This is a genomic window from Tenacibaculum piscium (assembly GCF_021390715.1).
GTDB classification, from domain to species: domain Bacteria; phylum Bacteroidota; class Bacteroidia; order Flavobacteriales; family Flavobacteriaceae; genus Polaribacter; species Polaribacter piscius.
Window position 1 is genome coordinate 173,627 of record NZ_JAJGWT010000001.1, and the last position, 230,686, is coordinate 404,312.

200 protein-coding genes and 12 tRNA genes (2 of these 212 cut by a window edge) are annotated in these 230,686 nt (G+C 31.0%); 110 read left to right on the forward strand and 102 right to left on the reverse strand.

The features are described from left to right. The 7 genes from L0U77_RS00780 to L0U77_RS00810 all read left to right on the forward strand — a co-directional run. Nucleotides 1-251 carry the 3' end of a 5-(carboxyamino)imidazole ribonucleotide synthase gene (locus tag L0U77_RS00780; RefSeq protein ID WP_233861199.1) on the forward strand. The gene continues 907 nt to the left of window position 1, outside the view, so the window shows 251 of its 1,158 coding nt (coding positions 908-1,158); the start codon falls outside the window, past its left edge; it ends in the stop codon at nucleotides 249-251. Between the two features lie 44 nt (nucleotides 252-295). Next, the gene (gene purE / locus L0U77_RS00785; RefSeq protein WP_233900617.1) at nucleotides 296-775 is read left to right on the forward strand and encodes a 5-(carboxyamino)imidazole ribonucleotide mutase; all 480 of its coding nucleotides are present in this window, start codon (nucleotides 296-298) and stop codon (nucleotides 773-775) included. Between the two features lie 141 nt (nucleotides 776-916). Then, nucleotides 917-2,938 carry a M3 family metallopeptidase gene (locus L0U77_RS00790; RefSeq protein ID WP_233900618.1) on the forward strand — a complete coding sequence of 674 codons (2,022 nt, stop codon included), beginning with the start codon at nucleotides 917-919 and terminating at the stop codon, nucleotides 2,936-2,938. A gap of 156 nt (nucleotides 2,939-3,094) precedes the next feature. Continuing rightward, nucleotides 3,095-3,430 (forward strand): hypothetical protein, encoded by a 336-nt coding sequence (locus L0U77_RS00795; RefSeq protein WP_233896960.1) that lies wholly within the window; start codon nucleotides 3,095-3,097, stop codon nucleotides 3,428-3,430. A gap of 258 nt (nucleotides 3,431-3,688) precedes the next feature. Then, nucleotides 3,689-6,037: a TonB-dependent receptor gene (locus L0U77_RS00800; protein ID WP_233900619.1), complete on the forward strand. Its 2,349-nt coding sequence runs from the start codon at nucleotides 3,689-3,691 to the stop codon at nucleotides 6,035-6,037. A 189-nt stretch (nucleotides 6,038-6,226) separates the two neighbouring features. Then, nucleotides 6,227-6,985, forward strand: coding sequence for a DUF4625 domain-containing protein (locus tag L0U77_RS00805; protein ID WP_233900620.1), 759 nt, complete (start codon nucleotides 6,227-6,229; stop codon nucleotides 6,983-6,985). Nucleotides 6,986-7,058: 73 nt separating this feature from the next. Then, nucleotides 7,059-7,544, forward strand: coding sequence for a DUF4625 domain-containing protein (locus L0U77_RS00810; RefSeq protein ID WP_233899718.1), 486 nt, complete (start codon nucleotides 7,059-7,061; stop codon nucleotides 7,542-7,544). A gap of 85 nt (nucleotides 7,545-7,629) precedes the next feature. On the opposite strand, the gene L0U77_RS00815 is transcribed toward L0U77_RS00810, so the two are convergent. Next, the gene (locus L0U77_RS00815) at nucleotides 7,630-8,220 is read right to left on the reverse strand and encodes a hypothetical protein (protein WP_101917953.1); all 591 of its coding nucleotides are present in this window, start codon (nucleotides 8,218-8,220) and stop codon (nucleotides 7,630-7,632) included. 30 nt (nucleotides 8,221-8,250) lie between these two features. After that, on the reverse strand, nucleotides 8,251-9,486 hold the full coding sequence (locus L0U77_RS00820; RefSeq protein ID WP_233900621.1) for a glycosyltransferase: 1,236 nt from the start codon (nucleotides 9,484-9,486) through the stop codon (nucleotides 8,251-8,253). Between the two features lie 174 nt (nucleotides 9,487-9,660). Between L0U77_RS00820 and lpdA the strand changes: the two genes are divergently transcribed. Continuing rightward, nucleotides 9,661-11,061, forward strand: a complete 1,401-nt coding sequence (lpdA, locus tag L0U77_RS00825) for a dihydrolipoyl dehydrogenase (RefSeq protein ID WP_233898233.1) — start codon at nucleotides 9,661-9,663, stop codon at nucleotides 11,059-11,061. Nucleotides 11,062-11,375: 314 nt separating this feature from the next. Here lpdA and L0U77_RS00830 read toward each other — a convergent pair whose 3' ends face one another. The 7 genes from L0U77_RS00830 to L0U77_RS00860 all read right to left on the reverse strand — a co-directional run bounded on the left by L0U77_RS00830 (nucleotide 11,376) and on the right by L0U77_RS00860 (nucleotide 21,030). Beyond that, the gene (locus tag L0U77_RS00830; protein ID WP_233900622.1) at nucleotides 11,376-13,118 is read right to left on the reverse strand and encodes a hypothetical protein; all 1,743 of its coding nucleotides are present in this window, start codon (nucleotides 13,116-13,118) and stop codon (nucleotides 11,376-11,378) included. A gap of 163 nt (nucleotides 13,119-13,281) precedes the next feature. Further along, entirely contained in the window at nucleotides 13,282-15,408 is a 2,127-nt protein-coding gene (locus L0U77_RS00835) for a peptidylprolyl isomerase (RefSeq protein ID WP_101917956.1), read from the reverse strand. Nucleotides 15,409-15,500: 92 nt separating this feature from the next. Continuing rightward, nucleotides 15,501-16,793 carry a hemolysin family protein gene (locus L0U77_RS00840; RefSeq protein WP_101917957.1) on the reverse strand — a complete coding sequence of 431 codons (1,293 nt, stop codon included), beginning with the start codon at nucleotides 16,791-16,793 and terminating at the stop codon, nucleotides 15,501-15,503. A 319-nt stretch (nucleotides 16,794-17,112) separates the two neighbouring features. Then, the gene (gene lptC, locus L0U77_RS00845) at nucleotides 17,113-17,691 is read right to left on the reverse strand and encodes an LPS export ABC transporter periplasmic protein LptC (RefSeq protein ID WP_233861210.1); all 579 of its coding nucleotides are present in this window, start codon (nucleotides 17,689-17,691) and stop codon (nucleotides 17,113-17,115) included. 9 nt (nucleotides 17,692-17,700) lie between these two features. Then, nucleotides 17,701-19,011 (reverse strand): hypothetical protein, encoded by a 1,311-nt coding sequence (locus L0U77_RS00850; protein ID WP_101917959.1) that lies wholly within the window; start codon nucleotides 19,009-19,011, stop codon nucleotides 17,701-17,703. Nucleotides 19,012-19,037: 26 nt separating this feature from the next. Further along, complete coding sequence (gene bamG / locus L0U77_RS00855) at nucleotides 19,038-20,306, reverse strand: BamG family beta-barrel-assembly machinery protein (RefSeq protein WP_193699639.1); 1,269 nt, start codon at nucleotides 20,304-20,306, stop codon at nucleotides 19,038-19,040. Beyond that, a complete protein-coding gene (locus L0U77_RS00860; protein WP_101917961.1) occupies nucleotides 20,299-21,030 on the reverse strand; it encodes a type III pantothenate kinase in 732 nt (243 codons plus the stop codon). The genes bamG and L0U77_RS00860 overlap by 8 nt, the downstream gene beginning before the upstream one ends. Nucleotides 21,031-21,149: 119 nt before the next feature. Between L0U77_RS00860 and L0U77_RS00865 the strand changes: the two genes are divergently transcribed. After that, nucleotides 21,150-21,222 (forward strand) — tRNA-Phe (locus L0U77_RS00865). Between the two features lie 60 nt (nucleotides 21,223-21,282). Further along, nucleotides 21,283-21,355 (forward strand) — tRNA-Phe (locus tag L0U77_RS00870). 275 nt (nucleotides 21,356-21,630) lie between these two features. On the opposite strand, the gene L0U77_RS00875 is transcribed toward L0U77_RS00870, so the two are convergent. Continuing rightward, a complete protein-coding gene (locus L0U77_RS00875) occupies nucleotides 21,631-22,227 on the reverse strand; it encodes a CHAP domain-containing protein (RefSeq protein WP_101917962.1) in 597 nt (198 codons plus the stop codon). Nucleotides 22,228-22,436: 209 nt separating this feature from the next. On the opposite strand from L0U77_RS00875, the gene L0U77_RS00880 reads away from it, so the two are divergent. The 3 genes from L0U77_RS00880 (at nucleotide 22,437) to L0U77_RS00890 (ending at nucleotide 23,894) form a co-directional block, all read left to right on the forward strand. Then, nucleotides 22,437-22,859, forward strand: a complete 423-nt coding sequence (locus L0U77_RS00880) for a DoxX family protein (RefSeq protein WP_233896943.1) — start codon at nucleotides 22,437-22,439, stop codon at nucleotides 22,857-22,859. A gap of 26 nt (nucleotides 22,860-22,885) precedes the next feature. Further along, the gene (locus L0U77_RS00885) at nucleotides 22,886-23,314 is read left to right on the forward strand and encodes a MarR family winged helix-turn-helix transcriptional regulator (protein ID WP_233896942.1); all 429 of its coding nucleotides are present in this window, start codon (nucleotides 22,886-22,888) and stop codon (nucleotides 23,312-23,314) included. 121 nt (nucleotides 23,315-23,435) lie between these two features. Then, complete coding sequence (locus L0U77_RS00890) at nucleotides 23,436-23,894, forward strand: hypothetical protein (protein WP_233896941.1); 459 nt, start codon at nucleotides 23,436-23,438, stop codon at nucleotides 23,892-23,894. A 78-nt stretch (nucleotides 23,895-23,972) separates the two neighbouring features. On the opposite strand, the gene L0U77_RS00895 is transcribed toward L0U77_RS00890, so the two are convergent. From L0U77_RS00895 to L0U77_RS00910, 4 genes are read right to left on the reverse strand one after another with little or no spacing between them, the layout of a single operon-like run. Next, on the reverse strand, nucleotides 23,973-24,500 hold the full coding sequence (locus L0U77_RS00895) for a gamma carbonic anhydrase family protein (RefSeq protein ID WP_233896940.1): 528 nt from the start codon (nucleotides 24,498-24,500) through the stop codon (nucleotides 23,973-23,975). Nucleotides 24,501-24,513: 13 nt separating this feature from the next. Continuing rightward, nucleotides 24,514-25,221, reverse strand: a complete 708-nt coding sequence (locus L0U77_RS00900) for a hypothetical protein (RefSeq protein WP_233899706.1) — start codon at nucleotides 25,219-25,221, stop codon at nucleotides 24,514-24,516. Nucleotides 25,222-25,230: 9 nt separating this feature from the next. Continuing rightward, nucleotides 25,231-26,022 carry a glucosaminidase domain-containing protein gene (locus tag L0U77_RS00905; RefSeq protein ID WP_101917968.1) on the reverse strand — a complete coding sequence of 264 codons (792 nt, stop codon included), beginning with the start codon at nucleotides 26,020-26,022 and terminating at the stop codon, nucleotides 25,231-25,233. After that, nucleotides 26,022-26,948 (reverse strand): 1-aminocyclopropane-1-carboxylate deaminase/D-cysteine desulfhydrase, encoded by a 927-nt coding sequence (locus L0U77_RS00910; protein ID WP_233897113.1) that lies wholly within the window; start codon nucleotides 26,946-26,948, stop codon nucleotides 26,022-26,024. The genes L0U77_RS00905 and L0U77_RS00910 overlap by 1 nt, the downstream gene beginning before the upstream one ends. A 213-nt stretch (nucleotides 26,949-27,161) precedes the next feature. On the opposite strand from L0U77_RS00910, the gene L0U77_RS00915 reads away from it, so the two are divergent. After that, the gene (locus L0U77_RS00915) at nucleotides 27,162-27,947 is read left to right on the forward strand and encodes an NYN domain-containing protein (RefSeq protein ID WP_233896938.1); all 786 of its coding nucleotides are present in this window, start codon (nucleotides 27,162-27,164) and stop codon (nucleotides 27,945-27,947) included. A 224-nt stretch (nucleotides 27,948-28,171) separates the two neighbouring features. On the opposite strand, the gene L0U77_RS00920 is transcribed toward L0U77_RS00915, so the two are convergent. Beyond that, nucleotides 28,172-30,088 (reverse strand): ABC-F family ATP-binding cassette domain-containing protein, encoded by a 1,917-nt coding sequence (locus L0U77_RS00920; protein WP_233896937.1) that lies wholly within the window; start codon nucleotides 30,086-30,088, stop codon nucleotides 28,172-28,174. A gap of 75 nt (nucleotides 30,089-30,163) precedes the next feature. Between L0U77_RS00920 and L0U77_RS00925 the strand changes: the two genes are divergently transcribed. Continuing rightward, nucleotides 30,164-30,604, forward strand: coding sequence for a DUF983 domain-containing protein (locus tag L0U77_RS00925; RefSeq protein ID WP_233896936.1), 441 nt, complete (start codon nucleotides 30,164-30,166; stop codon nucleotides 30,602-30,604). 42 nt (nucleotides 30,605-30,646) lie between these two features. On the opposite strand, the gene L0U77_RS00930 is transcribed toward L0U77_RS00925, so the two are convergent. The 7 genes from L0U77_RS00930 to topA form a co-directional block, all read right to left on the reverse strand. Continuing rightward, nucleotides 30,647-31,693, reverse strand: coding sequence for an NAD(P)/FAD-dependent oxidoreductase (locus L0U77_RS00930; protein ID WP_262909531.1), 1,047 nt, complete (start codon nucleotides 31,691-31,693; stop codon nucleotides 30,647-30,649). 99 nt (nucleotides 31,694-31,792) lie between these two features. Further along, a complete protein-coding gene (gene porN / locus L0U77_RS00935) occupies nucleotides 31,793-32,656 on the reverse strand; it encodes a type IX secretion system ring subunit PorN/GldN (protein WP_101917973.1) in 864 nt (287 codons plus the stop codon). 19 nt (nucleotides 32,657-32,675) lie between these two features. Then, complete coding sequence (gene porM, locus L0U77_RS00940) at nucleotides 32,676-34,214, reverse strand: type IX secretion system motor protein PorM/GldM (protein WP_233883901.1); 1,539 nt, start codon at nucleotides 34,212-34,214, stop codon at nucleotides 32,676-32,678. A gap of 45 nt (nucleotides 34,215-34,259) precedes the next feature. Next, on the reverse strand, nucleotides 34,260-34,916 hold the full coding sequence (gene porL / locus L0U77_RS00945) for a type IX secretion system motor protein PorL/GldL (RefSeq protein ID WP_101917975.1): 657 nt from the start codon (nucleotides 34,914-34,916) through the stop codon (nucleotides 34,260-34,262). 56 nt (nucleotides 34,917-34,972) lie between these two features. Beyond that, complete coding sequence (gene porK, locus L0U77_RS00950; RefSeq protein WP_101918221.1) at nucleotides 34,973-36,352, reverse strand: T9SS ring complex lipoprotein PorK/GldK; 1,380 nt, start codon at nucleotides 36,350-36,352, stop codon at nucleotides 34,973-34,975. Nucleotides 36,353-36,467: 115 nt separating this feature from the next. Further along, the gene (locus L0U77_RS00955; protein ID WP_101917976.1) at nucleotides 36,468-37,628 is read right to left on the reverse strand and encodes a formimidoylglutamase; all 1,161 of its coding nucleotides are present in this window, start codon (nucleotides 37,626-37,628) and stop codon (nucleotides 36,468-36,470) included. Between the two features lie 62 nt (nucleotides 37,629-37,690). Then, on the reverse strand, nucleotides 37,691-40,216 hold the full coding sequence (topA, locus tag L0U77_RS00960; RefSeq protein WP_233900623.1) for a type I DNA topoisomerase: 2,526 nt from the start codon (nucleotides 40,214-40,216) through the stop codon (nucleotides 37,691-37,693). 288 nt (nucleotides 40,217-40,504) lie between these two features. Here topA and miaB point away from each other — a divergent pair, with 288 nt between their 5' ends. From miaB to groL, 6 genes are all read left to right on the forward strand, one after another. Further along, nucleotides 40,505-41,959, forward strand: coding sequence for a tRNA (N6-isopentenyl adenosine(37)-C2)-methylthiotransferase MiaB (miaB, locus tag L0U77_RS00965; protein WP_101917978.1), 1,455 nt, complete (start codon nucleotides 40,505-40,507; stop codon nucleotides 41,957-41,959). Between the two features lie 65 nt (nucleotides 41,960-42,024). Then, on the forward strand, nucleotides 42,025-43,272 hold the full coding sequence (locus L0U77_RS00970; RefSeq protein WP_233883899.1) for a sigma 54-interacting transcriptional regulator: 1,248 nt from the start codon (nucleotides 42,025-42,027) through the stop codon (nucleotides 43,270-43,272). Between the two features lie 13 nt (nucleotides 43,273-43,285). Next, complete coding sequence (locus L0U77_RS00975) at nucleotides 43,286-43,795, forward strand: LptE family protein (protein WP_101917980.1); 510 nt, start codon at nucleotides 43,286-43,288, stop codon at nucleotides 43,793-43,795. Nucleotides 43,796-43,958: 163 nt separating this feature from the next. Next, a complete protein-coding gene (secG, locus tag L0U77_RS00980; RefSeq protein ID WP_233900624.1) occupies nucleotides 43,959-44,294 on the forward strand; it encodes a preprotein translocase subunit SecG in 336 nt (111 codons plus the stop codon). 188 nt (nucleotides 44,295-44,482) lie between these two features. Continuing rightward, on the forward strand, nucleotides 44,483-44,758 hold the full coding sequence (locus L0U77_RS00985; protein WP_101917982.1) for a co-chaperone GroES: 276 nt from the start codon (nucleotides 44,483-44,485) through the stop codon (nucleotides 44,756-44,758). Nucleotides 44,759-44,807: 49 nt separating this feature from the next. After that, a complete protein-coding gene (gene groL / locus L0U77_RS00990; protein WP_101917983.1) occupies nucleotides 44,808-46,436 on the forward strand; it encodes a chaperonin GroEL in 1,629 nt (542 codons plus the stop codon). 167 nt (nucleotides 46,437-46,603) lie between these two features. Here groL and L0U77_RS00995 read toward each other — a convergent pair whose 3' ends face one another. Next, nucleotides 46,604-47,581, reverse strand: a complete 978-nt coding sequence (locus L0U77_RS00995) for a polyprenyl synthetase family protein (protein WP_101917984.1) — start codon at nucleotides 47,579-47,581, stop codon at nucleotides 46,604-46,606. A gap of 103 nt (nucleotides 47,582-47,684) precedes the next feature. On the opposite strand from L0U77_RS00995, the gene L0U77_RS01000 reads away from it, so the two are divergent. Next, nucleotides 47,685-49,217 (forward strand): toxin-antitoxin system YwqK family antitoxin, encoded by a 1,533-nt coding sequence (locus tag L0U77_RS01000; protein WP_233900625.1) that lies wholly within the window; start codon nucleotides 47,685-47,687, stop codon nucleotides 49,215-49,217. 99 nt (nucleotides 49,218-49,316) lie between these two features. Here L0U77_RS01000 and rlmN read toward each other — a convergent pair whose 3' ends face one another. From rlmN to L0U77_RS01065, 13 genes are all read right to left on the reverse strand, one after another. Continuing rightward, nucleotides 49,317-50,357, reverse strand: a complete 1,041-nt coding sequence (rlmN, locus tag L0U77_RS01005; RefSeq protein ID WP_233883895.1) for a dual-specificity RNA methyltransferase RlmN — start codon at nucleotides 50,355-50,357, stop codon at nucleotides 49,317-49,319. A gap of 70 nt (nucleotides 50,358-50,427) precedes the next feature. Continuing rightward, a complete protein-coding gene (gene queA / locus L0U77_RS01010) occupies nucleotides 50,428-51,477 on the reverse strand; it encodes a tRNA preQ1(34) S-adenosylmethionine ribosyltransferase-isomerase QueA (protein ID WP_233883890.1) in 1,050 nt (349 codons plus the stop codon). A gap of 66 nt (nucleotides 51,478-51,543) precedes the next feature. Continuing rightward, on the reverse strand, nucleotides 51,544-52,785 hold the full coding sequence (locus tag L0U77_RS01015; protein ID WP_233900626.1) for a 3-phosphoshikimate 1-carboxyvinyltransferase: 1,242 nt from the start codon (nucleotides 52,783-52,785) through the stop codon (nucleotides 51,544-51,546). A gap of 81 nt (nucleotides 52,786-52,866) precedes the next feature. Further along, nucleotides 52,867-53,115 (reverse strand): hypothetical protein, encoded by a 249-nt coding sequence (locus L0U77_RS01020; protein WP_101917989.1) that lies wholly within the window; start codon nucleotides 53,113-53,115, stop codon nucleotides 52,867-52,869. Between the two features lie 20 nt (nucleotides 53,116-53,135). After that, nucleotides 53,136-53,462, reverse strand: a complete 327-nt coding sequence (locus L0U77_RS01025; RefSeq protein ID WP_101931313.1) for a nucleotide pyrophosphohydrolase — start codon at nucleotides 53,460-53,462, stop codon at nucleotides 53,136-53,138. Nucleotides 53,463-53,523: 61 nt separating this feature from the next. After that, the gene (locus L0U77_RS01030) at nucleotides 53,524-54,735 is read right to left on the reverse strand and encodes an MDR family MFS transporter (RefSeq protein ID WP_233883885.1); all 1,212 of its coding nucleotides are present in this window, start codon (nucleotides 54,733-54,735) and stop codon (nucleotides 53,524-53,526) included. A 299-nt stretch (nucleotides 54,736-55,034) separates the two neighbouring features. After that, nucleotides 55,035-55,802 (reverse strand): cyclase family protein, encoded by a 768-nt coding sequence (locus L0U77_RS01035; RefSeq protein ID WP_233898220.1) that lies wholly within the window; start codon nucleotides 55,800-55,802, stop codon nucleotides 55,035-55,037. Nucleotides 55,803-55,806: 4 nt separating this feature from the next. Continuing rightward, nucleotides 55,807-56,934, reverse strand: a complete 1,128-nt coding sequence (gene hemW, locus L0U77_RS01040; RefSeq protein WP_233900627.1) for a radical SAM family heme chaperone HemW — start codon at nucleotides 56,932-56,934, stop codon at nucleotides 55,807-55,809. Nucleotide 56,935: 1 nt separating this feature from the next. Beyond that, nucleotides 56,936-59,050, reverse strand: a complete 2,115-nt coding sequence (locus L0U77_RS01045) for a KAP family P-loop NTPase fold protein (protein ID WP_233900628.1) — start codon at nucleotides 59,048-59,050, stop codon at nucleotides 56,936-56,938. Nucleotides 59,051-59,057: 7 nt separating this feature from the next. Continuing rightward, nucleotides 59,058-59,612 (reverse strand): crossover junction endodeoxyribonuclease RuvC, encoded by a 555-nt coding sequence (gene ruvC / locus L0U77_RS01050; protein WP_101917995.1) that lies wholly within the window; start codon nucleotides 59,610-59,612, stop codon nucleotides 59,058-59,060. A gap of 53 nt (nucleotides 59,613-59,665) precedes the next feature. Next, nucleotides 59,666-61,312, reverse strand: a complete 1,647-nt coding sequence (ade, locus tag L0U77_RS01055) for an adenine deaminase (protein WP_233900629.1) — start codon at nucleotides 61,310-61,312, stop codon at nucleotides 59,666-59,668. Between the two features lie 137 nt (nucleotides 61,313-61,449). Then, entirely contained in the window at nucleotides 61,450-63,051 is a 1,602-nt protein-coding gene (gene pckA / locus L0U77_RS01060) for a phosphoenolpyruvate carboxykinase (ATP) (RefSeq protein WP_233900630.1), read from the reverse strand. A 105-nt stretch (nucleotides 63,052-63,156) separates the two neighbouring features. Beyond that, nucleotides 63,157-63,543: a DUF423 domain-containing protein gene (locus L0U77_RS01065; protein WP_101917998.1), complete on the reverse strand. Its 387-nt coding sequence runs from the start codon at nucleotides 63,541-63,543 to the stop codon at nucleotides 63,157-63,159. A gap of 101 nt (nucleotides 63,544-63,644) precedes the next feature. Between L0U77_RS01065 and L0U77_RS01070 the strand changes: the two genes are divergently transcribed. After that, complete coding sequence (locus L0U77_RS01070) at nucleotides 63,645-65,015, forward strand: saccharopine dehydrogenase family protein (protein WP_233896918.1); 1,371 nt, start codon at nucleotides 63,645-63,647, stop codon at nucleotides 65,013-65,015. Between the two features lie 212 nt (nucleotides 65,016-65,227). Next, nucleotides 65,228-65,857 (forward strand): WG repeat-containing protein, encoded by a 630-nt coding sequence (locus L0U77_RS01075; RefSeq protein WP_193699628.1) that lies wholly within the window; start codon nucleotides 65,228-65,230, stop codon nucleotides 65,855-65,857. A 107-nt stretch (nucleotides 65,858-65,964) separates the two neighbouring features. On the opposite strand, the gene L0U77_RS01080 is transcribed toward L0U77_RS01075, so the two are convergent. Next, entirely contained in the window at nucleotides 65,965-67,848 is a 1,884-nt protein-coding gene (locus tag L0U77_RS01080; protein ID WP_233900631.1) for a B12-binding domain-containing radical SAM protein, read from the reverse strand. A 230-nt stretch (nucleotides 67,849-68,078) separates the two neighbouring features. On the opposite strand from L0U77_RS01080, the gene L0U77_RS01085 reads away from it, so the two are divergent. From L0U77_RS01085 to L0U77_RS01110, 6 genes are all read left to right on the forward strand, one after another. Further along, complete coding sequence (locus L0U77_RS01085) at nucleotides 68,079-68,642, forward strand: transposase (protein ID WP_233896916.1); 564 nt, start codon at nucleotides 68,079-68,081, stop codon at nucleotides 68,640-68,642. A 153-nt stretch (nucleotides 68,643-68,795) separates the two neighbouring features. Next, nucleotides 68,796-70,127, forward strand: coding sequence for a cytochrome ubiquinol oxidase subunit I (locus L0U77_RS01090; protein WP_233896915.1), 1,332 nt, complete (start codon nucleotides 68,796-68,798; stop codon nucleotides 70,125-70,127). A gap of 2 nt (nucleotides 70,128-70,129) precedes the next feature. Beyond that, entirely contained in the window at nucleotides 70,130-71,203 is a 1,074-nt protein-coding gene (cydB, locus tag L0U77_RS01095; protein WP_233896910.1) for a cytochrome d ubiquinol oxidase subunit II, read from the forward strand. 31 nt (nucleotides 71,204-71,234) lie between these two features. Further along, a complete protein-coding gene (locus L0U77_RS01100; protein WP_233896909.1) occupies nucleotides 71,235-71,528 on the forward strand; it encodes a hypothetical protein in 294 nt (97 codons plus the stop codon). 310 nt (nucleotides 71,529-71,838) lie between these two features. Further along, the gene (locus tag L0U77_RS01105) at nucleotides 71,839-73,200 is read left to right on the forward strand and encodes an SNIPE associated domain-containing protein (protein ID WP_233896908.1); all 1,362 of its coding nucleotides are present in this window, start codon (nucleotides 71,839-71,841) and stop codon (nucleotides 73,198-73,200) included. Nucleotides 73,201-73,286: 86 nt separating this feature from the next. Further along, nucleotides 73,287-74,138, forward strand: a complete 852-nt coding sequence (locus L0U77_RS01110; protein ID WP_233900632.1) for an alpha/beta fold hydrolase — start codon at nucleotides 73,287-73,289, stop codon at nucleotides 74,136-74,138. A gap of 9 nt (nucleotides 74,139-74,147) precedes the next feature. Here L0U77_RS01110 and L0U77_RS01115 read toward each other — a convergent pair whose 3' ends face one another. From L0U77_RS01115 to mnmC2, 3 genes are all read right to left on the reverse strand, one after another. Next, the gene (locus L0U77_RS01115; protein WP_233900633.1) at nucleotides 74,148-74,885 is read right to left on the reverse strand and encodes a tRNA1(Val) (adenine(37)-N6)-methyltransferase; all 738 of its coding nucleotides are present in this window, start codon (nucleotides 74,883-74,885) and stop codon (nucleotides 74,148-74,150) included. Further along, nucleotides 74,886-75,017: a hypothetical protein gene (locus L0U77_RS11860; protein WP_256444157.1), complete on the reverse strand. Its 132-nt coding sequence runs from the start codon at nucleotides 75,015-75,017 to the stop codon at nucleotides 74,886-74,888. Nucleotides 75,018-75,085: 68 nt separating this feature from the next. Continuing rightward, entirely contained in the window at nucleotides 75,086-75,775 is a 690-nt protein-coding gene (gene mnmC2 / locus L0U77_RS01120; RefSeq protein WP_193699690.1) for a tRNA (5-methylaminomethyl-2-thiouridine)(34)-methyltransferase MnmC2, read from the reverse strand. Nucleotides 75,776-75,952: 177 nt separating this feature from the next. Between mnmC2 and L0U77_RS01125 the strand changes: the two genes are divergently transcribed. After that, nucleotides 75,953-77,008, forward strand: a complete 1,056-nt coding sequence (locus L0U77_RS01125) for a branched-chain amino acid aminotransferase (protein ID WP_233883850.1) — start codon at nucleotides 75,953-75,955, stop codon at nucleotides 77,006-77,008. Between the two features lie 152 nt (nucleotides 77,009-77,160). Beyond that, nucleotides 77,161-78,042 (forward strand): TlpA family protein disulfide reductase, encoded by an 882-nt coding sequence (locus L0U77_RS01130; RefSeq protein WP_233899696.1) that lies wholly within the window; start codon nucleotides 77,161-77,163, stop codon nucleotides 78,040-78,042. 9 nt (nucleotides 78,043-78,051) lie between these two features. Here L0U77_RS01130 and L0U77_RS01135 read toward each other — a convergent pair whose 3' ends face one another. Beyond that, on the reverse strand, nucleotides 78,052-78,441 hold the full coding sequence (locus L0U77_RS01135) for a nucleoside triphosphate pyrophosphohydrolase family protein (RefSeq protein ID WP_233896903.1): 390 nt from the start codon (nucleotides 78,439-78,441) through the stop codon (nucleotides 78,052-78,054). Between the two features lie 70 nt (nucleotides 78,442-78,511). Between L0U77_RS01135 and L0U77_RS01140 the strand changes: the two genes are divergently transcribed. Continuing rightward, the gene (locus L0U77_RS01140) at nucleotides 78,512-78,727 is read left to right on the forward strand and encodes a hypothetical protein (RefSeq protein ID WP_233900634.1); all 216 of its coding nucleotides are present in this window, start codon (nucleotides 78,512-78,514) and stop codon (nucleotides 78,725-78,727) included. A gap of 82 nt (nucleotides 78,728-78,809) precedes the next feature. On the opposite strand, the gene L0U77_RS01145 is transcribed toward L0U77_RS01140, so the two are convergent. After that, on the reverse strand, nucleotides 78,810-80,867 hold the full coding sequence (locus L0U77_RS01145) for a dipeptidyl peptidase 3 (protein WP_233898206.1): 2,058 nt from the start codon (nucleotides 80,865-80,867) through the stop codon (nucleotides 78,810-78,812). A 60-nt stretch (nucleotides 80,868-80,927) separates the two neighbouring features. Next, on the reverse strand, nucleotides 80,928-81,488 hold the full coding sequence (locus L0U77_RS01150; protein ID WP_101918016.1) for a DNA-3-methyladenine glycosylase I: 561 nt from the start codon (nucleotides 81,486-81,488) through the stop codon (nucleotides 80,928-80,930). A gap of 515 nt (nucleotides 81,489-82,003) precedes the next feature. Between L0U77_RS01150 and sppA the strand changes: the two genes are divergently transcribed. Beyond that, the gene (gene sppA / locus L0U77_RS01155) at nucleotides 82,004-83,761 is read left to right on the forward strand and encodes a signal peptide peptidase SppA (RefSeq protein WP_233883844.1); all 1,758 of its coding nucleotides are present in this window, start codon (nucleotides 82,004-82,006) and stop codon (nucleotides 83,759-83,761) included. A 91-nt stretch (nucleotides 83,762-83,852) separates the two neighbouring features. On the opposite strand, the gene metK is transcribed toward sppA, so the two are convergent. Beyond that, a complete protein-coding gene (metK, locus tag L0U77_RS01160; protein ID WP_101918018.1) occupies nucleotides 83,853-85,109 on the reverse strand; it encodes a methionine adenosyltransferase in 1,257 nt (418 codons plus the stop codon). A gap of 376 nt (nucleotides 85,110-85,485) precedes the next feature. Between metK and trxA the strand changes: the two genes are divergently transcribed. From trxA to L0U77_RS01215, 11 genes are all read left to right on the forward strand, one after another. Beyond that, nucleotides 85,486-85,803 (forward strand): thioredoxin, encoded by a 318-nt coding sequence (gene trxA / locus L0U77_RS01165; RefSeq protein ID WP_058885805.1) that lies wholly within the window; start codon nucleotides 85,486-85,488, stop codon nucleotides 85,801-85,803. A gap of 77 nt (nucleotides 85,804-85,880) precedes the next feature. After that, entirely contained in the window at nucleotides 85,881-86,804 is a 924-nt protein-coding gene (locus L0U77_RS01170) for a DUF58 domain-containing protein (RefSeq protein ID WP_193699622.1), read from the forward strand. Between the two features lie 57 nt (nucleotides 86,805-86,861). Continuing rightward, a tRNA-Asp gene (locus tag L0U77_RS01175) sits at nucleotides 86,862-86,935 on the forward strand. Nucleotides 86,936-86,972: 37 nt separating this feature from the next. Continuing rightward, a tRNA-Asp gene (locus L0U77_RS01180) sits at nucleotides 86,973-87,046 on the forward strand. A 39-nt stretch (nucleotides 87,047-87,085) separates the two neighbouring features. Beyond that, nucleotides 87,086-87,159 (forward strand) — tRNA-Asp (locus tag L0U77_RS01185). Nucleotides 87,160-87,386: 227 nt separating this feature from the next. Continuing rightward, nucleotides 87,387-87,797, forward strand: a complete 411-nt coding sequence (locus L0U77_RS01190) for a hypothetical protein (RefSeq protein ID WP_101918019.1) — start codon at nucleotides 87,387-87,389, stop codon at nucleotides 87,795-87,797. 595 nt (nucleotides 87,798-88,392) lie between these two features. Next, on the forward strand, nucleotides 88,393-88,977 hold the full coding sequence (locus tag L0U77_RS01195; RefSeq protein ID WP_233900635.1) for a hypothetical protein: 585 nt from the start codon (nucleotides 88,393-88,395) through the stop codon (nucleotides 88,975-88,977). 53 nt (nucleotides 88,978-89,030) lie between these two features. Further along, nucleotides 89,031-91,469 carry a hypothetical protein gene (locus L0U77_RS01200; protein ID WP_233900636.1) on the forward strand — a complete coding sequence of 813 codons (2,439 nt, stop codon included), beginning with the start codon at nucleotides 89,031-89,033 and terminating at the stop codon, nucleotides 91,467-91,469. Nucleotides 91,470-91,704: 235 nt separating this feature from the next. Next, on the forward strand, nucleotides 91,705-92,268 hold the full coding sequence (locus tag L0U77_RS01205) for a hypothetical protein (RefSeq protein WP_233900637.1): 564 nt from the start codon (nucleotides 91,705-91,707) through the stop codon (nucleotides 92,266-92,268). 2 nt (nucleotides 92,269-92,270) lie between these two features. Beyond that, on the forward strand, nucleotides 92,271-92,720 hold the full coding sequence (locus L0U77_RS01210) for a helix-turn-helix transcriptional regulator (protein WP_233900638.1): 450 nt from the start codon (nucleotides 92,271-92,273) through the stop codon (nucleotides 92,718-92,720). Next, entirely contained in the window at nucleotides 92,720-93,142 is a 423-nt protein-coding gene (locus tag L0U77_RS01215; protein ID WP_233900639.1) for a hypothetical protein, read from the forward strand. The genes L0U77_RS01210 and L0U77_RS01215 overlap by 1 nt, the downstream gene beginning before the upstream one ends. A gap of 5 nt (nucleotides 93,143-93,147) precedes the next feature. Here the strand turns inward: L0U77_RS01215 and L0U77_RS01220 are convergent, their stop codons facing one another. Then, nucleotides 93,148-93,462, reverse strand: a complete 315-nt coding sequence (locus tag L0U77_RS01220) for a hypothetical protein (RefSeq protein ID WP_233900640.1) — start codon at nucleotides 93,460-93,462, stop codon at nucleotides 93,148-93,150. Between the two features lie 172 nt (nucleotides 93,463-93,634). Here L0U77_RS01220 and thrS point away from each other — a divergent pair, with 172 nt between their 5' ends. The 5 genes from thrS to L0U77_RS01245 all read left to right on the forward strand — a co-directional run bounded on the left by thrS (nucleotide 93,635) and on the right by L0U77_RS01245 (nucleotide 97,608). After that, on the forward strand, nucleotides 93,635-95,581 hold the full coding sequence (gene thrS / locus L0U77_RS01225; protein WP_233900641.1) for a threonine--tRNA ligase: 1,947 nt from the start codon (nucleotides 93,635-93,637) through the stop codon (nucleotides 95,579-95,581). A gap of 81 nt (nucleotides 95,582-95,662) precedes the next feature. Further along, complete coding sequence (gene infC, locus L0U77_RS01230) at nucleotides 95,663-96,181, forward strand: translation initiation factor IF-3 (protein WP_101918024.1); 519 nt, start codon at nucleotides 95,663-95,665, stop codon at nucleotides 96,179-96,181. Between the two features lie 51 nt (nucleotides 96,182-96,232). Further along, nucleotides 96,233-96,430 (forward strand): 50S ribosomal protein L35, encoded by a 198-nt coding sequence (gene rpmI, locus L0U77_RS01235; RefSeq protein ID WP_058885811.1) that lies wholly within the window; start codon nucleotides 96,233-96,235, stop codon nucleotides 96,428-96,430. Nucleotides 96,431-96,542: 112 nt separating this feature from the next. Beyond that, a complete protein-coding gene (rplT, locus tag L0U77_RS01240; protein WP_233896894.1) occupies nucleotides 96,543-96,887 on the forward strand; it encodes a 50S ribosomal protein L20 in 345 nt (114 codons plus the stop codon). A 121-nt stretch (nucleotides 96,888-97,008) separates the two neighbouring features. Continuing rightward, nucleotides 97,009-97,608 carry a hypothetical protein gene (locus L0U77_RS01245; protein WP_233883833.1) on the forward strand — a complete coding sequence of 200 codons (600 nt, stop codon included), beginning with the start codon at nucleotides 97,009-97,011 and terminating at the stop codon, nucleotides 97,606-97,608. A gap of 91 nt (nucleotides 97,609-97,699) precedes the next feature. On the opposite strand, the gene L0U77_RS01250 is transcribed toward L0U77_RS01245, so the two are convergent. Next, a complete protein-coding gene (locus L0U77_RS01250) occupies nucleotides 97,700-99,376 on the reverse strand; it encodes a formate--tetrahydrofolate ligase (RefSeq protein WP_101918026.1) in 1,677 nt (558 codons plus the stop codon). A gap of 252 nt (nucleotides 99,377-99,628) precedes the next feature. Here L0U77_RS01250 and secDF point away from each other — a divergent pair, with 252 nt between their 5' ends. From secDF to obgE, 3 genes are all read left to right on the forward strand, one after another. Further along, nucleotides 99,629-102,649, forward strand: a complete 3,021-nt coding sequence (secDF, locus tag L0U77_RS01255) for a protein translocase subunit SecDF (protein WP_233896893.1) — start codon at nucleotides 99,629-99,631, stop codon at nucleotides 102,647-102,649. Between the two features lie 117 nt (nucleotides 102,650-102,766). Next, nucleotides 102,767-103,885, forward strand: coding sequence for an adenylate kinase (locus tag L0U77_RS01260; protein ID WP_233898195.1), 1,119 nt, complete (start codon nucleotides 102,767-102,769; stop codon nucleotides 103,883-103,885). 142 nt (nucleotides 103,886-104,027) lie between these two features. Then, nucleotides 104,028-105,017 (forward strand): GTPase ObgE, encoded by a 990-nt coding sequence (obgE, locus tag L0U77_RS01265; RefSeq protein WP_233896892.1) that lies wholly within the window; start codon nucleotides 104,028-104,030, stop codon nucleotides 105,015-105,017. 93 nt (nucleotides 105,018-105,110) lie between these two features. Here obgE and lipB read toward each other — a convergent pair whose 3' ends face one another. Beyond that, entirely contained in the window at nucleotides 105,111-105,815 is a 705-nt protein-coding gene (lipB, locus tag L0U77_RS01270; RefSeq protein WP_233900642.1) for a lipoyl(octanoyl) transferase LipB, read from the reverse strand. An 83-nt stretch (nucleotides 105,816-105,898) separates the two neighbouring features. Here lipB and L0U77_RS01275 point away from each other — a divergent pair, with 83 nt between their 5' ends. Both L0U77_RS01275 and L0U77_RS01280 read left to right on the forward strand, forming a co-directional pair. Beyond that, nucleotides 105,899-110,701 carry a GEVED domain-containing protein gene (locus L0U77_RS01275; RefSeq protein ID WP_233896890.1) on the forward strand — a complete coding sequence of 1,601 codons (4,803 nt, stop codon included), beginning with the start codon at nucleotides 105,899-105,901 and terminating at the stop codon, nucleotides 110,699-110,701. 149 nt (nucleotides 110,702-110,850) lie between these two features. Further along, the gene (locus tag L0U77_RS01280) at nucleotides 110,851-111,462 is read left to right on the forward strand and encodes a deoxynucleoside kinase (protein ID WP_101918032.1); all 612 of its coding nucleotides are present in this window, start codon (nucleotides 110,851-110,853) and stop codon (nucleotides 111,460-111,462) included. A gap of 26 nt (nucleotides 111,463-111,488) precedes the next feature. Here the strand turns inward: L0U77_RS01280 and L0U77_RS01285 are convergent, their stop codons facing one another. Then, nucleotides 111,489-112,235 (reverse strand): TrmH family RNA methyltransferase, encoded by a 747-nt coding sequence (locus tag L0U77_RS01285; RefSeq protein WP_233896889.1) that lies wholly within the window; start codon nucleotides 112,233-112,235, stop codon nucleotides 111,489-111,491. 43 nt (nucleotides 112,236-112,278) lie between these two features. Between L0U77_RS01285 and tamL the strand changes: the two genes are divergently transcribed. The 6 genes from tamL to folK all read left to right on the forward strand — a co-directional run bounded on the left by tamL (nucleotide 112,279) and on the right by folK (nucleotide 121,262). After that, complete coding sequence (tamL, locus tag L0U77_RS01290) at nucleotides 112,279-114,759, forward strand: translocation and assembly module lipoprotein TamL (RefSeq protein WP_233861237.1); 2,481 nt, start codon at nucleotides 112,279-112,281, stop codon at nucleotides 114,757-114,759. Between the two features lie 99 nt (nucleotides 114,760-114,858). Next, entirely contained in the window at nucleotides 114,859-115,926 is a 1,068-nt protein-coding gene (gene fbaA, locus L0U77_RS01295) for a class II fructose-bisphosphate aldolase (RefSeq protein WP_101918035.1), read from the forward strand. A 205-nt stretch (nucleotides 115,927-116,131) separates the two neighbouring features. Then, nucleotides 116,132-116,989: an acetyl-CoA carboxylase, carboxyltransferase subunit beta gene (accD, locus tag L0U77_RS01300; protein WP_101918036.1), complete on the forward strand. Its 858-nt coding sequence runs from the start codon at nucleotides 116,132-116,134 to the stop codon at nucleotides 116,987-116,989. A 149-nt stretch (nucleotides 116,990-117,138) separates the two neighbouring features. Further along, nucleotides 117,139-117,408 carry a 30S ribosomal protein S15 gene (gene rpsO / locus L0U77_RS01305; protein WP_233896888.1) on the forward strand — a complete coding sequence of 90 codons (270 nt, stop codon included), beginning with the start codon at nucleotides 117,139-117,141 and terminating at the stop codon, nucleotides 117,406-117,408. 178 nt (nucleotides 117,409-117,586) lie between these two features. Continuing rightward, a complete protein-coding gene (locus tag L0U77_RS01310; RefSeq protein ID WP_233896884.1) occupies nucleotides 117,587-119,806 on the forward strand; it encodes a polyribonucleotide nucleotidyltransferase in 2,220 nt (739 codons plus the stop codon). A 325-nt stretch (nucleotides 119,807-120,131) separates the two neighbouring features. Beyond that, nucleotides 120,132-121,262: a 2-amino-4-hydroxy-6-hydroxymethyldihydropteridine diphosphokinase gene (gene folK / locus L0U77_RS01315; protein ID WP_233900643.1), complete on the forward strand. Its 1,131-nt coding sequence runs from the start codon at nucleotides 120,132-120,134 to the stop codon at nucleotides 121,260-121,262. Nucleotides 121,263-121,368: 106 nt separating this feature from the next. Here folK and gldC read toward each other — a convergent pair whose 3' ends face one another. Together gldC and gldB are read right to left on the reverse strand one after the other, a co-directional pair. After that, nucleotides 121,369-121,704: a gliding motility protein GldC gene (gene gldC / locus L0U77_RS01320; protein WP_101918040.1), complete on the reverse strand. Its 336-nt coding sequence runs from the start codon at nucleotides 121,702-121,704 to the stop codon at nucleotides 121,369-121,371. A gap of 23 nt (nucleotides 121,705-121,727) precedes the next feature. Beyond that, nucleotides 121,728-122,720, reverse strand: a complete 993-nt coding sequence (gene gldB / locus L0U77_RS01325; RefSeq protein ID WP_233896882.1) for a gliding motility lipoprotein GldB — start codon at nucleotides 122,718-122,720, stop codon at nucleotides 121,728-121,730. Nucleotides 122,721-122,835: 115 nt separating this feature from the next. Here gldB and nadE point away from each other — a divergent pair, with 115 nt between their 5' ends. Continuing rightward, complete coding sequence (nadE, locus tag L0U77_RS01330) at nucleotides 122,836-123,624, forward strand: NAD(+) synthase (RefSeq protein ID WP_233896881.1); 789 nt, start codon at nucleotides 122,836-122,838, stop codon at nucleotides 123,622-123,624. Between the two features lie 153 nt (nucleotides 123,625-123,777). Here the strand turns inward: nadE and dnaG are convergent, their stop codons facing one another. Next, complete coding sequence (dnaG, locus tag L0U77_RS01335) at nucleotides 123,778-125,775, reverse strand: DNA primase (RefSeq protein WP_233896879.1); 1,998 nt, start codon at nucleotides 125,773-125,775, stop codon at nucleotides 123,778-123,780. Between the two features lie 129 nt (nucleotides 125,776-125,904). Here dnaG and L0U77_RS01340 point away from each other — a divergent pair, with 129 nt between their 5' ends. After that, a complete protein-coding gene (locus L0U77_RS01340; RefSeq protein WP_233896877.1) occupies nucleotides 125,905-126,837 on the forward strand; it encodes a leucine-rich repeat domain-containing protein in 933 nt (310 codons plus the stop codon). An 87-nt stretch (nucleotides 126,838-126,924) separates the two neighbouring features. On the opposite strand, the gene clpX is transcribed toward L0U77_RS01340, so the two are convergent. From clpX to L0U77_RS01360, 4 genes are all read right to left on the reverse strand, one after another. Beyond that, nucleotides 126,925-128,163, reverse strand: a complete 1,239-nt coding sequence (gene clpX / locus L0U77_RS01345) for an ATP-dependent Clp protease ATP-binding subunit ClpX (protein ID WP_233883809.1) — start codon at nucleotides 128,161-128,163, stop codon at nucleotides 126,925-126,927. Between the two features lie 79 nt (nucleotides 128,164-128,242). Further along, nucleotides 128,243-128,902, reverse strand: coding sequence for an ATP-dependent Clp endopeptidase proteolytic subunit ClpP (gene clpP, locus L0U77_RS01350; RefSeq protein ID WP_233883808.1), 660 nt, complete (start codon nucleotides 128,900-128,902; stop codon nucleotides 128,243-128,245). Between the two features lie 140 nt (nucleotides 128,903-129,042). After that, a complete protein-coding gene (locus L0U77_RS01355; protein ID WP_101918047.1) occupies nucleotides 129,043-130,365 on the reverse strand; it encodes a trigger factor in 1,323 nt (440 codons plus the stop codon). Nucleotides 130,366-130,467: 102 nt separating this feature from the next. Beyond that, the gene (locus L0U77_RS01360; protein ID WP_101918048.1) at nucleotides 130,468-130,809 is read right to left on the reverse strand and encodes a phage holin family protein; all 342 of its coding nucleotides are present in this window, start codon (nucleotides 130,807-130,809) and stop codon (nucleotides 130,468-130,470) included. Nucleotides 130,810-131,029: 220 nt separating this feature from the next. On the opposite strand from L0U77_RS01360, the gene L0U77_RS01365 reads away from it, so the two are divergent. Further along, nucleotides 131,030-131,470: a GNAT family N-acetyltransferase gene (locus tag L0U77_RS01365; RefSeq protein ID WP_101918049.1), complete on the forward strand. Its 441-nt coding sequence runs from the start codon at nucleotides 131,030-131,032 to the stop codon at nucleotides 131,468-131,470. A gap of 63 nt (nucleotides 131,471-131,533) precedes the next feature. Here the strand turns inward: L0U77_RS01365 and L0U77_RS01370 are convergent, their stop codons facing one another. Next, on the reverse strand, nucleotides 131,534-132,304 hold the full coding sequence (locus L0U77_RS01370; protein ID WP_233896876.1) for an alpha/beta fold hydrolase: 771 nt from the start codon (nucleotides 132,302-132,304) through the stop codon (nucleotides 131,534-131,536). A 1-nt stretch (nucleotide 132,305) separates the two neighbouring features. Then, entirely contained in the window at nucleotides 132,306-133,019 is a 714-nt protein-coding gene (locus L0U77_RS01375) for a pyridoxine 5'-phosphate synthase (protein ID WP_101918051.1), read from the reverse strand. Between the two features lie 59 nt (nucleotides 133,020-133,078). On the opposite strand from L0U77_RS01375, the gene L0U77_RS01380 reads away from it, so the two are divergent. The 8 genes from L0U77_RS01380 to murI all read left to right on the forward strand — a co-directional run bounded on the left by L0U77_RS01380 (nucleotide 133,079) and on the right by murI (nucleotide 141,178). Further along, the gene (locus L0U77_RS01380) at nucleotides 133,079-133,744 is read left to right on the forward strand and encodes a CBS domain-containing protein (protein ID WP_233883802.1); all 666 of its coding nucleotides are present in this window, start codon (nucleotides 133,079-133,081) and stop codon (nucleotides 133,742-133,744) included. A gap of 46 nt (nucleotides 133,745-133,790) precedes the next feature. After that, nucleotides 133,791-134,687, forward strand: coding sequence for an NAD kinase (locus tag L0U77_RS01385; RefSeq protein WP_101918053.1), 897 nt, complete (start codon nucleotides 133,791-133,793; stop codon nucleotides 134,685-134,687). A gap of 115 nt (nucleotides 134,688-134,802) precedes the next feature. Next, entirely contained in the window at nucleotides 134,803-135,483 is a 681-nt protein-coding gene (gene porG / locus L0U77_RS01390; RefSeq protein ID WP_101918054.1) for a type IX secretion system protein PorG, read from the forward strand. Between the two features lie 2 nt (nucleotides 135,484-135,485). Beyond that, on the forward strand, nucleotides 135,486-136,238 hold the full coding sequence (locus tag L0U77_RS01395) for an isoprenyl transferase (protein WP_101918055.1): 753 nt from the start codon (nucleotides 135,486-135,488) through the stop codon (nucleotides 136,236-136,238). Continuing rightward, nucleotides 136,231-138,780 carry an outer membrane protein assembly factor BamA gene (bamA, locus tag L0U77_RS01400; RefSeq protein WP_233899676.1) on the forward strand — a complete coding sequence of 850 codons (2,550 nt, stop codon included), beginning with the start codon at nucleotides 136,231-136,233 and terminating at the stop codon, nucleotides 138,778-138,780. The genes L0U77_RS01395 and bamA overlap by 8 nt, the downstream gene beginning before the upstream one ends. A 66-nt stretch (nucleotides 138,781-138,846) precedes the next feature. Then, entirely contained in the window at nucleotides 138,847-139,626 is a 780-nt protein-coding gene (locus tag L0U77_RS01405; RefSeq protein ID WP_101918057.1) for an OmpH/Skp family outer membrane protein, read from the forward strand. A gap of 85 nt (nucleotides 139,627-139,711) precedes the next feature. Next, nucleotides 139,712-140,221: an OmpH/Skp family outer membrane protein gene (locus L0U77_RS01410; RefSeq protein ID WP_101918058.1), complete on the forward strand. Its 510-nt coding sequence runs from the start codon at nucleotides 139,712-139,714 to the stop codon at nucleotides 140,219-140,221. Nucleotides 140,222-140,380: 159 nt separating this feature from the next. Next, nucleotides 140,381-141,178, forward strand: a complete 798-nt coding sequence (gene murI, locus L0U77_RS01415; protein WP_233883798.1) for a glutamate racemase — start codon at nucleotides 140,381-140,383, stop codon at nucleotides 141,176-141,178. Nucleotides 141,179-141,210: 32 nt separating this feature from the next. Here the strand turns inward: murI and L0U77_RS01420 are convergent, their stop codons facing one another. Further along, nucleotides 141,211-142,050, reverse strand: a complete 840-nt coding sequence (locus tag L0U77_RS01420) for an AraC family transcriptional regulator (protein ID WP_233896874.1) — start codon at nucleotides 142,048-142,050, stop codon at nucleotides 141,211-141,213. Between the two features lie 149 nt (nucleotides 142,051-142,199). Here L0U77_RS01420 and L0U77_RS01425 point away from each other — a divergent pair, with 149 nt between their 5' ends. From L0U77_RS01425 to L0U77_RS01455, 7 genes are all read left to right on the forward strand, one after another. Continuing rightward, nucleotides 142,200-143,126 carry a dihydrodipicolinate synthase family protein gene (locus L0U77_RS01425; RefSeq protein WP_233896872.1) on the forward strand — a complete coding sequence of 309 codons (927 nt, stop codon included), beginning with the start codon at nucleotides 142,200-142,202 and terminating at the stop codon, nucleotides 143,124-143,126. Between the two features lie 282 nt (nucleotides 143,127-143,408). Continuing rightward, nucleotides 143,409-144,932 carry an aldehyde dehydrogenase (NADP(+)) gene (locus L0U77_RS01430; protein WP_233896871.1) on the forward strand — a complete coding sequence of 508 codons (1,524 nt, stop codon included), beginning with the start codon at nucleotides 143,409-143,411 and terminating at the stop codon, nucleotides 144,930-144,932. Between the two features lie 167 nt (nucleotides 144,933-145,099). Next, a complete protein-coding gene (locus tag L0U77_RS01435) occupies nucleotides 145,100-146,107 on the forward strand; it encodes a 4-hydroxyproline epimerase (RefSeq protein ID WP_193699611.1) in 1,008 nt (335 codons plus the stop codon). 36 nt (nucleotides 146,108-146,143) lie between these two features. Further along, a complete protein-coding gene (locus L0U77_RS01440; RefSeq protein ID WP_198912825.1) occupies nucleotides 146,144-146,416 on the forward strand; it encodes a DUF3781 domain-containing protein in 273 nt (90 codons plus the stop codon). Between the two features lie 28 nt (nucleotides 146,417-146,444). Then, nucleotides 146,445-147,692 (forward strand): NAD(P)/FAD-dependent oxidoreductase, encoded by a 1,248-nt coding sequence (locus tag L0U77_RS01445; RefSeq protein WP_233883790.1) that lies wholly within the window; start codon nucleotides 146,445-146,447, stop codon nucleotides 147,690-147,692. Nucleotides 147,693-147,736: 44 nt separating this feature from the next. After that, complete coding sequence (locus L0U77_RS01450; protein ID WP_233896869.1) at nucleotides 147,737-149,038, forward strand: aminopeptidase P N-terminal domain-containing protein; 1,302 nt, start codon at nucleotides 147,737-147,739, stop codon at nucleotides 149,036-149,038. A gap of 1 nt (nucleotide 149,039) precedes the next feature. Then, entirely contained in the window at nucleotides 149,040-150,260 is a 1,221-nt protein-coding gene (locus L0U77_RS01455; RefSeq protein ID WP_233883788.1) for a M24 family metallopeptidase, read from the forward strand. A 270-nt stretch (nucleotides 150,261-150,530) separates the two neighbouring features. Here the strand turns inward: L0U77_RS01455 and L0U77_RS01460 are convergent, their stop codons facing one another. From L0U77_RS01460 to lhpI, 5 genes are all read right to left on the reverse strand, one after another. Beyond that, nucleotides 150,531-153,560: an aminotransferase class III-fold pyridoxal phosphate-dependent enzyme gene (locus tag L0U77_RS01460; RefSeq protein ID WP_233900644.1), complete on the reverse strand. Its 3,030-nt coding sequence runs from the start codon at nucleotides 153,558-153,560 to the stop codon at nucleotides 150,531-150,533. A gap of 6 nt (nucleotides 153,561-153,566) precedes the next feature. Further along, nucleotides 153,567-154,079, reverse strand: a complete 513-nt coding sequence (locus tag L0U77_RS01465) for a GNAT family N-acetyltransferase (RefSeq protein ID WP_233899672.1) — start codon at nucleotides 154,077-154,079, stop codon at nucleotides 153,567-153,569. Nucleotides 154,080-154,084: 5 nt separating this feature from the next. Then, on the reverse strand, nucleotides 154,085-156,070 hold the full coding sequence (locus tag L0U77_RS01470; protein ID WP_233900645.1) for an MGH1-like glycoside hydrolase domain-containing protein: 1,986 nt from the start codon (nucleotides 156,068-156,070) through the stop codon (nucleotides 154,085-154,087). 207 nt (nucleotides 156,071-156,277) lie between these two features. Beyond that, nucleotides 156,278-157,345 (reverse strand): proline racemase family protein, encoded by a 1,068-nt coding sequence (locus L0U77_RS01475; RefSeq protein WP_233900646.1) that lies wholly within the window; start codon nucleotides 157,343-157,345, stop codon nucleotides 156,278-156,280. 28 nt (nucleotides 157,346-157,373) lie between these two features. Further along, complete coding sequence (lhpI, locus tag L0U77_RS01480; RefSeq protein ID WP_233883779.1) at nucleotides 157,374-158,333, reverse strand: bifunctional Delta(1)-pyrroline-2-carboxylate/Delta(1)-piperideine-2-carboxylate reductase; 960 nt, start codon at nucleotides 158,331-158,333, stop codon at nucleotides 157,374-157,376. A gap of 135 nt (nucleotides 158,334-158,468) precedes the next feature. On the opposite strand from lhpI, the gene L0U77_RS01485 reads away from it, so the two are divergent. After that, the gene (locus L0U77_RS01485) at nucleotides 158,469-159,779 is read left to right on the forward strand and encodes a S28 family serine protease (protein WP_233900647.1); all 1,311 of its coding nucleotides are present in this window, start codon (nucleotides 158,469-158,471) and stop codon (nucleotides 159,777-159,779) included. 154 nt (nucleotides 159,780-159,933) lie between these two features. On the opposite strand, the gene L0U77_RS01490 is transcribed toward L0U77_RS01485, so the two are convergent. The 9 genes from L0U77_RS01490 to proS form a co-directional block, all read right to left on the reverse strand. Next, entirely contained in the window at nucleotides 159,934-161,934 is a 2,001-nt protein-coding gene (locus tag L0U77_RS01490) for a protein-disulfide reductase DsbD family protein (protein ID WP_233898170.1), read from the reverse strand. Between the two features lie 28 nt (nucleotides 161,935-161,962). Next, the gene (locus L0U77_RS01495) at nucleotides 161,963-162,409 is read right to left on the reverse strand and encodes a protein-disulfide reductase DsbD domain-containing protein (protein WP_233883775.1); all 447 of its coding nucleotides are present in this window, start codon (nucleotides 162,407-162,409) and stop codon (nucleotides 161,963-161,965) included. 145 nt (nucleotides 162,410-162,554) lie between these two features. Next, nucleotides 162,555-162,627, reverse strand: a tRNA-Met gene (locus tag L0U77_RS01500). Nucleotides 162,628-162,887: 260 nt separating this feature from the next. After that, nucleotides 162,888-162,970: transfer RNA gene (locus L0U77_RS01505), tRNA-Tyr, on the reverse strand. Between the two features lie 51 nt (nucleotides 162,971-163,021). Further along, nucleotides 163,022-163,094, reverse strand: a tRNA-Lys gene (locus L0U77_RS01510). A 1,295-nt stretch (nucleotides 163,095-164,389) separates the two neighbouring features. Further along, nucleotides 164,390-164,641, reverse strand: a complete 252-nt coding sequence (gene rpsT, locus L0U77_RS01515; protein WP_101918076.1) for a 30S ribosomal protein S20 — start codon at nucleotides 164,639-164,641, stop codon at nucleotides 164,390-164,392. A gap of 35 nt (nucleotides 164,642-164,676) precedes the next feature. Next, nucleotides 164,677-164,748: transfer RNA gene (locus tag L0U77_RS01520), tRNA-Glu, on the reverse strand. A 133-nt stretch (nucleotides 164,749-164,881) separates the two neighbouring features. Then, nucleotides 164,882-164,953 (reverse strand) — tRNA-Glu (locus tag L0U77_RS01525). Nucleotides 164,954-165,457: 504 nt separating this feature from the next. Then, nucleotides 165,458-166,936, reverse strand: a complete 1,479-nt coding sequence (proS, locus tag L0U77_RS01530; RefSeq protein WP_233896863.1) for a proline--tRNA ligase — start codon at nucleotides 166,934-166,936, stop codon at nucleotides 165,458-165,460. 106 nt (nucleotides 166,937-167,042) lie between these two features. On the opposite strand from proS, the gene L0U77_RS01535 reads away from it, so the two are divergent. The 5 genes from L0U77_RS01535 to porT all read left to right on the forward strand — a co-directional run bounded on the left by L0U77_RS01535 (nucleotide 167,043) and on the right by porT (nucleotide 172,071). Next, complete coding sequence (locus tag L0U77_RS01535) at nucleotides 167,043-168,164, forward strand: hypothetical protein (protein ID WP_233896862.1); 1,122 nt, start codon at nucleotides 167,043-167,045, stop codon at nucleotides 168,162-168,164. Nucleotides 168,165-168,187: 23 nt separating this feature from the next. Next, nucleotides 168,188-169,570, forward strand: coding sequence for an OmpP1/FadL family transporter (locus L0U77_RS01540; protein ID WP_101918079.1), 1,383 nt, complete (start codon nucleotides 168,188-168,190; stop codon nucleotides 169,568-169,570). A 127-nt stretch (nucleotides 169,571-169,697) separates the two neighbouring features. After that, complete coding sequence (locus L0U77_RS01545) at nucleotides 169,698-170,591, forward strand: NifU family protein (protein WP_233900648.1); 894 nt, start codon at nucleotides 169,698-169,700, stop codon at nucleotides 170,589-170,591. A 48-nt stretch (nucleotides 170,592-170,639) separates the two neighbouring features. Beyond that, on the forward strand, nucleotides 170,640-171,368 hold the full coding sequence (gene ubiE / locus L0U77_RS01550) for a bifunctional demethylmenaquinone methyltransferase/2-methoxy-6-polyprenyl-1,4-benzoquinol methylase UbiE (RefSeq protein WP_233883769.1): 729 nt from the start codon (nucleotides 170,640-170,642) through the stop codon (nucleotides 171,366-171,368). Nucleotide 171,369: 1 nt separating this feature from the next. Then, the gene (gene porT / locus L0U77_RS01555) at nucleotides 171,370-172,071 is read left to right on the forward strand and encodes a type IX secretion/gliding motility protein PorT/SprT (protein ID WP_233900649.1); all 702 of its coding nucleotides are present in this window, start codon (nucleotides 171,370-171,372) and stop codon (nucleotides 172,069-172,071) included. 425 nt (nucleotides 172,072-172,496) lie between these two features. Here porT and L0U77_RS01560 read toward each other — a convergent pair whose 3' ends face one another. The 3 genes from L0U77_RS01560 to L0U77_RS01570 are packed head-to-tail and all read right to left on the reverse strand — an operon-like array spanning nucleotide 172,497 to nucleotide 174,106. After that, on the reverse strand, nucleotides 172,497-173,315 hold the full coding sequence (locus tag L0U77_RS01560; protein WP_101918083.1) for a mechanosensitive ion channel family protein: 819 nt from the start codon (nucleotides 173,313-173,315) through the stop codon (nucleotides 172,497-172,499). Between the two features lie 24 nt (nucleotides 173,316-173,339). After that, nucleotides 173,340-173,531 (reverse strand): hypothetical protein, encoded by a 192-nt coding sequence (locus tag L0U77_RS01565; RefSeq protein WP_101918084.1) that lies wholly within the window; start codon nucleotides 173,529-173,531, stop codon nucleotides 173,340-173,342. Between the two features lie 5 nt (nucleotides 173,532-173,536). Next, nucleotides 173,537-174,106 carry an RNA polymerase sigma factor gene (locus L0U77_RS01570; RefSeq protein ID WP_101918085.1) on the reverse strand — a complete coding sequence of 190 codons (570 nt, stop codon included), beginning with the start codon at nucleotides 174,104-174,106 and terminating at the stop codon, nucleotides 173,537-173,539. A 311-nt stretch (nucleotides 174,107-174,417) separates the two neighbouring features. Between L0U77_RS01570 and L0U77_RS01575 the strand changes: the two genes are divergently transcribed. After that, a complete protein-coding gene (locus tag L0U77_RS01575; RefSeq protein ID WP_101918086.1) occupies nucleotides 174,418-175,281 on the forward strand; it encodes a sigma-70 family RNA polymerase sigma factor in 864 nt (287 codons plus the stop codon). A gap of 444 nt (nucleotides 175,282-175,725) precedes the next feature. After that, on the forward strand, nucleotides 175,726-176,382 hold the full coding sequence (gene rpe / locus L0U77_RS01580; protein WP_193699605.1) for a ribulose-phosphate 3-epimerase: 657 nt from the start codon (nucleotides 175,726-175,728) through the stop codon (nucleotides 176,380-176,382). 93 nt (nucleotides 176,383-176,475) lie between these two features. On the opposite strand, the gene L0U77_RS01585 is transcribed toward rpe, so the two are convergent. Next, nucleotides 176,476-176,895 carry a CBS domain-containing protein gene (locus tag L0U77_RS01585; RefSeq protein WP_101918088.1) on the reverse strand — a complete coding sequence of 140 codons (420 nt, stop codon included), beginning with the start codon at nucleotides 176,893-176,895 and terminating at the stop codon, nucleotides 176,476-176,478. 170 nt (nucleotides 176,896-177,065) lie between these two features. Between L0U77_RS01585 and L0U77_RS01590 the strand changes: the two genes are divergently transcribed. Continuing rightward, entirely contained in the window at nucleotides 177,066-177,698 is a 633-nt protein-coding gene (locus L0U77_RS01590) for a Crp/Fnr family transcriptional regulator (protein WP_101918089.1), read from the forward strand. A 300-nt stretch (nucleotides 177,699-177,998) separates the two neighbouring features. Here the strand turns inward: L0U77_RS01590 and L0U77_RS01595 are convergent. The 15 genes from L0U77_RS01595 to L0U77_RS01665 form a co-directional block, all read right to left on the reverse strand. Then, nucleotides 177,999-178,072, reverse strand: a tRNA-Arg gene (locus tag L0U77_RS01595). 19 nt (nucleotides 178,073-178,091) lie between these two features. Beyond that, nucleotides 178,092-178,541 carry a GatB/YqeY domain-containing protein gene (locus L0U77_RS01600; protein ID WP_101918090.1) on the reverse strand — a complete coding sequence of 150 codons (450 nt, stop codon included), beginning with the start codon at nucleotides 178,539-178,541 and terminating at the stop codon, nucleotides 178,092-178,094. 17 nt (nucleotides 178,542-178,558) lie between these two features. Further along, nucleotides 178,559-180,373, reverse strand: coding sequence for a cell division protein FtsZ (gene ftsZ / locus L0U77_RS01605; protein WP_193706267.1), 1,815 nt, complete (start codon nucleotides 180,371-180,373; stop codon nucleotides 178,559-178,561). A gap of 97 nt (nucleotides 180,374-180,470) precedes the next feature. Beyond that, the gene (ftsA, locus tag L0U77_RS01610) at nucleotides 180,471-181,850 is read right to left on the reverse strand and encodes a cell division protein FtsA (protein ID WP_101918092.1); all 1,380 of its coding nucleotides are present in this window, start codon (nucleotides 181,848-181,850) and stop codon (nucleotides 180,471-180,473) included. After that, nucleotides 181,837-182,577, reverse strand: a complete 741-nt coding sequence (locus tag L0U77_RS01615; RefSeq protein ID WP_101918093.1) for a cell division protein FtsQ/DivIB — start codon at nucleotides 182,575-182,577, stop codon at nucleotides 181,837-181,839. The genes ftsA and L0U77_RS01615 overlap by 14 nt, the downstream gene beginning before the upstream one ends. A 1-nt stretch (nucleotide 182,578) precedes the next feature. Next, a complete protein-coding gene (murC, locus tag L0U77_RS01620; RefSeq protein ID WP_193706266.1) occupies nucleotides 182,579-183,925 on the reverse strand; it encodes a UDP-N-acetylmuramate--L-alanine ligase in 1,347 nt (448 codons plus the stop codon). Continuing rightward, entirely contained in the window at nucleotides 183,903-185,012 is a 1,110-nt protein-coding gene (murG, locus tag L0U77_RS01625) for an undecaprenyldiphospho-muramoylpentapeptide beta-N-acetylglucosaminyltransferase (RefSeq protein WP_193699597.1), read from the reverse strand. The genes murC and murG overlap by 23 nt, the downstream gene beginning before the upstream one ends. Beyond that, the gene (locus L0U77_RS01630) at nucleotides 184,996-186,252 is read right to left on the reverse strand and encodes an FtsW/RodA/SpoVE family cell cycle protein (RefSeq protein ID WP_101918096.1); all 1,257 of its coding nucleotides are present in this window, start codon (nucleotides 186,250-186,252) and stop codon (nucleotides 184,996-184,998) included. The genes murG and L0U77_RS01630 overlap by 17 nt, the downstream gene beginning before the upstream one ends. Before the next feature lie 37 nt (nucleotides 186,253-186,289). Beyond that, entirely contained in the window at nucleotides 186,290-187,624 is a 1,335-nt protein-coding gene (gene murD, locus L0U77_RS01635) for a UDP-N-acetylmuramoyl-L-alanine--D-glutamate ligase (protein WP_233900650.1), read from the reverse strand. A 47-nt stretch (nucleotides 187,625-187,671) separates the two neighbouring features. Continuing rightward, the gene (gene mraY / locus L0U77_RS01640; RefSeq protein ID WP_233885823.1) at nucleotides 187,672-188,898 is read right to left on the reverse strand and encodes a phospho-N-acetylmuramoyl-pentapeptide-transferase; all 1,227 of its coding nucleotides are present in this window, start codon (nucleotides 188,896-188,898) and stop codon (nucleotides 187,672-187,674) included. Beyond that, entirely contained in the window at nucleotides 188,898-190,376 is a 1,479-nt protein-coding gene (locus tag L0U77_RS01645; RefSeq protein ID WP_101918099.1) for a UDP-N-acetylmuramoyl-L-alanyl-D-glutamate--2,6-diaminopimelate ligase, read from the reverse strand. The genes mraY and L0U77_RS01645 overlap by 1 nt, the downstream gene beginning before the upstream one ends. Further along, complete coding sequence (locus L0U77_RS01650) at nucleotides 190,377-192,389, reverse strand: penicillin-binding protein (protein WP_233861258.1); 2,013 nt, start codon at nucleotides 192,387-192,389, stop codon at nucleotides 190,377-190,379. An 8-nt stretch (nucleotides 192,390-192,397) separates the two neighbouring features. After that, nucleotides 192,398-192,727, reverse strand: a complete 330-nt coding sequence (locus tag L0U77_RS01655) for an FtsL-like putative cell division protein (RefSeq protein WP_233885825.1) — start codon at nucleotides 192,725-192,727, stop codon at nucleotides 192,398-192,400. A 61-nt stretch (nucleotides 192,728-192,788) separates the two neighbouring features. Further along, nucleotides 192,789-193,685, reverse strand: a complete 897-nt coding sequence (gene rsmH, locus L0U77_RS01660) for a 16S rRNA (cytosine(1402)-N(4))-methyltransferase RsmH (protein WP_101918102.1) — start codon at nucleotides 193,683-193,685, stop codon at nucleotides 192,789-192,791. Further along, nucleotides 193,672-194,139 (reverse strand): division/cell wall cluster transcriptional repressor MraZ, encoded by a 468-nt coding sequence (locus tag L0U77_RS01665; protein WP_101918103.1) that lies wholly within the window; start codon nucleotides 194,137-194,139, stop codon nucleotides 193,672-193,674. The genes rsmH and L0U77_RS01665 overlap by 14 nt, the downstream gene beginning before the upstream one ends. A gap of 201 nt (nucleotides 194,140-194,340) precedes the next feature. On the opposite strand from L0U77_RS01665, the gene L0U77_RS01670 reads away from it, so the two are divergent. From L0U77_RS01670 to L0U77_RS01710, 9 genes are all read left to right on the forward strand, one after another. Beyond that, entirely contained in the window at nucleotides 194,341-195,105 is a 765-nt protein-coding gene (locus tag L0U77_RS01670; protein WP_101918104.1) for an alpha/beta fold hydrolase, read from the forward strand. A 26-nt stretch (nucleotides 195,106-195,131) separates the two neighbouring features. Next, the gene (gene yihA, locus L0U77_RS01675) at nucleotides 195,132-195,743 is read left to right on the forward strand and encodes a ribosome biogenesis GTP-binding protein YihA/YsxC (protein WP_101918105.1); all 612 of its coding nucleotides are present in this window, start codon (nucleotides 195,132-195,134) and stop codon (nucleotides 195,741-195,743) included. A gap of 51 nt (nucleotides 195,744-195,794) precedes the next feature. Continuing rightward, nucleotides 195,795-196,481, forward strand: a complete 687-nt coding sequence (locus L0U77_RS01680; RefSeq protein WP_193706265.1) for an RluA family pseudouridine synthase — start codon at nucleotides 195,795-195,797, stop codon at nucleotides 196,479-196,481. A 73-nt stretch (nucleotides 196,482-196,554) separates the two neighbouring features. Beyond that, nucleotides 196,555-197,931: an aldehyde dehydrogenase gene (locus L0U77_RS01685; RefSeq protein WP_233896849.1), complete on the forward strand. Its 1,377-nt coding sequence runs from the start codon at nucleotides 196,555-196,557 to the stop codon at nucleotides 197,929-197,931. 29 nt (nucleotides 197,932-197,960) lie between these two features. Continuing rightward, the gene (locus L0U77_RS01690; RefSeq protein WP_233896847.1) at nucleotides 197,961-198,695 is read left to right on the forward strand and encodes a nitroreductase family protein; all 735 of its coding nucleotides are present in this window, start codon (nucleotides 197,961-197,963) and stop codon (nucleotides 198,693-198,695) included. 122 nt (nucleotides 198,696-198,817) lie between these two features. Then, nucleotides 198,818-199,948 carry a DegT/DnrJ/EryC1/StrS family aminotransferase gene (locus L0U77_RS01695; protein WP_233896846.1) on the forward strand — a complete coding sequence of 377 codons (1,131 nt, stop codon included), beginning with the start codon at nucleotides 198,818-198,820 and terminating at the stop codon, nucleotides 199,946-199,948. Between the two features lie 37 nt (nucleotides 199,949-199,985). Then, nucleotides 199,986-200,396, forward strand: a complete 411-nt coding sequence (locus L0U77_RS01700) for an MFS transporter (RefSeq protein WP_101918110.1) — start codon at nucleotides 199,986-199,988, stop codon at nucleotides 200,394-200,396. Nucleotides 200,397-200,425: 29 nt separating this feature from the next. After that, nucleotides 200,426-201,433, forward strand: coding sequence for a UDP-glucose 4-epimerase GalE (gene galE, locus L0U77_RS01705; RefSeq protein ID WP_101918111.1), 1,008 nt, complete (start codon nucleotides 200,426-200,428; stop codon nucleotides 201,431-201,433). A 222-nt stretch (nucleotides 201,434-201,655) separates the two neighbouring features. Further along, entirely contained in the window at nucleotides 201,656-203,167 is a 1,512-nt protein-coding gene (locus tag L0U77_RS01710; RefSeq protein ID WP_233900651.1) for a choice-of-anchor I family protein, read from the forward strand. 119 nt (nucleotides 203,168-203,286) lie between these two features. Here the strand turns inward: L0U77_RS01710 and fabD are convergent, their stop codons facing one another. Continuing rightward, nucleotides 203,287-204,189 carry an ACP S-malonyltransferase gene (fabD, locus tag L0U77_RS01715; protein WP_233896844.1) on the reverse strand — a complete coding sequence of 301 codons (903 nt, stop codon included), beginning with the start codon at nucleotides 204,187-204,189 and terminating at the stop codon, nucleotides 203,287-203,289. Nucleotides 204,190-204,373: 184 nt separating this feature from the next. Between fabD and L0U77_RS01720 the strand changes: the two genes are divergently transcribed. From L0U77_RS01720 to L0U77_RS01745, 6 genes are all read left to right on the forward strand, one after another. Continuing rightward, the gene (locus L0U77_RS01720) at nucleotides 204,374-205,624 is read left to right on the forward strand and encodes a mechanosensitive ion channel family protein (RefSeq protein WP_233900652.1); all 1,251 of its coding nucleotides are present in this window, start codon (nucleotides 204,374-204,376) and stop codon (nucleotides 205,622-205,624) included. Between the two features lie 12 nt (nucleotides 205,625-205,636). Further along, complete coding sequence (locus L0U77_RS01725) at nucleotides 205,637-206,734, forward strand: ABC transporter permease (protein WP_233900653.1); 1,098 nt, start codon at nucleotides 205,637-205,639, stop codon at nucleotides 206,732-206,734. A 66-nt stretch (nucleotides 206,735-206,800) separates the two neighbouring features. Beyond that, nucleotides 206,801-209,191, forward strand: coding sequence for a TonB-dependent receptor (locus tag L0U77_RS01730; RefSeq protein WP_233900654.1), 2,391 nt, complete (start codon nucleotides 206,801-206,803; stop codon nucleotides 209,189-209,191). A gap of 96 nt (nucleotides 209,192-209,287) precedes the next feature. Beyond that, nucleotides 209,288-210,361 carry a PepSY-associated TM helix domain-containing protein gene (locus L0U77_RS01735; protein WP_233898154.1) on the forward strand — a complete coding sequence of 358 codons (1,074 nt, stop codon included), beginning with the start codon at nucleotides 209,288-209,290 and terminating at the stop codon, nucleotides 210,359-210,361. Between the two features lie 88 nt (nucleotides 210,362-210,449). Then, on the forward strand, nucleotides 210,450-210,896 hold the full coding sequence (locus L0U77_RS01740) for an acyl-CoA thioesterase (protein ID WP_101918118.1): 447 nt from the start codon (nucleotides 210,450-210,452) through the stop codon (nucleotides 210,894-210,896). Nucleotides 210,897-210,917: 21 nt separating this feature from the next. Then, complete coding sequence (locus tag L0U77_RS01745) at nucleotides 210,918-211,718, forward strand: DNA/RNA non-specific endonuclease (RefSeq protein WP_233885840.1); 801 nt, start codon at nucleotides 210,918-210,920, stop codon at nucleotides 211,716-211,718. Nucleotides 211,719-211,767: 49 nt separating this feature from the next. On the opposite strand, the gene L0U77_RS01750 is transcribed toward L0U77_RS01745, so the two are convergent. Then, nucleotides 211,768-211,849, reverse strand: a tRNA-Leu gene (locus L0U77_RS01750). A 98-nt stretch (nucleotides 211,850-211,947) separates the two neighbouring features. Between L0U77_RS01750 and L0U77_RS01755 the strand changes: the two genes are divergently transcribed. The 3 genes from L0U77_RS01755 to L0U77_RS01765 all read left to right on the forward strand — a co-directional run bounded on the left by L0U77_RS01755 (nucleotide 211,948) and on the right by L0U77_RS01765 (nucleotide 215,678). Further along, nucleotides 211,948-213,336 carry a dipeptidase gene (locus tag L0U77_RS01755; RefSeq protein ID WP_233900655.1) on the forward strand — a complete coding sequence of 463 codons (1,389 nt, stop codon included), beginning with the start codon at nucleotides 211,948-211,950 and terminating at the stop codon, nucleotides 213,334-213,336. Nucleotides 213,337-213,552: 216 nt separating this feature from the next. Next, a complete protein-coding gene (gene nhaC / locus L0U77_RS01760) occupies nucleotides 213,553-215,043 on the forward strand; it encodes a Na+/H+ antiporter NhaC (RefSeq protein WP_233900656.1) in 1,491 nt (496 codons plus the stop codon). A 47-nt stretch (nucleotides 215,044-215,090) separates the two neighbouring features. Next, nucleotides 215,091-215,678, forward strand: a complete 588-nt coding sequence (locus tag L0U77_RS01765) for a hypothetical protein (RefSeq protein WP_101918122.1) — start codon at nucleotides 215,091-215,093, stop codon at nucleotides 215,676-215,678. Between the two features lie 46 nt (nucleotides 215,679-215,724). Here L0U77_RS01765 and L0U77_RS01770 read toward each other — a convergent pair whose 3' ends face one another. Further along, nucleotides 215,725-217,716: a putative porin gene (locus L0U77_RS01770; protein WP_233900657.1), complete on the reverse strand. Its 1,992-nt coding sequence runs from the start codon at nucleotides 217,714-217,716 to the stop codon at nucleotides 215,725-215,727. A gap of 70 nt (nucleotides 217,717-217,786) precedes the next feature. On the opposite strand from L0U77_RS01770, the gene L0U77_RS01775 reads away from it, so the two are divergent. Continuing rightward, nucleotides 217,787-218,386 (forward strand): ribonuclease HII, encoded by a 600-nt coding sequence (locus L0U77_RS01775; protein WP_233885313.1) that lies wholly within the window; start codon nucleotides 217,787-217,789, stop codon nucleotides 218,384-218,386. Nucleotides 218,387-218,445: 59 nt separating this feature from the next. After that, entirely contained in the window at nucleotides 218,446-219,495 is a 1,050-nt protein-coding gene (locus tag L0U77_RS01780; RefSeq protein ID WP_233900658.1) for a nucleoid-associated protein, read from the forward strand. A gap of 255 nt (nucleotides 219,496-219,750) precedes the next feature. On the opposite strand, the gene L0U77_RS01785 is transcribed toward L0U77_RS01780, so the two are convergent. From L0U77_RS01785 to L0U77_RS01800, 4 genes are all read right to left on the reverse strand, one after another. Next, nucleotides 219,751-220,341 (reverse strand): PhnA domain-containing protein, encoded by a 591-nt coding sequence (locus L0U77_RS01785; protein ID WP_101918126.1) that lies wholly within the window; start codon nucleotides 220,339-220,341, stop codon nucleotides 219,751-219,753. A gap of 445 nt (nucleotides 220,342-220,786) precedes the next feature. Further along, nucleotides 220,787-221,317, reverse strand: coding sequence for a ribosome maturation factor RimM (gene rimM, locus L0U77_RS01790; RefSeq protein WP_101918225.1), 531 nt, complete (start codon nucleotides 221,315-221,317; stop codon nucleotides 220,787-220,789). Between the two features lie 21 nt (nucleotides 221,318-221,338). Next, complete coding sequence (locus tag L0U77_RS01795) at nucleotides 221,339-221,836, reverse strand: 30S ribosomal protein S16 (protein ID WP_101918127.1); 498 nt, start codon at nucleotides 221,834-221,836, stop codon at nucleotides 221,339-221,341. 170 nt (nucleotides 221,837-222,006) lie between these two features. Further along, entirely contained in the window at nucleotides 222,007-222,198 is a 192-nt protein-coding gene (locus L0U77_RS01800) for a cold-shock protein (protein WP_058885915.1), read from the reverse strand. Between the two features lie 273 nt (nucleotides 222,199-222,471). Here L0U77_RS01800 and dnaE point away from each other — a divergent pair, with 273 nt between their 5' ends. Together dnaE and L0U77_RS01810 are read left to right on the forward strand one after the other, a co-directional pair. After that, on the forward strand, nucleotides 222,472-226,845 hold the full coding sequence (gene dnaE, locus L0U77_RS01805) for a DNA polymerase III subunit alpha (protein ID WP_233900659.1): 4,374 nt from the start codon (nucleotides 222,472-222,474) through the stop codon (nucleotides 226,843-226,845). A 1-nt stretch (nucleotide 226,846) separates the two neighbouring features. Beyond that, complete coding sequence (locus tag L0U77_RS01810; protein WP_101918129.1) at nucleotides 226,847-227,218, forward strand: hypothetical protein; 372 nt, start codon at nucleotides 226,847-226,849, stop codon at nucleotides 227,216-227,218. Here the strand turns inward: L0U77_RS01810 and gldA are convergent. The 4 genes from gldA to L0U77_RS01830 all read right to left on the reverse strand — a co-directional run. Next, nucleotides 227,208-228,101, reverse strand: coding sequence for a gliding motility-associated ABC transporter ATP-binding subunit GldA (gene gldA / locus L0U77_RS01815; RefSeq protein ID WP_233896833.1), 894 nt, complete (start codon nucleotides 228,099-228,101; stop codon nucleotides 227,208-227,210). The genes L0U77_RS01810 and gldA overlap by 11 nt on opposite strands. Before the next feature lie 40 nt (nucleotides 228,102-228,141). Next, complete coding sequence (locus L0U77_RS01820) at nucleotides 228,142-228,633, reverse strand: dihydrofolate reductase (protein WP_233896831.1); 492 nt, start codon at nucleotides 228,631-228,633, stop codon at nucleotides 228,142-228,144. A 77-nt stretch (nucleotides 228,634-228,710) separates the two neighbouring features. Beyond that, complete coding sequence (locus L0U77_RS01825; RefSeq protein ID WP_233896830.1) at nucleotides 228,711-229,535, reverse strand: thymidylate synthase; 825 nt, start codon at nucleotides 229,533-229,535, stop codon at nucleotides 228,711-228,713. A 23-nt stretch (nucleotides 229,536-229,558) separates the two neighbouring features. Further along, on the reverse strand, nucleotides 229,559-230,686 hold the 3' portion of the coding sequence (locus tag L0U77_RS01830) for a NupC/NupG family nucleoside CNT transporter (RefSeq protein WP_233896828.1). It continues 687 nt past the right edge of the window; the window shows 1,128 of its 1,815 coding nt (coding positions 688-1,815); the start codon falls outside the window, past its right edge; it ends in the stop codon at nucleotides 229,559-229,561.

Below are 230,686 nucleotides of genomic sequence, written 5' to 3' on the forward strand. Positions count from 1 at the left end.
GAAATACCGCCAGTAAAGTTGCTGGAATTATGGTAAATTTAGTTGGCGAAGAAGGTTATACAGGTGATGTTGTATATCAAAATATGAATCAAATTTTAAAAATTGATGGCGTTACCCCACATATTTATGGAAAAAAAACAACCAAACCTTTCCGAAAAATGGGACACGTAACAATTGTACATCAAGAAATTGAAAAAGCTAGAGAAATAGCACAATTAGTCAAAGAAACGATTCGAGTTATTAGTAAATAATATTTGAATTAATTATTTAATTCAAAATAATAAAACATAAAATTATGGTAGGTATTATAATGGGAAGCGATTCAGATCTTCCAATCATGCAAGAAGCAATCGATATTTTAGAAAGTTTTAATATCAAAATAGAAGTAGATATTGTTTCTGCTCACAGAACTCCTGAAAAATTAGTTGACTATTCTAAAAATGCTCACAAACGTGGTATTCAAGTAATTATTGCAGGTGCAGGTGGAGCAGCTCATTTACCAGGAATGGTAGCATCTATGAGCCCGTTACCAATAATTGGAGTTCCTGTAAAAAGTAGAAATTCTATTGATGGTTGGGATTCTGTTTTATCAATATTACAAATGCCAGGAGGCGTACCAGTTGCAACTGTAGCTTTAGATGGTGCAAAAAATGCAGGTATTTTAGCAGCACAAATTATTGGTGCTTCGGATGCTAAAGTTTTAGATAAAATTATAGCTTACAAAGAGGAATTAAAACTAAAGGTTGAAAAAGCGTCTGAAAGAGTTCGTAAATAAAATTCAATTCTATAAAATTATCAAGCCTCATCAATTTTAAAATTGGTGAGGTTTTTTATTAACTACTTTTTTTAAACCTTATTTGCTACAAGTAATTTCGTTATTTTTACTTTTTTATTCATTTTAAAACGCACCTATTTAATGAATCCTTTATTACACCATTTTAAAACACCTCCTTTTTCTCAAATAGAAGAAAAACACTATAAACCCGCTATTGAAAAAGCAATCGAATTAGCAAAAGAAGAAATTAAAAGTATTATTGAAAATTCTGATACGCCTTCTTTTCAAAATACAACTGTTGCCTTAGATTTTGCAGGAGAAAAATTAAATAGAATTACCTCAATTTTTTTCAACTTAAATTCTGCTGAAACTAATGATGAAATTCAAAAAATAGCCAAAGAACTTTCTCCATTGTTAAGTGAATTTAGAAATGATATAACTTTAAACGAAGCACTTTTTAATAGAGTAAAAGCAGTTTATCAAAAAAAAGATTCTTTAATTTTAACACCTGAACAAACTACTTTATTAGATAAACAATACAAAAGTTTTGCTAGAAATGGTGCTAATTTAAACGATGTTGATAAAACTGATTTACGTAAAGTTGATGCAGAATTATCAAAATTATCATTACAATTTGGAGAAAATGTATTAGCTGAAACAAATGCTTTTGAAATGCACTTAACTGATGAAAATGATTTATCAGGATTACCAGAAAGTGTAAAAGAAGCGGCAAAAGAAATTGCTAAATCAAAAGAAAAAGAAGGCTGGATTTTTACGTTAGATTATCCAAGTTACATTCCTTTTATGACCTATGCTGATAATAGAGAATTACGTAAAAAATTCGCTATTTCGGCAGGTAAAAAAGCCTTTCAAGATAATAAATACAATAATGAACAAATCGTTTTAGATATTGTAAATCTTCGTTATAAAAGAGCCAATATTTTAGGATATAAAACGCACGCTCATTTTGTTTTAGAAGAACGAATGGCAGAAAATCCTGAAAAAGTTTTATCATTTTCTAACGATTTATTAGAAAAAGCAAAACCTGCCGCAAAACGTGAATTTGATAATTTAGAAGCATACGCCAAAAAATTAGATGGTATCGACCAACTTCAAAAATGGGATGGCGCTTATTATTCTGAAAAATTAAAAAAAGAGCTTTTTTCTTTAGATCAAGAATTATTGAAGCCATATTTTAAATTAGAAAATGTAATTGATGGTGCTTTTGAAATCGCCAATAAATTATTCGATTTAAAATTTGAAGAAATTACTACTATCGATAAATATCATGAAGATGTAAAAACGTACAATGTTACCGATACAAACGGAAATTTTGTATCGCATTTTTATGCTGATTTTCACCCAAGAAAAGGAAAAAGAAATGGCGCTTGGATGACTTCTTATAAATCGCAATATGTTAAAAATGATGTTAACGAGCGTCCGCAAGTTTCTATTGTTTGTAATTTTACCAAACCAACCGAAACAAAACCTTCTTTGTTAACTTTTAACGAGGTTACTACCCTATTCCATGAATTTGGGCACGCACTTCACGGAATGTTAGCAAACACAACTTATACAAGCTTATCAGGAACTTCGGTTTCTTGGGATTTCGTAGAATTACCAAGTCAAGTTTTAGAAAATTGGTGTTACGAAAAAGAAGCTTTAGAGTTATTTGCAAAACACTATGAAACTGGGGAAACAATTCCAATGGAATATGTGGAGAAAATTAAAGAATCGGCTAGTTTTCACGAAGGAATGCAAACTTTACGTCAGTTAAGTTTTGGATTATTAGACATGCAATGGCATGGTAACGAATCGCCAGAAACAATTAAATCAGTAAAAGAATTTGAAAATAACGCCTTTGCGGATACTAAATTATATCCTGAAGTTGATGAAAATTGTATGAGTACTGCTTTTTCTCATATTTTTCAAGGAGGATATTCTGCTGGATATTATTCATATAAATGGGCGGAAGTTTTAGATGCCGATGCTTTTGAATATTTCTTAGAAAAAGGAATTTTCAACAAAGAAGTAGCTACGAAATTTAAAGAAAACGTACTTTCAAAAGGTGGAACTGAAAAACCAATGGAATTATACAAACGCTTCCGAGGAAAAGAACCAAAACCAGATGCACTTTTAAAACGTGCTGGATTAATTTCATAAAAAGCAATTAATAATTACGAGTTATAAAACTATAACTCGTAATTATTAATTTTACAATTTCAAAAAATAAGCTTCGTTTTTAAAATTAAAACTTTAACAAAACTCCTTATTGTATCTTCAATTTATAACTTACCTTTGCTTTTTTTTAATAAATAAATGGTCGTAAAACAAAATAGTTTCTTAAGTAAAATCACCGCTGTATTTTTGGTGTTTCTTCTTATGCTTCCTAGTATTGTTAAAGCAAGCCATCATCATGAAGAAGATGAACATCATAATTGTAAAGAAAAATTAACACACTTACATGAATCTGTAAATGACCATTGTGATGTATGTTACTTTGCTTTTACTTCCTTTGATGAACCTTCAAAAGTATTTATTTTATTAAAAACCTTTCTTATTAACAAAACTGTTATTGAAAACTATCAATCAATAACTAAAACTTTTTGTTATTCCTCTCTTAAAAGATTAAGAGCACCTCCTACTATTTCTTAATTATTTTTTATCCTGATTATTTATCTATTACATAATACATCAACCTAAATTAGTTGATGCTGTTCTTGTATGATTTATTTATCAGCATAAACTCCTACTTTTTAACCTATTTTATAATCAAATAACAAAACTATTTGACTGTAAAACAAGCTGTTAATTTCATTATTTTTATTCAGATTATTTAAGATTACTATGTCAAAACGAAGCTTACGCGCTTTATTTTGTGTATTTTTTTATCTTATATTTTTTAGTCAAAATGTGCTTTGTCAAAAAAAGCATCAGCTTACTATAACTATAATTGATGAAAAAACACAAAAAGTGCTACCCAATGCTCATGTGAGCATCGGCAAGAAACACACCTATACAAACCTTAACGGAAACGCTACTTTTTATCAGATATTCAATGAATTATCAGATAAAAATATCAGTAAAAAACTACTAAAAGTTACACATGTAGGCTATGTTAGTTATCAAAAAAATAGCAGTTTTACTGTTGATAACAACATAAAAATAGCCCTTAAACAAAATGTTTCGATACTAAATGAAGTCGTTATATCGCAAAAACCGATAAAAACATTTTCAAAATATACCGCTATAAAACAAAAAATTGACACGAAATTTTTAGCTCAAAATAGAGAAAATAGCTTAATGCAAACTCTTCAAAATATTGCTGGAATTAGTGCAATAACTATCGGTTCGGGGCAATCAAAACCAACGATAAGAGGGCTTGGTTTTAATAGAGTTGTTGTTATTGAAAACGGTATAAAACATGAAGCCCAACAATGGGGAGCTGACCACGGTTTAGAAATCGACCAATATAATGTTGAAAATATTGAAATCATAAAAGGAGCTTCTTCATTAATGTACGGTTCTGATGCCATTGCGGGTGTCATTAATCTTAAAAATAATACCCTGCCCAATGTAAATTCCTTTGCTGGAGAAGTGAATATCACTCATAAAAACAACAATAATTTATATGGAATTTCATTTGGTGTAAAGCAACGCTACAAACATTGGTATTATAAAACTCGAATAACGCATCAGCAATATGGCGATTACAAAGTGCCTGTTGATAAAATAACCTACGACAATTATATTTTTGATTTACATCAAAACCATTTGCGAAATACCGCAGGGAAAAATCATAATATCGGATTTAGTTTAGGATATACCGATGATACCGTAAACTCAACCACTTATATTAGTAATGTAAATTCTAAAAACGGTTTTTTTGCCAATGCTCACGGGCTGGAAGTTAGAACTTCTAAAATTAATTACGATAAAAGTAGCAACGATATTGATTTACCACTTCATAAAGTAAATCATTTTAAAATAAATAACAATACTCGTTTTTCACTAAAAAACAACACGTTAGATATCGAAATTGGTTTTCAAAAAAACAATAGAGAAGAACATTCTGAACCGATTGCACACGGATACATGTCAAAACCGACAAGTACCATGGAACGCCGTTTTACTAAAAATACCTATAATTTTAATATCAAAAATGAGAATTATTCTTTTGATAATTATAAAATAACAACAGGAATTAATTTAGAATATCAACAAAATAATATTGCGGGTTGGGGTTTTCTTATTCCTGAATATACTCGTTTTACAGTGGGATCTTTTGTGTATAATCAACTAAAAATTAATAAAAATTTATATGTTGATGCTGGTATTCGTTACGATTACGGAAACTTAAAAACACAACCATATTACGAATCATTTTTATCGCCTGTTAATAAAAATGGCATTATTTCAATGCAAAAACTACAACGTGCCACAAAAAATAATTTACATTTTGATAATTTTAGTGCATCCGCAGGAATTAGTTATTCATTAAAAAATAGACTTTATAAAATAAATATCGGTAAGAGTTTTAGAATTCCGTTAGCTAATGAACTTGCTTCTAATGGCGTGAATTATCATATGTACCGATACGAACAGGGAACAATCGATTTAAAACCCGAAAGTTCGTATCAAATAGATGGTGAATTTAAAGCTGATTTTTCTGAATTTAATAATTTTAAAAAAGCAAGTATTCAACTAACGCCTTTTGCCAATTATTTTGATAATTATATTTATTTAACCCCAACTTCTGGCTATTATGAAACGCTTCAGAAATATAAATATACTCAAAACAAGGTTTTTAGATATGGCGGAGAAATTACATTAAAATATAATCCTCTAAAAAAAATAGCATTTACCGCCTCTTTAGAATACGTGAAATCAAGACAATTAAACGGCGAAAAGAAGAATTTTGCATTGCCGTTTTCTCCACCATTAACAGGCGTTCTTTCTTTTGAATATACTTTTAATAATTGGTTTGTTTTTGAAAAAACTACATTTTTCTCGAATCTAAGAAGCACGGCAAATCAACATGATATTGTTCCTCCTGAAAAACCAACCAACGGAGCTACCGTAATTAATGCAGGATTACACACTAATATTTCGGTGTTTTCGAAAAAAAATCCGCTGAAAATTCAAGGAAAATTAAATAATATTTTCAATAAAACAGTTTTTAATCACACCAGTTTTTATCGATTAATTGAAGTTCCTGAACCTAATAGAAATTTTTCAATAACCATTATACAAACATTTTAAGCAATTTTATATCATGAAAAACACACTTAAAACACCTTTTTTTATCACATCTTATAATAATAAAGACCCAATCTTTCTTAATATATGCTGATAAAAAAATAATCATTAAAAATAATCGTGTAAAATAATTTACAAGGTTTATCCATAGAAAAATAAATTAGTTACAAACAGAGTAAAAAACCATTTAAAATGAATTACAAAAAATATTTAAGCATCCTTATTTTAGCAATAACATTAGGCGCTTGTACAAAAGAAGAAATTATAATCGCACCCGCTTTAGGAATTATTAATTTAGAATTTGGGTCAGGACACAGTACCGATAAAACCATAAAACAAGGTGGAAATATCCATATTGGCGCAGGTATTTTTGCGGATGAAAAAATTAAAAATATTCTTGTAGAAATTTATTTAAAAGACAGTGTAAAAGGCGACTGGAAGTTTAAAGAAATATTCACCGAAAAATATATTGGTGCAAAAGAAGTAAATTTTCATAAACATGTCGATATTTCTTATGATGCTAAAGTTACTGATTACGTTTTTTCAATAACTGTGGAAGATGAAAAAGGAAAAAAGAAAACAAGAGAAGATGTTTTAAAAGTAACGCCGTACAGCATTTTAGTAAAAGATGTAAAATACGGAACTGCTAGCGAAAATGATAAAATTGCAATTATAGGAAAAGATTTGAATGTAAAAGCACTTATAAAATCGAAAGATGCTATCAAAAATATTCAATTATTAATTCCTGAATTTGTTGAAGGAGAAGGTTGGAAATATTATATTGAAAAAGAATTAAACTATGCTGATAAAGATATTAAAGAAATATCTTTAAACGAAAAATTAACAATAACAGATAAATTAAAATCAAACAAAACATACGATTTATATATCATTGTTGAAGATAAAAATAAAGAAAAAGTAGTTCTGTCTTATCCATTAACTGTAAAATAATAATCAATATAAAACATTAAAAAAGCCTACTTGAATTTCTTTCTTGTAGGCTTTGTCATAATAATTATATAAAATGAATTTATTAAAATTAACTATCAAATCAACAGGAATTTTATTGTTTTTAAGCTTATTTCTGATAAGTTGTAATGATGAATCCGAAGAAATTGACAAGGAAAAACCGAGTATCAATATTAATTATACAGGCGGATTTCCACAATCGTGTACGGTATTAAAAAAAGGAGAAAAATATATCATAAAAGTAAAAGTTGCCGACAACATCGGTTTGGCTTCCTATGCGATTGATATTCATAATAATTTCGACCATCATACACACGATGACCAAGGAAGTTTGTGCGATTTAAGCCCTATAAAAACGCCTGTTTCTCCGCTTATTTTTATGGAAAATTATGATATTACAAACACACCTAAAACCTATGAAATTTCACAAGAAATTTCAATTCCTACAAATATTGATTCAGGCGATTATCATTGTCAAATTTCAGTAATTGATATTACAGGTTGGCAAAGTAGAACATCGGTTGATATTAAAATTCAGTAATTACGGAAGCCTAAAAAATCTGATATATTTAAAAATATATTAGATTTTTTTTTAATTTTTAAATTACAAATTATTATAATAAAAATTAATAAATTGATTTTTTTTCGATTCGCTTAAGCCCTTTTGTCAGTATTTTATACATCATATCAGGTATTACATCGATTTTAAAATCTTTACCAATATCTGTTCCATTTTCTTTGTCTAAAAAACCAATTACTTCTTGACTCAACATCATTTTTTGATTCCCTAAATCATAAATATTTATAACTACTTTTATTTCTCTATTTTTAGAGTTTTGAATATCTTCTAGCAAAAAAATATTGATTAAGTAATTATAATTTGTCGTTTTTTTAAAATTTATTAAATCTTCTTTTGTCGGATTTTCTGAAATTTCAAAAGGATATTGCTTCCCTTGATTATCTTTAAAATTTTCTTTTTTAACCACTTTTCCTTTCGTCCAAATCATAAATTTATCAAAAACAATAGTGTTTAAATTATCATCAACTGTCCCCCTAATTCCACGAATATTTAACATATTTAATGCCCATTTTCCGTTGGTGTTTTTAAAATCGATTCCGTGTGCAATTGTGTTATAATTATACGTACAAACAACCTTTTTAAAAGAACAGGAAATCATTAAAAAAATTCCAAGAATAACAATTATTTTTTTTAGCATTTCAATTTATTTCTTAAAATTTTTTTGAATTTATTTTGAATTTTTAGCTTCAATCCACTTGCTCATATATTTTGTAGCTTGTATAGTTTGATGCTGTAACAAACTTCCCAAAAAATTTTGTGTGCGATGTTCGTCTAAATTTTCTTGGATTTTTTTCAGCTGATTTATAAAAGGAACTTCAATTTTTTCTTTATCATAAATAGTATTGATAATTTCTATGCCGTTTTTTTGTGATTTTTTCCACAGATTTTCATCCGAATAAATTGCTACCGATTTGTCAGCAAATTCATTGAAATCATCTTCAATAAAACCATTCCAAGGCAGATTATCGTGCATTCCTTCTGCTCCAATAGTTGTGGTAATACTTGGTGTTCCGCAAATCATGGCTTCGGTTAATTTCCCTTTTATTCCTGCACCAAAACGTATCGGAGCTAAAACAATTTTTGCATTTTTTACAACTTCCATCGCATCCGTAGCAAAACCTTTTACTAAAAAACCTTCTTTTTTATTATGTAATTGATTGATTTGCTGAGTTGCATACGCGCCGTAAATATGAATTTCTGCTTTTGGAAGCTGTTTGCGAATTTGTTTCCAAATATGATTTTTTAACGTTAAAATGGCATCAACATTCGGAGCGTGAAAAAAATTCCCAATAAATATAAAATTTTCTCGCTGGTCAAAAGATTTCCAATTATTGATGATTTCATCATCAATTTCAGCTAATAAAAAAGGTAGATGATACAGTAAATTTTTATCAATTTTAAAAATATCTTGAAGCAATTTCATTTCATACGTAGAAATTATCAAACTTAAATCACATCGTAAAATAGACGCAATTTCTCGTTTTGCATCGATAGATTTTAATAAAGCATCCGTAGAAAAAATCTCGCCTTTTTTTAATTGCTGATGACGAGTTTTACGTAAAAAATGCAAATCTTCGGTATCTAAAATACGTAACGCATTCGGGCAATTTTCGGCAACTCGCCAGCCAAATTGTTCTTCCATCATAAAACGGTCAAAAAGTACGATTTCAGGATTTAATTCTTTGATAAAATCATCAAAAGAAGCCGAATTTAATTCAATAAAAACTTCATTTACATCAATTTCCGATAAATTAAATGCTTTTTCGCCCTTTTGTGCGGGCGATGCAAAAGTTATTTTATAATTATTCTTTTTAAATAATTCAATTAATTGTAACATTCTACTTCCTGCAGCAGAAGAATTGGGTTCTACCCAAACATATCCGATAATTAAAAGTTGCTTCATAAGACTTCAAAGTTAGCATAATTAATGTTATTTTTTGATAAAAAGTAATCGAATACATACTTCAGCAAATCAACTATTATATGTAATTTTGCATCTATTATTCTTAAAAAAACAAACATAAAACTGATAAAATGTAACTTTATCAGCAAAACATAAATATTAAAAATACGACTTATGAAATATGATTTAATCATTATTGGTTCTGGTCCTGGTGGATATATTGCAGCTATTAGAGCGGCACAATTAGGGTCTAATGTAGCTATTATCGAAAAATATTCGACTTTAGGAGGAACTTGTTTAAATGTTGGATGTATTCCTTCAAAAGCGTTATTAGATTCTTCACATCATTATTATGATGCTGTAAATCATTTTGAAGAGCATGGAATTACGGTTGAAAAACCTTCTTTCGATTTCACAAAAATGGTTGACCGTAAAGCGAATATCGTGGAAACTACTACTGGCGGAATTAAATATTTAATGGACAAAAATAAAATTACGGTTCATGAAGGTTTAGGTTCTTTTGAAGATGCTACACACGTAAAAGTTACTAAAAATGATGGAACTTCTGAAGTAATTGAAGGTACAAATATCATTATTGCAACAGGTTCTAAACCGAGTACATTGCCTTTTATCAAATTAGATAAAGAACGTGTTATTACTTCTACAGAGGCTTTAAAATTAAAAGAAGTTCCTAAGCATTTATTAGTTATCGGTGGTGGCGTTATTGGATTAGAATTAGGTTCTGTTTACAAGCGTTTAGGTGCTGATGTAACCGTAATTGAGTACGCTCCAAAAATTACACCTACTATGGATGCTGATGTTTCAAAAGAACTTACTAAAGTTTTAAAGAAACAAGGAATGAAAATTAACGCTAATCATGGGGTTACTTCTGTGGAAAGAAACGGTGATGAAGTTATCGTAAAAGCGACTAACAAAAAAGGGGAAGAAGTTACTTTTACTGGAGATTATTGTTTAGTTGCTGTTGGTCGTAAAGCGTTTACAAAAGGTTTGGATTTAGAAAAAGCGGGTGTAAAACTTACCGATAGAGGAATGGTTGATGTAAACGATCATTTACAAACAAATGTTTCAAATATTTATGCTATTGGTGATGTTGTTCGTGGAGCAATGTTAGCGCATAAAGCGGAAGAAGAAGGTGTTGTTGTTGCTGAATTTTTAGCGGGACAAAAACCTCATATTGATTATAATTTAATTCCTGGTATTGTGTATACTTGGCCAGAAGTTGCGGCTGTTGGTAAAACAGAACAAGAATTAAAAGATGCTGATGTTGCTTATAAAGTTGGTAAATTTTCAATGCGTGCTTTAGGTCGTTCTAGAGCTAGTGGAGATTTAGACGGTTTTGTAAAAGTTTTGGCTGATAAAAATACGGATGAAATTTTAGGAGTTCATATGGTTGGTGCACGTGTTGCAGATTTAATTATGGAAGCTGCCGTTGCTATGGAATTTAGAGCATCTGCGGAAGATTTGGCAAGAATTTGTCATGGTCACCCTACCTATTCGGAGGCTGTGAAAGAAGCTGCAAAAGGTGCCTGGGATGGTCAACCTTTAAATGCTTAAACTATTTAAAAATACATTTTTTTTAAAGGTAATCTCGTTTTGAGATTGCCTTTTTTTTTGGAGCTATTTCCCGCTTTCCGCACTCGCTTTTTTTGTTTTAAAAAAAACAAAAAAGAGCTCAAACAATTGCTTCAATCGGGGCTAGAATTCGAGTCCGTCAAGCTAAATTTAGTTAATTTCATAAAATAGCTTTTTTTAATAATAATCAATTCGAGTGATTTTAATAAAAAAAGAGAATTTGAAAGAAAAAAGCAAGCTCAAAGTGAGATTGCTTTTTGTATATATAAATTTTAATTTTATCTAAAGTAATTTAATTATTGAATTCTAACAGTTATTAAAAGTACTTGTTCTTTATTTTTATCATCTGGATTTCCTTTTACTATGGACAAATAATAATTACCCGATTTTACTGTTTTTACACTAAATTTAGTAGCATCGCCAGTAATTTCTGCTCTATCCGAACCATAACCTGAAGCATCTAACGTGCAATTATTATTTGTGTTATTTAAAATTTCAAAATCAACAGTAGTTCCTAATGCTACATAAACATCATAACTTTTTTCTTGATTTGCTGTAAAATAAGGTGTCGCCATACCATATTCTGAAGTTTCTTTCTGAATAACATCTACACCATTTATTTTTATAGCAGCTGATATTAGCATTTTATATTTTACTGTAAAACTTTTTGAATCAGTAGCATCATCTTTTCTTGATACCGTAACAACTACCTCACCTCCTTTTCTAACAGAAAAATTACGGTTTAATTTTAAATAATACTTGCTATCATCTAAAGGTGATTGTTGTATTTCATCAAAAGTTAAAATATTTTCTTTACTAAAAGTAACATTATATTCGCCAATACCTCCTTGAAGAACTAAACCTAAAGACCCTAACTCATAAACAGTTGTAGTGTTTACTTCAACATCATCATTAAAAATAGCTAACTGGCTTGGTGAAATAACAGTTACCGTTACTTTTTGTGTGGTAACCCCATCGGTAAAAGTTAATTCTGCCGAACCAACTTGAGCTGTTTTTATAATTACTGTACGACTACTTGAACCGTATTCATCTTTTATTTCAGCAGTTGCAACATCTGAATTTGTTGAACTTACTTCAATTGCATCTATTTTACCTTCTAAAGTTACTTCAACTGATTTTCCTTTTGGAATTTCTAATGCGGTTTCCGTTACACTTAATGCCTTAAATACTTTTACATCTAAATCTATTTCTTTTGATTTAGCATCGGTAATAACATAACTATCTGAAGCTGGTTTGGTACTATCAAAAACGATAATATTTCCATTAACATCTTCTTGTCCCTCTTTATTTACAATTTTATAGGTTGATTCTGCTTTACTCCAAGTATATTTATCTGTTAAAACATAAGGAGCTGTTCCTGTTAAAACAGTTACGGTTCCTGTTTGCGTTAAAATAAACTCCACTTTTTCTTTATCAAGAGTTAATTCAGGTGCTGGTGTAATTTTAACGGTTATTACAGCGGTTTTTTTGGTTTTAAGGTCTGTTAAAGTTACTTCAGATTCTCCTAATACTTTCCCTGTAATTTTAATATCCATGCCCACTATTTCGGCAGTTGCATTGCTATTATTTACACTTATTTCATACTGGCTAGAACCTGCTAAAATTTTAACGGTAGCAATTTCATCTACTAAAAGATTTACTAATGATTTTTCAATAGCCACATCAGGAGTTTTTACCAATACAGTAATTTCCGATTTTTTATCGGCAGCATCAACAAGCGTAATGGTCGCTGTTCCTGCGCTTACAGGTGTTACTGAAATTGTTGTTTTTTGGGTTTCTTTATCAGTAATTATACTAGCTGTCGCTATTTTTTTATCTGATGAAGTTACACTATAAGCTCCATTTCCTTTTAAAACATTGATAATTCCTGATGTTCCTTTTTCGGTAAGCGTTAATTCTTTACTGTTTAATTCGATATCTACTATAGGAATCGGATCGTCATCAGAACAAGAAACCATAGTGAATAGCGTTAAAAACGCTAATAGTAATACACTAAAAATTAAATTACTTTTTTTCATTTTCTTTGATTTTTACTTTACTTATTTTTATTAAATCTTAATAAGATGCAAAACTACTATTTTAATTATAATCAAGCAATAGTCAATCCTTTTAAATTAAAAAAAAGCACAAAAAAAAAGCCAAACGAAGTCGTTTGGCTTTTTAATATATTTTATTTAGTTTTTAGATTCCGTAAAAAGAACTCATATTGTCTTTAATATCTGAAGATTTTTTAATTGCTTCATACATTTGGAATGTTTTATTTTTTCTTTGATTTGCCAAACGTTTTCTATAAGAATCGTAGTTTGGTAATGTTGTTGGTAATTTTTTAGCTGTTACTTCAAAAGCAAAAACGCCTTTATCACCTATTACATTTTTAATCACGGTATTTTCTTTCGCATTCAGCATTGCCCCTACTACTTTTGGTTCGTATCCTACGCCAGAAATTGTTGGAGATTGTAAGTTTACATCCGTCGCATTTTTAACAGTTACGGAAACTGATTTTGCTATTTCATCTAAAGTAGTTCCTTTAATTTTAGCTTGAATTAAAGTAGCTTTTCTTTCATTCATTAAAATAGGACGTACTTTTGCGGTTGCTTTTTCAGCAGGCATTAATCCTTTTGCTGTTTTTCCTGTTAAAATAGCAACTACATATCCGCCTTCGATATCAAAACGTTTAGACATTCCTTTTTCAACTTCTTTATCAAAAGCCCACGTAATGATTTCTCTTTCTTTTCCTATTCCAGAAACTGTTTCATCTAAAGATTGTAATCCAACAGCTGTTTGAGATGTTAATTTTTGTTCTTTTACAACTTCTTCAAAGTTTTTTGAATTTGTTAATGCCAAAGCAAAAGTTTCTGCATTTTTAAAAACAGCATCTTCAGTGCTTTCTGATGGTTGAATTTGACGACCAAATGTTGCTAATTTAACAACTGGCTGAAAATTCTTTTGACCATCAATTTTAATTACATGAAATCCAAATGCTGATTTCACAACACTTACCGCTCCTTTCTCTCCTTCAAAAACAAAATCTCTAAAAGAAGGAACCATCGTGTTATAGGTAAACCAATCGTAGAAACCTCCTTTTTCAACAGAACCTTTATCCGAAGAAAATTCTTTTACTAAAGCAGTAAATTTAGCTTTATTTCCTTTACTTTCCTTTACAACAGCTAATAAACTATCGGCCGTTTTTTTGGCACTTTCTTCCGTTTGAGTTACCGTAGCATCGGCGCTAGAAGCACCTATAAAAGGAATTAAAATATGACTTGCTTGTACCGAATCTGGTAATTGAGTAATTTTTGTTATTTTTGATAACTTAAAATGTCCAGCATCTTTATAAGGACCAAAAACATCGCCTTCTTTACCTTTAAAAATTTGCTCAGCAACAACTTGTGGTACTTGAGATTTAAATTTATAATTCGTATCTAAGGTAATATCTGAATCATTTTCTGATAAAAAATCAGCGTAATTTGTAGTGTTTTTTAATCCTTTTACAGCAACATTTCCTTTGGTAACTGAATCGTCAATTAACCTTGCAATTTGTGCTTTCAGTGTATTTTCGTCTTCAATTGTTGGTTTAATATCAAACTTTACAAAATTAATATCTCTTGAAGCCTCTACTTGAAAATCTTGCGAATGCTTACTGATATATTTTTGAATATCACTTTGTCCTATTTTTACTTCATCATCTTTAATTGAAGTGTACGGAACATATACATATTTACCCGAAATTTTGGTATTTTCTGTTAAATATTGTGTTTCTCCTTCTTTTAAGGATGCTCCTAAACCAGCAGCGACAAGGTTATCGTACGCGGTTTTCTCAAGATTATCTTTTAAAGAAGTCATATAATTTTGCCAATTTCTCCAATCCGCTCCATTTTCTTCTTTAATTGTTGCTAAAAACTCTTTCAGTTTACTTTTATCTAACATCCCCGATGTTTGAAATCTTGGGTCATTTTTTATAAACTCGGTTTCATATAAAGTATTCATAATATCCGCATCTCCCACAGTAATTCCTGCTTCTTCTAGCTGAGTTTTATAAACTTTTTGTCGTACTAAATTGCTCCAAACAGTTTTCGCCGCTTGCATTTCAGAAACACGATTTCCTGTTTGTGTTTTATAAGCATCTAAAGCTTCTGCAAATTCTTGGCGTGAGATAGTTTCTCCATTTACTTCACCAATTTCATTTACTTTACTTGCACTAAAAAAATCTGATATTGTAGAAGGGTCTAATACAAAAGCAAAAAGTGCTAAACCTATTACAAGAATTAAGAACATTGAACGTTCTCTAATTTTCGATAAAATTGCCATACGTTATTTATTTTATTAACAGTGAGCGAAAATACAATTTCGCATTATATAAAGCAATGTTTTTTGATGCTGTTTTTGAAGTAACACTATTTTTAAGTTTCTTTATCCGTTACTTTTAAGTATAAATCATCAATTTTAGTGGCACTTACTTTGAGTATTTTTAGATAAAAATTATCGATATGTAAAATAGTTCCTTCATCGGGTATGGTTTCGGTATGATTGATTATAAAACCGCCTAATGTTTCATAAGCATCTTCTTTGGGAATATTTAAATCGTATTCTTCATTTAGATAATTGACTTCTAAACGTGCTGAAAAATTAAATTCTTCCGCATTAATTTGTTCTTCTAATAATTCCTGACTATCGTGTTCATCTTCGATTTCGCCGAACAATTCTTCCACGACATCTTCAACAGTAATAATTCCTGAAGTTCCGCCATATTCATCAACAACAACGGCAATACTTTTTCTTTTTTTCATTAATCCGTTTAAAACGTCATTAATAATCATGGATTCTGGCACAAAATCAACTTCTAAATGTATTGCTTTAATAGAGGTCGGATTTTTAAATAATTCAAATGCATTTATGTATCCTAAAATATCGTCTAACGAATTTTTGTAGACTAATATTCTTGACAATCCTGTGGTTATAAAAACATTTTTAAGATTTTCTATAGATTCTTCGATATCAATCGCCATGATTTCGGTACGAGGCACCATAATTTCTCGTGCTTTTACCTTGTGAAATTCCAAGGCATTTTGAAAAATTTGAATTTCAGAATCAATTATTTCAGCATCATTTCCTTTGTCTAATTGCTCTGAAATATAGTTTCCTAATTCCTCTTTACTGAACTCTGTTTTGGTTTCATTTTCTCGTATTCTAAAAAATAGAAACAGAAAAAAATCGGAAATTTTAGTAATTACCCAAGTAATTCCATAAAATAATAAATAAAAAACATAGGCAGGAAGTGCAAAGAATTTAAGCATTTCATTGGCATAGATTCTAAAAATTGTTTTAGGTAAAAATTCGGCTGTAACTAATATAATTAGGGTCGATATTATTGTTTGTGTTAATAAGCTTAAATCATCTAATAAATAATTTATAAAAATAATATTGGTTGGCAATGCCATTTGAAACCAATTCATTAATAATTGCCCCATAAAATAACTATAAATTACCAAGGCAACATTGTTTCCCACCAACATTGTGGTAATAAATTTTGATGATTTTTCAGTAAGTATTGCTAAAATTTTAGGTAAAAAACCTGCTCTTTTTTTCTCTAGCTCAATATGTAATTTATTGGCAGAAATAAAGGCGATTTCCATTCCTGAGAAAAAGGCAGAAAATAATATTGCGGCAAAAATTACACTAATTTCGAACTCCATTATTTATTTTTAATCTTCTTAATTATGTTGATTATTTATTTTTAGCTATTTCTTTTTTGGCTATTTTTTCTTATTGATTTTTTGTTGATTTCTTGCAGATACCTTTCGTCTAAAGTGTCGTTTAAAAAAGAAAATTAACGTTATAAAGATAGCAAAACCGAACAGAATAAATGCTTCTTGTCTATCGGAATTAAATTTTAAAATTCCTTCTATAAAAAAAACCACACCAATAACGAGGTATCCGTACTGTAAATATTTCCAAAAAGTAGTCATTTTATTATTGATTTTTGTGTTGATTTTTATATTGATTTTTTGTGTCTTATTTTTGATTTTCGTTGATTGTTGCTTCCATATTTCCTGTAATATCTTTGGCAATCCATTTGGTTAAATTTTCTTTTGATTCAAAACCGAAACCATTAATAGTATCTTGTAACGTTGTTAATCTGAAGCCATTTTCGGTAAAAAAGTAATGTTCTTTTTGATCCCAAAATAACTGATTCGTTTCTAATTTGGTATTTGCTTTATAGTTGGTAATTACTACATTTCCTTTAATTTCAGAAACGGAAGTTTTACGATATGTAATCGCATAATTTCCTTTTATAGATGTCGAATCTTTTGCTTTTTCATCAATAGAAATAATGGTAATTCCTTTTGGAAATTCACTATACGGATGTTCTTTACGATTTGAAAAATCATAAAAAATAGGCGCTTTTGTTTTTGAAGTAATAATACCTGAATCTTTTTTAATATGATAGATATTTTTAGCCATTCCAACGGGCATATTTTTATCGGCTAAAAAATCTCTTACTTCTTTTTTGGAGTTTACGCATGAAAAAAGCATTGTTACCATAAGAATGGCAACAATGCTTTTGCATGTATTTGTGATATTTTGTTTCATCAAAATTTATTATGGAATACGAACAGTTTCACCAATCCAACATCCAATTTTATGTGTTGCTCCTGAGGTAGCACCTTTTTGGAAAATTAATTTTTTTGATGGCATATTTTTCGTGTAACTAGAAATATATCTACCAGCCCCACATCCTGGATCTACTTTACTCGCTTTTAAAGCTTTGTTTAAAGCCGCTACATACACCATTCTTTTTTCAAATTCATCACTACCACAAGAATTGGCACTTCTCTGATATAAACTTGCGATAAATAAATATGCTTTCCCCATATTTGGGTTATATTTTAAAGCTTCATATGCTAAAGCTCTAGCGCTACTTCCGCCAGTACTTTGTGCTTCTCTTAATTTATACTTTGCTTTTTTGAATGGATCAGATTCTAAATCGAATGCTTTTTTTCTCATTTCACTAGCACCACTTTTATCACCATTTTTAGCTAATACTCCTGCTAAGAAATTGTATGCATCAGAAGATTGTGTTGTTTCAGCATATGATTGTGCTAATTTTTCAAACAAAGGATCTGTTTGGCATCCTTTATTATACATTCTTGAAACGGCTCTTTTCAACCAAACTCCATCTGTTTTTTTATCTTCATAATCTCTGGTATAAATAGGGATTAATCGTTCACAAGTTGCAATTTTAGAAATCATGGCATCTAAACCACCTTCAACCATTCCTAAAGAAGTTGAGTTTGTTGTATATGCTTTTACATTTCTTTTTTCTGTAGCACTGATTGTTCCTAAAGAATCTTTTACTTGTAATTTTGCTAATTTTTTATTGTAATCTTCTAATTTTTCATTAACAGATTCCATTACATCATCATAGGTATCAAAAACTTTTTGCGGATTTGTATCTTTATTTTTTTCTGCAATAGTTTCAAAATATCTAAAGATATTCTTCACACCCATATCTTTAGGAGAAACGTCGTATGCTCTTTTCAAATATACAAAAACCTCATCATCAGTCGCTAAATTATTTTTGATTAAATACGTAGCATAATCACTATGTGCTTTCGCGGCACCTTTCACAGGAAAATTTATTAATCTAGCTTCATAAATTCTTTTAGCTAATACAGGATCTTTAGTTTTTTCAGCAATTTTAGCACCGTATTTATAGATATTAACCGATAATTTAGGGCAATTTGTTAAAAGGTATTCTAGATTTGTTTTTGCAGCATCATATTTTGCTGTTTTTGTGTCTCCTTTAAAAAGATTGTATTTTATGTTACATTCTTGACTTGCTTGTGCCTTGACACCGCTTGTGGCTACAAACAAAAATAATCCTGTTAGTAAATACGTAATTTTTTTCATCTTAATTATTTTTGGTTTTTTTTATGTTAATCTATTTTTCTTTTATGAAACCACTTCGTACTATTCAAAGATAAGCTTAATCGAACGTTAAAATATTTTTCTTTTATTAAGTTGTAGTTGGTTGTTCCTTTTTGCCCGTATTCAAATCCGATATTAATATTTGATAATTGTCTTGGCAATGGCAATCCTAGTCCAACATTTATGCCAAAGTCTCTTATAGTTGTAAAATCAGTATTATTTTGTATTAAGAGTCCTGTATCTTCGAAACGCAGTCCGGCTCTATAGGTAACTCTATCCCAGTAGCTTGACAGCGAATTTATTTTAGGGATATAATATCCTCCTATTGAGAATTTACTTGCATCATCATATTTGTAATCATTTCCGTTTGCGATTGCTGAATTATGTGTACTTAATGCGCTTTTAAATTCTTGATTAATTCCTATATACCATTTATTGATAGCTCCTAATCCGATCCCGAAAACAGTTTTTAACGGCGTTGTTATTTCTCCATCGATGGCTTTATCGAAGTGTATTTGTCGTTCTATTTCTTGTCCTGATGTGGTTACATTTAAAGCATACATTTTTTTATTTCCTTTTACTGATAGCCCATTTTTCAAGGTAATTGCGGCTCCAGTGTATAGGTTTATTTTATTTCTTAATACGGTTTGATATTGTGCACCAAATTTAAATTCTTCTCCTCTTATGCTTACTTTTTCTTGATATTTTGTAGCAGAAGTGATGTTTGCTTGTTGGTTTAAAATATTATTTTCTAGATTTCCAAAAACATATCCTGCTTGTATTCCTACAGAAAGTCCTTTAACGACATCAATTCCAAAACTAGCGTATATTTTATTAGTTCCTCCTTCGCCTTTAAATGAGGTGATATTATTTTCATTTTGAGTATCCAATAATGAATATCCTACGGATGAGAATGGTTGTAATCCTACGGAAAGTCCTGCTTTTTTGCCTAGGGGAAATCCTAGAGCGACATATCGTAGACTTGTTGAGCTTCCTGTTTGCGAGGTATTTTCTTTTTCAAGTGTTAAAAAATTTGAATTTGTACCAATTCCATAAGTAGCGACTTTTAAGGAAGCGTTGGCTGCTGGATTGATAAAATTTAAATGATGCGTATCTTTTAAAGCGACTCCAATTCCTCCCATAGTTGCTTGTTCTACGGTTACTTCTTCAAAATTTTCACCGATTCCAAAGTAAGAATAGGGCGATGCGCTGTTTGTTTGTGCGGTAATTGAAATTGCACTAAATACGAGTACTACTATTATAAATTTCTTAATCATTCGTTAAATTATGTGTCAAAACAGTATGTAATCCTTCCAAAACAAAATTTGGATTGGCAAATATGCCACTTTTTAATTGTTTAGCCAAGAAAAAGGTGTTTCCTCCTGTTAAAACAACTGTTAAATCTGGATACTTTTTTTTATATTGATTGATAACGCCATTTATTTCTTGGCATACGCCATTAACAACGCCCGAATGTATGGAAGTATTTGTATTAAATCCAATAAAATCGTCAACTTCTTTTGGTTCTAACAATGGTAATTTGGCGGTAAAAGTATGTAAAGCCTTGTATCTCATTTCGATTCCTAAAGAAATTGCGCCTCCTAAATATTCTTTTTTATGATTGATAAAATCAAAAGTAATGCAGGTTCCCGCATCAATAACGAGTACATTTTTCTTCGGATAATTTTTCACGGCGGCAGCTGCGAGCGCGATTCTATCAACGCCTAAAGTTTTTGGTGTTCCGTAACGATTTATAAACGGTACTTTTGTTTGATTCGTTACATAAATAGGATTTAACAACTTTTTTAGTTCTTCGGATATTTTTTCTGAAATCGTAGCTACTGACGCTATAATACTTGCTGAAATTGTATATTTTGAAATTATTTTTTTGATAATTTTTATAAGTTCAGAAGTATCAAAAGCAATAAAATCGATAATGTTATCATCTTGAAAAACAGCTAATTTAGCTCTTGTATTTCCGATATCGATACTTAAATTCATGGTCGTATTTTTTTAGATTTCAAAGTTACTTAGATTTTTTTAATAAAAACATCTTCAAAAAATTTGGATAAGTGAAAAAGTGTTGTATATTTGCACCCGCTAAACGAAAGTAGCAAACTGGTGCCTTAGCTCAGTTGGTAGAGCAAAGGACTGAAAATCCTTGTGTCCCTGGTTCGATTCCTGGAGGCACCACAATAATTTTTTCAATTGCAAAATTGCTAACTTTATTTGTTACTTTTATATAAGCACAACGGTGCCTTAGCTCAGTTGGTAGAGCAAAGGACTGAAAATCCTTGTGTCCCTGGTTCGATTCCTGGAGGCACCACCGCAAAAACCTGAACATTTAGTTGTTCAGGTTTTTTTGTTTTAAATTAAAAAATACCGAAATAATTATTTTTTTGATAATTCTAGTGATTTTAATTATTTTAATGACGAAAATAAATTAAAATTAAAAAAATATGGTGTTATTAATAAAACTTCATAAATAGGCTTAGCCCCGATTGAAGCAATTGTTTGAGCTCCTTTTTTTGATTTTTCTTCAAAAAAAGAGCGAGTGCGGAAAGCGGGAAATAGCTTCAAAAAAGATGTATCTAAAAAGAACTACCGCATCCTCAACCAACCTAAAATTTGATTATTTTTAATTTTCCACCTATTATTTTCTTTTTTTAAACCAAATGCTACTCTCGATTTGCCTAAAACACCTGGGTTTTGCTGTATAATTTCAATTTTACCATCATTTACTTTTGATACAATTGAAACATGACCATACTTATTATAAATAGTTCCTCCATAAACCAACAAATCATTTACTTTAGGTTTCGACCTACTCGCATTGGTAAATTGTATTAAATTTCGAGCCTTATTTAAGTTTCCATCTTTTATTTTTTTGTTGAAAAAATCTTTTGCATGTCCGTAACTATTAGGCATTTTATGATGCAAATATTCATAATAATAGCGTTTTACAAATTCTACACATTGATATTTTAACCCAATATTATATCCATCTTTAGCACGATTTCGCCCTTTTACAGTTCCTACTTGCCCGTTATAATACACCACAACGCCATGTAAACTATCTATTTTATCACCAAATACATAATCTAATTTCAAAGAAGTGGTTTTCATCATATAAAAACCGCCAATAAACAGCCCTAAAACAATAATAATCAAGAGGTTAATTTTATTGTTTTTTGTCATTTTATTAGAAATTTGAATTATATTTATTTACAATAAATCTATTTAGAAAAGATAAAAAAGACTAAAAATAAGCCAATAAAAAGAATTAATCTAATATAAATAGTACATTTACATCGTAAACGATTTAATTTTGCGAGATTTAAATTATTTTTCACATCAATTTTCAAAAAATTAATTAATATTTTTAAAATAAAAAACAATAAAAAAAAATGGAAAAATCAATTACAACAAATAAAACTCAAGATGTTTTTAGAATTATTATAGGAGTTTTTATGATACTCGCTTCCATAGGTCATTTAACTTTTTTACGAGTAGAATGGCAAGCTCAAGTGCCTAACTGGGTTCCTTTGGATAAAAATTTAGTCGTAATTTTATCGGGTATTGTCGAATTAATTTTAGGACTTTCCATGGCGTTTTTAACAAAATATAAATCGTATGTTGGTTGGGCACTTGCTATCTTTTTTGTACTGATATTCCCTGGAAATATTGCACAATATATTAATAAAGTCGATTTTCGAAGCTTAGATTCTGATAAAGCACGTTTTATTCGTCTTTTATTTCAACCAATTTTAGTGATTTGGGCATTGTGGAGCACAGGAGCTTGGAAAGCGTGGCGAAACAGGAAACAATAAAAAAATAGCTTAAAAAATCAATATTAATGATCGCCGAACAATTAAAATTATCAAATCAATTTTGCTTTCCTATTTATGCAACTTCTCGATTAATTATCAAATTATACAAACCTTATTTAGATGATTTAAAACTAACATATACCCAATATTTAGTGATGCTAGTTTTATGGGAAAAAGATACTGTTTCAGTAAATACTATTTCTCAAAAATTATTTTTAGAATCGAATACTTTAACGCCCTTGCTCAAAAGAATGGAAGCAAATGGACTTTTAAAAAGAAACCGTTCTAAAAAAGATGAACGAATTGTACTTGTGCAACTAACCAAAAAAGGACATGAATTAATGATTCCCGCAAGTAGTATTCCTAAAAAAATTATGGAACATCTTGAAAATGAAAACATCAGCAAAGAAACACTTTTAAATGTAAAAAAAATACTCTGTAAATGGCTTGATTAAAAAATCAGGATTGAAAAAAATTGTAAATTAATGTTAAATTAAGAGCATCAGATTAAACTTTTTATAAAAAATAACGTCATAGATAACGTAAACAATTACTTAAAAACTTAAATTTTATAAAATGAAAAAAATAATAACAGTACTCGTATTTGCTATCGGATTTACATTAACAACACAGGCTCAACATGGAAAAAGAAATCATGGAAATAAAGAAAATGAAAAATTAACAGTAGCTCAAAAAACAACGTTAGCCGTTAAAAAAATGGCGCTAAAGCTAGATTTAACAGCATCTCAACAACGTGAAATAACACCTTTATTAGCCGAAAAAATTGCTAAACGAAAGGAAAATCATCAAAAAAGAAAAGCGATTAAAAAAAGTGGTGAAAAAAGAAATGAATTATCTGCTAATGAAATTTTCGATAAAAAAAATGACCATCTAAATACACAGATTGCTTTTAAAGCAAAGATGAAACGTATTTTAAATAAAGAACAATACGAACGATTTGAGAAAATGAATCATCGAAAAAAACATAACGGAAGAAAGAATAAAAAACATTTAAATCAGCAAAAAAAAGGATAAAAATCACGAATACTTAGTTTCAAAAAGCCCTAATTTATTTCTAAAATAGGGCTTTTTATTTTTATTTAAATTATTTTACTATTCCTCTATTTCCTCTTTGAACCAACTTGAATATTCTACATAATTATTGGCAATTCTATCAATTTCTCCTGAAATTAATTCTTTTGAAATATCTTTCACTTTTTTCGCTGGAACACCTGCATAAATACTACCACTTTCAACACGTGTATTCTTAGTAACCACAGCGCCTGCCGCAATAATAGAATTTGATTCTACGACACAATCATCCATAATAATACTTCCCATTCCTATTAAAACATTGTCGTGAATCGTGCAACCATGTACAATCGCATTATGCCCAACCGACACATTATTTCCAATAGTTGTTGGCGATTTTTTGTAGGTTGCATGCACTATTGCACCATCTTGAATATTCACTTTATCGCCCATTTTTATATAATGTACGTCGCCTCTAATTACGGCATTAAACCAGACACTGCATTGTTTTCCCATTTGCACATCGCCTACAATTGTTGCATTTTCAGCAATATAGCAATCTGATGGGATTTGAGGTTCTTTTCCGTTTATCGTTTTTATAATTTTCATTATTTTGGATTTCTTAAATTTTAAAGTCTTTTTCTAGTTTTTCAAGACCACTGTGATGCGTCCATTTATAATGATTCCCGTCAAAATCCGTAGCAAATATTTCGTCATTAATTAATGCCGATACTCTATCCTGATTATTCTCAAAATAAGAAAATTTAGAATTAATTTCTATTGTTTTATAAATTGGTTCTAAAGCAAGTAATCCTGTAAAAGTAAAAAGACCAACATTAAACGTACTATCTTCTCTATCTATACGAACTTTTTCATAAATAGAGCTATCGTTAATCCATTCATAATCCCAAGCTCTCCAATCAAAAATAAAATCAATTATTTGCTTTCCAGATTTGTCAATAAAACCCCATTTTTTATTTTTTTCTACAGCTATAAAACGATCATCAACCCAACCTTCATCAATACCATCAAAAAATTCTGTAATAATATTTCCTTGAAAATCCATTAGCGCATATTTTTTATCATCGTGCTCTTTTGTAGAATCATTTACAACAAAAGTTACTCCATTATCGAAAGGTTCATTCGTTAAAATGCAACAATTATATATCGTATATTTATATTCTTTAATCAATTTACCTTTACAATCAAATAAATAATTATCGATATAGACAAATTCGTGTTCGTCAATAAAAGATATTTCTTGAATAGGATAGCCTAATTTTTCAATATCAGATTCGTAATACCTATTATTTATATCATATGCACACATAAAAAAAATTTAGTTAAGTTCTAGTTTTTCACCAATACTGATACTATTATTTTTAAGTTTATTCATTTTTTTCAATTGACTCACCGATATTTGATATTTTCTAGCAATTGAATATAAGGTATCTCCTTTTTGAACACTATGATACGCAACTTTTGAGCTTATATTTTTAGTTTCTTGTGCAGGATTTTTAATTTTATCATATTTTGATAAATTATATTTCTTAATAATTCCTATTAATTTCTGCGGATAGCGTTTATCGGTGGCATATCCAGCCTTTCTTAATCCGTATGCCCAGCCTTTATAATTGGTATGTCCTAAGTTAAATAAGCTTGCATAACGGCTTCTAGAAATTAAAAACTGCGAATGATCTTCGTAGGAAGTTTGTGGATATTTATATTTTCGAAAACACTCTCCAATTTCGTCATCATCATGCGTTACACTTTTTCCTTGCCAACCTCTATGGCATTTAATTCCAAAGTGATTATTCGAGCGAATTGCCAACGCACTTCTTCCACTTCCCGACTCTAAAACACCTTGTGCCAAGGTAATACTGGCAGGAATTTTGTGTTCGTGCATTTTTTTAACAGCGATTGGTGCAAATTTTTGAATATATGCTTCTGTATGATTTACCGTTGTTTTCAGTGGTTTTTTGACTTGTTCTAACTGATAAATTTCGGGTGTTATTTCTTTTTGTTGTAGTACTACTTTTTTTCTTTTTTTAGAAACTACATTTTTATTTGAGCCACAACTTACTAAAAAAGTGGTTGCTATTGCGATGTAAAAAATTGATTTTAGAGTCATTAAGTTGTAATTAATTCTTTATTTTGATGCTTTAATTTTTGATTTATTCCTGTAATTCCTTGCAAACCTCCTGTATGAATTGCTAAAATTTTAGAATTATTTTTAAACTGATTATTCTTTATCATCTCTAAGATTCCGAATAACATTTTGGCAGTATAAATTGGGTCTAATAGGATATTTGTTTGTGTTTTAAACGCGTTTATAAAACGAATTAATTCTTGATTATATTTTGCATATCCGCCAAAATGATAGGTTGTTTTTAGCGTCCAATTTTCGTTAATTTTATTATTTTTGATTAATTCTTGTATTTCTTGTTGTAAAAAATCGCCTTTTAAAGCGGGAAAACCGATTATTTTCTGATGTTTTTTGGCTGATTTTATCAATCCAGCAATAGTTCCTCCCGTTCCGATTGCGGTACAAATATAATCGAATTTACAATCTTTTTCTGTTAATATTTCTTCACATCCTTTAATTGCCAAGGGATTTGTTCCACCTTCGGGGATTAAATAAAAATCTCCAAATTCATTTTTCAATTCTTGTATAAATTCTTCGGATGTTTTATTTCGATACATTTCTCGGGAAATAAACTTAAATTCCATGCCATTTTGATGCGCTTCTTGTAAGCTTTTATTTCCTTGGAGTGTTTTTTGAATATTTTTAGCTAATTCATCGCCACGGATAATTCCAATGGTTTTGAAACCTGCTAAATTTCCAGCGACAGCAGTTGCTACAATATGATTTGAAAAAGCTCCTCCGAAGGTTAGCAAGGTTTTTTTTTGCTGATTTTTGGCTTCTAAAACATTGTATTTCAGTTTTCGGAATTTATTTCCTGATACAAACGGATGAATTTTATCTTCTCGTTTAATATATAATTCAATATTTTTTTCTTTTAAAATAGGAAGAATTATTTGTTCATTTTCACTGATAAAAGTTTTTGTAAAAAAAGAGTTTTCGTTTATAGTTTCGTTTGTGTTTTCGTCTGTATTTTCATTTGTATTGAGCACTGCAAAATTATTTTGACAAAAATACTAGATTTATCAATTAATTAACGTGTATTTTAAACTTGATTTTACAATAAAAAAACACGAACTTGTTTGCTTTATAAATTATAATTCAGATTTCTAAATATCTTAATAAATATGGAAAAAAAATTTAATATCGCTGTACTTATTGACGGAGATAATGCACAACCAAAATTATTAAAGGAAATTATTGAAGAAGTTTCCAAATACGGAAAAGCAACTATCCGAAGAATTTATGGTGATTGGACAACGCCACAAATGAATAGTTGGAAGGCAATTATCAATCAACATTCTATCAGCCCGATTCAGAAATTTTCATATACTACGGGAAAAAATTCTACAGATGGTTCCTTAATTATTGACGCTATGGATATTTTACACGGAAAAAACACCGAAGGTTTCTGCATTGTTTCTAGCGATAGTGATTATACAGGACTTGCAAAACGCATTCGAGAAGAAGGACTTTTTGTGATGGGAATTGGCGAGAAAAAAACACCAGCAGCTTTTGTAAAATCTTGTGAAGTTTTCACATTTACCGAAAATTTAAAAAATGAACAAAGCGAACAAAATGAGCAAAATGAGCAAAATACTCAAAATGGAACTATCAAATTAAAATCATCAAAACAAAATACGAGTTTAAAAAGTAAAGAACACTCAGAAAAAGTAAGGCTTTCAAGAGAAGATTTAAAAACAATTGATAAGGCTTTTGATATTTCAACTAACGAAGAGGAAAATGCCTATATTTCTACTTTAGGCGTAAATATTCGAAAAATTGATCCAAGTTTTGATCCGAGAAGTTATGGTTTTAAAAACCTTACCCGTCTTTTTGAAAATATTGATAAATATGAAGTTATTAAAAATGAAGTTGGTGGTTTAAATCATCCGTTGTTGAGAATTAAGTAAGAGCCTGTTTAAAAATTAAACTATCGTCATGCTGAATTTATTTCAGCATCGCACAAGGCTAAGAACTGTGGCAAATCAGGATGCGAAACTGAAATAAATTCAGTTTGATGGATTCGATTTTCATAAAAAAAACCTACTCACTAAAATCATTTAAGATTCTTATAAGTAGGTTTTTTTTGATTATAATATCGTTAAAAACAAAATATTAAACTGAAAACTAGGGTTTAAAAATTAGAAACCTGTTCTTCTATTTTTTCCCAATCAGCCATTAAATTTTCTAAGGATGCTTTTTTGGCTTTATATTTTTCAAAAAAATTAGGACGTGCTGAAACTTCGTCATAATTATTTGCCAGTTCTAAATCTATTTTAGCGATTTCAGATTCTAAATTTGCTATTTCAGATTCTGTTTTAGATAACTTATTTTTAAGTTTTTTTAATTCCTTTTCTTGCTCTCTTGATAATTGATGTGCTTCTTTTTTCTCCGTTGGTTTTTCAACTTTAACAACCGTTCTTTTTTCAGCTTCTCTAAGATTTTCCATCTTATGCTGCTCTAAGAAATAATCAATATCACCTAAATATTCTTTAATTTCTTTATCTTTAAATCCGTAAACGGTTGATGTTAATCCTTGTAAAAAATCTCTATCGTGAGATACTACAATTAGCGTTCCATCAAAATTATTAAGAGCTGTTTTCAATACTGTTTTCGAGGCAATATCCAAGTGATTTGTAGGCTCATCCATCACCAAAACATTAAATGGTGATAATAATAATTTACATAATGCTAATCGGTTACGCTCGCCTCCTGATAGTACTTTTGCTTTTTTATCAACAGCATCGCCACCAAATAAGAAAGAACCTAACATATCTCTAACACGCATTCTGTTCGTGTCAGAAGCGGCATCTTCCATGATTTCTAACACTGTTTTTTCTGGTGGTAATTCTTCGGATTGATTTTGTGCAAAATAGCCTATTTCAACATTATGCCCTAATTTTAGGTTTCCGATAAATGGAATTTCACCAACCATCATTTTTGCCAACGTAGATTTCCCTTGTCCGTTTTGACCTACAAAAGCAATTTTACTGTTACGTTCAATCATTAAGTCAACATCTTGTAAAACATGCTTATCGCCATAACTTTTACATAATCCATCAGCTTCTACAATAATTTTACCAGGTTCTTTTGAGATATTAAAACGAACATTCATCGCCGCATTATCATCGCCATCAACTTCAATCAATTGGACTTTATCAAGTTGTTTCATTAGCGATTGCGCCATCGAAGCTTTACTTGCTTTTGCCTTAAATTTATTGATTAAATGTTGCTTTTGCTTAATCTCTTTCTCTTGATTCTTTTGAGCTTGTAACTGTTTTTCTTTGATTTCTGCTCTTAAAACTAAAAATTCAGAATACGGTTTTTTGTAATCGTAAATTTGTCCTAATGAAATTTCAATAGTTCTGTTCGTTACGTTATCTAAAAACATTTTATCGTGTGAAACTAACACAATTGCACCCGAATATGATTTTAAGAAATTTTCTAACCAAATAATTGATTCAATATCCAAGTGATTGGTAGGTTCATCTAATAGTAAAATATCGTTGTCTTGCAATAATAGTTTTGCAAGTTCGATACGCATTCTCCATCCTCCTGAAAAAGTACTGGTTAATTTATCAAAATCTTCCCGTTGAAACCCTAAACCTTGTAGAATTTTCTCAGTATCTCCTTGATAATTATAACCTCCTAAAAGCTCGTATCGTTCGGTTAAATCGGTTAAATCATGAATTAACTGACTATAAATTTCGCTTTCATAATCGGTTCTAGTCACTAGTTGATTATTAATATCATCTAACTTTAATTCGATTTCTTTGATTTCTTCAAAAGCCTGATATGCTTCTTCTAAAATAGTTCTTCCTTCTACGAAATCAATATCTTGGCGTAAAAATCCCATACGGACATCTTTATCAAAAGCCATCGTACCACCACTGGTTTCAATATCTTTAGAAAGTACTTTTAATAAGGTTGATTTTCCTGCCCCATTCTTTCCTATCAATCCAATTCTATCTCCTTTATTTAACTTGAAAGTAATTCCTGAAAACAAATCAGTTCCCATAAAAGAGACCGATAAATTGTGTACGTTTAGCATAAATGTAATAATTGTTACGTATAAATGATGATAAAAAATTTACCTTTGCAAAAGTATGTAAATTTATAATTGATTATGTTTAAAAAAGGAAGCAAATTATATAGTATTTTTAATGGGAAATGTCCGCAATGTCATGAAGGGGATTTTTTTAAGCATAAAATGACCTTAAATCCTTCAAAAATCACACAATTACACGACAATTGTCCAAAATGTAATTTAAAATACATGATGGAACCTTCTTTTTTCTTTGGTGCGATGTATGTAAATTACGGATTAGCTGTTGCTTTATTTGTGGCAATTTTTATTATTTCAAAAGTATTTATCGGATTAACTATTTTACAAAGTTTTATTGCTATTGTAGTTGTTTCTTTACTTCTTACGCCATTTACCTTGCGTTTATCAAGAATTATTTGGATCAATATTTTTATTAGTTATGATAAAAATGCCAAAAAATTAAATGACAAAAGACTGAATGAAAAAAAATTAGATGACAAAAAACAAGAGCTAAAAAATTAATTAAAAAATCAACGAAAAATCAGCAAAAAAATCAAGATAAAATTACATAAATCTTTTAATATCAACTTCTTTATCTAATTTTTCTCCTTTTTCTAAGTGATTAAATAAATTTTTAGCAACCGTTGGTCCAATCATTACGCCACGTGTTCCTAGCCCGTTTAAAACGACTAACGCATTGTGTTTTGGATGAACACCAGCCATGGGTCTTCTATCGTTTACCGTAGGTCTAATACCTGCGGTATGACTGATAACGCTATAAGGAACCGTAATTATTTTTTTCAGTTTATCTTCTAATTCCTGACGAGCTTCTTGCGTTGGATTACAGGTTTTATCCGTCCAATTAAAGGTTGCTCCTACTTTATAGCAATCATTTCCTAATGGCATTACAAAAATACTGGCTTTTAATAAAAAATCAATATCCAATTCAGGAGCATGAATATTTATTGATTCTCCTTTCACTTCATTTAAAGGTAGATAATTAAAAAATGGATTTTTTGTAATTCCAAAACCTTCACAAAAAACTATTTTTTTGGCTTTTATATGTTGATATTTTACAATATCATCTGAAATATGTAAAGCATCATATTCAAATGACGATAAAAATAAACAGCCTAAACTTTGAATATATTTTCGGTATGATTTCACCAATAAAGTAGTATCTATACGCCCTGTGTTATCAAGTGTTCCAAAGCCAAAATCGCCAACAATGCCGTTTATTTTTTCTTTGTTGATTTTAGGATTCATATAGTTTAATAGTGTTGGTTTATCTAAGGCTAAAAACCAATTGTTTTCATCAGCAATACTTGTAAAAGCTTTTTTTATTGAGAACTTATAATCAAGTTTGATGTTTAATTTTTTTTCTAATTTTTTATACAAAGGAAGTGCCGTTTGTATTTGCTGATGTCCATTCCAAACCGCATTAAAACGCTTTAAAATAACAGGATTATAAACACCTCCAGCAACCAAAGAAGAGGTTTGTGAGTTGTTTTCAAAAATTACAAATGTTTTATTTTCTTTTAATAATTGCTCTGTAAAAGCAATTCCTGCCAATCCTAAACCTACAATAATATAATCTACCTCAATATTCATAGAACAAAAATAGTATTATTTATCGCAAAAAAAAAGAGCTTGCTATTGCAAACTCTTTTTAATTTTATAAACTATAAAGTTTTATTAGATTTTATAGCATTAATAATTCCACATATCCATTTCACGATCACGGATACCTTCTTTAATTCTATCAGCTTCTAGTAATTGAAATAAAGAATTTCCTCGAACATAATCTTTAATAGATCTATCTCCATAAATATTCTCTTCTTTTACTACTGTTGAATTAAATCTTCTAGCATTTAACAAGTTATCATACGACAACGGTTTTGCTGAATTTATAGGGTTAAAAACCTTAGAGGCGTGTAATGTTTCTCTGGCATCTGGAAAAAAGACCCAGAATAATTCATATGCGCTTTCCGAATCATCAATTCCTTCTACTCCAAGAACTTGAACATCTGGTCCCATCGGCGATAACGCTAACATACGGTACTTTAATTCTCCTCCTCGTTTATCAAAATACCAAAGCCCTTTTAACAAGTATCCTTTAATATCAGCAGATTGTACAGAATAAGGATCCATGTTTCCATAACCATCATCACGTTCGTTGTAGGTCATAGATTGAATTTCCTCCATTCCTATTTTAGTTGTAAAATAAGAATCGCTATACACCTCTGTAATTTCACCATTTTTAATACCTTTTAATAAAGTATCAAATAATGAACGTCTTGTTAAACCTGCATTTGTAGTATCAACTGGATAATAATAAGGTAAATTGATTTTTTGATTTATATCAACATACTCCCATACCACTTTAGACCATAACACATCTCTATCGCTAATATAGCCATAAGGAAGTGGTTTGTCATCTTCTGAAGCAATTTGGGCTTCCGATTTAAATCCAATCTCTTCGACCTTTTTAGAATTTAAGAGGTTAGCTTGAGCACCTACATAACTTGTAGTTACAAGGGCAAATAAAACCATATAAAAACGCTTCCAATTCATACTTTAAATTTTTTACTTATTAATTCGTAATTTCAATACTTACAGGCAATACTTTCTTGATCTTATAGTTCGATCCAGAAACAGATGCTTTAATATCATAAATAGTAATTACATCATTTCTTCTAGCCTTTGCAAGTGCTTGTTTTGCTCTAGCATTTAAAGTTCTACCAGACACAGGAATTGTTACCTGACCTGGAACTTTAATTTTAAAACTAGCTACATTTAATTTTAAATCAAATAAGAAATCTGGTAAACCAGCAGCAATACTAATTCTAGCTAAACTTGCTTTTGGCATTTTTACAGTACCGTATTGACCTCTTACCATACCAACAGCTGGTGGTATGTCTTTAATTCTATATTTTTTAGGAGTACTAATTTTTCCTCCCCCTGGTAATGTTGCAGAAACTCTAATAGTTACTTCATTCCCACTACCTGGACTCATCATATAACTATCTCCTTTTACTCTTCTTAAACCTGGTGCTGATGCAGAAACTTTATTTCCTGAAACTCCTGGTACAGAGATTGTTAAAGGATTTGATAATCCACGATATACAACATTCATTTTATCTGCTGAAACAACTGCTTCATTCGGTTTAGGAATTACTGAATACCCTCCTAAAATAGGAATAGTAACGATAGAATCTCCTTGTTTAAATTGAAACTCTCCTTTTAATTCTTTATCTCCTACTGAACCTGCTGGTCCATCTAAAATAACTTGTCCTGCTTGAATTTTATCAGCAGCCATTTCTTTACCGTTTAAGATAACTTTTTCAGCTGTTAAATTTGGATCATTTTTACCTAAAACGATTTTCCCTGATAATTTTTCTCCTGGATAATATGCGTTTTTCTCAAAAACAATCATTGCATCATAATTACTCATAGATACAGCACTTTCTAACTCTCCTTGTAATAAGGCTGTTAAAGCATCTGCTTCTGTAGTTTTAATATCTGCTTGAATTTGTGTTAACTTCGTTAAAGATGCAATTAAAGGAAATCCTTCAAAATTATAGCTTAACCATTTTTTAGTAACACCATCTTGTCCTTTAACATCATTAGTGCTAAAACGAGCAGCAACTACTTTTGATAATTCAGAATCTCCTAAAGTAGCTAACGATTGATTTCTAAAATTATTTATATTATCTACAAATTCTTTTCCTTTAGGGGTTATTTTCCCGCTAGCAAAAAAATATTGATCTAAGAACCCTGACTTGTCCATAGATTCATATTTCTTCATATCTTCTTTTTTTACCTCGCTGGTCATTTTAGTTTTCAAATCAGCAATGTAAGAAAAAAGATTATCTGCACTTACTTTAAGCGCATCTGTTTTCTTTTTTGCCTCACCATATTGCTTTGCTTGCTGACTTGCTTTTTCAGCTAACGTTGCATATGCTGCTGCATTTTTTTCGGTAGCTCTAACATTAGATTCCGAAAGTTTTTCATTCATTAATCCAAAAGCAGATAAAACTTCTTTACTCATATTCATCGCTAACATCGATATAAATACAAGGTACATTAAGTTTACCATTCTTTGCCTTGGTGACTGTTTTCCTCCTGCCATTTTAATTAGTTTGTTTAGTTAATAAAAATTAGATAAACTAATTAATTATTTAGTTGACATTGCCGTTAACATTCCTCCATATACTCCGTTTAAAGAAGATAAATTGGTTGCTAATGATTGCATTTGTTCTTGTAAACGTTGAGAATTTTCAACTAAAGAAGAATTTAATTCAGATTGCTTGCTAGCGTTTTCAACTTGCGTAGTATATAATCCGTTTAAAGATTCTAATTTAGCAGCAGCCATAGACATTTGCTCGTTATATTGATTTGTTGAAGATACTGTTGTAGAAGTTGCTGTTAATCCTTCTGCTGCACCTTGGAAATTTTTAATACTGTCTCCTAAGCTAGAAATTAAAGTTGCATCTAATTTTGCTTCTTTTAAGATATTATCTAATTTTTCAGATAACATACTCTGTACTTGTTCAGGTGCTGCTTCAACTTTTTTACTTTTTTTCACAGACGCTTCACCTCCTGCTAATTCAGGATATACTTTAGACCAATCTAATTCTTCTTCAATCGGTTCAAATGCAGACATTGCAAAAATAAGTGCTTCTACCACCAAACCTGCAGTTAACATTACCCCTCCTGTTAAAGGACCGATTTTAAAGTGCATAATTTTGAATAAAGCTCCTAGTATTACTACAGATGCTCCTAAACCATACGCCATGTTGGTTAATTTCTTTTTTGTTCTTGACTGTGCCATAATTTGATTGTTTGTTTTTGGGGATTATTTATAATTATTATTGTTATTATTCTTGTTTATTTATTTTTGCTTGTACCTAAATAATCTTGTACGGTTCTAAATCCGATATAACTTCTTGCGGTATCTGCATATTCCCAATCACGAGAACTTACTTCTAAAAAGTATGCTACATCTTTCCAAGAACCTCCACGGATAATTTTCCTTCTATTTTCTTTAATTTCCACGTTCGGGTTCATGGTCGATCCCATGTAGTAAGACATTTGATTATAGGCAGTATTTGTCCATTCAGAAACATTACCTGCCATATTAAACAATCCATATTCATTTGGATTAAAAGAATTTGCTTCCACAGTATATAAAGCACCATCAGCGGCATAATCTCCACGTACAGGTTTAAAGTTTGCTAAAAAACAACCTCTATCACTTGTAGTACTTGGTCCACCCCAAGGATATTTACCAAAATTTAAACCACCACGGGCGGCGTATTCCCATTCTGCTTCGGTAGGTAATCTAAAAGAAGGAACTAACCCTAATTTCTTTTTAGATCGTTGAAAATTATTTTTAGTTTGTGTTCTCCAATGACAAAATGCTTTTGCTTGATTCCAAGTAACTCCAACTACTGGATAGTCTTCATAGGCTTTATGAGCAAAATACTCTTGGTGCATTGGATCATTATAAGAGTAGTTAAAATCTTTAATCCAAACAGTAGTATCTGGATACACATTAATTACCTCATCTTTCATAAAATCTTTTCTATTCTTACCTGTTTTAGCGGCTTGTTCATTATCAAACCAGTAATATCTGTAATTTAAAAACTTGGTATTAAATGTTCTTATTCCGTTTAACGATTCGTCTTTTTTAAGATATAAAGAATCCATCACTTCTACGTAATCTGCGTCAGGATATTCTTGTTGTTCCCAAGCTAGTTCTTCTTCCCAGTTTAGGGGTTTTAAAGAATCTAATCCTTCTCCTAGTTCGTAATAATTTTCACGCATATATTTTGCATAAGGAGATTCGTTTACGGTATCGGTTGAAGCAAAGGCATATAATTGAATCCCTTCTGCATTTTTACCAGTACTTTCAGAATCTTCGCCACCACCTGAAGCAAATTCAGCTTGATATGCTAATTTTGTTCTAGTAATAGAATCTCTTACCCAAAACACAAATTGCTTGTATTCACTATTTGTTATTTCAGATTCGTCCATATAAAACGGCTGTACGGTAACCGTTTTAGTGGGTGCGTTCATGGCACCTAACGGGTCTTCATCCTGTTTTCCCATTGTAAAAGAGCCACCAGGAATTTTAGCCATTCCAAATGGTTTTTCTGCAAACCATTTTCTATTAGACTTATCTCCTACTAACTCACCTCTGTCGCCACTTGAACCACAAGCGTAAATTAGAGACACTAACAATGTAAATAGTACTACTTTTTTCATATTCATCTTTCTTATAAAAGAGGTCGTAAACCTATTATATTTTTCATTAAAAAACAATTACCGTTGTGTTTTTTTCAAAAACTTTTTTAAAAACTTTTCAGAAAACCTTCTATTTTTAAATCATTTTTTGTAATGCTTTATACCATCTATCGGGCATTTTTCGTTGTAATGCTTGTTGATAATCTTTATAACTACAAGGTATTAACGTATGTCTTTTATGTTTATTATTAGAAATAATATTTATTTCCATCCACCAACGCCCACTTTTATCACTTTTGTAAAAATTTATAGGATCATCATCATTTAACAATACGGTAAATTTATGATAATTTTCTTTTGATACAAACGGATAATCTTTCGCTCTAGCATTAACACCTTCTATAAAATACCAAATCATTTGAGCAATTAAGCTTGCTGTTTGATAGTTCGAGTCGAAGGTACTATTATATTCATAAATACCAAAAGAACTTACTTTATCGCTAATTCCGGCATATCTTGTAATGGCACAAATTTCTTCGCCATAAAATCCGTTTGGAGCAGCTTTTTTATTTGCTGGAGCTTCTGCTTGCCTAACAGCTCCGATATCGATACTTACAATATCGGCATCTCTCATTATTGGTTCTACTAAAGTTACATCTTTTACTTCTCCTAATCGAAAGGCGTCAAAATATAATTTATCTAGCAGTTCAATTTCTTCTTGCGAATTAAAATATGTTTGATACCCTATATTACAATAATTAAATAAATTATTAGGTTGTTCCATGATAATTTTACTTAAAAAAGAACTAGAGCGCAAATTTTCATTCATGGCACCTAAATCGAACTTACTATCTACGGATACTAAATTTACGGTTTGCCCTAAAGAATCGTATCCTCTATAATTTGCGTATGTGATATCTTGACTACCTCCTATTAATATGGGGATTATTTTTTGTTTTAACAAATATTCAACAGAAGATTTCACTGCAAAATAAGAGTCTTTAAGGGTATCCCCTTGTGCAATATCTCCTAAATCGGCTATTTTAGTTTCCCAATTACCAGGAAATAGTTGATATAATTTTTGACGAATATATTGTAAATCATCGCCACATCCTTTGTTATCAGGAGCTCCTCGACCTTCTTTTATTCCTAAGATGGCGATATTTACTCCTTTTAAATCTGGAAATCCATTATTTTTGGAGTGTATGTCAATATTTCGACCAATAGATTTTGTAGACTGCGCCATTAAATGTGCAACTAAAGAATCTTCTATAGGCGTAAAAAAATTGAAATCCATTATTTTTTCTTAGGGGGGTTAAGATGTTTGCAATATACTAACTATTTTTTTGAATATTTAGTTTATTTTTTCTTGACTACTTTTTTTTTGACTACTTTTTTGGTAGTTTTTGTGGCTGGTTTCTTTTTGGCGACTCTTTTTTTAGGTGTTTTTGCTTCAATTATTTTGATAGCTTCTTCTTTAGTCATCTTTTCAATTTCGGTAGTTTTAGGCAATTCTACTTTAATTTTACCTTTGATAACATTAAAACGTCCCCAACGCGCTTTTTCCACACGAATTTCGACATCTTCCCAATTATGAAGTACTTTATCGATTTCTTTTTGTTTTTTAGCTTCTATTAGTTCAATAATATCGGCATCTGAAAGATTATCGAAATCGTATTTTTTATTTACGTTGATAAAAATTGAATTCCATTTTAAATAAGGTCCGAAACGTCCTACACCTTTTTGCACGGGCAATTCTTCATAAAAATAAATTGGTGCATCTGCTTTTTGCTTTGCAACGATTAATTCTTGAGCTCTTGGCAAATCTACCTCCATCGGATTTTCTCCTTTATCTAAGGAAACAAACATGGTTCCAAACTTGATATAAGGACCAAAACGTCCGTTCGATACGATTACTTCTTCATCTTCATAAACGCCTAAATTTTTAGGAAGCAAGAATAATTCTAAAGCTTCTTCAAGCGTAATTGTTCCTAAATGTTGTTCTTTATTTAATGATGCGAATTGTTTTTCCTCATCATCTGGCGCACCGATTTGAGCAATTGGGCCAAATTTTCCTAAACGCACTAAAATTGTTTTTCCTGATTCAGGATGTTTTCCTAAAATACGTTCTCCGCTTTCTCTTTCGGCATTTTCTTTTACGTCTTCGACTGTTTTATGGAAGTTCGTGTAAAATTCTTTTATCATTTCGATCCAATCTTTATTTCCTTCAGAAATATCATCGAATGAATTTTCAACATTAGCGGTAAAGCCAAAGTCTAGGATATTTGAAAAATTTGCCACTAAGAAATCATTGACAATATTTCCAATATCGGTTGGTACTAATTTATTTTTATTGGAGCCTGTTTTTTCTGTTAAAAGTTGGCTTTCAACAATTCCTTTTGATAAAATTAGTTGTTCATAGTTTCGTTCTACGCCTTCATTTTCTCCTTTTTCAACATATCCTCTACGTTGTACGGTAGAAATTGTTGGTGCATAGGTTGATGGTCTTCCAATTCCTAATTCTTCCAATTGTTTTACTAAAGATGCTTCTGTAAAACGATATGGTGAACTGGTAAAACGCTGTGTTGCATTGATAAAATTATAGTGTAAGTTTTCGCCATTTTTTAAATTTGGCAACATTCCTGCTTGTTCTTCTTCTTCTTCGTTATCTGTTCCTTCTAGATACACTTTTAAGAAACCATCAAACTTGATCATTTCACCGTTTGCGGTAAAAATTTTATCATTTTCAGAATTAGCAATTTTCACATTGGTACGTTCTAATTGTGCGTCGCTCATTTGAGAAGCGAGTGTTCTTTTCCATATTAAATCGTACAATCTGGTTTGATCGTATTCAGTATCAATACTGTGGGTTTTCATGTTTGTAGGACGAATAGCTTCGTGTGCTTCTTGTGCACCTTTTGCCTTGGTTTTAAAAACACGTTGTTTGCTATATTCTTTTCCGTAATAATTACTTATTTCTTCTTCGGCTGCATTTCTAGCATCTTCGGATAAATTTAAGCTATCGGTTCTCATGTAAGTAATTAAACCTGCTTCGTATAAACGCTGTGCGACTTGCATTGTTTTTCCTACTGGAAATCCTAATTTACGAGATGCTTCTTGTTGTAATGTTGATGTTGTAAAAGGTGCTGCTGGCGATTTTTTCGCTGGTTTTTTGGTTAAATCGGCGATTGAAAAATCGGCATTTGCACATGATTTCAAGAAATTTTCTGCGGATTTTTTAGAGGCAAAATTCTTTGGAATCGTTGCTTTAAATGTTTTTCCTTTATCGTTAGCGAACTGTGCAATTACTTTATAATGTGTGGTTGCTTTAAAATCAAGAATACTTCGTTCACGTTCAACAATTAGACGAACCGCTACCGATTGCACTCTTCCTGCCGACAAACCTCCTTTTACTTTTCGCCATAAAACTGGTGATAATTCGTATCCAACAAGCCTGTCTAAAACTCTACGTGCTTGTTGTGCGTTTACCATATTATAGTCGATATCTCTTGGATTATCTACTGCTTTTAGAATGGCATTTTTAGTAATTTCATGAAAAACAATACGTTTTGTATTATCATCATTTAATTTTAATTGTTCTTTTAAATGCCAAGCGATTGCTTCTCCTTCTCTATCTTCATCACTTGCAAGCCAAACTGTTTCGGCTTTTTTAGCTAGGGTTTGTAATTTTTTAACAACTGATTTTTTATCATCAGAAACGATATATTTTGGGCTAAAATCGCCTTCTACATCAATTCCTAATTCTTTTGATGGCAAATCTGCAATATGACCATAGCTTGATGCTACTTGAAAATCTTTTCCTAGGAATTTTTCAATCGTTTTTGCCTTTGCAGGTGACTCAACTATAACTAAATTCTTTGCCATATTATTTTCAATTATTTCTTTTCAATTATTTCTTTTCAACTCTCTTTTCAAGTATCTCTTTTACATTTGATGATTCATTTTATTCAAATTATTCATCCATGCTTTTATTTTGCAAAAGTAGAATGTTTTTTTTAAATAAAAACTTTTTGTTTGATTTTAGCATTAAAAAGAAGTGTTAAAGAAATTTTAAAGAAGTATTAAAGGTGTTTTAAGAAACCATAAAATTCTGCCAATTTGTCATAAGGTTGATATTTTGGTTGTATCTTTGCCATCATTTTTATTATCAATATGGAGCATACAGAGAAGGTTATCGATGAAAAAATACAAGGACAGGCACTTGTAACAACACATAAAAACGAAAATTCTAAAAAATTATTTATAGAGAGTTACGGTTGTCAAATGAACATGAACGACAGCGAAATTGTAGCTGCTATTTTAGCCGAACAAGGTTTTAATACCACGCAAGTTTTGGAAGAAGCTGATTTGGTTTTAGTAAATACTTGCTCGATTCGAGAAAAAGCAGAAACAACCATTCGTAAACGTTTACAAAAATACAATGCTGTTAAAAAAGTCAATCCAACTATGAAAGTAGGTGTTTTAGGCTGTATGGCAGAGCGTTTAAAAGAAAAATTTTTAGAAGAAGAAAAAATCGTTGATTTAGTTGTAGGACCTGATGCCTACCGAGATTTACCAAATCTATTAGAAGAAATTGATGCAGGTAGAGATGCTATAAACGTTATTTTATCTAAAGAAGAAACCTATGGCGATGTGGCGCCTGTTCGTTTAAATTCGAACGGAGTTTCAGCATTTGTATCCATTACTCGTGGTTGCGATAATATGTGTACTTTTTGCGTAGTTCCGTTTACTCGTGGACGTGAGCGAAGTCGAGATCCGAAGAGTGTTTTGGAAGAAATTAAATCAATGCATGACCAGAATTTTAAAGAAATTACATTATTAGGACAAAATGTAGATAGTTATTTATGGTACGGTGGTGGATTGAAAAAAGATTTCAAAAAAGCTACCGAAATGGCACAAGCTACCGCCATTGATTTTGCCCAATTATTAGACATGGCAGCCACTGAATTTCCTAAAATGAGATTCCGTTTTGCAACCTCTAATCCGCAGGATATGAGTTTAGATGTTATCCATATTATGGCAAAACATAAAAACATTTGTAAATACATTCATTTGCCTGTGCAAAGTGGTAGTAACAATATGCTAAAAGCCATGAACCGTCAGCATACACGTGAAGAATATATGGAATTAGTCGATAATATCTTCAAAATAATTCCTGAAATGTCTTTATCACAAGACATGATTACAGGTTTTTGTGGCGAAACAGAACAAGATCATCAAGATACATTAGCATTAATGCGATACGTAAAATATGATTTCGGTTTTATGTTTGCCTATTCTGAAAGACCCGGAACTTTAGCAGCAAATAAAATGCCTGACGATGTTCCGCAGGAAATTAAAAAACGCCGATTACAAGAAATTATCGATCTACAACAAGAACACAGCTTATACAGAACACAACAACATTTAGGTAAAATTGAAGAATTTCTAATTGAAGGAACTTCTAAAAAAGACCCAAATCAATGGAAAGCTAGGAACACACAAAATACCGTTATTGTTTTTGATAAAGGTACTTATAAATTAGGTGATTTTGTTAATGTTAAAGTTGAAGATTGTACCTCAGCAACCTTAAAAGGAACTGCTATTGGATATTCTGATAACAATTAAAATCAGCTTAAAAAGCTTAAAAAATAAGTTTTAACGCGCTATAAAAACTTTGCAATACATAAAACATGGAAAATTTACAGGCTATAAAACAACGTTTTGGAATTATTGGTAACGACACACAATTGAATCGTGCTATTGAAAAAGCGATTCGTGTAGCGCCTACAGATATTTCAGTTTTAGTAATCGGAGAAAGTGGGGTTGGAAAAGAAAGTATCCCTAAAATAATTCATCAATTATCGCACAGGAAACATGCTAAATATATCGCTGTAAACTGTGGCGCAATTCCTGAAGGAACTATTGACAGTGAATTATTCGGACACGAAAAAGGCGCTTTTACAGGAGCAACAACCGCTCGTAAAGGCTATTTTGAAGTTGCCGATGGAGGAACTATTTTTTTAGATGAAGTAGGCGAATTACCCTTAACAACCCAAGTTCGTTTATTACGTGTTTTAGAAAATGGCGAATTTTTAAAAGTAGGATCATCACAGGTGCAAAAAACAACCGTTCGTATTGTTGCCGCAACCAACGTGAATATGCAACTTGCCATTTCTAAAGAAAAATTTAGAGAAGATTTATATTATAGATTAAGTACCATTGATATTGAATTACCACCTCTGCGAGAACGAGGAGAAGATATTCATTTATTATTTAGAAAATTTGCTTCGGATTTTGCTCAAAAATATCGAATGCCAACAATTCGTTTAAATGATAATGCGATCAAAATATTATTGAATTATCGTTTTCCAGGAAATATTCGTCAATTAAGAAACTTAGCAGAACAAATTTCCGTAGTAGAAGAAAGTAGACTCATTACTGCCGAAAAATTAGTACAATATCTTCCTAAAAATAATGGAAACTTACCCGCAATTATCGACAAACAAAATGGTAATTCCGATTTTGCAAACGAACGAGATATTATGTATAAAATTTTGTTCGATATGCGAAATGATATCAATGATTTGAAAAAATTAACGCTCGATTTAATGCAAAATGGAAATTCCGAAGAAGTAAAAGAAGAAAATCATGGTTTAATTGAACGTATTTATCAAGAACAAAAACAACCCAAAAATGAAAATTTTGAAGTTGTCCAAATTCAACAAACAGCAACAACAGCTTCCATAAAAAATGCTGAAAATAATTACGAATATGCTGAAACCATTGAAGAAGATGAAAATTTATCATTACAAGAAAAAGAAATTGAAATGATTCGTAAATCCTTAGAAAAAAACAGCAACAAACGAAAATTAGCCGCCAAAGAATTAGGGATTTCTGAACGAACTTTATATCGAAAAATAAAACAATACGACTTATAATCAATAGTAACTCATGAAAAATAATAGCTATATTTTCTTACTTTCGATAATCACATTATTTATACTGATAGGCTGTGGTGCCTATTCATTTACAGGTGGAAATACAGGAAATGCAAAAACAATTCAGGTTGATTTTTTTGCAAATCAAGCGCCTTTAATTGAACCGACATTAAGCCAAAAATTTACCCAAGATTTACAAGATTTATTTACACGTCAAACAAATTTAACACTGGTAAATACCAATGGGGAATTGCATTTTTCTGGTGAAATTGTTGATTATCGAATTAATCCGATGAGTGCTACTTCCGACCAAAAAGCCGCACAAAACAGGCTAACAATTACCGTAAACGTAATTTTTGAAAATAAATTAACCGAAAAAGATGATTTTGAAAAACGCTTTTCTTTTTACTATGATTATGGCGCTACGCAACAATTAACAGGTGCCGTACTTGAAACAGCTTTAAATACTATTTTAGAAAGAATAACACAAGATATTTTTAATGAATCGGTTGCTAAATGGTAAAAAAAATCATAAAACAGCTATAAAATTAACTAATTATTTCAAATAAAAGGTTTAAATAAAGCTTATAAAAGATTAAGTTTGAAATATTCAGAAAAAAGTAGTTACTTTGCAGACCAATAAAAGAATGCAAAATCAAGAAAAAATAAATCAAAAAAAATAAATAATGACAACATATACGTTACTTCTAGTATTAATATTGATTGTTGCAATAGCATTAATCTTAATTGTTATGGTTCAAAACCCTAAAGGTGGTGGATTATCTTCTTCTTTTGGAGCTGGAGCTCAAAACATTGGAGGCGTACAAAATACCAATAGTTTTTTAGACAAATCTACGTGGACTTTAGCAATTAGTATGTTTGCTTTAATTTTAATTTCAAATTTTGCAATCCCTAGAGGAACATCTGCAGATGCACCGCAACTAGATAGTGCTTTAGAAAATGTAGAAGTAACAACGCCTACACCTCCTGAAACACCTGCAACAAAAGATAGCGTACAATAATCAATTCGATATAAAATATAAAATGCCAACGTAAATGACACGTTGGCATTTTTTTTATGCTTAATTTTAAGGAATTTAGAAAAAATGTCATAATTTTTTTAATGGCATAATTTCTGACTATTTATAAGCATTAAAAATAAATACAAAAATAAACAGTAAAACAAATCGTTAATCATAATTTATACAAAATGGGATTAAAAATAAAACCTTTAGCAGATAGAGTTCTTATAAAAGCCGCTGCCGCAGAAACAACTACCGCATCTGGACTTATTATTCCTGATAACGCAAAGGAAAAACCTCAAAAAGGAACTGTTGTTGCCGTAGGAAATGGAACAAAAAAACAACCTTTAACCGTAAAAGTTGGTGATACTGTTTTATACGGAAAGTATGCTGGTACTGACTTAAAACATAAAGGAAAAGATTATTTAATAATGAGAGAAAGCGATATTTTCGCAATTATTTAATCAAATTTATTACGATAAGTTTATTATTCATAAATAAAAAAATCTAAAAATGGCAAAAGATATAAAATTTGATGTAGATGCTCGTAACGGTTTAAAACGTGGCGTAGATGCATTAGCAAATGCAGTAAAAGTAACCTTAGGTCCTAAAGGACGTAATGTAATTATTTCAAAAGCTTTCGGTGCGCCTCATGTTACAAAAGATGGTGTTACCGTTGCTAAAGAAATTGAATTAGAAGATCCTTTAGAAAATATGGGAGCTCAAATGGTGAAAGAAGTAGCCTCTAAAACCAACGATTTAGCGGGTGACGGGACTACAACAGCAACTGTATTAGCACAAGCTATTGTACAAGAAGGATTAAAAAATGTTGCTGCGGGCGCGAATCCTATGGATTTAAAACGTGGTATTGATAAAGCAGTTAGTGCAATTACTAAAGATTTAGCAAAACAAGCAAAAGAAGTTGGTAATTCATCAGAAAAAATACAACAAGTAGCCTCTATTTCTGCAAATAACGATAAAGTTATTGGTGATTTAATCGCTAAAGCTTTTGGTAAAGTTGGTAAAGAAGGGGTAATTACTGTCGAAGAAGCCAAAGGAATGGAAACGTATGTGGACGTTGTGGAAGGTATGCAATTCGATAGAGGTTATTTATCGCCATATTTTGTTACCGATGCTGATAAAATGATTGCTACTTTAGAGAATCCTTATATTTTATTATTTGATAAAAAGATTTCTAATTTACAAGAAATTCTTCCAATATTAGAACCTGTTTCTCAAGCTGGAAGACCTTTATTAATTATTGCTGAAGATGTTGATGGACAAGCATTAGCAACTTTAGTAGTTAATAAATTACGTGGTGGTTTAAAAATTGCTGCTGTAAAAGCACCAGGTTTTGGTGATCGTAGAAAAGCAATGTTAGAAGATATCGCTATCTTAACTGGCGGAACTGTTATTTCTGAAGAAAGAGGATTTTCATTAGAAAATGCAACCTTAGATTTATTAGGAACTGCTGAAACAGTAACTATCGACAAAGACAATACAACTATTATTAATGGTGCTGGTGATGAAACGCAAATTAAAGCGCGTGTAAATCAGATTAAAGCTCAAATTGAAACTACTACTTCTGATTACGATCGTGAAAAATTACAAGAACGTTTAGCAAAATTAGCTGGTGGTGTTGCAGTTTTATATGTTGGTGCTGCTTCTGAAGTTGAAATGAAAGAAAAGAAAGATCGTGTTGATGATGCTTTACATGCAACTCGTGCTGCTGTAGAAGAAGGTATTGTTGCTGGTGGTGGTGTTGCTTTAGTTCGTGCTAAAAAGGTTTTAAAATCATTAACTACCGATAATTTAGACGAAACTACAGGAATCCAAATTGTAAATAAAGCCATTGAAGCGCCTTTAAGAACGATTGTTGAAAATGCAGGTGGCGAAGGTTCTGTTGTTATCAATAAAGTTTTAGAAGGGAAAAAAGATTTTGGTTATGATGCTAAAGCTGAAATATATGTAGATATGTTAGAAGCTGGAATTATCGATCCTAAAAAAGTAACGCGTGTAGCTTTAGAAAATGCAGCATCTGTTGCAGGAATGATTTTAACGACCGAATGTGCTTTAATTGATATTAAAGAAGAAGCTGCTGCTATGCCTCCAATGGGTGGTGGTATGCCAGGAATGATGTAATGGTGGCGAGTCGCCACAGACAAGCATAAAAAAACCTCGAAAATTAATTTTTTCGAGGTTTTTACTTTTATATGATTTTTGATGTCATCCTGATTTGCCGTTTCTCCTATTGATGCGATGCTGAAATAAATTCAGCATGACGATAATAGATAAGACATATTATCTCATTATATTTTTCGTTCAACAACGTAATCAATCATTAACTTTAAAGAATCTTTATAAGGGGATGCTGGAAAATTTTCTAATATCGCCAATGCCTTATTTTTATACCCTTCCATTTTAGTAGATGCGTATTCTAACCCACCATTTTTATTAACAAAACTAATAACTTCTTTAACACGTTTTTTATCCGTATTGTATTTTTTTACCGAATTTATCAACCAAGATTTTTCTTTTTTAGAACAATTATTTAACGTATAAATTAACGGAAGCGTCATTTTTTGTTCTTTGATATCAATTCCTGTTGGCTTTCCTATTTTTTCTTCGGTATAATCAAACAAATCATCTTTAATTTGAAAAGCGATTCCTATATATTCGCCAAACTTTCGCATTTGCTGCACAATTTCAGTATTTGCTCCTACCGATGCCGCTCCAATTCCACAACAAGCCGCAATTAAAGTGGCTGTTTTCTGGCGGATAATTTCAAAATAAACTTCTTCAGTAATATCTAATTTTCGTGCTTTTTCTATTTGAAGCAACTCCCCTTCGCTCATTTCTCGAACAGCGATAGAAATCAATTTTAAGATATCAAAATCTTCATTATCAATAGAAAGTAACAAACCTTTTGAGAGTAAAAAATCGCCTACTAAAACGGCAATTTTATTTTTCCAAAGAGCATTTACAGAGAAAAATCCGCGACGGCGATTACTATCATCCACGACATCGTCATGCACTAAAGTTGCCGTATGAATTAATTCAACTACGGATGCACCTCTGTAAGTTCGTTCATCAAAACCACCATCAGAAACCATTTTAGCAACTAAAAAAACAAACATCGGACGCATTTGTTTCCCTTTTCTACGAACGATATAATACGTAATTCTATTTAATAATGGAACTTTTGACAACATCGAATCTTTAAACTTTGTTTCAAAGAGTTCCATTTCATTTTGAATAGGAAGTTTAATTTGTTCTACAGGCTTCATATTTCAATAAAAAAATTAATTTAAAAGTAAAAGTACTAGAATAATAATGATAAAAACAATAATTTCACACTCAATAATTTAATTTTTTTACCACTAAAATACTATGAATAAAGTATTCAACTTCTTACTTCTTTTTTTTATATCTCAAAATGCCATTTTTTCTCAAAAAACAATGCTTTGGAGAGATGTTGATATTCAAAAATTTGGAAAAGAAACTATTTATAAAAATTTAAAAGGAGAAACTTTAGATGGCGATTTTAAAATAGCTGAACGCAATGGCGCTTATTCTAAAGTTACATTTACCAATGGTTTAATTTCAAAATCAAAATTAAATTACGATAGTGATGGCGTTTTATATTCTGAAATAAATTATAAAAACAGCCTTAAAGATGGTGACTTTACCATTTATTATACTGATAAATCTATCAAACGAAAAGGTACATATATTGTTGGAAATAAAAATGGAAAATGGACAACCTATAATAAAAAAGGTGAAGAAATTGGCGTTGAAAATTATAAAGATGATGTTAAGAATGGTGTTTTTTGGGAGCGTTCTACTTCAAGAATGAACCCAGAAAAAAATCTAGTAAGCCAAAAAGAATATAAAAATGGAGTTCCTAAAGGAACTTGGTTTGCTAAAAATAATGACAACCTTATTTGGGAAAAAAAATATAGTACTCCTGAAAATTATGTTTTAAAAAATTTCCATAAAAACGGAACGATTAAAAATCGTAAGGAATATAAAAATAATCAATATTTTGGAAATTGGTTTGAAAAAAATGAAGAAGGTGATTTAAAATGGGAAAAAAAATATACCTCAAATAACGAATATACCGAAAAAAGATATCACAAAAACAGCATCTTACAATATCAAAAAAAATATAAAAATGGACGTATAGATGGTGAGTATATTCGTTACAATAAAGAAGGTGAAAAAACAATATCAGAATTTTATAAGAATAATAAAAAACACGGTAAATGGTTTCGAAAATATAGTAATGGAAACATCATATTAGAAGAATATGATGCTGGAAAACCTACTGGAAATTGGTACAAAAAAGATGAAAATGGAACTATATTTTTTGAAAAATCATATGTAAATCCCGAAGATTATACCTATAAAAAATATCACATCAATGGAAATATTAAAGAATCTGGTACGTATCAAAAAGATAAATTAACGGGAGATTATTTTAAATATAACGTAAATAATGTACTGTTAATAAAACGATTTTATGAAAATGGAAAACCGATTAATTTAGAATCTTACTTTGAAAATGGAAATAAAAAAGAAGTCGTAAAAAGAATTGGAAAATCAGACAATGCAACTGTTGAAATATATAACAATAATGGTATCTTACTAAAAAAAGGAACTTATTTCAAAAAATACAAACACGGTTTATGGGAGTTTTTCGAACCTAAAAAAGGACGTTTAGCACAAGTAATAACATACGCAAACAATGCTAAACATGGACTTTATAAAAAATACAATGAAGCAGTTTTAATTTCCATAGAAGGTAATTATAGCAATAATAATAAAGATGGTGTTTGGAAACATTACGATTTAGCTGGAGACTTAAAAAAAGAAATCACGTATAAAGTTGGTCAAAAAATAGCCACTAAAACTTTTAATTAAAAATAAAAAAACGTCTTATTATTCTAAATAATAAGACGTTTTATAATACGACTATCTTTATCAACATATTTTAAACTTTAACTAAAATAGCTGTATTTATTATGATTTATTTGCTAATTGTCCGCAAGCAGCATCAATATCTTTTCCTCGTGAACGACGAACATTTACCACAATATCGTGCATTTCTAAATTAGAAATATAATTATTAATTGCCTCTGGACTTGCTTGTTGAAATTCGCCATCATCAATCGGATTATATTCAATTAAATTCACCTTACAAGGCACATATTTACAAAACTGAATTAAAGCATTGATATCCTCTTTTTTATCATTAATTCCTCCCCAAACGACATATTCATAAGTAATCATTCGTTGTGTTTTTTCGTACCAATATTCTAATGATTCTTTCAAATCTTTCAACGGAAACGTAGCGTTAAAGGGCATTATTGAGGTACGAACGGCATCAATAGCAGAATGTAATGAAACCGCTAAATTAAATTTAACATCATCATCTGCCATTTTTTTGATGATTTTTGGCACGCCTGAAGTTGATACCGTAATACGCTTAGGCGACATTCCTAAACCTTCTGGAGACGTTATTTTTTCTATGGATTTAATCACGTTATTATAATTCATCAAAGGCTCTCCCATTCCCATAAAAACGATATTCGACAGTTTTCTATTATGATATAATAAACTCTCTTTATTAATCGCTGCTACTTGGTCGTAAATTTCATCAGGATTTAGATTTCGCATTCTTTTTAAGCGTGATGTTGCACAAAATCGGCAATCTAAGCTACAACCAACTTGACTCGAAACACAGGCTGTCGTTCTTGTTTTTGTAGGTATCAAAACCGATTCTACCACCAATCCATCGTGTAAACGAACTGCATTTTTCACCGTTCCGTCTTTACTTCGTTGCATGGTATCCACTTTGATATGGTTAATTACAAAGTTTTGGTCAAGCATCTGACGTGTATCTTTTGATAAGCTTGTCATATCATCAAAAGAATGGGCAGATTTTGTCCATAACCATTCATATACCTGATTTCCTCTAAATGCTTTATCTCCATTAGTAACAAAAAAATCACGAAGTTCTTCTTTTGATAATGCGCGTATGTCTTTTTTCTTTACTTCCATCGGGTGCAAAAATACACAAAACCTCACAAGTATCCTTGTGAGGTTTGGCGATTAATAGTTGGTTATTTAATTATAAAATTAACATCGCATCTCCATACGAGTGAAATTTATATTTTTCTTTAATTGCTTCTTGATACGCTTCCATTAAAAAATCGTGTCCTGCAAAGGCAGAAGCGGTCATCATTAAGGTAGATTTTGGCGTATGAAAATTAGTAATCATACAGTTTGCCACGCTAAAATCAAAAGGAGGAAAAATAAATTTATTGGTCCAACCTTCAAATTCTTTTAATTTTCGTTTCGAAGTGATTGAAGATTCTACAGCTCTCATAACAGTAGTTCCAACGGCACACACTCTTTTTTTATTAGCAAGTGCATTGTTTACCATTTCGGCACTTTCTTTGGATACTTTAATTTTTTCAGAATCCATTTTATGTTTCGATAAATCCTCTACTTCAACAGGATTAAAAGTACCTAAACCTACGTGTAGAGTAGTTTCAGCGAAATCGACTCCTTTAATTTCTAAACGTTTCATTAAATGCTTTGAAAAGTGCAATCCTGCAGCTGGTGCAGCTACTGCTCCTTCTTCTTTGGCATAGATAGTTTGATAACGATCTTCATCAGAATCTTCTACCTCACGTTTAATATATTTAGGCAAAGGTGTTTCACCTAATTTTAATAATTTTTCTCTAAATTCTTCGTAAGGTCCATCGTATAAAAAACGTAAGGTTCTTCCTCTTGAAGTAGTATTGTCAATAACTTCGGCAACTAAGCTTTCATCATCTCCGAAAAACAATTTATTTCCAATACGGATTTTCCTTGCAGGATCTACTAAAACGTCCCACAAACGATTTTCCGCATTTAGTTCACGTAGTAAAAATACTTCAATACGAGCGCCTGTTTTTTCCTTATTCCCGTACATACGAGCAGGAAAAACTTTGGTATTGTTTAACATCAGTACATCACCTTCATCAAAATAATTGATTACATCTTTAAATAATTTGTGTTCAATTTTTTGAGTATCTCTATGTAGCACCATTAAACGTGCTTCATCTCTATGTTCTGAAGGATATTCTGCTAATAATTCTTCTGGTAATTCAAAACTAAAATTTGATAATTTCATTACTATTTTTTTATTACGTATGCAAATATACAATTTCGAGATACGCCTTGTCAAGTGATTCGTTCTTTATTTTTCTTTAATCATTTCTAAACCTACTTGTTGCATGTCTTGCCAAAAGTTTCGGTACGATTTAGAAACCACCTCAGCTTCCAAAATAACGAGGGTTGTTTTGAGTGCTAACGGTGCAAAAGCCATTGCCATTCGATGGTCATTATAGGTTGCAATTTTAATATTTCTATTAATAGTATTTGCTACTTTTAAATGCAAACTATTATTCGTTACACTAATATTTGCGCCTAATTTGGTTAGTTCATTTTTGAGTGCTTCTAGACGATCAGTTTCTTTAATTTTCAGGGTATGAAGTCCTGTTAAATCACAAGCAATTCCTAATCCAAAGCAAGTAACAGCGATAGTTTGTGCAATATCAGGTGCATTTTTTAAATCTTCGGATAAAATAGCGTTACTATGTTTTTCATGCTTGGTTAAGACAATCATATTTTCTTTAAAAATCGTTGTAACGCCAAAATGTTTGTAAATTTCGGCCAAGCAATTATCGCCTTGTAAACTCTCTTTTTTATAAGCCGATAACGTTACAGATGCGCCAATTTCACTCAGGGCAATTATCGAATAAAAATAAGAAGCGGAACTCCAATCCGATTCTACAACAATATTTTGTTCTGAAACAGTTTCTAAAGCATTTATTTTAATGCTATTTTTTTCAAATATTGCAACAACACCTATTTTATGCAACAAAGATAGCGTCATTTTAATATATGGAACGGAAGTTATTGTCCCATTTAATTCAATTGTGAGTCCGTTTTTTAGACTAGGAGCAATTAACATCAATGCTGAAATATATTGACTACTTACATTTCCATCAATAGTAACGGTATCTTTTTCTATTTTTTTACCTGTAATTTTTATCGGCGGATACCCTTCTTTATCAAGATATTGAATATCGGCATCTAAATCACGAAGTGCATCAACCAAAATTTTTATAGGTCGATTGTGCATTCGCTCCGAGCCTTGTAATATTTTGACAACTCCTTCTTGCGTAGCAAAAAAGGCGGTTAAAAAACGCATTGCTGTTCCTGCATGTCCGATATCGGCAATTTCAGTTGCGTTATTTTCTTTGGATAAAGCATCTTGTAAATGATGTGTATCATCAGAATCTGATAAATTTTCAATAGTGATACTTGGAAATAATTGTTGTAAAATCAACAATCGATTCGACTCACTTTTTGAACCTGAAATAATAATTTCAGTATTAATTTTATTTTTTCTTGGGATACTAAGTTCTAAATTCATCTGTAAACTTGGTTTTTAAAAACCTTATTATAGTTAGTGTTAGTGCTAGCGTAGTTCGTTTATTTTACGATTTTTTTACGATTACTTTGTTTTTTTATTCACCACATAAATGGCATATAAAACACTAACCGTTACTTTTGTTAGCCAAAAACGTTGCCATTTTCCTTGTGAAAAATTAATTGTATTTACGGTTTCAAAATCCCCAGAAAACAACGCACTTCCACTATTTACTAGCAATGAAAATAAGGTTACAAAAACTAAAAAAGGCACACTAACTTTCAGTACATTAATCCAAAAACTTCCTTTTTGTATATTTTTACTTAAACTCATTTATATTTATTTGTATTTAATTATTTTAATTTTTCGTTATTATGATGACGGTCATGATCTCGTTTTGTTTTGATATCTAATTTTTTATCAAAAGCATCTTGCAAATTAATTCCCGTTTGATTTGCCAAACATAAAACAACAAACATAACATCGGCTAATTCTTCGCCTAAATCTTTATTTTTATCGCTTTCTTTTTCGCTTTGTTCTCCATAACGACGGGCAATAATTCGAGCAACTTCGCCTACTTCTTCTGTTAATTGTGCCATGTTTGTAAGTTCGTTAAAATATCGAACTCCATGATTTTTAATCCAATTATCGACTTCTTTTTGGGCGTTTTGTATATTCATTTTTATAATGATATTTTATAGTGATATTTTAAATTCAAATATAAATATTTCTTTTAGGCAATTAATTTGCCAAGGCAGATTTTTTAAGAACACGCATCAATAGTAAAAAAATTACCAAGCCAACAACAGCGATAATCGTCATGATACCCCAAGTCGTATCAAAACCATACGCATCAATTAATCGCATTCCTGAATTGTGTCCAAAAATATGTGCTAAGGAAAATGCCATACTATAATACGCCATATATTCTCCTTGATTTCCTTTTTTTGCACTATTGATAACAAAAGCATTTGAAAAAGGAAACGCAATCATTTCACCTACGGTCATAAATAACATTCCTAACACCAAAATACCAGACCAACTTGTTAAATTTAATACAAAAAAACTTAACCCCATTAATAATAATCCTATAAAAATTAAAAATGTGTTTGAATATTTACTTTCTTCCAACCATTTAATTAGGGGCATTTCTAACGCAAAAATAATAAAACCATTCATTGCCATTAACAAACCAATTTGTAATTCTGATAAATGATGTGCATCTTTATAATACAACGGAATTGTTGAGAATAACTGCAAAAATACGAATGCAAAAATGAACATTCCTACAAAAAATATCCAAAAAGCATTGTCTTTAAAAATAGATACTGGATTTGCTACTTTTAGTTCATCTAAAGGCGTTACTTTCTTCGGATTTAAGACATTCATCAATAAAAAAGTGGCAGAAATACAGGTAATTCCATCGACCCAAAACAAACCACTGTAACTTAAAGAAGTGATAATTAATCCACCTAAAGCAGGTCCTGCGGAGAATCCTAAATTAATTGCCAATCGAATTAAGGTTACCGAACGTGTTTTATTTTCGGGTTTACTATACGCATTTAACGCTACAAACATGGCGGGTCTAAAGGCATCAGCAACTAACATTACTAAAAAAATTCCGATACAAAATCCTATAAAAGAAGTTACAAATTGCAGGGCGATAAAAAAGAAACCTGTTAATAATAAACTTGCTTTCATCACTTTATAAAAGCCGATTTTATCGGTTAATTTTCCACCAACCCAAGAACCAAGCACAGAACCTAATCCAAAACAGGTCATAATCCAGCCAACATCTTTTAAGGTAAAATCTAAACTTTTAATTAAATACAACGATAAAAATGGAATAACCATCGTACCTGCTCTGTTAATTAAGGTGATTAGCGCCAACCACCAAACTTCTCTTGAAAGTCCTTTAAAAGTATTCAGGTAGTTAAAATACAATTTTCTCATAATATATTAATTTGATGCGTTATTTTTTATTGTTGAAATTTATCTAAAAGGAAAAAAGTCCGACTGTGAAGTCGGACTTTTTTTAATTGATCTATTTATTTAAAAAATCATATTACATAAAAAGTCCTAAACATACTGGTATCAGCATATTCATAATCTTTATATGTCGTATAAATTTTCATAATTATAGTTACTCGGATTTTTAAAAAATTCTATAAGTAAATAAGAAATTAAAGATGTAAAGCTATAAAAAAAAAGAATAGCTTTTACAATTCGCTTGTTTTTTATTTTAGTTGATTCTATTTTATTTTATATAAAACAGGCTTACTTGGTGTGGCGTCGTTTTCGAAAGGCGCAATCATTAAATTTAAGAAATAAGCGCCATCTTCTATGGAATTATCGACATAAATAAATTCTGTAATTGTTGCTTCAAAGCGGATTTCACTTTCATTATTCTTTTTATTTCCTGTATTCCAAAAAGCATTATGAGCCAATAATTTACCCGCATCTTTTTCTTTATCCACTGAAGGTAAATCGATTAATAAATGCTTAATATTTTTTTCTTTCAGATAAATCGCTCCTTCTTCTAATAAATATGGCGGATTTGTATTTGAATATCGGCGTTGTTTTTTATCAGATATATTTGGTAAAGTTCTAATAATTATGGCTTCTATTTTTTTATCTTTTAAAACTTTTTCTAATTGCTTTTTTGTTATCACAAAATCGCCATTTTCTAATTTCTTCGGATAAATACTTATCACTTCAGCCAAAAAGAAAAATTTTTTTAAATGTTCATTTACAGAATGTACTTTTTTGGTAATATGTCCTACACATTCGGTGTGTGTAATGTGTGAATGTGGGTTAAAATTAATCGTATTAAAATTTACAACGGCACCTTTTTCAACGCTTCCGACCCAATTTTCAGCGACCACAGGCGTAATTTTAGGATCATCAATATACCAAGCATTTACACTTTCTTTTGATACATCAATTGCAATCGAAATATCTAAAGGTTTTGCTAAATCTATTTTATATTTTTCTGATTTATGTGTTATTTCTGCAATCATATTTTTATTTAATTCTAAATAATTCCGAAGCTAAACCATCGGCTAAAAACTTTCCTTTTGGAGTTGTTTTAAGTGTATTATTTTCGATAATTAATAATCCTTCCTCAATAAATTTCTTTGATGATTTTAATAATTCTTCTTTAAAATCGGCTTTAAAATTTTCTTGAATTTCATTTAATGAAACGCCCCAAATGGTTCGTAAACCTGTCATTAAATATTCATTAAACTGGTCTTCTTTGGATAATTCTTCTTGCTCATTCGGAAGCTTTCCTTCTTGTAATTCCTTTATATATTTTGCGTTATTGGCAACATTCCAACTGCGATGTGTTTTGCTAAACGAATGTGCCGAAGGACCAATTCCGATATATTTTTTACCCAACCAATACGATGTATTATGTTTTGAAAAATAATTTGGCTTTCCAAAATTAGATATTTCATAATGTACAAATCCGTTTTTAGCGGTTTCTGCTACTAAAATATCAAAATGTTCTTTGGCTTCTGTTTCGTCTGGTTCGGGATATTTTCCATTTTTAACAAAACTATCTAACACTGTTTTTGGCTCCACAGTTAAGGCGTAACTCGAAATATGATTCACACCAAAATCAAAAGCAATTTGCAAATTTTCTTTCCATCGCTCGTTACTCATATTCGGAACGCCATAAATTAAATCGACTGTAATATTATCAAAATAACAAGTTGCTATTGATAAACATTCTTTTGCTTCTTTTGAATTATGCGCTCGATTCATACTTTTTAAATCTTCTTCAAAAAAAGATTGCACGCCAATACTTAATCTGTTAATTGGCGAATTTGCGAGTTCTAAAAATTTTTCTTCGGATAAATCATCAGGATTTGCCTCTAGCGTAATTTCAGGATTTTCAATAACTTTATAATGCTGATAAATCGCATTTAATAAACTTTTTATTTCTTCGGATGATAATAATGATGGAGTTCCGCCACCAAAATAAATAGTTTCTATGATTTCGTTTTGTAATTCTTTTTTTCGGATTTCCAATTCTGTTATTAAACACGAAATTAGTTCGTCTTTCTTTTTTAAAGAAGTCGAAAAATGAAAATCGCAATAAAAACATGCTTGTTTACAAAATGGTATATGTATGTAGATTCCTGCCAAATTAGTTTATTAAATTTTTGTCTTTTTTATACCAATAAATAAATTGTTCTACGTTTTCTAAATCAGAAGATTCATCTTTACTTGATAAAACATAAGTTGAACCTATTTTTTTTATTAAATCAGGTTTCAATTTTTCAATTTTTTGATAGATAACCTCTTCTATAATTAAAGACTCAATCTGCTTATAACTCACGATATTAAACACCTCAATTCCCTTATTATTATACTTAAAAATACTTATCATATTTTTAATATCTTCAATGTTTTTTAAACTATTAAAAACATCTTTTTTATAAACTTCTTCATCATCCTCTTTAAAAATAAACATTACTGTTATTTTATTATAATTACTTAAATATGAATAATCTATTAATGATACTTGCTGAATATTTAACTCATTTTTTATTCTTTTAAGAATATCTTTTTCTATTCTAGTTTTTAAGTTTGATTTCTTAGTTAACATCAATTTAAAAAGTTCATCTATATTTAATATATCTATAGGTAAATTAATATCTAAACTAGCTTTATCAATAGCTTCTGATATTAATCCAATCAATCTTAAACGATACGTTTCTTCAAAAACATCTTTATCCTTTTCAGGTATCATTTCTAAATTTAAGAAAAAAAAGTTATAGAAAAATTCTTGATTTGACTTTTCTTCTTTTATTAAATCTTCTATAACACTGTAAAAACGATGAATTTTTAAATTATCTTTATCTCTTAAATCAATAAGATTCGTTTTTAATTCGACTTCATTTTCATCAATTATATTTTGAAGTATCAACTTCTTTTTTATTACAGAAACTTTGCCAATTGTATGATATGAAAAATATTTTTCAAAATGATTAGGATGATTAATTTTTAAATTTAATCTTGAAATTTCAATAGCGTTTTTACCACCCTTTAATTCCATTCTCATCATAAATTCTTTAGATTCTGGAAATAATATTACTAGAATTTCGTTGGAATACTCTTTGAATATTTCATCTTTATTTAAAATATCTGTTGAATACTTAATTATAGTACTATTAGTAATTAATTTTTCTTCTATATTAGGTGAATCATATTTTTTTATAACATTAAAAGCAATATTATCCGTAACCTTCAAATATTCAATCCAAAATAAATCTCTTAAATTAACTTCTTCACCAATAGCAAAAGCACCCACAAAAAAACTATTAAGAACTCGTATTATTTCTCTACCATTTTTAAAATATTGTACTCTAAATTCTCTTATTATCTCTGAAAAAGCTTCTTTTTCATTATCATTTTCATCTGAAAAACCTAAATTATCAAATACTTCTTTTAGCTTTATTTCAAAAAATTGTTTAAAATATGCTGATTCAATTTTCGGTAAATGAATTGGAATATTAATAATTTTTTCTAAAAACAATTCTCCATCTTTCGTATCTACACCATAACGTTGCCCTATTGCCTTAGCAACATGATTTTCATCTAAAGCAACGATATACACAAAATTATTAAAATTCGCATTTAATTTTATCAGCTTTAAAATAGTATATATTTCATCTTTATCAAGGCGATCAATATCATCAATAAACACCACTATTTTATATTTAGAAGCCTTTAATTTATCGTTTATATTTTGAATTAAAGATTCTAATGTAACTTCCTTACCTATAAAATCTTCACCTAAAGCTTTCATTATTTCGCTTACATCAAACGTAGCTCCCGCTTTATTTGAAGAAAACCCTACAGATGCAGAAAGCTTAACGGCTTTTGTATATCTACTATATTTTATAAGTTGTTTTCCTATTTTTTGAAGTGTAGTATCTTTATTTACAAACATCATTTTAGAAAGTCCATCAAAAAAATCAAAAAGCATTTCTTCTTCGGTGCTATATCTCCAAGGATTAAAATGATATTTTAAAATACCTTTTTGTCCTTTTTCTTTATCTTTCCAAATATCAATTTCATCATTAATTAAATTTAAAAATGATGTTTTTCCTTCTCCCCATTTTCCATAAATCCCGATAGTTAAAGGTTCAGAATTATTGGAATTATTTTGAATTATCTTTTGAACCTTTTTAGCATAATGTTTAAAATTAAAAAGGTCTATTCCGTTATTTTTTGAAATCGGGGAATTACTAATCATAATTTAATTACTTTTTAACACGTTTTTCATTCTGACTCACAAACGAAGCCCAGCCTGAGTAATTTTTACCGCCTACCACTTTTCCTGAATTATAATGATGACAAACTGCAGCTGCTAAACCGTCGGTTGCGTCTAAATTTTTGGGTAATGTTTTTAAATTTAATAATGATTTCAGCATTAAAGCGACTTGTTCTTTACTGGCTTTTCCGCTTCCTGTGATTGCCATTTTTATTTTCAAAGGCGCATATTCTGTTACGGGAATATCTCGTGATAATGCTGCTGCCATCGCTACACCTTGAGCGCGTCCTAGCTTTAACATCGATTGTACATTTTTACCAAAAAAGGGTGCTTCTAACGCTATTTCATCAGGATGATAGGTGTCTATTAACTCGAGTGTTCGCTCAAATATTAAGCGTAATTTTATATAATGATTGTCGTATTTTTTTAAAATTAACTCGTTCATTTGAACAAATTCCATTTTTTTTCCTACCACTTTTATAATTCCAAAACCCATGATACTCGTTCCTGGATCAACGCCTAATATTATTTTTTCTGTCTTCAAATTTTATAACAATTTCTGTAAATACAAAACTAATCAATTATTATTCGGTAAATTTATCCAACTTCTAATGATGTAAATTTAAACGTATTTCCATCAAATAAACCTTTATCTGATAATTTTAACGACGGAATAACCAATAATGCCATAAACGATAAACTCATATAAGGCGCTCTTAATTTGCTTCCCATTTGTTTTGCCATCGCATCTAATTCGGCATACGATTTTCCAATTTCTATTGCCGATTTATCAGACATAATTCCTGCTACGGGTAAGGAAACTATTTTTTCTTCGGATGTTGTTACCGCACAAATTCCACCTTTATTTTCGATTAATAAATTTACTGCTTTACAAATTGCTTCATCAGAAACACCGATAGCGATAATATTATGAGAATCATGTCCAACAGAACTTGCAATTGCTCCTTCTTTTAATCCAAAATTTTTAATAAAAGCAATTGATGGTTTTGCATTTTTATAACGATTTACAACCGTCATTTTTAAGACATCATTTTGAGTGTTTGAAACTAGATTTCCATCTTTAATTAACGAATTTACTTCAATTTGATTCGTTACTAATTCGCCATCTAAGGCTTCAATAACTCTTATTTTTTCTGCGGATGATTTAAACTCAAAATCAGCAATACTTTTTTTATCTGTATTAAAATTATTCAACACCTCAAAAGCTACCGATTTTACAAACGATTTTCCATTTTCAGCAACTAATTCACCATTTATATACGTTTGTAATACCTTAAAATTCTTTAAATTTTCAACGATGATAAAATCAGCAGCATCACCTTTTTGTAATAAACCAACATCTAAATTATAATGTTTTACAGGATTTATACAGGCAACTTTTAACACTTTAAAAACATCAATTCCTTTTGAAACGGCACGTTCACACAATTCGTTGATGTGTCCTACTAATAAATCATCAGGATGTTTATCATCAGAACAAAACATCATATTTTCAAAATGATTTGGTAATAAATCAATTAAAGCCTCAAAGTTTTTAGCAGCACTTCCTTCACGAATAATTACTTTCATGCCTTTTTGAAGTTTTTCTAAAGCTTCATCATAAGAAAAACATTCGTGGTCGGTGGTTATTCCTGCGGAAATATATTTTGAAACATCATCACCTCGTAAACCTGGCGCATGACCATCAACAGGTTTATTATTATCTTTTGCATGCTGAATTTTTTTCAAAACCTCAGCATCATCAAATAACACGCCTGGATAATTCATCATTTCAGCTAAATATTTAATATCTGGGTTTTGCATCATCAATTTAATGTCTTCGGAATCTATAATTGCTCCAGCACTTTCAAAAGAGGTTGCTGGCACACAACTTGGCGCTCCGAAATTAAATTTTAACGGGACTTTTTTTCCGTTTTCAATCATAAAATCAACGCCTTTTACACCTAATACATTGGCGATTTCATGCGGATCAGAAACCGTTGCAACCGTACCGTGAGTAACTGCAATTTTAGCAAATTCTGATGGCACTAACATCGAACTTTCAATATGAATATGAGCATCAACAAAGCCAGGAATAATATAATTTTCAAAATTATTTTCTTTTATATTTATGGTTGAATGATTTATTTCTTGAATACTTTTTATTTTACCATTTTCAATCTGAATTTGTCCTTTATAAATTCGATTATTTTGTATATCGACAATATTTCCTTTTACAATCATCTTTTTTAGTTTCGTTAAAAAATTTAATTTAACAATTTAATACAACAAAAATAGGCAGTATTTAGGCATAAAAAAAGCATCCTTTCGGATGCTTTTTTTAATATTTCATGAATCTTTTTTTAGAATAAAAAAGATTATTATAGAGTTGGTCCTCCTGCTAAAATTTCAGCATTTGCATTTTCTTCAAACTGTTTAAAGTTTTTTCTAAATGAATCTGCTAATTTGTTTGCTGTTTTATAATATTCTTCATCATTATTCCAAGCTTGACGTTGGCTTAATAATTCGGTAGGAACTCCTGGACATTTTCTTGGTTGTGCCAATCCAAATACAGAATGTGTATGATAATTTTCATTATTTACTTCCCCTAAATCTCCGTTTAATGCGGCATTAATCATTGCACGAGTGTATTTTAATTTCATTCGATGACCAATTCCGTAAGGACCTGCTGTCCAACCAGTATTTATCAACCAAACATTTACACCTGTTTCTTTCATTTTTTCGCTTAACATTTCTGCATAACGCGTTGGATGTAATGGCATAAATGGTGCTCCAAAACACGCTGAAAAACTTGGTAATGGCTCGGTAACTCCTGCTTCCGTTCCTGCAACTTTTGCGGTATATCCTGAGATAAAATGATATGCTGCTTGTCCTGGTGTTAATTTAGATATCGGAGGTAATACTCCAAAAGCATCGGCAGTTAAGAAAAAGATATTCTTCGGATTTTTCCCTGTTGATGGCGTTTGAATGTTTTCAATATGATGTATCGGATAACTTACACGGGTATTTTGTGTAATAGAGGTATCGTTAAAATCAACCTTACCGTTTTCGTCCATTACGATATTTTCAAGAATTGCTCCTTTTTTAATCGCGGCATAAATTTCTGGTTCTTTTTCTTGAGATAAGTCAATTACTTTAGCGTAACAACCTCCTTCAAAATTAAAAACAGTATTTTCTGATGTCCAACCGTGTTCATCGTCTCCAATTAAACTACGATTCGGGTCAGTAGATAACGTTGTTTTTCCAGTTCCTGATAATCCGAAGAAAATAGCGGTATCACCATCTTTACCAACATTTGCCGAACAGTGCATTGGCAACGTATTTTTAAAGACAGGTAAAATAAAGTTTAAAGCAGAAAAAATTCCTTTTTTAATTTCACCAGTATATCCAGTTCCACCAATTAAAGCAATTTTTTTCTCGAAGTTTAAAATAGCAAAGTTGTGCTGACGTGTTCCGTCAACCGCAGGATCTGCCATAAAACCTGGAGCATTTACAACTGTCCATTCTGGAGAAAAATCTTTTAATTCTTCAACCGTTGGGCGTAAAAACATGTTGTAAGCAAACATATTACTCCAAGGATATTCGTTTACGACTCTAATATTTAGCTTGTAATCTTCATCGGCACAAGCATAACTATCACGTACAAAAACCTCTTTCCCTGAAAGATACGCTGTTACTTTATCATATAATTTATCAAATTTTGCTGAATCAAAAGGAATATTGATATCTCCCCACCAAACCTCATCTTTTGTAATATCATCTTTTACAATGAATCTGTCCATTGGTGAACGTCCTGTAAACTCACCTGTTTCAACAGCTAATGCGCCAAAATCAGTGGTTTTTCCTTGTTTTTTTTCAATCGTTATATCGTGTAACTCGTCTGAAGTTAACTGATAACGAACCATCGCGTCCTTAATTCCTAAGTTCTCTAATGATATCGTTTTCTTATCAAGATTTGTCATCTTAAAATAATTTAGTTGTGTTAAGTTCACACAAAAATAGGATTTTTTGCGTAAACTGCTTACTTATTGATTTTTTTTATTATTTTTTTATTATTTTTTTCTAAATTAAATAGTTTTTTTTGATATCTTTTTGATAAACTCAAAAATCATTAAAGACCAACCTATTATTAATAAAACACCTCCTAAAGGTGTGATAAACCAAATCGATTTTGCCGATATTCCAGCGAGTTGAATTAAATAAATGGAACCTGAAAAAAGCACAATTCCTGCTATAAAAAAGCGACTAATCCTATTTTTTTGTTGCAAACTAAACTCCTGAAACGTGTTTATAAAAAGTAAAACGAGCACGTGTATAAATTGATATCGAACAGCAGTTTCAAAACTTTGTAAGGCTTCCGGGCTTAATTTCGATTTTAAAGCATGTGCGCCAAAGGCTCCTAAAACGACTGCAATAACGCCGAACACAGCCGTAATTGTTAAATTTTTATACATTTTGATTGATTTTGTTTAATTTTAAACTTTATTTTAATTTATTCTAATTTATTTTACGGATATTGTGATTTCAAATTTAAGAAAACAAAAACACATTATATATGAGAAATATATTAATTATCGGCGCTGGTAGATCTAGTTCATCTCTTATAAAATATTTATTAGATAAATCAACTTCAGAAAATTTACACATTACCATTGGTGATCTTTCGCTTACAAATGCAGAAGCAATTATCAATAATCATAAAAATGCAACGGCAGTACAATTAGATGTTTTTAATGCGGATCAACGTTCGCAAGCGGTTCAAAATTCAGATATTGTTATCTCGATGTTACCTGCTCGTTTTCATATCGAAGTTGCTAAAGATTGTGTTATCTATGGAAAACATTTGGTAACAGCTTCTTATATTTCGGATGAAATGAAAGCCTTAGATACTGATGTAAAAGCAAAAGGTTTGGTTTTTATGAACGAAATTGGTTTAGATCCTGGAGTTGACCACATGAGTGCGATGCAAATTATTGATGAAATTCATGAAAAAGGTGGTAAAATGTTGCTTTTTGAATCATTTTGTGGTGGTTTAGTTGCTCCTGAAAGTGATACCAATTTATGGAATTATAAATTCACTTGGAATCCTAGAAACGTAGTATTAGCAGGACAAGGAGGTGCGGCGATGTTTATTCAAGAGAACACCTATAAATACATTCCGTATCATAAATTATTTAGACGAACCGAATTTTTAACCATTGATGGTTATGGTAAATTCGAAGCGTATGCAAATCGAGATTCCTTACAATATAGAAGTATTTATAATTTAGAAAATGTACCAACAATGTATCGTGGAACGATTCGAAAAGTTGGTTTTTCAAGAGCTTGGAATGTCTTTGTTCAATTAGGAATGACCGATGATTCTTATACTATTGAAAATTCTGAAAATTTAAGTTATCGTGATTTTACGAACTTATTTTTAGCCTACTCTCCTACCGATTCTGTCGAATTAAAATTCCGTTCTTATCTTAAAATTGAACAAGATGATATCATGTGGGATAAATTTTTAGAGTTAGATATTTTTAATCCGACTAAAAAAACAGGACTCAAAAATGCAACGCCTGCACAAATACTTCAAAAGATACTTTCTGAAAAATGGACGCTTGAAGCCGATGATAAAGATATGATTGTGATGCAACATAAATTTGGATATGAGCTTGATAAGCAAAAATATCAGATAGAAAGCAGTATGGTTATTAAAGGTGATGATCAAACTTATACTGCTATGGCAAAAACTGTCGGATTGCCTGTGGCGATGGCAACTTTACGCATTTTAAATGGCGATATTACAACGCCTGGAGTGCAATTACCAATTAAAAAAGAAGTATATCAACCAATTTTAAAGGAGTTAGAAAACTATGGAATTATTTTTGTCGAGAAAAAAGTTCCGTATTTAGGCTACAATCCTGAAACGATAAAAGGATAATTTGCAATTATTTAAACGTACACAAAATATTTTATAATTCAATAAAAGGCATCATTATAATCATTATAGATGCCTTTTTCACTGTATTTATACTCCTTATTTTATATCAAAAAAAATCACACAAAACTTAATACCTTAACATCTTTAAAAATTTATTTAACGAGTAAAACAGCGTATATTTGCGTTTTTTTTTAACCCCCTAAATTAATATCATGAAATTTAAAGTAACAGTAGTTTTTATCATTTTAACAAGTTTTTATGCCAATGCTCAAGACTTTTTCATTGTCAAAAATAAAGAATTTTACGGAGTCGTAAACAGTAAAGGAATCGAAATTGCACCTCCAAAATATGATACAATAGCACCCTATAATCAGGAAAGAAAAAGTTGGGCAAAAGTAAATCTTGATAATAAATTTGGATTTATTGATAAATATGGAAATGAAGTCGTAGAAGCCGTTTATGATTCTATCGGTAAATTTGGAATGTTCCAAAAAAAATGGGCTATCATAAAAGAAAACGGTTATCTAGGATTTATTAATAATAATGGTAAAAAAGTTATCAATACTAAATTTGACGAAATCCAAGCTTTTGACGTGTATCGAAAAGGATGGGCGTTAGTTCGAATTAAAGATAAAAGTGGTTTTATCAATAATAAAGGAAACACCATTGTACGAATTAAATATACAGAAATCGGTATGTTTGATATCTATAAAAAAGGTTGGGCAAAGGTTTCAGTAACCAATAAACTTCGTCAAACTAAATATGGATTTATTGACAAATCTGGAAAAGAAATAATTCCTGCTATTTATGATAATATTGATGCTTTTATCAAAAATAAATAGCCTTAATTTTATGATTTTAACATTCAACTATATTTAAATCTTAAAAATCATGTTACCGTAAAAGTAACATGATTTTTTTTGTTTATGATTTTATCAAAATTAAACTTTTACACATTCAAAAAACCTTCAATTAAATTCGGTTTTTGCGTTGTTTTTAATACTTTAAAATCAAAATAATCTTGTAAAGGAATCTCAAATCCTTTGTAATTTAAGTAATTATTTAACGCCGTATTTAATCCTTGACTATACAAATGATGCTCCGCCCCTGTTGGATCTTCATGATACAAATCATTTTCAGCAAACCCTTTAAATTCTGGTCCTGTAATTTTAATTTCAAAAGCATCAGGGTTTTTTCCTACGGGACTATGACTTGTACAAGCAAACTGATGCCAAAAAGCCGATTGAATACAATTATGTTGAAATAATTGACGCACAACTTCTAACGAATCAATAGTTTCTTGCTCGGTTTCGGTAGGAAAACCAAACATTAAATAGGCATGCACCATAATATTTTCATCAGAAAAAGCTTTGGTTACTCGTGCCACTTGTCCAATATCTACGCCTTTTTTCATTCTAGCCAATAACCTATCGGAAGCCACTTCCAAACCGCCTGTTACCGCAATACATCCCGATTTTGATAACAACGAACAAAGCTCAGGTGTAAAGGTTTTTTCAAAACGAATATTTGTCCACCAGGTAATAAATATTTTTCGTTCTAGTAATTTATTTGCTAGAGCTCTTAGCATTTTTGGCGGTGCTGCTTCATCTACAAAATGAAATCCTGTAACGCCTGTTTCTGATATTATTTTTTCAATTTTATTTACCAAATCATCGGCGGTGGTGTTTTCGTAATTACCGATATAATCTAACGTAACATCACAAAAAGAACACTGTTTCCAATAACATCCGTGGGAAATGGTGAGTTTATTCCACTTTCCATCCGACCACATTCTGTGCATCGGATTCATTACATCTAAAAACGATAAATATTTATTAGTCGGCAAGCCGATGTAACTCGGAGCGGGTAAATTTCGATGATGAAATATCGTATTCGGAATTTTATTGGCATAAATAACTTCATTATTTCTACAGATAAAAGTTCTTTCTAAAGCATCTTCATTTATTTTTCCATCTAAAAATTCGGTAATTCTTAACAATGGAGCTTCACCATCATCTAGGCTTATAAAATCGACAAAATTAAAAATTCGAGGGTCAGATAAACGCCTTAATTCAGTGTTACAATAACCGCCGCCCATGGCTATTTTTATCTTTGGATATTGTTGTTTTATAAATTGAGCGCATCGCAAAGCGGAAAATAAATTCCCTGGAAATGGCACGGTAAAACAAATTAAATCATACGGTTTTTCAGGTGTTTCTAATGTTATTTGCTCTTTTATTTTTTCATCTAAAAGATACAGCATTTCATCTTCAATTAAAGTAGTTTCGTAGGTTAGAAACTCATCAATAGTATCAAAACTAGACGCTGACCGCCCTAATTGTTCAGCGTAGCGTGTAAATGAAAAAAACTCATCGACATTAGCGTTTATAAAATCGCCCAATTCCTCGATAAATAAGGTTGCAATATGTTTTGCTTTGTCTAAAATTCCTAATTTACCAAATTCGGTGGTTAAATCTTTGGCTAATTTGATGCGTCGGTGTCCGTGGGGTAAAAAATCTTTATGCACTATTTGATACGCCGCCGTAACTTCTTGCGCCCGCAAATAATTCATCACAAAATCTACTTTATCTATATAATTTTCTTGCTGATTTCCTACCAACGGAAAATCATTATTCCCAAGGATTTCCGCCTGTTTGAAAATAGCGTCTATAAATTCTTTGGTAAATACAGCGGTAAAAAGCTCGATGCTTAAATCCATTTGCGTAGCGTTTACATCTTTAGAATTTAAAAATCCTTTGATGTACGCCGTTGCGGGATATGCCGTATTTAATTGTGTGAAAGGTGGTGTTATTAAAAGTGTATTAATTGCCATAAATATAAATGAACCGCAAAGATAGCATCTGATTTAGGAATAGTGATTAAAAATTTTGGTTGGTTTTTTAATGGTGGGGGTTTTGTGTTTGGGGTTTAAATTTTATTTGAAATCTATTATATTTGATGTAAAACAAACGTATTTTTTGTGATATTATCGAAATAGAATGCACAAACGCACAACGTAGAGACGCAATGCATTGCGTCTCTACCAGCAATAAACGATATAAAATGACAAAAATCAAAGGAAAATATCGCATAGAATCCAATAGATTGAAAGGTTGGGATTACGGTTCCAATGCTATTTATTTTGTTACGATTTGCTGTAAAAACAAGGAATGTTTTTTTGGTGATATCATCAATGGAAAAATAATCTTATCGGAAATAGGAAAAATTGTTGAAACACAATGGATAAAAACATTTGAAATGCGTCCTGATATGAATTTACAAACAGGCGAATATATTGTTATGCCGAATCATTTTCATGCCATAATAACCATTGGTGAAAACAGTTATAATACCACGCGTAGAGACGCAATGCATTGCGTCTCTACTACCACCAAAAAATGCATTGCGAACCCGAGTAATAAATTCGGATCTCAATCAAAAAATTTGGCATCCATAATACGTGGATTTAAAACAGGTGTAACGGTAAATGCACTAAAAACAACTGTTAATTTCTCATGGCAACCCAATTATCACGATCATATTATTCGCAACAATAAAGCATACCACAACATTTCAGATTACATTATAAATAACCCTTCAAAATGGAATGAAGACACTTTTTACTAAACAAAATAATAAAATTAAGCACTATTAAAACCCTTTATTCATGCTAAAATATTTTGATTTATTTCTCAGACGGCATACCTAAAAATTTATGTGACAAATGTCACATAAATATCTAAAAATATGAATTAAATTTGTTGTCAAATTTACTTTCCGATGGAAGATATGCTATTTTACGACCGATTGCAATTTGCATTTACAATCACGTTTCATTATATATTCCCACAATTAACGATGGGATTATCCTTACTAATCGTGTATTTTAAGTGGAAATACTTAAAAAATAATATTGAAAAATATAACAATGCGGCAAAATTTTTAATGAAAATATTTGCTGTGAATTTTACTATGGGCGTTGTTACAGGAATCCCGATGGAATTTCAATTTGGTACTAACTGGGCAAAATTTTCAGAATTAACAGGCGGAATTATCGGGCAAACCTTAGCCATGGAAGGCATGTTTTCGTTCTTTTTAGAATCTTCCTTTTTAGCACTTTTTATTTTTGGTGAAAAATTAATGGGGCAAAAACTCCATCTTTTAACCGCTTTTTTAGTCTTTTTAGGTTCTTGGGCAAGTGGCTGGTTTATTTTAGCAACCAACGCTTGGATGCAACATCCCGTAGGGCATGAAGTTTTAGCAAATGGAAAATTCGTCCTAGAAAATTTTGGCGATTTATTTACAAATCCTTGGTTATTGCCTGCTTTTTTACACAATCAAGTTGCTTCTGTTACCACTTCTGCTTTTGTGGTGGCGAGTATTGGTGCTTTTTATATTTTGAGGAATAAAAATGTAGAATACGGTAAATTATTTTTAAAAACAGGCGTTATTTTTGGATTTATTGCCAGTTTATTATTAGCATTCCCTACGGGAGATTTAAACGCTAAAAATGTTGCGAAATATCAGCCTGCATCTTTTGCGGCGATGGAAGGGATTTTTGAAACCGAAGAAGCTGGTGCCGAAATTGTTTTAATCGGACAACCCAATATGGTCGAAAAAAAACTCGATAATAAAATTGCAGTTCCTAATATTTTAAGCTTTTTAACCTATCAAGAATGGGACAAACAAGTGCCAGGAATGGATCAATTTAAAAAAGAAGAATTACCCGACAATGTTCCTGCGCTTTATTATTCGTATCATATTATGGTAGGTTTAGGTACTATTTTTATCGGAATTATGGGATTGGCAGTTTTCTTTTTATATCGAAAAAAATTATACACTTTTAAGCCCTTATTATGGACAATATTGTTCTTAGTTCCTTTTCCTTATATCGCAAATATTACAGGCTGGTACACTGCCGAACTCGGAAGACAGCCGTATTTAGTCTATGGATTATTAAAAACAAGTGACGGAATATCGCCAACAGTTTCATCAGGAAATACCTTATTTACGCTTTTAGGATTTGTAGCCTTATATATGTTACTCGGTATCTTATTTTTAGTATTGGTTGGAAAAACAATTCATCAAGGACCTAAACATCAAACACATTAATTATGGAAGTATTTTGGTTTATTATCATCGCAATTGTTTTGGCGGTATTTTTTATTTTAGATGGCTATGATTTTGGTACAGGAATCATTCATTTATTTATGGCGAAAAAAGAAAAAGACAAAGAAGTTATTGCTAAATCGGCAGGTTTATTTTGGGATTCTAACGAAGTTTGGCTAGTTGCCGCAGGTGGAATGCTTTTTATGGCATTTCCTACATTTTACGCATCGGTTTTTAGTGGTTTTTACCTGCCTTTAATTATTGTTTTATGGCTGATTATTTTCAGAGCGATTGGGCTAGAATTTAGAGCGCAGTTTAACGTTCAAATGTGGAAAGATATTTGGGATACTTCTTTTGGCGTATCGAGTTTATTGCTTGCTTTATTTTTTGGAATTGCCTTAGGAAATGTAATTAGAGGCGTTAATTTAGGTGGTGTTGAAAACGGAATTTCTACCTATGAAGCTCATTATTTTTTCTTACCTCTTTGGAATAACAGCTTTAGTCCACTAGCTGAAAACCCTGGTGTTATTGATTGGTTTACCCTTGTTATCGGAATTATTGCGGTGGTTACTTTGGCTATTCACGGTGCAAATTGGATTGTTTTAAAAACCAATTCATCTATTAATGAAAAATTAAAGAAAACCGTTTTTAAATTAAATATTTTACTGATTGGTTTAACGATATTTTCATTGATTATCTGGCAAATTGTAAACCCAAATTCCTTAAATAATTTTATTGAAAATCCTTTTTTATTGGTGTTTCCGCTTATTTATATTTCAGGATTAATTGGCTTATTTTTTGTACAGAAATTGAACAACGAAATATATGCGTTTGCTTTTTCTACCTTACTGATTTTAGGAGGAATAACTTCCTCTTTAGCGTCACTATTTCCTATAATTTTACCATCAACAAATACCGTAAACGACTCTTTAACTATTTATAATACGGCTACAACAGCCTACGGATTATCAGTCGCAACTTACTGGGGTGTAGTTGGTTTTATCTTACTTTTTGTATATATGATTGTGCAAAAAAAGATTATGGGCGGAAAAATAGACAACATGGATTACGGACATTAAATCTGCTGAAAAATAAAAAAACACTCATTATATGACTGCTACTTTAATTTCGCTAATCAGTATTTTAATAGGAATATTTGGAGCAAATACAATTGGCTATTATTTCAAAAAATATTCTTTTGGATTTACAGGAAATACGATTTCTGGAGTTTTTGGAAGTATTTTTTTAATTAAATCTTTTGGAAGATTAGGCTTTAGCCCTAAATTTATAGTTCAAGTTGAATACATTAATTACGCCTTATTTTTCCTGAATAGCATCATTTCTTTTTTCGGTGGTGCGCTTGCTGTTTTTTTAATTTATCAGCTAAAAAATAAACTATTATAAAATGTTTTATTTAGAGCCTGTTTAAAAATTAAATAAACTGTCAGTTCGAGTAATTTTAATTCCTTTTAGTTATTAAAATTACTCAAATTGACAAGAATCATCAAAAAAAAGGAATAACTACAGCAAATAAGAATGCGACTTCTTGCTTTTCTATTATTTTTTTTTAAAAAATAAAATTTAAACAGGCTCTCACTTAAATTACTTCGATTTCCTTGGATAACTTATTATTTATTTTGTATTTTTAAGTCGATTTTTTAAAAAAAAATTGATAGAAATTTAGCGTAAAATTAAAAAATACAAAAACCATGCTATGGATATTTTTAATATAAAAACAATAAAATTACTTGAAAATAAATTAGAACGTTACTCAAAAATAACGGACGTAGAAAATGAAATAAAACAATTACAAGAAAAATTTGAAGCTGATTGTAAAAATCAAATAGAAAAATTAAATATTCGCGATAAAGAAATTCAACTCAAAAAAAATAAACTCCATTTTAGAGAAGAAATTTTTAATAATAATTACAAACAAGCAACCTTAAAATTTTCAAAATTAAAAAAAGAAATTGATTTTTATCAAACTGATTTAGATGCAATTTCTGTCGGTATTCAAAAACCAGTCTATAAATTCGATACTGCCGAACAATACAAAGAAGAACTTGTTAAAATTAGAAATCAACAAAAAATAGCCATTAAAAATAACAGTGCAACAAACTATGAAATCCCTGTTCTTTTCGGTAAAAAAACAGCAACAAATATTGAAAAAGCTAAAAAATCCGCAGAATTACAAGCAAAATTAATGCTTAAAGCTTTTAATGAAGAATGTAATACCTTAATTTCAAAAGTTAAATGGAATACTATCGAATCTGTTAAAAAAAGAATTGAAAAAGCATTTCTGACAACTAATAAATTAGGGAAATCAAACCATATTGCTATTCAAAATTCCTTTTTACACCTAAGAATCAAAGAATTAAACTTAGTAGGCGCTTATCAAAATAAAAAACAAGCCGAAAAAGAAAAAGAACTTGAGGTAAAAAAACAAATCCGAGAAGAAAATAAATTACTTCGAGATATTGAAAATAGCAAGAAAAAAATAGAAAAACAAGAAATAGTATTTCAAAAACAATTAGAAAAAGCCAATAAAGAAATAAGTACAGCTTCAGGAAAAAATAAAAAACAACTGACCGATAAAATCAAAAAAATAACACACGATTTAAATACCGTAATTGCTGATAAACAAAAAGCGTTCGCTATGGAAAAAAATGCGACAGCAGGACATGTTTATATTATTTCTAATGTTGGCTCATTTGGAAAAAATATTTATAAAATCGGGATGACTCGCAGACTAGAACCTCTTGAACAAATCAACGAATTACAAACCGATGCACTACCTTTTCAGTTTGATGTTAATGCTATAATTTTCAGTAATAATGCTCCCGAACTAGAAAAAAAAATACTACAAGAACTCAAAGATAAAAATATAAATCCAGTTAATTTTAAGAAAAATTTCTTTAAAGTTTCGATAAAAGAACTTGAAAAAATTATAAAAAATAACTTTACCGAAGATTTCACCTTGATTAAAACTCCTAAAGCAACAGAATATCGAATTGCTAAAAATATCCTCTCGAATAAAAAACCTATCATTAAAGATTGTCTTCTTCTAAAAAAATAATGGCTATTTTTAACTATAAATATATCTTGATTATTAACCTATTTCCCTTTATTATTGCACAAAAAAATAGCAAATAAATCACTTGTATGAAAAAATCAATACTTATTAAACTTATTCTATTCCTTTTAATTTTTCCATTTACGACCAGTAATGCCCAAGATAATTTTATAATTCCATACGGAAATAATAAATCCGTAGGAAAATACGCCAAAGTAAATGGCACTAAAATTTATTATGAACAATACGGAAAAGGCGAGCCGTTGTTTATTATTCACAGTTGTGGAACGGATATCAAAGCAATGGAATATCAAATTGATTTTTTCAAAAAAAAGTACAATGTTATTGCCGTCGATAGTCGAGGACAAGGAAAATCGAAGTTAAAAACAACTAATTTAACCTATGATTTAATGGCAAAAGATTATGAAGCGCTTGCGAACTATTTAAAATTAGATGCCATTAATATTCTTGGCTGGAGCGATGGAGCTATTATTGGTTTAAAAATGGGAATCAACAATAAAATCAAGATAAAAAAAATAATTGCAATGGGTCCAAATTTAAGACTTGACTCAACTGCTGTGAACAATTGGGCAATTAAACAAGTTCAAGAAATGCACTCGCAAACTATTAAAATGCTAAAAAATGGCGATACATCTAAAAATTGGGAAAAAGAACTACAATTAGACAAATTATTATTAAATTCTTCTGAGATTACTCATAAAGCATTGAAAAAAATTACCGCCGAAGTTTTAGTTATTATTGGCGATAGAGATATTATTAAAAACCAACATGCCGTTGAAATTTTCGATAATATCTCCAAAGCACAACTCTGTATTTTACCTGGAGCAAATCATGGAATGCCTCGTAATAATTCAGAAATGTTTAATACAATTTCACATCATTTTTTAACTCAAAAATTTGATTATTCCAATGATAAATAAATATAAAACTTACATTTTTAAATAAAAATCTTTTGTAAGATTGATATAGGTATCGGTATATTGATGCCTTTCTTTTTCAATAATTAAAATTTCTTCCCGATTATTTGTAAGGTTTTCAGCCTGATTTTCATCAAAAGAAAAAGCCAATAAACTTCGGATAATTTCGGAGTCTTCATTGCCTTTTACATGACAAATACGTTGTAAAAACAACTTCGATTCTTCGGCTAATTTCACGAAATTCTCTTGCTCTTTATAAGGAATTATGACCGAGAATATTCCTTTTTCTGATAAAATTTCAGCAACACCTTTTAGTAATTTTTCAAAAGATAATGACGAAGTAAAACGAGCTTTATTTCGAGCTTCATTTTGAGTTTCAAAAGCATCGGTATAAAATGGTGGATTGGAAACAATAACATCGTATTGCTCCTGTTCTTCTGCCATTTCTTGAGCAAAATCTGAAAAAGAAGCATTATAACAAAACAATCGGTCACCCCAAGGAGATTGCTCAAAATTTGAAACCGTTTGCTCATACGCATCGGCATCAATTTCAACGGCATCTACTGTCATCGCATCGCTTCGTTGTGCCAACATTAATGAAATAACACCTGTACCTGAACCGATGTCTAAAATGGAATCTGGATATGCACCCAACGAACACCAAGCTCCTAACAACACGGCATCTGTACCGATTTTCATGGCTGTTTTATCTTGATGTACTTCAAATTCTTTAAATTGAAATGGCTTCATTTATAAAATTTTTCCGATTATTTTATCCGCATTAAAAAACAAGTATAAAATAACGATTAATACAATTATTAAAAGCATTCCTTTCTTCGGATTTGTACTTTTTCTATTTCCAAAACGTCTTTGAAATTTCATTATTTATGATGATTATTTCTTATTATTTATGTGTAATTATTTTTCTTATTTATGATGCAATCTTGTTTTTATGCTTGTTTTATCGCACGAAGCATTTCTCTTTTTCCTGGAGGACCTGCCAATCGTTCTACAGTAAAACCAACCGACTGCATCGCACGTCTAACGCTACCTTTTGCACAATACGTTACTAAAATTCCGTTTTCTTTTAAGGCTTCAAACATCTTTTTAAAAATTGCTTCTGTCCATAAATCAGGCTGATGTTCTGCTCCAAAAGCATCAAAATATATCAAATCAAATGCTGATTTATCATCAATAGCTGTAAAAAATTGTTGCCGTTTTGTTAAACTGAAATCTGGTGTAATTTCGTGTTTTTTATCCCAAGAAAAGTTGTGCATCTTATCAAAAATAACCTGATCTTTTTCAGCTTTTAATTCGGCTACATAATTTAATTTTTCAACTTCCTCTTTTACAACAGGATATGCCTCTACTCCAACATAATTTATCTTTTTTGATGCCCTTTTTGATGCAATTAAATTCGCTCTTGAATTTTCTAAAAAAGTGATAAAACAATTTAAACCTGTACCAAAACCGATTTCTAAAATTGAAATTTCAGAGGTTGTTTGCAATGCTAATCCGCTTTTTATAAAAACATGATACGCCTCTTGAATAGCGCCGTGTTTTGAATGATATTGCTCATTCCAATCGGGTAAATAAATGGTTGTAGAACCGTCGGATGTTATAATTATTTCTCGTTTAATAATATATATTTTTTATACTATTCATGAAATACTCATGAAATACTTACTTCAAAGATATGTTATTTTTAACAATCTTATTTCTTATTTATTGTTTTAACATGTAGCTATTTGTGGCTATTTGTAGTAAAAATCCTACAATTTTTGTATTTTTGTGTACTAATATATACACTTTTTTTTATGGAATCGAACATACGCGTAAAGCTTGTCGAAAAATCAAAGATTGACACCGTAGATTTTAACAATTTAACCTTTGGTGGTATCTTTTCAGATCACATGTTTGTTTGTGATTATATTGATGGAGAATGGAAAAACGCTTCTATTGAACCTTACGCACCAATTTCATTAAATCCTTCGGCTAAAATTTTCCACTACGGACAATCTATTTTTGAAGGAATGAAAGCCTACAAAGATGCCGATAATAAGACCTTATTATTTCGTCCTTTAGACAATCATAAACGATTAAATAAATCGGCAGAACGTTTGGTAATTCCTCAAATTCCTGAGGATATTTTTATGGATGGCTTAAAAAAATTATTAGAAATCGATAACAAATGGATTCCAACCAATGAAGGAAGTTCATTATATATTCGTCCTTTTATATTTGCCTCTGGCGAAGGTTTTCATGCATCGCCTGCCAATGCTTATAAATTGATTATTTGTACCGCTCCTTCTGGTGCTTATTTTTCTGGAGATGTTAAGGTTTTAATTGAAGAAAAATATGCTCGTGCCGCTAATGGTGGTGTTGGTTTTGCAAAAGCTGGAGGAAATTATGCCGCACAATTTTATCCAACGAAATTAGCAACTGATAAAGGTTATCAGCAAGTAATTTGGACAGATGATAATACGCATCAATATATTGAAGAAGCAGGTGCAATGAATATTTTTATCAGAATTAATGACACCTTAATTACAAGCCCAACGAGCGACCGAATTTTAGATGGAATTACTCGAAAAAGTATTCTTCAAATTGCTGAGGATAAAAATATTCCTGTAGAAGTTCGTAAAATTACGGTATCCGAGGTGGTAGAAGCTGCTGAAAATGGTTCTTTAAAAGAAATGTTTGGTGCAGGAACAGCTGCAGTAATTTCACCAATTTCTGGTTTTGGATTCGATAACAAAGAATATGATTTGCCTAAAATAACAGACGGATACGCTACGAATTTAAAGAAATATATCACCGATATACAAACCAATAAATCCGAAGATCCATACGGTTGGAGAGTTCAACTTTAATGAAAAATTAAAGAATAAATATTAAAAAGCATCAAGTAAAACTTGATGCTTTTTTTAGGCGTTAAAAAAAACACGTTAAAATAACTTTAATAAATCATAAAATAACAAGAGTAATCAGTAATTTTATCTTTTTAAAAAACCCTTCTAAAATAATGAAAAATATTATCCTCATAATACTATCTATACTAATAGGTTTTGCGTTATCCGTATTTATTTTAAAGAGCTATTTTAAAAATTATAATGAAAATTCTAGTCAAAAAAACAACTCAAATTCGCAAACAAGTGCGCTAATAACAACTAAAAAAACAACTGTTAAAAAAGATTTTGATGCTTGGAACGCAAACATGAAAAAAAATATCGACTTAACAGCAACCTTTATTGCTATTGATGAAAAAGGAATAACAATAACAAAACCAATGTTTTTAACACTATTACAAACAGGAATCTATCTTGTTGAAAAATTGGAAAAAGAAACGCTTACCACCTACAAATTAACCACAACGCAACAACCTGTTAACCAAAAAATAAAAAAAGCCATTATAAGAAAAGCTCGGGTTGCTTACGAATATTTTAAAATGGAAGGGCAAAAATTACCTGAATATGATTTTACGGATTTAAATGGAATATCGCACAATAAAGAAGTGCGTACCACAGGAAAAATAACGGTCTTAAAATCGTGGTTTATTAATTGCAAAGTTTGTGTGGAAGAATTTCCTAAACTCAATGATTTAGTGGATACGTATCAAAATGAAGATATTCAATTTATTTCTTTAGCCTTTAATGAAAAAGATAAATTGAAAAAATTTTTAAAAACAAAACCATTTAAATATGTTACCATACCAAATCAGAAAAAATATATGTCGAAAAACTTAAAAGTAAAGCAATATCCGACACATATTATTATCAATTCAGATGGTGTTATTCTTAAGGTTGTCAATAATGTTGATACGTTAACTTCCGAACTTGAACGCATTTTAGAAGAAGAAAATCATCAAAAAATTCAACAAGATATTCAAGAAAACATTCAAGAATAATAAATCAATTTAATACGTCTCTAAAATTTCTTTGATATTGGGTTTAAAATAATTTTCACCTTTTAAAACCTTCCCGTCTTCTCGATAAATTGGTTCCCCGTTTTCATCTAATTTACTCATATTACTTCGCTGAATTTCGTTAAAAACAGCTTCAATTTTATCCTGCATTCCATGTTCGATAATTGTTCCACATAAAATATACAACATATCGCCCAAGGCATCGGCAACCTCAACTAAATCATTATTTTTACAGGCTTCTAAATATTCTTCATTTTCTTCTTTCATCAACTCGAAACGCAATTTTTTTCTATCCTCTGAAATAGCGATTGTTGGTTTATTTTGAATATTTATTTTAAATGCTTCGTGAAATTCTTGCACTGCTTTTAGTTTATTTTTCATGTGTTTTGCGTGTTTTTTGTATATTTTTTATATTGTTAGTTTTAAGTAACTTTGCTAAAAATAAAAGATTATGTTCATTCCTTTTGCTACCATCGAATTTACCACAGGTAGAATTGTTTTTTCGTGTTTATTTATTATCGCTTTTGTAATTGTGATGTTTTACAGTTATAAAAAAGATGCTAAAAACAATCAAAAATACTATAAAAATAGTGCTTTATTTGTTGCCATCGGGATTCTAACGGCTATTACATTATTATTTCTTGCAAAATATTTAATCAAAGGATAAAATTAATTCTTCGATTTATAAAGATAAAAAACCGATTCTTTTATAAAGAATCGGTTTTTATTTTAGAGATTTTTAAATCTAATTAATTTTTGATAGGTAAAAAACTATGATTTTTAGCATAAAATTTCATTTGTTCTTCAAAAGTTTCAGGCTGTGTCACTTTTACATCTGTGATAGTTCCTTCGGCATCGGTTACGGGTACTAAAACAGGATTTACAAAACCATTATATGGTGCAGATGTAAATTGTTTATTACGTTCTAAAACTTCTTTATGTAATTCCTGATTTACTTTTACACCATATCCTTCTACTAATTTTTTTGCGGCATCAAAATCTCCTTCGGATTTAATTCGTTGGGTTTCTTTTAACAAACGCCCAAAAATTTCACGAAGTTTTAGGTAATCATTTACAACGAAATATGTTTTTCCATCTTTCGATATTTTTTCAATAACATTCTCTTTTTGTCCTTGTTCAAAAGCCCAAGCCGAAACCCATTGACGGTTTACCATGTGATCTTCTTCAATATCATCTCCTAATTTAATACGAACTAATTGTGTCATCAAACCATTTCTGATATATCCATCATACGCGGCTTTTCCTGTTTTTTCCCAATCAGAAACCAAGCCTAATTCTTGTAATTTAGCATCCATTAAATAATACAATCCAACCAAATCTGCTCTTCCTTCTTCCATGGTAGAGGCGTAATTTTTCAAGGTTTCTTTAGGTTGTCCAATTCCGTCATTTATTTGTCCTGATGCGTGTCCAATAACCTCATGTAATGCGGTGTGTAGTTTATCGGCTAATTTTCCATATTCAAGTTCTACTGCTATTTCCTCTTGATTATAAGCAAATTCTTTCAATCTTCCTGAACCACCAGCATTGTTATACGCACCAATAATATTTCCTAAGGATACTGATTTAGAACCATGTTGTTCACGAATCCAGTTATTATTTGGCAGGTTCACTCCGATTGGCGTACTTGGTGATGCGTCTCCTGCTTCTGATGCAACATTTACTGTTTTATACGAAACACCGACTACATTTTGTTTTTTGTGTGTTGGTGATAAAGGTGCATTATCTTCAAACCATTGTGCATTTTCAGATAAAACTTTCATTTTTTTAGACATCTCAAAATCTTTAATTTGAACAATTGTTTCATACGAACCTCGATATCCTTTTGGATCATTATATACTTCGATAAAACCATTTATCCAATCAATATTTCCTTGTGTAGCAGTTGCCCAGGCGATACAATATTGATCCCAAACATCTAAACTTCCTGTTCTATAATATTCAATTAATAAACCTAAAGCTGTTCCTTGTTTTTCATTTTCAGCAACTTCTTTTGCTTTTTCTAACCAAAAAATGATAGTATCGATAGCTTCTCCATACATCCCACACGATTTCCAAACTTTTTCTACTAATTTTCCATTTTCACGTACTAATTTAGAATTTAAACCTGCTTCAATAGGTTGTTTTTCGCTTCCTTTGTAGGCTGTTTTGTAAAAATTTTCAACATCTTTACTGGTAATATCTGCACCATAAAAGTTAATTGCTGATGCTAATACATTATCGACACCTGCTTTTTTATTTACTTTTTTAGCGTCTTTATCATTAAAAATAACTTCTAAAGCTTCTTCGGATAAATTTGCTTTTGTTTGCTTTAATAAATCAGTTAAATATTCTTTAGAAAAATCAGGTTTAATTTTGTCGTTCGAATAATGATGATGAATTCCGTTTGAAAACCAAACACGTTTTAAATAGGTCGTAAATTTTTTAAAATCTTCACTATTTTTATCGCCTGAAAAATTAGTATTGATATGTTCTAAAGCATTTCTAATTTCAAGATTATGACGATAATTTTGATCCCACATAATATCTCTCCCTGCTAATCCTGCTTGGCTTAGATAATATACCAGTTTTTTTTCTTTGAGCGTTAGTGCTTCAAATCCTGGAATTTGATATCGTAATACCTTTATATCGGCAAATTGTTCGACTTCATGATTAAATTTCGGTGCTTTTTTAGCAACAGTTCCTATTGTTTCTTTTGCTATTTCAGTTGATGTTTCTTTTTTTCCATCACCACAAGAAGCTAGTAAACTAAGGGTTGCAACGGCACAAAGTAGTTGTTTTATGTTCATTTTTGATGCTTTTATTTAACAGGTTTTAATTAATTTTTATGCGGATCAAAGATACAAAATTTAAAATTCAGAATACTTAAAACAACTTGTCGTATGATCGTTAACCATGCCTATCGCCTGCATATATGCGTAGATAATGGTAGCTCCTACAAACTTAAAACCTCGTTTTTTCAAATCTTTTGAAATGGTATCTGATAAGGCTGTACTTGCGGGTACTTCTGCGCTATTTTTAAAGTTATTTTTGATTGGTTTTCCTGCAACAAAACTCCAAATATATGCTGAAAAAGAACCAAATTCTTTTTGAACTTCCATAAAAAGCTTAGCGTTTAAAATAGCAGATTTAATTTTTAATTTATGCCTTACAATTCCTACATTTTGAAGTAACTCATCGTACTTATATTCATCATAATTGGCAATTTTAGTATAATCAAAATTATCGAAAGCACTGCGGAAATTTTCTCTTTTCTTTAAAATAGTAATCCAATTTAAACCCGCTTGAAAGCTTTCTAGTAGTAAAAATTCAAATAAAACCGCATCATCATATACGGGAACTCCCCATTCGGTATCATGATATTTTATATACAACGGATTATTTCCTACCCATAAACATCTTTTTTTCATTTTTGAACTATTTAAGGTTGAAATTTACTGTTAAACATTTTAAAAATGATTAAGAGCCTGTTTAAATTTCATCTAAAAAAGTTTTGTAATATAAAAATAAGAAATCGAATCCGTCAAACTGAATTTAGTTCAGTTTCGCATCCTGATTTGCCGTAGTTTTTAGCTTTTTTTTTGATGATTCTTGTCAATTCGAATTATTTTAATAACTAAAAGCAATTAAAATTATATCGAGAATTTGATTGTTTTCTGTTGATGAATTTTTAGTTATTTTGATGTTAAATAAGTTCTCGAAATGATTAGTAACAATGCCTAGCCCCGATTGAAGCAATTGTTTGAGCTCCTTTTTTTGATTTTTCTTCAAAAAAAGAGCGAGTGCGGAAAGCGGGAAATAGCTTCAAATAATTTTTATTGTCTTATATTATCCTGATAAAAAATAAGACAAATTTCAATTTTAAAGAGTGTTTTAAAACTTCATGTAAAACTGTATCTTTACTCAAAAAAATTAACAGCACTATATGAACTTTTTACGAAATTTACTAGCTTCAATTCTTGGCTTTTTTATCGCCTTATTTTTACTGTTTTTCTTCTTTATCGGAATCGCTGCCGTAATGGGTACGGGAATGAGCGGTGACCAAGAAATTTTTATAAAAGAAAATACTGTTTTAGAATTAGATTTATCGACACCTATAAAAGATTATGCTCCTAAAGAAAAAAATCCTTTAGCAGAAATTTTAGAATTAGCTGATGAAAAATTAGCCTTGAATAAAATAATAAATGCTATCGAAAATGCAAAAACAGATCCTAATATTACAGGAATTAGCATTAAAACAACACAAGTAAATGCAGGAATTGCACAAACACAAGCCATCAGAAATAAATTGCAGGATTTTAAAAAAAGTGGCAAATTTATATACGCTTATAATGATGTTTACACACAAAAAAATTATTACTTAAGTTCTGTTGCCGATAGCTTATTTTTAAATCCTGTAGGCGCTATTGATTTTAAAGGATTATCAACCGAAATTTTATATTATAAAGATTTTGAAGATAAATACGGAATTAAAATGGAAGTAATTCGTCATGGAAAATATAAAAGTGCCGTTGAACCCTATTTAACCAATAAAATGAGCGATGCAAATCGAGAACAAACAACCTCTCTTTTAAAATCTATTTGGTCGGAAATTACTACCGATGTTAGTGAGAGTAGAAATATTTCTATCGAAAAATTAAACCTAATTGCCGATAATGCCAACGGTAGAAATGCCGAAATCGCCAAAGAAAATAACTTAATTGATGGAATTATTTATCAAGATCAATACGAACAAAAATTAACCTTAAATTCTGATAAAAAAGCACATACCATTTCTTTAGAAGACTATATAAAAACAGGAAAAGGACGTATTTATTCTTCAGAAAAAAATAAAATTGCCGTTATTTACGCACAAGGAGAAATTAGATACGCCAAAGGAAATGAAAATATTATTGGACAAGAAATTACCAACGAAGCAATTCGAGAAGCAAGAAAAGATAAAAATGTAAAAGCCATTGTATTACGTGTAAATTCTCCTGGAGGAAGTGCCTTGGCTTCGGAACTTATTTGGCGTGAATTGGAATTGGCAAAAAAAGAAAAACCATTAGTAGTTTCTATGGGGAATTTAGCCGCTTCTGGCGGATATTATATTGCTTGTAATGCCGATAAAATTATCGCTGAACCAACAACAATTACAGGTTCTATCGGTGTTTTTGGAGCGATTCCGAATGTGCATCAATTTGCAGAAAATATTGGAATTAATGCCGAACAAGTATCTACAAATAACAATCCTAATTATAGTCTTTTTGAACCAATAAATGATAAATTTTATAGCGTAACAAAACAAGGCGTAGAACATATTTATACCATTTTTGTAAACCGTGTTTCAGCAGGTAGAAATATGACTTTTGAACAGGTAAATAACGTTGCTCAAGGGAGAGTTTGGACAGGAAAACAAGCACTTGAAAATGGGTTAGTTGATAAATTAGGAAGTTTAAATGATGCCATTAAAGTTGCTTCAGAATTAGCAAATATTGATGTTTATAAAGTTCGCAATTACCCTGATTATAAAATAGATTTTAAAGAAGCCTTCAACTTTTCTCTTTTTGCAAAATCATCTAAAAATGAAATTCTGAAAGAAGCTTTAGGTTCTGAAAATTATCAATTATACAATACTATTAATGAGCTAAAAAAATTAAAAGGAATTCAGGCGAGAATGCCGTATATTCTTCAAATAAAATAAGTTTTTAGTAAACTTCATAAAAAATCCTTGACATAATAGTATGTCAAGGATTTTTTTTTATAAATATTTTTAAAATAAAAATAGCGATTTTTTACAAACCAAAATTTTCTTTAATGACATCAACATAATCTAATTTTTCCCAAGTAAACGTTTCTACTTCTTGCGAAACAGTTTCGCCCATCGGGTTTGAAAAAGTTACAGTTTTAATTTCTGATTTTCTTCCCATATGCCCATAAGCAGCAGTTTCAGAATAAATTGGCGATCTTAATTTTAAACGTTGCTCGATAAAATAAGGACGCATATCAAAAATACGTTCTACTATTTTACTGATTTCTCCATCTGTTTTATCAACTGTTGAAGTTCCGTAAGTTTCCACATTAATACTCGTTGGTTTTGCAACACCAATAGCATAAGAAACTTGCACTAAAACTTCTTTACATAATCCTGAAGCAACTAAATTCTTCGCAATATGACGTGTTGCATACGCTCCCGAACGATCTACTTTCGATGGATCTTTTCCTGAAAATGCACCACCTCCGTGTGCTCCTTTTCCTCCGTAAGTATCAACAATAATTTTACGACCTGTTAAACCAGTATCTCCATGAGGTCCTCCGATTACAAAAACTCCCGTTGGATTAATATGATAGGTAATATTATCAGTAAATAATTTTTGAATATTTTCAGGTAATTTTGCAACTACTCTTGGAATTAAAATCGAAACAATGTCTTTTTTAATTTTTGCTAACATTACCGAATCATCAGCGTCAAAATCATCATGCTGTGTAGAAATTACAATCGCATCGATTCTTTGTGGGACGTTATCGTCAGAATATTCAATAGTTACTTGCGATTTTGCATCGGGACGTAAATACGTGATATCTGAATTTTCTCTACGTAACTCGGCTAATTCGATTAACAAACGGTGCGATAAATCCAATGCTAACGGCATATAGTTTTCCGTTTCATCGGTTGCATAACCAAACATCATTCCTTGGTCTCCTGCTCCTTGATCTTCAGGGTTTGCTCTTACAACTCCTTGATTTATATCTGGAGATTGCTCATGAATTGCCGAAAAAACACCACAAGAACTACCATCGAACATATATTCGCTTTTGGTGTATCCTATTTTGTTAATTACATCTCTTGCAATTTTTTGAACATCTAAATATGTTTTCGATTTTACTTCACCAGCTAAAACGACCTGTCCCGTGGTTACTAAGGTTTCACAAGCTACTTTTGATGTTGCATCAAAAGCTAAAAAATTATCTATTAAAGCATCAGAAATTTGATCCGCTACTTTATCTGGATGTCCTTCAGAAACACTTTCCGAAGTAAATAAATATGACATAAACTATTGTTTTTAAATTAGATAGAAGAAAAAATCAAATTACTTAGTCGTATATTGGTTGCCTAAAGAAGTAGTTTATTTCTGCTTTAGCATTTTATTTATGAACCAATGTTCAACGAGGTTGCAATCAGTCAAATTTTTCCTCAAAAATTATTAGGGCAAAGTTATTGATTATTTTACACACACAAAAACAAACGTGCAACGAACTTACATCGAATTAAAAATCAACAAAAAATAAAATACCAATAAAAATCAAAATAGAAAGTATTGATGTTATCATAATAAAAAGTAATTTTTGTAGAATTGTTTTGATTATTTTTTTGATTACTTTTGTTGTAGCGAAATAAGACTTTTAACCTAATTAAAATATAAAAAAATGGCATTAGAAATTACAGACGCAAACTTTGAAGAATTAGTATTAAAATCAGACAAACCAGTATTAGTTGATTTTTGGGCAGCATGGTGCGGACCTTGTAGAATGGTTGGTCCTATTGTTGATGAAATCGGTAATGAATACGAAGGAAAAGCTGTTGTTGGTAAAGTTGATGTTGACAACAACCAAGAATTTGCAGCTAAATATGGAGTAAGAAATATTCCTACTGTATTAGTATTCAAAAATGGTGAAGTTGTAGACAAACAAGTTGGTGCAGCTCCTAAAAAAGCATATACTGATAAAATTGACGCTGCTTTATAAGCCGTGTTTTTTATAAGATATCATTAATATATTAAAAGGTTTGGCTATTTGTCAGACCTTTTTTTTATTTTCGGAAAATGATTGATGTAACAACAATTTCTTCGGATATTAAAAACCTTGAATTACTTGCCAAACAAGTAGTAGAAGGATTTATTACAGGAATACATAAAAGTCCTTTTCATGGTTTTTCTGTGGAGTTTTCGGAACATAAACTTTATAATAAAGGTGAAAGCACCCGTCATATCGATTGGAAATTATTTGCAAAAACTGAAAAATTATATGTCAAAAAATATGAAGAAGATACTAATTTAAGATGTCATATAATTATCGATAATTCAGCTTCGATGCACTACCCTATTGTTCAAAATCAAACTATTGATACGTTAAATAAAATTGGTTTTTCAGCAGTTGCTGCTGCTTGTTTAATGGAGATTTTAAGAAAACAACGAGATGCCGTCGGATTAAGTATTTATTCGGATACCTACGAATATTATGCACCCGAAAAAGGAAGCGAACGACATCGAAAAATGTTATTGAATCAATTAGATAATTTAGTCACATCAACAAGTAAGGCTACAACGGAAACCTATCAATATTTGCATGAAATTGCAGAGAATATTCATCGGCGTTCGTTAATTTTTTTATTTACGGATATGTTTCAGACTACAAAAAATGACGATGAACTTTTTGATGCGTTAAAACATTTAAAATTTAATAAACATGAAGTAATATTGTTTCATACTTTTGATAAAAAAACAGAATTTTCGTTCAATTTTGACAATACCCCCAAAAAATTTGTCGATATTGAAACTGGTGAAGAAATAAATTTACATACTGATAACATTCAAAAAAGTTATCAAAAGCTTAGCAATACGTTTTTCAACAATTTAAAAAACAAGTGTTTACAATATAAAATAGCCTATATTCCTGTGGATATTAATGAAGGTTATGATAAAATATTAACGGCATATCTTGTTAGTAGGCAAAAAAAATACAAATAATTTTTTTCAATTAATAAAAAGGTGTTATATTTGCACTCGCTTAACGTAATTAGCAACGGTCTGGTAGTTCAGCTGGTTAGAATACCTGCCTGTCACGCAGGGGGTCGCGGGTTCGAGTCCCGTCCAGACCGCAAATTATTTAAGTGAAAAGTACAAGCTAAAAGCAACGGTCTGGTAGTTCAGCTGGTTAGAATACCTGCCTGTCACGCAGGGGGTCGCGGGTTCGAGTCCCGTCCAGACCGCAATTAGTTACGTAATTTAAAAGTATTGCTACAAGCAACGGTCTGGTAGTTCAGCTGGTTAGAATACCTGCCTGTCACGCAGGGGGTCGCGGGTTCGAGTCCCGTCCAGACCGCAAAAGCTTCTCATTTATTTGAGAGGCTTTTTCTTTTTTAAAATATATGCTACTTTTTTATCCTCAAAAATTATAGCCTCTTTTTTATCCTCAAATTTATTATAAGTTCCTTAAAAATAGCCATCATAGAAATGGGCAGAAACAAAAAATAGGCAGACACATAGGTCTGCCCCTACGTTTATAAATAGTATCTTTAATTTTTAAAAACCTCTTAATATCTAAAAAAAATGCTTAAAAAAATTAAAGAAATTGGAATAGTAATTATCATTATTTCAGCTTTTGCTTGCTGTGATTCTGAAAAACCAATAGGACTTTGGGACGATAACATTAAATTATCTCAAAAAAAAGTACAATTCTCTTCTGAAAAAAATTCAATAGTCATTAATACTAAAGGAAAATGGTGGTGGATTCATGAAGTTTCTTTAAACGGAAACTCAAATTTTGACCTAAATAAAATTGATACCAATGCAAACAATTTTATAATAAAAGAAACCGAATTCAAAATTGAAAGAAAAAATACAACCGAAATTCATATTGAAATGACCAAAAATAAAACAAATTATGAAAGAATACTGTTTATCGGTTTAGAAGCAGGAAATTATTTTGACGGAATAAAAATAACGCAAGCAAAAAATTAAAACCAAATTCTCGTCATGCTGAATCTATTTCAGCATCGCATAAAGTGAAGAATTACGGCAAATCAGGATGCGAAACTGAAATAAATTCAGTTTGACGGATTCGATTTTTTAGCTATAAAACGTTTTTTAGATGAAATTTAAACAGGCTCTTAGATATAAACGTCATGCTGAATTTATTTCAGCATCGCATAAAACCAAGAATTACGGCAAATCAGAATGCGAAACTGAAATAAAATCTTTTTAACCGATGCTATGCTATTTTTTAACAAGGGGTTTCAACCCCTTGGCGTACAATTTTGCCAACATCAAACATAAAAATGGGCAGACACATAGGTCTGCCCCTACATTAATATAAAATCTATTATAATAGCAAAATGACAAGATATTGAAATCCCTTTGACCGATGCGATGCTATTTTTTAACAAGGGGTTCAACCCCTTGCCGTACGATTTTGCCAACATCAAACTTTTTTTAAATAAAACCTTCTCAAAAAAATGAGAATATTTTTATGTTTTATATTCTATTTTTATTTGGTAAATTTAAAGCTTGGGATTTGTGAGAAAACAATTAATTTAAAATTAACTAAAATAAAACAATGACTGAAATTACTAAATTTAAAATAACCATATTTTTTTCTTCTATTGCATTAATACTATCATTGTATAACCTTTGGTTTTCGGTTATTAAATATAAATTAGATATTTCTATTGGTAAACAAGCAAAATTATATGTATGTAATTTAGATAATACTAAAATACAACCTACAATTTTTATGACTATTGCACTTACTAACTCTGGAGCAAAAACAATTTTATTGAATGATATTAAACTAAAAGTCAAATTGATTTCAAATAATAAAATTTTTATTGAACAAGAATTTACGAGAATACGAGAGTATGATAATATCTTAAAGAATGATAATCAAATTCAATCCGAGCTATTACCAATAGTTATCATTAGCAAAAACTCTATTGTTAAAAAATATGTATTTTATCCTACAAAGGAAATTTCACAATCTCAAATACCTACTAATTTTGATTTAGACATTACACTTTTAACCAAAAAAAACAAAAACTGGAAAATTCAAAAAAAGTACGTAATAAAAAATATTGATAATGTTTGGCAAGATCTTGAACAAAACAGATACAAATCATCCTTAAAAGAAATTAATGAAAAATAAAAAAACACTATCTAATACTTAAAAAAATCATCAGAAAAAGAAAAAACCAAAAAATGAAATATCAAAAAATAAGAGAGGAAGAACTTAAAAATAAAGTCGCTAATGATTGGTTTCTTCAATTTGATGCTACCGAAATACTCGGAAATATCGACTTTACTGTGTTTCCAAAACAAGACAGCTTATTTGGTAGAACGCCACTTCTTTGGGCGGAAGCCAAAACTGGCGATTTTGATGTTTCCGCAATGTTTGTGCAACTTATTTTAACTATCGGGAAAGCCAGAACTTTCGATAAAACAATGCCTCCCGCATTTCTTGGTGCGTTCGATTTTAAAAAAATTGCCTTTATTCCATACATCAATATTCAAGATATTTTTTACCTAAATGACTTTAACTGGAATGTTACGCCAAGTAATCATGATAGCAAAGAATTTAAACTCATCAAAAATAGAATTGAAAAAACACTAAAACAACAAACATATACGTTCAATTATCTGAAAGATGAAAAAGAATTAAATACATTTATCAAAAATAATGTTGCTAAAGCTACGAATAAAAGTAAAATAAAAATTGATAAAAATAATTTTATTCCTATCTATTTGCGATGGCTGGAAACTGTAAAACCGATTATTGATGTCAATTGGGACGACCTCAAAAAAGCAAATATCTTTGATAATGCCTTCTATCTTGCCGACTTATTTGTTGATGATAAAGGAACGCAAAATATTGATGACGATGTAACAACACGAGATAGTTTATTTGTCGTTTTTAAAAATCAAGGATACACAATTTCCAAAAAAGACATCAACGAAATTTTTGATGCTTCCATAAATATTCGAGACAAAGAAACGTATCAGCAATTTTGGAAAATCTACAAAAGACCGCCTTTAAAAGAATATCAAGATTATATAATTGAACGCAAAGATTTATTAGTTTCGCAAGATATTCGAGAGCGAAAAGGTGCGTATTTTACACCAAGAAAATGGGTCGAACTTTCGCAAAAATATATCACCAATTATTTAGGCGAAAATTGGCAAGATGACTATTATATTTGGGATTGTGCCTCGGGAACAGGAAATCTTTTGGCTGGTTTAAACAATAAATACAACATTTACGCAAGTACTTTAGACCAATCCGATGTAAACGTAATTCACGACAGAATTGAACACGGAGCAAACCTCTTAAAAAAGCACGTTTTTCAATTCGACTTTTTAAATGATGATTTTTCTAAGCTTCCACAAAGTTTACAAGACATTATTAATGATGAAAATAAAAGAAAAAAACTTATTATTTATATAAATCCGCCGTATGCGGAACATGGTAATCGAAAAGTTTTTTCGGGTATTGGAGAACATAAAAAAAGTGTCGCTACTACAAGTAAAATTTATAATAATTTAAGTAAAACAGTTGGTACAGCCACGCGTGAACTTTTTGCTCAATTTTTTTTACGAGTTCATGATGAAATTCCAGAATGTACTTTAGCTTCTTTTAGTACTCTAAAATATATAAATTCTCAAAATTTTTTAAAATTCAGAAAGTATTTTAAAGGAACTAATGAAAGTGGTTTTATTTGTCAATCGAATACTTTTGATAATGTAAAAGGTAAATTCCCTATTGGATTTTTAATTTGGAATTTATCGAATAAACAAGAAATTAAAGTAGTAAAAATCGATATTGTAAATGATTTTGGAGAATATATTGACTCAAAACCTTTCTATTCTTTTGAAAAAAAAGATTTCATAAGTGTTTGGCTTCGTAAACATTACAATAAAAAAAATGAAATATTAGCATATCTGATATTACCAGGAATTGATATGCAACAGCAAAATGGTGTTTATTTTACATCAAAACCAACAAATAGTGATATAAAACAGCATAAAACAACTATAATTACAAAAAATAATTTAATCATAATGGCTATTTATTTAGCTATACGTCATTGTATCAAACATACTTGGATAAATCATAATGACCAATTTTTATTTCCAAATAATCATTGGGAAAAAGATGTAGAATTTCAAAATAATTGTTTAGTTTATTCACTTTTTCACGGTAAAAATCAAATAAAATCAAATGACGGAATAAATAATTGGCTTCCATTTACAGAACAAGAAGTTGATGCAAACGAGAAATTTTCGAGTAATTTTATGACCGATTTTATAAAAGGAAAAATAAAAATTGAAAGCGAAGATACTTTATTTGGTTCTCAAGAAAATCAACAAATAAAAAGAGAATTTTCCGAAGAAGCGACAGCCGTTTTTGATGCAGGACGAAAACTTTGGAAATATTATCATTCGAAAGAAAATGTAAACGTCAATGCGTCTTTTTATGATATTCGAGAATATTTTCAAGGAAGAAGTGAAAAAGGAAGAATGAATAGCAAAAGTAGCGATGCCATTTATAGCGAATTAATTTCGGAATTACGAGAATGTTTAAAAATCCTCGCCAAAAAAATTGAACCTAAAGTTTATGAATATGAGTTTTTGAAAGGGTGAATAGCAAGGGGTTGAAACCCCTTGTTGATGGGAATATTGAATAATAATTTACTAAAAAAGATTCAATTCGATATTTAACAAGGGGGTTCAACCCCTTGCCACAATCAAAATAATATTTTAAACGCAAGTAACTAAAAAGCAATACCTAATAAAAAAAACCCGAATCAATTATAAATATTTAATCTATATTTGTATTCCTCAAAACTAAAAAAAGTAAACTTGTAGGTTGATTTTTATGAGAATAAATAATATATTTGCTATAATAAAAGACAGTTTAATTTCTGTTAAATACATAAATAATGATACGGATGAGTTTGAAAGAATTTTTGACGATTGGACAGATATTGAATTTTTATCTGATTTTTTCGAAGAACATATTCAAGACTTACAAAGCGGTTTTTTTGGTGAAATAAATATCGAACAGGCAATTGAAAGAACTATTCAAGAAGCAGAAGAACTTGAAAAAACCATATTAGAAATATCAGAAATAGGAAAAACCAACGATTATGAAACACTACAAACGCTATTTAAACCACTAAAAAACAGCAATTATCAAATTAAAAATCATTTAAAAACAAAAGCATACGGAACTGAACGTAAAAGCTGGTTAAGAATATATGCTATTAGAATTTCAAAAAATACTTTTGTTATTTCTGGCGGTGCTATTAAATTAACTGCAACCATGAATGAGCGTGAACACTTAAAAAAAGAGTTACAAAAACTAGAAATAGTAAAAGACTACTTGATTGAAAATGGATTATTTGACCAAGATGACTTCGAGTATCTAGAAATAAAATAATTATGGCAATTAAAGACCTTAATAAAAAACTAAACACACTTACTTCCGATAATAAAAGTAATTGGGAGAATAAAGCTAAAAACCGATTAGCAAATAAATCTTGGTTAAAACATTCAAGAAAAATAGCGATTAAAATTAATGTTTTCCTTAAAAATAATAATATTAAACAAAAAGAATTAGCTAAATTATTAAATGTTTCTCCTCAACAAATAAGTAAAATAATTAAAGGAAGAGAAAATTTAACTTTAGAAACCATTTCAAAAATTGAAGATGTATTAAAAATTCAATTATTGGAATTAAATAAAACACAAAAAACGCAAATAAATTTACATAAAGATTTCATTTATACAAAATCAACTTTTAAAACGAATAATAATTATAAAATGTCTTCAGTAAAAGTTATTAAAGTTGATTTTTCAAAGAATATAGCATCTAATAAAAAAGTATCATAATGAATAAAATAGGATTCAAATTAGAGAAAATAAACACCGAACAATTTGCTATAATTGAAGATGCTTATGATAATTATTCTGAAGAAATTGGATTAGAAGCAATTGTGAAATTTGGCGTAAATTCAGAAAATACAGCAATAAATTCAATTATTAAATTTCAATTTGAACAAAATAAAAAACCGTTCTTAATTATTGAGGTTTCTTGTGAATTTGGTATTGAACAAACTAAATGGAATGATTTTTCTAAAGATAAAAAAGTACATATTCCAAAAGGTTTTTTAGCACATTTAGCCATGATTACAGTAGGAACAACAAGAGGAATTTTACATTCAAAAACTGAAAACACAAAATTTAATGAGTTTATTTTGCCAACATTAAATGTTTCAGAAATGATTACAGAAGATGGTGAATTTGAGAAATAATTAATTTAATCATTCAAAATTTCAGTATTTTCAATATATAAAATATCGTTGTGTTTTTTAATATTCAAACGATATTTTTTTAAATCGGTGTAATTATGTAAGCGTTTTTTGAAGAATATTTTAATGGCATTTTTATATTTTTCTGAAATAGTTGGGTTTTCAAAAGTTACACCATACATTGTTTTTGTTACTTCAATAATGCCGATTAAATTAATATTTTCGGTTGGATTTGTTGGAAAACTTTTAAAAACTTCTCCCTGACGGATTTGTGCAATACTTAAAAAAGGCATTAATAATAGTATTAATTGAAAATTTTTCATGATATGAATTTACTAATTTTGGTTATAAATAATTGCTAAAATATTTTTCAAAAAAAAATAACATTTTAAAAACATTATATATTGTGTAAAAATTGTGTAAAAACGGCATTTACAATATCTTTGCGATTCTAAAATTTCCACTTGTAGGGAAATTAAATATAACTTATAGATAATGATTAAAATCACACTACCCGACGGAACGGTTAAAGAATTTGAAGTAAACAGCACGCCAATGGACGTTGCTAAAAATATTAGTGAAGGTTTTGCTAGAAATGTAATTTCGGCAAATTTTAACGGCACAACCGTTGAAACCACGACCCCACTAACCACAGATGGTGCTTTAATATTGTACACTTTTAATGATAATGACGGAAAAAAAGCATTTTGGCATTCATCGGCACACGTATTAGCACAAGCTATTTTAACGTTTCACCCTGATGCTAAATTAACCATCGGTCCTGCAATTGATAACGGTTTTTATTATGATATCGATTTAGGAGAAGACGTTATTTCTGAAAAAGATTTTCCTGCTATTGAGAAGAAATTTTTAGAATTGGCTCGTGGAAAACATGAATTTAAATTGCGTTCAATCTCTAAGGAAGATGCTTTAGCGTATTATCAAAAAGAAGGAAATCAATATAAAGTTGAGTTAATTGAAAATTTAACTGACGGAGATATTACTTTTTGTGATCATAGTGATTTTACAGATTTATGTAGAGGTGGTCATGTTCCTAACACAGGAATCATCAAGGCAATTAAAGTGATGAACGTTGCTGGAGCTTACTGGCGAGGTGATGAAAAAAATAATCAATTAACACGTATTTACGGAATTTCTTTTCCAAAACAAAAAATGCTTACCGAGTATTTAGAGTTATTGGAAGAAGCTAAAAAACGTGATCATAGGAAATTAGGAAAAGAATTAGAGCTTTTCACATTTTCACAAAAAGTTGGGGCTGGTTTGCCATTATGGTTGCCAAAAGGTGCTGCGCTTAGAGGTCGTTTAGAAGATTTCTTAAAGAAAGCACAAAAGAAAGCTGGCTACGAAATGGTAATGACTCCGCATATCGGACAGAAAGAATTATACGTTACTTCTGGTCATTATGAAAAATATGGGGCTGATAGTTTTCAAGCGATAAAAACTCCTAAAATGGAGGAAGAATTTTTATTGAAACCCATGAATTGCCCGCATCATTGTGAGGTTTATAACTTCAAACCACATTCTTATAAAGATTTACCAAAACGTTTTGCAGAATTTGGAACGGTTTACAGATATGAACAAAGTGGAGAATTACACGGTTTAACGCGTGTAAGAGGTTTTACACAAGATGATGCGCATATTTTCTGTACGCCAGAACAATTAGATCAAGAATTTAAAGACGTAATTGATTTAGTACTTTATGTATTTAAATCGTTAGGTTTTGAAGATTTTACAGCACAGGTTTCTGTTAGAGATATGAGTACTCCTGATAAATATATCGGGGATGTTAAAACTTGGGAACTTGCAGAAAAAGCAATTATTAATGCGGCAACCGATAAAGGCCTAGATTTTGTAATTGAAGAAGGGGAAGCTGCCTTTTATGGACCGAAATTAGACTTCATGGTAAAAGATGCTTTAGGCAGAAGTTGGCAACTTGGAACCATACAAGTGGACTATAATTTACCTAAAAGATTTGAATTAACGTATAAAGGTGCCGATAATCAATTGCATCAACCAGTGATGATTCACAGAGCTCCTTTTGGATCGATGGAACGTTTTATTGCCGTATTATTAGAGCATACAGGCGGAAATTTCCCGCTTTGGTTAACCCCAGAACAGGTTATCTTATTGCCTATCAGTGATAAATATGAAAAATACACGAAAAAAGTTTTAACTTTGTTAGAAAATTCCGAAATTCGCACCCTGGTAGATAGCAGAAGTGAAAAGACTGGAAGAAAAATTCGTGATGCCGAAGTTAGTAAAATACCTTTTATGGTAATTATTGGCGAAAAAGAAGAACAAGACGGCACGGTATCTGTAAGAAAACACGGTGAAGGAGATATTGGTACATTTACCATTGAAGAATTCTGCACACTAATACAAGAAGAAGTAAACAAAACATTAGTTCCTTTCAAAAACTAAAGGAAACTAAATAATAGTAATAACTTAAAATCATGAGTCATAGCAATTAGAAGAAGAGGCGGACGTAGACCGCTAAGGGTAATTAAAGAAGATCAACATAGAATTAATGATAAAATTAGATATGTTGATGAAGTTCGTCTGGTAGGCGAAAACATCGAAGTTGGTGTATATCCTTTAGAAAAAGCCAAAGAAATGGCAATCGAACAAGAGTTAGATTTAGTTGAAATTTCACCTAAAGCTGTACCACCTGTTTGTAAAATTATTGATTATAAAAAGTTTTTATACGAACAGAAAAAACGTGATAAAGCTTTAAAATCAAAGGCAACAAAAGTTATTGTAAAAGAGATCCGTTTTGGACCTCAAACCGATGAGCATGATTATGAATTTAAAAAGAAACATGCTATTAAGTTTTTACAAGACGGTGCTAAATTAAAAGCATTTGTTTTCTTCAAAGGACGTTCGATTGTTTTTAAAGAACAAGGGCAAATTTTATTATTAAAATTAGCACAAGAACTAGAAGAATACGGTAAAGTAGAACAAATGCCAAAATTAGAAGGGAAACGTATGATTATGTTTATCGCGCCTAAAAAAGCAAAATAAACTAAAAAAAAACGTTCACAATATATAAGCAAGATAAACTAAAAAACAGAAATGCCTAAAATTAAAACAAAGTCTAGTGCCAAGAAACGTTTCAAAGTAACAGGTTCTGGTAAGATAAAAAGAAAGCACGCGTTTAAAAGCCACATCTTAACAAAGAAGTCGAAAAAACGTAAGCTTAAATTAAGACATGCAACATTAGTTCACAAAGCTGATTTAGCAAACATTAAGCAGCAATTAGTTTTAAGATAATTGTTAGCACAGGGAATTTAATTAACCATGGAGTTAGGCACACCAAGTATTATCATCAAAATAATTTAATATAATTATTGATAATCGCCTACTACAAAAAAACATTTGAATTATGCCAAGATCAGTAAATTCAGTAGCCTCAAGAAGAAGAAGAAAAAAAATCTTGAAGGCAGCAAAAGGTTACTTTGGTAGACGTAAAAACGTTTACACAGTAGCAAAAAATGCGGTAGAAAAAGCGATGACATATGCTTATCGTGACCGTAAAAACAATAAGAGAAACTTCCGTGCATTATGGATTCAGCGTATTAACGCTGGAGCTCGTCAGTATGGAATGTCTTACTCTCAGTTTATGGGTAAAGCAAAAGCTAATAGTATCGAATTAAACCGTAAGGTTTTAGCCGATTTAGCGATGAACAATCCAGAAGCTTTTAAGGCCATTGTAGAAAAAGTAAAATAAGTTTCATATACTTGCTTATACTAAAAACCCAAACTTAAACGTTTGGGTTTTTTTAAATCCAAATAATAAAAAATATACTAATTTAAATAAACAAATTCAGTTTAATATAAAATTCTAACCAATGAAAACGCTAAGAATTATATTACTAATCATTATAACACAGCAAGTTACAGCCCAAAAACGATTATCTAAAATCCAAATTGATTCACTACCAAATACTATTGAAAATCAATTTATAAAAGCATATCGATTGTCAAATAATTGGCAAGAATACAAATTGATTAAACGTACGCACTTTATCAGTTTTCAAAAAAATATACTCGACAGTGTAACGGCTATCAAAAAAGATGTGCTTGCGAAACAACTTCAACTAGAAGCGCAATTAAAAAATGAAAACGTTTTAAAAAACGAAATTAATACGCTGAAAAATGATTTATCATTATCTGTTGAAAAAGAAAATGGTATTGCTATTTTTGGGTTTTTAATCGATAAAAGCCTTTATAACACGATTCTTTGGAGTATTATTAGTGGATTATTAATCGGACTCGCTTTTTTCATTTATAAATTTAGCAGTAGTAATGCGATTACCAGAGAAACCAAAAATTTATTAGTTGGTGTTGAAGATGAGTTTGAGCAATACAAAAGAAGTTCTATTGATAAAGAACAAAAATTACGACGTCAATTACAAGACGAAATTAACAAACAACGTGGTGTTAATTAATCAATATAAAAAAAACCTCAAGCAAAACTTGAGGTTTTTAGGATCTTAAATAATCGCTAAAACATTTTAAGAAATACTTGTTAAAATATTTTTAAGACAATCCTGAAATTACACCATTATTATCAATACTCATATTTTCTGATGCTGGTACGGCTGGTAAACCTGGCATACGCATCATTTTTCCTAAAATAGGAATGACAAACTGTGCCCCTGCTGCAATTTCTATTTCACGTACATTTACGGTAAAACCTGTTGGTCTTCCTATTAATTTATCATCATCTGAAAAAGATTTTTGTGTTTTTGCCATACAAACAGCAAAATCGTTAAATCCTAATCTGTCAATTCTACGTAAATTTAATTCCGCTTTTTTATCATAGGTTACCCCATCAGCACCGTAAATTTCTTTTGCTATAATTTCAATTTTATCTTTAATTGGACTTTTAAAATCGTATAAAGGTTTAAATTGTGTTGCTTTATTTTCAACAACATTTACAACGGCTTTGGCTAAGTTTTTAGTTCCTTCACCTCCTTTTGCCCATCCTTCTGAAACGACTGCTTCAACACCTAATTTGGCACACGCTTCAATAACAAAATTTACTTCTTCTTCTGAATCAGAAATAAAAGAATTGATAGCAACTACAGGCTCAATATTAAATTTACGAATGTTTTCAATATGCTTTTCTAAATTTTTAAACCCGTTTTCAACACGTTCTAAATTTGGCGTATTATATTCCTCTTTTTTTGCACCTCCATGATGACGTAATGCTCTAACAGTCGCCACTAAAACCACACATTTAGGATTTAATCCTGCGTATTGCGATTTGATATTTAAGAACTTTTCTGCGCCTAAATCTGCTCCAAAACCTGCCTCTGTAACTACATAATTAGATAATGATAATCCCATTTTTGTAGCAATAATCGTATTGGTTCCTTGCGCGATATTCGCAAAAGGACCTCCATGAATAATCGCTGGATTTTCCTCTAAAGTTTGTACTAAATTCGGCTTAATAGCATCTTTTAATAAAATTGCCATCGCATCTTGTGCGTTTAAATCACGGGCAAAAACAGGTTTTTTATCAAAAGTAAATCCAATAAAAATATCACCTAAACGCTTTTTTAAATCATCAAAATTCATCGCCATACAAAGTATCGCCATTACTTCGGATGCTGGAGTAATATTGAAACCATCTTCACGAGGAATTCCGTTTCCTGTACCTCCTAAACCAATGGTAATTTGACGCAAAGCACGGTCGTTCATATCAATTACACGTTTCCATAAAATGGTACGAGGATCAATATTTAAATTATTAACACTACTTTGAATATTATTGTCGATTAAAGCTGCTAATAAATTATTTGCTTTTTCAATAGCATTAAAATCACCCGTAAAATGTAGGTTGATATCTTCCATCGGAACTACTTGAGAATACCCACCACCAGCGGCACCTCCTTTGATTCCAAAAACAGGCCCTAAAGAAGGCTCACGCAATACTACCGTTGCTTGTTTACCTATTTTATTTAACCCTTCCGTTAAACCGATAGAAACGGTTGTTTTCCCCTCTCCTGCTGGAGTTGGCGTTAAAGCAGTTACTAAAACTAAGTTGTTTTTTGCGATTTTTTCTTCATCAATTAAATCTAAAGGCAACTTTGCTTTGTACTTTCCGTACATTTCTAAATCGTCTTCTTTTACATTAAGTTTCGTAGCAATATGCTTAATGTGTTGTAATTCTTTTGCTTGTGCAATCTCAATATCTGATAAATGTGCCATAGCTAATTATATAAATTTTAAGTTATTATTTTTTTAGATAAAATCAAGTAAATATACATAATATTATCTCGATAGAAAGGGGTAGAAAGAGATAAAAAGGGATAAAAAAAAGATATATCCATTAGATATCTTATTAGACTTCTTTAACCAAACCTGCTCCAAACATATAAATATCTAAAAATAATTGGCAAATCTTTTTCGAAATACTATATTTGCTCGTTTTAATACAGAACTCGATTTAAATTATTATAGATGCAAAACAAAGGTCTCATTAAATTATTTGCTGTCCTTTTCGGACTAGTAAGCTTATACCAATTGTCGTTTACATTTTTTGCTAATAAAGTAGAAGATAACGCAAAAGTATACGCAAAAGGAAACGTTAAAGACAACAATGGTAGAGCCTTAGCTCAATTTGAAAGGAAGTACCTTGATAGCGTTGCTAATGATGAAGTTGTAAATTTAGGAATTGCTAAATATACCTACAACGACATTAAAGAACGTGAAATGAACCTTGGTTTAGACTTAAAAGGGGGAATTAACGCTATTCTACAAGTATCTGTAAAAGATATTTTAATAGCTTTATCAAACAATTCAGAAAACACTGTTTTTACACAAGCTTTAGCAAAAGCAAGTGAAGCTCAAAAAAATAGTCAAGAAAACTATTTAGACTTATTTTTAACGCAATTCGAAGCGGTAAGTAACGGAACTGTTAAATTAAGTGATCCTTCAATTTTTGGAACAAAATCATTACGAGAAAAAATTGACTTTAACAAAACAAACGACCAAGTAAAAGAAGTTTTACAACAAGAAATTAATACATCTATTAATACCTCTTTTGAAGTGTTACGTAGTCGTATTGATAAATTTGGTGTAACACAACCAAGTATTCAACGTATCGGAAATTCTGGAAGAATTCAAATTGAATTACCTGGCGCAAAAGATATCGAACGTGTAACAAAATTAATTACAAGTACTGCCGAATTACAATTTTGGGAAGTATATACGAATGCAGAAGTTCAAAACTTTTTCTTTAGTGCAAATGCAAAAGTTGCTGAATTATTAAAAGATGATGTAGTAACTGCAACCACACAAGTTAAAGATTCTGCAAAAGTAGATGATATTGATGATTTACTAGGAGAATCAACTGATGAAACAAAGGCTGAGACTCAAAAAAGTTTATTTACCTTTTTAACTCCTAATATAGCTCAAAATCAACAGCAAATGAGTTCGCTAGTTGCACAAGCTAATATACAAGATACAGCTAGAGTAAACAGCTTACTTGCCAACAAAAGTGTGCGAGCATTATTACCAGCAAATTTAAAATACGTTAAATTTCTTTGGGATTATAAAGCACAAAAAAGCATCGATGGTACTGCTGAAATTATTGGTTTATACGCTATAAAATCAAACAGAAACGACAAACCAACCATTGATGGCGATGTAATTGCAGATGCAAATCAAGATTTTGACCAATTAAGCAAGCCCGTTGTATCAATGACAATGAACGGAACTGGAACTAAAAAATGGGCAAAAATGACTAGCGATAACGTTGGGAAATTCGTTGCCGTTGTTTTAGACAATTACGTATACACTGCACCTGTAGTAAACGGAGCAATTACAGGAGGAAGTACTCAAATATCTGGAGGAACCATGACTGTGGAAGAAGCACAAGATATTTCTACGGTATTAAAAGCTGGTAAATTACCTGCTCCTGCAAGAATTATTCAAGCAGAAGTTGTAGGACCGTCATTAGGACAAGAATCTATTAATGCAAGTATTTGGTCATTCGGATTAGCGATTTTATTAATCTTAATTTGGATGTTTTTATACTACGGTAAAGCGGGTCTTTATGCAAACATTGCACTATTAGTAAATATTTTATTTATCTTCGGATGGTTAGCTTCTTATAATGCTGTTTTAACTTTACCTGGAATTGCAGGTATTATTTTAACTATCGGTATGTCGGTAGATGCGAATGTTATTATTTTCGAAAGAATTAAAGAAGCCTTAAGCGGTGGAAAAACATTAGCAACAGCGGTTGATGAAGGATTTAGTTTTAAAGGAGCTTTATCGGCAATTATTGATGCCAATATCACGACATTTTTAACGGGTGTTATTTTATTTATCTTTGGAACAGGACCAATTAAAGGATTTGCCTATACATTAATGTTAGGTATTGCAACTTCATTATTTACAGCGATTTTTATCACGCGTTTATTAATTGATAAATCTGTTGAAAAAGGAACTGCTTTACCTTTTAACACGAACATCTCTAAAAACTGGTTTCAAAATATCAATATTGAATTTTTAAAGAAACGTAAATTAGCCTATATTGTTTCTGGATCTCTTATTTTAATTGGATTAATTTCAATTTTTACGTTAGGTTTAAAACAAGGTGTTGATTTTAAAGGAGGACGTTCGTATGTTGTTCGTTTTGATCAACCAATGAGTGCTACCGAAGTTGCTACGAGCTTAAAAGATGCTTTTGGAACTGCTCCAGAAGTAAAAACATATGGTTCAGATCATCAATTAAAAATAACGACCGCTTTTAAAATTGATGAAGATGGTAGTGAAGTAGATGATTCAGTTCAAAAATCATTATTTACAGGATTAAAATCATATTTAGGAATAACTTCTTATGAAGATTTTAAACCTGGATTCGAAAAAGCAGGTAGCGGAATTATGAGCTACATGAAAGTAGAACCAACCATTGCTGATGATATTAAAAAATCAGCATTATGGGCAGTAGTCGGTTCATTAATCGTCGTATTCTTATATATTTTATTACGTTTTAGAAAAATCGCTTTCTCAATTGGTGCAGTTGCAGCCGTTTTCCATGATGTATTAGTGGTATTAGGCGTATTTTCTATCTGTTATAAATTCATGCCTTTTGATATGGAAATTGGACAATCATTTATTGCGGCAATTTTAACCGTAGTTGGATATTCATTAAATGATACGGTGGTAATTTTTGATAGAATTAGAGAGTTTACAGAAGAGAAAACAACCATATCAGCAGGTTTAGTAAACAAAGCCTTAAACAGTACGTTAGGTAGAACTATAAACACTTCTTTAACAACATTATTAGTAATGTTAGCAATTTTCTTCTTCGGAGGAGATAGTATTAAAGGATTTATGTTTGCCTTAATTGTTGGGGTAATTGTAGGTACATATTCTTCATTATTTGTGGCAACACCAATTATGTTTGATGCTTCTAAAAGAGCTCAAGAAAATAATGAACAAAATATCGAAGAAAATAAAGAAACCGTTTAATACCTTTTCTATTATTTCTAAAATATTATAGTTTACAAAAACCGTTTTGAATTATATTCAAAACGGTTTTTTCATTTAAAATCAAGCAACTATCTTTGCAGTATTATTTGCAATATTATGAAAATTACAAAACTTCACGATTTATACTTTAAAGAATTCATTTCTTCAAATGAAATAGCCACTATTGTTACACGATTAGCAAAACAAGTAAAAGCGGATTTACCTAAAAATGAAGTTCCGTTATTTATCGGAATTTTAAACGGTTGCATTATTTTTACTGCTGATTTTTTACGAGAATATAAAGGCGATTGTGAAATTAGTTTTGTAAAATTAGCTTCGTATCAAGGAACAACATCAACAGAAAATGTAAAAGAACTCATCGGTATTAATGAAGATTTAACCAACCGAACTGTTATTATTCTAGAAGATATTATTGATACAGGCACAACGTTACAGGAGATTTATGAAATCTTCAAAACAAAAAATATTAAAGAATTAAAAATAGCAACACTTTTTTTTAAACCAGATGTATATCGAAAAGAATTGCCCATAAATTATATCGGAAAAAGTATTGAAGATAAATTTATTGTTGGTTACGGCTTAGATTACAAAAGTTATGGAAGAAATTTATCCGCTATTTATCAATTAACAACACCACCGAAAATGAAAAACATCGTATTATTTGGCCCTCCAGGCGCAGGAAAAGGAACACAAGCAGATTTATTAAAAGAGAAATATAACTTAGTTCATATTTCAACAGGAGATGTTTTTCGCTTCAACATCAAAAATAAAACTGAATTAGGAGTACTTGCTAAAACATATATGGATGACGGAGATTTAGTTCCTGATGAAGTAACTATCAATATGTTAAAAGCTGAAGTAGAAAAAAATACTCAAGCCAACGGGTTTATTTTTGATGGCTTTCCAAGAACGCAATCACAAGCGGAAGCTTTAGATGCTTTTTTAGCAGAAAAAAACGAGCGTATTAACGGAATGGTTGCCTTAGAAGTTCCTGAAGATTTGTTAGTAGCACGTATTTTAGAACGTGGAAAAACAAGTGGAAGAACTGATGATACTGATGAAAGTAAAATTAGAAATCGTTTTAATGAATACAATACGAAAACGGCTGTTTTAAAAGATTTTTATCAAGAAAAAGGTACGTATTACGGTGTAAATGGCGTTGGAGATATCAACGAAATTACAGAACGTTTATCAGAAGTATTTGATACTTTATAAAAAGTTTTGTAACATACGTTGTAAATATTAATCACTTTATTAGTCATTTTTTTAGCTATTTTTTTTGATATTAAAATCGCTAATAAAGTATTGTTATAATTATTACTACTGTTTAAATAAAGCAGTAAAGAACTTAGAAAAAATGACTGAAGGAAATTTTGTTGACTATATAAAAATCTATGCATCTTCTGGTAAAGGAGGTCGAGGTTCTGTGCATTTACATCGTGAAAAATACATTACTAAAGGTGGTCCTGACGGAGGTGACGGTGGTCGTGGAGGACACATCATTTTACGTGGTGATAAAAGTATGTGGACACTTTTTCACTTAAAGTTTAAACGTCATTTTAGGGCTGAACCAGGTGGAGATGGAAGTGCAAGTCGTAGTACAGGACATGATGCAAAAGACATTATTGTACCTGTTCCATTAGGAACCATTATTCGTGATGCCGATACTGATGAAATTTTATATGAAGTTTCTGAACATGATCAGAACATAATATTGTTACAAGGTGGAAAAGGAGGACTTGGAAACTGGCACTTTAAATCATCTACAAATCAAGCACCACGTTACGCACAACCTGGTATTGATGGAGTTGATGGTTGGTTCCGTATTGAGCTTAAATTATTAGCCGATGTTGGTTTAGTTGGTTTTCCAAATGCTGGAAAATCTACTTTATTATCAGTAATAACAGCAGCAAAACCTAAAATTGCAGATTACGCTTTTACAACCTTAAAACCAAACTTAGGAATTGTAGAACACCGTAATCACAAAAGTTTTGTAGTTGCAGATATTCCTGGAATTATCGAAGGAGCTGCCGAAGGAAAAGGATTAGGACATTATTTTTTACGTCATATTGAACGTAATTCGACCCTATTATTTTTAATTCCTGCCGATAGCGACGACATCAAAAAAGAATATGAAATTCTATTAAACGAATTGCGTAAACACAATCCTGAATTATTGGATAAAGACCGTTTATTAGCTATTTCTAAATCAGATATGCTAGATGACGAGTTAAAAGAAGAAATTAAAAAAGAGTTACCAAAAGGTATTGATGCTTTATTTATCTCCTCTGTAGCCCAACTTGGTTTACAAGAATTGAAAGATAAATTATGGGATATGTTGAATTAATTTTAGATGAAATTTATCTAAAATAATAACAAAAAAAGCAATCTCATTTTATTGAGATTGCTTTTTTACTTTAACATTTTAGGTTTTAATATTTTAGGCTTTTATAAATTCTGATACTTCAAAAAGTTCTTGAAAATGTATTAATATTTTTTGTTTTACAGCAGTTTCTGAAACTTCATATCCTAATTCGGCTTGCATCGAAGTAACCGCTTTTCCTCGGATTCCACAGGGAATAATATTATCAAAATAACCAAGATTTGCATTTACATTTAAAGCAAAACCGTGCATCGTTACCCATCTGCTGGCACGAATTCCCATCGCACAAATTTTTCTAGGAAATGGTGTTCCTACCCCTAACCAAACGCCTGTTTCACCATTGCTACGCTCCGCTTTTAAACCATATTCGGCAACAGTTAAAATAATTGCTTCTTCCAATAAACGTAAATATTTATGAATATCCGTGAAAAAATTTTCTAAATCAAGAATCGGATATCCAACAATTTGTCCTGGCCCGTGATATGTGATATCTCCTCCCCTATTTATCTTGTAAAAAGTGGCCCCTTTTTCTTTCAATTGTGTTTCATTGAGTAATAAATTACTCAAATCACCCGATTTACCAAGCGTATAAACGTGCGGATGCTCGACAAATAAAAAATGATTCGGTGTAGCAATATTTGTTGAATTTACTCTATTTTGACGCTTTATAAAAACGGTTTGCTCTAATAATTTAGTTTGATATTCCCAAGTTTCTTTGTAATCTTTTTTACCTAAATCACTAAGTGTTATTTTTTTATTCATAAATTTGTGTTCTAAAACAAGTTCCCAAAGGTAGCGAAAATTAACTTTAAGCGGTTAAAATGCTCCTATTAACACGATTCAATATGACAAAAAAAAACACCCTATTACTCGTTTTATTTTTCACTTTTTTTGTAACCACTAGTTATTCTCAAAATTTTTGGAACACTTCTGCCAAAAAAGAAAAAACAATTAAAAAGAAAAACATATTGAAAAGAAAAAGTACGCCTGAAAAATATACAGTCGCTTCTTTAAATCTAAATGGTTTTACAAAATACTTACGAAACTCACCAAATTCAACAGCCAATTCATCAGAAAAGAGCCGTGAAAAAATTATTACATTACCCAATTCAGAAGGAAAACTAGAGCGTTTTTCAATGAAAGAAACGGCTTTATTAGCGCCTAAATTAGCCGAAAAATTTCCAATGATTAAATCCTATACAGGAATCGGAATTGACGATGCTCGTAAAATTGTAAAAATCAGTTTGGGTACGAACGGCGTACACGCTATTATTTCTTCTGCGGATAAAGAAACCGTATATATCGACCCGTACACCAAAGATAAAAAACAATATATCATCTATAAAACTAGTGATTTAAAACCAATTGACACTTCTTTTAGTTGTCAAGTTAAAGGCGAGAATCGACAAAAAAATAAACACGAAAATCGACAAAGAACGGCATCAACTCAAAAAAAAAATGCCAATGATGGACAATTAAGAACCTACAGAATCGCCATTGTTTGTACCGCTGAATATTCTCTTTTTCATTTAAATAGACAAAATGTTGCAACATCAGCAACTGATTTGGTGAAAAAAGCGACTGTTTTATCGGCAATTAATACTTCTATTACACGAGTAAATCAAATTTATGAAAGAGATTTAGCCGTTAGAATGATTTTAGTTGCGAATAATGATGAATTAATTTTCTTTGATACAAATACCGACCAACTAACCAATAACAATGCAGATGATTTAATTGAAGAAAGTCAAGTAAAATGTGATGCCATCATTGGAAACGCAAATTACGATATCGGACACGCATTTAGTACCGGCGGCGGTGGTTATGCTGAAGTTAGTTCCGTATGTGTTCAAGGCTATAAAGCGCAAGGACTTACAGGAAGTTATCAGCCCATTAATGACCCTTACGATATTGATTATGTTTGTCATGAATTAGGACATCAATTCGGAGCAACACACACGCAAAATAATGATTGTAACAGAACAAGTTCAACTGCTGTAGAACCTGGAAGTGGTTCTACAATTATGGGATATGCCAATATTTGTGCACCCAATGTACAAACCAAAAGCGACCCGTATTTTCATGCCGTAAGTATTGACCAAATGTGGTCGCACATACAAGGAAATGGAAATTGTGCCGTACTAACCCCCACAAATAATGATGCACCAATTGCCAATGCAGGAACGAATTATAGTATTCCAAAAGGAACGCCTTTTCTCTTAAAAGGAAGTGCCACCGACAAACAAGGAACAGCAAGTTTAACTTATAATTGGGAACAAACAGATACCCAAATTGCACCAATGCCACCTGTAGCAACAAGTACAGGAGGACCTACTTTTAAATCTGTTGCTCCAAGTAAATCTGCAAATCGATACTTTCCTGATTTTGAAAATGTTATCAATAAAACTGCTAATCAATGGATTGTATTACCAACGGTGGAGAGAGAATTAAATTTCGCATTTACTGTAAGAGACAACAATCCGAACGGTGGTAGCTCCGATAGAGATAATATCAAAATTACCCTTACCGATGCCCTACCATTTACCGTTACCGCACCAAATACCAATATTATTTGGGATACTGGCGCTACAAAAACAATCACTTGGCAAAAAGGAACAAGCGATATCGCTCCGATTAATTGTAAAAAAGTTACTATAAAACTTTCTACTGATGGAGGAAAAACCTTCCCAATTCTCTTAAAAGAAAATACCTTAAATGATGGAACAGAAGAAATTACAATTCCAGATACACCAACAACACAAGCACGAATCCTTATAGAATCATCTGATAATATTTTCTATAATGTAAATGATAGTAATTTTACGATTAATGCCACAAAACCAACTTTTTTATTATCAAATAAAACCCCAAAACAAAATACCTGTAAAAATAGCGATACCACTATTTCTTATACGTTCAATGCTAATTTTATCAATGGATTTACAGAAACAATAAATTTATCGGCAACAGGATTACCTAACGGAACTTCAGCCGTTTTTACGCCAAATAGCCTGAATTCTAGTGGCGATGTTACTTTAACTATCAATAATTTTAAACAAAGTAATCAAAAAGAATATACCATTGTAATTCAAGGAAAATCAGCAACAATTACACAAACAAACACCGCTTTTTTAAATATAATTGATGATAATTTAACCAAAACCATCTTAAAATCTCCTGTAAATTTAATTACAGAAACCAGTTTAACGCCCGATTTTAATTGGTCAAAAGTTGAAAATGCAAGTGCGTATCAATTAATCGTTGCCTCAAATAGTGATTTTTCAACAATTATTATCGATGAAACTGTTAATACAAATTCTTACACACCCACGACACCACTACTGGGAACAACAACTTATTTTTGGCGTGTAAAACCTAAAAATAACTGTAAAGAAGGAACTTTTTCAAGCGATAATCAATTTATAACACAAGCGCCATCATATTGTAGTTCTACTTTTATTGATGATGCTGGAGGTAAAAATCACATTACGAATGTTAGCTTCAATTCAATAAATAATACCTCAGGAAATGATACTATAGATGGTTATGAAGATTTTACAAACATCATTACCGAAGTTGAAAAAACGGTTTCATATCAAATGAATGTTACTTTCGATAGCGATGGTTATCAAGACCATTGTTTTGTTTTTATTGATTGGAATCAAGATTTAATTTTTGATAAAATCACCGAAAGATATGATATTGGTTCAGGAAGTCAGCAAACACTTGGTCAGAAGATTACAATTCCTGAAAATGCTGTTTTAGGATTTACTCGAATGCGTGTGCTACTCGAATATGACGATCCTACAAAAAATTACGGCGAAGGAGCCTGTACTTCCGAACATTTGGTAAATTGGGGAGAAACCGAAGATTATACCCTTAAAATTATAGAAAAACCAAGACCAAGTTTTACCATAAACAATACTTCTGGAAATCTATCGATATGTAATACCGCTGTTGATACACAAATTTTCACGCTAAAATATGAAGCCTTACAAGGTTTTAATGAAAATATCGTTTTTTCTGCAATAGAAATTCCTGCAAATACTACCGCTAATTTTTCAACTATCGATACCAATGGACTTGTGAAAGTAACGCTATCAAACTTGAAAAATGCTCCTGTTGGAGATTATAATTTTAAAATTATAGCCAAAGCAAATTCGATGACAAAACAAATAAGTATTCCTTTTAATATAAATGATACTATTTGTAAATCCGCAGGAAATATGGACAGTAACATTAGCACAACGCTTGTAAATTTTGCCGATATCAATAGTATTTCTGAAAAATCTGCAGGATATTCAAAGTACACCAATACAATTGCCGAACTTATAAGAGGAACAAAATATCCTTTAATTGTAAAGGCTAATTCTGATGGAAAACAAACCGTAAAAACAACCGCTTGGATTGATTGGAATCAAAATTGTTTGTTTGATGCCAATGAAAAATATGACTTAGGAACCGCCACGAATGCCAACGCTTCAACAAGCAAAAGCGGCCTGGAAATTATCATTCCAAATAATGCTCTAAATGGCAAAACGACACTAAGAATCATCACTGAAAAAGTATTTGAAAATACAACAAAAAATACGATTGATAACAAATGTATATCAGGATTTAATGGCGAAGTTGAAGATTATACCATTGCCATTACACCGAGTTTTACACTCACAAATCAAACGAAACCAATCGCAATTTATAACAAATCCGTAAACGAAGTTCAATTCGAAATCGACTATGAAACAATCAATGGTTTTAACCAAAATGTAAGTTTATCCACAGAAAACACCCCAGAAAATGCTAATATTAGCATTAATCCTAAAATGATTAACGAAAATGGAACATTTACCGTAAATATCAATAATTTAAATGAGGCTCCCGTTGGAGATTATACCATTAAAATTATCGCAACAGCAGGTGAAATTCAAAAATCGGTGGATTTAAAACTTAATGTAAATGATAGCTATTGTAAAGCAATCGGAAATGCAACATCACAAACAAGTATTACCAAAGTGATGTTTGCTGAAATTGATAATTCATCAACAAAAACTACAGGATATTCTGATTTTAAAACCATCAATACGCCCGTAATTAGAGGCGAAAATTATGAACTAACTATTAAAATAAACAATCAAAATAACGAAAATATAAAAACATACGGCTGGATAGACTGGAATCAAAATTTAGTGTTCGAAGACAATGAAATCATTGATTTAGAAGCGAATAATACTTCTATTACGATTCCTGAAGATGCCGAAATTGGTACTACAGTTTTACGAATTGCGGTAAAAAAAGCAATCGAACAGACTGCAAATTCTTGTGAATTTGGTTTTGATGGCGAAGTGGAAGAGTATACCATCAATATACAAGAAAGTTTTGCTACGTATAAAAATTTATTTACTGATTTACAAGTGTTTCCTGTACCTTCTGATGGAAAATTAACCGTGAAATTTAAAGTAAAAATTAAAGAAGTAACCGTTATTCGATTGTTTAACGCTCTTGGACAATTATTAGAAACTCAAACATTTTCAACAATATCGACCCGTTTTGAACAAGAAGTACAATTCAAAAAAATAAGTAGCGGAAATTACTTTCTTCAAATTGAAAATGATGGAAAATTAAAAACTAGAAAAATAATTATTCAATAATATTTTTTTTAGTTTATTTAAGATATCAAGAAAAATTTAAAAAAATAATCAAGAAAAAAGCGTGCTATAAAGCACGCTTTTTTTTAGCCAATTGATAGCAAAATTTTATGTAATTTTACCTTATTGAAATTCAAAAATTCAAAAAAATTATGCATGTAGCAATTGCCGGAAATATCGGAGCAGGAAAAACCACATTAACCAAAATATTAGCCGAACATTATAATTGGGACGCTCATTACGAATCCGTAGATGATAATCCATATTTAGATGATTTTTATGCTGAAATGGAACGCTGGTCGTTTAATTTACAAGTTTTCTTTTTAAATAGTCGGTTTCGTCAAGTTTTAGAATTAAGAGAATCTGGAAAAAAAATAATTCAAGACCGAACTATTTATGAAGACGCTCATATTTTTGCACCAAATCTGCACGCAATGGGATTAATGACCAATCGTGATTTTGGCAATTATTCCTCTTTATTTGAACTGATGGAAAAATTAGTAACACCTCCAGATTTATTGATTTATTTACGTGCCGATATTTCTACCTTAGTTGGACAAATTCACAAGCGTGGAAGAGAATATGAAAACTCAATTAGTATCGATTATTTAAGCCGATTAAACGAACGCTACGAAGCTTGGGCAAGTAAATATAACAAAGGAAAATTGTTAATTATCGATGTTGATAACTTAGATTTCATCAAAAATAAAGCTGATTTAACGTATATTATTGATAAAATAGATGCAAAAATAAAGACAAAATAAAAGAGAAAAATAAAAAGCCTTTAAATTCATCTTTTAAATTCACTTAATAAAATAGCAGTTGCAGTAGCGACATTTAAACTTTCGGTTTGTTGAGTATCGCCAAAACGAGGAATCGTTATTGTATGTTTTACAATCGCTGCTATTTCAGCAGAAATTCCGTTAGCTTCATTGCCCATCACCAAAACCGCTTTTTGAGGAAGCGTTGTTTTATAAACATTTGTTCCGTGCATATCAGCAGTAAAAACAGGCAAACTCGTATTTGATAAAAAAATAGGCAAATCGGTATAAGAAATGCGTACCCGAGCCAAAGAACCCATGGTGGATTGTACCACTTTTTGATTGTAACAATCTACCGTGTTTTTTGAACAAATCAATTCCGAAATACCAAACCAATCACACAAACGAATAATTGTTCCTAAATTTCCGGGATCATTTATGGCATCCAAAGCAACAATTAAATTACAAGTAGCATCAGGAATTGTTGTCGTTTCAGAACTTTTATATTCAGGGATTTTAAACAATCCTAAAACTTTATTCGGATTCTTTAACGTACTAATTTTTTTTAATTCAATATCAGAAATAAGTGTACACGCTATATTTTCAGGAATTTCAAAATGACTATCCGTTGTAAAAATATGAGCGACTTCTAAGGAAGAAGCTATCAATTCTTGCACCACTTTTACGCCTTCAGCAACAAATAATTGTTCTTTTTGTCGATACTTTTTTTGTCGTAAACTTGTAATTAATTTTAGGTTGTTTTTTGATAAACTCATTATTATTTTTTTAACACTTTATAATCACTAAAAAATAGTATTTTTGATACTTAAAATACGTGCCGTAAAGTTAATGAAAAAACTTTCTTTCTTCTTTTTATTAGTACTCTTATTCAATTCTTGTAATACGATAAAATTTGTTAAAGAAAATGAATTGTTACTCGCTAAAAATAGTGTTTACGTTGACAGCACTAAAAATACCACCGAAAATATTGCAGAATTACTGATGCAACGCCCAAATGCCAAAGCCTTGGGAGTTCCGTTGTCGTTGTATTTTTATAATTTAGGAAATCCTCAGGGAGCTAAAACACCATCGCAATGGGGAAATAAAAATCCTAAAATATATCGATTTTTTAAAAAAGGTTTCTCTGAAAAACAAAGTATTTCTGTTGCCAATACATTTATCGGATTTAATCATTGGTTTTTAAATAGTGGCGAAGCACCCGTTATTATTAATCCGATAAAAACTCAAAAAACAATTGGAAACTTAAAAGCATACTTTCAAACACAAGGCTATTTTAGAGCCAAAATAACATCAAAAAAAGATACTATTGCTCCTAAAAAAGGAGAAATTTCATATCATATTACCAAAGGAAATCCTTCGTTTTTAGATACGATTCAAACTAAAATCGCCTCCCCTATTCTTGATTCTTTATATAAAATATCCAAAGAAAAAAGTTTTCTTTCCAAAGGAAGTCAATACAAAGACGGCAATTTTATTAAAGAAGCAAATCGTTTGGTCGAATTATTTCGAAATAATGGTATCTATCATTTTAATGAAAACTATATTTCATTCGATAATGATACCCTGAAAAATTATCAAAAAACAAACGTAGAAATTAGTATTTCAGATAGAATTATTCCCTTTAAAATTCAAAAAATAAAAAAAATAAGCGTTTTTACCGATTATTCCTACAATAAAAAAGATTCAATTCATAAAGATTCGGCAATCTATAATGGTATTCATTTTTATGCGCATGAAAAAATAAAATACAATCCTAAAATATTATCGCAATCATTATTTATGAAACCAAATATGGTGTATAGCGATGAATCTAAAAACCTAACACGCACGCATTTAAGAAGTTTAAAGAATTTTAAATCAACCTCGATTCGCTATAACGAACTCACTGAAAATGACTTAGAAGCGACTGTTTTTTTAACACCTATCGAAAAATATACCGTAGGTTTTGATACCGAATTATCACGCTCTAATATTCGAAATTTTGATGTTTCCCTAACTTTTTCGCTTATCAATAGAAATACCTTTAAAGGAGCAGAAACCTTTAAATTCTCCACTTTTGGCTCGTATTTTAGCTCCAATAATGGACTCGGTTGGGAAATGGGAGCCGATATTTCTCTAGAAATTCCTCGTTTTATCGCACCCTTTGGATGGCAAAAAATGATTCCGAAAAGAATGTTTCCTAAATCAAAGTTTTTAATCGGAGGCGGTATTCAAAAAAATATTGGACTCGATAATCAAAATATTACCGTTGCTTTAGATTATAAATGGAAATATAATACTCGAAAATCATTACAATTAGAATTGTTTAATACCCAATATATTCGAAACTTAAATATCAATAATTATTTTACCATATACGGCTCAGAATATTCGAAATTAAAAAAAGTGGCAGACGAAATTCCTAAATATAAATTACCCGATAATCAAACAAATAACGCAGGAAGTATTGTAACATTTATGAAAAATGTTGCACAAGATGAAAATTTTCAAACTGCTAATGCAGTCGCTTTTCAAAATAATTTGAATATTTTTAATCGCTACAATATTATTACTTCGGATTTTTTAATCCCAGAAATTGCTTTTAGTTACACCTATAATAATCAAGAAAATAGTAAAGATGCTAGTTTTTCTTTTGTAAAATTTAGAGTCGCTAATGCAGGAAATTTAATGGGAATTTTATCAGAAAAAGAAAATACAAAAAATCAAAAAACATTTTTTAAAATCCCTATTGCTCAGTATTTTAAATTGGATTTAGAATATAAAAAATATTGGAATTTAGGAAATAATACCGTGCTAGCACATCGAACTTTTTTAGGAAGTATTATTAATTATAATCAATCGAGCATTCCTTTTTCTCGTAGCTATTTTGCGGGAGGTTCAAATGATGTAAGAGCTTGGAAAACATACGATTTAGGAGCAGGAACCCGAAAACCTGGCTTAGAATATAATATCGGAAGTTTAAAATTTTTATCGAGTTTTGAATATCGATTTAATATGCTAGGAGCGTTAAAAGGTGCTTTATTTACAGATGCAGGAAATATTTGGGACATCACAAATTCTGATTTTATTGATGATGCCGCTAAATTTGACAACATTAAATCATTCACAGATATCGCTGTTGGCGCAGGATTTGGACTTCGATATGATTTTAATTTTTTAATCGCAAGACTAGATGTAGGCTTCAAAGTACACGAACCTTACTTAAATAATAACCGATGGTTTCGAAATTTTAATATCTCCAGATCTGTACTAAATATCGGAATTAATTACCCTTTTTAAAAATTATAAATTCAAAAGCCGTTATTTTCGAGCAATGCATTAAAATTTCTTATTTTTGACACGCTAAATACAACTAAAATCACATAAAAAACATATAAAATGGCGCATACTATTAAAGCTGGAGTTGCTACAGGAAAAGAAGTACAAGCAATATTTCAATTAGCAAAAGATAAAAAATTTGCATTACCTGCAGTAAATGTTGTAGGTTCTAGTACCGTAAATACTGTTCTAGAAACCGCAAAAGAATTAAATTCACCCGTAATTATTCAGTTTTCTAATGGTGGTGCGCAATTTAATGCTGGTAAAGGATTATCAAACGAACATGAAAAAGCAGCCATTGCAGGTGCTGTTGCAGGTGCAAAACACGTGCATTTATTAGCCGAAGCTTACGGTATTCCAGTAATTTTACATACCGATCATGCCGCTAAAAAATTATTACCTTGGATTGATGGATTATTAGACGCTAGTGAGCAATTTTATAAAGAAACAGGAAAATCTTTATATAGCTCTCATATGATTGATTTATCCGAAGAACCATTAGAAGAAAATATCGAAATCTGTAAAAAATATCTTGCTCGTATGAGCAAAATAGGAATGACACTAGAAATTGAATTAGGAATCACTGGTGGTGAAGAAGATGGTGTTGATAATTCTGATGTAGATGTTTCTAAACTTTACACGCAACCCGAAGAAGTTGCCTACGCTTACGAAGAATTAATGAAAATAAGCGACCAATTTACCATTGCTGCCGCTTTTGGAAATGTACACGGAGTTTACAGACCCGGAAACGTGAAATTAACACCGAAAATCTTGAAAAATTCTCAAGAATATATTTCTAAAAAATACAACGTGCCACATAATACTATCGATTTTGTTTTTCACGGAGGTTCTGGATCTTCTTTAGAAGAAATTAGAGAAGCAATTGATTACGGTACTATCAAAATGAATATTGATACCGATTTACAATACGCTTTCACCGAAGGTACTCGTGATTATATTTTGAAAAATCAAGCATATTTAGCTAGTCAGATTGGAAATCCTGATGGCGATGATAAACCTAATAAAAAATACTACGACCCTCGTAAATGGCTACGTGAAGGAGAATTAACATTTAAAACTCGTTTGAAAAAAGCTTTCGAAGATTTAAATAATGTAAATACCTTATAATACATCAATCAATATCTTTTTTGAAAAAAAAATCACTCAAACAGATATTGATTACAGTAAATCAAAAAGCATTTAGAACCCTCTAAATGCTTTTTTTAGCGATAAAAAGTAAAGTTCATAAAAAATAATTTACATTTGTCGTCAGCTCATTTCTTAAAATAAACGAGTTAACCCAAAAAACAAACAACAAAATATAAACTAAACTATGGCTTGGTTTAAACGTAAAGACAAGGGGATTCAAACCCCGACCGAAGAAAAAAAAGACACTCCTAAAGGCTTGTGGTATAAAACACCAAGCGGTAAGGTTATTGATACAGACGAATTAAAGAAAAACTTATATGTAAGCCCCGAAGATGGCTATCATGTTCGTATTGGAAGTCATGAATATTTTGAACTTTTTTTTGATGAAAATACCTTTGTTGAATTAGATGCAACATTAACATCAAAAGATCCTTTGAAATTTGAAGATACTAAAAAATATCCCGATCGCTTAAAAGCTGCACAAAGTAAAACAGGCTTAAAAGATGCCGTTCGTACAGCTGTCGGAAAATCTAACGGAAAAAATATTGTAATCGCTTCTATGGATTTTGCATTTATTGGCGGTTCAATGGGATCTGTCGTTGGTGAGAAAATAGCAAGAGCAATTGATTATGCTATCAAAAATGAACTCCCTTTCTTAATGGTGTCAAAATCGGGAGGCGCACGTATGATGGAAGCATCCTTATCATTAATGCAAATGGTAAAAACATCCGTGAAATTAGCACAATTAGCAGAAGCTAAACTTCCATATATTTCATTATGTACCGATCCAACAACTGGAGGAATTACCGCTTCTTTTGCAATGCTTGGCGATATTAATATCGCTGAACCAAACGCTTTAATTGCTTTTGCAGGTCCTAGAATTGTAAAAGATACCACAGGAAAAGATTTACCTGAAGGTTTTCAGCGTTCAGAATTTGTACTAGAACACGGTTTCTTAGACGCCATTTACGAACGTAAACAATTAAAAAAACAAGTGAATTTATATATTGATTTGATACAGAATCAACCTATTAGAGCATAAAATTAAAAGTCAGCAACTGCTGGCTTTTTTGTTTTTATCAACATAAAAAACACTTTTAGCATACAATTCAACTAAAATTTTATTTGTATCTTTGTAGCTTCAATGAATAGCTCATTGATGTACATAAAAATCATTTAAATAATATTGGAATGTATTTAACGAAAGAAGTAAAAGAAGGATTATTCGAAAAACACGGTAAAAGTAAAGCTGATACTGGAACTTCGGAAGGACAAATTGCATTGTTCACTTTTAGAATTAACCACTTAACGGAGCACTTAAAGCAAAATCGTAAAGATTTTAATACAGAACGTTCATTAGTGAAAATGGTAGGAAAACGTAGAAGCTTACTTGATTACTTAAAGAAAACTGAAATCAACAGATATCGTGCGATTATCGTAGAATTAGGAATTAGAAAATAATTCTCCCAAAAAGAGGCGCTATAAACGTGCCTCTTTTTTTATACCTAAAAATTCATTTCTATCTAACTAATAGAAATTTATATAAAAAACTCAAAATTTTTAACAACAATTTTGAATTTCCATTGCAACAAAACAACAACACAACAACAAACAATTTAAAAATTTAGAATTAAAATTTATGATTCCAAAAGTATTTAGAGAGGTCATTGACCTTGGAGATGGAAGAACCATCTCTTTAGAAACGGGTAAATTAGCAAAACAAGCCCATGGTTCGGTTGTTGTTCAAATGGGAAAAGCAATGTTGTTATGTACCGTAGTATCAAGCTACAAAGCAGGAACTGTTGATTTTTTACCTTTAACGGTAGATTATAGAGAAAAATTTGCTGCCGCAGGTCGTTATCCAGGTGGTTTCTTTAAAAGAGAAGCTAGACCTAGTGATGGTGAAATATTAACCATGCGTTTAGTAGATCGTGTTTTACGTCCTTTATTTCCAAAGGATTATCATTCGGAAGTACAGGTAATGATTCAATTAATGTCTCATGATGAAGACGTTATGCCAGATGCATTAGCAGGTTTAGCAGCTTCTGCAGCGATTCAATTATCTGATTTCCCTTTCGAATGCCCTATTTCTGAAGCACGTGTTGCTAGAGTAAATGGTGAATTTGTAATTAACCCAAACAGAGCTCAATTAGCAGAATCTGACATCGATATGATGATTGGAGCTTCAGCTGATTCAGTAATGATGGTTGAAGGTGAAATGGATGAAATTTCTGAAGAAGAAATGGCGGAAGCAATTAAATTTGCGCATGAATCTATTAAAATACAATGTGCTGCTCAAGTTCGTTTAGCGGAAGCTTTCGGAAAGAAAGAAACAAGAGTTTACGAAGGAGAAAGAGAAGACGAAGCATTAGCTGAAAAAATAAATGAACTTGCTTACGATAAGTGTTATGCTATCGCTAAAAAAGGTACATCAAAAGTAGAACGTACAACAGCTTTTGCTGAAGTAAAAGAAGAAGTTAAAGCTTCATTTACTGAAGAAGAATTAGCTGATTATGGTGATTTAGTTGGAAAATATTTCAACAAATCTCAAAAAAGTGCTGTTAGAGAATTAACTTTAGCGGAAGGTTTACGTTTAGACGGTCGTAAGACTGACGAAATTAGACCAATTTGGTGTGAAGTAGATTATTTACCATCAACACATGGTTCATCAATTTTTACTCGTGGAGAAACGCAAGCATTAGCAACGGTAACTTTAGGAACATCAAGAGATGCAAACAAAATAGATATGCCATCTTACGAAGGTGAGGAGAACTTCTATTTACATTATAACTTCCCTCCTTTTTGTACAGGTGAAGCAAGACCATTAAGAGGAACTTCTCGTAGAGAGGTTGGTCATGGTAACTTGGCGCAACGTGGTTTAAAAGGAATGATTCCTGCTGATTGCCCTTATACAGTAAGAGTTGTATCTGAAGTATTAGAATCGAATGGTTCTTCTTCTATGGCAACTGTTTGTGCTGGTACAATGGCTTTAATGGATGCAGGTGTTAAAATGACAAGACCAGTTTCTGGTATTGCAATGGGATTAATTTCTGATGGAGATCGTTACGCAGTTTTATCTGATATTTTAGGGGATGAAGATCATTTAGGTGATATGGACTTTAAAGTAACTGGTACTTCTGAAGGAATTACTGCTTGTCAGATGGATATTAAAGTAAAAGGATTAGGTTACGAAATTTTAGTGAATGCACTAAAACAAGCTCGTGCAGGTCGTTTACATATTTTAGGAAAATTAACGGATACTATTTCTCAATCTAACGAAGAAGTTAAGGAACATGCTCCAAAAATGATTAACCGTCGTATCCCGAATGATATGATTGGTGCATTTATCGGACCTGGAGGAAAACATATTCAAGAATTACAGAAAGAAACAGGAACTACAATTGTAATTACTGAAGATGCTGTAACTGAAGAAGGAATTATCGAAATTTTAGGAACTGATCCTGATGGAATTGAAAAAGTAATTACTCGTATTGAGTCGATGCTTTTCAAACCTACCGTTGGTAATTCTTACGAAGTAAAAGTAATTAAAATGTTAGATTTTGGTGCTGTTGTAGAATATGCAGATGCTCCTGGAAATGAAGTTTTATTACACGTAAGTGAATTAGCTTGGGAACGTACAGAAAACGTTTCTGACGTAGTTAAAATGGGTGATGTATTTGATGTAAAATATTTCGGACTTGACCCTAGAACTCGTAAAGAAAAAGTTTCTCGTAAAGCATTGTTACCAAAACCAGAAGGTTATGTAGCAAGACCACCAAGAGAAAATAAGCCTAGAGACAACAGAAGTCGTGATGACAGAAAACCTAGAGCTCCAAGAGAACCTAGAAAAGAAGATTAATCTTTATTTTTTTTATAATCTTGAAACCGCTAATTTATTTTAGCGGTTTTTTTGGCTTAAAACTTCATCTAAAAAAATGTAACGACAAAATAGCAAGTCAAGGGGTTGAAGCCCCTTCTTAAAAGGAACTAAAAATCATAAGAAAACTAAAAACTTTCGCAAATGAAGATGAAAAACGAAAATAAAATCCCTTAGATGTGGTTTGATACGTTTTTATTTTTTAAAAACAAGGGGTTTTAACCCCTTGACATACTCTTTTGATATTATAAAATTTATATTTACAGGTTTAAACAAAAACTTCGTTTTATTTCTCTTTGAAAACTACATGAAAACACAACAAATTGCCTATTTATCAATAGGAACAAATCAAGGAAATCGGTTAGAAAACCTTCAAAATGCAATTAATTTAATTGCTGCAAATATTGGTGCAATTCAACAAATTGCTTCGGTATACGAAACGCCCTCTTTGGGTTTTGAAGGAGCTGATTTTTACAATACGTGTATTAAAATTACAACCTATTTATCTCCTGAAAAATTAATCAAAAAATTACTTTCTTTAGAAGATGAATTAGGTAGAACTCGAAAAAATAAAAGTGGCTACACCGATAGAATTATCGATTTAGATATTTTATTATATAATGATGAAATTATTTTTTCAGAAAATATAATTGTACCACATCCTAGAATGTTACAACGAAAATTTGTGTTAGTTCCATTGGTTGAAATTACGGAAAATATACTTCATCCAACAGTAAAAAAACCGTTACAGGATTGTTTAAAAAACTGTACGGATACTTCTGAAATTTCGAAAATTAAAGTGCAATTAATGAACCCGATTTCTATTACCGAAAAATATAAATACATTGCTATTGAAGGAAATATTGGTGCAGGAAAAACATCGTTAGCTTATAAAATAGCCAATCAATTTAACACTAAAATTGTACTAGAAAACTTTACTGAAAATCCTTTTTTAACTAAATTTTATCAAGATAAAGAACGCTATGCTTTTGCTTTAGAAATGAGTTTTTTAGCCGATAGACATCAGCAATTAACCGATGATTTAGCACAATTTGAATTGCTTGAAAATTGTATTATTTCTGATTATTATTTATTTAAATCGTTGATTTTTGCAGAAATTACCCTGCCGAAAGACGAATATGAAGTATATCAAAAAATGTTCTATTTACTTTATAAAGAAGTTACAAAACCTGATTTATATGTCTATTTATATCAAAATACCGAACGATTATTAGAAAATATAAAAAATCGAGGAAGAATATACGAGCAAAATATTGAAGCCGAGTATCTACAAAAAATACATGATGGTTATCGTAATTTTATAGAAAAAGAGCTTAATTTAAATGTTTTAATGATTGATGTTTCTAACCTAGATTTTGTAAATAATACAGAAGATTATCAAGCTATTATTCAACAAATAAACAATCATATTCGTTAAAAAAAATTATAAATAAATAAAAAAAAGCCTAAAAAAGTGATTTAAGAATTACTTTTTTTAGGCTTTTTTTATATTTCAGAAAGCTATTGTCAAAGCATTTTAAATGCTATTTTTTCAATTCTAATTTTTCTGCAAAATAATCACAAAAATCACGCATGGTAGCACCCATTTTTTGATCATCCGTAGCTCTTTCAAACGAACCTGCCATTGATACTAATGTTTGATGATAGAATTGTTTCATTTCATCAACAGGCATATCTTTGGTCCATAAATCCATACGTAAAGTATCTTTTTTCTTAGGATCCCAAACAGATAACATAATTGCTTTTGAAGACTCATTTTCAATGCCTCCATCTTCTGCATTCCATGAAATTTCTTCAGGAATTTTATTTTCGTCTAATCCTACTGTAAATTCGATTTTAGAAGTGTGTTTTATCGCCATTATATTCTTTTATTTCTTTTTAATTAATTTGATTTTTTCGGTTTATATTTTGATTTCTGGAAGATTTCTGCTTCACTTTTTTGTACTAATTCTAGCAAAGATACATCATTCTTTTGCATATACGAACGCACGATTTGCCAACCAATAAACTCCCCTATTCTCCCTGGTGATTCGGCATCTTTATCCATATAAAATTTTGAAAAAGGTGCGATATCTAAAAACCGTTTATCGAGGTCTTTACTGGTACTATACAACAATTCTTTTTCAATAAAATAACGCCAAATTTGTTGTTCATTATTTTTTGCCCATGCCATTTTTTCAGGTAAATATCCTATTTTGAGAGCCTCTGAAGTTGTTGGTAAATAAGCATCTAACAAATACATTTTTTTACCTTTATAAATCATTTTATCAATAAAATTACGTTGCTTTACTGAAAATTTTTGCGTATTTATAATCGTTTTTGCAACATCAACACTAATATTTTCTTTTTGATTATGTTGCTTTATATACGCGGGATAATCATTATAAAAAGGATGCGTTTTCCCAAGATAAGCATCCAAAGAAATCAGCAATAAACTATCGGCATATACGATGCGATTATCATAGTCAATATTGGTAAGCATCGTAATTACCTTAGGCGTTTTAAACTTCGGATGATAATATTTTACGTGCTTAAATAAGGATGTTAAATCGGAACTCAACGTGTCAAGATTCGGGAATATTTTTTGCGTTTCGGCATATAATTCTCGTTCATCTTTATTGTTGATTTTATTAATCCAAACGCTATCAGGTTGTTTTGGAAACAAAAAAGGATACTTATTTTTCGTATTAATTAAAGTCGTTGGCGTTGTTTTATAAAAATCGACATCAAAACGCGCAATAACAACAGGTTTTACCGCTATTTTATCTAAATCAGATGCGTTAATTTTCAAACGAGTATCGGTTTGTGTATCACATGAACTTAAAACCGAAATCAAAATGAAAACTAAAATAAAAAGTGCTAAAAATTTTCTCATGAACTTATAGTATATTTACATTTAAAATAGTCAAAGTATAATTAAATATTAGAACCTCAAAATTACTAAAATAGTTTCTATCATTTTATATAAACTCCTAAAAACATCTCTAATTATGAATACACCAAAAGTTTCGGAACATATTGTACAATGGTTAAAAAATTACGCAACCAAAGCGGGTGTAAATGGTTTTGTCGTGGGTATTTCTGGCGGAATTGACAGTGCAGTAACTTCCACTTTATGCGCCCAAACTGGCTTAAAAGTTTTATGTGTTGAATTGCCGATTCATCAAGCAGAAAGCCAAGTAAACAGAGCTAATGAACACATCAAACAATTAAAAGAACGCTTTAAAAATGTTAGTGAAGTCGAAGTTGATTTAACAAGCGTTTTTGAAGATTTTAAAACCGTAGTTCCTAAAATAGAAACATCAGTAAAAACCGATTTGGCATTGGCAAATACACGCGCTCGTTTACGCATGACTACGCTGTATTATTTTGCAGGTTTACACGGGTTATTAGTGGCAGGAACGGGAAATAAAGTAGAAGATTTTGGCGTTGGTTTTTACACAAAATATGGTGATGGTGGTGTAGATTTGAGCCCTATTGCTGATTTAGTAAAATCGGAAGTATATGCATTAGCATCACATTTAAAAGTTCCAAGTTCGATACAAAATGCCCAACCTACCGACGGACTTTTTGGCGATAGTAGAACTGATGAAGATCAAATTGGTGCTTCTTATGACGAATTAGAATGGGCAATGAAAATGCTAGATTTAGGAAAAACCGAAACTGATTTTTCAAAAAGAGAACTTGAAGTTTTTAAAATTTATAAAAGATTGAACCGCATTAATCAACATAAAATGATACCGATTCCTGTTTGTGAAATCCCTGCCGATTTAAAATAAATTGCTATTAAATTCAGCAAACGCTAGCGCAAGCATCTTGCTTGTGCCATCAAACAAAAAACATATTATTTATTTTATAAACGGTACGAGCAAGATGCTCGCACTAGCCAATTCTTACCTAGCCAAATTCTTATCAGAAAAATAAAAAAATCCTTAAACTACCCGATTTAATTTGTCAAAAAGGCGTTTTTTTAAGTCGGTGTAGTTTGATATTTCTTCTAAATCAAGCACCGCTTTTTGGGTTTGTACTTCGTGTATGATTTCTTTTATTTTTTGTTCGATTAAAATTCTTCGTAAATTTAAAATTGCATCTGATACCAATTTAGGCAATATTTTGATGGTTTGTGTTACAAAAATTTCTTTGCGTTCCCAATCGCTTAACGAATATTTTTCTTCATCCATTAAAATATTAGTAACCAAGCTTGCAATTTCTTGATTTTCGTGCATTATTAATTGGTCTATCGAAATTTTTTCATCTTGATTTAATTGATGCACTAACTGATAATAAGTTTGTTTAAAAAGTTCATTTGCAAACTCAATTTCATCTTCTTGCAGATTTAAATACAACTCATTTGAAACTGTATTTTGATATTCTTCTTTCTCTAAAATAGGACGTCCTTTATCATCAACTCCCGCTACCCAATTGACAAAATCGACAATTTCGTTTCCGTATAATAATAAAATTCTGATAATTTCTTTTTCAAGAATTTCTAATTGATTTATTTTCTGAACTCCCGTCCGATTTGTTTTAACAAGTCCCATCGATGCTTGTTCTGCTCCTGCTAACGATGGCTGATTTCTACTTTGATTTGCACTTTTTTTAGTTGCATTAATCAAATCTTTATTGATTAATTGTGCTAATTCGTTAAATAAAACTTGTTCGGAAATATCCATGATACGCGCACATTCTTGCACATATACTTCTCGTTGAATTCCATCTGGAATTTTAGAAATACTCGTTACAATATCTCGAATTAATCCTGCTTTTTTAACAGGATCATTCTTTGCGTCTTCCATCAACAAAGACACTTTAAATTCAATAAAATCTTGTGATTTTTCTTCTAAAAACTGTTTTAATTCGGCTGTTGAATGCGATTTTGCAAAACTATCAGGATCTTCTCCTTCTGGAAAAGAAACTACTTTTACATTCATTCCTTGTGCTAAAATCAAATCGATTCCTCGAATAGACGCTCTAATTCCTGCGGCATCACCATCAAATAAAACGGTAATATTTTTAGTTAAACGATTCACCAAACGAATTTGTTCGGGCGTAAGTGCCGTTCCTGAAGATGCCACCACATTTTCAATTCCTGATTGATAAAATGAAATAACATCAGTATATCCTTCAACTAAATAGCAATTATCTTGCTTGGCAATTTCTTTTTTTGCTTGATAAATTCCGTATAAAACTTTACTTTTATGGTAAATATCACTTTCGGGTGAGTTTAAGTATTTTGCTGCTTTTTTATCATTGGTAAGTATTCGTCCTCCGAAACCTAAAATCCGCCCCGACATACTGTGAATCGGAAACATAACACGTCCTTTAAAACGGTCAAATTTTCTATCGGTTGAACCGCCTTCTTTAACAATCGTTAATCCTGTAGATTTTAAATACTTTAAATCGTAGCCTTTTGATAAGGCATTATTCGTGAAATTATCCCATTGATCTTTACAATATCCTAAGTCGAATTTTTCGATAATATCTTCTCGAAAACCTCTTTCTTTAAAGTAGGATAATCCAATGGCACGTCCTTGTTGGCTGTTCATTAATACGTCATGAAAATAATCTTTGGCAAATTTAGAGACCAAAAACATACTTTCGCGTTCATTCATTTGCTCTTTTTGCGCATCTGATTGCTCGGTTTCTTCAACTTCGATATTGTACTTTTTTGCCAACCATTTTATCGCCTCTGGATAGGAATAATGCTCATGTTCCATTAAAAATGATACAGCATTTCCGCCTTTTCCTGTACTAAAATCTTTCCAAATTTGTTTTACTGGCGATACCATAAATGATGGTGTTCGTTCATCAGTAAATGGACTCAATCCTTTAAAACTGCTTCCAGATTTTTTTAATTGTACAAATTCGCCAATTACCTCGGCAACTTGAGCGGCTTCAAAAACTTTTTCTATGGTTTCTTTGGTTATCATATTTTTAAAATACAATGGCAAAGATACAAGCTTTTAAATTTGCGTATCAAAAGATACTTATAAAAACGATTTTTAGTTGCTCAAGATTTTTAAATATTTACTTTTGCAGAAATCCTAAATCCCCCAATTATGAACATCCGATTTTCTTCTTTTTTACTATTTATAGTATTTTTTAATGTCGCTATAAACGCTCAAGAAACCATTCTAATTCCTGATATCGGACTCGAAGAATGTTTAATTGATTTAGATATTGATTCGAATGGTTTAAATGGAAATATTTTAGTTAGTGATGCAAAATATGTAATTAATTTAAACATCAATAATCCGATAACTAATAAATTATTGCCCAACGTACATTCTAAAATTAAAGATTTAACAGGACTTGAAAGTTTTCCAAATTTAAAACGATTGGATTGTTTTAATAATAATCTTACAAAATTAGATTTATCAAAAAGTACGTCTATTACTTTTTTGAATTGTAATGATAATAAAATAACAAAACTTGATCTTAGTAAAAATACCAAATTAGCCTACGTAAGTTGTGATAATAATCAATTAAATACGTTACTTCTTGGAGATAATCCGAATCTTGAAAGCCTATATTCAAGCTTTAATACATTGACTTATTTAGATGTTTCTGGCTGTTCAAAGTTAGAGAGTTTGGACACTTCTGGCAATGATATAAATATGATTCGGGTAAATAATACTCAATTAAATACACCGCCTCAAGGATGGTATAAAGATGAAAAAACAATTTATAGTACGACAAAAATAGCTACAAAACCAACTATAAAATCGGTTACAGAACCAGTTACAAAATTGACAAATTCAACTGTTATTATCGCTAAAGCGGATAAAAAAACAGCTCAAATTATCAAAAATAATACTGAAAAAACAATCGAAATGAAACAACAAATTGTTGCAGAATTTGAAGCCGAAGTTTTAAATGAACTACATCTAAATAAAATCAAAAATAAAGTACTTAAAAAATATTCAATAACATCTGAAGAGTTATCAGAATGGCTAAAAAAATATAACAAACGAATTGACTATTCTAAATAAATTATATGATTTACGGGAATAATTCACAAAAAAAAACCAACGATAATCGCTGGTTTTTTTTGTTATTCTTACTTTATAATCAAAAAATTAAGACCCTGCTCTTAATTTCTTTAATGCTGATTTTGTAACCTTCGATTCGGCATATTTTCTGGTAACCTTTAATTCTTTTTCATCAGAACTTGGCATATCAAACATCGCATCTGTTAAAATTGCTTCACATAAAGAACGCAATCCACGAGCGCCTAATTTATATTCAATTGCCTTATCTACAATGTATTGCATTGCATCTTCGGTTAAAGAAAAAGCTACATCATCCATCGCAAATAACTTCGTGTATTGCTTTATAATAGAATTTTTAGGTTCTGTTAAAATAGCACGCAATGTTTTTGCATCTAGCGGATTCATGTAACTTAATACAGGTAAACGTCCAATAATTTCAGGAATTAATCCAAAAGATTTTAAATCCGAAGGAATAATATATTGTAATAAATTAGTTTCATCAACTTTATCTTCATCAATAGATGCACTATATCCAACCGATTGCATATTTAAACGCTTGCTGATAATTCTTTCAATTCCTGAAAAAGCACCTCCTGCGATAAATAAAATTTCTTTGGTATTTACTTCAATAAATTTTTGATCGGGATGTTTTCTTCCACCTTTCGGAGCAACATTTACTACCGAACCTTCTAATAATTTTAGCAATGCTTGTTGCACTCCTTCTCCTGATACATCACGTGTAATTGATGGATTATCACCTTTACGAGCAATTTTATCAATTTCATCAATAAAAACAATTCCTCGTTCTGCTTTTTCTACATCATAATCTGCTGCTTGCAACAGACGACTTAAAATACTTTCAACATCTTCTCCAACATATCCTGCTTGGGTTAAAACCGTGGCATCAACAATAGAAAAAGGGACATTTAACATTCTAGCAATAGTACGTGCCATTAAGGTTTTTCCTGTTCCTGTTTCTCCTACTAAAATGATGTTTGATTTCTCAATTTCTACCTCATCTTCATCATCTTTGGTTTGCAATAATCGTTTATAATGATTATAAACCGCTACCGACATCCCTCTTTTAGTAGCATCTTGTCCGATGATATATTCATCTAAGAATGCTTTAATTTCTTTGGGTTTTTTAAGGGTTAAATCTTTGGGTAAACTTGATGCTATTGCTTCGGATACTTCTTCAGCTACAATTCCGTGCGCTTGTTCTATACATTTATCGCAAATATGTGCGTCCATCCCAGCGATTAATAAATCGGTTTCTGGTTTTTTACGCCCACAAAAGGAACATTGTAAGTTTTCTTCTTTCGACATGCTACTAACTTGTTATTCTTAGTTTTTTACAAAAATATTCTTAGAGATTGTTAAAGATTCTTTTTGTAATCAAGAAAAATTATTTTCTTATTAAAATTTCATCTACCATTCCGTATGCTTTTGCTTCGTCTGCTTTCATCCAATAATCTCTATCAGAATCTTGTTGTACTTTTTCAAAAGTTTGCCCTGAATGATTGGCAATAATATCGTATAATTCTGTTTTTAATTTCCCGATTTCTTTTACGGTAATTTCCATATCAGAAGCTTGTCCTTGTGCGCCTCCCATTGGTTGATGAATCATAATACGAGAGTGTGGCAATGCAGAACGTTTTCCTTTTGCACCTGCACACATTAATACAGCTCCCATCGAGGCTGCCATTCCTGTACAAATTGTAGCGACATCTGGCTTGATAAATTGCATGGTATCGTAAATTCCTAAACCTGCGTACACGCCTCCACCTGGAGAATTAATATAAATTGAAATATCTTTATTGGCATCTACGCTTTCTAAGAATAATAATTGAGCCTGAATTACATTGGCAACTTGGTCGTTAACACCCGTACCTAAAAAGATAATTCTGTCCATCATTAAACGAGAAAAAACATCCATTTGGGTAATATTCATTTGACGTTCTTCCATAATATATGGCGTTAAACTACTGGTTATTTTCCCTAAATATGTACTATTTATTCCGTGCTCTTTTGTTGCGTATTTTTCGAATTCTTTTCCGTAATCCATTTTGAAAATGTTTTTTGGGTTATAATGTTGTAAATATAAGAACTATTTTTTTAGTATTTGACTAGTATTTTAGTCGTTTTTGTGGCTAAAAAAACCCGAATTTACATTCAGGTTTTTTGTTGATAACAATTAAAAAACTGTTATTTATATACTTCTTTTACGAAATCTTCATAAGAAAGTTCTTTGCTATCGAACGTTATTTTTTCTTTATAGAAAGCTAATAATTTATGACTAATTAACTGAGCTTGTAACTTTTGAGCTTCTTCTTGATTTTGAAGAACTCTCGCAGCGATATCGTTTAATTCTTTTTCTTCAGGATTCATGTTTCCAAATTGTGCCATTTGCGAACGGATAAATCCTTTTGCGTAATCAACTAATTCGGCATATTCTAATTTGATATCGTTATCTCTCATAATCTTTCCTTCGATTAATTGGTAACGTAATCCTTTTTCTGATTTTTCATATTCTGCGGCTGCTTCTTCAATTGTTAATTGTTTTTGACCAGCAGTTTGTAACCATTTTTGTAAAAATTCTTTTGGTAAATCAAACGTTGTATTTTCGACTAAGTTTTCAGTAATTGCGTTTAACAATTGCTGATCTGCTTGTTGTTCGAATTGTTTTTCAGCATCTTCTTTAATTTTACCTTTTAATTCATCTACTGAAGTTACACTTCCATCAGCAAATAATTTATCGAATAATTCTTTTTCTAAAGGAGCTGGTTCTGTTTTTGTAACGGCATCAATGGTAAAAGATACAGGTACAGCTAAACCATGAACAGCTTCATGAGGTACGCCTAAAGCTTCTTGTAATTTATGTTCATCAGCAAATAATCCTTTTGTTTCTAAAGATAAAACATCACCAACTTTAGCGCCTACAAATTTTTTCAAGTTTTCTTCACCTGAAATTTCTTTTACAGAAATAGTTGCTTTTTTGTTGATTTCTTTTTCTTCATTTACAAAAGTTCCTGTGATGTTAGCATCATCATCAGCAGTTTCTACTGGTAATTGATTTCCAAAACGAGCTTGAATATTTTCTACTTCTTTATCTAATAATTCATCGGTAGCAATAATATTATATTGAACGACTTTTTTAGCAGGAGCTAAATCTACCTCAAATTTAGGTGCTAATCCTATTTCAAATTCGAAAGAAAATTCTTCAGCATCCCAATTTAATTCGTCCTTCATTTTAGGCAACGGATTTCCTAAAAGGTCTAATTTTTGTTGTGCTAAATAGTTATTTAATGAGTTTTGTAACACTTTGTTTACCTCCTCAATCACGATTGCTTTTTCGTGTTGTTTTTTAATCATTCCCATTGGCACTTGCCCTTTTCTGAATCCAGGAATGTCTGTTTTTTTACGTTTTTCTTCTAATTGTCTTGTTACGTTTGCTTGATAATCTTCAGCAACGATATCTATTTTTACAACAGCGTTTAACGCGTCTATGTCTTGTTTTGTTATGTTCATCTTTAAATATATTTCTTTAAAATCGGGTGCAAAATTAGGTTATTTTTACCTTTTTCACAAAGGGTTTAAATGTTTCGTTTTCAGTTATTTTTAGGTTTCTTTTTAATCTTCTTTTAACACCGAAAATAAGGCAGAACGAAATATTGATAATAGCACACTAAATAAAAGTGCGGTAAAAAATCCGTTTACGGCAAATCCTGTAACTAAATTATCTGCTAATAAAATAACAATTGCGTTAATTACAAACAGAAATAATCCGAGCGTTACAATGGTTGCTGGCAAGGTAAAAAATACCAGTAACGGACGTACAAACATATTTAATAATGAAATTACTAATCCTACAATTATCGCGGTGTAATAATCGGTTACCGATACGCCTGGTAAAAATTCGGCTAATAAAAAAACGGCTAAGGCGGTTAATAAAATTTTTAAAAATATATTCATTTTGAGTGATTTTTAAGTGATTACTGATTCTTTTTTAAGTGATTCTTTTTTAGATGTTAGTTTTAGGGCGATAATTATACCAATTTTAAAAATACTGTAATTTTGGCAGGTTTTTAGTTTTTTCCTGATTAAAAACTGTTAAAACAGTCAGAAATCATCTTGAATTGTATAAAATATAGTAATATACGCCTAAATTTCAGATTTAATTAAGCTTTTTTATATGTTAGAAACAATCATTTTAAGCCCAGAAAACAAACCTAGTAGCTTTGAAAAATCAGCAATAGTCGATTTTCTATACGATAATCTTGAGCAATATGGCGATTCAAAAAAAGACATCGAAAAAGCGATTGATTATTCTTTAAAAAATTTCAAATCATTTGGTGGTTTTGTAATGATTCTAAAAATCGATACCATTATTAAAGGAATTGCCGTTATAAATCAAACAGGAATGGGAAGTTATATTCCTGAAAATATTTTAGTTTATATTGCTATCAATAAAAATTTTAGAGGTAAAGGTTTGGGTGAAAAATTAATGAAGGAAGTAATTAAACATACAAAAGGGGATATCGCATTACATGTAGCTCCGGAGAATCCTGCAAAATATCTTTATGAAAAAGTAGGTTTTGCAACTCCTTATTTAGAAATGAGATTAAAAAAATAACGGCAAAAGGTTAAAACCCCTTGCCTTACTATTTTAACGTTCCAACAATTTTTGGAATAAAATTTAAACTCTTATAAAATCAATAGCTTCTTGATAAAAATCGGTTGGATTTTCGGCATGTAACCAATGTCCAGCATTTGCAATTGTTTTAATAATTGCTTTTGGAAAATGTGCTTCAATAAGTGACGTTTCATTTTGGGAAATATAGCCAGAATTTTCGCCTTTTAAAAATAACGTATCGCCTTCAAAAACAGTAAATGAAGGCAATGCTTCGCCGACTTCATTATTATTTTCAGTTAATGACGTTAAATTAAAACGAAAAGCAAATTCTTCTTTTGTTTTTCGATAAACGTTTTTCAATAAAAATTGTCGAATGCCAAGTTCAGGAATTAATATTTTTAATTTCTCATCAATCAAATTTCGAGAATTTTGTACCGTAAAATCAATAGAATTTAAAGCCTCTAAAATATCGTGATGATGTGGCGGATACATTTTTGGTGAAATATCAGCAACAATTAATTTATGTACCAAATCAGGATATTGAGTAGCAAATAACATGGCTGTTTTTCCACCCATCGAATGCCCTAATAAAACAATATTTTCTAAATGATAATGAGCAATATAATGCTGTAAATCTTCGACCATTAATTCATAATCAAAAGCATCAGAATGAAAACTACGACCATGATTTCGCTGGTCAATTAAATGAACTTCAAAACCATCTTCGGCAAATTTATTGGCGTGACTTTTCCAATTATCGCCCATACCAAAATATCCGTGTAAAATCAACAACGGCTTCCCCGCTCCTAGTATTTTAGAATGTAGAATTTGCATATTATTTTAATTTATCAAGATACATATTCACCACATTTTCCAATCCTAAATATAAAGATTCCGAAATAAGCGCATGACCAATAGAAACTTCCGCTAAGTTCGGAATGTTTTCTTTGAAAAATTTGATATTTTCCAAACTTAAATCGTGTCCTGCATTAATTCCTAAGCCCAATTTATGCGCTAAAATTGCAGCATCGGTATACGGTTGTATCGCTTTTTTATTTCCCAAAGCATATTGCGTTGCAAATTCTTCGGTATATAATTCAATTCTATCGGCACCTGTTTTTGCGGCTGCCTCAATCAATTTGGCATCAGTATCAATAAAAATAGAGGTTCTTATGCCATTGTTTTTAAATTCCGTAATCACTTCCTGCAAATACGATTGATTTGAAACCGTATCCCAACCCGCATTTGACGTTAAATTATCAATAGCATCAGGCACTAAAGTTACTTGCGTTGGCTTTATTTCCAATACCATTTTCATAAATTTATCAATAGGATTTCCTTCAATATTATATTCCGTGGTAACGATAGCTTTTAAATCATACGCATCTTGATAGCGAATATGACGCTCATCAGGTCTTGGATGAATCGTAATTCCTTGTGCTCCAAAACTTTCAATATCAGTGGCTACTTGCAATAAATTTGGCGTATCTCCTCCTCTAGAATTACGCAATGTTGCAATTTTATTAATATTTACACTTAACTTTGTCATCTCATAAAATTAAGTTACAAAGATAAATCATTAAAACTTTTTAAACTATATTCGTAGTGATGAATATCAACGACTTTATACTAGACGAAATTAAAGCACTTACTTTAAAAAGCACCGTGAAAAAGGCGCAAAAAGTTTGTGCAAAATTACCAATAACACATATTCCGATTGTTGAAAACGGACGGTTACTTGGCTGTTTTCCCGAAAGCGACATTCAAACAATTCAAGATAAAAATCAAGAGCTTCGTGAATATTCATATTTATTAGCCCAATTTCATGCAAGAGAAAAAGATACGTTACTCGATTTAATCGTCCTTTTTGCCGATAATGATTGCAATGTAATTCCCGTGTTAAATCAAGAAATGACCTATATCGGATACTACGAATTAAGCGATATTTTAGATGCCTTTGCCGACAGTCCTTTCTTACATAATGAAAGCGAAACTTTAATTGTCAGCAAAAACAAAAGTGATTATTCAATGAGTCAAATTGCTCAAATTGTAGAGGCTAGCGGTGGAAAATTACTCGGACTTTATATTTCTTCACAAGATAATACACACGATACCGTACAAGTTACCTTAAAAGTAATCACAGAAGATATTAATGAAATTATCCAGACTTTTAGACGCTATGATTATCAAATTATAACCCAACATCAAGATGATTTTTATCTCGAAGAATTAAAAGATAGAGCCTCTTATTTAAGAAAATATTTAGATATGTAATTTTTTATTTTCTAACGTTTATATTTTTAATAAAACCGAATTCCATTTGAAAAAAGTAGCTATTTACGGTCAATCTTATACCATTTCAGCAGAAAAAGAAATTAAAATTTTGCTATCGATATTAGAGAAAAATAATATTGTGGTATTTTTTGAAAAAGATTTTTATAACTTACTACTAGAGAATAATTCTTTATCAAAAAAATATCCAACGTACGCACATTTTAACGATTTATCGAATACTTTCGATTTGCTATTTTCAATTGGTGGCGATGGAACAATTTTAAGAGCCGTAACCTATGTTCGAGATTTAGACATCCCGATTTTAGGAATTAATACAGGAAGATTAGGCTTCTTAGCAACCGTTCAAAAAGACCAAATTCAAGAAGCGGTCACCTTATTATTGGCCAAAGAATATACCATTCAAGAACGGTCATTATTACAAATAACAACAAGTCCGCAGGCATCAGAATTTATAGAATTAGATTTTGCCTTAAATGAAATCACCATTGCACGAAGAAATACCACGTCGATGATTGGCGTAAAAACCTACTTAAACAACGAATATCTAACCAATTATTGGGCAGATGGTTTAATTATCTCAACACCAACAGGCTCGACAGGCTATTCATTAAGTTGCAACGGACCCGTAATGTTACCAAATTCGAAAAGCTTTGTAATTACGCCCATTGCACCGCATAATTTAAACGCCAGACCCATGGTAATTCCTGATGATACGTTTATCGAATTAGAAGTAAGTTCTCGTGAAAAAGATTATTTAATTTCCTTAGATTCCCGAATTACAACCGTTTGTGAAGGCACTAAAATTAGCATACAAAAAGCCGATTTTACCATTAAAAGTATTTTATTAACAGGACAATCGCATTTAAAAACACTTCGAGGAAAACTTTTATGGGGCGAAGATACTCGCAATGATTCCTTATAATTCAGAATAAATAAGGCTTGTTTACAATAAATGCTTTAAAAAAAAGTTAATCAAAAGCATATTATTAACTTTTTAAAGCAAATTCATTTAACTATATTTGCGAGCCATTTTTATAATGAAAAAAAGATTTTTACTCATATTATTTGCTTTGATAGCAATTACATTACAATCACAAACTCACGAAGTAGGTATTCTCGTTGGGGGTACAAATTATGTGGGCGATATTGGAAATACAACCTATATCAACCCAAATAAAGTCGGGGCGGGATTCATTTATAAATACAATTTAAATCCACGAATTGCCTTGAGGGGAACGTACACCTATCTTCCTATTGAAGGAAAAGATGAAAAATCAAGCAATTCATTTCGAAAAAATAGAGGCTTTAAATTCTCAAATAACTTGCACGAATTGGCGCTAGGTATCGAATTTAATTTTTTCGATTACAATATCAGCAATTATAAAACACGATTTTCGCCATATATACTCGCCGAAATTGCCGTTTTTAATTACGCAAGCCCTAAAGAAAGAATCTCATCAGAAGAAATTAGTTTAAAAAATAAATCTTCATTCGCCCTACCAGTAGGAATTGGCGTGAAAGGTCGTTTAACTAGAAATTTCGCAATTGCCTTTGAAGCAGGAGTTCGCTTTGCATTTGTCGATGATATTGATTACTCAACAGATAAAATAAAAAGTTTAAACTTTGGTGGAAACGGAAACGACACCTATATGTTTACAGGTATTTCTATAGTTTATAGCTTTGGAAGACCACCTTGTTATAAAGGATTAGCAGAATAAATATGGGAGAAAAACGACACCGCATTGATTTGCAAAAAGTACCGAATCATATCGCCGTTATTATGGACGGAAATGGGCGATGGGCGAAAGGAAAAGGAATGCAACGTATTTTTGGACACCGAAATGCCTTAACTGCCATCAGAGAAACCGCAGATACTGCCTCTGAAATAGGTGTTAAATTTGTAACACTTTATGCTTTTTCTACCGAAAATTGGAGCAGACCCAAATTAGAAGTCGATGCTTTAATGAGCCTATTAGTGAGTACTTTGAAAAAAGAATTACCCGATTTTCAACGCAAAAATGTACGTGTAAATGCCATCGGAAATATTGATAACTTGCCCAAAAATGCACAAAAAATTTTAGCAACCGTTATCGAAGAAACCAAAAATAATACCAAAATAACACTGACATTCGCATTAAGCTACGGAGCTAGAGAAGAAATTGTTAATGCTATCAAAAATATATCTAAAAAAGTTGTTAATAACCAATTAGATATTGAAAAAATAGACGAAAAAATTATAAATAACCATTTATATACATTTAATTTGCCCAACGTTGATTTATTAATACGCACAAGTGGTGAACAACGAATCAGTAATTTTTTACTTTGGCAAATAGCCTATGCCGAACTATATTTTACCGATATATTATGGCCTGACTTTAGAAGAGAACATCTTTTTGATGCCGTAATAGATTATCAAAATAGAGAAAGAAGATTTGGAAAAACAAGCGAACAGATTGAAATCAATGAATAAATATTCTTATGTAGCCGTATTTTTAATCGCCTTTTTATCGGCGAATATACAAGCACAAAAAATCGTAGATAAAGAAAATAATACACAAAACGCTATTCCTTATAAAAAAGGAACTTCCTACATTCTTGGCGGAATAACCGTTACGGGACTGCAAAAATTTAGCGAACAAACCATTCGTGTATATACAGGATTGGTCGATGGACAATCTGTAAAATTACCTGGCGATAAACTTACAAGTGCTATCAAAAAATTGTACGAAAGCAAACAATTTAGCCAAGTTGATGTCTATCTTTCTAAAAAAGACGGCGAAACAGTATATCTTTTATTTGATGTAACAGAATTGCCTCAAGTAACCAATATTAACATCACAGGAGTTCGAAAAGGTGAAATCAAAGATATTCGAAAAGAAACGGAACTTAAAAAAGGAATGATGGTTACCGAAAATCTAATCGTAACCACACGAAATTATATCCAAAAAAAATATACCGATAAAGGATTTTTAAAAACAAAAGTTTCTTTATCAACCAAAAAAGACACCACAGATGTTAACAGCGTTAGCATGGCTATTTTTGTTGATAAAGGAAAACGTGTTAAAATTAAAAAAATCAGCTTTAACGGAAATAACGCACTCACAGGAAACGCGTTAAGAAGCGCTATGAAAAATACCAAACGTAAAGCTTTTGGACGTTTTTGGAAATCATCAAAATATATTTTAGATGATTATAAAAAAGATTTAGAAAATATTCTTGAAAAATATAGCGAAAAAGGATATCGTGATGCTCGTATTTTATCCGACAACGTAACCTGGAATGATGACAATACCATTAATCTTTCAATCAAATTAGAAGAAGGTCGTCAGTACCGTTTTCAAGACATTAAATTTATCGGAAATAAAAACTATTCCGATGATTTTTTACGTAACTTTTTAAGAATCGATAAAGGTGATGTGTATAACGGAAAAGTGTTAAAAGAACGTATCTCTGGTGATGGAACGCCTAATTCACAAGATATTCAAACACTATATCATAACAACGGATACTTATTTTCTCAAATAAATGCCGTGGAAACAAGCGTTAAAAATGATTCGATTACCGTAGAGGTTCGCATCCGTGAAGACGAACAAGCAACCATTCAAAAAGTAACCGTAACTGGAAATGAAAAAACAAATGACCACGTTATTTATAGAGAATTAAGAGTGAAACCAGGCGATTTATTTAGCCGTGAAAATATTATTCGTTCTATTCGTGAAATCGGTCAATTAGGTTTTTTTGACGCCAACGTAACTCCAGATGTAAAACCAGATTATCAAAATAAAACAGCCAATATTGATTTCGCTGTAGTAGAAAAAGGAGGAAGTCAAATCGAACTACAAGGTGGTTATGGTGGTGGATCATTTATCGGTACTTTAGGACTGTCGTTTAATAACTTTTCATTACGAAACATCTTTAATAAAGACGCCTATAAACCATTGCCAATGGGAGATGGTCAAAAATTAGCGCTGCGTTTACAAGCTAGTAGAACCTATAATACCTATAGTTTTTCATTTACAGAACCTTGGCTTGGCGGTAAAAAACCACAATCATTATCTTTTTCGGTGTATTTATCGAATCAATATCGATATGACTACAATTCTAATTCAGTAGATAAAGATCAAAGTTTAAGCATTATTGGAGCTTCTATCGGACTTGGAAAACGTTTAAATTGGCCTGATGATTATTTCTCTTTATCACAAAATATTAGTTATCAAAAAATACATTTGAAAAATTATGGATATCGTGTTGGATCTTCTAATGATGTTATTAGTCAAGGTGATTTAAACAACTTAGCCTATACCGTAGCTTTTAGCCGTAATTCTACAGGTCCTAGTTTGATTTATCCTAGTTATGGTTCTGAATTTACCATTAAAGCAAAAGCAACTTTTCCATACTCATTAGTAAACGGAAAAGATTATACAGAAACACCATATCCTACAAATCAGGAAAGAGAAGCCTATTTAGCCGACAAATATAAATGGCTAGAATATTATAAAATTTCAGCAAAAGGAAAATGGTATACCTCATTATCTCAAAATAATAAATTAGTATTAATGTCTAATTTTGAAATAGGATATTTAGGCTCTTATAATGATGACTTAGGATTAACTCCTGTAGAAAGATACTTTGTTGGTGGTGATGGAATTGCTCAAGGACAATTAGATGGTCGAGAAACTATCGGATTAAGAGGATACGAAAATAACAGAATTTCATCAACTGATGGAGGCGCTATTTATAACAAATTTCAAATGGAAGTACGCTATTCTATAACCGATAAACCATCGGCATCAATTTATACCTTAGGGTTTTTAGAAGCAGGAAATTCATATAACAATTTTAACGAATTTAACCCGTTTAAATTGAAGCGTTCTGCAGGACTAGGAGTTCGTATATTTATGCCAGCTTTTGGTTTGTTAGGAATTGATTTTGCACACGGATTTGACCCTTTACCTGGTCAAACTCAAAAATCAGGATGGCAAACGCATTTTATTATTGGAAGACAATTCTAAAAAAAGAGTACATTTGTAATGTAACTGGCTTTTTGGCATGGTTTTTTCTAAAAACATTATAGCAAGATGAAAAAAAACATTGTATCTATCGTTCTTTTACTTATTACAAGCATTACTGTTGCTCAAAAAAGTCAACGTTTAGCCTATATTGATATGCAGTATATTCTGGAGAATATTCCCGCATATTTACAAGCTCAAAATGCCTTGGATGCAAAAGTTGAAAAATGGAAAACAAAAATAACCGAACAAAATAACGCTATTCAAGTTTTAAAAACCGACTTAGCAAACGAAAAAGTTATTTTAACAAAAGACTTAATTGTAGAACGAGAAGAAGATATTGTTATCAAAGAAGAAGCCATACGACGATTAGAAACCTTATATTTTGGTCCTAGAGGAGATATGTATAACTTGAGAAAACAATTAATAAAACCGATTCAAGATCAAGTTTATAACGCCATACAAGCTATTGCTTCTCGAAAAAAATATGATTTTGTTTTTGATAAATCAGGCGATTTAGTAATGTTGTATTCCAACAAAAAACACGATATTAGCGACCTTGTTGTAAAAATGATTAATATCGATCAGAAAAAACAACAAAAAAATGATAAAATCGCACAGAAAAAAGAACTTCTAAATAAAGAAAGTTTAAGCGATCATCAAAAAGAAAAATTAAAGAAAAAAGAGCTTTTAAAAACAAAAAAACAAAACGATCGATTAGCTAAAATTAAACTAATCGAAGAAAAAAGAAAAGCAAAACTATTAGAACGAAATCAAAAAAGACAACTTCTAAAAGATAAAAAAGAAGCCCTAAGAAAAAAAATAGAAGACGCTAAGAAAAAAGAATAAGCAACAAACTATTAAAATTAGGCACAATATCAAAAGTTAAATAAATCAAGAATAAAAAACAATAAATCAAAATTAAATTAAAAAGATGAAACATTTTAAAACCTTATTATTAGTTGCAATTTTTACAATTGGATTCGGTAGTATCGCAAACGCACAAAAAACAGCACATATAAATACTGATAAATTATTATCTGAAATGCCAGCAACAAAATCTATGAAAGCTGAGCTAGAGAAATTAAACAAGACCTACCGTGACGATATTGAGGCAATGTACAAAAGACTTGAAGCTAAAATTAAAAAATACGAAGCAGAAGGGAAAAGCCAAACACAAGAAGTAAATCAGCAAAGAGCTATTGAAGTAAATCAAGATAGACAACGTATTAGCAAAGCTGAACAATCTGCTGGGCAAGAAATGCAAAAAAAATATCAAGAAAAAACACTTCCTATCTTAAAGAAAGCAGAACAAGCGATTAAAGATGTTGCCGCTGCTAAAGGAATTATTTACGTATATGACGCTGCTCCTGGTAAAGGATTAATCGTATATGATAAAGGAAATGATATTTATAGTGCCGTAAAAGCAAAATTAGGTTTCTAAAAAAACCAAAACATAGCTACCAAATACTTCTTAAATATTCCGTAAATATTTACCGAATAAACAAGAACTATTCTATAAAAATCCTGCTCTATAAAGCAGGATTTTTATTTTTATAATTTTGTGTTTCTATATTTTTGTAATTTCGTACTTTTAAAGACTATGACACCCCAAAAAAATAAACAAGCTATCGGTATTTTTGATTCTGGAATTGGTGGAACTTCCATCTGGAAAGAAATTAACGCCCTACTCCCTCTTGAAAATACTATTTATTTATCCGATAGTAAAAACGCTCCCTACGGACAAAAATCAACAGAAGAAATTATTCAATTATCGGTTAAAAATACCGAGTTTTTAATCAAAAAAGGATGCAAAATAATCGTAGTTGCCTGTAATACCGCAACCACAAATGCCATCGATTATCTAAGGAAAAATTATACCATTCCAATTATCGGTATTGAACCCGCTATCAAAACTGCTTCTATTCAAACAAAAACAGGAGTTATTGGAATTTTAGCTACCAAAGGAACGCTCAATAGTAGCCTATTTGAAAAAACAACCGCACGTATTGATACCAAAATTAAAATTATCGAACAAGTTGGAAATGGTTTAGTCGAACTTATTGAAAATGGAAATATGGAATCTTTAGAAATGACCGTTTTATTGCAAAAATATGTACAACCAATGATCGATTTAAAATGTGATTGCATCGTTTTAGGATGTACCCACTACCCGTACCTAATTCCACAAATAAAAAAAATTACTGGAAATAATATCAAAATTATTGATGCAGGACAAGCCGTAGCAAAACAAACCAAACATATTTTAATCGAAAATAACTTAATCTCAACATCAGAAAAAAAAGGAAATTCCATTTTTTATAACAATAAAAATAAAAATGTTCTAGATACTATTTTAAAAGAATATCAAAACACAACAATTCAATTTTTAGATTTTTAAAAGTTTAAAATCAATAAAAAAAACTTTAAAACCTAAAAACTTAAACGATAACTCGAAGGCGTTTGTCCTTTCAGCTCTTTAAATTTTCTGTTGAAATTTGAAATGTTCTTAAATCCTGATTTTTCTGAAACTTCAATAATCGAATAATCTTTATTTTGTAATAATTTACACGCAGTCTCAATGCGTAATTCATTTAAAAAAGTGAAAAATGTTTTGTTTGTTCGTTGCTTGAAATAACGGCAAAAAGCATTTGAAGTCATATTCGCAACGCCCGCAATATCATCTAATTCTATCTTTTTATTGTAATTTTTTAAGGTATAATCCATAATATCTCGCATACGTTTTCCCTCATTATCCGTATATTTTTTCTCATAAACAAACGACGAAAGAGATTCCGTTTCCGATTTTAAAATAATATCAATCATTTTAAGAAAAATGATGAACTTATACAAATCCCTACTTTCATGTAACTTTAAAAAAAGCTTTTGTAACTTTTTCTGATGCGATTTTACACGAAAACTGTTTTTAGCAACCGTAAAAAAAGTAGCAATCTGTTTAAAATCATCTAACTCAAAAAAAGTTTCTCCAAATGATTTTTGTGTAAAAAAAAGCGAAACCATAAACGATTCCTTAATCCTTGAAGCATCACTCTTAAAAACATGAGGCTGATTTCCTGCAATAACCAAAATATCATTCGATTGATACTCATTAACAGTATCACCAACAATTAAAGTTCCCTCGCCTTTAACAACATAACACAACTGAATTTCTTCATGTTGATGAAACTTATCATAAAATAAAGTACCTTCATCTTCCTGATAAATTAACCCTAAGTTCTTAGTTTTTGGTATTTTAAATGGTAAAACCTTCATAATATGTGTAAAATATTTGTATAAATCTATAAAATATTCCCCTAAAAAAGCACTAAAACTACAAAAAAAGATAAAATAATATACTATACTGTTAAAAAACAAGCATTATGCTTTATAAATCAATTATAAATTTGCCTTAAAAAACACACATGAGCATAAATTGGAAAGGCGTAATGCCAGCAGTTACCACTAAATTTACAGATCAAGACACCTTAGATTTAGTTAACTTTGAAGTAAATATTAAAGCACAATTAGAAGCAGGAGTTGTTGGAATTATCTTAGGAGGAACCTTAGGAGAAGCAAGCACACTTACTGATGACGAAAAAAGAGTTATCGTACGAAAAGCAGTGGAAATTGTAGATGGTCAAGTGCCAATTATAATGAACGTTGCTGAACAAACTACTGTAGCTGCAATTGATGCTGCTAGAAAAGCAAAAGAAGATGGAGCATCTGCATTAATGATGTTGCCTCCAATGCGTTATAAAGCAGATGATAGAGAAACTATAACATACTTTAAAAAAGTAGCAAATAGTACTTCTTTACCAATTATGGTATATAATAACCCTGTTGATTACGGTATCGAAGTTACTTTAGATATGTTTGAAGAGTTATTACGTGACTGTCCAAATATCGAAGCTGTAAAAGAATCTACAAGAGATTTATCAAATATTACACGTATCAAAAACCGTTTCGGTGATAGATTACAAATTTTATCAGGAGTTGATACCTTAGCCTTAGAAAGTATCTTTATGGGTGCTGACGGTTGGGTTGCAGGTTTAGTATGTGCTTTCCCAGCAGAAACAGTTGCTATCTTTAACTTAGCAAACGCAGGAAGAGGCGAAGAAGCTAGAGAAATTTACCGTTGGTTCTTACCTTTATTAGAATTAGATATTACAAGTAGATTAGTACAAAATATTAAATTAGCAGAAGTTGCTACTGGAATCGGAACTGAAAATGTACGTGAACCTCGTTTACCTTTAATCGGTAAAGAAAGAGAAAATGTATTAGCAATTATTGCCGAAGGTTTAAGAACTAGACCAACATTACCAGAATATAAAAGCTTAGCAAAAGCTTAATCATAAAAGAACATCATCATTTTAATATTTTTAATATAAAATTATAAAATGTTAGATAATTATAGTACCCTTTAACAAATCATTGCCTTATTTATAAGGCAATGATTTGTCGTTTTCAATATCTTTTAAAACATCTTTGAAATATCTTTTTTAACAAAAAAGTAACGACAAATTTATAAATATTTTATGTACCTTTAAATGCTTAAAAGAACATTTTGAGCCATCATAAAAAATAGTAAACCATAAAATGTTACCACACATTTTAAAAAAAACTAAAATAAAATGATTACAGGAAAAAATTATATAGGAAATCAATTAAAAGCATCAGGAACAACGACGCATAAAACCGTAAATCCGAAGTTAAATGTACAAAATCCAACAGATTTTTATCAAGCAACTTTAGAAGAAGTTAATGAAGCTGTTGAATTAGCTGATAAAGCCTTTAAAGTATATCGTAAAGTTTCAGGAGAAAAAAGAGCCGAATTTTTAAACGCAATTGCCGATGAAATTTTAGTCTTAGATACTGAACTTACAGATATGTATATGTTAGAATCTGGTTTGCCAGAAGGAAGAGCACAAGGAGAAAGAGGAAGAACCGTTGGACAATTAAGAGCCTTTGCTGATTTAGTTGCCAAAGATCAATGGAGAAATGTAACCATCGACCAAGCAATTCCTGATAGACAACCATTACCAAAATCAGACCTTAGAAAAACATCAATCCCTTTAGGACCTGTTGTTGTATTTGCAGCAAGTAATTTTCCATTAGCATTTTCTACCGCAGGTGGAGATACCGCTAGTGCCTTAGCTTCAGGATGTCCTGTGATTGTAAAATCGCACGCAATGCACTCTGGAACTGGTGAATTAGTAGCATCAGCAATTATTAAAGCAGCCGAAAAAACAGGAATGCCAAACGGTGTATTTTCAAACATTACAGGTAGCGGAAGAGTTGTCGGAAGCGCCTTAGTAAAACATCCGAAGGTAAAAGCAGTAGGTTTTACAGGAAGTATCGCTGGTGGTAGAGCACTTTACAATTTAGGAACACAAAGAGACGAACCAATTCCAGTATTTGCTGAAATGGGAAGTATCAACCCAGTAGTTGTAATGCCTAATGTTATCAAAAATAAATCGGCAGAAACTGCTACTACATACGCAGGTTCAATAACTGTTGGAACAGGTCAATTCTGTACCAATCCTGGATTATTATTAACCATCGCAGGAGAAGATACCGATGCTTTTGTTAAAGATTTAGCAGAAAAAACAACCGCAATCGCATCACAATGTATGTTGCACCCTAATATTAAAGAAGGATTCGTTTCAAATGCGGAAATCGTAACTTCACAACCTGGTGTAGAAGTTGTTGGCAAAATTGAAGGAGATCTTCAAGCTAACTTTGCTCCATCAACAATATGTGCCGTATCAGGAGCTGAATTTTTAGCAAATCCTAAAATGCATACCGAAGTTTTTGGTCCTTTCTCTTTAGTGGTTAAAGCAAAAGATCAAGAAGAATTATTAGCCGTTATTGACGGTTTAGAAGGACAATTAACAGGTACCGTTTTAGCCGAAAAAGAAGATTTTGACGCTTTACCAGCCGTAACGGACGCATTACAAGCTAAAGTTGGAAGAATTATTTTCAACGGAGTGCCAACTGGTGTAGAAGTTTGTGAATCAATGACCCATGGTGGTCCTTACCCTGCTTCTTCAGATTCTAGATTTACAGCCGTAGGTTTAGGAGCTATTAAAAGATGGGTACGTCCTTTTAGTTTTCAAGATTGGCCAACCGAATTATTACCTAGCGAATTAAAATAACATTTAAATTAATATAAATTAACACTTTCTTTAGATGTTAAAACAAGTAAACACATACTTTTAAACATCTTAAAGAATTGAAAAACAAACCAGCTTCGTTTTCTTGATTAAAGAAATTTGAAGGGTTTTTTCTAAGAAAGGAAACAAGCTGGCTATTCAATTTTACTATGAGAAAAACATTTTTTTGCGTTGATGCACATACTTGCGGAAATCCCGTGAGAGTTGTAGCAGGTGGAGGTCCAAATTTAATTGGAGCAAATATGAGCGAAAAACGTCAGCATTTTTTAAAAGAATATGACTGGATTCGCAAAGGTTTAATGTTCGAACCACGTGGACATGATATGATGAGTGGAAGTATTTTATTTCCACCTCACAATCCTGAAAACGATTTTGGAATCTTATTTATTGAAACCTCTGGATGTTTGCCAATGTGCGGACACGGAACTATCGGTACAATAACCATCGCTATTGAAGAAGGTTTAATTATTCCAAAAATTCCTGGAAAAATTAAAATGGAAGCACCTGCTGGTTTGGTAAATATCGAATACGGTCAAACAGGTAAAAAAGTAGATTGGGTACGTTTAACAAACGTAAAAAGTTATTTAGCAGCCGAAAATTTAACCATCGATTGCCCTGAATTAGGCGAGATTACTTTTGATGTTTCTTACGGAGGAAATTATTACGCTATTGTTGATCCGCAGAAAAATTTCTCTGGAGTACACGATTTTACCGCAAGTAAAATAATCCAATATTCGCAAGTTGTTAGAGATCGAATCAATGAAAAATATCCTGATATGTTTATTCATCCTGAAAATGATACCATCAGAGATGTAACACACATGTTATGGACAGGAAATCCTATTGATCCAACTTCTTCTGGTAGAAATGCCGTATTTTATGGTGATAAAGCCATCGATAGAAGCCCTTGTGGAACAGGAACTTCAGCAAGATTAGCACAATTACACGCCAAAGGAAAACTTCAACTAAAAGAAGAATTTATTCACGAAAGTTTTATCGGAAGTAAATTTATTGGGCGTGTAGAAGAAGAAACAACCTTAAACGGAAAACCAGCAATTATACCAAGTATTCAAGGTTGGGCTAAAGTTTTTGGATACAATAATATTATTATTGATGATCAAGACGATCCGTATGCACACGGATTTCAAGTAATATAAAAAAATAGCTTCAATCTTAAATTTGGAACTTTAAATTTGGAAATAAACAAATATAAAATAGTACTAAAACATTGCTATACCGAGCTTGTTTATCCACGGATAAATAAAAAGCTCGGTACCGCATTTTCTAAATTTGAAATTGAAACACTTATTCAAAAAGTGCTGGAAGATACACCTTTAGAATACTACGAAAAAATAGGTAAAAATTTCTACGTAACCAGCAAAAAACATCTGATTACCATTACAATTAACGCAAGTACTTTTAGAATTATTACCGTAAATAGTATCAGTAAAAAGAGTAAATTTTAAAAATATCTTAAACAATAGATTCAAATAAATGTCAAAAGAAGTAGTAATTATTGGTGGAGGAATTATAGGCTTATGTTCAGCGTATTACCTTCAAAAGGAAGGACATAAAGTTACCGTTATTGATAAATCTGATTTTTCAAGCGGTGCCTCTTATGTAAATGCAGGATATATTACGCCAAGTCATATTATCTCTTTGGCGGCTCCAGGAATGATTAACAAAGGAATTAAATGGATGTTTGATTCAGAAAGTCCTTTTTCTGTAAAACCTCGATTGGATTATGACTTTGTAAAATGGTCATGGCTCTTTAAAAAAGCATCTACCAAAGAAAAGGTAGAAAGTTCTATCAAAACTATAAAAGATATCAACTTATTAAGTAGAGAATTATACGAAGAAATAAAAGCTTCCAATGATTTTGATTTCTTTTATCAGCATAAAGGATTGTTAATGTGTTATCAAACCGATAAAACAGGCGAAGAAGAATGGATTACAGGACAACGTGCCATTCAAGAAGGCTTAAATGTTGAGAATTTATCCAAAGAACAAGTACTGAAATTAGAACCAAATGCAGGTTTAAATATTAAAGGTGCCATTTATTATCACACGGATTCACACATGACTCCAAATGAATTTATGCCACAATTAAAACGATATTTAGAGAAAAATGGCGTTACAATTTTAGCCAATGAAGAAGTACTAGACATCAACGTAACTGGCGATAAAGTAACCTCTCTAAAAACAAATAAACAAGAATTTACTCCTGATGAAATAGTTGTTGCAACTGGCTCTTGGTCGCAAATTCTAATGAAAAAATTGAACACTACAATTCCTATTCAAGCTGGAAAAGGATACCGAATTAATGTATCTCAAGAAACAGGAATTACCATTCCTGCCATTTTAATGGAAGCAAAAGTTGCCGTAACACCAATGAACGGTTTTACACGTTTTGCAGGAACTATGGAAGTTGATAAAATTAATACCAACATCAATAAAGTACGTGTAAATGCCATCGCAAAAGCAAGTGAACGCTTTTATCAGAATTTAAAAATTAGCCAGAAAGAAATTGACGATGTAGCCTCTGGATTAAGACCCTGTTCGCCTGATGGATTGCCATATATCGGACGTTTATCAAAAGTGAAAAACGTAACCGTAGCAACAGGACACGCAATGATGGGATGGAGTTTAGGACCCGCAACAGGAAAATTAATATCCGAAGTAATTTCTGATAAAAAAACAAGCCTCGATTTAAGCCCGTTTCATACAGAAAGATACGCGTAAAATACGCTACACAATAAATTAAAAGCACCTGAATCAATAATACTATGCGTTACGAACAAATTAATAACTCGTTATTTATAGAAAATAGAAAGCGTTTTACAGCCAAAATGCAACCCAACAGCATTGCTATTTTAACATCAAACGATGTGAAACACAACAATGCCGATGATGTAATGGGATTTGCACAAAATAATGACCTTTTTTACCTTTCGGGAATTGACCAAGAAGAAACTATTTTAGTGCTTTATCCTGATGCTTATAAAAAAGAAAATCGCGCGATTTTATTTATAAAAGAAACCAGTGAACTTATCAAAATTTGGGACGGTGAAAAATTAACCCAAGAAAAAGCTACTGAAATTTCAGGGATTTCAAGAGTAATTTGGAACAAAGATTTTGAAAACGTTTTACAAGCAATGGCTTTTGAAGCCGATGCCTTTTACTTAGGACATAACGAACATTATAAACGTGCCACTAGTAATCAACAAACCCAACAGGATAGAATGATTCAATGGTGTAAAGAAAAATATCCATTACACACCTATTATAGAGCAGCAAAAATCACCCGTGATTTACGTCCTGTAAAATCAACAATAGAACACGAATTGACGCAAAAAGCAGCGGATATTAGTGTACAATCTTTTTCTCGTATTTTAAAAGCCTGTAAACCTGGCAAAAATGAATACGAATTAGAAGCAGAATTAACCTATAATTTAGTGAAATCTGGAGCTTCACATCACGCTTTTCAACCGATTGTTGCTTCAGGACAAAACGCTTGCGCTTTACATTATAACACCAATGATTCGGTTTGTAAAGACGGTGAAATGATTTTACTTGACTTTGGCGTTTGCTATGCAAATTACAATAGCGACACCACCCGTTGTTTTCCTGTAAATGGAAAATTTTCAGAAAGACAAGCCGCTGTTTATACGTCTGTTTTACATTGTTTAAAAGAAGGAAGTAAACTTCTAAAAGCTGGAATTTTACCTGCCGATTATGAAAAAAACATGGCTAGTTTAGTGGAAGCAGAATTAATAAAATTAAACTTATTAAATGCTGATGAAGTAGCAAATCAAGATCCTGAGAAACCTTTATATAAACAATATTTTATGCACGGAACAGCCCATTATTTAGGGTTAGATGTGCATGATGTTGGTTTATATTCTCGTCCTTTTGAAGCAGGAATGATTTTAACCTGCGAGCCTGGAATTTATATCGCCGAAGAAGGAATTGGTTGTCGATTAGAAGATGATTACCTAATTACAGAAAATGGAAACATCAATTTAACGGCTAAAATGCCTATCGAAATTAAGGATATTGAAGCATTAATGAATACTAAAAAAAATTAGAATGAATACATTTGGAATCGGAGGTTCTACCATAGAAGCAGAATTAAATGCAATAACTCCAACGGCTCACTTAGTTGAACCGATTCAAAAAGAAGAATTTCAACAAAGAATAAACAAAGCTTGCCAATTGATGAAAGATCAAAATAAGCAAGCAATGTATTTACACGCTGGAACAAATTTATTCTATTTCACAGGAATGAAATGGAGTTCAAGCGAACGAATGGTGGGTGCAATTTTATTTCAAAATGGCGATTTGCATTTTATCGCGCCAAAGTTTGAAAAAGGAACAATTTTAGATTTCATGCTGATAAAAGGCGACGTAAATTGTTGGGAAGAACACAAAAGCCCTTATAAATTATTTACTAAAATTCTAATTCAAAATAACGTAACCGAAGGTATTATTTTGATGGATGAAGCAACGCCTTTCTTTATTGTTGATGGTATCAATAAAAGCAATACTTCTTTTACTTTAGAAAGTGCAACGCCAATTACGGCAGGTTGTAGAATGATAAAATCAGATGCTGAAATTGCTATTATGCAACATGCTATGAACATCACTTTAGAGGTTCAAAAAGCAGCAGCACGTATTTTAAGAGTCGGAATTTCAGCTAAAGAAGTAGAAGATTTTATCCACGAAGCACATATTCGTTACGGTGCAACTGCTGGTTCATATTTTTGTATTGTATTATTTGGTGTCGATTCTTCATTTCCTCATGGTGTAAAAACGCCTAAAAATTTAGAATTAAACGAAATTGTATTAGTAGATACAGGTTGTGTATTACACAATTATATTTCTGATATTACAAGAACCTATATTTTTGGAGAAGCGGACGATTTACAAAAATCTATTTGGAATATCGAAAAAGAAACCCAACAAGCGGCTTTTGATGCTGCTCAATTAGGGAATGTTTGTGCTGATATTGATGCTGCTGCCAGAAAAATGTTAGAAAGTCATCAGCTTGGACCAAAATATGCTTTACCAGGTTTACCTCACAGAACTGGACATGGAATTGGTTTAAATATTCATGAATGGCCGTATATTGTTAAAAATGACAATACCGTTTTAGTCGAAAAAATGACCTTTAGTAATGAACCAATGATTTGTGTTCCTAATAAATTTGGAATCCGCCATGAAGACCATATTTATATGACAAAAAATGGTCCAAAATGGTTTACAGAACCAATGCATACTATTGAAGATCCTTTTGGAATTTCAAAATAAATTTTAAAAAATTACACTAAATTTATAATGATATTTAACTGATTTTATAAAAAAAAACGCAACTCTTTATCTTTAGAAGTTGCGTTTTTTAATTTTATACAGTTTTAAAAATTATTTAAATAAAAACTATCTAAAAAACAAGCAGTAATTTAGTAAATAGACTTAGCCCCGATTGTAGCAATTGTTTGAGCTCCTTTTTTGATTTTTCTTCAAAAAAGAGCGAGTGCGGAAAGCGGGAAATAGCTTCAAATAATTCTTGTTTTTAGAGCATTAAATAGTCTTCATAAAATCTTCTTTTAATATTTTATTCAGATAAAAAAGTACTTCTTCGGCATTTTCTTTAGAAAAAATAATAGGCGGTTTAATTTTTAAAACATTGTAATCAGGACCATCGGTACTCATTAAAATTCCATGATCTTTCATTCTATTTGCGAGATAATCGGTTTGAGAAGCCAACGGATTTAATGCAGAATCTACAAATTCAATTCCTAAGAAAAGCCCCTGCCCTCTTACATCGCCAATAATTGGAAATTCTTTAGAGAGTTCTTTTAATTCCGATTTTAAATATTCGCCTACTTCCAACGCATTTTCTTGTAATTTATCACGCTTTACCGTGCGAATTACTTCGGTTGCAATGGCACAAGAAACAGGATTTCCGCCAAAAGTATTAAAATATTCCATGCCGTTTGCAAAAGCATCAGCAACTTTTTGAGTACAAGCAACCGCCGCAATTGGATGCCCGTTTCCTAAGGGTTTACCGATCGTTACGATATCAGGAACTACATTGTGAAGTTGAAAACCCCAAAAAGTTTTACCCATTCTTCCGCAACCAGTTTGAACTTCATCAGAAATACAAACACCGCCAACTTTTCTTATTTTTTGATATGCTTCAGATAAAAAACCTCTTGGTAATTCTACCTGACCGCCACAACTAATAATCGGCTCGATGATAAAAGCACCTACATTTCGTCCTTTTTCTTGAATCGTGTCGATACATTTTTGAACTTCGTCAGCGTATTTTTTTGCGGTATTTTCACCTCTATATTTCCCTCTAAAACTATCGGCTAAAGGAAATATTTGCGTAAATTCAGGAGCGCCACTTCCTCCTTTTCCATCAAATTTATATGACGAAATATCAATACACATATTCGAATTTCCGTGATAACCGATTTCACTTGCAATAATATCTTTTTCGCCTGTAACAGCTTTTGCCATTCGAATTGCTAATTCATTTGCTTCACTTCCTGAGTTTACAAAATGTAACACATTTAATTCAGGCGGTAACGTTTCAATCAGTTCTTTAGCTAAATTATTGATATTTTCATGCAAATAACGTGAGTTTGTGTTAATTAAACTCATCTGATTTTGCCCAGCTTTGACAACATTATAATTTTCATGCCCAACGTGCGCAACATTATTTACGGTATCTAAATATTTATTTCCAAATTGGTCGATTAAATATTGCCCCGCTCCACGCACCATTTTTATAGGTGTTTTATATTGCAAACTTAAACTTTTCCCTAAATGTTGTTTTCGATACTTAATTAAATCGTTGTTTGAAATCGTATTATTTTCGGCTAATTCATCAGATTTAAAAAGCAAATTCGGGTTTGGGCAAACACTTTTCCAAACCTCTATTTCTTTTAAATATGCCACGCCTGGAAAATCTGTATTTAAATCAAAAAGTGATAATAATACTTGAAAATGTAAATGAGGAACCCAGTTTCCATTTTCTGTATAATCTCCAAGTTCGGCAATTTTCTCACCTTTTAAAATTCGGTTGCCTACTTGATGTTTTTGCACACTTTCGGGCGTGTTATGTCCGTATAAAGTGTAAAATTCAAAATTATCAGCTTGATGTTTTAACACCAATAATCCACCGTAATTTTTATCGCCTTGATTATCCGAAGAAATAACAACTTCGCCCTCTAAAATAGCGTGAACAGGCGTGTTTTTTGTCAACCAAAAATCGGTTCCTAAATGAATTGTTCGGCTTTCTTTTCCGTTATTTCCTATTTTTTGATACGCATCAGCAGTATAAAAAATACGAGGTTCTAAATAACCACCGCCAATAATTTTTGTAGGATTTTCTTTTTGTAATTCATCAATTTTAAATTGAAAAAGTGCTAAATTATTTGCTTCTTTTTCATGCCCAATCCAAGTACTTGAAACACTTAAATCAACAGGATAAATAATATTTTTTTGAATCGTTGGAAATAAATTTCTTAAAGAAAAAGTATGTTGTAAACTCCAATTTTCGAACTTTTTTTCATTCGGATGCGCTGTAAAACCACAAGCAATTCTAAAATTATATTCGGCAAAATCTGGATGAATTTCACGCCATTTTTCAAGGACTTCCCAAGCGGGTTTTTCGCTTATCAGCAAATATTTATTATTGGGTTCTTGAATTTTATTAATTGCCGATTTTGTAACCGAAATCACCAATCGCATGGCAATCGCATCGTATAAATGCGCCAATTCTTTTTCTTGTAAAGGAAAATTTTGATGATAGCCTTTCACAATATCTAACGAAGCTTCCAACGGCTCGTTATGATTCATAATCGTATAGGCACACGCAATGGCAACATCATTAATTATTTGTGTATAAATCGCATCGCCGTAATCAATTGCTGCTTTTACTGTTGGATTTACAAGCTCTTTTGATACAATAACATTGTTATCATTCGCATCATTATGAACCACCGATTTACGCAAAGAATCATACCTTTCTTTATTGTTTTCAAACTGATTTTGAAAATAGCTAATAATTTCTTTTTGCTCGTTTTCAAATAAATTGATATGTTTTTTTGTCCAAAGTGATTGTGCAACATCCCACACAAATTCTCGTTTTGCCTGTGGATGTTCAAAACCATGTAAAGCTTTAGTTAACAATCCGCATTGTTCACCTAAACTAAAACGTAAACTATCTAATTGCGGATTTACAGATGACCAAACTCTACCTGAAATCCAACTTAACAAACGAACTTTTCGAGCATTTCCGAAAGCGTCAATTATCGTTGAAATTACGTTTCCTTCAATATCTTTTATAACTTTTGGAGCAATAATTTCAGCATTATTTTCGGCAACATATTGTAATAATTTCTGTTGAAAATCCAAATAATTCTCTTCTTCATTTGGGCGAGAAATTTTTAAAATATATCCTTCTGAATTTGGTGTTTTTATTCGGAAATTAAAATCTAATTCCCCAGGTAATTCTGTAGCGACTCCTTTAATATTATAGGTTTTAAAAAGAATTTCCGCTGCTTGTTCAGTCGATATTTTTATTTGAGTATAGTCCATTTTTTCTTATGATAATAATTTTTCATAACCGAGTCTAGTAGCACCACTATCTAAAGTAATAATACCACAATAACTGTAATTTATTTTTTTTAAAATATATTGCATTCCTAAATTATCTGTATGAGTATCTATTCGCATTGAATTAATCGCTTGATTTTGTAATAATTTTTCACAATAAGTTATAATCATTTCGGCAATTCCTTTACGAGTACAATTTTCTGCCACCGCAACACGATGAATAACGCCATAAGTAGCATCAGTAGTGGTTAACCACGTTCCATCAATTGAATTATAAGCTGATTCTTTAGAGGTTGTAAACATAAAAGTAGCTACAATTTGTTGTTCTTCATTTTCTAATACATAGCTCTCTTTATTTTCGATATCCTTATTGATTTGGGCTTTATCAGGATAACCATCTTGCCATTGATCAATATTTAAAGATGCTAAATATCGTTGAGCATAATGAATGATAGTCATTATATTTTTTAAATCATCAGTAATAGAATGTCTTATTTTCATAAAAATTAATCTTTTTGTAATAACATGATTATATGTGCAGCACTCCAGCTAAAATTTTCAGCATTTAAGCCTTCTCCTGTTAAAGGATGATAATTTTCTCTAATAGATTTTCCTTTTCCAAGTACACCTTCAGCTCCTTTTAAAATTTGAATAGTTGCTTTATCGGCTTCTTTATCAAAACCATAATTACGTAAACCTTTTACACCAAAATAAGCCTGATCTAACCAATTAGGACCACGCCAATATCCTTTTAAAGGATTGAATTTTTCATGATCGGCACTCATAGTTTGAAAAGGTACTTTTGTGAAAAATTTCTTAGGATTCATCATTTTATTTTTAACAGCTTTTGCTTGTTCTTGTGTTGCTGCATTTGCCCAAAGTGCTGTCCATCCTTCACTTCCTTCACCTTTAATAAATGTTTTTCCGTCTAAAGTAGTATCGTAAAACCAACCATCTATTGGGTCGTAAAATTGTGATTGAATTATCAATTTTAACTTTTTAGCTTCTTTTTTAAAATTGTCAGCCTCTTTTTTGTTTTCTAAAATAGTGGCTAATTCTGATAAAAATAATTTCTCAGCATATAAATAAGCATTTAAATCTACTGATTCTTGATTGATTGAATAAGCTCCTTCTCCATTTTTTAAAATTTCAGAATTGTCAAAACGAATGGCATTATCCATTCCGCTCTCCCACTTTGCAGCAATTAAACTTCCATCTGTAGAACCATATTCACATAAACCATCTTTATCATGATCACGCTTATTATACCACCATTGATGATATTTTTTTAACTTCGGATAAAATTCTTTTACAAAAGAAATATCTTTATCTTTTTTATAAATTTTAGTAATTGCCCATGCAGATAATGGTGGTTTTGTATCACGATAATTATGTTTTTCAATTAAAGTATCTCTGTAAATACAATCTACAATAAAACCATCTTCACCTTGAAGATTAAACATTGCTTTGATTTGTTTTTTAGCTAAATCAGTATTGTAATAAGATAAACCAACAGCGTGTTTCCATGAATCCCAAGACCAAAAACCGTGAAACCATTTATAATGATAACTAGGAAATAAACCTTCATCTTTTAATTCTCCAGCAGGAATTCTCCAATTATTTTGTAAAGTTACTTGTGTTTTTGCTAATACTTCAGCGTATTTATGATCATTAAATTGAGTTTTTCTATTTTTTATTAACGACTGTAATTCGGTATTTTTTTCTAATTTTCTATCTTTTAAAACAGTATCAAAATTGATGTTTTGGATATTCTTTCGTTCTTTACCCCAAGAATATTCTTTAAAAATAAATGATTGAGAAATTATAAATTCTTTTGTTTCATTTGGCTTTAATACAATTTCTATTTCATTTGAAGTGTAAATACTGTCTGTTGATGCTGTTAAAAGTATATATTTAGGAAAAATAATATGACCTACAGCATTTGTTAAAGCTGATTTAATTGTTAAATTATTTTCTTTTACTGATAACTTCAATCCGTCAGCTAATAAGTCTTTATTTTTAAAGCTATAATTAATCGTTTGTACTGAATTGCTTTTATTTTTTAATCTTGATTTTATAATTGCTGTATGTCCAGAAGAAAAAACCAATTGTTGTTTTAGTTCTAATTTTTCTGATAAAAAAGTTTGTTCTAAATGACTGCTGTAACTTTCCGTATGGCTTAATTTCCATGCGGTATTTTTAACAATCAAGTTCGTTAATGAAGCACTACTCCAAACACCATTTTGTTGTGTCATTAAAAAAGGTCCTGAAAAACCTATAATATTTGTAGTTTCAGGAAAACTATATCCAAACCAAGCTCCTTGGTCAGAAAACATTAGGCCCTTTTTGTCAAATTTATGTTTAGGTGTAAAAACATAATTAAGTATATTGCTGTATAAAGTTGTTTCTACTTGTTTTTTATCTTCTTTCTGTTTACAACTTAACAAAATAATAAATAAGCTTACTACTAATATCTGTGTTTGTTTAATCATACTTTGTTTAAATTATTCATTTTATACCAATTTATACCAACTTATTAATTGTTTTATTTTGATGAAAATTTTATTTTTAATTGCTAATTATTGTTTTTTAGTGAAGTAATAAATATACTTCACTTTTTAGGAAAACTATATTATTTTTAAAAAAAAGCACAAAAAAGGTTGTCAATTAATATTGACAACCTTTTTATTTAGAATATATTATCGAAGAATAAACCCATCTTTCATTGGATCATTCGGGTCGATTACAAAAGTTTGCATTCCTGTAATATATGCTGTACCTTCTACTTGCGGAATTACCGCATTAAAAGAGCCGTAATCTTGTTCAGAAACAACAGAACCTATAAATACCGAATCTGTAATACTTTCAATACTCATTGTTTGATTAAAATCAATTTCGTTTCTTTTTTTATGAATCGCCATTCTTCCTGAAACCCCTGAACCTGTTGGACACCTATCAACTTCTCCTTCTGCAAAAATACAGACATTTCTACTATCGTTTCCTGAAGGCTGTTTGGTGTTATCAACAAAAATAGTTCCGTATAAGAAACTTAAATCAACTTCTAAAGGATGTGTAATTTCAGTATCATTTTGCATAACGGCGTGTTTAATTTTCATTCCGTTAGTAATTAAATCACGATAAGAATCAGTGCTTAAATCAAAATTAAAATTGTTTTTTGCCATATCGACATACGCATAAAAAGCACCTCCGTAGGCTAAATCATAGGTAATAGTTCCTAATCCTTCAACTTCCACTGTTCTATCTAAACCAACCACAAAACTCGGCACACAATGAAAACGAACCCCTATTACTTTGCCATCTTTTACATTCGTAAATGATGTAATTCGTCCGCAAGGAGCATCAATTTTTAAAATATTTTCACCTTCTTTTGCATCAATCCAATTCATTTCAACAGCTAAGGTTGAAATGGCAATAATCGCATGACCGCACATGGTCGAATAACCTTCATTGTGAAGAAATATAATTCCAAAATCTCCTTCATCATCATTGGGAGGCAATAAAATACAACCATACATATCAGGATGTCCACGAGGTTCAAACATTAAAGCGGTTCGTAAATTATCGAAATTATCTTTACAATAACGTCTATAATCTAACACCGAGTTCCCTTTTAATTCAGGAAATCCATCAATAATTACACGCAACGGTTCGCCGCCAGTATGCATGTCAATTGTTTTGATTTGTAACCAATCTTTATTGGGTTTAAAATCAGTATTTGAAAGTATATTTTGATATGTTTTACTCATTTTGACAACTTATTTTTACTGATCTTTTTTACTGATTTTTATGTTTTTTATAGTAATAACTCGCCGCTACTAAATCTTCTAAAGCATGTCCTACCGATTTAAAAACCGTAATTTCTTCTTCATTTTTACGCCCTGTTTTTTCACCAGAACATAATTCAAATAAATCTGCATTAATGTTTTCTTCTTTTAAAACGCCTGTTTGTAACGGAATTAAGATATCGCCACTTTCTTTTAATCCTCCTTGATAGGTATCAATATAAACTGAACCTTTCGTAATTACTTCATTATCAGCTTCACGCATATCTTTTTTATACGCTCCAACTAAATCAACATGTTGCCCTGCCTTTAAATATTTCCCTAAAACTAGCGGTGTTTTTGACAACGTTGCAGATGATATAATATCAACTTCGGATATTTTTTCTTCGATAGTTTTAACAGCAGTAATTGTAAAACTTTCATTTTTAAGCGTTTCACAAATTGCTTGTGCTTTGCTAAAATTACGTCCCCAAATAAATACATTTTTAATTGGACGAACCGAAGCGTGCGCTTTAATTAAGTTGATTGATAAAGATCCTGTTCCTAACATCAATAGTGATGATGAATTTTCTCTTGATAAAAAAGAAGATGCCAAAGCAGATGCTGCTGCCGTACGTTTTGCTGTTAAACTTTTTGCTTCTAAAATTGCTTTGATAGTTCCTTTTGTGGCATCTAAATAAATATACGTTCCGTTAATAGAAGGCAAATCAAACTGCTGATTTTCTGGACTTACCGTTACTATTTTTACCCCCGCATCTTTACTCGGATTCCAAGCTGGCATCAATAATAAGGTCGAATCCGCATTTACTTTTGGATTCGCAAAATCATGATGATGACGCATAGGAACCATCGTATCTTTTGATGAAAAAGAAGTTCTTAATTCAGCAACTAATTCTGAAAAATTAGTGTTGTTTTCGATAAAATTACTGTCTATTTGGATAATTGTTTTCATCTTCTAAAAATAGCTATTTTTAAACAATCCACCACATATTAACTACATATATACCAATATAAGCAATATACTTGTTAAAATAATATCAGAGCAAACACCATAAAGCCTGTATTTTTATCAAAAAATATTAATAAAGTGAAAAAACTACAATTATTCCTACTTGTATCTTTAGTCGTTTTTGCATCATGTAAAACAACTACAGAAAAAAAAATCGTATCATTTAAACAACAATTACAAACAACGTTTCCAAAAGCTCAAATAGATTCTATTGAAGCCAAAGATCATTTTACCGAAGCCTACCGAGTTGTTTTGAAACAACATTTAAATCCTAAAAATCCTTCGGAAGGAACTTTTGACCATTACATGTATGTTTCACATGCCGATTACAACAGTCCAACGGTTTTAATTACCGATGGATATGATTCTAGAAATAGAACAACTGAATTAAGTAAAGTATTCAAAGCCAATCAAGTAATTGTAGAATACAGAATGTATGGAAAATCAAGACCCGATTCTATTCCTTGGAAATATTTAACCAACGACAATGCTATTGAAGATTATCATAACATTGTTACCAAATTAAAAAGCGTATATGCTGGTAAATGGTTATCATCAGGAATTAGTAAAGGAGGAGAAACGACCTTAATTTATAAAGCTAAATATCCAAAAGATATTGATGTTGCCGTGCCGTATGTTGCACCGTTAATTAACGGATTAGAAGACCCAAGAACCAATGATTTAATCAATTCAGTTGGTAGCGACGAATGTAGAGCTGATATTAAAACTTTTCAAAGAGCCGTTTTAAATAACAGAAAAGAAGTTTTAGCCTTATTAGCAACACATGCTGAAACTAAAAAAATGAACTTTACGGAACTTTCTCAAGAAGAAGCGCTAGAATATGCTGTTTTAGAATTTCCTTTTTCTTTCTGGCAATGGGGAAGCGGAAAATGTGAAGATCTACCTTCAAAAGATGCTTCAGCAGAAGAATTATTCAACTATTTAAATAAAATTTCTGGTTTTTATGTTTATAATGATGCAGGATTCAATAAACTTTTGCCTTCTTTTTATCAGCATATTAGAGAATTAGGATATTATGGTTTCGATTTAGAACCTGTAAAAGATTTATTAAAAGTTGTTAAAAGTTCTAGTAATAGTAGATTTGCTCCTAAAAATGTAGATTTAACGTATAATCCTGAATACATTAAAGAAATCAGAAATTATATTGAAACAAAAGGTACAAATATTTTATATATTCAAGGAGCTTACGACCCTTGGGGTGCTTGTGGACCAACACCAAAAGAAGGCGTTGATGCATTAAAAATGGTTTTAGAAGGTGGTTCTCATGCGACTAGAATTAAAGATTTTTCAAAAGAAGATCAACAAAAAATTTACGCAAAATTACAAGCTTGGTTAGGAAAGGATGTAAAATTATATCCTTTAAAATAATTAAAATCAGCTTATATATGTGTTTTATTTATATTGATAAATAAAATTAGAACGCAATAGTATTCACAAAAAAACACTTTAGATATATCTAAAGTGTTTTTTATTTTATGCGATGCTACAATAAATTTAGCATGACTTTTCAACGTTAATTTGACTATTTCTTAAAGTTTGAAATTCCTTTTTCTAACCAATTAAAATATTCATTGGCATCTGGTGTGTAAGATGCTGGAGCGATTAAATTTGCTTCATCGTGTCCCATCAATACATAAAAAGGTTGTGAATTTGCCTTGTATTTTATGGTTTGTAATTCGCTCCATTTTTGCCCGATATATTTTAATTTTTTGTTCGGATTTAATTTAGAAACTACAATTTCATCTTCTTCTAATTTTCTTTTATCATCGACATATAGCGAAATTAGCACTACTTTATTCTTTAAAATATCCAATACTTTAGGTTGTACCCAAACATTTTGTTCCATTTTGCGACAGTTTACACAAGCGTGTCCTGTAAAATCGATCATTATAGGTTTTCCTACTTTTTTAGCATACGCTACACCTGTATCATAATCATGAAATGAAATGATATCATGTGGAGGCATTATATGCGCTCCTTCTGGTAAATTAACTAATTTATCAAGTTGAGGATCTGTATTTTTATTTCCAACAATCAAGGCATTTTGTTTGGTATATCCAACGCCATACGGAGATTCACTATAATATTGTGGTGGTGGAAAAGCACTTATTAAATTCAGAGGAGCTCCCCATAAACCAGGCAACATGTATAAGGTAAATGTTCCTACAACCAAACCAAAACACAATCTTCCTACGGATATATGATGCTCTGGGCTATCGTGCGGTAATTTAATTTTACCTAATAAGTATAAGGTTAATGCTCCAAATATAGCAATCCAAATAGCGATAAATACTTCTCTTTCTAAGAAATGTGCTTGTAATACTAAATCGGCATTTGATAAAAATTTAAAAGCTAAGGCTAATTCTAAAAATCCTAAAACAACTTTTATGGTATTTAACCAACCTCCCGATTTTGGCAATGAATTTAACCAACCAGGAAATGCGGCAAATAAAGCAAATGGTAATGCTATTGCTGATGAAAAACCTAACATTCCTACAATTGGTGCTACACCTCCTTTTGATGCCGCTTCAACCAATAATGTTCCCACAATAGGACCTGTGCAAGAAAAAGTAACAATCGCTAAGGCTAATGCCATAAAAAAGATACCTATTAAACCACCTTTATCTGCTTTTGCATCTACTTTTGTTGCCCATGAACTTGGCAAGGTAATTTCAAAAGCACCTAAAAAAGAAATGGCAAAAATCACTAAAATTAAAAAGAAAGCAATGTTAAACCAAACATTAGTGGATAATGCATTTAAAGCATCTGCTCCAAAAACCCAAGTAACAACAGTACCTAGCAAAACATATATGGCGATAATTGATACTCCATAAATAATAGCATTTTTAATTCCTTTTGCTTTATTTTTACTTTGTTTGGTAAAAAAACTAACGGTCATTGGAATCATTGGAAAAACACAGGGCGTTAATAAAGCGGCAAATCCTGATAAAAAAGCGATAAAAAATATAGCAATTAGTCCTCTTTTATCTTTCTTAGTTTCCTCTTTATTGACGGACTTTGTTGTTTCGGTAGTATTTTGTTTTTTTAAAACGGCTTTACTGATATCAAAAACTAAATCAATTTCTTTTGGAGGCAAACATTGCTCGTCTGTACAGGCAATAAATTCAACAAAAGCATTTACGGTTTTTATTTTTTGATTGGCATTGTTTATCGTTATTTCTTGTATGAAAACAGCCTTATTAGCGAATGATTTAATATTCATTCCTTGGTCACTAAAGAGTTTTGTAAATTTTACTTTTCCTTTTGGTTCTTTAGTATTTCCTATTATTTTTAAATCGCCACCGTTATCATCGTAGGTAAATGTTGTTGGAATAGGACCTCCTTTGGGTACATCTTGCGAATATAAGCTCCAGCCTTCTTTGATGGTAGCTTGCGTTATTAATTTATAATTTGAATCAGAAATTTTTTCGACTTTGGTACTCCATTGAATCGGGTTAAATATTTGACCTGAAACAGATACGTTAATCAATAACGTTAAAAATATGATATATATATTTTTCATTTAATTTTGAAATAAGTTTATTGGTTGATTAATTAATTTTAAAAGATAAAGCAACTTCCTCTGGAGGCAAACAGCTTTCTTTTGAGCATACCATATATTCAACGGTACCTTTTATGGTAAATTTTTCATTCGTTTTTAAGCGAACTCTTTGTGTAAAAATGGCTTTATTTTCAAAATATTTAATACGCATTTCAAATATTTCGTCATTTGCCACGAGTCCTTTTCCTTCTTTAGTATTTCCTTTTTTCATGTAACGTTTATCTCCTGTAAACGAAAATAAGGTTGGTATCGGTCCTCCTTTATCTATTTTTTGAGAATAAATATACCATTGATTTTCTAGTGTTGCCACGGCTATTAATTCACTTTCTTTATCAGAAATTTTTTCGACTTTGGTACTCCATTTTACAGGATTTTCTATTTGTCCATAACAAGTAACACTTATTATAAAAGTAAATAGTAGTATTAATTTGCTCATTATTATATGATTAATCGTTTTTATTCAATTTTTAGTAAAAATAACATCTTTCTACATCAAATAACGTTACATTAAATAAAATTTACTGTTTTAGACTTTTTTTAACAAAAAAAAGAGTAATCATTTCTGATTACTCTTTGTTTAGTAGCGGGAACTGGACTCGAACCAGTGACCTTCGGGTTATGAGCCCGACGAGCTACCTACTGCTCTATCCCGCGATTTCGAGTGCAAAGATACATCTTTTTATACTTACTAAACAAATAAAAGTTATTTATTTTTTTAGAGACTGTTTAAATTTTATTCAATTCGGTTTTATTGTAGAAAATCGAATCCGTCAACCTGAATTTAGCTCCGTTTTGCATTCTTATTAGCCAAAATTTTCAGCTTTTTAGGATAATTTATATCAGTTTTGAAATAAAGTTTTATTGATGAAATTTTAAGCACAAAAAAACCTCTATCAAAAAGGATAGAGGTTTTGTGGGGAGAGCAGGATTCGAACCTGCGAAGTCGTAAGACAACGGAGTTACAGTCCGTCCCAGTTGGCCGCTTTGGTATCTCCCCAAAGCTATAAAAAGATAAAAGCTTCTCTTATTAATAAGAGAAGCTTTTTAGTGACCGGGCTGGGGCTCGAACCCAGGACCCTCTCCTTAAAAGGGAGATGCTCTACCAACTGAGCTACCAGGTCATTATTTATCTCCTTAGCGGTTGCAAATATAGAAGCTATTTTTATATTTCACAAATTTTTTTAATAAAAAAACACTAAATTTAAAACAAAAAATGGAACAAGCTCATTATCTGTAGGTTAATTAACTATTAATTTTGACATAAATAATAGTTCCTGAAATAAAGACAGTAAAAAACAACTAATTATATAAGAGCCTGTTTAAAAATACATAAACTGTCAGTTCGAGTGATTTTTTCCTTCAAAAAATTATATCGAGAACTTTTTTAGTATAAAATTCATCAATATAAAAGAATTCAAATTCTCGATACAATTTTAATTCCTTTTAGTCATTAAAATAACTCCAATTGATTAGAATCATCAAAAAAACTAAAAATGACAGTAAATCAGGATGCGAAACTGAACTAAATTCAGGTTGACAGATTCTATTTCTTATTTTTCTGTGATATTTTTTCAGATGAAATTTAAACAGGCTCTAACTTTAGCCAAGTCTTTTTTACTGGAAGAAATTTTAGATTATTTAGAGCCTGTTTAAAAATTACATAAACTGTCAGTTCGAGTGATTTGTTCCTTCAAAAAAATTATATCAAGAACTTTTTTAGTATAAAATTCATCAATATAAAAGAATTCAAATTCTCGATACAATTTTAATTCCTTTTAGTCATTAAAATAACTCCAATTGACTAGAATCATCAAAAAACTAAAAATACAATAAATCAGGATGCGAAACTGAACTAAATTCAGGTTGACAGATTCTATTTCTTATTTTTCTGTGATATTTTTTCAGATGAAATTTAAACAGGCTCTAACTTTAGCCAAGTCTTTTTTACTGGAAGAAATTTTAGATTATTTTAGAGCCTGTTTAAATTTTATTCCAAAAATTTTTGTAACATCAAAATAGTATGGCAAGGGGTTTTAACTCCTTACCGTCATTTTTTGCCACTATATTTTTTTCAGATGAAATTTAAACAGGCTATTAATAGTATTGCTACTAAAATAAATTCAGTTCATTTTTATTCAGAAGAAGAGAATATCAATCAGAAGTAGTACAATCAAAAGATTTTTACCCGAAACAAGCATTAAAAATTACCCTTTTCAAAGGAAATTTATTTTACTTCATAAAACGTAGAAAATAGATACTTTTAGAGTCTAATTTAAGAACACTATTCAATAATATTATACTTGATCCCTAAAATCACTCTTAAAATATTTTATACTATTCTAAAAAACAATTGTAAAAGAAAAAACGCTTCGATAAATCGAAGCGTTTTTTTAAAATTTTAAGAAAACTTAAATTCTTATAAAGAAGCTACATGTTTAGCTAATTTTGATTTTAAGTTAGAAGCTTTATTCTTGTGAATAATGTTGTTCTTAGCTAATTTATCTAACATAGATACAACTGTAGAGAACATCCCTTGTGCTTCTGCTTTATCTTCTGAAGCTTTTAATCTCCTAACAGCATTACGTGTTGTTTTATGCTGATATTTGTTTCTTAAACGCTTAGCGTCGTTACTTCTGATTCTTTTTATTGCTGACTTGTGATTTGCCATTATACTAAATTCTTAAAGGTTTATAAAAAACTTTGTAGTCCGTACGGGAATCGAACCCGTGTTACATGGATGAAAACCATGCGTCCTAACCCCTAGACGAACGGACCAAAACAATCTTTCTGATTGAGAATGCAAATATACAATAAATTTACATATCTACAATTAATTTAATTTTAATTTTTGAACTTCTGCTTTAATAAAAAAACAACAATGAATTTTTATAAACTCAGTTTAAAATTGTAGTCCGTACGGGAATCGAACCCGTGTTACATGGATGAAAACCATGCGTCCTAACCCCTAGACGAACGGACCGTGACAAACAATTTATCTGATTGCGGGTGCAAATATACAACTCTTTTTTATTTACACAAGTATTTTTTATTTTTTTATTTATAAATTTCAAAGAACGTACTCAAAAAACATCAAAAAAACCTGATTTAAAACAACTTAAACCCTAAAATAAAAAATACTAAAAAGTTATTTAATTTTTATTCAATATTACTTTACGTATAAAGATTCACGAAAAAACAATAAAGAACCTGTTAATTCGAATGGTTCTTTACTATAAAAAGGGCGAACACATAGGTTCACGCCTACAAAATCAAATTGTCGAAAATTTTATAAAAAAAACGAAACCTAATAGTTAAAAATAATCATCGTAAATAAGCTTAGCCCCGATTGAAGCAATTGTTTGAGCTCCTTTTTTTGATTTTTCTTCAAAAAAAGAGCGAGTGCGGAAAGCGGGAAATAGCTCCAAAAAAAAATCCCGCAAATGCAGGATTTTTTAAAATATTCTTACCAAATTAAAAACGTAATTTAATATGCTTTCGCAAAAAGAACCCTTTTTGTAGAAGGATTTCCCGTGAAAATACACGTCCCTATCTCCTCTTTCGAATCATTAGGAATACATCTAATCGTAGCTTTTGTAAGTTCTTTTATCTTATCTTCCGTAGCTTCCGTTCCGTCCCAATGTGCCAAAACAAAACCGCCTTTATTCTCAATAACATCCTTAAATTCTTCAAAAGTTTCAACCTCCGTGGTATGATTTACTCTATAATCTAAAGCTCTTTTAAATAAATTTTCCTGAATTTCTTCTAATAAATTAGTGATAAAATCAACAACGCCATCAATAGCAACAGTTTGTTTCTCAAAAGTATCACGACGCGCAATTTCAACCGTACCGTTTTCTAAATCACGATTTCCCATTGCTACTCTTACAGGAACTCCTTTTAATTCGTATTCTGCAAATTTAGCACCTGGTCTGTAAGTATCTCTGGTATCAAATTTAACAGAAACTCCTTTTTTACGTAATTCTTTTACAATTACGTCTACTTTTTCAGAAATTGCTTCTAATTGGTCATCACCTTTATAAATAGGTACAATTACAACCTGAATTGGAGCTAATTTTGGCGGTAAAACTAAACCTGCATCATCGGAATGCGTCATAATTAATCCTCCAATTAAACGCGTAGAAACTCCCCAAGAAGTTGCCCAAACATATTCTTTTTTCCCTTCTTTTGACGTATATTTTACATCAAAAGCTTTGGCGAAATTTTGCCCTAAAAAATGCGATGTTCCCGCTTGTAATGCCTTTCCATCTTGCATTAATGCTTCAATGGTTAACGTATCCTCTGCACCAGCAAAACGTTCACTTTCCGATTTTTTCCCTTTTATGACGGGCATCGCCATAAATTCTTCAGCAAAAGTTGCATATATTTCTTGCATTTGTGTTGCTTCAAAAATAGCTTCGGATTTTGTTGCATGTGCCGTATGTCCTTCTTGCCATAAAAATTCTGCAGTACGCAAAAATAATCGGGTACGCATTTCCCAACGAACCACATTTGCCCATTGATTTATCAATAAAGGTAAATCTCTATGTGATTGAATCCAACCTTTATAAGTATTCCAAATAATTGCTTCCGATGTTGGACGAATTACTAATTCTTCTTCTAATTTTGCGTTCGGATCAACTCGTAATTTCCCTTTGTTATCAGGATCATTTTCTAAACGATAATGCGTTACAACAGCACATTCTTTCGCAAATCCTTCCGCATTTTTCTCTTCTGCTTCAAATAAACTTTTGGGTACAAGCAACGGAAAATAAGCATTCTGATGTCCTGTTTCTTTAAACATTCTATCTAACTCTTTTTGCATATTTTCCCAAATAGCATATCCGTAGGGTTTAATCACCATACAGCCTCTAACGGCCGAGTTTTCAGCTAAATCAGCTTTTACCACTAATTCGTTATACCATTTCGAGTAATCTTCGTCTCTTTTTGTTAAATGTTTGCTCATAATCAAAAGTTTGGCATAAATATTGTTATTTTTTATGCGTAAATTGTCACTGCAAAATTACGTTAAAAAAGGCGACAAGCCCAACAAACAACTTAAAACTTAAACCATGATGTTATTCCATAAAAAATTTAAACTTCCCATGTATATAGCATCATTATTTATGATAATAACGCTTGTTTCCTGTGGAACAACACAATATGTTAGCAGTGATGATGATGGAATTTATGCCGATGATATTACTTTAAAAGAAGTACGTCAGAAACAACAAAAAGAATATCAACAGAAACAGCTAGAACAAAGCAAAAAACAAACTAAAGAAGAAACTCTTGCTTCCAAAAATAACAATCAAGAAAATTATTTTACCAAAGAAATAAATCGTTTAGATGACTTAAATAATACCGATATTTTTACAGATATTGAAAATTATAGCTCTAAAAGAAATGATGATAATAATACTCCTGAAGATCGTTATTACGATGATAATCAACAAAATAATAGAAATTATACATCTCATGAACCTTGGGGATATCGCAATCAAGATAATTACAATAATTATGATAATTACGACAATAATATAAATAATGTAATCGTTATAAACACCCGACCACGTTGGGGATACTACAATCATTGGCGATATAATAATTATTATAATAACGGTTTTTACAACGATGTTTACACCAATTTTCACACTGGAATTTATATTGGAATAAACAATTATTACAATCCTTATTATAATCCATATTACAGCTATTATGGAAATTCTTATTACAGAAATCACTACTATAATACACCATATTATTATAGAAATAATTACTACAATAACAATTACTCAAGAACTCGTAGTGGCGGAAATCATTACAGAGGTAATAGACTGAAAAATAGCAGAAACAACCGCAATTACAACAATTACAAAACCTACAGAAAAAATAATTCTCGTACTAATAGACAATATTCTCCCTCAAGAAGAAGCACTAGAAATTATAATAACGAAGATTCTAACAGAAATTCATCAACAAGAAGAAACGCTAATTCAAATCGAAATAAATCGACTAGAAATAACAGAAGTACTCCTAGAAGAACATATAATTCTTCTAGAGAATCTAGAAATACCCGAAATTCATCAACAAGAAGTTCATCAACAAGAAATACTACTAGAAGTTCAAAAACATATACCAGACCCTCTTCTTCTAGAAATCAGCGCAACAATACAAGTTCTAGCAGACGCTAATTTTTAAAAAAAATAAAATCAAAATGAAACAATTCTTAACTTTAGCAATGCTTATCGCTAGCACTTATACAGGTTTTTCTCAATCTTTAAATTACAATGAATTAGGCGTTTTATTTTCTGAAGATGCCAATTACGGAACAGCTCGTTTTGAAGCCATGAGTGGTGCTTTTGGAGCATTAGGTAGCGATATTTCTTCCGTAGGAATTAATCCTGCAGGAGCATCTGTGAGTACAAAAAGTGTGCTTTCCGCTACTTTAAAAAATCAAAATACCAACTACGCAACCCAATATTATGGGAATAAAAATAACACTAAAAATAATGAATTTAACATCAGCCAAGCAGGCGCAATTTTAACTTTTGATACCGCCTATGATTCTGATTGGAATCGGTTTGCATTAAGCTTTAATTATCGAATTAAAAAAGATTTTAACAGCCTTTATACCGCAAACGGAAACAGCAATAACGCTTATTTTACCGAACACATAAACGATGCTTCTATTATTTTTGATGCGCCACAAGAACAATATATCGAGAATAAAACTAAAGGAAAAAGTAGCGTTTTTAGCGTTGGATTTTCAAGCGTCTATCAACAGAAATTATTTGTGGGAGCTAGCTTAAATTTTCATAATCTTGAATTTGAACAACTTCTAAAAATAAATGAATTTAATAATGATAAAAATGGAAATACACTCGATGCATTTAACGTGCAGGACAGTTATTTTGATGCTAATGGATTTTCATTAAATTTTGGTGTTATTTATAAATTTAATCAGCATATTCGAGCAGGATTAGCCTACGAAACGCCCACTTGGTATTCAGAAGTTTTTGAACAAAGTAACCTAATTCCTTTTGATGAAAATGATGTGATTTATCAAAATTATATCGGTTATTTTGATGTAACAACTCCAGTTATTGAAAATGATTACGAAAGTGATAATCCTTTTACAGAGAATGTATATCGTTTTAAGTCGCCTAGCAAAATAACCCTAAGTGGCGCGTATATCTTCGGAAAAAAAGGGCTTATCAGTATTGATTACACTTACAAAGATTACACAAATACCAAATTTAATGACGGCGATTTCTCTAAAGAAAATGCCAGTTTTGCAAACGATTATCGAAATACACATACCTTGAATATTGGTACAGAATGGCGTGTCGATAAAATGAGCATTCGTGCAGGATATCATTATGAAAAAAACCCTAATTTAGTTTTAGGTGCAAACACCAATAAAGATAATACAAGCGGTTTTTCAACAGGTTTAGGCTATAATTTTGGCAATATAACCTTTGATATCGCCTATACGAAACGAGAAAAAAAACAGTTTTATACCGCATATCAATTAGGAGATATCAATAGTAATACTAAAACATCTAACGTTTTAGGAACAATTACTTTTAGCCTGTAAATCAACAAAAACGTAACAAATTTTAAACACTAAAATCCTGCTTTTGCAGGATTTTATTATATATACATATCTCAATTTTTTACCGTAATTTTGTACTTCATTTTTACACCCTATTCTATACCTTATTATGAGCGTAATCAAAATAAATATACAAGAAACAAATAACGAAACCATTCTGAAATTTATCAGTAATTCAATTTTAGTGAACGGTGGAAGTTATGAATTTAACAATATAGACGAAGCTAAAAATTCGCCCTTAGCACAACAACTTTTTCACCTTCCATTTGTGAAAAAAATATTAATTACCGCCAATTTCATCGCAATTCAACGCTATGAAATTGTACAGTGGGAAGATGTTGAAGAAGAACTTCGTGAGCAAATTGAAAACTATTTGCAACAAGGAAATAAATTGGTAGAAGAAACAAATACCAAAAAAGAAGCCGTTGAAATATATGCCGAAGTAACACCAAATCCTGCAGTAATGAAATTTGGTTCAAACAAAGCACTTACGCAAACCGATGTCGAATTTAAAAACATTGAAGAAGCAAGCAAATCTTCACCATTAGCACAAGAATTATTCGGGTTTTCATTCGTAAAAGAAATTTTTATTTCTGAAAATTATGTGTCAATCACAAAATATGATATGATTGAATGGAATGAAGTACATCAAGAAATACGCTCTTTTATCAGAAGCTATATTCAAGATGGAAAAACAATTATCAAAGAACTTCCAAAGCAAAAAACAACGGAAAATGTAGAAATTCCAAAGGAAGATTTAACCGATACCGAAGCTAAAATTGTCGATATTTTAGACGAATATATTAAACCTGCCGTGGCTTCTGATGGAGGAAATATTGCATTTCAATCCTATGATGAAAAAACAAAAAGAGTCAATGTAATTTTGCAAGGAGCATGTAGCGGATGTCCGTCATCAACAGTAACCTTAAAAAATGGTATCGAAACAATGTTGAAAGAAATGTTGCCTAATCAAATTAATGAAGTCGTTGCCATTAACGGATAATTTTTTAAAATAAATAGCAAAAACAACACCTAAAACAACATCAAAAGAATGTCAAAAACAATCAAACCATACAAAGATTCTGACTTAGGAAAAAAAGAACAAGTAGTAAAAATGTTTGACAATATTTCGGAAGATTATGACGGATTAAACCGTGTTATTTCTTTAGGAATTGACGTTAGTTGGCGAAAAAAAGTAGTGAAATTAGTTGGTGAAAATAATCCACAACAAATTTTAGACATCGCAACAGGTACAGGTGATTTAGCCCTAATGATGGCAAGTTTACATCCTCAAAAAATTGTTGGTTTGGATATTTCAGCAGGAATGCTCGAAGTTGGTAAACAGAAAATATCCAAAGAAAATTTAAGCGACACAATAGAAATGATTGTGGGCGATAGCGAAAATATGCCTTTCAAAAACGAAACTTTTGATGCAATTACCGTTTCTTTCGGAGTTCGAAATTTTGAAAACCTAGACAAAGGATTGACAGAAATACGCCGAGTTTTAAAAACTGGCGGAAAATTAGTCATCTTAGAAACGTCTAATCCTACAAAATTTCCGTTCAAACAAGGCTATAAATTTCATACCAATTTTATACTTCCTATTATTGGAAAATTATTTTCAAACGATAAAGTTGCCTATTCTTATTTATCAGAAAGTGCAAATTCTTTTCCTTTCGGGCAAGCGTTTAACAATATTTTACAAAAAAATGGGTTTAAAGAAGTAACTAATTTACCAGTAACCTTTGGAGTTGCTTCAATTTATACCGCTTTAAAATAATATGTTAAAAAAACTTTTCTTTTTAGGATTTTTCGGATTGATTTCAATTTCGGTACAAGCACAAACCGAAAAAATATTAAATCTGCCTAGTTTTGATAAACCAATTTTTCATTATGGTTTCTACTTAGGCGTAAATAATAACGGTTATAAGGTAGCTTACAAACCGAGTTCTTTTGATAATTCGGAAGTAGAAGTTTCAACTTCCGTTGGATTTAATGTGGGGTTAATTGCCGATATAAAATTACATAATAATTTGAATCTACGCTTTGAACCTGGCTTAATGTCAAACACAAAAACCTTACATTTTAAGCACATTGAAGGCTCCGAAAACCTAAATACCAGAGAAGTTGGTGCTACCTATTTACACTTGCCCTTTATTTTAAAAGCAAGTACCAATAGAATGAATAATATTAGACCCTATGTTTTAGGCGGTATTTCATATGATTATAATTTTTCGAGTAATGAAAAAAATAAAGATGATAATGTTGTTGGAGAATTTAGAACAACTTCTAATAACTTTATGTATGAACTTGGTATTGGTGTCGATTTTTATTTAAGTTACTTTAAATTTTCACCATCAATAAGAGGCGTTTTCGCCATTAATAATGAATTAGTACCCGACACTAACAGCCCAAGTCAATGGACAGATCCTATCGATTATTTAGGAACAAGAGGTGTCTTTTTGCACTTGTCTTTTGAGTAAAAAAAGATATCTAAAAATTAAAGTATCAAAATAAAAAACATCAACAAAAAAAGCGACTATAATAGTCGCTTTTTTACCTTGAATAGTTCAACTAATTTAAAACCTTTAAACTTACTATTTAATTCTAAAAAATAAAATATCAAAAGTAAAAACAAGTATATAAATTAAAGTAATAGAAAAATGACTTTCATTGAAGAAAGTCATTTTTATAAATATGAAATAGAAGTCCCCCAAAATCTACTTCATACAATTATGACACACTTTTTTATTAAAAGTCACTTATAATAAAAAATGACCACCTTTCGGTGGTCATAATAGTAAAGATAAATCTTTACCTATAAAATAGAAGTCCCCCGAAATCTATCATTTTTTTTAATTATTTTAAATAATTGACGACAAATATAAAATAAAAATTAGATAAACTGCTAATTTTCAATAACTATTTTACCATTTACAATATCATTAATAGGAAAAACAACTTTTCCTTCTGCTGTTGTAACTGTTAAACAAATGTTATCAATTGCTGTAACAACACCTTTCACATCATCAATAATAACTTTTTGACCGATGCCTATATTTTTTCTTGAATAATATCCATATAATAAACGTACTACCACCTCTTTTGCACCAAAACCAAACGCTAACGTAAAGGCTAATAATATAGAACCTATTAAAAGTGTTAAATTACTTTTGATAATCGAAGTATCAACTCCTGCTTGATCTAGCGCGGTTATCGATAAAAAAACGACAATTAAATAAAAAGCAATATTTCCGACTAAATTTCCACCAGATATCTCTAACGATTTAAACATCGTTTGTGTTGATTTTTTAATAACAGTACCTAAATAAACACCTGCTATAAAAATTCCTACGGCTGTTAATAGTTTAGGTAAATACGCAAAAAAAGTTTTTATTCCTTCGGATACCACTTCCAATCCAAAAATATTGGAACCTGCCATCACAAAAGTTAATATTAAAAACCACTTTAAAAGTGTCGTTATTATTGTTGATAAGCAAATTTTTATGGTCGAATTCCCAAAAATTGGTGTTTTACTTATTTTTTTAGATAATTCATCAATCTTAGTTTTAGCCAATCCTTTTCTTACGATATACAAGAAAAATTTAACAATCAACCAAGTTAAAATTACAAAACCAACCAACCCTAAAGCAGTTGGCAACGAATCAATAATATTTTGAAAAACATCTTTAAAAGGTGCTAAAATATCCATTTGTAATACATTCATTTTTCTTTTATTATTAAATTTTACTTAGTTTTTTTCAGTTTCTTTTTTAGATACTCCTCCACTTAATAGGTCTGTAATTGTACTCGGGTACTTTACCATAAATAGATCTGCCAAATCTATTGATAATTTTATCATTGCCACATCTTTAAGTACTTTATTTTTAAGTACCTCTGGCAATTCTTCATTATGTAACATTTTTTTGAATGGATTCTCCATAATTATTACAGTGCGTTGTATGCTTTTATAACTTTTTCTTTTGCTCGTTTTAAACGCATTTTTACGGCGCTATCCCCTAAGCTTAATACGTCTGAGATTTCTTTAATAGTCATATCATCTTGATATTTCATTAATAGAATCATTTTTTCAGGGGCAGATATAATTTCAAGTGCTTTGGCTAATTTATCGGATTTTAATTCAAATAAAGTCGCATCGTCAATTTCATCTTCATCACTATTCTCTCTTATTTGATCGGTTACAATCGTTACTTTTTCTTTCTTTTTTTCTTTATTTCGCTGTACATAATTTACACAGAAATTATAGGTAAAAGAATATAACCATGTTGAAAATTTGGACTTATTTTTAAAAGTTCTTAACTTAACGAATAATCGAATAAAAACATCGTGAGTTAAATCTTGTGCTTCTTCTTTGTTCTTCGAAAAACCATAACATTTATTATACACAACGCTAGCATAACGGTCGTATAAAACAGCGAATAAATGACTATCATTTTTTTCAACTATTTTAGCAACCAGTTCTTCATCGCTAAGTTTTGTAATATCAATACTTTCCAATAGCTAAATTTAGTTGTTAATTTATAATATAGTTAGGTTTACTACTTTTTAGACACTTTTATCTTTAAAAAGTCACATTTTAATACAAACTCTAATTACAATACTACTTCTAAAGTTGAAATTTCAAGTTTAATATCTAATTACTTAAAAAGTATTTAGTATGTCTCAACCAAATTTAACGAAAATTCTTCAAAATTAACGAAAATTGCACTCAAAATAAAAAATTTTGATTTTTTTTGTAACATTTCTCCTACATCGTACGTATACTATAATGGGAATGATTGATGAATTAAAAATACCACTTAATTAAGATGAGACAACTTAAAATTACCAAACAGGTTACCAATAGAGAAACCGCTTCTTTAGATAAATATTTACAAGAAATAGGAAAAGTAGATTTAATTACTGCGGATGAAGAAGTAGAATTAGCTCAAAGAATTAAAGCTGGTGATCAAAGAGCTTTAGAGAAATTAACCAAAGCCAACTTACGTTTCGTTGTTTCGGTAGCAAAGCAGTATCAAAACCAAGGATTAACCTTACCCGATTTAATTAATGAAGGGAATTTAGGACTTATAAAAGCTGCAAAACGTTTTGATGAAACTCGTGGTTTTAAATTCATTTCGTACGCCGTTTGGTGGATTCGTCAATCAATATTACAGGCGTTAGCAGAACAATCTCGTATTGTACGTTTACCGTTGAATAAAATTGGTTCTATCAACAAGATAAATAAAATGTACGCCTTTTTAGAGCAAGAAAATGAAAGACCTCCAAGTCCTGAAGAAATTGCCAAAAAGTTAGACATGACCGTAAATGACGTAAAAGAATCAATGAAAAATTCGGGTCGTCATGTATCGATGGACGCACCTTTAATTGAAGGAGAAGATTCTAATTTATATGATGTTTTAAACTCTGGTGAATCACCAAATCCTGATAAAACATTATTACACGAATCGTTACGCATCGAAATTAGCCGTGCTTTAGAAACCTTAACACCTCGTGAGGCAGATGTTGTAAAATTATACTTCGGATTGGGTGAACAACAACCTATGACTTTAGAGGAAATCGGAGAAACTTTTGATTTAACGCGTGAACGTGTTCGTCAAATTAAAGAAAAAGCAATCCGCAGATTAAAACATACTTCTCGTAGTAAAATTTTAATGACCTATTTAGGATAACAATCACAGATTTTTTTTTTAGATAAAATAATAAAACTCTCCAATTAATTTTCGAGAGTTTTTTTTGGAGCTAATTCCTGCTTTCCGCTATATCTTTTTTTCATACTTCAAAAAAGGATGCCGCTGCAATCAGGGCTAAACATTCTAACAAAACAACTTACTAAACAACAGCATTTTTAAAAATTAAATTAAAACTAAATTCTCGTCATGCTGAATTTATTTCAGCATCGCATCAACAGGAGAACTACGGCAAATCAGGATATGAAACTGAACTAAATTCAGTTTGACGGATTCGATTTCTTATTTTTACGTTACAAAACTTTTTTAGATAAAATTTAAACAGGCTCTTAGTAAACAACAGCATTTTTAAAATCAGTAAGAACCGTTTTAAACACGAATTAATTATCTTTGCGACAACAAAACAAACAAAACAACAACAAACTAATGAGTAATTTAATTGCACCTTCCGTTTTAGCCGCAGATTTTGCGAATCTACAAAGAGACATCGAAATGATAAATAATAGTGAAGCTGATTGGTTTCATATTGATATTATGGATGGTGTATTTGTTCCTAATATTTCTTTTGGAATGCCTGTTTTAAAAGCGATTACAAAACACGCTAAAAAAACAATTGATGTACATTTAATGATTGTAAATCCTGACCAATATATTCAAACTTTTGCTGATTTAGGAGCGAATATTTTAACCGTACATTACGAAGCTTGCCCACATTTACACCGAACTATTCAAGCAATAAAAGCCGCAGGAATGAAAGCTGGAGTTGCCTTAAACCCACATACACCAATTTCGGTTTTAGAAGATGTTATTCAAGATTTAGACATGGTGTGTATCATGAGTGTAAATCCTGGTTTTGGAGGACAATCATTTATTGAAAACACCTATAAAAAAGTAAGTCAATTAAGACATTTAATCGAATTTTCAAATTCAGAATGTAAAATTGAAATTGATGGTGGCGTAACTGATAAAAATGCGAATCAACTTATTGAAGCGGGCGCTGATGTTTTAGTTGCTGGTAGTTATGTTTTCAAAAGTGAAAACCCAACTGAAACTATCGAAAATTTAAAGAATTTGATTAATTAATCATTTTACTTCTTAAAATTTTTAAAAAATTCAAAAAAACTAAAAAAACAAGGGACTAAATCCCTTGTTTTTTTTTATAAAATATCCCTGTTTTTAAAATTGTGCTATCAAGAAATTTATTAAATCGGTGGTTGTAACAATTCCGACTAACTTATTTTTATCAACCACAGGTAAGGCATGAAACTCTCTTTTTGCCAGAACTTCTGCCACCTCTTTTACAGTCGAATCGACATGAACGGTAACCAGATTTTTAGCCATCACTTGCTCGATGCTAAACATATTATAAACTACCGAATCAATCTCATTTTCATCATCATCAATAGCATCTGCAAAACTGATTCTTAATAAATCCGTATAACTTAACATTCCCTTAATTTTTGAACCAGCAACAACAGGAATATGGCGTATTTTCTCCCTTTTAAATAATCGTTCTGCTGTCATTAAATCATCAGTACTTTTTAATGTTATTACATTTTTAGTCATTATCTCTGAAACTCTAGTATCTTTATTCATCTTATTTCTTGTTATTTCTTGTTTTCTATTTTGATTTATCAGTATAAATTTCAGGAATTAAATCAACTTAAAAGCTAATTAAAATCAGCTCTTTTTATTTTATTTTTTTGTAAATTATCGCCTGAAAAAACCACAAATATTCACACTAAATTACACTAATTCATTAAAAATTGATAGAAGAACTACAACAACATTACGGCTATATATTTGAAGAAAAATTAATCAACGAAATAGCCAACGTAGGCGTATATAAGGAATTTAAAGAAAATACCGTAATTATTGATGCCGATAGCTATATGTTTTCGATTCCGTTAATTTTAAGCGGTGCAATTAAAGTTTTAAGAGAGGATAAAGACGGTGATGAATTGGTGTTATACTACATCGAAAAAGGCGATACCTGTGCCATGACACTTTCCTGCTGCATGGGAGAAACCAAAAGCAAAATTAAAGCCGTTGCCGAAACCGATGTTACCGTACTTATGATTCCTAAAAATAAAATGTCGGAATGGTTAAGCAAATACAAAAGCTGGCAAGAATATATTTTACAAAGCTATCATTCTCGATTAAATGAATTTATTGAAGCTGTCGATTCTATTGCGTTTTTAAACATGAATGAACGATTACTTAAATACCTAAAAGATAAAGCAATGGTCGTTGGAAATGATGTACTAAATGTTACGCATCTCGAAATAGCAAACGATTTACATACTTCAAGAGTCGTGATTTCTAGACTTTTAAAAGCTTTAGAAAAAAAATCAAAAATTGAATTACATCGAAATCAAATAAAAATATTAGAGCTTTAAAATCTTTTTTAGAGCCTGTTTAAAAGTTAAATAAGACTAAATTCTCGTCATGCTGAATTTATTTCAGTATCGCACAAAGTGAAGAACTACGGCAAATCAGGATGTGAAACTGAAATAAAAATCCCTTTGACGGATTCGATACTATTTTTTTCAACAAGGGGTTTCAACCCCTTGCCTGCTTGCCTTACTATTTTGACCTTAAAAAAATTTTAAATGAAAATTTAAAAAAGTTATAATAATTAATAATTTTAATAAACAAAAAAAATCAATAACCTAATAATTAGGTTATTGATTTTTTTGTGACTGCGAAGGGATTCGAACCCCCAACCGTCAGAGCCGAAATCTGATATTCTATCCAGTTGAACTACGCAGCCATTTTATTATTGATAAAGTTTACGCCAATGTTTTTTTAACAATTGTTGATATTGTTGCGCCATCGGCTTTTCCTGCTAATTCTTTTGATACGATTCCCATAACTTTCCCCATATCTTTCATTCCTGTTGCGTTTGTTTTGGCGATAACCTCAGCCACTACTTTTGCAATTTCTTCTTCGGATAAAGCTTCTGGTAAGAACTGTTCTAAAACTGTTGCTTCTTCGAGTTCTGGTTTTGCTAAATCATCTCTTTTTTGCTCGGTAAAAACAGCGGCACTATCTTTACGTTGTTTCACTTGTTTTTGAATAATTTTAAGCGCTTCTTCTTCGGATATTTCTGTTGCTGTTCCTGTTTGGGTATTTGCAATCATAAAAGCAGATTTTAAAGCTCTAAGCGCCGTTAATGCAACGGTATCTTTAGCTTTCATAGCTACTTTCATTTGTTCTATCACTTGTTTTTGCAATCCCATTTTTTATTTTTTTTAAGTTAATCTACATTATCGTGTAAAAACGAATTATTAGAGCGTGATAAATTATTATTATCGGTATTTAATATCGTGTTTGATTTACTAATTGATGTATCGGTATTAATATCGACACCTAAGCGTTTATAAGCTGGCTGACGTTCTATTTCATCTATATTTTTAGTGGTGTTACTAAATTTATAGTTGTATCCTTTTAATTTTTCACGTCTTTCTTTGGTTCTCGCTTCTAATTCGGCGATGGTCATATTTGCTGGCGATATTTCCTCACTACTTTCATTTTTTTCAGCAACAGGTTGATGTTTTACTGATGTTTTGAGTTCAAATTGCAGTGCTTCATCGACTTGTTCTTGTCTTACAATTTGTCTTGAATTTTTGTTAGGATTTATATGCGTATCAGTATTTTCTAAAACATGACGTTTTTGAACTTGAGATGCTTCTATGCTTGGTTCTTCGTTTGTTTGTTTCTGTTGATTACTTTGATTGTTTTGAATATTTTGATTTACAGGTTGTTGAGGCTCTTTATTTTGTTCAGAGATATTGGTAATAATAAAATCGTCATCAGCATTTTCATTTGGGCTAACTTGCTCGTATATAACATTGATATTACCAATATTATTTGAATTATTATTATTTACGTTATCATGCTTATTTGTCGTATTTTTATTGAGAGTTGGCTCTTGATTTTCCTGATTTAAAGGAGTTATTGTTTTAGAGATAGGTTCATTTACAGCAGATTCTGTTTGTATATTTCTAGCTGTAAAATTGGTTGTTATTTTATTTTCATCCTCTAGTGTATGAATAATTTTTTGTACTTCGGTGTTGCTAATTGTTCCTTGTTGATCTGCTGTAAAACCAGTAGCAACAATGGTTACGGCAATACCATCTTCTAAAGATTCATCTTCACCAACACCCATGATAATATTGGCATCATAACCAGCTTCATCTTGAATATAGTCATTAATTTCTCCAATTTCATCTAGTGTTACTTCCTTAACTCCCGAAACGATTAATAATAGTACATTTTTAGCACCTGTAATTTTATTATCGTTTAACAATGGTGAATCTAAGGCTCTTATAATAGCGTTTTTAGCACGATTATCACCTGTTTCTTTTGCGGAACCCATAATAGCTGTTCCACTGTTGGACAGTACTGTTTTGGCATCGTGTAAATCAATATTTTGTTTATAGTGATGTGTTATAACCTCAGCAATACCTTTAGCTGCTGTTGCTAAAACTTCATCAGCTTTGGAGAAACCAGCTTTAAACCCTAAGTTTCCGTAAACCTCTCTTAATTTATTATTATTGATAACAATTAGAGAATCTACATTTCTGCGAAGTTCGTCGATTCCGTCTTGTGCTTGTTTGCTACGTCTTTTTCCTTCAAACTGAAACGGCATTGTAACGATTCCTACCGTTAGAATGTCCATATCTTTTGCTATTTTAGCAATAATGGGTGCTGCTCCAGTACCTGTTCCTCCCCCCATACCAGCGGTAATAAATACCATTTTAGTATGTGTGCTTAACATTTGCTGAATTTCTTGAATACTTTCGGCAGCAGCTTGCGCACCAACTTCAGGATTTGCACCAGCTCCTAATCCAGAGGTTAAGTGTGCTCCTAGTTGAATTTTATTAGGAATTGGGCTACTTTCAAGTGCTTGTGCATCAGTATTACAAATTACGAAATCAACTCCGTGAATTTGCTTACTAAACATGTGATCTACAGCATTACTTCCTCCCCCACCAACACCGATTACTTTAATGGCATTCGATTGTGTTTTTGGCATGTCGAATGAAATGTTATTGAATTCTGTACTCATAATAACTTTCCTTTTTATAATTTTTATTCAATTACACGACTTATTTATCGGGGGATTAATAGCGGTAATATCTTGTTTTTTTCTTATCTTTTTTATTTTATTCTACGTTGTCTAAAAACTCTTTAAATCTATCTGCAAATTTATCAAAAAAAGATTTTGATTTAGACGGATTCGCTTTTGATACGTGCTCTTTTTTTCTTTCTTGTTCTTTCAGAAACGCTTCTTTTTGGATATCGCTATCAGCTTGAGCTTCTAAAATTATTTTTTCTTCGGATTCTTTAGCAACAACTTTTGGAGCTACAGGAATTGTTTTTACATCTTTGTATAAACCTTCCATTAATAAACCTACAGCGGTTGCATATTCTGGGCTTGCTAAGGCATCTGAAGAATCTCCAGATAAATGTTCATTAGGATACCCTATACGAACGTCCATTCCAGTTATATATTCTACTAATTGTCGTAAATGTTTTAATTGTGCCCCTCCACCTGTTAATACGATTCCTGCAATTAGCTTTCCTTTTTGAGTTTCATGCCCATATTTTTTTATTTCTAAATACACATGATTTACAATTTCTTGTACTCTGGCATGAATTATTTTTGATAAATTTTTAAGGCTAATTTCTTTAGGTTCTCTACCTCTTAATCCGGGGATAGAAACTATTTCAGTTTCTGTATTTTCTCCAGGCCATGCCGATCCGAATTTTACTTTGAGTAATTCCGCTTGTTTTTCGATAATAGAGCATCCTTCTTTGATATCTTCTGTAATAATATTTCCACCAAATGGGATTACGGCTGTATGTCTAATAACGCCGTCTTTAAATATTGCTAAATCGGTTGTACCGCCTCCGATATCAATTAAAGCGACTCCAGCTTCTTTTTCTTCTTGGCTTAATACGGCTAATGCCGAAGCTAAGGGTTCTAGGGTGATGCTTGCTAGGTTTAACCCTGCGCTGTTTACACATCTGGTTATATTTCTGATAGAAGAAACTTGTCCAACAACTACGTGAAAATTGGCTTCTAATCTTCCACCATACATTCCGATAGGTTCTTTAATATCGGATTGGCTATCTACTTTATATTCTTGCGGTAAGACGTGAATAATTTCTTCACCAGGTTGCATTCCTAATTTATGTACTTGTCCAACAAGGCTTTCAATATCTTGTTCATTAATTACGATATCTGATTTTTGACGTGTAATATAATCGCTATGATGTAGGCTTCTAATATGTTGTCCTGCAATGCCTACGACTACATTTTCTACGGATTGTCCCGATACACTTTGTGCCTCTTCAATAGCTTGTTGAATGGACATAATTGTTTGGGTAATATTATTTACCACACCCCGTTTTACACCTAAACTTTTAGCTCTACCAATACCCAAAACCTCTAATTTGCCTTGTTCGTTTTCACGTCCGATCATAGCAACAATTTTGGTAGTACCGATATCTAAACCAACTGCAATTTTATTTTTCTTCATCTTGCTTTTGTTTTGTGCACACAACTTGATTGTGGTATTTTACATTTATTGTCTTATAATTTTTAATTGTTTTATCAATTAATGCTTTATTATAAAATGCGATTAATTTTTTAAACTTTACGGATACATTTTCTAGTTTTCCAAAAAGAATTTGATATGTTCCGCTACGAACTGTAAATATATATTGATTTTCAATATTTTTTTGAATTCCTATAATTTCTTTACTAAAAAAATTATATTCTTCAATTTTGTTGATTAAAATTAGTAATTCGTTGATATCTTTTTGGTTTTTAATTCCTGATACAAACGGCACTCTTGCTGAAAAATTTTGTGATAACGGGATTTCTACTCCAAATTTATCAATATAATATGATTCATTTTTATTTACAATTCTGGCAATTGGTGTACGTTGTTTTATCAATGTTTTGAGCACTCCGTTAATGGTTAAATAGACGGTTGCTTTTTCCACATACGGATTTTCGGAAACATTTTTCTCCAGAAAATGTAAATTTACTATTCTTTTTGGTTGATTTTTAACAAATTCATTATTTTGTCTTAACATTTTATCAACCATACTGTGTGTCAAGAAGTTATTATCTCCTTCTTCGAATTCTACGACAGTATTTTCAATGATTTTCGTGCCATTTTTATTGGTTGTAAATCCGTATAAAAAAGCAAAAAAAAGCAACAACAACAAAAAAGACAGATATGTAGTTATTGTTTTCATTTTAACACTGGTATTTTTTATTCAAATCTTCTTTTATTTGAGGCACTAATAGCCCGATATCTCCTGCCCCAATCATTATTACAATATTAGACCCATTTTTCAAGATTTCGTCACTTAAATTCTCCTTAGCAACCAACATTTTATTTTCCATGATTACTTTGTCTAATAGCCAAGTTGAATTGACACCTTTTATGGGCAATTCTCTTGCTGGATAAATGTCTAACAATAACAGCGAATCGAATTTAGAAAGTGCGTTTGCAAAATCATCTACAAAATCTTTTGTTCTGGTAAATAAGTGTGGTTGAAACACGCCTAATACTTTTTTATTCGGATACATTTCTCGTACTGAATTAATCACGGCATTTATTTCTGTTGGATGATGTGCATAATCATCAATCAGCACTATTTTTTCGGTTTTAATTTTGTAGGAAAACCTACGTTGAACGCCTTTAAAAGTTTTGAGTTGATGTTTAATATTTTCTAATGAAATCCCGTAAACATCTGCCATTGCTAATGCAGCTAAGGCATTCATCATGTTGTGTTTTCCTGGTAAATTAAATTCAATATTTTTTATTTCTGATGTTGGCGTTTTCACATCAAATATATAATTTCCTGTACCTATTTTAACATTATATGCCTGATAATCGGCAGTTTCATCAATGGCGTATGTAAGTCCTTTTAAAGGCAATCCTTTGGCGATAATTAGTGTATCGGTAACTTTATTTGCAAATTCGTTAAAAGAGGCTTGTAACATTTCATTTTCACCATAGATGTCTAAATGATCGGCATCCATGGAAGTAATACAGGCGATATTTGGTGATAATTTCAAGAAAGATCTATCAAATTCATCTGCTTCTACGACCGAAATTTTATCTTCACCTAAAATCAGGTTTGAGTTATAATTTTCAGCGATTCCTCCTAAAAAAGAAGTTGCTTTTACAGGTTGCATAATATGCCCTAAAATTGCAGAAGTCGTTGTTTTTCCGTGCGTTCCTGCCACAGCCAAACATTTGGTATTTTTAGTTATTTCCCCTAAAATTTCGGCTCTTTTTAGCACTTTGAAGCCATTATTAATAAAATAATTTAATTCTTGATGCGTTTTAGGTATTGCGGGAGTGTACACCACGAATGTTTCTTGTTTATTTAAGCAAGAAGTTTCGATATTTTCTACGGCATCTTCAAAGTGAATTTTCACTCCAATATTTTCTAATTTTTGTGTTATTGGGCTTGGTGTTTTATCGTATCCAAATACGTTTTTTCCGTTTACGGCAAAATATTGTGCAATAGCACTCATTCCGATTCCTCCAATTCCTATAAAATAGACGTTATGTATTGCTTTTAAGTTCACTAATTAATTGTGCTATTTCGTTAACGATTTCTTTTGTTGCGTTTGGCAATGCCAATGCTTTTATATTTTTGCTTAAACTTTTTTGCTTTTCGGTGTCTTTGAGTAGTTTTTTTATTACTGTTTGAAAAGTTTCGAGTTCATTTTCTTTGATTAGAATTGCGCCATTTTTTTCAACGATTGCTGTTGCATTTTTTGTTTGATGATCTTCGGATACATTTGGCGATGGTATAAAAATGGTTGGTTTTCCTACGATACACAATTCTGACACAGAACTTGCTCCGGCTCTTGATACTATAAAATCTGCGGATGCGTATGCTAAGTCCATTTTAGTAATAAAGGGATAAACTTGTACGTTTATTTTTTGGTTATATTTTTGATATTCTTCAAAATATAATTTACCGCATTGCCAGATTAATTGAACATTTTCTTGTTCAAAGAGTTCTAGATTTGTTTCAATTAATTGATTTATTTTTCTGGCTCCTAAACTTCCGCCTAAAATCAGGATTGTTTTTTTAGTTGTATCTAGTTTAAAAAAGGTTTTTCCTTCGGATATTTTAGTTTGAATATTCAATAAATCTTGGCGAACAGGATTTCCTGTTTTTATAATTTTATCTTTCGGAAAAAAGCGTGTTAAATTATCGTAAGCGACACATATTTTGCTGGCTTTTTTGCTTAATAATTTATTAGTAATTCCAGGATATGAATTTTGTTCTTGTATAAGTGTTGGTATTTTTTTTTGATTAGCGATCATTAAGGTTGGTCCGCTAGCAAACCCACCTGTACCGATTGCGACATCTGGCTTAAAATTTTTAATAATAACGTGTGCTTTGTATAAACTGTGTACTAATTTTATAGGAAACAGCATATTTTTAAGGGTTATTTTTCGTTGGATTCCTGAAATCCACAAACCTTTAATTGGGTATCCTGCTTGCGGAACTTTTTCCATTTCCATTTTATCTTTTGCGCCTACAAACAAGATACTTGCCAATGGATATCTGTTTTTTAGTTCGTTTGCAATAGCGATAGCAGGATAAATATGTCCACCAGTTCCGCCACCACTTATAATTACCTTAATTGTTGGTTTCATCTAGTTTATTTAAGGGGTTTTCTTCTATATCTGTTGGCATTTCGCCTGTCATTTCTCCTGATATTTCGTTTTCTAATTCATCTTCTAATACCGCTAATGTTTTTGATGCTTCATTTGCAGAAGCACTCACACTTAATATAATTCCTAAAGCAAAACAAGTCATCCAAATAGAAGTACCACCACTACTAATTAAGGGAAGTGTTTGCCCAGTTACGGGTAATATATTTACGGCTACTGCCATGTTTATCATGGCTTGAAAGACAATTGGAACTCCAACACCAATGACCAATAAAGTTCCAAAAACAGTAGTTGCTTTCTTGGCTGTAACTAAAATTCTTAATAATAAGAAAAAATAGATAAAGGCAACTAAAACAGCACCTAGAAGACCATATTCTTCAATAATAATGGCATATATAAAATCCGAAGAAGATTGTGGTAAAAAGTTTTTTTGTACACTTTTACCAGGACCTCTTCCTAGCATTCCACCTGTTACAATGGCTATTTTAGCTTTTTCTACTTGATAATTTTCTGTTCCGTTTGATTTTGAAAAACCTTCAATTCGACTTTTCCAAGTACTTACACGGTTGGGCATTAATTCAGGAAAAGCTTTTGTTATCAGTACAAAAAACAAGAGTAAAAAAACACCAATTCCCAGAATATAACTCAGATATTTCACAGGATATCCACCGATAAAAGTAAGTAGTAAAACCATTAAAAAAATAATAGCTGTTGTCGAAAAATTGGCAGGAAGTACCAATAATAATATAATAGAGACTGGCAACCATAATTTCACCAGACTTTGTTTAAAGTTTTTTTTCACATGCTGATTTCTCGCTAAATAACTCGATACAAAAACCATCAAAACTAAACCCGCCAACGTAGATGTCTGAAAACCAATCCCTACAAATGGAATATTAAGCCATCTACTTGCATTTGCACCTCCTATTTCTCTACCTTGTGCTAGAGTAACAACTAACAATATCGCTACGATTGGAAACATAATAATCGTCATACCGCTAAAATATTTATACGGAACTTTATGTACGCCATAAATTACTCCAAAACCAGTTATTAGCAACACCATGTGTTTTATTAAATGTCCAATTGTAGAGCCGTTACCAACTACATATACTAGGTTGGTACTTGCGCTATATATGGGCATAAATGAAAATATTGCCAAAATGGTAACGATAGCCCAAATAGCTTTATCTCCTTTTATATATTGAAAGATAACTTTCATTAATTCGATTATTTTTTATTTATTTTTATAAACTTTATTATAACTCTTGAATTGCTTTTTTAAATTGAATACCTCTATCCTGATAATTTTTAAACAAATCGAAACTAGCACAAGCTGGTGATAACAATACGGTATCTCCTTTTTCGGCGAGTTTATTGGCGATATTTACCGCTTTTTTTGCTGTGTTTGTTGCGACTAAAACAGGTACAACGTTTCCAAAAGTTGCTATAATTTTTTCATTATCGATTCCTAAACAAACAATTGCTTTGACTTTTTCTTTTACCAAAGGCATTAAAACTTGATAGTCATTTCCTTTATCAACACCACCTACTACCCAAATTGTTGGGCTATCCATAGCATCTAAGGCATAAAAAACGGCATCAATATTCGTGGCTTTACTATCGTTAATAAATTGTACGCCGTTAATTTTTCGCACATATTCCAAGCGATGTTCTACGGGTTTAAAATCCGCTAAACTTTGTGCTATATTTTTTGATGCTATGGCGAGTAATTTTGCGGTTATCGCTACTGCCATGGCATTTTTAATATTATGTTTTCCTTTTAAAGCCAGTTCAGAAACAGTCATTAAAACTTCTTCTGAAGTTAGCTTTAAGATAATCTTATTTTCTCTTAAAAAAGCACCATATTTCAATTCTTTTTGAATAGAAAACGGAATTTTTTGAGCCTTTGTAATGTTATTATCCAGCCAATTTTCGATAGCTTTATCATCGGCATCGTATAGTAAAAAATCGGTTGCTGTTTGATTTTTTGTAATGCGAAATTTTGAGTTTATATAATTGTCATAATTATATTGATATCTATCCAAATGATCTGGCGATATGTTGGTAATAACGGCAATATTTGGTTTAAAATCAACAATTCCATCTAATTGAAAACTACTTAATTCCAACACATAATTTTCATGTGATTTTTCGGCAACTAATTGAGCAAAACTATCGCCAATATTTCCACCAATACCGACATCAAAACCTGCTTTTTTCAGTAGATGTCCCATTAATAATGTGGTGGTGGTTTTCCCGTTAGAACCTGTGATTCCTATTATTTTAGCTTTGGTAAATTCACTAGCAAATTCAATTTCAGAAACTATTTTTATTTGTTTTGAAATTAACGCTTGTATTAAGCTTATATTATCGGGGATTCCAGGGCTTTTCATAACAATATCCGCTGAAAAGATAAGAGAATCGGTATGTTTATTTTGCTCAAAATTGATGTTATTTTCGAGCAATATTTTTTGATATTTTGGAGCAATAATTCCTTTATCAGACACAAAAATATCGAAGCCTTTTTGTTTGCCTAACAACGCTGTTCCCACGCCACTTTCTCCACCGCCAAGAATTACCAACCTTTTCATTTTATTTTATTTTTTGACTTATTTTTTTTGATTTCATTATTGATTTTCTATCTTAATTTTAGCGTTACGATGGTTAAAACGGCGAGTAAAATTCCAACAATCCAAAAGCGGGTAACTATTTTACTTTCGTGATAATTTAATTTTTGATAATGATGATGTAACGGTGCCATTTTGAAGATTCTTTTTCCTTCTCCGAATCTTTTTTTAGTGTATTTAAAGTAAAAAACTTGCAGTATTACCGATAAATTTTCAACGACAAAAACACCTGCTAAAATTGGCAATAACAATTCTTTACGAATAGCAATGGCAATTACAGCGATAATTCCTCCGATTGTTAAACTTCCTGTATCCCCCATAAATACTTGAGCTGGATACGTATTATACCAAAGAAAACCGATTAAAGCTCCTGCGAAAGCGAATATAAAAACGGTCATTTCTCCAGAATTCGGAATGTACATAACATCTAAATAATCGGCAAAAATAATATTTCCCGAAACCCATGCAAATATTGCCAAGGCGATTACCATAATTGCTGATGTTCCTGCTGCCAATCCATCAATTCCATCGGTTAAATTTGCACCATTTGAAATTCCTGTTACAATAAAAACAACTACAAATATGAAAATTATCCAACCATATTTTTGATAATCATCACCTAAAAAGCGAAATACTTTTGCGTACTCTAATTCATTATTTTTTAAGAAAGGAACGGTTGTTTTTGTTGATTTATGAGCTTCTCCAAATACTTTTATTTTTCCGTTAGCTTGAACAACCTGCTGTGCAATAGGTAATTGCTCTTTAATCGTAACATCAGGATGAAAATAAAGCATTGCTCCTACAATCACGCCCAAACCAACCTGACCTAACACTTTAAACTTTCCTTTTAAACCTGCTTTATCTTTTTTAAATACTTTGATATAATCATCTGTAAAACCAATTAAGCCCATCCAAACGGTGGTTATCAGTAAAATAATGATGTAAATATTTTCTAATTTAGCGAACAAAATTACGGGAACTAAGGTTGCTAAAATAATGATAAGTCCTCCCATTGTTGGCGTTCCTGCTTTTTGGACTTGTCCTGCTAATCCTAAATCACGAACGGTTTCCCCAATTTGCTGTTTTCTTAAAAAGCTAATTATTTTTTTACCAAATATTGTTGATATCAATAAAGAAGCTATAAATGCAATAGCGGCACGAAACGTAATAAATTGAAACACACTTGCGCCTGTTAAATTAAATTCGGTTTCTAAATATTGAAATATATAATAGAGCATTATGCTTTTTTTAGTTGATTAAAACAATTCATTACTTCTTCTAAATCATCAAAATGATGTTTAACACCATTAATATCTTGATAATTTTCGTGTCCTTTTCCTGCGATTACGATAATATCGCCTGTTATCGCTAATTTACAAGCTGTTTTGATGGCTTGTTTTCTATTTAGAATCGTCAATGTTTTTTTGTAATTTTCAGGCGATACTCCTGCTTCCATTTGGTCAAGAATTACTTGCGGATCTTCAGTTCGAGGATTATCCGAAGTAAAAATTGTTTGCGTACTTAATTGCGAAGCAATCATTGCCATTTTCGGACGTTTTGTGGTATCTCTATCGCCACCACATCCAACGACAGTTAGTACATTTTCGTTTCCTGTACGAATATCATTAATGGTTTCTAGTACATTTTTAAGAGCGTCAGGTGTGTGTGCGTAATCAACAATTGCGGTTACGCCATCGCTTGAAATCGTATATTCAAAACGTCCACTAACACTTTCTAAATCGCTTATCAGCCTTAAAATTTCTATTTTTTCGAGTCCTAATAAATCGGCAACGCCAAAAATAGCCAACAAATTAGAGGCATTAAATTCACCAATTAATTTACTCCAAACCTCAACGCCGTTTATAATTAACAACGTTCCTGAAAAACGTTTTTCTACTACTTTTCCTTTAAAATCAGCACCTGTTTTCAGGGCGTATGTTTTTTGGGTTGCTTTGGTATTTTGAAGCATTATTTTCCCATTTTTATCATCCATATTAACCAAAGCAAATGCCGATTTTGGTAACGTATCAAAAAACGATTTTTTAACATCACGATATTCTGCAAATGTTTTATGATAATCTAAATGATCGTGTGATAAATTAGTGAAAACACCGCCTACAAAATGCAATCCTTCGGTTCTTTTCTGATGGATTCCATGCGAGCTAACTTCCATAAAACAGTGGGTTACGCCTTGGTCAATCATCAACGATAAATATTTATTAATCGTCAAAGAATCTGGCGTTGTATGACTTGTTTTATGCGTTATTTCGTCGACCATAATTTTCACGGTGGATAACAAACCAACTTTATACCCTGCTTTTTTGAACAATTGATACAATAAAGAAGCAATGGTTGTTTTTCCATTAGTTCCTGTAACTCCTACTAATTTTATTTTTTTTGATGGGTTATCATAAAAATTAGTTGCCATAATTGCCAGTGCTGTATTAGTATTTTCAACCTCAACATAGGTAATTGCTTCTTTTTTATGTTCAGGGATATGTGCTGGAATTTTTTCACACACAACTACGGTTGCTCCTAAATCGATGGCTTTTTCTATAAATTGATGTCCATCAACAGTGCTTCCTTTTTGAGCAATGAAGAGGTCATTTTTTTGTATGAATCGGCTATCAAACTGAATCGTATTGATTAGAATATCAATATTTCCAGCAGTTTTAAGTATTGCTACTTTATATAATATGTCTTTTAATTTTTTCAATTACAGTAATTTTAAATAAACGGTTGCTCCTTTGGATACTTTTGTTCCATAATCAATAGATTGTTCGGTTACTTTTCCTATTCCAGTAAACTCGACTCGTAAGCCCATATTTTCTAATAATGCAACGGCATCCATACCGCTCATACCGACAACTCTAGGCATTATGGTTTTGTATTTTTTTAATTTTTCATAATAATCTTGATATTCTTGCTCAATACTTTCTGAGGAAATTTCATCAGAAACCAACTGATTATTAATAGGTGTTGTGGTATAAATTTTCTGAGCAATTTCTTTAAATATTGGCGCTGCGACTTTAGAACCATAATATCCTTTTTCTTTTTTAGGACTATGAACCACTACAATACAAGAATATTTAGGTTTATCAGCGGGAAAAAAGCCTGTAAACGAGGCAACATATTTTTTCTTTGAATAGTGTCCGTATACTGTATTTCCGTTTTTGTCTTTGTGTTTAGGAATCCATTTTTGTGCAGTTCCTGTTTTTCCTGCCATCGAAAAATTGGAAGAATAGATATTTTGAGCAGTTCCTCTTTTTACGGTATTTTCCATGATAGTTCTTACTTTATCGATGGTACTTTGCGATGCTATTTTTTGTTTTAAAACTTGAGGTTCAAAACGTTTCTCTACGTTTCCTCCAACTCTTAATTCTTTTACAAAAAAGGGTTTTACGAGTTTTCCGTTATTGGCAACGGCATTATAAAAGGTTAATACTTGGAGAGCTGTTAAGTGAACTCCGTATCCCCACGCCATCCATTCTAAGGATATTGGACTCCAATTTTTTTCTGAAGGATTTGGAATATATGGTTTTCCTTCTCCTTTTATTTTAACGCCTGTGAGTTGATCTAATCCAAAAGATTTAATTCGTTCTACAAATTTCTTTGGATTTTTATCGTAATTTTTTTGAATTGTTTTTACAATTCCAACATTTGATGATACTTCAAAAACACGAGCCAATGATATTTTACCATGTCCGCCGCTTTTACTGTCTTCTACTTTTCTATTATTAATATAAACTGTACCTGTACCGCAATCTACAATATCAGATGTATGAGCAAGTCTATCTTCCAAAACGGCCATTAAGCTTGCTAGTTTAAAGGTTGAACCAGGTTCATGACTTTCCCAAACGGCGTAATTTCTTTTTTCGTAATATTTTCCTTCGGATGTTCTTCCTAAATTGGAGATGGCTTTAATTTCTCCTGTTTCGACTTCCATGACTACGGCACATCCATGATCGGCTTCAAAAGATTCCAATTGTCTAAGCAATGCGTGATGCGTGATATCTTGAATATTCACATCAATAGTTGTAATAACATCGCTACCATCTATGGGTTCTTTTTCGTTTACATCATTGATAGGTTTCCACTGTCCTTTGGCAATTTTTTGTTTTAATCGCCATCCATTTTCACCTTGCATATAATCGGCAAAAGCACCTTCAATACCTGCGCCTCCTTTTTTATTATCGTATCCTATTGTCCTTGCGGCAATTTTGCCAATCGGATGTACTCTAACAGTACTTTGTTCGGCAATAAATCCGCCTCTGTAAAGTCCTTCATTGAAGATTGGAAATTTCCTCATTTTAGCACAATTATTATAGCCTATATTTCGAGCTATCAATAAGTAGCGATTTTTTCGTTTTCGAGCTCTTCTAATTTTTTTTTGATAATAGCTAGCAGGTTCGCCTAGCATTTTGGATAGTGAATCGGAAAGGGAGCGGATATTTTTTTCAAATACTTTCGAATTTATTACAACTGCATCCATCCTAATAGTATATTTTGTGATCGAAGTTGCTAATAAATTTCCATCAGCGGCATATACATTTCCTCTATTTGCAAATATGGTATCATTTTTAACGGTTTTTTCTAGCGAAAGTTTTCGATATTTATCACCATCTAAATACTGAAGTTTAAAAACCCTAAAAACAATGATAACTAAAAAAAGCGTCATTAAAGCTACAACTACATAGAGTCTGTTTAATATACTTTTTTTTACCACCATTATTTTTTTTATTGTTTTTTAGTTGTTACTTTTATTTTCTGAGGAGGCTTCCTTGCGGGAAACAACCCTTTATCTTTTACTTTTGCTCGAATACTGCTTTCGAGTCTCATTTTTGTCAATTCGGTACTAGTATCAAAATCTTCGGCTCTTAACTCGCTCTTTTTTTTATTTAACACTGCGATTTTCACAACTTTAGCATCTAAACTATGTGAACTTGATATCACAATCAATAATAAAACAACTATAAAAACTAGAATCCGCCAGTTTTTAAAGGAATCTTCATCTGTTAAAAATTTACCTCTTAAAACGTCGTAAAGACCTTTTTTCACTTTTAACATTATTTGACTTTTAACATTATTTTCATTTCACTTTTAAGTTACTTTTAAATTGCTTTTAGATTTATTTTAATGTTCCGATTCGTAATTTGGCACTTCTAGCTCTGTTATTGGCTTTAATTTCTTGATATGTTGGTATTATCAACTTCCCAATTTTCTTTAAAGGAACTGAAATATTCCCATAAAAATCTTTTTCTGGTTCTCCCACAAACAATCCTGTTCTTATAAAACGCTTCACCAATCTATCTTCTAAAGAATGATACGAAATAACGCTTAATCGTCCTTCTTCTTGTAATAATCCAGGGATTTGTTCTAAAAATTCTTTTAAAACTTCCAATTCTTGATTTACTTCAATTCGAACGGCTTGAAATATTTGTGCTAATATTTTATGTTCTTTTGCCTCTGGAAGAAATTCTTTTAATACTTCTTTCAATTGAAAGCTGGTTTGAATTTCTTGTTCTTGCCTTGCGGTTACAATTTTTTTTGATAAAGCTCTTGCATTTCGAAGTTCGCCGTATAAAAATAGGATATCGGCTAATTTTTCTTCGCTATATTTGTTGATGATTTTTTTGGCTGACAAATCAGATTTTTGATCCATTCTCATATCTAAATCGGCATCAAATCGAGTCGAAAACCCTCTTTCTGCTTCATCAAATTGATGAGAAGAAACGCCTAAATCGGCTAAAATTCCATCTACTTTTCGAATTCCGTAGAATCGTAAAAAACGAGCAATAAACCGAAAATTTTCACCAATCAGCACAAAACGTGGATCGTCAATTGTATTTTCTAAAGCATCTGGATCTTGGTCAAAAGCAAATAATTTTCCATTTTCACCTAACCTACTTAAGATTTCTTTTGAATGACCTCCGCCACCAAAAGTTACATCGACATATACGCCATCTTCTTTAACATTCAGTGCATCAACACTTTGCCTTAACAAAACTGGATTATGATACTTCATCTTTATCTGTATTACCCATTACCTCTTCTGCTAAATCAGCAAAATCAACAACAGCATCATCAATTACTTGTTCGTACTTATTTTTGTCCCAGATTTCTATGATATCAACAGCGGTACAAAGCACTAATTGCTTTTTAATACCAGCGTATTCACATAAATCTTTGGGTAGTAACAATCTTCCTGAAGCATCTGCTGATACGACTTTAACACCAGCGGTAAATCTTCTTATAAAATCGTTATTTTTCTTTACAAATCGATTTAATGTATGCATTTTTTGCATCACCAAATTCCAAGCTTCCATCGGATATAATTCCAAACAGGGCTGAAATACCGACCGCTTTATAATAAACCCATCTTTCAGTATATCAGATAATTGCGTTTTTAATGCCACAGGAAGCATACATCTTCCTTTAACATCTGCCGTGCATTGATATGTTCCAATTAAACTGATCAAATTAAACGTTTATAGTTTGCATCAAAAATAAAAAAAAATTACCACTTCTTACCACTTATCACCACTTTGTTCATAAATTTTGATGCTTCTTATAATAAATTGATGCTCAAGATATTTATCAAAAAAAAAAGCATCAAATAATAAAAATGAAAATTTCGTAAAAAAAGAGTACATTTGTGCTAAAGTCAAACCGAAAAATTAATGACTGATTTTCTAAAGAAAGAAGGTAAATTTACATACGCAGAAGCAGGAGAAGGTAGAGCATTAATCGTATTGCACGGTTTAATGGGCGCTCTTAGTAACTTTGATGAAACTTTTAAATATTTTTCTAAAAAAGGATACCGAGTTTTAATTCCTGAATTACCACTATACACGCTCCCCTTACTAAAAACTAACGTAAAAAATTTAGCCGATTATGTACACGATTTCATTGAATATAAAGAGCTTAAAAATGTTGTTCTTTTAGGAAATTCTTTAGGTGGACATATTTCGTTATATTATACAAAGCATTATCCGAAAGATGTTGATGCAATTGTTTTAACAGGTAGCTCTGGCTTATACGAAAAATCAATGGGCGATAGTTATCCGAAAAGAGGTAATTACGAATACATTGAAGCCAAAGCAAGAGAAGTTTTTTATGATCCTGAAATTGCCACCAAAGAACTTGTTGATGGTATTTACGACATTGTAAATGACCGAATTAAAGCCTTAAAAACGCTCTCGATTGCTAAAAGTGCAATTCGTCATAATATGGCGAACGATTTACCTACAATGCAACAACCAACCTGTCTTATTTGGGGAAAACAAGACGGCGTAACACCGCCTGAAGTTGCCGAAGATTTCCATAAATTATTACCAGATTCTGATTTATTCTGGATTGATAAATGTGGACACGCTGCCATGATGGAAACTCCTCAAGAATTTAATGAAATTTTAGAAAGCTGGCTTTCTAAACGAAATATATAATCGCAAAATAGCGTAACTTATTATTTATGAAAATAAAATCTGCTGATTTTGTAATGAGCAACAGTAATGTTATGAAAGCACCGAAGGATAGAATTCCTGAATATGCTTTTATAGGTCGCTCGAATGTTGGTAAATCTTCGTTAATCAATATGTTGATGCAACGTAAAGATTTAGCTAAAACATCTGGAAAACCAGGAAAAACACAACTTATCAATCATTTTAAAATAAATGAAGAATGGTTTTTAGTCGATTTACCTGGATACGGATACGCACAAATATCTAAAAAGAAACGAACTATTTTTCAGTTTTTTATTGAAAATTATTTCAAAGAAAGAGAACAACTTGTTTTTACCTTTGTTTTAATTGATTCTCGCCACGATCCGCAAAAAATAGATTTAGAATTTATGCAGTTTTTAGGAGAAAATCAAATTCCTTTTGGCATCGTTTTTACAAAAGCCGATAAATTAGGAACTTCTAAAATAAACAATCAAATAGCAAACTATAAAAAGAAATTATTAAAACACTGGGAAATACTTCCAACCTCTTTTCTTACCTCATCAGAAACAGGTTTAGGACGTGAAGAGTTTTTAACATTTATTGAGCAAACAAATCAAGATATTCTTAAAGATTTTCAATAATTCCTTTCCTTTAATATCCAAATTACTCCATTTTTAAGAGCTATTAAAAAAATGCATTCTACAAAAAACAATTTACACGTTTTACATGAAGACAATCATTTAATGATTATCAATAAAAGAGCTGGTGATATTGTTCAGGGTGATAAAACAGGGGACAAACCACTCTCTGAGGTTGTTAAAGAATACATTAAAGACAAATACAACAAACCTGGCGCTGTTTATTTAGGAACTGTTCATCGGTTAGATAGACCAACTTCAGGCGTTGTTATTTACGCAAAAACTTCAAAAGCATTAGAGCGATTGAATAAAATGTTGCGCGATAAAGTAATCAAAAAAACCTATTGGGCGGTTGTGAAAGATCAACCTAAGAAATCCGAAGATACACTTATCAATTTCTTAAAGAAAAATCCGAAGAATAATAAATCAACGGCATATCCAAAAGAAATTGACGGTAGTAAAAAAGCAATTCTTCATTACAAAACACTTAAAAATTTAGATAATTATTCGTTATTAGAAATTGATTTAGAAACAGGGCGTCATCATCAAATTCGAGTGCAATTATCCAATATTGGTGCTATCATAAAAGGCGATTTAAAATACGGAGCAAGACGAAGTAACAAAGATGGAAGCATTCATTTACACGCTCGTAACATTGATTTTATACATCCTGTAAGTAAAGAACGTATCAAAATTACAGCTCCAACGCCTAAAGATCCTATTTGGGATGCTTGCTTATAATTATCCTGATAAAACAGCAATAATTAACATCAAAAGAAACGGTTAAATTTGTATCTTTAAACAAATTTTAACCATGAGTATTCCTGATATAGTACAAACTCAAAAAAACTTTTTCACAACACAGCAAACTAAAGATATTTCTTTTAGAATAACTGCTTTAAAAAAGCTTCAAAAAGAACTTATCAGAAGAGAAGACGATATTATAAAAGCCTTATATAATGATTTTAAAAAATCAGCATACGAAGCTGTATTAACAGAAACTTCTATCGTATTAAGTGAATTGAAAATGGCGATTAAAAACTGCCATTCCTGGAGCAAACCAACACGAGTTTTACCAACACTTTTAAACTTTCCTTCATCAGCTAAAATATATAATGAACCCTACGGAGCTGTTTTAATTATCGCCCCTTGGAATTATCCATATCAATTAGCTTTTGCGCCACTTGTAGGAGCTGTTTCGGCAGGAAATACCGTGATTTTAAAACCCTCTGAACTAACACCAAACGTCAGTAAAATAACTCAAGAAATTATAACTGCCGTATTTGACAAAAATCATGTTGTTGTTCTAGAAGGTGGTGTGGCTACATCACAAGAATTATTAAAACAACGTTGGGATTATATTTTTTTTACAGGAAGTGTTCCCGTAGGAAAAATTATCGCCAAAGCAGCCGCCGAACATCTTACTCCAACAACCCTAGAATTAGGCGGAAAAAGTCCTTGTATTATTGATGAAACTGCCAATATAAAACTAGCTGCAAAACGCTTAGTTTGGGGAAAATTTGTCAATGCTGGACAAACTTGTATCGCTCCCGATTATTTGTTGATTCATCACTCCGTGAAAGAAAAATTTATTATTCATTTTAAAGAAGAAATAATAAATGCCTACGGAGAAAATCCTCAAAATTCAGCCGATTTTCCAAGAATTGTAAATACCAAAAATTTTGACCGATTAGCACTACTTTTAAAAAATGAAAATTGCCTAATTGGAGGAAAAATAGATAAAAAAGAATGCTATATTTCGCCAACACTTATCAACGAACCAAACCTAGATAGCCAGGTGATGAAAGAAGAAATATTTGGTCCTATATTTCCGTTAATTTCATATCAACAAGAAAAAGAACTGGATACCATTATTACGAAATATGATAAACCATTGGCATTTTATATTTTTACCACACGCCAACATTTTGCTAAAAAATTGATTGCAAAATATGCCTTCGGAGGTGGTACTGTTAATGATAGCATGGTTCATTTTGTAAATCATCGCTTGCCTTTTGGAGGCGTTGGACAAAGTGGTATCGGGAGTTATCATGGTAAAAAAACTTTTGATACTTTTTCTCATAAAAAAAGTGTCGTTACCAGAGCAAACTGGTTAGATATTTCTATTCGATACGCCCCATACAAAGGGAAATTAGCATCATTAAAAAGACTCTTGAAAATAAGTTCATAATTTTAATTTTTTGATTAAATCAACCTAAAATGATAGAAAAAACAGTATCACAAGCCATTAACTTTAGGCGTTCTGTTAGAGTTTTTGACGCCGAAAAATCAATTGAAAGTAGCATTGTAAAAAAATGTATCGAACAAGCAACACTCGCTCCAAATAGTAGCAATATGCAATTGTGGGAATTTTATCATATTACCTCAAAAGATACAATTGCTAAAATGGCGCCACTATGTTTTAATCAAAATGCTGCTAAAACAGCACAACAATTGGTCGTTTTTGTAACTCGAAAAGATGTCTGGAAAAAACGTGTAAAAGCAAATTTAGCCGTTTTAGATGCTACTTTTGGAAAAGATACGCCCAAAGAAAAGCAAACTAGTCGAGAGAAAATGGCACGAACTTATTACGGTAAAATTATTCCGTTTACCTATTTTGATTTCTTGGGGATTTTTGGTTGGTTAAAATATCTAATTATTTTAATCACAGGATTATTTCGTCCAATATATCGAGAGGTTCGCAATAGCGATATGCGAATTGTAGCACATAAATCAACAGGATTGGCTGCACAAAATTTTATGCTTTCAATGGCAGCAGAAGGCTACGATACTTGCCCTATGGAAGGTGCCGATACTTGGCGTGTAAAACAGTTACTAAACATCCCACGAAGTGCAGAAATTAACATGATTGTAAGCTGTGGAATCCGAACCGAAAAAGGCGTATATGGCGAACGTTTTAGAATCCCTTTTAATGAAGTTTATAAAGAAATATAAGCATCTATAAAAAATTATATCAATAAAAAAAAGCCTTAAATACGCTTATTTATCAACTCTTTTCTTCAAAGATAAGAGAAATTTAATTCGTATTTTTGATGCTTAACAAATTCATTTTTCTGATGAAAAAAATTCAAATGGTTGACCTACAAGGTCAATATGCAAAAATAAAACCGCAAGTAAACAAAGCTTTTGAAAGTGTTTTAGACACTGCCTACTATATTGGAGGTCCTGAAGTTAAAGGATTTGCTTCCGATTTAGAAAAATATTTAGATGTAAAACACGTAATTCCATGTGCTAACGGAACTGATGCGTTGCAAATCGCCATGATGGGGTTGGGTTTAGCACAAGGTGATGAAGTAATTACTGCCGATTTTACCTTCGCTGCAACCGTAGAAGTTATTGCATTATTAAAGTTAACGCCTGTTTTAGTTGATGTAGATTTAGATACTTTCAACATCAATATTGAGGCTTTAAAAAAGGCGATTACACCAAAGACAAAAGCTATTGTACCTGTTCATTTATTTGGGCAATGTGCCAATATGGAAGCCGTAATGGAAATAGCGAAAGAACATAATTTGTTTGTAATCGAAGATAACGCCCAAGCAATTGGTGCCGATTATACATTTTCTGACGGAACAAAAAAGAAATCTGGAACTATTGGAAACGTAGGAACGACTTCTTTTTTCCCTTCTAAAAACTTAGGTTGTTATGGTGATGGTGGCGCAATTTTTACCAATGATGATGATTTAGCACACACCATTCGAGGAATTGTAAATCACGGAATGTACAAACGTTATTATCATGATGTGGTTGGTGTAAATTCTCGTTTAGACAGTTTACAAGCCGCAGTTTTACAAATAAAGTTACCATTATTAGATAGTTTTTGTGATGCTCGTAGAAAAGCTGCCGCTTATTATTCTGATGCTTTTGCTACTAATTTAAACATTATAACACCAACAATTAGCGATTTCTCAACACATGTTTTTCATCAATATACCTTGAGAATTACCAACGGAAAACGCAACGAATTACATCAGCATTTATTAGACAATAATATTCCAAATGCGATTTATTATCCCGTGCCTTTACACGCCCAAAAAGCCTATAAAGACGAACGCTACAATGAAGATGATTTTAAAGTAACTAATCAATTAATTGAACAAGTTATTTCATTGCCGATGCACACCGAATTAGACGAAGAACAGTTAACTTTCATCACCAAAACAATTTTAGATTTTATAGGAGAATAATGCTATAATTTTTTATCTAAAACAGTCATTAAAAAGCATGAATCAAAAAATAAAAACACTTAAAATAATTCATTTAGCACTAGTTGCAGGCGTAACTTTGGCATATTTTTTAATCGGTGATTTTAAAAATATCTTAAATTTAGAAATCGATAACGCCTCGTTAATTTATTCTTTTATTCCCGCAACAGCTTATGTAATCAGTAATTTTGTGTTTAAAAATATTTTAAAAAACATACAAAAAGAAACTACTGATACACAAAAATTTGATATTTATCAACGTGCTTCTATTTTTAAGTGGGCGATATTAGAAATCGCTTGTTTTTTGATACTGCTTTTAAAACCCGATTTTATTCTTTTTGGTGTTATCCTTTTATTTTATATGATTTTACTAGCTCCAAAAGATGAAAAAATATTCGAACTTTTAAATATTAAAAAGCCTAATCTTTAAAAAATAAGAACAATAAAATAACAAAAATCATGAAAAAGATATTAGTTACAGGCGGTTTAGGATTTATCGGTTCTCATACCGTTGTCGAGTTGCAAAACAAAGGTTTTAAAGTTATTATTATTGATGATTTATCTAATTCCAACATTGCGGTTTTAGATAAAATTACCGAAATAACAGGCGTAAAACCTGATTTTCATCAATTTGATTTGCGTGTAAAACAAAACGTTACTACTTTTTTTGAAAACAATACTGTTGATGGAATTATTCATTTTGCCGCTTTTAAAGCCGTTGGTGAAAGTGTTCAAAATCCGTTAGATTATTATGAAAATAACATCAATAGCTTAATTTATTTATTGCAAGAAATCCGAAATAGAAAACTAGATAATTTTATTTTTAGTTCCTCTTGTATGGCTTATGGAACACCTGAAAAATTGCCTATCACTGAAAATACTCCTTCTAATAAAGCCGCTTCAACATACGCAAACACCAAACAAATTGGTGAAGAAATTATTCAAGAAAGTTGTAAAGCTTATGATTTTAATGCCATTACATTGCGTTATTTTAATCCGATAGGCGCACATGAAAGTGCAAAAATTGGTGAACTCCCTAACGGCGTTCCTCAAAATTTAATTCCGTACGTAACCCAAACTGCCGCAGGAATCAGAAAAGAATTAGCCGTTTTTGGCGATGATTACGATACACCTGACGGAACCGCAATTCGGGATTATATTCATGTAGTCGATTTAGCAAAAGCTCATATTATCGCTTTAGAACGCTTATTAAATAAAAAAAATAAACAACAATTCGAACTTTTTAATATTGGAACAGGAACAGGAAGTTCTGTTTTAGAAATTATTAATGCTTTTGAAAAAGCTACCCAAAAAAAACTAAATTATAAAATTGTAAAAAGAAGAGCTGGAGATATAAAAGCAATTTATGCCGATACCACCATCGCTAATAAAGAACTGAATTGGAAAACCGAAAAAACCTTAGAAGAAGCCTTATTATCTTCTTGGAAATGGCAAGAAAATCAGTAAAAAAATTTATATAATTTATTTTTCAACCTTATAATTTTTTCTAAAATACGATGCGATATAAAAATATTGTATCGTATTTTTTATACAACTTAATATCTTGTAATTAATATCAAATTGACTATTAATTACTGTTTTCATAACATTGATATCAAAGAAATACATCAGTTTTGTAGCAATAAAAACGACTTAAAAACAATTTTAAAAACTACCTAAAAATTACTGATGAAAACATTTCAAAAAATTATTTTAAGCACTTTAAGTGTTTTGGCAATCGGCTGTCAAAATGATGACGAATCTGTAAAAAAATCAATAAATACAGACGTAAATTTTAGTTATAAAACAAGTATCAAAATTGGTGGTGAAGGCGCTTCAGAAATTTCAGCTTTCGATAAAATATCGAAAAAATTATTTACAGTTAATGTGGAAGCTAATCAAATAGCAATAAACGATATTTCAGACATCAATAATCCAAAAAAAAGTAACATAAATCTTACGAGTTATGGTTCGCCAAACAGTGTTGCCGTTCTTGATGGAAAATTAGCCGTTGCTGTAGAAGCAACTATCAAACAAAATAACGGAAAAATTTTATTGTACAATACTTCGGATAATTCCTTAATTAGTGAATTTACCGTAGGAGCATTGCCTGATATGGTCGCTTTTTCTCCTGATGGAAAAACAATTATTTCAGCAAATGAAGGCGAACCAAACGATGACTATACCAATGATCCTGAAGGAACAATTAGTATTATCAATATTAAAAGTAAAGCCGTAACAACCTTAAATTTTGATGCTTTCGAAGCTCAAAAAAAGGATTTAACATCAAAAGGATTTAGAGTTTTTGGACCAAATGCTACTTTATCGCAAGATGTTGAACCAGAATATATTGCTATTTCTGATGATTCAAAAACAGCTTGGGTTTCTCTGCAAGAAAATAACGGAATCGCAAAAATAAATTTAGCCTCAAAAACGATTGAAGCAATTTATCCATTAGGTTTTAAAGATTATAATCTTGCTAAAAATAGCATGGACGCCAGTGATAAAGACGATAAAAAAGAATTAAAAAACTGGCCAGTAAAAGGAATCTATCAACCAGATGCTATTAAATATGCAAATATTAACGGAATCGATTATATTTTCTCTGCAAATGAAGGAGATGCTAGAGATTATAAAGGTTTTAGCGAAGAAGTTCGAATGGAAGATTTAACGTTAGATGAAACTGTTTTTGATGCCTCTTTAAATTATTTAGACAAAGCTAATTTAGGACGTTTAAAAACAACAACTACTTTAGGCGATGCCAATAATGACGGGAAATTTGAAGAACTTTATAGTTATGGAGCACGTTCGTTTAGTGTGTGGTCGGGTGATAATGGTACACTTTTATACGATAGCGGAAATAGTATTGCTACCGAAACATTAAAAGCTACACAAAGCCGTTTTAATGATAACGATAAAAGAAGTGATGACAAAGGTGCTGAACCTGAAAGTGTTGAGATTTTAAATATCGGAAATGAGCGTTATATTTTATTTGTTGGTTTAGAAAGAAACGATCAAGTTTTAATGTATGATGTTACCAACCCAACTTCACCCCTATTTTTGAACATTTTATCGCACGATGGCGATGAAGGTCCTGAAGGTTTATTGGCAATATCTGCCGAAGACAGCCCAACAGGAAAAGCTTTATTAGTAGTTTCTAATGAAGATAGCGGAACCGTTACTTTTTACGAAAATAACTAATATTTTATTTTCTTGAAATAGCTAGAAATATAATATTAGCACACAACATAAAACCTCAAACTAAATAGTTTGAGGTTTTTTATTGGTATAAATTCACTTAAAATTTAATTGAAATAATCTTAAATTTCAGTTGATTCTACAGGTAAAACTGCCGCACTTGCAGTAACACTTCTATCAATTTTACGCATCAAACCTTGTAATACTTTCCCAGGTCCAACTTCAATAAATTCAGTTCCACCATCAGCAATCATTGCTTGAATAGACTGCGTCCATCTTACAGGAGCGGTTAATTGTGCTATTAAATTTTCTTTAATTTCATCAGGATTTAAAACTGCTTTCGCTACTACATTTTGATACACAGGACAAGTCGGTGTATTAAAAGTAGTTTCTTGAATTGCTTTTGCTAATTCCTCACGAGCAGGTTCCATCATTGGTGAATGAAATGCCCCACCAACAGGTAACATAATCGCTCTTTTTGCACCTTTTTCTGTTAATACTTCACAGGCTTTTTCAACAGCTGTTACTTCTCCAGAAATCACTAATTGACCAGGGCAATTATAGTTTGCCGCCACTACTACACCATCAATTTCGGCACAAATATCTTCCACTATTTTATCTTCTAAACCTAAAACAGCTGCCATGGTTGACGGCTTTATTTCACAGGCTTTTTGCATCGCCAAAGCTCGTTTTGAAACTAAAGTTAAGCCATCTTCAAAAGATAAAACACCATTTGCAACCAATGCCGATAATTCTCCTAACGAATGTCCTGCGACCATTTCTGGCTGAAAAGTATCACCTAAAACCTTTGCTAAAATTACCGAATGTAAAAAAATAGCGGGTTGCGTTACTTTTGTTTGTTTCAAAGATTCTGCAGAACCTTCAAACATTACATCAGTAATACTAAAATCGAGTATATCATTGGCTTTTTCAAAAAGTTCTTGAGCTATCGGATATTTCTCATATAAATCCAATCCCATTCCTGTAAACTGCGCTCCCTGACCAGGAAAAATATATGCTTTCATTTTTTATTAATTTTTTATATTGTATGTATCTACTCTTTATTTTTTGCATTACAAACATACACATTTTTAAAATCATTCTTAATTTGTTGCTTTTTAAAAGGATTAAGAATACTGAAAAATCAGTTTAAAAGTTGCCTAATAAATACCTACTTTTGATGTTCAATTTTGAGATTCAAATAAAACTATGATAACTAAATCTTTTTATCGACTATTCAAGAATTATTTTTCAATATCAGAAACATTAGCAATCAACTTAAATTTGATCGCTAATTTACTTGTTGTCGGAATTTTAGGCTATATCTTTTTTAAATTATTTCGTCATTACGGAACACGATTTATAAAAAAATTAGTTGTCAAAACAAAAAATAATTTTGATGATTTTCTACTGGAGAATCGAGTATTTTTAAATATTTCACGAATTTTTGCGTTTATATTTTTGTACTCATTACTTTCTGCTATTTTAGTTGATTTTCCAAATTCGTTAAACTACGGACAGCGATTTATTAATTTAGCTATTTTATTTTCGATTATTTGGTTTATCCGAAGTGTTTTATTGACTATTAAAGATTTTTTACGCACTTTAATTGCCTTTAAAGACAAGCCTTTGGAGAGTTATGTTCAAATTTTCATGATTATTTTATGGATTATTGGCTTTATCATTTCCTTTTCAATAATTACAGGCAAACCACTGATTCGTTTTTTAACCGCTTTAGGAGCTTTTTCGGCAGTATTATTACTTATTTTTAAGGATACTATTTTAGGTTTTGTAGCGAGTATTCAGATAACAGTAAACGACACCGTGCGTTTAAATGATTGGATTACGATTGACAAATACAATGCCGATGGAAACGTAACGGCGATTAATTTAGCCTCAGTAATTGTTCAAAATTTCGACAATACTGTAACGAGTATTCCTACCTATTCATTGATTTCTGAATCCTTTAAAAACTGGCGTGCGATGGATAATTCTGGCGGACGTAGAATAAAACGTTCAGTACTTATTAAAATAAATAGCATTCACTTTTTAACGGATGAAGAAGTTGCCGATTATAAGAAAATAGCCTTGTTAAAAGAGTATGTAACAACAGCTTACAATGATGTAAAAACCTATAATTCAGCAAATAATATTGATAAATCTATTTTGATTAACGGTAGGAATTTGACAAATTTCGGAATGTTTCGTAAATATTTAGACGAATATTTAAAACTACATCCGAAGATAAATCAAGAATTATTATTTATGTCGCGTCAATTGCAACCTACCGAAAATGGGATTCCGCTGGAAATTTATGCGTTTTGTAAAAACAAATCGTGGATTGCTTATGAACGAGATATGGCTGATATTTTTGACCATATTTTAGCGAGTGTTCCTTATTTTAACTTAGAAATTTTTGAAAATCCAACAGGAACAGATATTTCAACACTTAAACAATAATCATTTATTTTGATGCTGAATTCTAAAAAAAATGGTTCTTTATGGCAATTAGCAATGCGAAAATTTATCCGAAGTAAAACGGGTATTTTTAGCTTTTTGTTTATACTTTTCTGCGGATGTATGGCTGTTTTTTGTTACGTAATTGCTCCTGACAATAGTAATTCAGCAAATCAAATGCATTTAGAAATTCATTCAAAACCGCCTTTGTTTTCAGTATTGATGCTTCAAATTCCATCAAAATCAACAGAAAAAGAATCGTGGTTTTCCGTTTTTATGGATGGAAAAAAAAATATTCCTACCGAAATTCCTATAAAATCGTATCAAATAAAAGAAAATCAATTAGAAATTGTAAAATATTCCGATAATTTATCAAAAATAATTCTGATTTCTTTATTTCAAAAAGAATTTAAAAATCATCCTGAAAAATATATTCAACAAAAAACATTTTGGTTTGGAACCGATAAATATGGACGCGATTTATTAAGCAGATTATTAATCGGGGCAAGAATTTCATTTTTCATTGGTTTTATCGCTGTTTTCATCTCGCTTTTAATCGGAATTCCGATGGGAGCAATTGCAGGATATTTTGGCGGAAAAATAGATGCTTTTATCATGTGGATTATCAATATAACATGGTCGATTCCAACCTTATTATTAGTGATTGCCATCACTTTAGCCTTGGGAAAAGGATTTTGGCAAGTATTTATCGCCGTGGGGTTAACCATGTGGGTAGAAGTCGCACGAGTCGTACGTGGACAAGTAATTACCACCAAACAACAACAATATGTAGAAGCCGCTAAAGCCTTAGGTTTTTCTGATTTTAGAATTATTTTCAAGCATATTTTACCTAATATTTTAGCACCGATTATTGTAATATCTGCCGCCAATTTTGCAGGTGCAATTTTAATTGAAAGTGGCTTGAGTTTCTTAGGAATTGGCGCACAACCGCCAACGCCATCTTGGGGTGCAATGATTAAAAATCATTATAATTATATCATTTTAGGAAAACCTTTTTTAGCCTTAATTCCTGGATTCGCAATTATGAGTTTGGTCATGGCTTTTATGCTTATCGGAAATACACTTCGGGATGCCTTGGATGTGAAAGGATAAAATATAATTATTTTTATTTACTCTAAATAAGAATAATTCATATTTTTGCATCCAAAAATAACCAAAATGAAAGTATATAAAATTTTATTTATAACATTATTCTCAATACTCAGTGCCTACTCACAAAATGTATTAACAGGAACGATTACCGATAAACATGGAGAACCAATTGTAGGAAGCTCTATTTTTATAAAAAAAATAGAAAAAGGAACAACAACAAATCTTGATGGAAAATACGAATTAAAAAACTTAGAAAAAACACCATATTTAATTACATTTCAATCTTTAGGATACAAAACAGAAGTTAAAAATATCATTATCAATAAAAATACGACAATCCTAAACATAACTTTAGAAGAAGATTCTAGTAAATTAGATGAAGTTGTTATTTCTGCAGGAAGAACTTCAGAAAAAATATCAGAAATACCCGCTTCTATAACAATTATAGGAACAAAAGAGTTAGAAAAATTAAATACCACAACTAGTAATATTAATGATATTTTAGAATTTTCGGTTCCTGGTTTAGCATCTAGTACTGGAAGCTATTCTAACTGGGGACAAACACTTCGAGGAAGACAATTACTTGTAATGGTCGATGGAATACCACAATCTACTCCTCTTAGAAATGCGAAAGTAGGATTGAAATCATTAAACCCAAATGATATTGCTAAAGTTGAAGTTATAAAAGGAGCTACTGCTATTTACGGTAACGGTGGAGATGGTGGTATTGTAAACTATATTACTAAAAAACCACATAAATATAAAAAATTAAGCGGTACAACAAACTTGTGGCAAACGGCAAATCTAACTAAAACTAAAGATGCGTTAGGATGGGGAGCGTATCAATCTTTATCTGGAAATATTAATAAATTTTCATATTTTGCCTCTGGAAGTTTCGAACAAACGGGTAATAAATATGATGCAAATGCTGATGTATTATTGCCTACTTATGGTTTAGATAACACCAAAACATTTAGCGGATTGTTAAAAGTAGGATACCAACTTAATGACAACCAAAAATTAAGTTTAATGACGAATCATTATCAAACTCGTCAAAAATCTCCTTTTGTTGCTACATTAGGATCAATAACCGTATTCAATAAAGAAGGAGATTACAAAATAACTCCAGGAAAAGGAATATTACCAACATCAACAAATCCAATACTAGGAAGTGAAACAGGAGTTACCACTACAAATGCACAATTAAAACATGAATTATCTGATATTTTTAACGGTACAACAAATTTAGATACCGATATATTTTATCAAAAAAGTAAAAATATATTTTTTTACTCTCAATCATTTGTTGGAGGCGGACAATCTGTTGTAAACTCAGAAAAAATAGGCTTTAGACCCAATTTTCATACTGTTTTAAATACTAACTCAGCTATAAACACCTCTTTTACTTATGGTGTCGATGTTTTAAAAGATAAAACAAATCAAGGATTATTAGATGGACGCTTATGGGTTCCTAATTTAGATTTATTTAGCTACGCTCCATATTTACAAGCTAAATTTAAATATCATCAAGATTGGGTATTAAAAACAGGTATTCGTTATGATGCAATGAAATTGAGTATTAAAGATTTTACAACACTTCCGTATTCATCTAAATTTGATGGCAATTTTACAAATCCTATTAATGTTATTGGTGGTGATTTAGATTTTAAAAATACTGCTATAAACATCGGAATTAGATATATTAAAAATGATGAATTTATACCTTATGCAAGTTATTCTCAAGGATTTTCTTTACCTGATTTAGGTAGAACATTAAGAACAGCAAAAGCTAATAATGTAAATATTTTAGATATTAACGCAATTAAAACAAATAATTACGAATTTGGATTTTTATCAAAATTTAAACATATTCGTTTTGAAGCAGTAGGTTTTTACAGCAATTCAAACTTCGGATTAGGACTTATTTTTAATGATGATATTAATCGATTTGAACAATCTAAAAATCCACAAAAAATATATGGAGCTGAAGTAGCTACCGATTTTACTTTCTTAAATGATAAATTACAATTTGGTGGTTCTTACTCTTTTGTTGAAGGATTAAAACATACTCCTGAAAATCCAAATGATTTAAGTTATATCGGAGGAGATGTTATTTCTGCACCTAAAACAACTGCTTACATTACTATTAAACCAATAAAAAAACTAACATCATCAGTGCGTTTAATTTATACAGGAAATCGCAATCGATTTAATCCGAAGGAAAAAGCAGGTATATATTCGTATACTTACAGAGAAGTACCTGTAAAAGGATACACAATGCTTAATTTTTCAAGTACATACACGATAAAAAATAATATAAAATTATCCGTTGCCGTAAATAACCTATTAAATAAATTCTTTTTACCTGCAAGAGCACAATGGGCTGCACCATTAAAAACTCAAACTACCGCAGGAGAAGGAATAAATGCCAAATTAGGCGTAGTTTATGAATTTTAACTCGTGAAGAATTCAAATAAGTAATTTTATCAAAATAAAAAGCGAATGATTTTCATTCGCTTTTTCTAATAAATAGTGTAACATAATACCTAGCAAATGAAACCTTATAAAATAATTAAAACACTTCATTTATGGCTTGGTTTAACCGTTGGAGCTATTGTCTCTTTTTCAGGAATTACAGGTGCTTTATATGTCTGGCAACCTGAAATATCTTCTTATTTAACAGCTAAAGAATTACATATTGATACTTTTGATAAAACAAAAATATCTTATCAAAAAAATATTCAGACAGTCGCTAAACTAACAGAAATACATGGTGATTCTATAAAAAAGATACAACTTCCTTATCGAAAAAATAATTACATTATTTTAACTTTTTTAAACGGAACAACTTCTTATTATCATCCTGAAAAGGGTGTTTATTTAGGAAGTAATTTAAAAACAAACTCCTTTTTTAAAACACTGTTACAACTTCATAGAAATTTATGTTTTAAACCTTATGGAAGTTATATTATAGGAATATCATCTCTTATTTTTTGCTTTTTGATATTAATTTCAGGGTTTTTATTGTGGCACAGAAGTTATAAGAGAAGATGGAAAAAAGGGTTTACGATAAATTGGTATTCTTCTAAAAAGAAATTTAATTATAATTTGCATAAAGTAGCAGGAATTTATTTTATAATTCCATTAATAACGCTTTCTTTTTCAGGAGCATATTTTACTTTTTATAAAGAATATAGAACATTATTATCGGTATTACCAGCCTATAAAATAGCAGAAAATTCTAGTATTCATAAAACCAACATCGGTGATTTTTTCGATATTGAAAAGCAAACAAAAAGATTATTTCCTGATGATAAACTTTGGTCAATATATTATCCTTCAAAAAAAAAGGAACAGTATCGATTTAGGTTTATAAATACGCTTAAAATTGAAAGTGGACTTAGAAAATCAACAGATATTTTTACAGATAAAAATTTAACAATAGTTAAGATAAATTCCTTTTATAAAAATCCATTATCTTTGAGAATAACAGCACAAATGTATCCAATTCATATTGGCGAATCATTTGGTTTTTTTCATCGTATTTTAGTTTTTATTACAGGCTTTATACCACTGATTCTCTACATAACAGGCATACGTTTTTATTTATATAAAAAACGCAGATAATCCATTATTAAAAATGATTTTTGAAAACAGTTTGACTGAATTTTAATATTATAAATTATGATGTACTTTTGTTATCAAAAAATAACAGATGAGTTTTAGCGTACAATTCAAAACACGATGGGCAGATTTTGATGCCAATATTCATATGCGACACACTGCATACAACGATTATGCAGCCGAAGTTCGATTGCGTTTTTTTAAAGAACATAATATTACCATTCAAGATTTTACCAAAGAAAAAACAGGTCCTATTTTATTTGAAGAAAATACCAAATTTTTACGTGAAGTTCACATGGGAACTGATATTTCGGTAAATTTAAAAATTATTGGATTATCAAACAAAGGTGAACGTTGGAAAATTCAACATGAAGTTTTTAATGAAAAAGGCGATTTATCCGCAGTAATTACCGTGTATGGAGCTTGGTTAGATTTAGTAAAAAGAAAATTATCAGTACCTCCTGTAAAATTTCAAACAATTTTTAACCAAGTTGAAAAAACAGCTGATTTTCAAGAAATTATCTTAAAAAACAACTAAAATAATAGTAAAGAATATTTAATGAGTATCTCTAAAAAAATAAAATTATTCGTAGCAATTATTGTCCTTATTTCTGGATGCTTATTAAAACCAAATCCTGATGATACTGCTATCGATATTACACAAACAACCCGTAATCCTAGTGGTTTTAATTATTTACCAACCTCTACAACGGGCGTTGTTGTAAAGCATGATGGATATCAATTATCGTACAACGAAAAACATGAACAAGCCGAATGGGTAGCGTATTCTTTAAGTAAAAACGATATTCATACCACTAAAATTAAGCGTCCTTATTTTATTAATGATCCCAAAGTAAAAACAAGATCTGCAAATTATAAAAGCTATAAAAAATCAGGATACGATAAAGGTCATTTATGTCCTGCTGCCGATAAAAAGTATTCCGTAGAAGCATATAATGAAACTTTTTACACCTCTAATGTTACACCACAAAGACATAGTTTTAATGCTGGAATTTGGCTAAGATTAGAAGAAAAAACACGTTATTGGGCAAAGAAACATGATAATATATACGTAATTACAGGTGGTATTCTAAATGATAAATTAAGAACCATTGGAAAAGAAAAAGTATCGATTCCGAAAGAATTTTATAAAATAATTTTAGATTATACAAAACCTGAAATCAAAGCCATCGCTTTTTTAATGCCTCATAAAAAAAGTAAAAGACCACTATACGAATTTGTAGTTTCTATTGATGAATTAGAAGCAAAAACAGGTATCGATTTTTTCCCTGAATTACCTGACAATATTGAAGATAAATTAGAACGCTCATCAAATTATAAAGCATGGAGTTTTAGATAAAAACAAAAAACCCTTAATTCAAAAGAATTAAGGGTTTTAATAATTTAAGTACGGGAGAAGAGACTCGAACTCTCACACCTTTCGGCACTAGATCCTAAGTCTAGCGTGTCTACCAATTCCACCACTCCCGCGTACTAGGTAATTGTGGGTGCAAATATAAACAATACTTCGAAACTACAAAGCAGAAGCACAAAATTTTTATTATTTTTGTTAAATCAAATAACAACAGATGGAAAACGTACAAAAATACATTGCTCAACATAAAGATAGATTTATAAATGAACTTATCGATTTATTAAAAATTCCTTCTATAAGTGCCGACCCTGCCTACAAAAAAGACGTATTAAATACCGCCGATTTTGTTAAAAATAGTTTGGAAAAAGCAGGTTGTGATACCGTAGAAATTTGTGAAACACCAGGCTACCCTATTATTTATGCCGAAAAAATTATCGACCCAAAGTTACCAACAATTTTAATTTACGGTCATTATGATGTACAACCTGCTGACCCTATCGAATTATGGACTTCGCCTCCGTTTGAACCTGTCATCAAAAAAACAGCAATTCATCCTGAAGGAGCAATTTTTGCTCGTGGGGCTTGTGATGATAAAGGACAAATGTATATGCACGTAAAAGCATTAGAATACATGACAAACACAGGAAATTTACCTTGTAATGTCAAATTTATGATTGAAGGTGAAGAAGAAGTTGGTTCTGAAAGTTTAGCTTGGTTTGTTCCTCGAAATAAAGAAAAATTAGCCAACGATGTCATTTTAATTTCTGATACAGGAATGATTGCCAATGATATTCCATCAATAACTACAGGATTACGTGGTTTAAGTTATGTAGAAGTAGAAGTTACAGGACCAAATAGAGATTTACATTCAGGTTTATACGGAGGAGCTGTGGCAAATCCTATTAATATTTTAACCAAAATGATTGCCTCTTTACAAGATGAGAATAATCATATTACTATCCCTGGTTTTTACGATACTGTAGAGGAATTATCCGCAGAAGAACGTGCTGAAATGGCAAAAGCTCCCTTTTCTTTAGATGCGTATAAAAAAGCCCTAGACATCGAAGAAGTTCACGGGGAAAAAGGCTACACAACGAATGAACGCAACGCAATCCGCCCTACTTTAGATGTAAACGGAATTTGGGGAGGCTACACAGGCGAAGGTGCAAAAACTGTTATCGCATCAAAAGCATACGCCAAAATATCAATGCGTTTAGTGCCAAATCAAGATTGGAAAGAAATTACCGAATTGTTTAAAAATCATTTCGAAAGTATTGCTCCAAAATCCGTGAAAATAAAAGTTACACCGCATCACGGAGGACAAGGGTATGTTACGCCAATCGATAATATCGGTTATAAATCGGCAAGTAAAGCCTATACCAAAACCTTTGGAAAAACACCAATTCCACAACGTAGCGGAGGAAGTATTCCTATCGTTTCGTTATTTGAACAAGAATTAAATAGTAAAAGTATTTTAATGGGATTCGGTTTAAATTCTGATGCCATTCACTCACCAAACGAACATTTTGGCGTTTGGAATTACTTAAAAGGAATTGAAACAATCCCTTATTTTTATCAATATTTCACCGAATTATCAAAATAAAATAGCTTTTTTAAAAACCTATTAATACTATAAAAATAGCCTTGAAATTTAAAATTTCAAGGCTATTTTTTTGATATAATTCAATAATTATCTTCTGATAAAAATTCATCAAAATAAACAAATTAGTGTAATTTATCTATCGATAATGTTGTAAACGGATTCTATTTGTGTAATTCTTAGTAAAATCGTAACATTACATATCTAAAAATACTATAAATGCACGAAGACAAAAACATCAGTGAAATTAAAATTCAAGACCAAAAAATTATTGAAAATAAAGAGCTAAATATATGGGAAGCCTTAATTCCTGTATTGGCTTTAATCATAATGTTGGCGTATAATGTTTTTGTATATGGTGATGATGCGTTAAGTGGAAGTAATCAATTTATATTATTATTAGGAGGAGCTGTGGCGGCAATTGTCGGTTTTAAAAATAAGGTCTCTTACCAAAGAATGATGGAAGAAGTTGCGGAAAATATCAAATCGACCGCAGGCGCTATTTTAATTTTACTGATGGTTGGTTCTTTAGCTGGAACTTGGCTAATTAGTGGCATTATTCCTTCGATGATTTATTACGGATTACAAGTTTTAAATCCGACGATATTTTTAGTGGCATGTTTAATAATCAGTGCGATAATTTCGATTGCCACAGGAAGTTCTTGGACAACTTCAGCAACCGTTGGTATCGCCTTAATTGGTATTGGTGATGCTTTAGGAATTTCATTAGGAATGACCGCTGGAGCTGTTTTATCGGGTGCTTATTTTGGTGATAAAATGTCACCAATGTCCGATACCACAAATTTAGCACCGGCAATGGCAGGAACGGATTTATTTACACATATCCGTTATATGACGTACACAACAATCCCTACTTTTATAATTACAATGATATTTTTTATCATCTTAGGATTTACCCAAACAGCAACAGGCGAAGCCGACACGCAAAATATGCTTGCTGATATTGACAAAGCATTTAATATTACCCCGTGGTTATTTTTAGTTCCAGCCTTTGTAATTTTACTGATTGTTAAAAAAACACCGCCTTTAATTGCCTTATTAGGAGGTACTGTTTTAGGAGGAATTTTCGCTTTAATTTTTCAACCAGATGTAGTGGCGCAAATTGCTGGCGTACAGAATTTAGATTTTAAATCGGCATATAAAGGCGTGATGCAAGCAATTACTGTAGAAACTTCTGTGGCTACGGATAATGAAGTTTTAAAAGATTTATTTACCGCAGGCGGGATGAAAAAAATGCTAGGAACGGTTTGGTTGATTCTTTTAGCGATGGTTTTCGGTGGAATTATGGACGCCATTGGTGCATTAGCAAGAATAAGTAGTTTTATGCTCGGTTTATTTGATTCTGTTTTTGGATTATTTGCCAGTACGGTTGCTACCTGTATCGGATTGAATTTTACGGCTTCTGACCAATATTTAGCGATTGTAGTTCCAGGAAAAATGTATGCAAAAGCGTATCGAGATAAAGGATTAGCTCCTGAAAATTTAAGTAGAACTTTAGAAGATTCAGGAACGGTAACTTCGGTTTTAATTCCTTGGAATACTTGTGGAGCGTATCATTCGGGCGTGTTAGGTGTACCTGTGGTTGATTATGCTTTCTTTGCAATGTTCAACTGGTTAAGCCCATTTATGACCTTACTTTTTGCCGCCTTCAGAATTAAAATTAGAGAACTTGCCAAAACATCAAAGTAAGACCTCAAAATAAAAAAAAATGCCACAAAAGTTAAAATAAATCAAAAATGAAAGAAAAAATTTTAGGAATTATACTAAGTATTGTATGCTTAAATTTAAGTTTTGGACAGAAATTACAAGATGGACAGAAAAGATGGAGTTCTGAAAAAAAACTAACAATTGATGATTTTAAAATAAAAATTAACGACCAAAATAATGAAGGTATTTACAGCCAATTTGTAATTTCTTCTTCAGCACAAGGGTTTGACTTTTTGAAACGAAATCTTAATAATAAAATTGAAAATATATTTTTAGGCAATGCCTCTTGGATAGATACAACAAAAGTTAAGAATATTAATAAACGAATTGAACTTCAGCAAATTCAATTTGATATTTCTGAAATTCACGCACGAAAATTTAGAAAGAGATTATTTATAAATAAATGGAAAATATCCAAAGGTTTTGATATTATAAATAAAATCAGTAACGAAATAATGACTGAATTTTCTGAACAAAGATTATTACTAATGAGAGAAACTGAAAATGGTAAAAATCAGGAAAAAATAGCTCAATGGAAAGAAAAAACAACAAATAAACTACAAGAGTTATTTGAATTTAGATTTGAAAATAAGAAGAAAATAAAAAGAAAAAAGTAATTTCTATTTACGAAGTTTAGTCTCAAATTACGCAAAAAATTAGAGCTTAAATAAACCAATTCCAAACCACCCCAAAACGAATTACAAAATCTCGATACGGATGATTTGGTGCTGATAAATAATTTTTATCCAACACAAAAGAACTGATATTATCTGCTTTAAAATAAATTCGAGTTCTACGAACTCTTGCATTTACAAATAAATCAACTGTTGGAAAACCGATTTCCGTATCATTTTGCAACGTAAATTCGGCTAATAATGGATTATACGCATTCATTTTATACTTCGAAAAGTATTTAAACGTCGCTCCTATTTGTACAAATAACGGCTTTCCTTTAAACCAATTATCGGAATAATAAAATGTGTTTCGTGTTACAAAATCTGGCACTCTGAAAACCTCATTTCCATTGGCTACTTTTTGATACATCAAGGTATTATCCAACGCAAATTTCCCGAAAGTAAACTCTTTTGAAACTTTTGCTTTTAGATAATTCACACTTCCTGAAAATTGTTTTGGCAAATTATTTTCATCAAAATAGGTATAGTTATCAATATTTGTAATATCCAAAGAACCATTTATCCATTTCGATGTTAAAGTTCCACCTAAATTTCTAGTACCTACCGATTCAAAATTATGTTCCCAATTATAGTCGTTATAACTACTTTGATGCAATAAAAAATTAAAATTCGGTAATTTATTACTGATTTCTAGATGCGCTTTTAAAGTGATAAGACTATCTTTTTTGTAAAAAGCTTCGGCTTTTAAATTATTTCCAGAAAGCCGTCCGCTACCTGGCGTTAGGTTTGCAATCGCATTTACATGAAAGTTCTTAATTTTTCCATTCCAACTCGCTCCAAAAGAAACTGCCTTTCCTATTAATTTATTTTTAGTGATGCCTACCAAATTATTTTGTAAATTTTCGTAGCCATAATTATACGTTGTGTAGCCTGTTTTTACGCTGAATTTTCCTAAAATATATTTCGAATTAAAATCTAAAAAAACAGTATTATTATAACGTAAATAATCGGTTTTATCATTGATATTATTAGCTAAAATAGTATTTCCGAAAACAATAGGCGTTGCCGTAATTTGCGTAAATGTGTAATGTTTTGATTCTCTAGTAAAAGAATGTCCGATTTTTAAATTTGAAAAATCTTGTTGTCGTACACTATCTTTTGAAGCTAATAATTTGAACGTATGTTCAAAATATAAACGCTTTGCATCTAATTTATTTTCGGCATCATTTAAGGCAACATCTAGCCTACCTCTATTTTCACTAAAAGTAGGATCATCATCTAAAAAAGCTTGTAAAGCATCGCTGGTTAAACCGCCGTTTTCCTGATTTAAAATATCTTGATTCACCGCCTGCCCTCTGATTGCATAATTTCCTTTAGGACTTTCGTATCTGAAACTTAATCGAAAATTTCCAGAACTCACTAAGGAACGTCTATAGTTTCCTAAGGAACGAAGTCCTTTATAAGCAACTCCGACATTGAATCGTTTTGAAAAATTAGTGGTAAATAAAATATCTAACACCTGCCCTTGCTCCAAACCTGTTCTGTACATTGCTTCGGTGGTGGGCGTTGGAACGTGATAATAATTAACATCTTCTTTTTCGAAAAAATTGAAATGCTTAGCACGAAAACCAATATCAGGAAATTGAGAAATATCCGTAAAATTATAGCCTAAATTCGTGAATGTTTGTCCTTGATTATGAAATTCTAACAATTCAAAATTATCTTTTCTTAAAAGATTGAATTTATAATGTTTTTTTAAAGTTAAAGTAGTATCAACAATAGTAGTATCATTTTTAAATGATAGTATTTTATAGTCGGTATATTTAGTTTTTCCGTTGAGTTGTACGCTGATTTCAGCATCAGAAATAGAATCTAAATTTTGATTAAAACCTGTTTGATTTCTTTGATTTCCTTGATTTTGCTGATTAAAATCTCCCAAACCATTATTTAGTTGTCTTATTTGAGCATAAAACAATTGAGTTCCTAATAAACAAAAAAATACTACAAAAATTCTTTTCATAAGGGCAAAAGTAAAATAATTAAACGACAAAAATCACGAATAATTTCTTTGAAAACTGTTAATTTGTATCATGTTACAATTAAAATATAGCCAACACCTTTTAGAAACAGGTACAGATGAAGCTGGTAGAGGTTGCCTTAGTGGTCCTGTGGTCGCTGCAGCCGTTATTTTGCCTGAAAATTTCAAGCACGATTTTTTAAACGATTCCAAGCAACTTTCCGAAAAAAAACGTGAAGAATTACGTCCTTATATTGAAAAACATGCGATTTCCTATGCCGTAGCTTTTGTAAATCATCAAGAAGTTGATGAAATAAATGTCTTGCAAGCCTCAATAACAGCGATGCACCGTGCGATTGCACAACTTTCTCCACAACCCGAATTTATTATTGTTGATGGAAATAAATTTAATCCATATCAAGAAATCCCGCATGAAACTATCGTAAAAGGCGATGCCAAATTTATGAGTATTGCTGCCGCCTCTATTTTAGCAAAAACATATCGAGATGAATATATGGCGAAAATTCATCAAGAATATCCGCAGTATAATTGGCAGAAAAACAAAGGATATCCAACCAAAGAACATCGAGAAGCGATTCGGGAATTTGGCATTACGCCTTTTCACCGCAAGACTTTTAAATTACTTCCCGAACAACTAAAATTAAACCTTTAGATTCTTTATTTTTGTACTTCAATAATCTACAATTACTTAAATCTACAATTACTTAGAAAATGATTAAAAGAACTCGTGCCGAAATTAGTAAATGTATCATTCATAAAGTTGCGAATAAATACAATAGTGGAAAAAATGAATTTTCAGAAAGTTTAGTTCGTTTCGATGAAGAAAGTTACGAATTACTGATGCCATTTTTATTAAAAAACTTTGGAACGGTAACACAAAGTTATCGTTTTAAACATCATGCAGATGTTCGTTTAAACGAAATCAACAAATATACTTCTGATATTTTTGATGATACTGAAACATTTATCGAGCATTCGAAAAACATTGTGAATCATTTATATGAGCAATCAAATTCTGCCAATATAAAAACGGGCGATGTATTAGTTGTTTATTTTGAAAACATTGAATATAAAGATATTTTAACCAATGCGGTTGGGGTTTTCAAAATTGAAAGTAAGGTTGATTTTCTACAAACCTATTTAGATGATGATAGTTTTGATGTGGTTGTTCAGAAAGGAATTTCAACAAAAAAATTAGACAAAGGTTGTTTAATTGTCAATTCTACAGATGCTGAGGGAACGGTTATTTTATCGGTGGACAACAACAATTACGATGCTCAATATTGGATTAAAAATTTCTTAAACGCTAAATTTGCTGATGACAGAAACTTACATACACAGAATTATTTAGAGATGTGTAAAGATTTTTCAGAAGAAATCATCAAACCAGAATTTGGAAAAAAAGAGCAGAGTAATTTTTTAGCGAGTACGGTTGATTATTTCAAAGAGAATGAATCTGTTGATTACCAAGGCTTTAAAGAGGAGGTTTTTGAAGATGAAAAGCATCAAGGAATGTTTGAGGATTACAAAAAACATTTTGAAAAATTGAATGATGTTTTAATCCGCAATAATTTTGAAGTTTCAGATGTTGTTTTAAAGAAAGAGAAAAGCAAGTTTAAAACGGAAATAAAGTTGGATACAAATATTCAAATTAAAATTGATATTGATGCGCCTGATGCTTCTTCAGATTATTTAGAACAAGGCTACGATGAAGACAAAAAGATGAAATATTACAAAGTATTTTACAATACTGAAAAGTAAAAAATCACAGAAAAATAAAGAATCGCATCCGTCAACCTGAATTTAGTTCAGGTTCTCATTCTGATTTGCCGTAGTTTTCCTGTTGATGCGATGCTGAAATAAATTCAGCATGACGAGAATCTAGTCTTTATTTAATTTTTAAACAGGCGCTAATAAAAAAGCAATAAATTTATTTTAAACAAAAAAGCTGAAGTTTTAAAACTTCAGCTTTTTTTGTATTTTAAAAAGTAAAACATGTTCAAAAAGTGTTTAAAACTACTCTTTTTCAGCCATTTTCTTTACATAATCGGTAATAATTACAATTTGCGTAGGCCCTACTTTTCCTTCGATATAGTTTGCATTTTCATGATCTAAAGAAATTCTACGAACGGCAGTTCCTTGTTTAGCGACCATGCTAGAACCCTTTACTTTTAAATCTTTGATTAAAACAACAGAATCTCCTGCTTGTAAAATAGCACCGTTTGCATCTCTGTGAATAATTTTTTCACTTTCGTCTAAGTGGTCTCCAGTTTCTTTTGCAAAGCGCAAATCTTCTTCTTCTAAATATAACATATCTAGTAAATCTTGTGGCCAACCTTCCTTTCGAAGTCTTGATAACATTCTCCAAGCAACTACTTTTACGGCTCTAAATTCGCTCCACATGCTGTCATTTAGGCATCGCCAGTGATTTGCGTCTATTTTTTCAGGGTTTTCAATTTGTTCGATACAGGTTTCGCATGCTAACAGGCTTCCGTCAATTCCTCCGACTGACATTGGTGGCACTTCATAAATTGATAAATTTTCTTTTGAGGCACAAAGTTCACATTGATTTGCGCTTCTATCTTGTAATTCTTGTAATAAGCTCATTTTGCTATAAATTAAGGATTGTAAAAGTACATTTTTATTTTATGAAAACGAATATTCTAGAAATTATAAAGTATTGTTTTTAGAAATTGAAGTGGGATTATTTGTAGCTATTTCCCGCTTTCCGCACTCGCTTTTTTTGAAGAAAAATCAAAAAAGAGCTCAAACAATTGCTTCAATCGGGGCTAAGTTTATTTATGAAGTTTTGTATTTATTTCTAAAATTCTTTTAAGTTACTTTATTCCTTTTAGGATATAGTTTAACAAAAAATATTCAGACTAAGAATTTAATTTTGTTAAACTAATTAGAAAAAGTGTTAAAAGTTGGTTCGGAATCGTCCAAATTGTATGATTTAGGACTTTGAGTCTATTTAACCTAGATATATTTGTGGCATCCCCCGATAAAAACCTTGCTTTTTCTTAATGAAACTAGCAAGGTTTGTTTTTTATTAAGCTTCCAAATAGAGTTCAATTAATCCTTTGGGAGTTTCTACTTCAATAATTTTATTAACTTTATCGACATTTTTAATAAAGTCATCAATCATTGGAATAAAAATTTCGGTATCTCCATTTTCAATTTCGAAAAGCGGTTGTGCGGCTTTATCGTTAATATAAACGAGTGTTCCTACTTCTCCAAAATTTTTATCGACAATAGTAAAGCCGATAACTTCGTGATAATAAAACTTATTTCCTGATAATTTTGGCAATAAATTTAAGGGTAAATAAATTCCTGCTCTCATAATTGCATCTGCATCAGCTTCGGAATCTACATCTTCAAATTTTACGCGAAACATAGTGCTTCTTGTTAAGGAAGATTTTTCAATAAAAAAAGGAACCAGATTATTGCCTAAATCGACAAAAACTGATTCCAAATTTTCGTAAAGATGGGGTTCATCGGTATCTAATTTGATAACGACTTCTCCCTTAAAACTATGTTTTTTAACGATTTTGCCAAGATAAAAGCAATCTTCTTTTTGCATCATCATTATAGTACCGTTTTTTTATTCTTCGCTATCTGCATTTTCAGCAACAACTTCTTCGCTATCAGCAACAGGAGTGTTTGCAGCGATACGTGCATCGTTTACAGCTTTTTCAGCTTCTAAAGCTTTTGCTTTTGCATCTGCTTCAGCTTTTGCTAAACCATCAACTTTAGTAGCAATTACTCCAGTTTTTTCTTCTAACCAAGCAGCAAATTTAGCATCTGCTTGTTCTTGTGTTAAAGCGCCTTTTTTAACTCCACCAGCTAAATGCTTTTTTAATAAAACTCCTTTATCAGATAAAATAGTTCTAGCAGTATCAGTTGGTTGTGCTCCTTTTTCTAACCATGCTACAGCTACATCAACGTTTAAGTCAGTAGTTGCAGGATTTGTATTAGGATTATACGTTCCAATTTTCTCTAAGTAACGACCATCTCTTTTAGCTCTTGAATCAGCAGCTACTACCCAATAAAAAGGTTTTCCTTTCTTTCCGTGTCTTTGTAATCTAATTTTTACAGGCATAATTTTAATTTTTAAGGTTCTCGACCTTTATATTAATAAATCTTATCATCTCGTGATAAGTGGCGACAAATTTATAATTTATTTTTGACTAAATTGCAAAAATTTAACTTTATTGCAATAAAAAAGAGCCTGAAAAACAAGCTCTTAAGAAAATAAGTTGCGATTAAATATTATAAAACTCTAACATCAACAGCATTTAATCCTTTTTTTCCTTCTTTAAGATCAAACTCTACCGTATCACCTTCTCTAACCTCATCGATTAAACCTGATACGTGTACGAAATATTCAGTGTTTGTTCCTGTTTCAGTAACAAATCCAAAACCTTTAGACTCGTTAAAAAACTTAATTGTTCCTTCTTTCATTGTAAAAAATATTATATTTAAATATATCGGCAAATATACTTTTAAAAAGTGTTTATAAATCAACTAGAAATTGCTTTTTTTTATCAAAAAACAAAACTTAACACCTAGTTAACAATAAGTTATTAATTTAATTTAATCAAAAAAAATGTTACTTACATAAAATCTACTTAAAGAGTTATTCAAGGGAATGATTCAAACCTCGACTATGAACATGATAATTTCTTTGTATTTTTACACTTTATTTTTATTAAAAACTTCAACCCAACACGCTAGATGTATTTAATTTTTGATACCGAAACCACCGGATTACCTAAAAATTGGAAAGCTCCTTTTACAGATACTGACAATTGGCCAAGAGCCACTCAAATTGCGTGGCAATTACATGATGAATTAGGAAATTTACTTGAGCATAACGATTTTCTTATCAAACCTGATGGATTTAATATTCCGTATGATGCCGAGCAAATTCATGGTATTTCTACCGATTTAGCTCAGGAACAAGGAATTGAATTATCAAAAGGACTGACGTTATTTAATGAAGCTTTACGCAAAACCAAATTTATTGTTGGGCAAAATCTTGGGTTTGATGTAAATATTATGGCGTGTGAATTTCATCGTTTAGGCGTTGAAACAACCCTAACAAATTTACCTGTTTTAGATACCTGTACCGAACAAACTGCGACCATGTGTCAAATTCCAGGTGGTCGTGGCGGTAAGTTTAAATTACCAACATTAACTGAATTACATCAACATTTATTCGGTGTTGGTTTTGGTGATGCTCACAACGCAACTGCCGATGTAGAAGCAACAACCAGATGTTTCTTAGAATTGATTCGTTTGCGTCAATTTACCAAAGAACAATTACAAGTTTCTGATGATTTTTTTGATGCGTATGCCAAAAATAATCCAAGTACAATTCAAGTAATCGGATTAAATCACTTAAATCTAAAAAAAGAAAGTGATAAAATTCGAGCAAGAATTGAAAAAGAAAAAGGTAGTACAACAACCATCAGTACTGATGAAGGCTTAGCAAAATTAGAAAATGCCACCTTTGCACATCTTCATAATCACACACAATATTCGGTTTTACAATCTACGATTCAGATTGGAAATCTGGTAAATGCCGCCGCAAAAGATAACATGTCAGCAGTAGCAATGACCGATACAGGAAATATGATGGCCGCTTTTCATTTTGTACAAGCCATTATAAATCATAATAAATCCGTAGAAATAGCCAATATTGAAGCCATTGAAAAAGGTGAAAAACCAACCCAAAAACCCTTAAAACCAATTGTTGGTTGCGAATTTAATATTTGCACCGATCATACCAATAAAAGTCAAAAAGATAACGGATATCAAGTTGTTTTGTTAGCGAAAAATAAAAATGGCTATCACAATTTAGCAAAAATGTCGTCTATCGCTTTTGTCGATGGATTTTATTATATCCCAAGAATTGACAAAAAAGTAATTGAACAATACAAAGAAGATATTATTGTACTTACAGGAAATTTATATGGGGAAGTTCCGAGTAAAATATTAAATGTTGGTGAAGCACAAGCCGAAGAAGCATTACTTTGGTGGAAGGCACAATTTGGTGATGATTTATACATCGAATTAATGCGTCATCATCAACAAGATGAAAATGTTGTCAACGAAACACTCTTAAAATTCTCGAAAAAACATGACGTAAAAACCGTTGCCTCTAACAATACGTTTTATTTATCCAAAGAAGATGCCAATGCACACGATATTTTATTATGTGTAAAAGATGGCGAAAAACAAGCAACGCCCATCGGTCGAGGACGAGGCTATCGCTACGGTTTACCTAACGATGAATATTACTTTAAGTCATCCGAGGAAATGAAAAAATTGTTTGCAGATATTCCTGAAGCAATTATCAATATTCAAGAAATTGTTGATAAAATAACGCCCTACACCCTAGCCCGTGATGTTTTATTACCTGCCTTTGATATTCCTGAAGAATTTAAAGACGAAAAAGATATCCAAGACAAAGGAAAACGAGGTGAAAATAATTTTTTACGTCATTTAACGTATGTTGGTGCAAAAAAACGATACGGAGAAATTACCGAAAGTATTCAAGAACGCTTAGATTTTGAATTATCTGTTATTGAAAAAACAGGCTATCCTGGATATTTTTTAATTGTGGAAGATTTTATTCGAGAAGCAAGAAATATGGATGTTGCTGTAGGTCCTGGTCGTGGTTCTGCGGCAGGTTCGGTAGTTGCTTTTTGCTTGTGGATTACCAATATTGATCCCATTAAATATGATTTACTTTTTGAGCGTTTCTTAAATCCTGAACGTGTATCAATGCCTGATATTGATATTGATTTTGATGATGAAGGACGTGGACGTGTAATGGATTATGTAATTAATAAATATGGTGCAAATCAGGTAGCCCAAATTATTACTTACGGAACTATGGCAGCAAAATCTTCTATTAGAGATACCGCACGCGTGTTAGATTTACCGCTGTTTGAAGCCGATAGAATTGCCAAGTTAATCCCGGGAATGAAGCTAAAGAAAATATTTTCTTTGGATGATAAACAACTCAAAGAGAAACTTCGAACCGAAGAGATTGAATTAGTAAATGAACTAAAAAGACTTTCTAACGGTTCAGATTTAATGGCGGAAACCATTAATAAAGCTCGAATTTTAGAAGGTTCTGTTCGAAATACAGGAATTCACGCCTGTGGTGTTATTATTACGCCTGATGATATTACAAAATTCGTACCTGTTGCCTTGGCAAAAGATTCTGATATGTACGTAACTCAGTTTGATAACTCGGTTGTAGAAGATGCTGGTTTATTAAAAATGGATTTCTTGGGATTAAAAACGTTAACCTTAATTAAAGATACCGTTAAAATTGTAAAAGCACGCCACGATGTACTTTTAGATCCTGAAACTTTTCCGTTAGATGATGTAAAAACCTATGAACTTTTCCAAAGAGGAGAAACCGTTGGTATTTTTCAATATGAATCTCCAGGGATGCAAAAACACATGCGCTCTTTAAAACCCACTGTTTTTGAAGATTTAATTGCCATGAATGCCTTGTATCGACCTGGACCGATGGAATATATTCCTTCTTTTATCCGAAGAAAACACGGAGATGAAGAAATTGAATATGATTTACCTGCCATGGAAGAATATTTATCAGAAACCTATGGAATTACGGTATATCAAGAGCAAGTAATGTTATTGTCGCAAAAATTAGCCAATTTTACCAAAGGTGAAGCCGATGTTTTGAGAAAAGCAATGGGTAAAAAACAAATTGCGGTACTCGATAAAATGAAACCAAAATTTGTAAAACAAGCCATTGCAAACGGACATAATGAGAAAAAATTAGAAAAAATTTGGACGGATTGGGAAGCCTTCGCATCGTACGCCTTTAACAAATCACACTCGACGTGTTATGCTTGGATTGCGTATCAAACAGCCTATTTAAAAGCACATTATCCTGCCGAATATATGGCAGCCGTACTTTCAAATAATATGAATGATATTAAATCGGTTTCCTTTTTTATGGAAGAATGTAAACGTGCCGGAATTACCGTTTTAGGACCTGATGTAAATGAATCATTTTCTAAATTTTCAGTTAATAAAGAAGGTGCTGTTCGTTTCGGAATGGCAGCAATTAAAGGCGTTGGAGCTGGTGCCGTAAAAGCAATTATTAGTGAACGTGAAAAAAATGGTCATTTTTCATCTGTTTTTGATCTCGCAAAACGGGTTGATTTAAGAGTCGCAAATAAAAAAGCTTTTGAAGGACTGATTTTAGCAGGTGGCTTCGATTCTTTTACAAATACACACAGAGCTCAATATTTTGTAGAAGATGAAAAAAATCAAAAATTTATAGAAAAAGCATTGCGTTTTGGAAATAAATATCAAGAAAATCAAAATTCAGCACAAGTATCGTTATTTGGTGGAGGATCTGAAGAAGAAATGCCCGAACCAATGATTCCTTTTTGCGAACATTGGGGAACCATGGAATTATTAGGAAAAGAAAAAGAAGTCGTAGGAATTTATATTTCTGCACATCCGCTTGATGATTTTAAAAATGAATTGACTTTTTGCAATGCCAATCTTTCGTATTATAACGATTTGACAAAACAAGAAGGAAAAGCACTCACTTTTGCAGGAATTATTACCGATGTACAACATCGAATTTCGAAAGCTGGTAAAGGCTGGGCATCGTTTTTTATTGAAGATTATAACGAAAATTTTGAATTTAGAATTTTTGGAGAAGAATATTTAAGATTCAAACATTTCCTCGTTGTAAATTCCTTTTTATACATCAAAACAATGATAAAACCAGGCTGGACAAGTAGAGAAGGTATCAAAGGAGAACCAAGAATTACCTTTACTGATTTTCTATTATTACACGACATTATGGATAAAATGTGTAAAAAAATAACCCTAAAAATGCCTTTAAAAGAAGTAAACGAATCTCGAATTAAAAATTTACAGCATTTATGTACCCTCAATAAAGGAACTCAAAATTTACATTTTACCATTTTAGATATGGAAGAAAAAATAGAACTCAACCTTCCAAGCAGAAATACAAAAATTAAAATAACAAATGACTTTTTAGAAAGCTTAAAAGATCAACATATTAGTTATAAATTAAATTAAAATGCTAGAAAAGACGCCAAAAAAACATCAAAACAGCCACGATTTATTAGCGGATAGCACTAAAAACAACCTTTATTTTAAATTGATTTTACAACTTAATAAAGATTTTAAGCTAGCTAATTTTGATTGTGAAATACCTGTAGAAAGTACGCCTTCGGATTTGAAAGAAATACTATATCATGCTATTAAAAACGTCATTATTGATGATTTTAGCACCTACAAAAATATTTTATATATCGCTGATATATCCGAGGAAATGATACGCAAAATAGACAATTCAAATATGGATATTTATGTTGAAAATGTTGTTTTTTTACTCTTAAAAAGAGTTTGGAAAAAAGTATGGTTCAGTGCGAATTATACTAATTTGTAAGCTCTCGAAATAAGCTTTCTAAATTTTTATTTTCGGTATTTAAACCTAGTATTTTCAAACCATTTTCTTGAGCGAAATCAAAAATTACAGGACGCATATCTTCGGATGTTTCAAAAGTAAGTATCCAATTATTTTCAACGGTATTTTTATAGTGAACAATATTCGGTAAACGCTGTATAAACTGCTCTTCTAGCTTATAATCAAAGGTTACTTTTATAACTTGTTCTTTACTTGTTTTAAGTTCGGCAATAGGTTTATCAATAACTATTTTACCTTTATTAATAATAATTACTCGGGTACAAACCGCCTCTACTTCTTGCATAATATGCGTAGAAATTAAAACTGTTTTGTCTTTACCAAGTTCTTTAATTAATTCACGGATTTCAACCAACTGATTTGGGTCTAAACCTGTGGTTGGTTCATCTAAAATTAACACCTCAGGATCGTGTAAAATAGCCGCTGCCAAGCCTACTCTTTGACGATATCCTTTTGATAATTGCCCTATTTTTTTATGTGCTTCAGCTGTTAATCCAACCTTTTCAATTACTTCGGCTATTTTAGTTTTTGAAACCTTGTAAATACCTGCTTGAAATTGCAAATATTCCCGAACATACATCTCTAAATACAACGGATTATGCTCTGGTAAATAACCAATTTTTTTTTGCGCTTCAATAGGATTTTTAAGCACATCGATGCCACTTACAAAAACCGATCCTTCACTTGGGAGAATAAAACCTGTTAAAATTTTCATACTCGTTGATTTCCCAGCACCATTTGGTCCTAAAAAACCAACGATTTCTCCTTTTTGAGCATCAAAAGAAATATTATTTACGGCTTTTTGAGTGCCATAAAATTTAGAAATTTCGGTAAGTTGTATTGACATTTTATTGCTATATTTTTATCAAAAAAATTAAACCAATCTATTATTTTTTCTTTAGATAAGAAACGAAACTATAATCATATTTGTTTTTTTCATCCGCTTTAAAATCTTCTCTAGCGGTTTGTTCCCAAATATTCAAATCAATTTCAGGGAAAAAAACATCTGCTTCAAATTCCTGATGAACTAAACAAATATCTAGCTTATCTACTAAATTATTTTCAAGTGCTTGCTTGTAAATCTGCGCGCCTCCAATAATAAAAACATCGGTTTCTTCTTTTGATAAATCAATGGCTTTTTCAATAGAATCAGCAATTAAACAGCCTTCTTTAACGTAATTTTTATTTCTGGTGATAATAACAGTAGTACGGTTTGGCAACGGCTTCCCGATACTTTCAAACGTATTTCGTCCCATTAAAATATGGTGCCCAGAAGTTACTTTTTTAAAGCGTTTTAAATCGGCAGGTAAATGCCAAATTAAATCGTTATCTATTCCTAAAGCATTGTTATTTGCTATTGCTGCAATTATTGTAATCATAGATTTTAATTTAATAAACGGCTATTTTCTTACGCTTTTATGCCGCTTTATTTTTTATTTTCCGAAGATATAAAAAATTACACCGCCACTACTCCTTTTATATGTGGATGCGAATCATAATTAATCAATTCAAAATCTTCAAAGGTAAAATCTTCGATATTTTTGATTGCTGGATTTATTTTCATCGTTGGAAGTGGCTTTGGAGTACGAGATACTTGCAAAGCTAATTGTTCTTGATGATTATTATAAATATGCGCATCACCAAAAGTATGAATAAATTCGCCTGCTTCATAGCCACAAACCTGTGCAATCATCATGGTAAATAAAGCGTAAGAAGCAATATTAAAAGGAACTCCTAAAAATATATCGGCACTTCGTTGATACAATTGACATGATAATTTTCCATCGGCAACATAAAACTGAAAAAACGCATGACACGGCGGTAATGCTGCTTTTCCGTTGGCTACATTTTCAGAAAATGATTTTGAAGTATCGGTCATTACAGACGGATTCCAAGCAGAAACTAACATTCTACGACTGTTCGGATTATTCTTTAACGTATCTATTACTTCTTTTAATTGGTCAATTTCATCGCTATTCCAATTGCGCCATTGATGTCCGTAAACAGGGCCTAAATCGCCATTTTCATCTGCCCAAGAATTCCAGATTTTAACACCATTTTCTTGTAAATATTTAATATTTGTATCGCCTTTTATGAACCAAAGTAATTCATAAATAATCGATTTTAAGTGCAATTTTTTGGTCGTTACCATTGGGAAACCTTTACTTAAATCGAATCGCATCTGATGCCCAAAAACACTTTTTGTTCCTGTTCCTGTTCTATCTCCTTTTTCGTTTCCGTTGTCTAAAACGTGTTTTACTAAGTCTAAATATTGTTGCATTTGTTGTTCTAATTTTGATGAAATTATCCAATAATCATACCAGCAATCGTTGCTGACATTAAAGAAGCAACTGTTCCTCCAATTAAGGCTTTCATTCCAAATTCGGATAATGTTTTTCGTTGCCCTGGCGCTAAAGAGCCAATTCCACCAATCTGAATCCCGATAGAAGCAAAATTTGCAAAACCACATAACATGTAGGTTGCCATAATAATCGATTTATTATAGGTTAAATGTGTTGTATTTGCGACATCTTTTAATTCTGATAATTGAATATATCCTACAAATTCACTTGCGGCTAATTTGATTCCTAATAACTGTCCCATTAAAGCCATATCTTCTCGAGCGACTCCGATTAGCCACATTAAAGGAGCGAAAATATATCCTAAAATAAACTCTAAAGAAAGTGCTGTATAGGCTGTTGATTTTTCAATAATCGTATTTAAAGAGGTAAATTCCCAACCTAAATAACTGATTCCATTAAAATCTCCTAAACCACCTAAAACACCGTTTATCAAAGCGATAAAAGCCACAAAAACCAATAACATTGCACCAACATTCATGGCTAATTGTAAGCCTTCTGTGGTTCCGTTAGCAATAGCATCTAATATATTTGCTCCAATTTTATCTTGAGAAACTTTTATATCGGTAACAATTTCTTCGGTTTGCGGATACAAAATTTTAGAAATAACAATTGCGCCTGGCGCTGCCATTACAGATGCCGCTAATAAATGTTTTGCATAAAATAATTTTAAGGTTTCATCATCACCACCTAAAAACCCGATATATGCTGCCAAAACTGCTCCAGCAACGGTTGCCATTCCACCAATCATCACCAATAACATTTCAGATTTATTCATTTTTTCCAAATATGCCTTAATCAATAAAGGTGCTTCGGTTTGTCCTAAAAAAATATTTCCAGCAACTGATAAACTCTCTGCCCCCGATATTTTCAAAACTTTACTTAACGACCACGCCAAGGCTTTTACCACTTTTTGTATCACACCTAAATAAAATAATAAAGATGTTAATGCCGAAAAGAAAATAATCGTTGGTAATATTTGAAACGCAAAAATGAATCCGAAAGTATCCATATCAGAAATTAAACCCTGAAATAAAAATTCACTTCCTGCTTGGGTAAACCCTAAAATACT

Coding starts and splice junctions, on each gene's coding strand:
- L0U77_RS00860 (WP_101917961.1), bottom strand. CDS start 21,030: ATGAATTTAAGTATCGATATCGGAAATACAAGAGCTAAATTAGCTGTT.
- L0U77_RS01565 (WP_101918084.1), bottom strand. CDS start 173,531: ATGGAGAATCCATTCAAAAAAATGTTACATAATGAAGAATTGCCAGAG.
- L0U77_RS01045 (WP_233900628.1), bottom strand. CDS start 59,050: ATGATTAGTAATTCCCCGATTTCAAAAAATAACGGAATAGACCTTTTT.
- L0U77_RS00900 (WP_233899706.1), bottom strand. CDS start 25,221: ATGTGTGCATATGATATAAATAATAGGTATTACGAATCTGATATTGAA.
- L0U77_RS01650 (WP_233861258.1), bottom strand. CDS start 192,389: ATGGTGGTAAAAAAAAGTATATTAAACAGACTCTATGTAGTTGTAGCT.
- rpsT (WP_101918076.1), bottom strand. CDS start 164,641: ATGGCAAATCACAAGTCAGCAATAAAAAGAATCAGAAGTAACGACGCT.
- porM (WP_233883901.1), bottom strand. CDS start 34,214: ATGGCAGGAGGAAAACAGTCACCAAGGCAAAGAATGGTAAACTTAATG.
- L0U77_RS01200 (WP_233900636.1), top strand. CDS start 89,031: ATGAAATATCAAAAAATAAGAGAGGAAGAACTTAAAAATAAAGTCGCT.
- L0U77_RS00975 (WP_101917980.1), top strand. CDS start 43,286: ATGAAAAATAATAGCTATATTTTCTTACTTTCGATAATCACATTATTT.
- mraY (WP_233885823.1), bottom strand. CDS start 188,898: ATGCTCTATTATATATTTCAATATTTAGAAACCGAATTTAATTTAACA.
- L0U77_RS00830 (WP_233900622.1), bottom strand. CDS start 13,118: ATGAAAAAAAGTAATTTAATTTTTAGTGTATTACTATTAGCGTTTTTA.
- L0U77_RS01560 (WP_101918083.1), bottom strand. CDS start 173,315: ATGAATGTATTACAAATGGATATTTTAGCACCTTTTAAAGATGTTTTT.
- L0U77_RS01545 (WP_233900648.1), top strand. CDS start 169,698: ATGAGCGTAATCAAAATAAATATACAAGAAACAAATAACGAAACCATT.
- L0U77_RS01105 (WP_233896908.1), top strand. CDS start 71,839: ATGGATATTTTTAATATAAAAACAATAAAATTACTTGAAAATAAATTA.
- L0U77_RS01355 (WP_101918047.1), bottom strand. CDS start 130,365: ATGAACATAACAAAACAAGACATAGACGCGTTAAACGCTGTTGTAAAA.
- L0U77_RS01035 (WP_233898220.1), bottom strand. CDS start 55,802: ATGATTGCAGAAATAACACATAAATCAGAAAAATATAAAATAGATTTA.
- clpP (WP_233883808.1), bottom strand. CDS start 128,902: ATGGATTACGGAAAAGAATTCGAAAAATACGCAACAAAAGAGCACGGA.
- L0U77_RS01690 (WP_233896847.1), top strand. CDS start 197,961: ATGATAGAAAAAACAGTATCACAAGCCATTAACTTTAGGCGTTCTGTT.
- L0U77_RS01025 (WP_101931313.1), bottom strand. CDS start 53,462: ATGAATATACAAAACGCCCAAAAAGAAGTCGATAATTGGATTAAAAAT.
- rpsO (WP_233896888.1), top strand. CDS start 117,139: ATGTATTTAACGAAAGAAGTAAAAGAAGGATTATTCGAAAAACACGGT.
- L0U77_RS01430 (WP_233896871.1), top strand. CDS start 143,409: ATGATTACAGGAAAAAATTATATAGGAAATCAATTAAAAGCATCAGGA.
- L0U77_RS01110 (WP_233900632.1), top strand. CDS start 73,287: ATGAAAAAATCAATACTTATTAAACTTATTCTATTCCTTTTAATTTTT.
- L0U77_RS01360 (WP_101918048.1), bottom strand. CDS start 130,809: ATGAATATATTTTTAAAAATTTTATTAACCGCCTTAGCCGTTTTTTTA.
- L0U77_RS01740 (WP_101918118.1), top strand. CDS start 210,450: ATGAGTTTTAGCGTACAATTCAAAACACGATGGGCAGATTTTGATGCC.
- L0U77_RS00815 (WP_101917953.1), bottom strand. CDS start 8,220: ATGCTAAAAAAAATAATTGTTATTCTTGGAATTTTTTTAATGATTTCC.
- L0U77_RS01375 (WP_101918051.1), bottom strand. CDS start 133,019: ATGACAAAGTTAAGTGTAAATATTAATAAAATTGCAACATTGCGTAAT.
- L0U77_RS00890 (WP_233896941.1), top strand. CDS start 23,436: ATGAAAAAAATAATAACAGTACTCGTATTTGCTATCGGATTTACATTA.
- L0U77_RS01700 (WP_101918110.1), top strand. CDS start 199,986: ATGAATCAAAAAATAAAAACACTTAAAATAATTCATTTAGCACTAGTT.
- rplT (WP_233896894.1), top strand. CDS start 96,543: ATGCCAAGATCAGTAAATTCAGTAGCCTCAAGAAGAAGAAGAAAAAAA.
- L0U77_RS01140 (WP_233900634.1), top strand. CDS start 78,512: ATGTTCATTCCTTTTGCTACCATCGAATTTACCACAGGTAGAATTGTT.
- L0U77_RS01125 (WP_233883850.1), top strand. CDS start 75,953: ATGGAATCGAACATACGCGTAAAGCTTGTCGAAAAATCAAAGATTGAC.
- L0U77_RS00790 (WP_233900618.1), top strand. CDS start 917: ATGAATCCTTTATTACACCATTTTAAAACACCTCCTTTTTCTCAAATA.
- ade (WP_233900629.1), bottom strand. CDS start 61,312: ATGATTGTAAAAGGAAATATTGTCGATATACAAAATAATCGAATTTAT.
- L0U77_RS01770 (WP_233900657.1), bottom strand. CDS start 217,716: ATGAAAAGAATTTTTGTAGTATTTTTTTGTTTATTAGGAACTCAATTG.
- L0U77_RS01310 (WP_233896884.1), top strand. CDS start 117,587: ATGATTCCAAAAGTATTTAGAGAGGTCATTGACCTTGGAGATGGAAGA.
- L0U77_RS01135 (WP_233896903.1), bottom strand. CDS start 78,441: ATGAAAAATAAACTAAAAGCAGTGCAAGAATTTCACGAAGCATTTAAA.
- L0U77_RS00810 (WP_233899718.1), top strand. CDS start 7,059: ATGAATTTATTAAAATTAACTATCAAATCAACAGGAATTTTATTGTTT.
- rsmH (WP_101918102.1), bottom strand. CDS start 193,685: ATGAAGTATCATAATCCAGTTTTGTTAAGGCAAAGTGTTGATGCACTG.
- pckA (WP_233900630.1), bottom strand. CDS start 63,051: ATGACAAATCTTGATAAGAAAACGATATCATTAGAGAACTTAGGAATT.
- bamG (WP_193699639.1), bottom strand. CDS start 20,306: ATGATTAAGAAATTTATAATAGTAGTACTCGTATTTAGTGCAATTTCA.
- L0U77_RS01215 (WP_233900639.1), top strand. CDS start 92,720: ATGAATAAAATAGGATTCAAATTAGAGAAAATAAACACCGAACAATTT.
- L0U77_RS00920 (WP_233896937.1), bottom strand. CDS start 30,088: ATGCTAAACGTACACAATTTATCGGTCTCTTTTATGGGAACTGATTTG.
- L0U77_RS01780 (WP_233900658.1), top strand. CDS start 218,446: ATGATTAAAAGAACTCGTGCCGAAATTAGTAAATGTATCATTCATAAA.
- secDF (WP_233896893.1), top strand. CDS start 99,629: ATGCAAAACAAAGGTCTCATTAAATTATTTGCTGTCCTTTTCGGACTA.
- L0U77_RS00955 (WP_101917976.1), bottom strand. CDS start 37,628: ATGGATTTCAATTTTTTTACGCCTATAGAAGATTCTTTAGTTGCACAT.
- L0U77_RS01075 (WP_193699628.1), top strand. CDS start 65,228: ATGAAATTTAAAGTAACAGTAGTTTTTATCATTTTAACAAGTTTTTAT.
- L0U77_RS01725 (WP_233900653.1), top strand. CDS start 205,637: ATGCTGAATTCTAAAAAAAATGGTTCTTTATGGCAATTAGCAATGCGA.
- L0U77_RS01450 (WP_233896869.1), top strand. CDS start 147,737: ATGCGTTACGAACAAATTAATAACTCGTTATTTATAGAAAATAGAAAG.
- L0U77_RS01460 (WP_233900644.1), bottom strand. CDS start 153,560: ATGGACTATACTCAAATAAAAATATCGACTGAACAAGCAGCGGAAATT.
- L0U77_RS01775 (WP_233885313.1), top strand. CDS start 217,787: ATGTTACAATTAAAATATAGCCAACACCTTTTAGAAACAGGTACAGAT.
- yihA (WP_101918105.1), top strand. CDS start 195,132: ATGAAAATAAAATCTGCTGATTTTGTAATGAGCAACAGTAATGTTATG.
- cydB (WP_233896910.1), top strand. CDS start 70,130: ATGGAAGTATTTTGGTTTATTATCATCGCAATTGTTTTGGCGGTATTT.
- queA (WP_233883890.1), bottom strand. CDS start 51,477: ATGAAATTATCAAATTTTAGTTTTGAATTACCAGAAGAATTATTAGCA.
- L0U77_RS01220 (WP_233900640.1), bottom strand. CDS start 93,462: ATGAAAAATTTTCAATTAATACTATTATTAATGCCTTTTTTAAGTATT.
- porT (WP_233900649.1), top strand. CDS start 171,370: ATGTTAAAAAAACTTTTCTTTTTAGGATTTTTCGGATTGATTTCAATT.
- L0U77_RS01030 (WP_233883885.1), bottom strand. CDS start 54,735: ATGAGAAAATTGTATTTTAACTACCTGAATACTTTTAAAGGACTTTCA.
- sppA (WP_233883844.1), top strand. CDS start 82,004: ATGAACTTTTTACGAAATTTACTAGCTTCAATTCTTGGCTTTTTTATC.
- L0U77_RS01475 (WP_233900646.1), bottom strand. CDS start 157,345: ATGAGTAAAACATATCAAAATATACTTTCAAATACTGATTTTAAACCC.
- L0U77_RS00820 (WP_233900621.1), bottom strand. CDS start 9,486: ATGAAGCAACTTTTAATTATCGGATATGTTTGGGTAGAACCCAATTCT.
- L0U77_RS01655 (WP_233885825.1), bottom strand. CDS start 192,727: ATGTTAAAAGTGAAAAAAGGTCTTTACGACGTTTTAAGAGGTAAATTT.
- L0U77_RS01145 (WP_233898206.1), bottom strand. CDS start 80,867: ATGAACATAAAACAACTACTTTGTGCCGTTGCAACCCTTAGTTTACTA.
- nhaC (WP_233900656.1), top strand. CDS start 213,553: ATGCACGAAGACAAAAACATCAGTGAAATTAAAATTCAAGACCAAAAA.
- L0U77_RS01275 (WP_233896890.1), top strand. CDS start 105,899: ATGACAAAAAAAAACACCCTATTACTCGTTTTATTTTTCACTTTTTTT.
- L0U77_RS01540 (WP_101918079.1), top strand. CDS start 168,188: ATGAAACAATTCTTAACTTTAGCAATGCTTATCGCTAGCACTTATACA.
- nadE (WP_233896881.1), top strand. CDS start 122,836: ATGAATACACCAAAAGTTTCGGAACATATTGTACAATGGTTAAAAAAT.
- L0U77_RS00985 (WP_101917982.1), top strand. CDS start 44,483: ATGGGATTAAAAATAAAACCTTTAGCAGATAGAGTTCTTATAAAAGCC.
- gldA (WP_233896833.1), bottom strand. CDS start 228,101: ATGTCAATACAACTTACCGAAATTTCTAAATTTTATGGCACTCAAAAA.
- accD (WP_101918036.1), top strand. CDS start 116,132: ATGGCTTGGTTTAAACGTAAAGACAAGGGGATTCAAACCCCGACCGAA.
- L0U77_RS01535 (WP_233896862.1), top strand. CDS start 167,043: ATGATGTTATTCCATAAAAAATTTAAACTTCCCATGTATATAGCATCA.
- porG (WP_101918054.1), top strand. CDS start 134,803: ATGAAAAAAAGATTTTTACTCATATTATTTGCTTTGATAGCAATTACA.
- L0U77_RS00850 (WP_101917959.1), bottom strand. CDS start 19,011: ATGAAAAAAATTACGTATTTACTAACAGGATTATTTTTGTTTGTAGCC.
- L0U77_RS01795 (WP_101918127.1), bottom strand. CDS start 221,836: ATGCCTGTAAAAATTAGATTACAAAGACACGGAAAGAAAGGAAAACCT.
- purE (WP_233900617.1), top strand. CDS start 296: ATGGTAGGTATTATAATGGGAAGCGATTCAGATCTTCCAATCATGCAA.
- miaB (WP_101917978.1), top strand. CDS start 40,505: ATGGAGCATACAGAGAAGGTTATCGATGAAAAAATACAAGGACAGGCA.
- L0U77_RS01210 (WP_233900638.1), top strand. CDS start 92,271: ATGGCAATTAAAGACCTTAATAAAAAACTAAACACACTTACTTCCGAT.
- rimM (WP_101918225.1), bottom strand. CDS start 221,317: ATGCAAAAAGAAGATTGCTTTTATCTTGGCAAAATCGTTAAAAAACAT.
- L0U77_RS01670 (WP_101918104.1), top strand. CDS start 194,341: ATGACTGATTTTCTAAAGAAAGAAGGTAAATTTACATACGCAGAAGCA.
- L0U77_RS01065 (WP_101917998.1), bottom strand. CDS start 63,543: ATGTATAAAAATTTAACAATTACGGCTGTGTTCGGCGTTATTGCAGTC.
- L0U77_RS01765 (WP_101918122.1), top strand. CDS start 215,091: ATGAAAGAAAAAATTTTAGGAATTATACTAAGTATTGTATGCTTAAAT.
- L0U77_RS01130 (WP_233899696.1), top strand. CDS start 77,161: ATGAAAAATATTATCCTCATAATACTATCTATACTAATAGGTTTTGCG.
- L0U77_RS01755 (WP_233900655.1), top strand. CDS start 211,948: ATGGAAAACGTACAAAAATACATTGCTCAACATAAAGATAGATTTATA.
- L0U77_RS01260 (WP_233898195.1), top strand. CDS start 102,767: ATGAAAATTACAAAACTTCACGATTTATACTTTAAAGAATTCATTTCT.
- groL (WP_101917983.1), top strand. CDS start 44,808: ATGGCAAAAGATATAAAATTTGATGTAGATGCTCGTAACGGTTTAAAA.
- L0U77_RS01425 (WP_233896872.1), top strand. CDS start 142,200: ATGAGCATAAATTGGAAAGGCGTAATGCCAGCAGTTACCACTAAATTT.
- rlmN (WP_233883895.1), bottom strand. CDS start 50,357: ATGGAAGTAAAGAAAAAAGACATACGCGCATTATCAAAAGAAGAACTT.
- L0U77_RS01090 (WP_233896915.1), top strand. CDS start 68,796: ATGGAAGATATGCTATTTTACGACCGATTGCAATTTGCATTTACAATC.
- L0U77_RS01245 (WP_233883833.1), top strand. CDS start 97,009: ATGAAAACGCTAAGAATTATATTACTAATCATTATAACACAGCAAGTT.
- dnaE (WP_233900659.1), top strand. CDS start 222,472: ATGTATTTAATTTTTGATACCGAAACCACCGGATTACCTAAAAATTGG.
- folK (WP_233900643.1), top strand. CDS start 120,132: ATGAAAACACAACAAATTGCCTATTTATCAATAGGAACAAATCAAGGA.
- murI (WP_233883798.1), top strand. CDS start 140,381: ATGACACCCCAAAAAAATAAACAAGCTATCGGTATTTTTGATTCTGGA.
- L0U77_RS01435 (WP_193699611.1), top strand. CDS start 145,100: ATGAGAAAAACATTTTTTTGCGTTGATGCACATACTTGCGGAAATCCC.
- porL (WP_101917975.1), bottom strand. CDS start 34,916: ATGGCACAGTCAAGAACAAAAAAGAAATTAACCAACATGGCGTATGGT.
- galE (WP_101918111.1), top strand. CDS start 200,426: ATGAAAAAGATATTAGTTACAGGCGGTTTAGGATTTATCGGTTCTCAT.
- L0U77_RS01495 (WP_233883775.1), bottom strand. CDS start 162,409: ATGAGCAAATTAATACTACTATTTACTTTTATAATAAGTGTTACTTGT.
- lpdA (WP_233898233.1), top strand. CDS start 9,661: ATGAAATATGATTTAATCATTATTGGTTCTGGTCCTGGTGGATATATT.
- ubiE (WP_233883769.1), top strand. CDS start 170,640: ATGTCAAAAACAATCAAACCATACAAAGATTCTGACTTAGGAAAAAAA.
- L0U77_RS01285 (WP_233896889.1), bottom strand. CDS start 112,235: ATGAGTTTATCAAAAAACAACCTAAAATTAATTACAAGTTTACGACAA.
- lipB (WP_233900642.1), bottom strand. CDS start 105,815: ATGAATAAAAAAATAACACTTAGTGATTTAGGTAAAAAAGATTACAAA.
- lptC (WP_233861210.1), bottom strand. CDS start 17,691: ATGAAACAAAATATCACAAATACATGCAAAAGCATTGTTGCCATTCTT.
- L0U77_RS01420 (WP_233896874.1), bottom strand. CDS start 142,050: ATGAAGGTTTTACCATTTAAAATACCAAAAACTAAGAACTTAGGGTTA.
- L0U77_RS00835 (WP_101917956.1), bottom strand. CDS start 15,408: ATGGCAATTTTATCGAAAATTAGAGAACGTTCAATGTTCTTAATTCTT.
- porK (WP_101918221.1), bottom strand. CDS start 36,352: ATGAAAAAAGTAGTACTATTTACATTGTTAGTGTCTCTAATTTACGCT.
- L0U77_RS01680 (WP_193706265.1), top strand. CDS start 195,795: ATGCATTCTACAAAAAACAATTTACACGTTTTACATGAAGACAATCAT.
- fabD (WP_233896844.1), bottom strand. CDS start 204,189: ATGAAAGCATATATTTTTCCTGGTCAGGGAGCGCAGTTTACAGGAATG.
- L0U77_RS11860 (WP_256444157.1), bottom strand. CDS start 75,017: ATGAAATTTCAAAGACGTTTTGGAAATAGAAAAAGTACAAATCCGAAG.
- L0U77_RS01020 (WP_101917989.1), bottom strand. CDS start 53,115: ATGAGTTTAAGTAAAAATATACAAAAAGGAAGTTTTTGGATTAATGTA.
- L0U77_RS01000 (WP_233900625.1), top strand. CDS start 47,685: ATGAATAAAGTATTCAACTTCTTACTTCTTTTTTTTATATCTCAAAAT.
- L0U77_RS01710 (WP_233900651.1), top strand. CDS start 201,656: ATGAAAACATTTCAAAAAATTATTTTAAGCACTTTAAGTGTTTTGGCA.
- L0U77_RS01115 (WP_233900633.1), bottom strand. CDS start 74,885: ATGAAGCCATTTCAATTTAAAGAATTTGAAGTACATCAAGATAAAACA.
- L0U77_RS01585 (WP_101918088.1), bottom strand. CDS start 176,895: ATGAATAAAGATACTAGAGTTTCAGAGATAATGACTAAAAATGTAATA.
- L0U77_RS01630 (WP_101918096.1), bottom strand. CDS start 186,252: ATGAAAGTTATCTTTCAATATATAAAAGGAGATAAAGCTATTTGGGCT.
- rpe (WP_193699605.1), top strand. CDS start 175,726: ATGAGTAATTTAATTGCACCTTCCGTTTTAGCCGCAGATTTTGCGAAT.
- clpX (WP_233883809.1), bottom strand. CDS start 128,163: ATGTCGAAAGAAGAAAACTTACAATGTTCCTTTTGTGGGCGTAAAAAA.
- L0U77_RS00805 (WP_233900620.1), top strand. CDS start 6,227: ATGAATTACAAAAAATATTTAAGCATCCTTATTTTAGCAATAACATTA.
- L0U77_RS00925 (WP_233896936.1), top strand. CDS start 30,164: ATGTTTAAAAAAGGAAGCAAATTATATAGTATTTTTAATGGGAAATGT.
- L0U77_RS01600 (WP_101918090.1), bottom strand. CDS start 178,541: ATGGGATTGCAAAAACAAGTGATAGAACAAATGAAAGTAGCTATGAAA.
- L0U77_RS01820 (WP_233896831.1), bottom strand. CDS start 228,633: ATGATTACAATAATTGCAGCAATAGCAAATAACAATGCTTTAGGAATA.
- ftsZ (WP_193706267.1), bottom strand. CDS start 180,373: ATGAGTACAGAATTCAATAACATTTCATTCGACATGCCAAAAACACAA.
- L0U77_RS00875 (WP_101917962.1), bottom strand. CDS start 22,227: ATGACAAAAAACAATAAAATTAACCTCTTGATTATTATTGTTTTAGGG.
- L0U77_RS01370 (WP_233896876.1), bottom strand. CDS start 132,304: ATGCAAATTCTACATTCTAAAATACTAGGAGCGGGGAAGCCGTTGTTG.
- L0U77_RS00995 (WP_101917984.1), bottom strand. CDS start 47,581: ATGAAGCCTGTAGAACAAATTAAACTTCCTATTCAAAATGAAATGGAA.
- L0U77_RS01080 (WP_233900631.1), bottom strand. CDS start 67,848: ATGGCAATTAATACACTTTTAATAACACCACCTTTCACACAATTAAAT.
- L0U77_RS01405 (WP_101918057.1), top strand. CDS start 138,847: ATGAAAAAAAACATTGTATCTATCGTTCTTTTACTTATTACAAGCATT.
- L0U77_RS00795 (WP_233896960.1), top strand. CDS start 3,095: ATGGTCGTAAAACAAAATAGTTTCTTAAGTAAAATCACCGCTGTATTT.
- L0U77_RS01195 (WP_233900635.1), top strand. CDS start 88,393: ATGACTGAAATTACTAAATTTAAAATAACCATATTTTTTTCTTCTATT.
- murD (WP_233900650.1), bottom strand. CDS start 187,624: ATGAAAAGGTTGGTAATTCTTGGCGGTGGAGAAAGTGGCGTGGGAACA.
- trxA (WP_058885805.1), top strand. CDS start 85,486: ATGGCATTAGAAATTACAGACGCAAACTTTGAAGAATTAGTATTAAAA.
- porN (WP_101917973.1), bottom strand. CDS start 32,656: ATGAATTGGAAGCGTTTTTATATGGTTTTATTTGCCCTTGTAACTACA.
- L0U77_RS01395 (WP_101918055.1), top strand. CDS start 135,486: ATGGGAGAAAAACGACACCGCATTGATTTGCAAAAAGTACCGAATCAT.
- L0U77_RS01785 (WP_101918126.1), bottom strand. CDS start 220,341: ATGAGCTTATTACAAGAATTACAAGATAGAAGCGCAAATCAATGTGAA.
- obgE (WP_233896892.1), top strand. CDS start 104,028: ATGACTGAAGGAAATTTTGTTGACTATATAAAAATCTATGCATCTTCT.
- L0U77_RS01100 (WP_233896909.1), top strand. CDS start 71,235: ATGACTGCTACTTTAATTTCGCTAATCAGTATTTTAATAGGAATATTT.
- L0U77_RS01150 (WP_101918016.1), bottom strand. CDS start 81,488: ATGAAAAAAAGATGTTTATGGGTAGGAAATAATCCGTTGTATATAAAA.
- L0U77_RS01205 (WP_233900637.1), top strand. CDS start 91,705: ATGAGAATAAATAATATATTTGCTATAATAAAAGACAGTTTAATTTCT.
- L0U77_RS00840 (WP_101917957.1), bottom strand. CDS start 16,793: ATGGAGTTCGAAATTAGTGTAATTTTTGCCGCAATATTATTTTCTGCC.
- L0U77_RS01085 (WP_233896916.1), top strand. CDS start 68,079: ATGACAAAAATCAAAGGAAAATATCGCATAGAATCCAATAGATTGAAA.
- lhpI (WP_233883779.1), bottom strand. CDS start 158,333: ATGAAAACAATTATCCAAATAGACAGTAATTTTATCGAAAACAACACT.
- L0U77_RS00915 (WP_233896938.1), top strand. CDS start 27,162: ATGGAAAAAAAATTTAATATCGCTGTACTTATTGACGGAGATAATGCA.
- L0U77_RS01730 (WP_233900654.1), top strand. CDS start 206,801: ATGAAAGTATATAAAATTTTATTTATAACATTATTCTCAATACTCAGT.
- L0U77_RS00905 (WP_101917968.1), bottom strand. CDS start 26,022: ATGACTCTAAAATCAATTTTTTACATCGCAATAGCAACCACTTTTTTA.
- L0U77_RS01735 (WP_233898154.1), top strand. CDS start 209,288: ATGAAACCTTATAAAATAATTAAAACACTTCATTTATGGCTTGGTTTA.
- L0U77_RS00970 (WP_233883899.1), top strand. CDS start 42,025: ATGGAAAATTTACAGGCTATAAAACAACGTTTTGGAATTATTGGTAAC.
- L0U77_RS01465 (WP_233899672.1), bottom strand. CDS start 154,079: ATGAAAATAAGACATTCTATTACTGATGATTTAAAAAATATAATGACT.
- L0U77_RS01825 (WP_233896830.1), bottom strand. CDS start 229,535: ATGCAACAATATTTAGACTTAGTAAAACACGTTTTAGACAACGGAAAC.
- murG (WP_193699597.1), bottom strand. CDS start 185,012: ATGAAACCAACAATTAAGGTAATTATAAGTGGTGGCGGAACTGGTGGA.
- L0U77_RS01380 (WP_233883802.1), top strand. CDS start 133,079: ATGAATATCAACGACTTTATACTAGACGAAATTAAAGCACTTACTTTA.
- gldC (WP_101918040.1), bottom strand. CDS start 121,704: ATGGCGATAAAACACACTTCTAAAATCGAATTTACAGTAGGATTAGAC.
- L0U77_RS01745 (WP_233885840.1), top strand. CDS start 210,918: ATGAGTATCTCTAAAAAAATAAAATTATTCGTAGCAATTATTGTCCTT.
- L0U77_RS00895 (WP_233896940.1), bottom strand. CDS start 24,500: ATGAAAATTATAAAAACGATAAACGGAAAAGAACCTCAAATCCCATCA.
- L0U77_RS01015 (WP_233900626.1), bottom strand. CDS start 52,785: ATGAATTTAGAACTTAGTATCCCAAGAAAAAATAAAATTAATACTGAA.
- secG (WP_233900624.1), top strand. CDS start 43,959: ATGACAACATATACGTTACTTCTAGTATTAATATTGATTGTTGCAATA.
- L0U77_RS01445 (WP_233883790.1), top strand. CDS start 146,445: ATGTCAAAAGAAGTAGTAATTATTGGTGGAGGAATTATAGGCTTATGT.
- L0U77_RS01280 (WP_101918032.1), top strand. CDS start 110,851: ATGCATGTAGCAATTGCCGGAAATATCGGAGCAGGAAAAACCACATTA.
- bamA (WP_233899676.1), top strand. CDS start 136,231: ATGAATAAATATTCTTATGTAGCCGTATTTTTAATCGCCTTTTTATCG.
- L0U77_RS01190 (WP_101918019.1), top strand. CDS start 87,387: ATGCTTAAAAAAATTAAAGAAATTGGAATAGTAATTATCATTATTTCA.
- metK (WP_101918018.1), bottom strand. CDS start 85,109: ATGTCATATTTATTTACTTCGGAAAGTGTTTCTGAAGGACATCCAGAT.
- L0U77_RS01170 (WP_193699622.1), top strand. CDS start 85,881: ATGATTGATGTAACAACAATTTCTTCGGATATTAAAAACCTTGAATTA.
- L0U77_RS00880 (WP_233896943.1), top strand. CDS start 22,437: ATGGAAAAATCAATTACAACAAATAAAACTCAAGATGTTTTTAGAATT.
- L0U77_RS01695 (WP_233896846.1), top strand. CDS start 198,818: ATGAAAAAAATTCAAATGGTTGACCTACAAGGTCAATATGCAAAAATA.
- L0U77_RS01685 (WP_233896849.1), top strand. CDS start 196,555: ATGAGTATTCCTGATATAGTACAAACTCAAAAAAACTTTTTCACAACA.
- L0U77_RS01070 (WP_233896918.1), top strand. CDS start 63,645: ATGAGAAATATATTAATTATCGGCGCTGGTAGATCTAGTTCATCTCTT.
- dnaG (WP_233896879.1), bottom strand. CDS start 125,775: ATGATAACCAAAGAAACCATAGAAAAAGTTTTTGAAGCCGCTCAAGTT.
- L0U77_RS01340 (WP_233896877.1), top strand. CDS start 125,905: ATGAACATCCGATTTTCTTCTTTTTTACTATTTATAGTATTTTTTAAT.
- L0U77_RS01455 (WP_233883788.1), top strand. CDS start 149,040: ATGAATACATTTGGAATCGGAGGTTCTACCATAGAAGCAGAATTAAAT.
- rpmI (WP_058885811.1), top strand. CDS start 96,233: ATGCCTAAAATTAAAACAAAGTCTAGTGCCAAGAAACGTTTCAAAGTA.
- gldB (WP_233896882.1), bottom strand. CDS start 122,720: ATGAGAAAATTTTTAGCACTTTTTATTTTAGTTTTCATTTTGATTTCG.
- L0U77_RS01490 (WP_233898170.1), bottom strand. CDS start 161,934: ATGAAAAATATATATATCATATTTTTAACGTTATTGATTAACGTATCT.
- L0U77_RS01410 (WP_101918058.1), top strand. CDS start 139,712: ATGAAACATTTTAAAACCTTATTATTAGTTGCAATTTTTACAATTGGA.
- ftsA (WP_101918092.1), bottom strand. CDS start 181,850: ATGAAGAAAAATAAAATTGCAGTTGGTTTAGATATCGGTACTACCAAA.
- L0U77_RS01470 (WP_233900645.1), bottom strand. CDS start 156,070: ATGATTAAACAAACACAGATATTAGTAGTAAGCTTATTTATTATTTTG.
- L0U77_RS01800 (WP_058885915.1), bottom strand. CDS start 222,198: ATGAAAGAAGGAACAATTAAGTTTTTTAACGAGTCTAAAGGTTTTGGA.
- L0U77_RS01365 (WP_101918049.1), top strand. CDS start 131,030: ATGTTAGAAACAATCATTTTAAGCCCAGAAAACAAACCTAGTAGCTTT.
- proS (WP_233896863.1), bottom strand. CDS start 166,936: ATGAGCAAACATTTAACAAAAAGAGACGAAGATTACTCGAAATGGTAT.
- L0U77_RS00930 (WP_262909531.1), bottom strand. CDS start 31,693: ATGAATATTGAGGTAGATTATATTATTGTAGGTTTAGGATTGGCAGGA.
- topA (WP_233900623.1), bottom strand. CDS start 40,216: ATGGCAAAGAATTTAGTTATAGTTGAGTCACCTGCAAAGGCAAAAACG.
- L0U77_RS01615 (WP_101918093.1), bottom strand. CDS start 182,577: ATGAAAACAATAACTACATATCTGTCTTTTTTGTTGTTGTTGCTTTTT.
- L0U77_RS01575 (WP_101918086.1), top strand. CDS start 174,418: ATGAGACAACTTAAAATTACCAAACAGGTTACCAATAGAGAAACCGCT.
- thrS (WP_233900641.1), top strand. CDS start 93,635: ATGATTAAAATCACACTACCCGACGGAACGGTTAAAGAATTTGAAGTA.
- L0U77_RS01250 (WP_101918026.1), bottom strand. CDS start 99,376: ATGGCACATTTATCAGATATTGAGATTGCACAAGCAAAAGAATTACAA.
- L0U77_RS00885 (WP_233896942.1), top strand. CDS start 22,886: ATGATCGCCGAACAATTAAAATTATCAAATCAATTTTGCTTTCCTATT.
- L0U77_RS01810 (WP_101918129.1), top strand. CDS start 226,847: ATGCTAGAAAAGACGCCAAAAAAACATCAAAACAGCCACGATTTATTA.
- fbaA (WP_101918035.1), top strand. CDS start 114,859: ATGGCGCATACTATTAAAGCTGGAGTTGCTACAGGAAAAGAAGTACAA.
- L0U77_RS01720 (WP_233900652.1), top strand. CDS start 204,374: ATGATAACTAAATCTTTTTATCGACTATTCAAGAATTATTTTTCAATA.